This is a genomic window from Poseidonocella sedimentorum, assembly GCF_900116005.1.
Classification (GTDB): domain Bacteria; phylum Pseudomonadota; class Alphaproteobacteria; order Rhodobacterales; family Rhodobacteraceae; genus Poseidonocella; species Poseidonocella sedimentorum.
The window spans coordinates 223,088-447,844 of record NZ_FOYI01000001.1 but is presented as its reverse complement, the minus strand read 5'-3'; the positions used below and the strand labels follow the sequence as shown (position 1 = coordinate 447,844).

Annotated in this window: 219 protein-coding genes and 4 tRNA genes (2 of these 223 only partly in view); 95 read left to right on the top strand and 128 right to left on the bottom strand. The window is 67.0% G+C overall.

Annotation, left to right across the window (positions count from 1 at the left end):
* Positions 1-534: the 5' portion of a choline-binding transcriptional repressor BetI gene (gene betI / locus BM353_RS02185; protein ID WP_092076130.1), read on the bottom strand. It extends 51 nt beyond the left edge of the window; 534 of the gene's 585 nt are visible here — the first part of the coding sequence; it begins with the start codon at positions 532-534; the stop codon falls past the left edge of the window.
* Positions 535-616: 82 nt separating this feature from the next.
* On the opposite strand from betI, the gene choX reads away from it, so the two are divergent.
* The gene (choX, locus tag BM353_RS02180) at positions 617-1,552 is read left to right on the top strand and encodes a choline ABC transporter substrate-binding protein (protein ID WP_092076128.1); all 936 of its coding nucleotides are present in this window, start codon (positions 617-619) and stop codon (positions 1,550-1,552) included.
* A gap of 32 nt (positions 1,553-1,584) precedes the next feature.
* On the opposite strand, the gene BM353_RS02175 is transcribed toward choX, so the two are convergent.
* A complete protein-coding gene (locus BM353_RS02175; RefSeq protein ID WP_092076483.1) occupies positions 1,585-2,232 on the bottom strand; it encodes a glutathione S-transferase family protein in 648 nt (215 codons plus the stop codon).
* An 88-nt stretch (positions 2,233-2,320) separates the two neighbouring features.
* Here BM353_RS02175 and choW point away from each other — a divergent pair, with 88 nt between their 5' ends.
* From choW to BM353_RS02155, 4 genes are all read left to right on the top strand, one after another.
* Complete coding sequence (choW, locus tag BM353_RS02170) at positions 2,321-3,154, top strand: choline ABC transporter permease subunit (RefSeq protein WP_092076126.1); 834 nt, start codon at positions 2,321-2,323, stop codon at positions 3,152-3,154.
* A complete protein-coding gene (gene choV / locus BM353_RS02165; protein WP_092076124.1) occupies positions 3,151-4,176 on the top strand; it encodes a choline ABC transporter ATP-binding protein in 1,026 nt (341 codons plus the stop codon). The genes choW and choV overlap by 4 nt, the downstream gene beginning before the upstream one ends.
* Before the next feature lie 114 nt (positions 4,177-4,290).
* Positions 4,291-5,940, top strand: coding sequence for an SIR2 family NAD-dependent protein deacylase (locus BM353_RS02160; RefSeq protein ID WP_143104076.1), 1,650 nt, complete (start codon positions 4,291-4,293; stop codon positions 5,938-5,940).
* On the top strand, positions 5,937-6,800 hold the full coding sequence (locus tag BM353_RS02155) for a macro domain-containing protein (RefSeq protein WP_092076120.1): 864 nt from the start codon (positions 5,937-5,939) through the stop codon (positions 6,798-6,800). The genes BM353_RS02160 and BM353_RS02155 overlap by 4 nt, the downstream gene beginning before the upstream one ends.
* A 2-nt stretch (positions 6,801-6,802) precedes the next feature.
* Here the strand turns inward: BM353_RS02155 and BM353_RS02150 are convergent, their stop codons facing one another.
* Positions 6,803-7,516, bottom strand: coding sequence for an MBL fold metallo-hydrolase (locus tag BM353_RS02150; RefSeq protein WP_177220432.1), 714 nt, complete (start codon positions 7,514-7,516; stop codon positions 6,803-6,805).
* A gap of 515 nt (positions 7,517-8,031) precedes the next feature.
* Between BM353_RS02150 and BM353_RS02145 the strand changes: the two genes are divergently transcribed.
* Positions 8,032-8,886 (top strand): SDR family oxidoreductase, encoded by an 855-nt coding sequence (locus tag BM353_RS02145; RefSeq protein WP_092076116.1) that lies wholly within the window; start codon positions 8,032-8,034, stop codon positions 8,884-8,886.
* 53 nt (positions 8,887-8,939) lie between these two features.
* On the opposite strand, the gene BM353_RS02140 is transcribed toward BM353_RS02145, so the two are convergent.
* The 9 genes from BM353_RS02140 to BM353_RS02100 all read right to left on the bottom strand — a co-directional run bounded on the left by BM353_RS02140 (position 8,940) and on the right by BM353_RS02100 (position 17,583).
* On the bottom strand, positions 8,940-9,677 hold the full coding sequence (locus BM353_RS02140) for a cytochrome c oxidase assembly protein (protein WP_092076114.1): 738 nt from the start codon (positions 9,675-9,677) through the stop codon (positions 8,940-8,942).
* Position 9,678: 1 nt separating this feature from the next.
* On the bottom strand, positions 9,679-9,993 hold the full coding sequence (locus BM353_RS02135) for a hypothetical protein (RefSeq protein ID WP_092076112.1): 315 nt from the start codon (positions 9,991-9,993) through the stop codon (positions 9,679-9,681).
* Positions 9,990-12,509, bottom strand: coding sequence for a cytochrome c oxidase subunit I (gene ctaD / locus BM353_RS02130; protein WP_092076110.1), 2,520 nt, complete (start codon positions 12,507-12,509; stop codon positions 9,990-9,992). The genes BM353_RS02135 and ctaD overlap by 4 nt, the downstream gene beginning before the upstream one ends.
* Complete coding sequence (gene coxB / locus BM353_RS02125; RefSeq protein WP_245759528.1) at positions 12,506-13,432, bottom strand: cytochrome c oxidase subunit II; 927 nt, start codon at positions 13,430-13,432, stop codon at positions 12,506-12,508. The genes ctaD and coxB overlap by 4 nt, the downstream gene beginning before the upstream one ends.
* Position 13,433: 1 nt before the next feature.
* On the bottom strand, positions 13,434-13,958 hold the full coding sequence (locus BM353_RS16520; RefSeq protein WP_143104075.1) for a c-type cytochrome: 525 nt from the start codon (positions 13,956-13,958) through the stop codon (positions 13,434-13,436).
* Positions 13,959-13,966: 8 nt separating this feature from the next.
* Positions 13,967-14,785 (bottom strand): c-type cytochrome, encoded by an 819-nt coding sequence (locus BM353_RS02115; RefSeq protein ID WP_245759527.1) that lies wholly within the window; start codon positions 14,783-14,785, stop codon positions 13,967-13,969.
* Between the two features lie 8 nt (positions 14,786-14,793).
* Positions 14,794-16,572, bottom strand: a complete 1,779-nt coding sequence (locus tag BM353_RS02110) for a GMC family oxidoreductase (RefSeq protein ID WP_092076106.1) — start codon at positions 16,570-16,572, stop codon at positions 14,794-14,796.
* A gap of 3 nt (positions 16,573-16,575) precedes the next feature.
* Positions 16,576-17,310 (bottom strand): gluconate 2-dehydrogenase subunit 3 family protein, encoded by a 735-nt coding sequence (locus BM353_RS02105; RefSeq protein WP_092076105.1) that lies wholly within the window; start codon positions 17,308-17,310, stop codon positions 16,576-16,578.
* Positions 17,311-17,382: 72 nt separating this feature from the next.
* Positions 17,383-17,583, bottom strand: coding sequence for a hypothetical protein (locus tag BM353_RS02100; protein ID WP_092076104.1), 201 nt, complete (start codon positions 17,581-17,583; stop codon positions 17,383-17,385).
* A gap of 235 nt (positions 17,584-17,818) precedes the next feature.
* Between BM353_RS02100 and BM353_RS02095 the strand changes: the two genes are divergently transcribed.
* From BM353_RS02095 to BM353_RS02055, 9 genes are all read left to right on the top strand, one after another.
* Entirely contained in the window at positions 17,819-18,046 is a 228-nt protein-coding gene (locus tag BM353_RS02095; protein ID WP_092076102.1) for a hypothetical protein, read from the top strand.
* A 199-nt stretch (positions 18,047-18,245) separates the two neighbouring features.
* Complete coding sequence (locus BM353_RS02090) at positions 18,246-19,847, top strand: sodium:solute symporter (protein ID WP_092076100.1); 1,602 nt, start codon at positions 18,246-18,248, stop codon at positions 19,845-19,847.
* Between the two features lie 4 nt (positions 19,848-19,851).
* Positions 19,852-20,949, top strand: a complete 1,098-nt coding sequence (locus BM353_RS02085; RefSeq protein ID WP_092076098.1) for a mechanosensitive ion channel family protein — start codon at positions 19,852-19,854, stop codon at positions 20,947-20,949.
* Positions 20,950-21,004: 55 nt separating this feature from the next.
* A complete protein-coding gene (locus BM353_RS02080) occupies positions 21,005-21,802 on the top strand; it encodes an SDR family NAD(P)-dependent oxidoreductase (protein ID WP_092076096.1) in 798 nt (265 codons plus the stop codon).
* 1 nt (position 21,803) lies between these two features.
* Positions 21,804-23,519 carry a mechanosensitive ion channel family protein gene (locus BM353_RS02075; RefSeq protein WP_177220431.1) on the top strand — a complete coding sequence of 572 codons (1,716 nt, stop codon included), beginning with the start codon at positions 21,804-21,806 and terminating at the stop codon, positions 23,517-23,519.
* A gap of 88 nt (positions 23,520-23,607) precedes the next feature.
* A complete protein-coding gene (locus BM353_RS02070) occupies positions 23,608-25,227 on the top strand; it encodes a GMC family oxidoreductase (RefSeq protein ID WP_092076477.1) in 1,620 nt (539 codons plus the stop codon).
* Positions 25,224-25,862, top strand: a complete 639-nt coding sequence (locus tag BM353_RS02065; RefSeq protein WP_092076092.1) for a c-type cytochrome — start codon at positions 25,224-25,226, stop codon at positions 25,860-25,862. Before BM353_RS02070 ends, BM353_RS02065 begins: the two co-directional genes overlap by 4 nt.
* Complete coding sequence (locus BM353_RS02060) at positions 25,855-26,268, top strand: sugar dehydrogenase complex small subunit (protein WP_092076090.1); 414 nt, start codon at positions 25,855-25,857, stop codon at positions 26,266-26,268. Before BM353_RS02065 ends, BM353_RS02060 begins: the two co-directional genes overlap by 8 nt.
* On the top strand, positions 26,241-26,522 hold the full coding sequence (locus BM353_RS02055; protein WP_177220430.1) for a formate/nitrite transporter family protein: 282 nt from the start codon (positions 26,241-26,243) through the stop codon (positions 26,520-26,522). The genes BM353_RS02060 and BM353_RS02055 overlap by 28 nt, the downstream gene beginning before the upstream one ends.
* 65 nt (positions 26,523-26,587) lie before the next feature.
* Here BM353_RS02055 and BM353_RS02050 read toward each other — a convergent pair whose 3' ends face one another.
* Positions 26,588-26,974: a response regulator gene (locus BM353_RS02050; RefSeq protein WP_092076089.1), complete on the bottom strand. Its 387-nt coding sequence runs from the start codon at positions 26,972-26,974 to the stop codon at positions 26,588-26,590.
* Entirely contained in the window at positions 26,971-28,425 is a 1,455-nt protein-coding gene (locus tag BM353_RS02045) for a sensor histidine kinase (protein ID WP_177220429.1), read from the bottom strand. Before BM353_RS02045 ends, BM353_RS02050 begins: the two co-directional genes overlap by 4 nt.
* A 191-nt stretch (positions 28,426-28,616) precedes the next feature.
* Here BM353_RS02045 and BM353_RS02040 point away from each other — a divergent pair, with 191 nt between their 5' ends.
* On the top strand, positions 28,617-29,852 hold the full coding sequence (locus tag BM353_RS02040) for a GAF domain-containing sensor histidine kinase (protein ID WP_092076086.1): 1,236 nt from the start codon (positions 28,617-28,619) through the stop codon (positions 29,850-29,852).
* A 70-nt stretch (positions 29,853-29,922) separates the two neighbouring features.
* On the opposite strand, the gene BM353_RS02035 is transcribed toward BM353_RS02040, so the two are convergent.
* The 6 genes from BM353_RS02035 to BM353_RS02010 all read right to left on the bottom strand — a co-directional run bounded on the left by BM353_RS02035 (position 29,923) and on the right by BM353_RS02010 (position 33,813).
* The gene (locus BM353_RS02035; protein ID WP_092076084.1) at positions 29,923-30,609 is read right to left on the bottom strand and encodes a VPLPA-CTERM sorting domain-containing protein; all 687 of its coding nucleotides are present in this window, start codon (positions 30,607-30,609) and stop codon (positions 29,923-29,925) included.
* Positions 30,610-30,988: 379 nt separating this feature from the next.
* Positions 30,989-31,432 carry a DUF892 family protein gene (locus BM353_RS02030; protein WP_092076082.1) on the bottom strand — a complete coding sequence of 148 codons (444 nt, stop codon included), beginning with the start codon at positions 31,430-31,432 and terminating at the stop codon, positions 30,989-30,991.
* Position 31,433: 1 nt separating this feature from the next.
* On the bottom strand, positions 31,434-31,688 hold the full coding sequence (locus BM353_RS02025; RefSeq protein WP_092076080.1) for a hypothetical protein: 255 nt from the start codon (positions 31,686-31,688) through the stop codon (positions 31,434-31,436).
* A 76-nt stretch (positions 31,689-31,764) separates the two neighbouring features.
* Positions 31,765-32,859: an NAD(P)/FAD-dependent oxidoreductase gene (locus BM353_RS02020; RefSeq protein WP_092076078.1), complete on the bottom strand. Its 1,095-nt coding sequence runs from the start codon at positions 32,857-32,859 to the stop codon at positions 31,765-31,767.
* Positions 32,856-33,425 carry an NADPH-dependent FMN reductase gene (locus BM353_RS02015; protein ID WP_092076475.1) on the bottom strand — a complete coding sequence of 190 codons (570 nt, stop codon included), beginning with the start codon at positions 33,423-33,425 and terminating at the stop codon, positions 32,856-32,858. Before BM353_RS02015 ends, BM353_RS02020 begins: the two co-directional genes overlap by 4 nt.
* Before the next feature lie 31 nt (positions 33,426-33,456).
* On the bottom strand, positions 33,457-33,813 hold the full coding sequence (locus BM353_RS02010) for a DoxX family protein (RefSeq protein ID WP_092076076.1): 357 nt from the start codon (positions 33,811-33,813) through the stop codon (positions 33,457-33,459).
* 132 nt (positions 33,814-33,945) lie between these two features.
* On the opposite strand from BM353_RS02010, the gene BM353_RS02005 reads away from it, so the two are divergent.
* Complete coding sequence (locus tag BM353_RS02005; RefSeq protein WP_092076074.1) at positions 33,946-34,794, top strand: LysR family transcriptional regulator; 849 nt, start codon at positions 33,946-33,948, stop codon at positions 34,792-34,794.
* A 215-nt stretch (positions 34,795-35,009) separates the two neighbouring features.
* On the opposite strand, the gene BM353_RS02000 is transcribed toward BM353_RS02005, so the two are convergent.
* Positions 35,010-35,086, bottom strand: a tRNA-Arg gene (locus BM353_RS02000).
* Between the two features lie 173 nt (positions 35,087-35,259).
* Here BM353_RS02000 and BM353_RS01995 point away from each other — a divergent pair.
* Both BM353_RS01995 and BM353_RS01990 read left to right on the top strand, forming a co-directional pair.
* Positions 35,260-35,583, top strand: a complete 324-nt coding sequence (locus BM353_RS01995) for a 2Fe-2S iron-sulfur cluster-binding protein (protein WP_092076072.1) — start codon at positions 35,260-35,262, stop codon at positions 35,581-35,583.
* Positions 35,583-36,380, top strand: coding sequence for an FG-GAP repeat domain-containing protein (locus BM353_RS01990; RefSeq protein ID WP_092076070.1), 798 nt, complete (start codon positions 35,583-35,585; stop codon positions 36,378-36,380). The genes BM353_RS01995 and BM353_RS01990 overlap by 1 nt, the downstream gene beginning before the upstream one ends.
* 6 nt (positions 36,381-36,386) lie before the next feature.
* Here BM353_RS01990 and BM353_RS01985 read toward each other — a convergent pair whose 3' ends face one another.
* Positions 36,387-37,265 carry a hypothetical protein gene (locus tag BM353_RS01985; protein ID WP_092076068.1) on the bottom strand — a complete coding sequence of 293 codons (879 nt, stop codon included), beginning with the start codon at positions 37,263-37,265 and terminating at the stop codon, positions 36,387-36,389.
* 129 nt (positions 37,266-37,394) lie between these two features.
* Here BM353_RS01985 and BM353_RS01975 point away from each other — a divergent pair, with 129 nt between their 5' ends.
* Complete coding sequence (locus tag BM353_RS01975) at positions 37,395-39,053, top strand: ABC transporter permease (protein WP_425439381.1); 1,659 nt, start codon at positions 37,395-37,397, stop codon at positions 39,051-39,053.
* A gap of 70 nt (positions 39,054-39,123) precedes the next feature.
* Positions 39,124-39,199: transfer RNA gene (locus BM353_RS01970), tRNA-Thr, on the top strand.
* A 234-nt stretch (positions 39,200-39,433) separates the two neighbouring features.
* On the opposite strand, the gene BM353_RS16840 is transcribed toward BM353_RS01970, so the two are convergent.
* Entirely contained in the window at positions 39,434-39,616 is a 183-nt protein-coding gene (locus BM353_RS16840; RefSeq protein WP_177220428.1) for a hypothetical protein, read from the bottom strand.
* Here BM353_RS16840 and BM353_RS01965 point away from each other — a divergent pair.
* On the top strand, positions 39,603-40,298 hold the full coding sequence (locus BM353_RS01965; protein WP_177220427.1) for a VPLPA-CTERM sorting domain-containing protein: 696 nt from the start codon (positions 39,603-39,605) through the stop codon (positions 40,296-40,298). The genes BM353_RS16840 and BM353_RS01965 overlap by 14 nt on opposite strands.
* 76 nt (positions 40,299-40,374) lie before the next feature.
* Positions 40,375-40,974: a phage tail protein gene (locus tag BM353_RS01960; RefSeq protein ID WP_092076060.1), complete on the top strand. Its 600-nt coding sequence runs from the start codon at positions 40,375-40,377 to the stop codon at positions 40,972-40,974.
* Between the two features lie 229 nt (positions 40,975-41,203).
* Here the strand turns inward: BM353_RS01960 and BM353_RS01955 are convergent.
* Positions 41,204-41,280, bottom strand: a tRNA-Arg gene (locus BM353_RS01955).
* Between the two features lie 213 nt (positions 41,281-41,493).
* On the opposite strand from BM353_RS01955, the gene BM353_RS01950 reads away from it, so the two are divergent.
* On the top strand, positions 41,494-42,285 hold the full coding sequence (locus BM353_RS01950) for an endonuclease/exonuclease/phosphatase family protein (RefSeq protein ID WP_245759539.1): 792 nt from the start codon (positions 41,494-41,496) through the stop codon (positions 42,283-42,285).
* Positions 42,286-42,383: 98 nt separating this feature from the next.
* On the opposite strand, the gene BM353_RS01945 is transcribed toward BM353_RS01950, so the two are convergent.
* From BM353_RS01945 to BM353_RS01935, 3 genes are all read right to left on the bottom strand, one after another.
* Positions 42,384-44,267: an acyl-CoA synthetase gene (locus BM353_RS01945; protein WP_092076056.1), complete on the bottom strand. Its 1,884-nt coding sequence runs from the start codon at positions 44,265-44,267 to the stop codon at positions 42,384-42,386.
* Between the two features lie 143 nt (positions 44,268-44,410).
* Positions 44,411-45,232: an FAD binding domain-containing protein gene (locus tag BM353_RS01940; RefSeq protein ID WP_092076054.1), complete on the bottom strand. Its 822-nt coding sequence runs from the start codon at positions 45,230-45,232 to the stop codon at positions 44,411-44,413.
* Positions 45,233-45,253: 21 nt separating this feature from the next.
* Positions 45,254-45,742, bottom strand: a complete 489-nt coding sequence (locus BM353_RS01935; RefSeq protein ID WP_092076052.1) for a (2Fe-2S)-binding protein — start codon at positions 45,740-45,742, stop codon at positions 45,254-45,256.
* Between the two features lie 138 nt (positions 45,743-45,880).
* On the opposite strand from BM353_RS01935, the gene BM353_RS01930 reads away from it, so the two are divergent.
* From BM353_RS01930 to BM353_RS01875, 12 genes are all read left to right on the top strand, one after another.
* Positions 45,881-47,101, top strand: coding sequence for an acyl-CoA dehydrogenase (locus BM353_RS01930; RefSeq protein ID WP_177220426.1), 1,221 nt, complete (start codon positions 45,881-45,883; stop codon positions 47,099-47,101).
* A gap of 3 nt (positions 47,102-47,104) precedes the next feature.
* A complete protein-coding gene (locus BM353_RS01925) occupies positions 47,105-48,121 on the top strand; it encodes a glycosyltransferase family 2 protein (RefSeq protein ID WP_092076050.1) in 1,017 nt (338 codons plus the stop codon).
* A 25-nt stretch (positions 48,122-48,146) separates the two neighbouring features.
* The gene (locus tag BM353_RS01920; protein WP_092076048.1) at positions 48,147-50,414 is read left to right on the top strand and encodes a glycosyltransferase family 2 protein; all 2,268 of its coding nucleotides are present in this window, start codon (positions 48,147-48,149) and stop codon (positions 50,412-50,414) included.
* Positions 50,415-50,466: 52 nt separating this feature from the next.
* Positions 50,467-51,507, top strand: a complete 1,041-nt coding sequence (gene pyrC, locus BM353_RS01915) for a dihydroorotase (RefSeq protein WP_092076046.1) — start codon at positions 50,467-50,469, stop codon at positions 51,505-51,507.
* Positions 51,508-51,544: 37 nt separating this feature from the next.
* Positions 51,545-52,222, top strand: coding sequence for an orotate phosphoribosyltransferase (locus BM353_RS01910; protein ID WP_092076044.1), 678 nt, complete (start codon positions 51,545-51,547; stop codon positions 52,220-52,222).
* Positions 52,223-52,518: 296 nt separating this feature from the next.
* Positions 52,519-54,015 (top strand): replicative DNA helicase, encoded by a 1,497-nt coding sequence (locus BM353_RS01905; RefSeq protein ID WP_092076042.1) that lies wholly within the window; start codon positions 52,519-52,521, stop codon positions 54,013-54,015.
* Positions 54,016-54,079: 64 nt separating this feature from the next.
* Positions 54,080-55,120, top strand: a complete 1,041-nt coding sequence (gene alr / locus BM353_RS01900; protein WP_092076041.1) for an alanine racemase — start codon at positions 54,080-54,082, stop codon at positions 55,118-55,120.
* 23 nt (positions 55,121-55,143) lie between these two features.
* The gene (locus BM353_RS01895; RefSeq protein WP_092076471.1) at positions 55,144-55,920 is read left to right on the top strand and encodes an MlaE family ABC transporter permease; all 777 of its coding nucleotides are present in this window, start codon (positions 55,144-55,146) and stop codon (positions 55,918-55,920) included.
* Positions 55,917-56,651, top strand: coding sequence for an ABC transporter ATP-binding protein (locus tag BM353_RS01890; protein ID WP_092076039.1), 735 nt, complete (start codon positions 55,917-55,919; stop codon positions 56,649-56,651). The genes BM353_RS01895 and BM353_RS01890 overlap by 4 nt, the downstream gene beginning before the upstream one ends.
* An 8-nt stretch (positions 56,652-56,659) precedes the next feature.
* The gene (locus tag BM353_RS01885) at positions 56,660-57,103 is read left to right on the top strand and encodes a paraquat-inducible protein A (protein ID WP_245759526.1); all 444 of its coding nucleotides are present in this window, start codon (positions 56,660-56,662) and stop codon (positions 57,101-57,103) included.
* Between the two features lie 218 nt (positions 57,104-57,321).
* Positions 57,322-58,689 carry a DNA repair protein RadA gene (gene radA, locus BM353_RS01880; protein WP_092076035.1) on the top strand — a complete coding sequence of 456 codons (1,368 nt, stop codon included), beginning with the start codon at positions 57,322-57,324 and terminating at the stop codon, positions 58,687-58,689.
* A gap of 23 nt (positions 58,690-58,712) precedes the next feature.
* Positions 58,713-59,270 carry a CvpA family protein gene (locus tag BM353_RS01875; protein ID WP_092076033.1) on the top strand — a complete coding sequence of 186 codons (558 nt, stop codon included), beginning with the start codon at positions 58,713-58,715 and terminating at the stop codon, positions 59,268-59,270.
* Positions 59,271-59,339: 69 nt separating this feature from the next.
* Here the strand turns inward: BM353_RS01875 and BM353_RS01870 are convergent, their stop codons facing one another.
* Entirely contained in the window at positions 59,340-59,927 is a 588-nt protein-coding gene (locus BM353_RS01870) for a riboflavin synthase (RefSeq protein ID WP_092076031.1), read from the bottom strand.
* A 138-nt stretch (positions 59,928-60,065) separates the two neighbouring features.
* Here BM353_RS01870 and BM353_RS01865 point away from each other — a divergent pair, with 138 nt between their 5' ends.
* The 3 genes from BM353_RS01865 (at position 60,066) to BM353_RS01855 (ending at position 64,622) form a co-directional block, all read left to right on the top strand.
* Positions 60,066-61,409: a capsule biosynthesis protein gene (locus BM353_RS01865; protein ID WP_092076029.1), complete on the top strand. Its 1,344-nt coding sequence runs from the start codon at positions 60,066-60,068 to the stop codon at positions 61,407-61,409.
* Between the two features lie 87 nt (positions 61,410-61,496).
* On the top strand, positions 61,497-62,597 hold the full coding sequence (locus BM353_RS01860) for a polysaccharide biosynthesis/export family protein (RefSeq protein ID WP_092076469.1): 1,101 nt from the start codon (positions 61,497-61,499) through the stop codon (positions 62,595-62,597).
* A gap of 6 nt (positions 62,598-62,603) precedes the next feature.
* Positions 62,604-64,622, top strand: coding sequence for a capsular polysaccharide biosynthesis protein (locus BM353_RS01855; protein ID WP_092076027.1), 2,019 nt, complete (start codon positions 62,604-62,606; stop codon positions 64,620-64,622).
* Here the strand turns inward: BM353_RS01855 and ribD are convergent.
* From ribD to BM353_RS01805, 10 genes are all read right to left on the bottom strand, one after another.
* On the bottom strand, positions 64,619-65,716 hold the full coding sequence (ribD, locus tag BM353_RS01850; RefSeq protein WP_281248098.1) for a bifunctional diaminohydroxyphosphoribosylaminopyrimidine deaminase/5-amino-6-(5-phosphoribosylamino)uracil reductase RibD: 1,098 nt from the start codon (positions 65,714-65,716) through the stop codon (positions 64,619-64,621). The genes BM353_RS01855 and ribD overlap by 4 nt on opposite strands.
* Positions 65,713-66,186 carry a transcriptional regulator NrdR gene (gene nrdR / locus BM353_RS01845; RefSeq protein ID WP_092076025.1) on the bottom strand — a complete coding sequence of 158 codons (474 nt, stop codon included), beginning with the start codon at positions 66,184-66,186 and terminating at the stop codon, positions 65,713-65,715. The genes ribD and nrdR overlap by 4 nt, the downstream gene beginning before the upstream one ends.
* 166 nt (positions 66,187-66,352) lie before the next feature.
* Positions 66,353-68,986 (bottom strand): nitrate reductase, encoded by a 2,634-nt coding sequence (locus BM353_RS01840; RefSeq protein ID WP_092076023.1) that lies wholly within the window; start codon positions 68,984-68,986, stop codon positions 66,353-66,355.
* The gene (locus tag BM353_RS01835) at positions 68,986-70,212 is read right to left on the bottom strand and encodes an NAD(P)/FAD-dependent oxidoreductase (protein WP_425439377.1); all 1,227 of its coding nucleotides are present in this window, start codon (positions 70,210-70,212) and stop codon (positions 68,986-68,988) included. The genes BM353_RS01840 and BM353_RS01835 overlap by 1 nt, the downstream gene beginning before the upstream one ends.
* A gap of 8 nt (positions 70,213-70,220) precedes the next feature.
* Positions 70,221-70,703, bottom strand: a complete 483-nt coding sequence (locus BM353_RS01830; RefSeq protein WP_092076019.1) for a globin family protein — start codon at positions 70,701-70,703, stop codon at positions 70,221-70,223.
* Positions 70,704-70,709: 6 nt separating this feature from the next.
* Positions 70,710-72,395, bottom strand: coding sequence for an ABC transporter ATP-binding protein (locus BM353_RS01825; RefSeq protein WP_092076017.1), 1,686 nt, complete (start codon positions 72,393-72,395; stop codon positions 70,710-70,712).
* A 5-nt stretch (positions 72,396-72,400) separates the two neighbouring features.
* Positions 72,401-73,483 (bottom strand): ABC transporter permease, encoded by a 1,083-nt coding sequence (locus BM353_RS01820; RefSeq protein WP_092076015.1) that lies wholly within the window; start codon positions 73,481-73,483, stop codon positions 72,401-72,403.
* 92 nt (positions 73,484-73,575) lie between these two features.
* Positions 73,576-74,943 carry a CmpA/NrtA family ABC transporter substrate-binding protein gene (locus tag BM353_RS01815; RefSeq protein WP_092076013.1) on the bottom strand — a complete coding sequence of 456 codons (1,368 nt, stop codon included), beginning with the start codon at positions 74,941-74,943 and terminating at the stop codon, positions 73,576-73,578.
* Between the two features lie 274 nt (positions 74,944-75,217).
* Positions 75,218-76,393 carry a CmpA/NrtA family ABC transporter substrate-binding protein gene (locus tag BM353_RS01810; RefSeq protein WP_092076011.1) on the bottom strand — a complete coding sequence of 392 codons (1,176 nt, stop codon included), beginning with the start codon at positions 76,391-76,393 and terminating at the stop codon, positions 75,218-75,220.
* Positions 76,390-76,974 carry an ANTAR domain-containing response regulator gene (locus tag BM353_RS01805; protein ID WP_092076009.1) on the bottom strand — a complete coding sequence of 195 codons (585 nt, stop codon included), beginning with the start codon at positions 76,972-76,974 and terminating at the stop codon, positions 76,390-76,392. Before BM353_RS01805 ends, BM353_RS01810 begins: the two co-directional genes overlap by 4 nt.
* A 174-nt stretch (positions 76,975-77,148) precedes the next feature.
* On the opposite strand from BM353_RS01805, the gene BM353_RS01800 reads away from it, so the two are divergent.
* From BM353_RS01800 to hisH, 5 genes are all read left to right on the top strand, one after another.
* On the top strand, positions 77,149-77,985 hold the full coding sequence (locus tag BM353_RS01800; RefSeq protein WP_092076007.1) for an arsenate reductase/protein-tyrosine-phosphatase family protein: 837 nt from the start codon (positions 77,149-77,151) through the stop codon (positions 77,983-77,985).
* Positions 77,982-78,980, top strand: coding sequence for an ArsJ-associated glyceraldehyde-3-phosphate dehydrogenase (locus BM353_RS01795; RefSeq protein WP_092076005.1), 999 nt, complete (start codon positions 77,982-77,984; stop codon positions 78,978-78,980). Before BM353_RS01800 ends, BM353_RS01795 begins: the two co-directional genes overlap by 4 nt.
* On the top strand, positions 78,923-80,236 hold the full coding sequence (gene arsJ / locus BM353_RS01790) for an organoarsenical effux MFS transporter ArsJ (RefSeq protein ID WP_143104074.1): 1,314 nt from the start codon (positions 78,923-78,925) through the stop codon (positions 80,234-80,236). Before BM353_RS01795 ends, arsJ begins: the two co-directional genes overlap by 58 nt.
* 109 nt (positions 80,237-80,345) lie before the next feature.
* Positions 80,346-80,933 (top strand): imidazoleglycerol-phosphate dehydratase HisB, encoded by a 588-nt coding sequence (gene hisB / locus BM353_RS01785; RefSeq protein ID WP_092076000.1) that lies wholly within the window; start codon positions 80,346-80,348, stop codon positions 80,931-80,933.
* A 1-nt stretch (position 80,934) separates the two neighbouring features.
* Positions 80,935-81,573 (top strand): imidazole glycerol phosphate synthase subunit HisH, encoded by a 639-nt coding sequence (hisH, locus tag BM353_RS01780; RefSeq protein WP_092075998.1) that lies wholly within the window; start codon positions 80,935-80,937, stop codon positions 81,571-81,573.
* Positions 81,574-81,576: 3 nt separating this feature from the next.
* Here hisH and BM353_RS01775 read toward each other — a convergent pair whose 3' ends face one another.
* Positions 81,577-81,957: a DUF2147 domain-containing protein gene (locus BM353_RS01775; RefSeq protein WP_092075996.1), complete on the bottom strand. Its 381-nt coding sequence runs from the start codon at positions 81,955-81,957 to the stop codon at positions 81,577-81,579.
* A 127-nt stretch (positions 81,958-82,084) separates the two neighbouring features.
* On the opposite strand from BM353_RS01775, the gene hisA reads away from it, so the two are divergent.
* From hisA to BM353_RS01760, 3 genes are all read left to right on the top strand, one after another.
* Positions 82,085-82,816, top strand: a complete 732-nt coding sequence (gene hisA, locus BM353_RS01770) for a 1-(5-phosphoribosyl)-5-[(5-phosphoribosylamino)methylideneamino]imidazole-4-carboxamide isomerase (RefSeq protein ID WP_092075994.1) — start codon at positions 82,085-82,087, stop codon at positions 82,814-82,816.
* A 96-nt stretch (positions 82,817-82,912) separates the two neighbouring features.
* Positions 82,913-83,671: an imidazole glycerol phosphate synthase subunit HisF gene (gene hisF / locus BM353_RS01765; protein WP_092075992.1), complete on the top strand. Its 759-nt coding sequence runs from the start codon at positions 82,913-82,915 to the stop codon at positions 83,669-83,671.
* Entirely contained in the window at positions 83,671-83,988 is a 318-nt protein-coding gene (locus BM353_RS01760; protein ID WP_092075990.1) for a phosphoribosyl-ATP diphosphatase, read from the top strand. Before hisF ends, BM353_RS01760 begins: the two co-directional genes overlap by 1 nt.
* Before the next feature lie 6 nt (positions 83,989-83,994).
* Here the strand turns inward: BM353_RS01760 and BM353_RS01755 are convergent, their stop codons facing one another.
* The 3 genes from BM353_RS01755 to rlmB all read right to left on the bottom strand — a co-directional run bounded on the left by BM353_RS01755 (position 83,995) and on the right by rlmB (position 85,723).
* Positions 83,995-84,441, bottom strand: a complete 447-nt coding sequence (locus BM353_RS01755; RefSeq protein ID WP_092075988.1) for a CoA-binding protein — start codon at positions 84,439-84,441, stop codon at positions 83,995-83,997.
* 187 nt (positions 84,442-84,628) lie between these two features.
* Positions 84,629-84,874 carry a hypothetical protein gene (locus tag BM353_RS01750; protein WP_245759525.1) on the bottom strand — a complete coding sequence of 82 codons (246 nt, stop codon included), beginning with the start codon at positions 84,872-84,874 and terminating at the stop codon, positions 84,629-84,631.
* A gap of 69 nt (positions 84,875-84,943) precedes the next feature.
* Positions 84,944-85,723, bottom strand: a complete 780-nt coding sequence (gene rlmB / locus BM353_RS01745; RefSeq protein ID WP_092075984.1) for a 23S rRNA (guanosine(2251)-2'-O)-methyltransferase RlmB — start codon at positions 85,721-85,723, stop codon at positions 84,944-84,946.
* 159 nt (positions 85,724-85,882) lie between these two features.
* On the opposite strand from rlmB, the gene BM353_RS16835 reads away from it, so the two are divergent.
* Positions 85,883-85,966 (top strand) — tRNA-Tyr (locus BM353_RS16835).
* Between the two features lie 92 nt (positions 85,967-86,058).
* Here BM353_RS16835 and BM353_RS01740 read toward each other — a convergent pair.
* The 8 genes from BM353_RS01740 to BM353_RS01705 form a co-directional block, all read right to left on the bottom strand.
* Complete coding sequence (locus tag BM353_RS01740) at positions 86,059-86,460, bottom strand: Na+/H+ antiporter subunit G (protein ID WP_092075982.1); 402 nt, start codon at positions 86,458-86,460, stop codon at positions 86,059-86,061.
* Positions 86,461-86,470: 10 nt separating this feature from the next.
* A complete protein-coding gene (locus BM353_RS01735) occupies positions 86,471-86,740 on the bottom strand; it encodes a K+/H+ antiporter subunit F (protein WP_092075980.1) in 270 nt (89 codons plus the stop codon).
* Positions 86,737-87,228, bottom strand: coding sequence for a Na+/H+ antiporter subunit E (locus BM353_RS01730; protein ID WP_092076465.1), 492 nt, complete (start codon positions 87,226-87,228; stop codon positions 86,737-86,739). Before BM353_RS01730 ends, BM353_RS01735 begins: the two co-directional genes overlap by 4 nt.
* A 5-nt stretch (positions 87,229-87,233) precedes the next feature.
* Positions 87,234-88,781 carry a monovalent cation/H+ antiporter subunit D gene (locus tag BM353_RS01725; protein WP_092075978.1) on the bottom strand — a complete coding sequence of 516 codons (1,548 nt, stop codon included), beginning with the start codon at positions 88,779-88,781 and terminating at the stop codon, positions 87,234-87,236.
* The gene (locus BM353_RS01720) at positions 88,778-89,128 is read right to left on the bottom strand and encodes a Na+/H+ antiporter subunit C (protein ID WP_092075976.1); all 351 of its coding nucleotides are present in this window, start codon (positions 89,126-89,128) and stop codon (positions 88,778-88,780) included. The genes BM353_RS01725 and BM353_RS01720 overlap by 4 nt, the downstream gene beginning before the upstream one ends.
* A gap of 1 nt (position 89,129) precedes the next feature.
* Complete coding sequence (locus BM353_RS01715) at positions 89,130-91,997, bottom strand: monovalent cation/H+ antiporter subunit A (RefSeq protein ID WP_092075974.1); 2,868 nt, start codon at positions 91,995-91,997, stop codon at positions 89,130-89,132.
* A 209-nt stretch (positions 91,998-92,206) separates the two neighbouring features.
* A complete protein-coding gene (locus tag BM353_RS01710) occupies positions 92,207-92,512 on the bottom strand; it encodes a DnaJ family domain-containing protein (RefSeq protein ID WP_092075972.1) in 306 nt (101 codons plus the stop codon).
* Positions 92,513-92,599: 87 nt separating this feature from the next.
* Complete coding sequence (locus BM353_RS01705) at positions 92,600-94,159, bottom strand: bifunctional metallophosphatase/5'-nucleotidase (protein ID WP_092075970.1); 1,560 nt, start codon at positions 94,157-94,159, stop codon at positions 92,600-92,602.
* Positions 94,160-94,309: 150 nt separating this feature from the next.
* On the opposite strand from BM353_RS01705, the gene BM353_RS01700 reads away from it, so the two are divergent.
* The 3 genes from BM353_RS01700 to arsC are packed head-to-tail and all read left to right on the top strand — an operon-like array spanning position 94,310 to position 96,035.
* Positions 94,310-94,648, top strand: a complete 339-nt coding sequence (locus BM353_RS01700; protein ID WP_092075968.1) for a DUF952 domain-containing protein — start codon at positions 94,310-94,312, stop codon at positions 94,646-94,648.
* Positions 94,645-95,694, top strand: coding sequence for a quinone-dependent dihydroorotate dehydrogenase (locus BM353_RS01695; protein ID WP_092075966.1), 1,050 nt, complete (start codon positions 94,645-94,647; stop codon positions 95,692-95,694). The genes BM353_RS01700 and BM353_RS01695 overlap by 4 nt, the downstream gene beginning before the upstream one ends.
* Entirely contained in the window at positions 95,688-96,035 is a 348-nt protein-coding gene (arsC, locus tag BM353_RS01690; RefSeq protein WP_092075964.1) for an arsenate reductase (glutaredoxin), read from the top strand. Before BM353_RS01695 ends, arsC begins: the two co-directional genes overlap by 7 nt.
* 70 nt (positions 96,036-96,105) lie before the next feature.
* Here arsC and BM353_RS01685 read toward each other — a convergent pair whose 3' ends face one another.
* The 3 genes from BM353_RS01685 to BM353_RS01675 are packed head-to-tail and all read right to left on the bottom strand — an operon-like array spanning position 96,106 to position 98,441.
* Positions 96,106-97,440, bottom strand: coding sequence for an MATE family efflux transporter (locus BM353_RS01685; RefSeq protein ID WP_092075962.1), 1,335 nt, complete (start codon positions 97,438-97,440; stop codon positions 96,106-96,108).
* 3 nt (positions 97,441-97,443) lie between these two features.
* Complete coding sequence (locus BM353_RS01680) at positions 97,444-97,950, bottom strand: PaaI family thioesterase (RefSeq protein ID WP_092075960.1); 507 nt, start codon at positions 97,948-97,950, stop codon at positions 97,444-97,446.
* On the bottom strand, positions 97,947-98,441 hold the full coding sequence (locus BM353_RS01675) for a PaaI family thioesterase (RefSeq protein ID WP_092075958.1): 495 nt from the start codon (positions 98,439-98,441) through the stop codon (positions 97,947-97,949). Before BM353_RS01675 ends, BM353_RS01680 begins: the two co-directional genes overlap by 4 nt.
* Positions 98,442-98,621: 180 nt before the next feature.
* On the opposite strand from BM353_RS01675, the gene BM353_RS01670 reads away from it, so the two are divergent.
* The 6 genes from BM353_RS01670 (at position 98,622) to BM353_RS01645 (ending at position 106,107) form a co-directional block, all read left to right on the top strand.
* A complete protein-coding gene (locus BM353_RS01670; protein WP_092075956.1) occupies positions 98,622-99,023 on the top strand; it encodes a MerR family transcriptional regulator in 402 nt (133 codons plus the stop codon).
* A gap of 244 nt (positions 99,024-99,267) precedes the next feature.
* Positions 99,268-99,657 (top strand): MerR family transcriptional regulator, encoded by a 390-nt coding sequence (locus tag BM353_RS01665; RefSeq protein WP_092075954.1) that lies wholly within the window; start codon positions 99,268-99,270, stop codon positions 99,655-99,657.
* Positions 99,658-99,794: 137 nt separating this feature from the next.
* Complete coding sequence (locus tag BM353_RS01660; protein WP_092075952.1) at positions 99,795-101,576, top strand: acyl-CoA dehydrogenase C-terminal domain-containing protein; 1,782 nt, start codon at positions 99,795-99,797, stop codon at positions 101,574-101,576.
* A gap of 430 nt (positions 101,577-102,006) precedes the next feature.
* Positions 102,007-102,645 carry a glutathione S-transferase family protein gene (locus tag BM353_RS01655; protein WP_092075950.1) on the top strand — a complete coding sequence of 213 codons (639 nt, stop codon included), beginning with the start codon at positions 102,007-102,009 and terminating at the stop codon, positions 102,643-102,645.
* 13 nt (positions 102,646-102,658) lie between these two features.
* Complete coding sequence (locus tag BM353_RS01650) at positions 102,659-103,870, top strand: acetyl-CoA C-acetyltransferase (protein ID WP_092075948.1); 1,212 nt, start codon at positions 102,659-102,661, stop codon at positions 103,868-103,870.
* A gap of 38 nt (positions 103,871-103,908) precedes the next feature.
* The gene (locus BM353_RS01645; protein WP_092075946.1) at positions 103,909-106,107 is read left to right on the top strand and encodes a 3-hydroxyacyl-CoA dehydrogenase NAD-binding domain-containing protein; all 2,199 of its coding nucleotides are present in this window, start codon (positions 103,909-103,911) and stop codon (positions 106,105-106,107) included.
* 126 nt (positions 106,108-106,233) lie between these two features.
* On the opposite strand, the gene BM353_RS01640 is transcribed toward BM353_RS01645, so the two are convergent.
* Together BM353_RS01640 and BM353_RS01635 are read right to left on the bottom strand one after the other, a co-directional pair.
* The gene (locus BM353_RS01640) at positions 106,234-106,842 is read right to left on the bottom strand and encodes a LysE family translocator (protein WP_092075944.1); all 609 of its coding nucleotides are present in this window, start codon (positions 106,840-106,842) and stop codon (positions 106,234-106,236) included.
* Positions 106,832-107,224, bottom strand: coding sequence for a hypothetical protein (locus BM353_RS01635; RefSeq protein ID WP_245759524.1), 393 nt, complete (start codon positions 107,222-107,224; stop codon positions 106,832-106,834). The genes BM353_RS01640 and BM353_RS01635 overlap by 11 nt, the downstream gene beginning before the upstream one ends.
* An 84-nt stretch (positions 107,225-107,308) precedes the next feature.
* Here BM353_RS01635 and BM353_RS01630 point away from each other — a divergent pair, with 84 nt between their 5' ends.
* Positions 107,309-107,923 carry a TetR/AcrR family transcriptional regulator gene (locus BM353_RS01630; protein WP_092075940.1) on the top strand — a complete coding sequence of 205 codons (615 nt, stop codon included), beginning with the start codon at positions 107,309-107,311 and terminating at the stop codon, positions 107,921-107,923.
* Between the two features lie 98 nt (positions 107,924-108,021).
* On the opposite strand, the gene BM353_RS01625 is transcribed toward BM353_RS01630, so the two are convergent.
* On the bottom strand, positions 108,022-108,672 hold the full coding sequence (locus tag BM353_RS01625) for a sulfotransferase family 2 domain-containing protein (RefSeq protein ID WP_092075939.1): 651 nt from the start codon (positions 108,670-108,672) through the stop codon (positions 108,022-108,024).
* Positions 108,673-108,762: 90 nt separating this feature from the next.
* Between BM353_RS01625 and BM353_RS01620 the strand changes: the two genes are divergently transcribed.
* Positions 108,763-109,791 (top strand): hypothetical protein, encoded by a 1,029-nt coding sequence (locus BM353_RS01620; protein ID WP_092075937.1) that lies wholly within the window; start codon positions 108,763-108,765, stop codon positions 109,789-109,791.
* Between the two features lie 7 nt (positions 109,792-109,798).
* Here BM353_RS01620 and BM353_RS01615 read toward each other — a convergent pair whose 3' ends face one another.
* Both BM353_RS01615 and BM353_RS01610 read right to left on the bottom strand, forming a co-directional pair.
* Positions 109,799-110,947, bottom strand: a complete 1,149-nt coding sequence (locus tag BM353_RS01615; protein ID WP_092075935.1) for an alpha-D-ribose 1-methylphosphonate 5-triphosphate diphosphatase — start codon at positions 110,945-110,947, stop codon at positions 109,799-109,801.
* Positions 110,948-110,990: 43 nt separating this feature from the next.
* Positions 110,991-111,731: an alpha/beta hydrolase gene (locus BM353_RS01610; RefSeq protein ID WP_092075933.1), complete on the bottom strand. Its 741-nt coding sequence runs from the start codon at positions 111,729-111,731 to the stop codon at positions 110,991-110,993.
* A gap of 78 nt (positions 111,732-111,809) precedes the next feature.
* Here BM353_RS01610 and BM353_RS01605 point away from each other — a divergent pair, with 78 nt between their 5' ends.
* Positions 111,810-112,265 carry an NUDIX domain-containing protein gene (locus BM353_RS01605; protein WP_092075931.1) on the top strand — a complete coding sequence of 152 codons (456 nt, stop codon included), beginning with the start codon at positions 111,810-111,812 and terminating at the stop codon, positions 112,263-112,265.
* A 162-nt stretch (positions 112,266-112,427) separates the two neighbouring features.
* Here the strand turns inward: BM353_RS01605 and BM353_RS01600 are convergent, their stop codons facing one another.
* The 6 genes from BM353_RS01600 to scpA all read right to left on the bottom strand — a co-directional run bounded on the left by BM353_RS01600 (position 112,428) and on the right by scpA (position 118,635).
* Positions 112,428-113,312, bottom strand: a complete 885-nt coding sequence (locus BM353_RS01600) for a DMT family transporter (protein WP_245759523.1) — start codon at positions 113,310-113,312, stop codon at positions 112,428-112,430.
* Positions 113,293-113,694, bottom strand: a complete 402-nt coding sequence (locus BM353_RS01595; protein WP_092075929.1) for a hypothetical protein — start codon at positions 113,692-113,694, stop codon at positions 113,293-113,295. The genes BM353_RS01600 and BM353_RS01595 overlap by 20 nt, the downstream gene beginning before the upstream one ends.
* Positions 113,695-113,731: 37 nt before the next feature.
* Positions 113,732-114,736, bottom strand: a complete 1,005-nt coding sequence (locus BM353_RS01590) for an endonuclease/exonuclease/phosphatase family protein (RefSeq protein ID WP_092075927.1) — start codon at positions 114,734-114,736, stop codon at positions 113,732-113,734.
* A complete protein-coding gene (locus BM353_RS01585) occupies positions 114,736-115,416 on the bottom strand; it encodes a TerB family tellurite resistance protein (RefSeq protein WP_092075925.1) in 681 nt (226 codons plus the stop codon). Before BM353_RS01585 ends, BM353_RS01590 begins: the two co-directional genes overlap by 1 nt.
* Positions 115,417-115,491: 75 nt before the next feature.
* Positions 115,492-116,010: a GNAT family N-acetyltransferase gene (locus BM353_RS01580; protein WP_092075923.1), complete on the bottom strand. Its 519-nt coding sequence runs from the start codon at positions 116,008-116,010 to the stop codon at positions 115,492-115,494.
* Between the two features lie 492 nt (positions 116,011-116,502).
* On the bottom strand, positions 116,503-118,635 hold the full coding sequence (gene scpA / locus BM353_RS01575; protein WP_092075921.1) for a methylmalonyl-CoA mutase: 2,133 nt from the start codon (positions 118,633-118,635) through the stop codon (positions 116,503-116,505).
* A gap of 173 nt (positions 118,636-118,808) precedes the next feature.
* On the opposite strand from scpA, the gene BM353_RS01570 reads away from it, so the two are divergent.
* Entirely contained in the window at positions 118,809-119,249 is a 441-nt protein-coding gene (locus BM353_RS01570; protein WP_245759537.1) for a DUF4174 domain-containing protein, read from the top strand.
* Between the two features lie 4 nt (positions 119,250-119,253).
* Here the strand turns inward: BM353_RS01570 and BM353_RS01565 are convergent, their stop codons facing one another.
* The 5 genes from BM353_RS01565 to BM353_RS01545 form a co-directional block, all read right to left on the bottom strand.
* Positions 119,254-121,254, bottom strand: coding sequence for an acetyl-CoA carboxylase biotin carboxylase subunit (locus BM353_RS01565; RefSeq protein ID WP_092075917.1), 2,001 nt, complete (start codon positions 121,252-121,254; stop codon positions 119,254-119,256).
* Positions 121,255-121,392: 138 nt separating this feature from the next.
* Complete coding sequence (locus tag BM353_RS01560; protein ID WP_092075915.1) at positions 121,393-121,611, bottom strand: hypothetical protein; 219 nt, start codon at positions 121,609-121,611, stop codon at positions 121,393-121,395.
* Between the two features lie 139 nt (positions 121,612-121,750).
* Entirely contained in the window at positions 121,751-122,113 is a 363-nt protein-coding gene (locus tag BM353_RS01555; protein ID WP_092075913.1) for a hypothetical protein, read from the bottom strand.
* A gap of 24 nt (positions 122,114-122,137) precedes the next feature.
* Positions 122,138-122,560: a DUF6497 family protein gene (locus BM353_RS01550; RefSeq protein ID WP_092075911.1), complete on the bottom strand. Its 423-nt coding sequence runs from the start codon at positions 122,558-122,560 to the stop codon at positions 122,138-122,140.
* Between the two features lie 135 nt (positions 122,561-122,695).
* Entirely contained in the window at positions 122,696-124,228 is a 1,533-nt protein-coding gene (locus BM353_RS01545) for an acyl-CoA carboxylase subunit beta (protein WP_092075909.1), read from the bottom strand.
* A 208-nt stretch (positions 124,229-124,436) separates the two neighbouring features.
* Between BM353_RS01545 and BM353_RS01540 the strand changes: the two genes are divergently transcribed.
* On the top strand, positions 124,437-125,663 hold the full coding sequence (locus BM353_RS01540) for a multidrug effflux MFS transporter (protein ID WP_092075907.1): 1,227 nt from the start codon (positions 124,437-124,439) through the stop codon (positions 125,661-125,663).
* A 68-nt stretch (positions 125,664-125,731) separates the two neighbouring features.
* Positions 125,732-127,147 carry a helix-turn-helix domain-containing protein gene (locus BM353_RS01535; protein ID WP_092075905.1) on the top strand — a complete coding sequence of 472 codons (1,416 nt, stop codon included), beginning with the start codon at positions 125,732-125,734 and terminating at the stop codon, positions 127,145-127,147.
* Between the two features lie 46 nt (positions 127,148-127,193).
* On the opposite strand, the gene BM353_RS01530 is transcribed toward BM353_RS01535, so the two are convergent.
* The 4 genes from BM353_RS01530 to BM353_RS01515 form a co-directional block, all read right to left on the bottom strand.
* Positions 127,194-127,760, bottom strand: coding sequence for a hemerythrin domain-containing protein (locus tag BM353_RS01530; RefSeq protein WP_092075903.1), 567 nt, complete (start codon positions 127,758-127,760; stop codon positions 127,194-127,196).
* A gap of 52 nt (positions 127,761-127,812) precedes the next feature.
* Positions 127,813-128,487, bottom strand: coding sequence for a thermonuclease family protein (locus BM353_RS01525; RefSeq protein WP_092075901.1), 675 nt, complete (start codon positions 128,485-128,487; stop codon positions 127,813-127,815).
* A 45-nt stretch (positions 128,488-128,532) separates the two neighbouring features.
* Positions 128,533-129,456 carry a DMT family transporter gene (locus BM353_RS01520; protein WP_245759522.1) on the bottom strand — a complete coding sequence of 308 codons (924 nt, stop codon included), beginning with the start codon at positions 129,454-129,456 and terminating at the stop codon, positions 128,533-128,535.
* 64 nt (positions 129,457-129,520) lie between these two features.
* Positions 129,521-130,123 (bottom strand): LysE/ArgO family amino acid transporter, encoded by a 603-nt coding sequence (locus BM353_RS01515; protein WP_177220424.1) that lies wholly within the window; start codon positions 130,121-130,123, stop codon positions 129,521-129,523.
* A gap of 145 nt (positions 130,124-130,268) precedes the next feature.
* Between BM353_RS01515 and BM353_RS01510 the strand changes: the two genes are divergently transcribed.
* Positions 130,269-131,009: a YebC/PmpR family DNA-binding transcriptional regulator gene (locus tag BM353_RS01510; protein ID WP_092075899.1), complete on the top strand. Its 741-nt coding sequence runs from the start codon at positions 130,269-130,271 to the stop codon at positions 131,007-131,009.
* A 276-nt stretch (positions 131,010-131,285) separates the two neighbouring features.
* Here the strand turns inward: BM353_RS01510 and BM353_RS01505 are convergent, their stop codons facing one another.
* The 5 genes from BM353_RS01505 to BM353_RS01485 form a co-directional block, all read right to left on the bottom strand.
* Positions 131,286-132,038 (bottom strand): ABC transporter permease, encoded by a 753-nt coding sequence (locus BM353_RS01505; RefSeq protein WP_092075897.1) that lies wholly within the window; start codon positions 132,036-132,038, stop codon positions 131,286-131,288.
* A gap of 3 nt (positions 132,039-132,041) precedes the next feature.
* Positions 132,042-132,839 (bottom strand): ABC transporter ATP-binding protein, encoded by a 798-nt coding sequence (locus BM353_RS01500; protein ID WP_092075895.1) that lies wholly within the window; start codon positions 132,837-132,839, stop codon positions 132,042-132,044.
* Positions 132,826-133,587 (bottom strand): ABC transporter permease, encoded by a 762-nt coding sequence (locus tag BM353_RS01495; protein ID WP_092075892.1) that lies wholly within the window; start codon positions 133,585-133,587, stop codon positions 132,826-132,828. The genes BM353_RS01500 and BM353_RS01495 overlap by 14 nt, the downstream gene beginning before the upstream one ends.
* Before the next feature lie 60 nt (positions 133,588-133,647).
* Positions 133,648-134,622 carry an ABC transporter substrate-binding protein gene (locus tag BM353_RS01490; protein WP_218155446.1) on the bottom strand — a complete coding sequence of 325 codons (975 nt, stop codon included), beginning with the start codon at positions 134,620-134,622 and terminating at the stop codon, positions 133,648-133,650.
* Between the two features lie 85 nt (positions 134,623-134,707).
* Positions 134,708-135,394, bottom strand: a complete 687-nt coding sequence (locus tag BM353_RS01485) for a FadR/GntR family transcriptional regulator (RefSeq protein ID WP_092075890.1) — start codon at positions 135,392-135,394, stop codon at positions 134,708-134,710.
* A gap of 154 nt (positions 135,395-135,548) precedes the next feature.
* On the opposite strand from BM353_RS01485, the gene BM353_RS01480 reads away from it, so the two are divergent.
* Positions 135,549-136,235 (top strand): fumarylacetoacetate hydrolase family protein, encoded by a 687-nt coding sequence (locus BM353_RS01480; RefSeq protein WP_092075888.1) that lies wholly within the window; start codon positions 135,549-135,551, stop codon positions 136,233-136,235.
* Between the two features lie 95 nt (positions 136,236-136,330).
* On the opposite strand, the gene BM353_RS01475 is transcribed toward BM353_RS01480, so the two are convergent.
* The 6 genes from BM353_RS01475 to BM353_RS01455 form a co-directional block, all read right to left on the bottom strand.
* A complete protein-coding gene (locus BM353_RS01475; RefSeq protein ID WP_092075886.1) occupies positions 136,331-136,930 on the bottom strand; it encodes a superoxide dismutase in 600 nt (199 codons plus the stop codon).
* Positions 136,931-137,056: 126 nt separating this feature from the next.
* The gene (locus BM353_RS01470; RefSeq protein ID WP_092075884.1) at positions 137,057-137,632 is read right to left on the bottom strand and encodes a sarcosine oxidase subunit gamma; all 576 of its coding nucleotides are present in this window, start codon (positions 137,630-137,632) and stop codon (positions 137,057-137,059) included.
* Positions 137,625-140,642 carry a sarcosine oxidase subunit alpha family protein gene (locus BM353_RS01465; protein WP_092075882.1) on the bottom strand — a complete coding sequence of 1,006 codons (3,018 nt, stop codon included), beginning with the start codon at positions 140,640-140,642 and terminating at the stop codon, positions 137,625-137,627. The genes BM353_RS01470 and BM353_RS01465 overlap by 8 nt, the downstream gene beginning before the upstream one ends.
* Positions 140,639-140,968 (bottom strand): sarcosine oxidase subunit delta, encoded by a 330-nt coding sequence (locus tag BM353_RS01460; RefSeq protein WP_092075880.1) that lies wholly within the window; start codon positions 140,966-140,968, stop codon positions 140,639-140,641. The genes BM353_RS01465 and BM353_RS01460 overlap by 4 nt, the downstream gene beginning before the upstream one ends.
* A gap of 108 nt (positions 140,969-141,076) precedes the next feature.
* A complete protein-coding gene (locus BM353_RS16830; RefSeq protein WP_177220423.1) occupies positions 141,077-141,244 on the bottom strand; it encodes a hypothetical protein in 168 nt (55 codons plus the stop codon).
* 115 nt (positions 141,245-141,359) lie between these two features.
* Positions 141,360-142,604, bottom strand: a complete 1,245-nt coding sequence (locus BM353_RS01455; protein WP_092075878.1) for a sarcosine oxidase subunit beta family protein — start codon at positions 142,602-142,604, stop codon at positions 141,360-141,362.
* Positions 142,605-142,827: 223 nt separating this feature from the next.
* On the opposite strand from BM353_RS01455, the gene ccmI reads away from it, so the two are divergent.
* The 3 genes from ccmI to BM353_RS01440 are packed head-to-tail and all read left to right on the top strand — an operon-like array spanning position 142,828 to position 144,763.
* On the top strand, positions 142,828-144,057 hold the full coding sequence (ccmI, locus tag BM353_RS01450) for a c-type cytochrome biogenesis protein CcmI (protein WP_092075876.1): 1,230 nt from the start codon (positions 142,828-142,830) through the stop codon (positions 144,055-144,057).
* Positions 144,054-144,533, top strand: a complete 480-nt coding sequence (gene ruvX, locus BM353_RS01445; protein ID WP_092075874.1) for a Holliday junction resolvase RuvX — start codon at positions 144,054-144,056, stop codon at positions 144,531-144,533. Before ccmI ends, ruvX begins: the two co-directional genes overlap by 4 nt.
* The gene (locus BM353_RS01440) at positions 144,530-144,763 is read left to right on the top strand and encodes a DUF1289 domain-containing protein (protein ID WP_092075872.1); all 234 of its coding nucleotides are present in this window, start codon (positions 144,530-144,532) and stop codon (positions 144,761-144,763) included. Before ruvX ends, BM353_RS01440 begins: the two co-directional genes overlap by 4 nt.
* 99 nt (positions 144,764-144,862) lie before the next feature.
* Here the strand turns inward: BM353_RS01440 and fdhF are convergent, their stop codons facing one another.
* From fdhF to BM353_RS01425, 3 genes are all read right to left on the bottom strand, one after another.
* Positions 144,863-147,646, bottom strand: a complete 2,784-nt coding sequence (fdhF, locus tag BM353_RS01435) for a formate dehydrogenase subunit alpha (protein ID WP_092075870.1) — start codon at positions 147,644-147,646, stop codon at positions 144,863-144,865.
* Between the two features lies 1 nt (position 147,647).
* The gene (locus tag BM353_RS01430) at positions 147,648-149,399 is read right to left on the bottom strand and encodes an NAD(P)H-dependent oxidoreductase subunit E (protein WP_092075868.1); all 1,752 of its coding nucleotides are present in this window, start codon (positions 149,397-149,399) and stop codon (positions 147,648-147,650) included.
* Between the two features lie 81 nt (positions 149,400-149,480).
* Positions 149,481-150,362: a LysR family transcriptional regulator gene (locus BM353_RS01425; protein ID WP_092075867.1), complete on the bottom strand. Its 882-nt coding sequence runs from the start codon at positions 150,360-150,362 to the stop codon at positions 149,481-149,483.
* Positions 150,363-150,498: 136 nt separating this feature from the next.
* Here BM353_RS01425 and BM353_RS01420 point away from each other — a divergent pair, with 136 nt between their 5' ends.
* The 4 genes from BM353_RS01420 (at position 150,499) to BM353_RS01405 (ending at position 153,984) form a co-directional block, all read left to right on the top strand.
* Positions 150,499-151,650 carry an ATP-grasp domain-containing protein gene (locus BM353_RS01420; RefSeq protein ID WP_092075866.1) on the top strand — a complete coding sequence of 384 codons (1,152 nt, stop codon included), beginning with the start codon at positions 150,499-150,501 and terminating at the stop codon, positions 151,648-151,650.
* Entirely contained in the window at positions 151,650-152,522 is an 873-nt protein-coding gene (gene sucD / locus BM353_RS01415) for a succinate--CoA ligase subunit alpha (RefSeq protein ID WP_092075864.1), read from the top strand. The genes BM353_RS01420 and sucD overlap by 1 nt, the downstream gene beginning before the upstream one ends.
* Positions 152,523-152,589: 67 nt before the next feature.
* Positions 152,590-153,558, top strand: a complete 969-nt coding sequence (locus BM353_RS01410; protein WP_092076456.1) for an NAD(P)H-quinone oxidoreductase — start codon at positions 152,590-152,592, stop codon at positions 153,556-153,558.
* A gap of 228 nt (positions 153,559-153,786) precedes the next feature.
* On the top strand, positions 153,787-153,984 hold the full coding sequence (locus BM353_RS01405; RefSeq protein ID WP_092075862.1) for a DUF6324 family protein: 198 nt from the start codon (positions 153,787-153,789) through the stop codon (positions 153,982-153,984).
* A gap of 3 nt (positions 153,985-153,987) precedes the next feature.
* On the opposite strand, the gene BM353_RS01400 is transcribed toward BM353_RS01405, so the two are convergent.
* The 20 genes from BM353_RS01400 to BM353_RS01310 all read right to left on the bottom strand — a co-directional run bounded on the left by BM353_RS01400 (position 153,988) and on the right by BM353_RS01310 (position 173,121).
* Entirely contained in the window at positions 153,988-154,440 is a 453-nt protein-coding gene (locus BM353_RS01400; protein ID WP_092075860.1) for an MmcB family DNA repair protein, read from the bottom strand.
* Positions 154,441-154,564: 124 nt separating this feature from the next.
* The gene (locus tag BM353_RS16825; protein WP_177220422.1) at positions 154,565-154,717 is read right to left on the bottom strand and encodes a hypothetical protein; all 153 of its coding nucleotides are present in this window, start codon (positions 154,715-154,717) and stop codon (positions 154,565-154,567) included.
* Positions 154,714-156,048, bottom strand: coding sequence for an amidase (locus BM353_RS01395; RefSeq protein WP_092075858.1), 1,335 nt, complete (start codon positions 156,046-156,048; stop codon positions 154,714-154,716). Before BM353_RS01395 ends, BM353_RS16825 begins: the two co-directional genes overlap by 4 nt.
* A 4-nt stretch (positions 156,049-156,052) precedes the next feature.
* Positions 156,053-157,468, bottom strand: a complete 1,416-nt coding sequence (locus BM353_RS01390; protein WP_092075856.1) for a TRAP transporter large permease — start codon at positions 157,466-157,468, stop codon at positions 156,053-156,055.
* Positions 157,465-158,052, bottom strand: a complete 588-nt coding sequence (locus tag BM353_RS01385) for a TRAP transporter small permease subunit (protein ID WP_092075854.1) — start codon at positions 158,050-158,052, stop codon at positions 157,465-157,467. Before BM353_RS01385 ends, BM353_RS01390 begins: the two co-directional genes overlap by 4 nt.
* 71 nt (positions 158,053-158,123) lie before the next feature.
* Positions 158,124-159,251, bottom strand: coding sequence for a TRAP transporter substrate-binding protein (locus tag BM353_RS01380; protein WP_092075852.1), 1,128 nt, complete (start codon positions 159,249-159,251; stop codon positions 158,124-158,126).
* A gap of 158 nt (positions 159,252-159,409) precedes the next feature.
* Positions 159,410-160,321, bottom strand: coding sequence for a 2-oxo acid dehydrogenase subunit E2 (locus BM353_RS01375; protein ID WP_092075850.1), 912 nt, complete (start codon positions 160,319-160,321; stop codon positions 159,410-159,412).
* Positions 160,322-160,325: 4 nt separating this feature from the next.
* Complete coding sequence (locus BM353_RS01370) at positions 160,326-161,753, bottom strand: NAD-dependent succinate-semialdehyde dehydrogenase (protein ID WP_092075848.1); 1,428 nt, start codon at positions 161,751-161,753, stop codon at positions 160,326-160,328.
* A gap of 19 nt (positions 161,754-161,772) precedes the next feature.
* Positions 161,773-162,687, bottom strand: a complete 915-nt coding sequence (locus BM353_RS01365) for a biotin/lipoyl-containing protein (protein WP_177220421.1) — start codon at positions 162,685-162,687, stop codon at positions 161,773-161,775.
* Entirely contained in the window at positions 162,677-163,672 is a 996-nt protein-coding gene (locus tag BM353_RS01360; RefSeq protein WP_092076454.1) for an alpha-ketoacid dehydrogenase subunit beta, read from the bottom strand. The genes BM353_RS01365 and BM353_RS01360 overlap by 11 nt, the downstream gene beginning before the upstream one ends.
* Entirely contained in the window at positions 163,672-164,679 is a 1,008-nt protein-coding gene (locus BM353_RS01355; protein WP_092075845.1) for a thiamine pyrophosphate-dependent dehydrogenase E1 component subunit alpha, read from the bottom strand. Before BM353_RS01355 ends, BM353_RS01360 begins: the two co-directional genes overlap by 1 nt.
* An 18-nt stretch (positions 164,680-164,697) precedes the next feature.
* Complete coding sequence (locus BM353_RS01350; RefSeq protein ID WP_092075842.1) at positions 164,698-165,996, bottom strand: M24 family metallopeptidase; 1,299 nt, start codon at positions 165,994-165,996, stop codon at positions 164,698-164,700.
* A gap of 30 nt (positions 165,997-166,026) precedes the next feature.
* Entirely contained in the window at positions 166,027-166,473 is a 447-nt protein-coding gene (locus tag BM353_RS01345; protein ID WP_092075840.1) for a DMT family transporter, read from the bottom strand.
* On the bottom strand, positions 166,473-167,249 hold the full coding sequence (locus BM353_RS01340) for a glutathione S-transferase family protein (RefSeq protein WP_092075838.1): 777 nt from the start codon (positions 167,247-167,249) through the stop codon (positions 166,473-166,475). Before BM353_RS01340 ends, BM353_RS01345 begins: the two co-directional genes overlap by 1 nt.
* A gap of 5 nt (positions 167,250-167,254) precedes the next feature.
* Positions 167,255-168,295 carry a branched-chain amino acid ABC transporter permease gene (locus BM353_RS01335; RefSeq protein ID WP_092075836.1) on the bottom strand — a complete coding sequence of 347 codons (1,041 nt, stop codon included), beginning with the start codon at positions 168,293-168,295 and terminating at the stop codon, positions 167,255-167,257.
* Positions 168,295-169,173: a branched-chain amino acid ABC transporter permease gene (locus tag BM353_RS01330; protein ID WP_092075834.1), complete on the bottom strand. Its 879-nt coding sequence runs from the start codon at positions 169,171-169,173 to the stop codon at positions 168,295-168,297. The genes BM353_RS01335 and BM353_RS01330 overlap by 1 nt, the downstream gene beginning before the upstream one ends.
* Positions 169,174-169,185: 12 nt before the next feature.
* Positions 169,186-169,914 (bottom strand): ABC transporter ATP-binding protein, encoded by a 729-nt coding sequence (locus tag BM353_RS01325; RefSeq protein WP_092075832.1) that lies wholly within the window; start codon positions 169,912-169,914, stop codon positions 169,186-169,188.
* Complete coding sequence (locus tag BM353_RS01320; RefSeq protein ID WP_092076452.1) at positions 169,911-170,660, bottom strand: ABC transporter ATP-binding protein; 750 nt, start codon at positions 170,658-170,660, stop codon at positions 169,911-169,913. The genes BM353_RS01325 and BM353_RS01320 overlap by 4 nt, the downstream gene beginning before the upstream one ends.
* Positions 170,661-170,728: 68 nt before the next feature.
* A complete protein-coding gene (locus BM353_RS01315; RefSeq protein WP_092075830.1) occupies positions 170,729-172,003 on the bottom strand; it encodes an amino acid ABC transporter substrate-binding protein in 1,275 nt (424 codons plus the stop codon).
* Positions 172,004-172,155: 152 nt separating this feature from the next.
* Positions 172,156-173,121 (bottom strand): NAD(P)-dependent oxidoreductase, encoded by a 966-nt coding sequence (locus tag BM353_RS01310; RefSeq protein ID WP_092075828.1) that lies wholly within the window; start codon positions 173,119-173,121, stop codon positions 172,156-172,158.
* A 258-nt stretch (positions 173,122-173,379) separates the two neighbouring features.
* Between BM353_RS01310 and BM353_RS01305 the strand changes: the two genes are divergently transcribed.
* On the top strand, positions 173,380-174,426 hold the full coding sequence (locus tag BM353_RS01305) for a LacI family DNA-binding transcriptional regulator (protein WP_092075826.1): 1,047 nt from the start codon (positions 173,380-173,382) through the stop codon (positions 174,424-174,426).
* On the opposite strand, the gene BM353_RS01300 is transcribed toward BM353_RS01305, so the two are convergent.
* Entirely contained in the window at positions 174,403-176,847 is a 2,445-nt protein-coding gene (locus BM353_RS01300) for a S8 family peptidase (protein ID WP_177220419.1), read from the bottom strand. The two genes, BM353_RS01305 and BM353_RS01300, sit on opposite strands and share 24 nt — an antisense overlap.
* A 168-nt stretch (positions 176,848-177,015) precedes the next feature.
* On the opposite strand from BM353_RS01300, the gene lexA reads away from it, so the two are divergent.
* A complete protein-coding gene (gene lexA / locus BM353_RS01295) occupies positions 177,016-177,708 on the top strand; it encodes a transcriptional repressor LexA (protein ID WP_092075821.1) in 693 nt (230 codons plus the stop codon).
* A gap of 3 nt (positions 177,709-177,711) precedes the next feature.
* On the opposite strand, the gene BM353_RS01290 is transcribed toward lexA, so the two are convergent.
* Positions 177,712-179,751, bottom strand: coding sequence for a ComEC/Rec2 family competence protein (locus BM353_RS01290; RefSeq protein WP_092075819.1), 2,040 nt, complete (start codon positions 179,749-179,751; stop codon positions 177,712-177,714).
* An 80-nt stretch (positions 179,752-179,831) separates the two neighbouring features.
* Here BM353_RS01290 and gltX point away from each other — a divergent pair, with 80 nt between their 5' ends.
* Together gltX and gltA are read left to right on the top strand one after the other, a co-directional pair.
* Positions 179,832-181,235: a glutamate--tRNA ligase gene (gene gltX / locus BM353_RS01285; RefSeq protein ID WP_092075817.1), complete on the top strand. Its 1,404-nt coding sequence runs from the start codon at positions 179,832-179,834 to the stop codon at positions 181,233-181,235.
* 55 nt (positions 181,236-181,290) lie between these two features.
* Entirely contained in the window at positions 181,291-182,586 is a 1,296-nt protein-coding gene (gene gltA, locus BM353_RS01280; protein ID WP_092075815.1) for a citrate synthase, read from the top strand.
* A 267-nt stretch (positions 182,587-182,853) separates the two neighbouring features.
* Here gltA and BM353_RS01275 read toward each other — a convergent pair whose 3' ends face one another.
* From BM353_RS01275 to BM353_RS01235, 9 genes are all read right to left on the bottom strand, one after another.
* A complete protein-coding gene (locus BM353_RS01275) occupies positions 182,854-183,630 on the bottom strand; it encodes an enoyl-CoA hydratase-related protein (RefSeq protein ID WP_092075813.1) in 777 nt (258 codons plus the stop codon).
* A 73-nt stretch (positions 183,631-183,703) separates the two neighbouring features.
* The gene (locus BM353_RS01270; protein WP_092075811.1) at positions 183,704-184,183 is read right to left on the bottom strand and encodes a cytochrome c-type biogenesis protein; all 480 of its coding nucleotides are present in this window, start codon (positions 184,181-184,183) and stop codon (positions 183,704-183,706) included.
* Positions 184,180-186,144 (bottom strand): heme lyase CcmF/NrfE family subunit, encoded by a 1,965-nt coding sequence (locus tag BM353_RS01265; RefSeq protein ID WP_092075809.1) that lies wholly within the window; start codon positions 186,142-186,144, stop codon positions 184,180-184,182. Before BM353_RS01265 ends, BM353_RS01270 begins: the two co-directional genes overlap by 4 nt.
* Before the next feature lie 188 nt (positions 186,145-186,332).
* Complete coding sequence (locus BM353_RS01260; protein WP_092075807.1) at positions 186,333-186,908, bottom strand: holin family protein; 576 nt, start codon at positions 186,906-186,908, stop codon at positions 186,333-186,335.
* Positions 186,899-187,510: a holin-associated N-acetylmuramidase gene (locus BM353_RS01255; protein ID WP_092075805.1), complete on the bottom strand. Its 612-nt coding sequence runs from the start codon at positions 187,508-187,510 to the stop codon at positions 186,899-186,901. The genes BM353_RS01260 and BM353_RS01255 overlap by 10 nt, the downstream gene beginning before the upstream one ends.
* 69 nt (positions 187,511-187,579) lie before the next feature.
* On the bottom strand, positions 187,580-188,047 hold the full coding sequence (gene ccmE, locus BM353_RS01250; protein ID WP_092075803.1) for a cytochrome c maturation protein CcmE: 468 nt from the start codon (positions 188,045-188,047) through the stop codon (positions 187,580-187,582).
* A 13-nt stretch (positions 188,048-188,060) separates the two neighbouring features.
* Entirely contained in the window at positions 188,061-189,089 is a 1,029-nt protein-coding gene (gene argC, locus BM353_RS01245; RefSeq protein WP_092076450.1) for an N-acetyl-gamma-glutamyl-phosphate reductase, read from the bottom strand.
* A gap of 44 nt (positions 189,090-189,133) precedes the next feature.
* Positions 189,134-189,946 carry a glutamate racemase gene (gene murI, locus BM353_RS01240; RefSeq protein WP_092075801.1) on the bottom strand — a complete coding sequence of 271 codons (813 nt, stop codon included), beginning with the start codon at positions 189,944-189,946 and terminating at the stop codon, positions 189,134-189,136.
* Positions 189,927-190,841, bottom strand: a complete 915-nt coding sequence (locus BM353_RS01235; RefSeq protein WP_092075799.1) for a lysophospholipid acyltransferase family protein — start codon at positions 190,839-190,841, stop codon at positions 189,927-189,929. Before BM353_RS01235 ends, murI begins: the two co-directional genes overlap by 20 nt.
* 330 nt (positions 190,842-191,171) lie before the next feature.
* Between BM353_RS01235 and BM353_RS01230 the strand changes: the two genes are divergently transcribed.
* The 7 genes from BM353_RS01230 (at position 191,172) to BM353_RS01200 (ending at position 197,700) form a co-directional block, all read left to right on the top strand.
* Positions 191,172-192,086, top strand: a complete 915-nt coding sequence (locus tag BM353_RS01230; RefSeq protein ID WP_092076448.1) for a LysR family transcriptional regulator — start codon at positions 191,172-191,174, stop codon at positions 192,084-192,086.
* Positions 192,087-192,557: 471 nt separating this feature from the next.
* Positions 192,558-193,142, top strand: coding sequence for a hypothetical protein (locus tag BM353_RS16820; protein WP_177220418.1), 585 nt, complete (start codon positions 192,558-192,560; stop codon positions 193,140-193,142).
* Positions 193,143-193,372: 230 nt separating this feature from the next.
* On the top strand, positions 193,373-195,532 hold the full coding sequence (gene purL, locus BM353_RS01220) for a phosphoribosylformylglycinamidine synthase subunit PurL (RefSeq protein ID WP_092075795.1): 2,160 nt from the start codon (positions 193,373-193,375) through the stop codon (positions 195,530-195,532).
* The gene (locus BM353_RS16510) at positions 195,529-196,188 is read left to right on the top strand and encodes a hypothetical protein (RefSeq protein WP_143104072.1); all 660 of its coding nucleotides are present in this window, start codon (positions 195,529-195,531) and stop codon (positions 196,186-196,188) included. Before purL ends, BM353_RS16510 begins: the two co-directional genes overlap by 4 nt.
* Entirely contained in the window at positions 196,109-196,345 is a 237-nt protein-coding gene (locus BM353_RS01210) for a BolA/IbaG family iron-sulfur metabolism protein (protein ID WP_092075791.1), read from the top strand. Before BM353_RS16510 ends, BM353_RS01210 begins: the two co-directional genes overlap by 80 nt.
* Positions 196,346-196,392: 47 nt before the next feature.
* The gene (gene grxD / locus BM353_RS01205; RefSeq protein WP_092075789.1) at positions 196,393-196,761 is read left to right on the top strand and encodes a Grx4 family monothiol glutaredoxin; all 369 of its coding nucleotides are present in this window, start codon (positions 196,393-196,395) and stop codon (positions 196,759-196,761) included.
* Positions 196,762-196,797: 36 nt separating this feature from the next.
* Complete coding sequence (locus tag BM353_RS01200; RefSeq protein WP_092075787.1) at positions 196,798-197,700, top strand: dihydrodipicolinate synthase family protein; 903 nt, start codon at positions 196,798-196,800, stop codon at positions 197,698-197,700.
* A 19-nt stretch (positions 197,701-197,719) separates the two neighbouring features.
* On the opposite strand, the gene BM353_RS01195 is transcribed toward BM353_RS01200, so the two are convergent.
* The gene (locus BM353_RS01195; RefSeq protein WP_092075785.1) at positions 197,720-198,106 is read right to left on the bottom strand and encodes a cell division protein ZapA; all 387 of its coding nucleotides are present in this window, start codon (positions 198,104-198,106) and stop codon (positions 197,720-197,722) included.
* Positions 198,107-198,616 (bottom strand): hypothetical protein, encoded by a 510-nt coding sequence (locus BM353_RS01190; RefSeq protein ID WP_092075783.1) that lies wholly within the window; start codon positions 198,614-198,616, stop codon positions 198,107-198,109.
* Positions 198,617-198,794: 178 nt separating this feature from the next.
* On the opposite strand from BM353_RS01190, the gene tkt reads away from it, so the two are divergent.
* Positions 198,795-200,816, top strand: coding sequence for a transketolase (gene tkt / locus BM353_RS01185; RefSeq protein ID WP_092075781.1), 2,022 nt, complete (start codon positions 198,795-198,797; stop codon positions 200,814-200,816).
* A 169-nt stretch (positions 200,817-200,985) separates the two neighbouring features.
* On the opposite strand, the gene BM353_RS01180 is transcribed toward tkt, so the two are convergent.
* Both BM353_RS01180 and BM353_RS01175 read right to left on the bottom strand, forming a co-directional pair.
* The gene (locus BM353_RS01180) at positions 200,986-202,092 is read right to left on the bottom strand and encodes a Ppx/GppA phosphatase family protein (RefSeq protein WP_092076446.1); all 1,107 of its coding nucleotides are present in this window, start codon (positions 202,090-202,092) and stop codon (positions 200,986-200,988) included.
* Between the two features lie 195 nt (positions 202,093-202,287).
* Entirely contained in the window at positions 202,288-202,557 is a 270-nt protein-coding gene (locus BM353_RS01175; RefSeq protein WP_092075779.1) for an usg protein, read from the bottom strand.
* A 204-nt stretch (positions 202,558-202,761) separates the two neighbouring features.
* Between BM353_RS01175 and gyrA the strand changes: the two genes are divergently transcribed.
* Entirely contained in the window at positions 202,762-205,518 is a 2,757-nt protein-coding gene (gene gyrA, locus BM353_RS01170) for a DNA gyrase subunit A (RefSeq protein WP_092075777.1), read from the top strand.
* 142 nt (positions 205,519-205,660) lie between these two features.
* Here the strand turns inward: gyrA and BM353_RS01165 are convergent, their stop codons facing one another.
* Genes BM353_RS01165 through BM353_RS01155 form a run of 3 tightly spaced genes read right to left on the bottom strand, consistent with a single transcriptional unit; the run spans position 205,661 to position 209,056 of the window.
* A complete protein-coding gene (locus BM353_RS01165; protein ID WP_092075775.1) occupies positions 205,661-207,133 on the bottom strand; it encodes a carboxypeptidase M32 in 1,473 nt (490 codons plus the stop codon).
* Between the two features lie 3 nt (positions 207,134-207,136).
* Complete coding sequence (gene ctaA, locus BM353_RS01160) at positions 207,137-208,276, bottom strand: heme A synthase (protein WP_092075773.1); 1,140 nt, start codon at positions 208,274-208,276, stop codon at positions 207,137-207,139.
* A gap of 33 nt (positions 208,277-208,309) precedes the next feature.
* Positions 208,310-209,056: an RNA methyltransferase gene (locus tag BM353_RS01155; RefSeq protein ID WP_092075771.1), complete on the bottom strand. Its 747-nt coding sequence runs from the start codon at positions 209,054-209,056 to the stop codon at positions 208,310-208,312.
* Positions 209,057-209,190: 134 nt separating this feature from the next.
* Here BM353_RS01155 and BM353_RS01150 point away from each other — a divergent pair, with 134 nt between their 5' ends.
* The gene (locus tag BM353_RS01150) at positions 209,191-210,117 is read left to right on the top strand and encodes a lysophospholipid acyltransferase family protein (protein ID WP_092075769.1); all 927 of its coding nucleotides are present in this window, start codon (positions 209,191-209,193) and stop codon (positions 210,115-210,117) included.
* 211 nt (positions 210,118-210,328) lie between these two features.
* Here BM353_RS01150 and BM353_RS01145 read toward each other — a convergent pair whose 3' ends face one another.
* Entirely contained in the window at positions 210,329-211,054 is a 726-nt protein-coding gene (locus tag BM353_RS01145) for a DUF1223 domain-containing protein (RefSeq protein WP_177220417.1), read from the bottom strand.
* 275 nt (positions 211,055-211,329) lie between these two features.
* On the opposite strand from BM353_RS01145, the gene acnA reads away from it, so the two are divergent.
* The 4 genes from acnA (at position 211,330) to BM353_RS01125 (ending at position 216,412) form a co-directional block, all read left to right on the top strand.
* Entirely contained in the window at positions 211,330-214,110 is a 2,781-nt protein-coding gene (acnA, locus tag BM353_RS01140; RefSeq protein WP_092076442.1) for an aconitate hydratase AcnA, read from the top strand.
* Between the two features lie 278 nt (positions 214,111-214,388).
* A complete protein-coding gene (locus BM353_RS01135) occupies positions 214,389-214,991 on the top strand; it encodes a VPLPA-CTERM sorting domain-containing protein (RefSeq protein ID WP_092075767.1) in 603 nt (200 codons plus the stop codon).
* A 222-nt stretch (positions 214,992-215,213) separates the two neighbouring features.
* Entirely contained in the window at positions 215,214-215,768 is a 555-nt protein-coding gene (locus tag BM353_RS01130) for a VPLPA-CTERM sorting domain-containing protein (RefSeq protein WP_177220416.1), read from the top strand.
* A 452-nt stretch (positions 215,769-216,220) separates the two neighbouring features.
* On the top strand, positions 216,221-216,412 hold the full coding sequence (locus BM353_RS01125; RefSeq protein WP_092075763.1) for a hypothetical protein: 192 nt from the start codon (positions 216,221-216,223) through the stop codon (positions 216,410-216,412).
* Between the two features lie 95 nt (positions 216,413-216,507).
* On the opposite strand, the gene BM353_RS01120 is transcribed toward BM353_RS01125, so the two are convergent.
* Positions 216,508-217,311 carry a glycosyl transferase gene (locus BM353_RS01120; protein WP_092075762.1) on the bottom strand — a complete coding sequence of 268 codons (804 nt, stop codon included), beginning with the start codon at positions 217,309-217,311 and terminating at the stop codon, positions 216,508-216,510.
* Positions 217,312-217,316: 5 nt separating this feature from the next.
* The gene (locus BM353_RS01115) at positions 217,317-218,483 is read right to left on the bottom strand and encodes a M20 aminoacylase family protein (protein ID WP_092075760.1); all 1,167 of its coding nucleotides are present in this window, start codon (positions 218,481-218,483) and stop codon (positions 217,317-217,319) included.
* Between the two features lie 367 nt (positions 218,484-218,850).
* Between BM353_RS01115 and BM353_RS01110 the strand changes: the two genes are divergently transcribed.
* The 5 genes from BM353_RS01110 to BM353_RS01090 all read left to right on the top strand — a co-directional run.
* Complete coding sequence (locus BM353_RS01110) at positions 218,851-220,569, top strand: peptide ABC transporter substrate-binding protein (RefSeq protein ID WP_092075759.1); 1,719 nt, start codon at positions 218,851-218,853, stop codon at positions 220,567-220,569.
* A gap of 31 nt (positions 220,570-220,600) precedes the next feature.
* Positions 220,601-221,632, top strand: coding sequence for an ABC transporter permease (locus BM353_RS01105; RefSeq protein ID WP_092075757.1), 1,032 nt, complete (start codon positions 220,601-220,603; stop codon positions 221,630-221,632).
* Complete coding sequence (locus tag BM353_RS01100) at positions 221,619-222,530, top strand: ABC transporter permease (protein WP_092075755.1); 912 nt, start codon at positions 221,619-221,621, stop codon at positions 222,528-222,530. Before BM353_RS01105 ends, BM353_RS01100 begins: the two co-directional genes overlap by 14 nt.
* A gap of 76 nt (positions 222,531-222,606) precedes the next feature.
* A complete protein-coding gene (locus tag BM353_RS01095) occupies positions 222,607-224,286 on the top strand; it encodes an amidohydrolase family protein (RefSeq protein ID WP_092075753.1) in 1,680 nt (559 codons plus the stop codon).
* Between the two features lie 242 nt (positions 224,287-224,528).
* Positions 224,529-224,757, top strand: the beginning of a protein-coding gene (locus BM353_RS01090) for a YeeE/YedE family protein (protein WP_092075751.1). Its footprint extends 854 nt past the window's final position; 229 of the gene's 1,083 nt are visible here — the first part of the coding sequence; its start codon is at positions 224,529-224,531; its stop codon lies beyond the right edge, outside the window.

The window sequence follows — 224,757 nt, the reverse complement described above, 5'->3', positions numbered from 1 at the left end:
GGCCGAGGTCTCGGGGTCGGGCGCGCCGGCGCCCAGCGATTGGCGCAGGTAGATCCCGTCGATCAGCGCCGCCAGACGGCTCGCCACCGCGCCCGCCCGCGCCCCCACCAGCGCGCGCAGATCGTGGCTCAGGTTGGCGTGCAGCCGCCGCTGGTAGATGTGCAGAAGCCGCGAGGCCCGCGGCGCGCGCTGCGCCAGCACGTAAAACCCAAGCCAGGTGGAGATGACCTCGGGCCGGAAGTTCTGGCCGGCGAAACTCGCCACGATGACCGCCTCCAGCCGCGCCCTCGGCCCCTCCGCCCCGCGCAGGGCCGCGCGCACGTCCCGCGCGTAAACCGTCAGGATATGGCGCATCGCGGCCAGAAGGATGTCATCCTTGCCGCCGAAATAGTGATGCGCCAGCGCCGAGGAGACGCCCGCCCGCCGCGCGATCCGCGCGACCGTCACATCAAGGCTGCCCGCCGCGCCGATTTCTTCAATCGTCGCTTTTACAAGCGCCTCGCGGCGAATAGGCTCCATTCCAACCTTGGGCATCTACCGAACCGTTGCAGGGGGGTGTTGCCTTTCAGTAGAGTTTTTGTAATTGACTCGTCAATCAATAAACAGGGAGCACGACATGAACCTCAAGACCACCACCGCGCTGGCGACCGCCGCGCTGGCGCTTTTCTCCGCCACCCAGGCCGCCGCCAACTGCGAGAGCGTCAGCTTTTCCGACGTGGGCTGGACCGACATCACCGCGACAACCGCCGCGACGACCGTGCTGCTCGAAGCGCTCGGCTACGAGACGGACATCAAGGTCCTGTCGGTTCCGGTGACCTACACCTCGATGGCGGCGGGCGACATTGACGTCTTCTTGGGCAACTGGATGCCGACGATGGAGGCCGACATCGCCCCCTACCGCGAGGCGGGCACGGTCGAGACGGTGCGTGAGAACCTCGAGGGCGCGAAATACACGCTGGCCACCAATGCCGCCGGCGCCGCGCTCGGGATCACCACCTTCGACAGCATCGCCGCTCAGGCCGATGCGCTGGACGAGACGATCTACGGCATCGAGCCGGGCAACGACGGCAACCGGCTGATCATGGACATGATCGAGGCCAATGCGTTCGGGCTCGAAGGGTTTGACGTCAAGGAAAGCTCCGAGCAAGGGATGCTGGCGCAGGTCGAACGGCTGAGCCGCCGCGATGAGCCGATCGTCTTCCTCGGCTGGGAGCCCCACCCGATGAACGCCAATTTCGAGTTGACCTATCTTGAGGGCGGCGATGACTGGTTCGGCCCCGATCTGGGCGGCGCAACGGTCTACACCAACACCCGCGCGGGCTATGTCGCGGAATGCCCCAACGTGGGCGCGCTTCTGGGCAACCTGAAGTTCACGCTGGCGATGGAAAACGAGATCATGGGCGCGATCCTCAATGACGGGGAAGATCCCGCCGATGCGGCGAAAACCTGGATGAGCGCAAATCCCGAGATGGTCCTTGGCTGGCTCGACGGCGTCACCACCCAAGACGGCGGCGATGCCACCGCAGCCGTGAAGGGCGCGCTCGGCCTGTGAGGCCGCGCCCCCTCGCCCCCGGTGCGCGCGGATCAGCCGCGCGCGCCCTCCTGCATTTTGGCCATGGCGGCATCGTCCCGCTCATTGGCCCGGATCGCGGCCGGGCGGCTCATGATCCGCGCCGCGTAGTCCTTGAACCCGGGCCGCGCGTCGATCGTGCCGAATTGCAGGCCCCAGCCGATCTGCGAGCCGAGGTAGACATCGGCCGCGGAAAAGCGCGCGCCGAGAACGAACTCGCGCCCGTCGGCAAGGAGCCCCTCCAGCGTGTCGACCACCAGCGAGAAATCGCCCCAGCCCGCCCGACCCCGCGCCTGCGGATCGTCGGGCAGCTCGAAGCCGAAGGACTTGTTGATGACCGCCGCCTCCAGCGGCCCCGCCGCGAAGAAGAGCCAGCGATAATAGGCCCCGCGCTCGGGAGCATCCCGCTCCGGCGCGAGCCCCGCCTCGGGGAAGGCGTCCGCCAGATAGGCGCAGATCGCCGCGACCTCGGTCACGAGCGCCGCGCCATGCACGATGCAAGGCACCTTGCCCATGGGGTTGATCGCGCGATACTCGGCCGATTTCATCTCCGCCCCGTAGCCCAGCAGATGCTCGGCATAGGGCGCGCCCGTCTCCTCCAGCATCCAGCGGGCAATGCGGCCCCGCGACATGGGGTTGGTGTAAAATTGAACCTCTGTCATTCTGGCCTCCCGATCCCGCGCGCCGCCTCTGGCGCGCATGGAACCATAGGGCCCGCGGGCGCAAAAAAACAAGAACAGGGTGAGCCCCATGGTTGACTGGATCACAGAGCGCAAAATCCCCGTGGGGGACGCGGCCGAAACGATGTTCGACTGGCTGCAGGTCAACACGGCCGGGTTCTTCGATCTGCTCGCCGCAATCATGGAGGGGCTGATCGACGGCATCCTCTGGGTGCTCCAGTCGCCGCACCCGCTGCTCATGATCGCGATTTTCGCGGGCCTCGCCTATGCCCTGCAACGCACCTGGAAGATCGCCGCGCTCACCGCCGCAGGCTTCCTCTTCATCCTCAACCAGGGCTACTGGGAGGAGACCACCGAGAGCCTCACGCTCGTGCTCTCGGCCTGCGTGCTCTGCATGGGGCTCGGGGTGCCGATCGGCATCGCCGCCGCGCACCGCCCGCGCCTCTATGCCTGGATGGCGCCGGTGCTGGACCTGATGCAGACGCTCCCGACCTTCGTCTACCTCATCCCCGCGATCGTGTTCTTCGGCATCGGCATGGTGCCCGGCCTGATCGCCACGGTGATCTTCGTGCTGCCCGCGCCGATCCGCCTGACCCACCTTGGCGTGACATCCACGCCCAAGGCGCTGCTCGAAGCCGCCGAGGCCTTCGGCGCGACCCCGAGCCAGACGCTGTGGAAGGTCGAGCTGCCCTACGCCCTGCCCCAGATCATGACCGGCCTCAACCAGACGATCATGCTCTCGCTGTCGATGGTCGTGATCGCCGCGCTGGTCGGGGCCGACGGGCTCGGCGTGCCGGTGGTGCGCGCGCTCAACCAGGTCAACACCGCGCTCGGCTTCGAGAGCGGCTTCGTGATCGTCGTCCTCGCCATTCTCCTTGACCGTATCCTGAGGGTCCGCCGATGAGCACCGCCGTCGCTTTCCGCAATGTCTCCATCGTTTTCGGCGATGCCCCTGAGACCGCCCTGCCCTTGATGGATGCGGGCCAATCGCGCGCTGAAATTCAGGAGGCCACGGGCCAGGTGCTCGGGGTCCACGACTGCTCTTTGGAGGTGGCCGAGGGGGAGATCCTCGTGCTCATGGGCCTGTCGGGCTCGGGCAAATCCACGCTGCTGCGCGCCGTCAATGGGCTCAACCCGGTGGTGCGCGGCCATGTGGAGGTCAGCGACGGCGACCGGATGATCGACGCCACCCGGTGCGACGCCAAGACGCTGCGCGACCTGCGCCAGAAGAACATCGCGATGGTGTTCCAGGCGTTCGGCCTGCTGCCTTGGCGCAACGTTCTGGACAATATCGCGCTCGGGCTGGAGCTCGCCGGCGTGCCGAAGGCGGAACGGGCGCAACGGGCCGAGGCGCAACTGGAGCTGGTCGGGCTCGACGGCTGGGGCCACTGCCGCTACGACGAGCTCTCGGGCGGGATGCAGCAACGCGTCGGCCTCGCCCGCGCCTTCGCCACCGAAGCGCCGATCCTGCTGATGGACGAGCCCTTCAGCGCGCTTGACCCGCTGATCCGCGCCCGGCTGCAGGACGAGCTTCTCGACCTGCAATCCAAGCTCAAACGCACGATCATCTTCGTCTCCCACGATCTCGACGAGGCGTTCAAGATCGGCAACCGCATCGCCATCATGGAAGGCGGGCGGATCGTCCAGTGCGGCACCCCGCGCGACATCTACTCCGCCCCGGCCTCCGCTTACGTGGCCGATTTCGTGGCCAACATGAACCCGCTCATGGTCCTCACCGCGCGCGACGCGATGGTCTCCGATGGCCCGGCGCCCGCCCGCACAGTCCCGGCCGAAACCCCGATCCGCGAGGTGATGGACATGCTGACCGACGACGCGGCGGCGCTCGGTGTCGAAGAGGCCGGGCAAATCCTCGGGGCGGTCACCCGCCACAGCCTGCTTGAACGCCTCGCCGCCCGCGCCGACTGAGATCCGGCCCCGCGCCCCGCTCACTTTTACGGAAATTGGTCTTGCCCCGACGCCGCGCTTGGCGGCACACTCCTGCGTCAGGTGAGCGCAGTTTAAGATCGTGGAGCGACCAATTTGCCCGGGACCCAAGCCCTGCCCAGACCATCCACGGAGCTGCGCGAGGCGTACCGAGACGGGGCGCTGATGCCGTGGGTCGGCGCCGGGCTGTCGAGCGCGATCCTCGCGGCCGGCGGCGAGCGGCTCCCCGGCTACAGCGAGATCATCCAGCATCTTTGCGATCAGGCGCTCGCGGGGGGCTGGATCGCGCGGGACAAAGCCGAACAGGTCGGGGCCGCGCTTGCGGCGCGCGATTTCGGCAGTGCCGCCCGCACCCTGCGGCCCGAAATCCCGCATGACGCCTTCGGGCGGATGATGTGGGACAAGCTCGCAACCGCGCGCCCGAACCAGTCGCAGCATCATCTGATGCTCAACCTCATGCAATTCCCCGTCTTTCTGACGACCAACTACGACTGGGTGCTCGATGACATCCTGCGCCCGCGCCCCCGGATCCTGACCTATCGCGATCATGAGACGCTGCTCGGCCTGATGGGCGAGACGTTCCAGGCCCCGGGCGAGTCCCCCTTCGTGTTCAAGCTCAACGGCGATCTGTCCGCGCCGCGCTCGATCGTTCTGGGGCAAGCGGACAGGCTGGGGCTTCACGATCCCGCCGCCGCGCTCGGACAGGGGCTCCGCAAGGCGATCACTGCCGTGATGCAGAGCCGGTCCCTGCTCTTTCTGGGCTACTCTTTCGATGCGCCGGGCTACCGCGATCTGCTTGTCGAGATCGGCCGGCAGCTCGGGCCGCGCAACCGGCCCCATTTCGCGATCATCCCGCGTCACGAACTGGACCGGATCCCGACGCGGGCCGCGCTTGAGCAGGAGGCGAACGTCACCTTCTTTCCCTTCGACGTCGAGGACGCGCCAAAAGATGGCGACACCTATCGCGGCCTCTGGCAATTCCTCAGCCAGATCCCCGACCACGCCCCGGGCGATGTCACCGCGCCCGCGCCGGGCCGCGTTGTCCGGACCTTCTACCCGGTGCGCCAGCGATCCGATTATCTCGCGATGCAGCGGGCATTCGAGGCCGATGCGACGAGCTTTCGATTCCTGACGTCGAAGCTCACCAATGCCCTCGCGTCGCGGGAGTTTCTCGACACCAAGGTCCCGCAGACGTTGAAGGTCTTCGATGGCATCGCCGGGCTGGACGATTGGGAGACGTGGAAGACCGCGGTGGTGGACCGGATGCAGGCCCGCGCCGATACGCTGCGCACCCGTCTGGAGGCGGGCGCCGAAATCCGGGTTCTGTCCTTTGAAGAGGATACGCTGGACGACATCGCCACGGCCGACCGCATCACGCTTGAGCGGTACCGGATGATCCTCGATCAATGCGATGTGCATCACCATGATCTGGAAATCCGCTTCATTCGACGCAGCCAGACCTTTCGCAGCCTGATGAGTTTTGCCTCGCTCGTCCGGCCCGCGTCCGGCGCGCTTGACGGCACCGACCTCGCCGTGGCCTATGCCGCGCAGGCCACGCCGCCGGAATTCCTGTGCCATGTGTTCGAGATGAACACCGAATTCGCCCGCGACATGCTGATCATGTTCGAACGCGAATGGGCCCGGGCGGCGCCACTTGAGACAAGCCTCGCCACGCTCCGGGGCGCCCTGCTCCGCGCCGAGCGAGCGCTGCGCAACGACACGCCCCCGAAGGGAGAGCCCTCATGATCCGCAACTTCCTCTCGCACCAGCGGTTTTTCTGGTCGCGCTTCATGCTGGTGCTCGGAGCAATCTCGGTGTTCCTGTCGATCCTCGGCGCGACGCCGCTGTTGCAACAATCGCAGGCCCGGCATGATCCGGCCTATTACGCGCTCATTCTGCTGATCACTTTCGTCGTGGCGGGTTTCCAGCTCCATCGCGCGATCAGCGGGGTGCAATTTCGGGTGCGCGAAGCCGATCTGGATCTCGCGATCATGTTCGGCGATGTGCTCGACCGGCCCGGCTCCGTCCTCGTCCCGGTCAGCACCCGGTTTCGCCACACGCTCAGCGACAACGGCGGAAAGGTCTCGAAGTCGAGTGTGCATGGCCAGCTGATCTCGCGCTGCGGCGGCGAGGTGGCCTTCGCCAAGGCCGTCTCGCAGGCCCTCGACGGCACCGCGCCTGCGGGGGACGGGACCCTCAAGGACGAGACACTCGATTTCCCGGTCGGCACCGTCGCGGTCCTGCCGCGTGCGACATTCCAGCCCGGCGCGAGCGGCTCCTATTTCCTCTTCGCCGTGACCGAAGAGCGCGGCGACACGAGCGGCGTTTCCTCCGACCTGCCGACCCTCGTTGTCGCGATGTCGGCGGCGCTGGAGCAGATCAAGGACCACAAGGACGCCACACAGCTCGCCCTGCCCTTCGTCGGCACCGGCTATGGGCGCATCAAGCTGGAGCCTGACAACCTGCTCGATGTGCAGGTCGCCACGGTGACGGAGTTCTTTCGCCGCGCAAGAGGGCACCACAATGTGAGCTTCGTCCTCCACCCACGGCAGCGCGGCACTCTGCGGCTCTACAACATCGAGCGCGAATGGAGCGCGGGGCTCTGAGCCTAGAGGGAAATCTCGTCTCCTTCCGACAAAAGCACGGCATTCTGCGCCCCGAACCGATAGGCGCTCTGCCCGTAATGCGCGATGTGAAACGCCCGGTCGGGATGCGCGCGGGCATAGGCGTCGATGTCCTCCAGGGTAGCGTGATCGCCGCCGGGCGCGTCGCGGCCATGAAGGATAACCTGCGGCGCGGCGGCGAGCCGATCGTAGAGCGCGCCGTCAAACCGGCTGTCGGCGGACCAGCCCAGGATCGGCCGCCCCTCATGGGACAGCAGGGCCCCGTAGCAGGCATAGGCATGGCGCGTGCGCAGCAGGGTGAACTGCAATCCCTCCCAAGTGATCGTGTCGCTTGCATCGCTGAGCTGCCAGTCGATGTCCCGCGCCGGGTCGATGCCGACGCTGGGCAATTCATGAAGCCGATGCACGCGGAGGATCTCCGCGATTGCGGGATGGCACAGGAGGGTCGCCCGGCGCGGCGCTCTGGTCGCGAGGAACAGCGGCAAATCCCCGGTGTGGTCGCTGTGGTTGTGCGAGATATAGGCCGCATCGGGCAGAGCGCCTCCCAGATGTCGCCGCGCCGAGAGGCCGATACCCGCCCCGCAATCGAGAAGCAGGAGCGGCGCCCCGCCGCGTTTGAGCACATAGCCGGTACTCGGCGCGCCGGTGAGGAAATTGCTCGCTCCCCGGCCAACGCCGAGGCATTGGATCGAAAACAAAATTCTGCCCTCGCATCAGCTTCGCGCCCTTTATGACACTGAGATGACCGGCTGCGCAATGCGGTCCGGGCGGGTTTGACTGAACCTCTCAAGATATTGATACATATGCATTTTTATTTTTTCTTAAGACATAGGCTTTGACGGTTGCCCGCCGGGCGGGGCAGATTGCAAGGGCGAGTAGCGAACTGTCCTCCTGCTGCTGAGCTGTGACCGTCACCTTACAGCGAAGCGCAGCGAGGACATGGGAGCAAACCTGCCATGCGCGGCACCGCCGCGGCATGGCTTTTCGGAAAGGGGCGGCCCGGACGCTGAAAACGGCGCCGCCTCTTTTCTGAACCTGATACGCGCGGGAGGCCATGGCGGCGTTCCGCGCGTATTTTTTTGCGCCTTGGCTCGATCGGCGCCCCGGCGGGCTGGTCATTGCTCGCGCCTGCTGCGCTCAGGAACATCCCGTCGGCCGAGACGTTTCCTTCACAGGCAATCCGAAACCCTGGCAACCACGAAGGAGCGACACGATGAATTATCCCAAGCCCCCCTTTCCCGAACAGCCGCAGGACCTGCCCGGCGATACCGCGAAGATGGATCCGCGGCCCGATCATGGTGAAGAGAGCTACGAGGGCTCCGGCCGCCTCGATGGCATGGCCGCGCTGATCACCGGGGCCGACAGCGGCATCGGACGCGCCGTGGCCCTGGCCTATGCCCGCGAGGGCGCCGATGTGGCCATTTCCTATCTCAGCGAAGACCGAGAGGCCGAGGTCACGCGCGTGCTGGTCGAAGACGCCGGCCGCCGCGCGCTGGTCCTGCCCGGCGATATTCAGGACGCCGCGCATTGCCGCGATCTGGTGAAGCAGACGCATGAGCGTTTCGGCCGGCTCGACATCCTCGTCAACAACGCCGCGCACCAGATGCAGTTCGACGATCTCGAAGAGATCAGCGATGAGGAGTGGGAGACCACCTTCCGCACCAACATCCACGCGATGTTTTACCTCTCCAAGGCCGCAGCCCCGCTGATGGAGCGCCCGGGCGCGATCATCAACACCGCCTCGATCAACTCGGACAGCCCCAGCCCGGGCCTTCTGGCCTATGCGGCGACGAAAGGGGCGATCCAGAACTTCACGGCGGGGCTCGCGCAGCTGCTGGCGCCGCGGGATATCCGGGTGAATTGCGTGGCGCCCGGGCCGGTCTGGACCCCGCTCATCCCGGCCACCTTGACGCCCGAAAAGGTTGCGCACTTCGGCGAGAGCCGTCCCATCGGGCGCCCGGCGCAGCCAGCGGAGCTGGCGACGGCCTATGTCATGCTGGCCGATCCGCGCTCGAGCTACACGTCTGGCGCGACGGTGGCGGTCACGGGCGGGCAGCCGATGATCTAGACGTTGTGGTGCACGGGCGGAAAACGGCGGGCATTTGGCCGGCCGTTTTTCGTTCAGCGCGGCGTCATGGGCGGCCGCGAGAGGGCGTGCGGCCCGAGCATGCGCAGCACCAGCCCGGCCACGAGCACCGCGAAAATGAGCCCGCCGGCGACCCACATGAAGGCCCCGGCGAGCGCCTGATCGGCCATGGCGGTGATGCCGAAAGGGGCCGTCGTCAGCGCGTGCCACGGGTGCCAGAGCCCGTCCGAGACGATCAGCAGGACCGAGAGCAGTGTCATTTGCGACGCCGTTGCGGCAAGCGCGAGGACGGATCCGAACGGCGCGGTCTGCACCCGCGTCCGGAGCCCGGCCCAGAGGAGCGTGGCGGCGCCAAGCAGGCTGAGGTGCATCGCCCAATAGGCGAGGTCCGATTGCAGGGTCAGCGCGTAGGGGCCGGGCACGTGCCAGAGCCAGAAGAGCGCGGCGAAGAGGGTCGCCGCGGCGATCGGCGCCGGGGCCCTGCTCCGCAGAAGCGGCGCGAGGAGCGGCGCGGCGACGAGGGTCAGCAGCAGGTGTTGCGCCACCCGCGCCGAGAACAGCGCCATCGAGGCGGCGCAGATCGGCGAGACGAAGAGCAGCGCCACCAGCGCCCAACCCAGCACAGGGTGCCGCCGCGCCGCGCCGCGCGTGCTCAGCAGCACCCCTGCGAGGGCAACGGCGAGACCGGCGAGCAGCACCGGGTCAAACGTCCAGCGGCCGAGCAGCTCGGCCGGGCCCGGCGGCACGCCGCAGAAGGGAACGTAAGGGTTCATCTCAGCCTCCACAGCTTTGGAAAAAGACGAGCGCGCCCGCATTGGCCAGCACGGCGAGCGAAAAGATCAGCCCGCTCCAGAAGGCCGCGCGGATCAACTCTGGCGGCCCCGCGCGGGGCGGACAGAGGACGGGCAAGAGGCACAGGCCGAGCGCGAACACAGTCGCAAGGCCGCCCGAGAGCAGCAAGCCGGGGTAGTCGATCAGATCGCGCGGCGCGCAGGCCGCCGAGATCAGCGCGTAGACCGTGGTGAAATGCACCGCCCATACGATGCCGGGGCCGATGACACAGAGAAGGCTACGGCGGATCGGGCTCATTGCGCGGCGCCCCCCAGCGTTCCGGCGAGGCAGAACGCCGCGCTGATGATGACCATGAGCCCGGTGCCCTTGGCGAAGGTTGCGAGGTTGAAATCCGGGAGCGACTGGCCCGGCCCGACCCGACCCGCGAGCTTGCGCGCGGCGTTGAACAGCGCCCAGAAGACGACCACGCAAAGGTTGATCGCGACGAACCCGGCGATGGCCCAGAGCGTCGCGCCGAAGGCGGTGGCCCGGGGGTCAACCGGCAGGAGGGCCCAACCGAGGCTTGCGCCGGAGAGAAGCGCGGCGATGGCCGTGAGCTGCGCGAGCAGCGCGGCGCGGCCGGTCCGGCCTTGCAGGGCGAAGTGCCGGGTGAACTGGCCGAAGAGCGCCACGGCCAGACCGGCGATGCCCGCCAGCCCCGAGGGCACGGCCAGCGGGGCCGCCATGGTTGCGGCGATTTGGGGCTGGGTGTTCCACAGGTAGAGCAGCCCGAAGATGAGCGAGGCGAAAAGCGCCATCAGGACCAGCATCGTGCCGACGATGCCGACGTGGGTGTGGCTGCGCCGGTCGACGAGGTTGACCGGCAGGGTTGTGCCCATGCCGACGTCGCGCTCCACCCCGCTGTCCGAGGGCTCCCAGGCCCAGACCGCGAAGGCGGCCAGCGCGATGACGCCCCCCAGCGCGCAGAGCCAGTAGACCGATGCCAGCGTCGCGCCGAACATCAGGGCAAGGCCAGCGGCGGCGATCATCGGGACCCATGTGGGATGCGGCAGGCGCAGGATGTAAAGCGGCGCGCCGGTGACCGGATCGCAGCCCAGCGTCTCGCGCCGGCCATCGCGCAGCCCGTGCATCAGCCCGTCGACCTCATGGGCCTCGCGCTCCAGAAGCTCGGGCTGATCCCAGAGCGGCTCGCGGCTGTGGACGGGCGGAATGCCGTGGAAGTTGAAGCCCGGCGTGACCGGGGGATAGAGCCATTCGAGCGTCGCCGCGCCCCAGGGGTTGCGCGGGGCGAGCGGGCCGCGGCGCAGGCTGCGGAAGACGTCGTAGACGAAAAGCGCGACGCCCGCCGCGAGGATGTAGCTGCCGATCGAGGAGAGCATGTTGAGCCGGTCCCAGCCGATCCCCTCGGGGTAGGTCGCGATGCGGCGCGGCATTCCGCGAAGGCCGGTGAGATGCATCAGCAGGAAGGTCGTGTTGAAGCCGATGAACATCAGCCAGAACACCCAACGCCCCAGCCGCTCGGACAACATCCGCCCCGAGAAATGCGGCGCCCAGTAGTAGAAGGCCCCGAAGAGCGGGAAGACCATCCCGCCGATCAGCACGTAATGCAGGTGGGCCACGACGAAATAGCTGTCATGGGCCTGCCAGTTGAAGGGCACGGAGGCCAGCATCACACCGGTGAGCCCGCCCAGAACGAAGATCGCGAGGAAGCCGAGGATGAAGAGCATCGGCGTCGTCAGCCGCGGGCGGCCCGAGGCGAGCGTGGCGATGAAGCAGAAGATCTGGACCCCGGTCGGGACCGCCACCATGGTCGAGGCCGCCGAGAAGAGCGAGAGCGACAGGATCGGAAGGCCGGTGGCGAACATGTGGTGCGCCCAGAGGCCGAAGCTGATGAAGCCCATCGACACCACCGCCGCGACCGCGAACCCGTAGCCGAAGAGCGGCGCGCCGACGAAGGTGGGCAGCATCGTCGCCACCATTCCCGCGGCGGGCAGGAAGATGATGTAGACCTCCGGGTGGCCGAAGAGCCAGAACAGGTGTTGCCAGAGCAGCGGATCGCCCCCCGCGAGCGGATCGAAGAACGGCAGGCCCAGCAGGCGTTCGGCCTCCAGCAGGATCGAGCCGATGATCAGCGGCGGAAAGCCTATGGCGATCATGAAGGCGGTGATCAGGATGTACCACGCGAAGATCGGCATTTTCGCAAGGCTCATCCCCGGCGCGCGGGCGCAGAGGATCGCGGTGATGAGTTCGACCGCCGCGGTGACCGAGGCGATCTCGGCGAAGGTGATGCCGATGAGCCAGAAATCGGCCGAGATGTCGGGGGTGAAATCGGTGGTCGAGAGCGGCACATACATGAACCAGCCGCCATCAGGCGCGGCGTCGAAGAGGAAGGAGGACAGCACGATGATCCCGCCGAAGAGGTAGCAGTAGTAACCGAATTGCCCCAGACGCGGAAAGATCAGGTCGCGCGCGCCGAGCATCAGCGGGATGAGATAGACCGCGAACCCTTCGAGGATGGGGATCGCGAAGAGGAACATCATCAGCGTGCCGTGCATGGTGAACACCTGATTGTACGTCTCCAGATCGAGAAAATCGTTTCCCGGGACGATGAGCTGCGTGCGCACCAGCAGCGCAAGGACGCCCGCGATGAGGAAGAAGACGAAACCGGTATAGATGAATCGCCGCCCGACGACGCGGTGACTCACCGAGGACAGCACGCGCCAGCCCTTGGGCGTGTCCCACACGGCCTCGAATGTGGTGTCCTCGCCCATCCGGGCACCGGAACAGGGGGCGGGCTCTTCGGCGACGCTCATGTCAGGCTCTCCAGCCAGGCGACCAGCGCCCGAAGATCGGGGCCGGACAGGTGATTATAGGACGGCATCTGTGCGCCGGGTTTCATGTCTCCGACATCGGCGATCCAGCCGGCGAGGTTGCCGGTGTTCATCTCCCACATGCCGGCGCCGAGGGCCGCGCGGGCGCCGAGGCGCGACAGGTCCGGCCCGATCCGCGCCTCCGACAGACCGCGCACCCGGTGACAGGCGATGCAGCCCGCGCTCTGGAATATCTCGGCGCCGCGGCGCTCTGTGGGGGTGACGGCATCGCGGGCCTCGCCGTCGAGGCTGGCAAGGAAGGCGGCATAGTCCCCGGGCGGCAGCACGACCACCTCGAAGGCCATCAGCGGGTGCGAGAGCCCGCAAAACTCGGCGCATTGCCCGCGAAAGCGGCCGGCCTTGGTCGCCGTCACGGTCAGGCGGTTCACGCGTCCGGGGATCATGTCCATCTTGCCCGCGATCGACGGCACCCAGAAGGAATGGATCACGTCGGCGCTCTTGAGGCGGATCTCGACCGGCTCGCCCAATGGCAGGACGATCTCGTTGGAATCGCGCAGCGCGCGCCCCTCGGGATCATAGACCACGTCCCACCAGAACTGCTTGCCGGTCACTTCGATGACATGGGGGGCATCCATGTGTCCGGCGATGCCGCGCAGCACTACGGTCGAGGCGGCGAAGAGCGCGGCCAGCGCGACGACCGGAAAGACCACGCCGCCGCCCACGATCCACCAGGTCCGCCCGCCGCCGCGCGCGCGCCAGGCGAGCGCGATAAACCCCATGACCAGCACGAAGATCGCGATGCCCGCCGCCGTCATGATCCAGGTGAGCCAGAGCGTCTGCGCCGCGCCCTGCCCGGCGTCGGTCAGCGCGTTTTGCGAATTGAAAATGCCAAGTGTCGAGTCCATCTCAGCGCCGATCCAATGTGTAGAGATAGGCCGCCATATGCTCGGCCTCGGCCTCGGTGATGCCCATGTCGGGCATGGCGGTCTGGGGCGCATAGCGCGGCGGGGATTGCAGCCAGTTCACCAGATCTCCGGGCCGGTTGGGCAGAACGCCCGCGATATAGGCCTGCCGCCGGAACCCGTGCAGCGCGGGGCCGACACTGCCCCGCGCGCGGGCGATGCCGGGGATCGTGTGACAGGCGCCGCAGCCGTATTGCGCGATGAGCCGCGCGCCGGTTTCGGGATCGCCATCGGCCACCTGCAGGGCGGCCTCGGCCCAGTCGGCCGCGCCATTCCCGGCGCTGGCGCGGACCTTGGCAAGCAGCGCCCCGGACCACGCGCCCAGCCGCGCGAGCTCATCGCCCACGGGATCCGCGCCGGGCCGCGCCAGTGACCAGAGGGTGACCACCGCGGCGAGCGCCGCCGAGGCGAGGAGAAGGGCCGGGATGAGGATGAGCCGCCCCCTGCGGCCCCTGCGGCTGGCGTTCATCGGGCCGGTCACTGCGCGCCGGGCGCGTCAAGCTCCCGCGCGGGGATGGCTTCCATCTCGGCCGGGTTGGCGACGCGGGCGTAGTATTCGGAGACGGCGCGGATGTCCTCTTCGCTCATCTTGCGGGCAATGGCCTCCATCACGTTCATCGCGTCATTGTCGCGCACGCCGTCCTGCCAGAGCGTCAGCTGAAGCTCCATGTACCCGGCGTATTGCCCCGCGAGATAGGGCACCGAGGGCGGCAGGCCGGTGCCTTGGGGCCCGTGGCAATTGACGCAGGCCGGGATGCCCTTTTCGGCCGAGCCGACCGCGGCGAGCTGGCCGCCCCATTGCAGGAGCGTGCCGTCGATCCGGCCCCGGGCGGTGTCGAACGTGCCGGCCGGGAGCGCCGCGTAGTAGGCCGAGACCGCCTCGCGCTCGGGTTCGGTCAGCCGCTCGGCAATGCCGCTCATGACCCGGTTGGGCCGGGCGCCGGAGGCGTAGTCGTTGAGCTGCTTGTAGAGATACCAGCCCGCCTGCCCGTCGAGCCGGGGAAAGGCGCCGGAGCCGTCGCCATGGCCCTCGACGCCGTGGCAGGTGATGCAGGCCATGCCGGAGCCGCCGTTCTCGGCGCCGCCCATGGCCACGAGCCGGCCAAGCTCGATCATGTCATCGTCGGGCGCGTCCTTGATCGTCGCGTTGAACAGAACGCTCTCAACCCCCAGACGCCGCTCAAGCTCCGCATTGCCGAGCCCGCCCGCGAAGTCCTGCGCCTGCAGCGCCACGCCGAAGCCCATGCCGAGCGAGAGGAGGACCACGGCCGTCTTGCGGAAATTTCTCATCGTCATGCCTCCTTTCAGGCGTCCATCAGAGGTCGCGGATTTGCGAGGTAGTCGGTTTTCATGTGCTCCAGCGTCCAGTAGGCGAGCCCCATCAGCGGACCGGTCGGGTTGTAGCCGAGGTTCTGCGGAAAGAGGCAGGCGCCGAAGACGAAGACGTTGTGGTGATCCCACATCTGGCCATAGCGGTTGACGACGCTGGTGGCCGGATCGGTGCCGATGACCGCGCCGCCGGTGTTGTGCGTCGTCTGGTAGGGCACGACCGAATAGCCCTGCCCCTCGGCCGCGTTGTTCGAGGTTCCGACCGCGCGGACATTGTCCATGTTGCGGGCGATCTCCTCGGCCTTGGAGAGCACATAGGCGCTCATCTTGCGGTCGTTTTCGGGGAAATCGAAGGTCATGCGCAAAAGCGGCTGGCCGAAATCATCCACATAGGTCGGATCGAGATCGAGGTGGTTCTGCGGAACCGCAACGGAGCTTCCGTGACAGGCCAGCGAGACGTGGTGCAGGTAATTCTCGCGCACCGCGCGTTTCCACTCCGCGCCCCAGGATGGCGTGCCCGGCGGCGTGGGCTGGTAGTTGATCGGACGGCCGTTGGTCTGGTTGGCGCTGATGTAGCCGCCGCCGACGAAGCCGAGACCGGTGTGGTCGAAATTGTCGCCGTTGAAATCGTCGATCGTCATGCCGAGCGCGCCGGCGCCCATGAACGGGTTGGACCAGACCTCCTCGTCAAAGAAGACGCTGACCGCGGCCATGGTCTGGTAGGCGTAGTTGCGGCCGACCGTCCCCTGCCCGGTCTTGGGATCGTAGGGCGTCCCGAGCCCGCTCACGAGCATCAGGTGCACGTTCCACAGCGCATAGGCATTGAGGCAGACGGTGTCGGCGGGTTGGAACACCTCGCGGCCGCGCGCGTCGATGTAGCGCACGCCCGTCGCGGTCTTGCCATCGGCGGATGTCTCGACCCGCAGCACGTGGCTGTTCATCCGCAGCTCGAAATTCTCGTGATCCTTGACCACGTCGTAGATGCAGATGATCGGGTCCGCCTTGGCGAAATAGCCGCAGCCGAACCGCTCGCAGAAACCACAATAGGTGCAGGGATGAAGCTGGGCGCCGTAGGGGTTTTCATAGGCCCGCGTGACATTGGCCGAGGGCATCTGGAACGGGTGGTACCCCATCGCCCGCGCGGTGTCGCGGAAGCGCTGAAGCGGCGGCGAGGGTGTCATCGGCGGGTTGGGATAGTCGGCCGAGCGCGGTCCTTCGAACGGGTTGCCGCCCTCGCGGATCTCGCCGTTGAGGTTCCCGGCGACGCCGGCCGTGCCGCAGACCCGGTCGAAGAAATCCAGGTGCGGCTCGAGCTCGTCGTAGCTCACGCCCCAATCCTGCACGTTGGTCCCCTCAAGCACCGCCGCGCCGTAGCGCTCGGTGTAGTGGCTGCGCATCGACAGGTCCGACTCCAGCGGCCGCCAGAGCTGCCCGTTCCAGTGGATGCCCGCGCCGCCAAGCCCCTTGCCCGGAAGGAAGGAGCCCAGCCGCCGGATCGGCCGCGCGGTCTGGTCCGAGGTGTTGCGAAACGAAAGCGTCTTGATCGGCGTGTCGATCATGTGGCCCTTGCGGCGGGCGTATTTCAGCTCGTCATGCTCTTCGGGCGCGCCGAAGCTGGTGGCGTCGTGGCGCCAGTCGCCGCGCTCGATCACCACGCAGCGCTGGCCCGCATCGGCCAGCTCCTTGGCGGCGGCGAGCCCGGTCCAGCCCGCGCCCACGATGACGACATCGGTTTTGGGAAGCTCGGTGACCATGGCTCAGCCCTCCTCTGTGGCGGGGTGGATGGGCGCGGCGGGCCGGCCGCGCGCGGGGCTGGCGGACCGGCTGCGGCCCGGCACATGCGCGATGCCGCGCGGCGGGGCCCGGTATGGCGCGTTCCTGCCGATGAAATCGGTGTAATAGGCATGGGCGCCGGGGAAGCCGACCATGCGCCAGCCCGCGTAATCCTTGTTGCCGCCATAGATCGGATCCGCGAAATAGCCTTCCTTGACCAGTGACCAGATCTCGTCAAAGAGGGTCTGGGCCGGCACGTCGCCAAGGTCGACCCCCTCGCCCTCCGACAGGCGCCTGGCGACGTCCTCGCGTCCCGACGCGTCGAGATCGGCCAGCCGGGTGCCGCTGGCCTCAAACCGCGCGATGCCCTCGCGGATCAGCGTCGCGGGCGGGTACGGCGCCTGATAGCCCTGCTCGGGTGTGGCCTCCCCGAAGGGGCCTTGCAGGTAGAGATCGGCGCCCTTGCCATAGGGGCCCGCGAGTTGCAGATCGATGAAATCCACGACGCCGGCCTGGCTGGCACTGGGGAAGGCGTCTTGCGGGATGAGCACATCGGAGAGCGCGGCGAGGAAGCGCGCCTCATCTGGGGTCAGGAAAGCCCACGGTTTGGCGTCAAAAGAGGCAAACGGGTTTTGCGAGATCGCGGCCCCGGGTGTCATGGCGGCCAGCCCCGCGGCCCCCAGTTGCATCAACGCGGCCCTGCGCGAAAACTCCGGCATGTTGCACCCCCCCGCTCATCTGGACTGATTGTTTCCCCAACAAATCCGCCCCGGGGGTTGTTCCGAGTTTTTTTAGGAAGACCGCCGCTCGGGCGTGTCGACGGGGCCTTTGGCGTCAACTTTGGCGTCGCGCTCGTCGAGGATCGCGTCCTCGGCCACGACGATCAGGCGCGTCACGGTCAATCCAGTGGAGGTTTTGGCCGAGATCGCCAGAGCCCTGTGCCGCTCCAGAAGCGCCGCCGCGGCCGGGGGCGCGGTGACGGCGCCAAGCACGTACCCACGGGCGGCCAGCGCGCGCAGCCCGGGCGGGCCCGTCAGGCGACGTTGCTTTGATCCCCAACCTGGTCAGTGGCGCTAAAGGGGTCGCGACCGGATCAACCTCTGCCAATGCGCCGCCAGGGCCGGCGTTCCCGACAAACTTCCCATGGAACCACCGCGCCGGGCCGGGGCTTTTCCTTGCAACCGCCGCGCCACTCCCCGCGCGCGCCCTCGCTGAAAGGACACCGCCATGGCCCATCCGAAGGACACCGCCCAGCCCGAAAACGCCGCCCCGACCGGGCGCGCGGAGACGCCCAGAGACCGCGCCGATCCGGCCGATGCCAGCGCCTCCGACCGCTTGCGCCTGCTGCCCGAAAACCCGCAGACAACCGAGCCGCGCCCCCGTTCGCGCCAGTTGATCATCGGCCTTGTCATTGTCGCGCTCTGCCTCGTCGGGATCGCGCTCCTGCTGGGCTGACCCGGCGCCGCGCGGTCGCGATCCGCGCGCGCGAACACCTCCGCCCGGCGCGGTTTCCTCGTTTTTTTCAACAAAAGTCGGAAACCGAACGCCCGGCGCGGTGTTGACCATACGTCGGCTCGCGCCTTTCGCACGGCCCCGATCGGGCCGCTCGGCGCGCCCGGAGCCGCAAGACCACCGACTGGGAAAGGGACATACCTTGGACAACGCAACCTTTGACCTGAGCTGGATCGACTACGCTATCGTGGTGGTCTATTTCATCGGGGTGATCGGCCACGGGCTCTATGTTTCGCGCAAGCTCAAGGGCGGATCCGAAGACTACTTCCTCGCCGGGCGAAGCCTGCCGTGGTATCTCATCGGCTTCTCGCTTTTTGCCTCCAACATGTCCGGGTCGAGCTTCGTCGGCCTGATGGGCGGGGCCTATGACAACGGCGTCGTGATCTTCAACTACGAATGGACCGCGGCGCTTGTCCTGATCCTCTTCGCGGTGTTCATCCTGCCGTCCTTCCTGCGCGCGCGGATCTCCACCGTGCCGATGTTCCTTGAGGAACGCTACGACGTCCGCTCCCGCCGGGCGTTTTCGCTCTTCACCATCCTCGCCATCATGTTCATCGACACCGCGGGCGCGCTCTACGCCGGCGGCCTTGTGATCTCCAACGTGACCGAGGTGCTCAACCTCTGGACGGCCGTGGCGGTGCTCGCGCTCGTCGCCGGGCTCTACACGATCCTCGGCGGGCTTTCGGCCGTGGTGGTGACGGACACGGTGCAGGCGATCCTGCTGATCGTGGCGGCGGCGGCGCTCTTCTGGCTCGGGCTCGATGAGATCGGCGGCTGGCAGGAGCTTTTCGTCGGCGTGCCCGAGGAAAAGACCAGGCTGATCCTGCCGGCGGATGACGATTTCCTGCCCTGGACCGGGCTCTGGGGAGTTGTGCTGCTGGGCTTTTACTACTGGTCGATCAACCAGTTCGTGGTCCAGCGCACCCTTGGCGCCAAGGACCTCAAGGAAGGTCAGGTCGGCGCGCTGTTCGCAGGCTTCCTCAAGTTGCCGAACCTCTTTTTGATGATCCTGCCGGGGCTGATCGCGCTCAAGCTCTACCCCGATCTGGAAACGCCGGACCTTGCCTTCCCGACACTGGCTTTCGAGCTCATGCCCATCGGTCTGCGCGGTCTGATCCTCGCGGCGCTGATCGCGGCGATCATGTCCTCGCTGGACTCGGCGCTCAACTCGGCCTCGACCCTTGTGGTCAAGGATTTCGTCGAGCCGATCTGGAACATCGGCGAGGAGCGTCAGGTCTGGCTCGGCCGCGTGGTGACCGGCGTCGTGATGGTCTTCGGCGCGGTCTACGCCCCCTCCATCGCGAGTTTCGAGAGCCTGTTCGAATACTTCCAGTCCTCGCTCTCCTACGTGATCCCGACCATCGTGGTGGTCTTCATCCTCGGGCTCTTCGTGCCGTGGCTGAACGGCAACGGCGCCTTCTGGACAATCATCATCGGCCTTGCGGTCGGCATCCCGCTCTTCATCGTCAAGGAAGTGACCGGCCTGTGGGACAGCTGGGGCCTGCCCGCGATCCACTATACCGTCATGTCCTCGCTGATGATGTGCCTCGGGATCGTCACGCACCTGACCATCTCCGCACTGACCCGGCGAAACAGCCGCGACGACATCGACGACATCGTCTGGTCGAGCCGCGAGGCGGCCGAGATCTTCACCCGCTGGGAAACGCCGCTGTGGAAGGATCAGGCGGTTTGGGCCGGTCTTCTGATCGTGGCCACCGCCGGTTTCGTGATCTGGTTTGCCTGATCCGATGGAGCGGGCGATCGGCATCCTCGACGCCACACGGACGGCGGTGTCGGGCTGGCCCGACTGGATCGGGGCGGCGGCGGTTCTGGCCGGCGCTCTGGCCGTGTCGCTGGTGCTGCATGCGCTGAGCTTCCGCCTCCTGCGGCGGTGGGTCGATACCGATGCGGGGATGGCGGGCGCGTCGCTGCGCCACGCGCGCCGGCCGATGCGGCTGGCCTTTGTGCTCGCGGCGATGGCCTTCACGGTCCCGCGGCTCGATCTGCCCTGGCGGCTGCAGGGCGCGCTCGGACACATGTTTCTCATCCTGCTGATCGTGCTGACCGGCTGGACCGCGATCCTGCTCACGCACCACCTGAGCGACCGGGTGATCCGGCGCCAGCGCATGGACATCGACGACAACCTCGCCGCGCGCAAACTGGTCACGCAGTTCCGCGTCCTGCGCCGGACCGCGACGATCGTGCTGAGCATCCTCACGGTCTGCGCCGTGCTGCTGACCTTCGAGACGGTGCAGGACTACGGGCTGAGCCTTTTCGCCTCCGCCGGGGCCGCCGGCCTGATCCTCGGGCTTGCCGCGCGCCCCGTGCTCACCAACCTCATCGCCGGCATCCAGATCGCGATCACCCAGCCGATCCGGCTCGACGACGTGGTGATCGTCGATGGCGAGTGGGGATGGATCGAGGAAATCTTCGCCACCTATGTCGTTGTCCGGATCTGGGACTGGCGGCGCATGGTCGTGCCGCTGAGCTATTTCATCGAACGCCCGTTCCAGAACTGGACGCGTGAGAGCGCCTCGATCATCGGCGCGGTGCATTGGCATCTGGACTACACCGTGCCGGTGGAGGAGGTGCGCGGAAAGCTTGAGGAGATCGTGCGCGCCTCGCCCCATTGGGATGGCAACGTGATCAACCTTCAGGTCACCGAGGCGGGCAAGGACAGCATCGCCCTGCGCGGGCTGATGAGCGCGCGGACCTCGCCGCAGGCCTGGGATCTGCGCTGCGAGGTGCGCGAGAAGCTGATCTCCTGGCTTCAGGCCACCCACCCCGAGGCCCTGCCCCGCGTGCGCGGCGAGCTTCTGCCCAGCGCTTTGGAGGGGGCCGCGTGAGTGCGGCGCGGAACCGGCTCCGAGGCTGAGCTGACCACAGGAAAGGACGTGAGCTATGGACTATGGACTTGAGGGAAAGACGGCGCTGATCACCGGCGGCGCCTCCGGCATCGGCAAGGCAACCGCGCAGGCGCTGCTGGACGAAGGCGCGCAGGTCATCCTCGTGGATGTGCAAGGCGATGCGGTGGCCCGTGCGGCCAGGGACCTTGGCCGCGGCGCCCGCGCGCTGCAGGCCGATCTGCGCGATCCGGCGCAGATCAAGGGGCTCGCGGCCACCACGGAGGAGCGGTTCACCCTGCCCGACATTCTCGTCTGCGCGGCGGGCGTCACCGGCGCCAAGGGCCATCCGCTGGAGCTGAGCGACGCGGACTGGCACGAGGCCTGGGAGACCGATTTCATGTCGGTCGTGCGCACCGTGCGCGCCTTCGAGCCGCAGATGGAGAAACGCGGCTGGGGCCGGGTCGTGATCCTGTGTTCGGAAAACGCGGTGCAACCCTACGCGGATGAGGCGGTCTATAACGTCGCCAAGGCGGGGCTCTTGACCTTCGCCAAGGGGCTCAGCGGGCTTGCGGCGCGGCGCGGCGTGCTGGTCAACTGCGTCTCGCCCGCTTTCATCGAAACCCCGATGACCGACGGCATGATGGACAAGAAGGCCAAGGCCGAGGGCACCGACCGCGGCGGCGCAATCGCGGAGTTCCTGAAGACAGAACGCCCCTGGCTCGCCCTCGACCGACGCGGCACAGCGCAGGAGGCCGCCGCCGCGATCGCCTTTCTCTGCTCGGAGCAGGCAAGCTTCGTGGTCGGGGCGAATTACCGCGTGGATGGCGGCTCGGTGGCCGCCATTGCCCTGTGACATGACACGCCGGAGCCTCCACGCCATGTGCGAGACGCGCGCCGCCGCGCGGGTGGTCGTCGCCTGCCTCGCGGCGCTGCTGGCCGTGCTGTGCCTCGCGCTGCCCAGCGCCGCGCAGGACGGCTCGGACTACTGGTACGAGACCGAACCCGAGGGGATCGGCACCCGCATCGGCGACGCGCTCGACCGCTCCACACCGCGCCAGACCATGCGCGGCTTCACCAACGCCAGCGACGCCAGGGACTACGAGCGCGCCGCGCGCTATCTCAACCTCTCGCGTCTCTCCCCCGCCGATCGGGCCACGCGCGGGCCCGAAATCGCCCGGCAACTGGCCTCGATCATGGAGCGACAGGTCTGGATCGACTGGACCGGACTGCCCGCCCGCCCCGACGCCCGGATCGAGCGCAGTGGCGACTCGAACGGGCGCGCGGGCCAGCCGCGCCGCGATCTGCACGTCAAGACACTGGACGCGGGCGGCAGCGCCTATGACATCCGACTTGCGCGCTACAAGCCGCCCGAGGCCCCGGCGCTGTGGCTCTTCACGCCCCAGACGGTCGAGAACGTGGGCCCGCTCTATGCCACCTACGGGCCCCGCAAATACGAAAGCATGATCCCCGAGCGCCTCAAGCGCGAGGTATGGGGACTCTGGCTCTGGGAATGGATCGTCGTGCCGCTCTCGGGCCTCGGCGCGCTGCTTCTCGGCTGGGGCACCTATGCGCTGGTGTCGGCCCTGTCCCGTCGGTCGGAGCGCGGCTGGCTGAAAGCCGGGCTGGAGCGCAGCGCCCTTCCCCTGGCGATCCTGGTGATGGCCAGCGCGGGCCAGATGCTCCTGAGCTGGGTCGTGTCCTTCTCCGGGCCGGTGCACGCCTTCCTCCGCCCAACGCTCACGATCCTCATGGTCTGGGGCGTGGGGATGACCTTCCTGCGAATGCTCGATGCGATCCTCCACCGCATCACCCTGCGCTACGTCGGCGAGATCGACGACAGGCGCGGCCGCGACGAGCGCGAATTCTACACCTCGATCTACGCGCTCCGGCGGCTGATCGTGCTGGTCATGGTCGCGGTCGCGGCGATGGTCGTGCTGGCGCAGCTCAACCTCTTCGAGAGCCTCGGGCTGACGCTGCTGGCCTCGGCGGGGGTGCTGACGGTGGTCTTCGGCATCGCCGGACAAGCGGTTCTCGGCAACATCATCGCCTCGCTCCAGATCGCCTTTGCCAAGCCGGTGCGGATCGGCGACGCGATCCTCTTCGAGGGCGACTGGGCCTATGTCGAGGCGATCTTCTACACCTTCCTGCGCCTGCGGACCTGGGACAAGCGGCGCATCGTGGTGCCGGTCACCTATTTCGTCAGCAAACCGTTCGAGAACTGGTCCGTGACCGAGGCGCGGATGATGCGGGTGATCGAGCTCTGGCTCGACCCGCGCTGCGAGGTCGATGTGCTGCGGCGCAAGTTCGAAGCGCTGCTGAAGGAGGATCCCGACATCGAGGACCCCGAGAATACCTACACCTACGCGACCGAGCACAGGCCCGAGGGGCTGAAGGTTGGATTCTACGCGATGATGCCCGATCCCTCCACCGGCTGGGCCGTGCAGGGGCGGCTGCGCGAGCGCCTTCTGGCCCATGTGCGCGACGAACATCCCGACTGGCTGCCGCGCGAGCGGATCATGGACGTGGGGGCCGCGGCGGGTGGCGCGGCCCGGGCTGGCGCGGCGGACTGAGCCGCGCCGCCACCGCCCGCGCTGGCCCCCGGTCGGGAACAATCATGCCCGGATCTCGTTGGGCAATCGGAACAAGGAAAGGCAATTCATGGTCCAGACGCTGCCCCATCGCCCGCAGCTCGTCGTCATCGGCGCCGGCGTGGCCGGCGGCATGGTGGCCACCCGCGCCGCCGAGGCCGGGATGCGCGTCACGATGCTCTGCGATGGCCCGGTGCTGCGGCGCGAGGATCTCGTCGACCGTTTCCGCGCCTCCGATCATCAGACGATGATGTCGCCCTACCCGCTGGTGCCGCACGCGCCGCAACCGAACGTCGCGCGGACCGATGACTACCTCATCCAGAAAGGCCCCGTCGCCTATCAGCAGCAATACATCCGCGCGGTGGGCGGCACGACCTGGCACTGGGCCGCCGCCACCTGGCGCTACCTGCCCAGCGACATGAAGCTCAAATCGCTCTACGGCGTGGGCCGCGACTGGCCGCTGGACTACTGGGAGATCGAGCCATGGTACGCCCGTGCAGAGGCCGAGATGGGCGTCGCCGGCCCCGAAAACGCGCCTTTCGATGCGCCCCGCTCCGGCCCCTATCCGATGCCCGCAGCGCCCATGTCCTACATGGACCGGGTGTTCAACAAGACGCTCACCGCGCTCGGCTATGACCACATCAGCGCCCCGCAGGCGCGCAACAACCAACAGGTCTACGACGCGCGCCCGCCGTGCTGCGGCAACGCCAACTGCATGCCGATCTGCCCCATCGGGGCGCAATACTCCGGCAATATCGCTGTGGAAAAGGCCCAGGCCGCGGGCGCCGAGCTGATCACCGATGCGGTGGTCCACCGGCTGGAGGTCGATGCCGAGGGGCGCATCACCGCCGCGCGCTACCTCACGCCGGACCGCACGGAATTCCGGCTGGAGGCAGACCGCTTCGTGCTTGCCGCGGGCGGGATCGAGGGGCCCAAGATCCTGCTGATGTCCACACAGGACACCGCGCCCGCAGGTGTGGCCAACCGCTCGGACATGGTGGGGCGCAACCTGATGGACCACCCCGGCACCAACGCGTCCTTCGACGTGCCCGAGCCGATCTGGCCCGGGCGCGGGCCCAACGTGATCTCCGCCGTCACCAGTCTGCGCGACCGGCCCGACCGCGACCGCATCGCCGCGCGCAAGCTGATGATCCTCAACATGAACCCCGTCTCCGGCATCGCCGAGGAGGCGATCGAAGAGGGCCTGACCGGCGCCGCGCTGCGCGAGGCGATCCGCCACCGCACCGCCCGCCGCGCCGTCATCACCGCCTTTCACGAACAGCTCCCCGATCCCGAAAACCGGATCGTCCCCTCCACAGACGGGCTCACCGACGCACTCGGCCTGCCCCGCCCCGAGATCCACTACAACGTGGATGATTACGTCGCCCGCTCGGTGGAGGACACCCGCGCGCGGGTTGACCGCATCGCCGAGGCGATGGGCGCCGAGCCCGGGAGCGTGACCCACAGCGAGGGGTATCTGCCCAACAACCACATCACAGGGGCGACGATCATGGGCACCGATCCGCGCGACAGCGTCGTCGATGCCGATTGCCGCGCCCACGATCACCCCAACCTCTGGATCAGCTCGTCCTCGACCTTCCCCTCGGTCTCGAGTGTCAACGTGACGCTGACCATCGCCGCGCTGGCCCTGCGGCTGGGGGACCACATCGCACAGGAGGCCCGGCCATGAGTCCCCTGCCCGCCCTCGCCAGAACCGCCGCCCTCGCCCTCGCGCTCCCCGCGATGGCGCAGGCGCAATCGAGCGACGTGCTGCTCAACTGCTCGGCCTGCCACAGCGTCGGCCCCGAGCCGGGCGGCGCGGGCGCGCGGGCGCGGCTCTATCCCGATCTCAATGGCCAGCCCGCTCGGTATCTCGAACGCCAGTTGCACGCCTTTCGCGACGGACGGCGCCAGCACCGCCAGATGCACCTGACCGCCGTGGAGCTTGGCGAGGGCGCGGGCGCCATGGCGCGGCTCTATGCCGATGCGCCGCGCCCGGAGCTTGCGCCGGAGCCCGGGGCCGAGCCGGTGCCGCTGGTGAATGAGGGCGACTGGTCGCGCGGGGTACCTTCCTGCGCGAGCTGCCACGCGCTCGAACAAGGCACAGACCGCGCGCGCGCGACGCCGCGTCTGCACGGGCTGCCGCGCGGCTATCTCGAGGCGCAGCTGCGCGCCTATGCCGAGGGGACGCGCAGGTCCGATCCCATGGGGAGGATGCGCGCCTTTGCCCAACGGCTCGATCCGGGCGAGATCGCGGCGCTTTCCGCCTATTATGCGTCCTGGGCGCCCGCCGGGGGCGACATGATAGAGGGATCCGATGAGTAAAGCCCGCCTCTCCCGCCGCCTCTTCCTCACCGGCGCCTCCACCGCCGCGCTCCTGCCCGGCTTGCCGGCCGCGCAGATCGCCGCGCCGCCGCTGACCGAATTTGCCGCTGCCTGCCGTGCGCTTTCGGGCTTCGACGGCCTGCCGCGCGTGCTCCTCGAAGGCGCGGCCACCGCGCTCGATGATGGCGCCAAAGCCGCATTTGCGGGCGGTACTGCCCCGGAGGACCTCCAGCAGACGCTGCTCAAGACGCTCTACACCGGGATGCACAGCCCCGAGGACGGCGCGCCCACGCGCTTCGTGTATTCCGAGGCGCTGATGTACGCCGCCGTGGAGGACAGCCTGAATGTCCCCAGCTACTGCGGCGGCGTGCCCGGCTATTGGGCCGCGAAACCCGCCGGGGCCTGAGGCCCGCCCGCCGAGCCCCATGCCTCTCGGCTCGGCTCATCTATGAAGTCATCCGCCGCGACGGCGACGAGGAGCTCTCGCGCCCGGCGATCTCGTTGGTGTGGTCCGGCCTCGCCGCCGGGGGGCTCATCAGCCTGTCGGTCATCGCACAGGCGGTCCTGAGCCTGCACCTGCCCGAGGAGGCGGACTGGACCCACCTCGTCGCCAGCCTCGGCTATTCGGTCGGCTTCCTCGTGGTGTCTTCACCCGGCTGACTTGGAGGCAGGTGAAGGCGGAGGTCACCACCGGGGACGCAGTCTGACCGGCGCCGCGGGCGCCCTCAGCCCCCCGCCGCCTTGCGCAGCTCTTCCGCGCCCTTGTCGAGCTCCCGCGCCAATTGGTGCGGCAGGATCGGCTTGCCGAGAAAGGCGATGGGCTCGACCGGTTCAAGCGTCTCGCGCGTGTCCGGATCGAGGTTCCCGCTGATGAAGATGCAGCGCACGTTGAGCGTCTCGAACAACCAGCGGGACGCGTCGATCCCCGAAGAGCCGCCGGCCAGCCGGATATCCATCAAGGCGATGTCCGGGGCCTGATGGCGCGCGGCGGTCTTGCACTCGTCCTCATCGCGCGCCACGGCCGTCACTTGATGGCCCAGCTCCTGCACCTGATCCTCCAGATCCAGCGCAATCAGGAAATCGTCTTCTACGATCAGAACATTCAAGGTCATGTCGGCTCGATCGGCACTCGTACGGTCACGGTATGTCCTTTGGGATCGGGGGGTGCGGCCATGGTGGCGCCAAGCTGCGCGACGAGCCCGTCGATGATGCGGGTGCCGAGCCCCGGCGTCGCGGTTTCGGCTTTGCCCTTGCCAGTGTCCGACACGCTCAGGATCAGCGCCTCGCCCTCAAGGCTGGTGCTGACCGCGATGCGCCCGCCCGTGCTGCCGTTGAGCCCGTGCTTGATGGCGTTGGCGACAAGCTCGTTGACCATCAGCGCCAGCGGGATCGCCTTGTCCGCCGAGAGCCGCACCTCGACCGGATCGCAGGTCAGCTCGGCCTGAACCGCCTGCGCATCCCCCGCCGCGAGCGTGTCGCACAGATCGCGAAGGTACGGGCCGAAGGCCACGCTCGAAACCTCGTTCGACTGGTAGAGCATCTCATGCACCGAGGTGACCGCATTGACGCGCGAGGCCGCATCCATCAGCCGCGATCGGATCTCGCGGTCCTCCGCCCGGCGGGCATCGGTGTTGAGGATGCTCGACACAAGCTGGAGCGAGTTCTTGATCCGGTGGTTGACCTCGCCGAGCAGGGCCTCCTTCTGGACAATCAGCGCGTCGCGCTCCTCCACGGCCCGCGCCAGATCCACTTCGCGGCGCTTGGTTTCGGTGATGTCGTTGCTCACCAGCAGGAACCGGGGCAAGGCGCTCCGGTGGTCCCGCACCAGCTCGCCATGGGACGACAGCCAGCGCTGGTCGCCGCCCGGCAGCACGACGCGATGAACGAAGGCAATGGCGCTGTGGTCGGGTTGCTGCGCCGCCTCGGCGAAGGCCGCCTCGACCGCGGCGCGATCCTCGGCGAGGATGGGCTCGAAACAGACCTCCGCGCTCATCGTGCCCTCGCAGTCGGCCAGCCCCTGCATCGCCGCGAAGGGGCGCGAGACGAAGGCGGTTCTGGTGCGGTGATCGTATTCCCACAAGGCAAGGTCGTGAAGCTTCTGGGCCGAGCGCCACCGGATCGCCTGATCGCGCTGCAAGACGATTTGCTCGGTCACATCCTCGACGTGATGGATCAGGCCGACAACCGCGCCGCCCTCGATCACCGGGGTGTTCAGCGGCTTCCAGTAGCGCTGCTCGAAATCGCCCGGCTCGCCATCCCGGACCGGGATATCGTAGCGCTGAATCGCCATCGCGTGGGGCTGCTGCGTCTCGCGCGCGGTCTCCAGAGAGAGGCGCAGATTGCGCACGCCATCGGCCGTCGGGTCCTCGGGATTGTCGGGAAAGGCCTCGAAGATGTTCATGCCCACAAGGTCCGCGCGGTGCGATCCCGTCAGGTCGAGATAGCAGCGGTTGACGTTCACGATGGTGAAGTCCGGATCAAGCAGAAGGTAGCCATGCGGCGCGGCTTCGAAGGCGATTTCAGTAAGATCGAGCTTTTGACTGAGAAGACCGTCCACACTCATCTTGCGCTCCTGTCCCGGGGGGATCATATCTGTCCATATCGGCTTTATAGCCCCTGCTAGCGGGATCGCCAGCCAAACAACGCGCAAGCGTCGCCGCAAGTTCCCGCCGTCTCTTCTCTTTCCCTGAACGCGCCTGTAACTTGCGCAGGTCTCTGCGATGTGCAGCCCGTCAACACTCCAAGGTAAGACGCATGACCGGACAAAAAGCGAAGACCGTTTTGCAAGACCGCCAGACCTATCTGGACGGATCGCATGACTTTCAGGCCGATATCGAGCTTCTCGCCGCCAGCACGCTGGTCGGGACCATCCTCGAGACGGTCATGCTGGCGACGAACATGCGCTTTGCCGGCGTGGCGCGCGTCACGGCGGATCGCTGGGTGGCTTGCCGGACCATCGACGAGGTGAATTTCGGGATCGCCGCGGGCGACGAAATCGCCATCGAATCAACATTTTGCCAGACGGTGCGCGACACGGCGGAGATGGTCATCTTCAGCGATGCGACCACCGATCCGACCTATCGCGGCCATCCCATCGCCTCGGCCTTCGGGATCGTGAGCTATGTCTCCGTGCCGATCTACCGCGGCGATGGCAGCTTTTTCGGTACGCTCTGCGCGATCGACACCGAGCCCAAGGACGTGAAAAACCCCCGCGCGGTTGCGATGTTCGAGATGTTCGCCGATCTCATCGGGCACAGTCTGGAGACCGAAGAGCGGCTCGAAGCCCAAGAGCTTCTGGTCAAGCATCAGAGCCATCTGGTGCAGCTGCAGGAGGAGTTCGTCGCCATCCTCGGGCACGATCTGCGCAACCCGGTCGCCGCGCTCGGGGCGGGTCTGCGCCAGCTCGGCAAGGAGCCGCTGACCGATCGCGGCCGCTCTTTTGCCAGCCTCATGCGCGCCTCGCTGCACCGCATGAACGAGCTGATCGACAACATGATGCTGCACGCCAAATCGCGCCTCGGCGGCGGCATCACTGTTTCGCCCCAGCCCGACGCGCCGCTCGCCGACGCGCTGAGCCAGGTCGTCGATGAGATCCGCGTCGTCGCGCCCGAACGGGACATCACCCTCGATCTCAAGCTCGCGGGGCCGGTGAGCTGCGATGCGGCGCGCGTCGCGCAGGCGGTCTCGAACCTGATTTCCAACGCGGTCAAACACGGCGACTCCGACGCGCCGATCCGGGTTTTCGGGACATGCAGCGCGCGCGCCGTGACGATCGACGTGGAGAACGACGGCAAGCCGATCCCGCCGGAACTCCAGCGCACCCTCTTCGAGCCCTTCCGCCGCGGCAGCGACGTGAGCGAGGCGGGGCTCGGCCTCGGGCTGCACATCGCCTCAACCATCGCAGCCGCGCACAAGGGGCAGCTTTCGGTCGACTGCGAAGGTCGCACCACACGGTTCCGGCTGGAACTGCCGATGCACCACGGGAGCTGAGGGCGACGGCGTGAACGAAAAAAGGGGAGCCGCGGCGGGCTCCCCTGTCACTGTCTTGCAGATGGCAGCGCTAGGCGCCCTTGCCTCGCCGCAGAGCCGCGAGACCGCCAAGCCCCACAAGCAAAAGCGGCAGCCCCGCAGGCAGCGGGACAGCGGACGGGCCGGTATAGTCGATGGTCAGCGCGGCGGCATCAATCGTCGTGTTTTCCAGTGCGCCAAAAAAGATAGTCGCGAAATTGTCAGTCTCCAGCCGCAACGTCAGCAGATTGCCCGACAGCGCGCTGGTGATCGGGGCGACGGTTGAAAAACTGAACGACCTGGTGTCCCCTGCCACGCCACCCGTCGGGGTCGTTGTGTCAGCGACCTGGGTACCGGCTGCATCGTAATCATCGATATCAACGGCACCGTTGCCATTATAGGCGAAGAGATCAATCGCGGCGGTAGACCCGAGATCGGAGACGAACTGGGTCAGCGTGATGGTCAACGTAGCGCTGTTGATCGTTGCCGTGTCCACAATGGAGCTCAGATCGAACTCCATGATCGCATTGCGTATCAAAGCACCGGATTGGACGAACGAGAGAACACCGTCCGTCGTATTGAAGACATCGCCGCCGTGGACCTGAACATCGCCATCCGCCGTCGGCGAGAGGGTGACAGTCGCAGCGTTCACCGCGCCCGCGAAAAGTGCCGCCGATACGGAAAGGATAATACTTGAGAATTTCATTGGGACCTCAAAACTAAAGTAAATCGTCATCATTGGTTACACCACGTTAACGAATTTACCAAGCATTTCAGTTCGAGCCGCCCGATCTCGAGGCCTCCGCCCCTGTCTGGCGGTCGGCGCCCGGACGCGCCGAGGTCAGGGCAACCGGGGCGAGACCTGACCGCGATGTCTGGTCTCGGTGGGGGCATACGCGCGACGCTCGGCCAGAACGGCATAGCTTCCGAGTGCCCGATCGAGCAGCATCAGCTCAGGGTTTGAGACAAGCGGCCCATTGCGGCGAGCGGCGGCGCGGGCGTTTGGTGAAGTGCCGCCAACCTGCGGTCGGCCAAAGCTGGCAAGGGGTCTGAGGAAAGCGACCCTGGCTTGAGCTGCTACGGGCCGGCACGCGGTGCCGGCCCGAAGTTCTGGCGCCTCAGGCTTGCGCGGTTTCCATCCAGGCCCGGTGCCGACGCTCGTCGGCGAGGCCCTTTTCGATCACCGGGCGCAGCCGGGGATCGGTCACGGAGTTGCTGAGCGCCTGTTCATAGGCGCTGACCGTCTCGTCCTCGTTGGTCTTCATCGCCTTGAGCACGGCGTCATCGCCCGCGATGTTGGCCAGCGCGACCTTGCCGGTGGTGAGCCACTGCTTCATGTCGCCCTCGGTCGGCTTCTCGACGCCGATGCTGTCCGCGATCTGGCCAAGCTCCTGCACATGGGTCTCGTGGTCGCGGCGAAAGCTTTCCACCTGCTTGCGGTACTCGGCGCTGTCGAGGCGCTCGATCGTCGCGTCATAGGCGGCGATGGCGTCGTACTCCAGAACCAAAAGGTTCTTCACCAGATCGGCGGCATTGTTTTCGGTTCCAACTGTCGTCGGCATATCAAGTCTCCTTTTCGGATTTACGGCTGCTCGGTTGCGTGCCCGACTGGGATCGGGCCTTGCCCATGCCGGGTGTCTGGCCCGGCGGCTGGGCAGGCTGGAGCTTGGAGAACACGCCTCGCCCGTTGAGCGAGCGGCCCGTGGCCCCAAGGCCATGGGCACTGTGCTCGTTCAGCGAGTTGTCGAGGGCGCCAATCGCCTGCTGGCGAGATGCCGCGCGCGGCGGGTCCGGCAGTGTGCTCGATTGGTGTAACATCGGCTCTCCCTTTGCTCTGCTGTCACACAAACCAACCGAGGAGAGGTTTCGTTCCAAACCGTATCCGGCGGCGCGGTCAGGCGCGCCCCAGAAGCTTGTTGTACTTGGTCAAGAAGAGGTCGCGGCCCTTCATCATCCGCGTGACCCAATCGCCGAGGGTCGCGACCATCAGGTAGGAACTGCCGCGCCGCGGCCCCAGCGGGACGAGGATCGGGGCCTTCTCGCCCCATGGCGCGTAGGGTTTGAGACCTTCGATCCGTTTGCCTCCGGCGAGGGATTTCAGGGTCTTCTCCAGCCACGGTTTCTGGCGCGATATGGCGACGATGGTCATCGCGTCGCCTGCGGCGGCGATGTCTCCGGCAGCGAAGACATTCGGCAGGGAGGACGGGCGCAGGTAGCCATCGACCGCGACGCGGCCATCGGCGGCGCGGCCCACGTCCGGAAGCGTATCCGCCACGGAGGTCAGCGGGCGCGAGCCCACGGCCGGGACGATCAGGTCAGCCTCGATCGCCGCCCCGTTCGACAGGGTGACGGTGCCGCCCTCCGGCTGGTCGCGCCCCGGCAAGGAGGCGGCTCGGGCGCCGGTGATGACCTTGACGCCCATCGCCTGAAGCTTGGCGGCCAGCGAGGCGCCGAGCTTGGCGGGAAACCCGGGGAAGAGCGCCGGGTCGCTGGCGACCAGTGTGACGGTTTTGTCGGGGTGGGCATGGGCGATCTCGCCGGCCAGTTCCGTCCCGACCGCCCCGGCGCCGATGATCAGCACCCGGGACGCGCCGCGCAAGGCGGCGTTCCAGCGCGCGGCGTCCGCGCGCAGGCCCTCGATGTCACCGGTCGCGGATTTGAACGGGGCCGCGTTGGCCGAGCCGGTCGCCAGCACGATGTAGTCGCCCGCGATCCGCGTGCCGTCCGTCAGGGTCACGCCGCCGCCATCGACCGACGCGGCCTCGCCCCGGATCACCCGCCCGCGCGAGAGCAGCCCATCATAGGGGATCAGCGCCCGGTCCAGCAGCGCCGGGTCAACCATGGCGCGGATCATCGCGGGGGCGTGGGTGAAGTGGCTGGCGCGCTCGATGAGGGTGACGTCCATCACCGCGTCCAGCGATTTCGCCAGATCACTGCCCAGATAGCCACCCCCGACGATGACGAGCTTCGGCGCGCCTGCGGCGGTCATGCCGCCGCTCCCTTTTGCGCCGGTGCCGCGACCAGCCCCGAAAGGGTGGCGTCCAGCGCGGCGATGTCCTCGGGCCGGCTGAGCGATCCGGTCTCGGCGTCCCAGGCCTCGCCCCAAGTGCCGATCCCCTGCACACCGCGCAGGTCGGCCCCGAAGTACGGCGCCAACTGCGCCTGCTGGCCGAGCACGCCCGCACCGGCGCGTGGCCCCGGGGTGGCGGCGAGGAAGATGACCGGCTTGCCTTGCCAGACCTGCGCGTCAATCCGGCTCATCCAGTCGAAGAGGTTCTTCCAGGCCGAGGTGACCGAGCCGTTGTGCTCGGCGAAGGAGACCAGAACCGCGTCCGCGTCGCCAATCGCGTCGTGGAAGTCCCGGGCGGCCTGCGGGATGCCCGAGGCGGCCTCGCGGTCGACGGAGTAGATCGGCATTTCGAAGGTGTTAAGGTCGAGAAGCGTGACTTCGGCGTCCGGCAGGACCGTGGCCCCAAGGCGCCCTGCGGCGTATTCGACGAGGGTGCGATTGATGGAGATGCGGCTGTTGGTGGCCGCGAAAGCGAGGAGTTTCATGAGCATGTTCCTTGTGCTGATCGCGCGCTGTTCAGGCGCGGCTGAGGTAGGCGGGGATCTGGGCGCGGTGGATGTAGAGGACACCGGCGCTGAGCAGGCCGAGGACGATGGCGGGGACGGCGGACGGGCCGAGAACGACCAGGTGCGCCAGCGCCGCGCCGACCATCGTGGCGCCGAGCAGGCCCGCGCCCACAACCTGGCGGCGGGGCAGCCAGAGCAGAACCGCGCCGGCGATCTCGACGATGCCGGTGAGGTAGCGGAACCACTGGCCGAGGCCGATGGCGTCGTAGGTTGCGACCATCATGTCCACACCGGCGAGTTTGGCGCCGCCTGCTGCGACGAAGGCGAGGGTCAAGAGGGCGCGAAGGGCGATCGAGAGATATGTCATTGCGGGTGTTGTCCGTTATCTTGTGTTGGCGTTTGAGACAATAGTGACACCGGCATGATATGCGCACCAGATATCGAATTGCGCATCATATGCGCGTTGATGCGACATGTCCGACCTGCTAGACATGGCCCCATGCAGCATTGGACCGAACTCAGAACCGCGCTCATGCTCGCCCGCCATGGCACCGTCAGCGCGGCGGCGGAGGCGCTCGGGGTGCACAGGGCGACGGTGAACCGGCACGTCGATACGCTGGAAGGCGCGTTTCAGACCAAGCTGTTCCAGCGGCACGCGCGCGGCTACACATTGACCGAAAGCGGGCAGGAGATGCTGGAGGTCGCCGCCCGCGCCGACGAGATGTTCGCCGATCTTGCCGGCCGCAACCGGGGCCGCTCGGGCCGGCTGTCGGGCAAGCTCGTGGTGACGGCGCTGACGGGAACTGCGCCGTTGATCATGCCGGCGCTGCGCGCGTTTCATGACGAGCACCCGGAGATCGAGCTGGAGTTCGCGGCCACAGCCGATCTGGCCCGCCTCGAACACGGCGAGGCCCATGTCGCCTTTCGCGCCGGGCCGAAACCGGAGACGCAGGACTACGTCGTCAAGCTCTTCCGCACCCTGCGCTTCGGCCTCTATGCCAGCCGCGACTATGTCCGCCGGCGCGGGCGGCCGGATCTCGGCAATCTGGAGGGTCACAGCTTCGTCGGGACCAAAGACGATGCCAGCCGGATGCCCTTCGCCCGCTGGATGCGCGACACCCTCGGCGCGGGCACGATGCTGATCAAGGTGACGGACCCTCTGGTCCTGAGCACAGCCGTGAAGGATGGCATCGGCATCGGCTTTCTCAGCGAGCACCACGCCGCCCCCGACCCCGAGCTGATCGAGATCCTGCCCCCGTCCGACGACTGGTCCGCCCCCATCTGGGTCGTCACCCATGTCGACCTCCACCGCACCGAAAAGGTGCAGCGCTTCCTCGAAAAACTCTGAGCTGAAGTGGTCCCAGAAAACTGGACAATTGGCTAGCAACTGTATCTGTCAGGTCGTAGGAGGCACCCCAAGACGTAGTCCGCTGAAGAAAACCATTTTCCGCCCGTAGCTTGCGAGCGATCTTTTCGCAGCGTGAAACTTTTTCTGGAAAAGGGTGCGCACGAAGGGCCCGCATTTTGCGCACATTTTTCGTTCGTTGGCACATGCTGAATATCTGGCGACCCCGGAAGGACTCGAACCCTCAGCCTGCTGATTAGAAGTCAGCTGCTCTATCCAGTTGAGCTACGGGGCCGCGCGAGGGGGATTTTTCATACTTCTGCCGCTCTGTCGAGACATGCCGGAAGCGGCGCGGCGGAAAAGACGCAAAGCGGCGCGCGCGGCGGTGGCGAGGGTGCGTATGGGGTTGGAGAGCGTGGCGCGGCGGGATATGACCACGCGCGAGTGCGAAGAAAGGACGAGGGCCCGATGGCGAAAATTACCTATATCGAACACGACGGGACCAGCCACGAGGTCGATGTGGCCAACGGGTTGACCGTGATGGAAGGCGCGCGGGACAACGGGATCCCGGGGATCGAGGCCGATTGCGGCGGGGCCTGTGCTTGTTCGACCTGTCATGTCTATGTCGATGCGGCCTGGGTCGAGAAGCTGCCGGCGATGGACGACATGGAAGAGGACATGCTCGATTTTGCCTACGAGCCCGATCCGGCGCGCTCGCGGCTGACCTGTCAGATCAAGGTGAGCGACGCGCTGGACGGGCTTGTGGTGCACATGCCGGAAAAGCAGATCTGATGCCAGAACGCGCGCGCGGGCCCCGGCTTCGGGAAGCGCGGCGACCGGCGTTGCGCCTCTGGCCCCGTCTTGCCCGCCGCGCGGCCCGGCATTTGCGCCTGTGGCTGGTGGCGGCGGCTCTGGGTGGGGCGTTTGCCGCCCATGCCGGGAGCCCGGCGCGGATCGAGCGCGCGGACTATGCCGAGCCCACGTCGCGATATGCTCATGGCGTTCTTGGGGACGATATCGAATGGGGCGCGCTGCGGTTGGCGCTTTCGGACGGGCGCAGCATCCTCATTCGATTGCCGCAGACCCGAGTGTTTGAGGACATCGCGCCGCGGCTTGTGGATGTGGATGGCGATGGGGCGCCCGAGGTGGTGGTGGTCGAGTCCGATCACCGGCTGGGCGCGCGGCTGGCGATCTTTGGCACGGCGGGCGAGATCGCCGCGACCCCCTTCATCGGGCAGCGCAACCGGTGGCTCGCGCCGGTCGGCATCGCCGATCTGGACGGGGATGGCCGGGCCGAGATCGCTTATATCGACCGGCCGCATTTGGCGCGTGTGCTGCGGATCTGGCGGGTTGAGGGTGGGACGCTGGTCGAGCTGGCGACGGCGCAGGGTCTGACCAATCACCGGATAGGCTGGCCGTTCATCGCCGGCGGCATCCGGGCCTGTGGCGGGATCACAGAGATGATCACCGCCGATGCCGATTGGCGCACCGTCATGGCGACGCGGTTTGACGGCGCGCGTATCACCTCGCGCATCCTCGGCCCCTACAGCGGGCCCGAGAGCCTCGACGCGGTGCTTGGCTGCGAGTGACGCGGCTCAGGCGCTGATGAAGCGCACCCCCGGCATGACGGCGATGGTGTCCAAATCGCGGGCATAGGCGCCGTGGAGCACGTCGATGAGCCGATCGTCCCAGCCCGGCAGCTCCACCTCCAGCTCCAGCTTCTCGTCCAGCGCCGCGCGCGACAGATAGGCCTCGATGATGCGATGCCGCCGCGCCGGGTCTTTGGGCGGATGGGCCGCAAGGAACCGGACGAGACGCGCGAGCACCTCTTCGGGCAGGAGCTCCTGGAGCATCTCCAGCTCCCCCTCCATCGGCACGTCGGGCCCCAGCCCGGTGATCGCGTGCATCAGATCGCTCCAGATCAGCGGCGTTTCTTCATCGCACCAGACGGTCAGCCCGGCCTCGGGCAGCGCGGCGCGCAGATCCCGCAAAAGCGGCACCCAGCTCAGGCGCGCGGGATCGGCGCCGTTGAGGAACTCGCCGTAGCCGAAATGCGGATAGGTGGTCACCAGCGCCGGGATGAAGTGGGCCATGCTGGAGACGCCGAGATGGATCTCGAACGCGCAGTCGGGAAAAACCCGCGCGAAATTCCGCATCCGGGCCGCTGCCGCGCCATAGAGCCGCCCGCCGCGGAAGATGTCCTTGGGGCGGCAGGCGAAGCTGCTGTTGGCCAGGATCAGCCGGGCGCACCCGCCTTCGGGCAGGAAGAGATCCTGCATCTCGCGCCGCAGATGGGCATCGGCCTCGGGCGCTTCGGTCATCGCCGAAAGGACGCCCAGCAGGTAGCGCCGGTAGACCGAGGGCCGCGGCACCTCGACCCCGCGCTCGCGCAGCATCCCGGCATTGCGCAGCAGGCAATTGAGCAACCGGCCCCGGTCGGTCTCATGCGCGCCGATATGCGTGACGATCTTCATCAGGGGAGCCGGGCCTGCGGGCGTGTCATGGCCCAGAGGTAGCCAATGCGCCCCGCGAAGGCAATCGCACCGCTGCGCGCCTCGCCGCCGATGCTGGACAGCCCCGCGCGGATGCGGCACGAGTGCGGGATGGTCGATCCGTCGTGGAACTCCCGCATGTCGCTGTCCGGTTTGCTCCGGCCCAACCCCTGGTCGCTCGGCGCCGCGCTCATCGCGGGCGTCGTGCTGATGCCGATCCTCGCGGTCATCTGGCTCGCGCTGACCCCGACGGAAAACATCTGGGGACACCTGGTCTCGACCACCCTGCCCCGCTACCTGCGCAACTCGCTCGTGCTCATGAGCGGCACGGGGCTGCTCTCCGCGCTCTTCGGGACGGCGGCGGCCTGGTGCATCGTGCGCTACCGCTTTCCCGGCGCGCGCGCGTTCGAATGGCTGCTGCTGCTGCCGCTCGGCATCCCGGCCTATGTGGGGGCCTACGCGCTGGTGGATTTCCTCGAATACGCAGGCCCGGTCCAGACCCGGCTGCGCCTCCTCTTCGGCTGGTCCTCGGCGCGCGACTACTGGTTCCCCGAAATCCGCAGCATGGGCGGCGCGATCATCGTGCTCGCCTCGGCACTCTTCCCCTATGTCTACCTGCTGGCCCGCGCGGCCTTCCGCGACCAGTCGGCCCAGGCCGATGAGGTCGCCCGCTCGCTCGGCGCGCGCTCCTGGCGGCGGTTCCTCAGCGTCGGGCTGCCGCTCGCCCGGCCCGCCGTCGTGGCCGGCACCGCGATCGTCATGATGGAGACGATCAACGATTTCGGCACGGTGGATTACTTCGCGGTCCAGACCCTGACCACCGGCATCTTCACCACCTGGCTCGAAGCCAACAACGCCGCCGGTGCGGCCCAGATCGCGAGCGTGATCCTCGGGCTCGTCGTGTTCCTCATCCTCGCCGAGAAAGCCTCGCGCCGCCGGATCCGGACCTATGCGGTCACCGGCAAGCTGAGCCCGATCGCACCGGTCCGCCTGCGCGGCGCGCGCGCCGGCGCCGCGACGCTGCTCTGCGCGCTGCCCTTCACCACCGGCTTCGTGCTGCCCTTCGGCGTCGTCGCCTCGCACGCGGCCTCCAACATGGACTACTGGCGCGACGCCTCGCTCCTGCGGGCGACCATGAACACCCTCTTCGTCGCGGGCACCGCCGCGTGCCTGACCGTCGCCGCCGCGCTCTTCATGGTCTACGGCGTGCGCCTCTCCGGCCGCCGCCTGCCCCAGGCCCTGCTCCCCATTACCACGATCGGCTACGCCGCCCCCGGCGCGGTGCTCGCGGTCGGCATCCTGCTGCCCCTCGCCGCGCTCGACCAACGCGTGGCCGACGGCATCCTCGCCCTGACCGGCTGGGATCCCGGCCTCATCCTGACCGGCACCTCCGCCGCCCTGATCCTCGCCTATTCCCTGCGCTTCTTCGCCATCGCCCAGGGCGCGGCGGACGCGGCCATGAGCCAGATCCCCAAATCCCTGCCCCTCGCGGCCCGCTCGCTGGGGCGCACCCGCGGCCGGACACTGGTAGAGATCTACCTGCCCCTCATCCGCGGCTCGACCCTCTCGGCGCTTCTGCTGGTTTTCGTCGATTGCGTGAAGGAACTCCCGGCAACGCTGCTCCTGCGCCCGTTCAACTTCAGCACGCTCTCCACCCGTGTCTACGAACAGGCCAGCCTCGAAAACCTCGGCGACGCCTCCCCCGCGGCGATCCTCGTCGTGCTCGTGGGCCTCGCCGCTGTCCTCCTGCTCGCCCGCTCCAGCCGATGAGATTTTCCCGCCCGCTCGCGCCCAAATCCCCCTTGCGAGCCCGCCTCGCCCTTAGTAAGAACGCGCCACTGCCCCTATAGCTCAGCTGGTAGAGCAACTGATTTGTAATCAGTAGGTCCGCGGTTCGAGTCCGTGTGGGGGCACCATCATCTTCTCTCGAAAGCTGCCTGCCCTTGGGCTGGTGATCGCTTGCGTTGCTGTGTTGGATCGCCGTGGTCAGGCGCATGGCCGCGATGATCTGGCCGAAATCACTGGCCATCCGAGAGGGGGCGGAAGTCGCATGGCTGAAACAGGACACGTCGGGCACATCGCGCGTTTGCCCTGCGGGCTCTGAGTTGCAAGCGACGCGCCCCGGCGAGGGGGTAAATAAAATTGCCAAATCACCGTTTCTTGTGTAGTTTAATGCTGAGCATTTCGCCTTGTAGCCAGTTAAACCTTTTTAAAAAATACATATTTTCAAAGCGATAGGATGCTCCAAGGGACACGCGGTCGCCGCGGAATTTTATTTTTATGAAGGAACCATCACTCATGTTTTTGCGAACTGCCGCCATGGCATTCATCATCTCACTTGCAACCTGCCCCGCCCAGGCCGCCTCCGTAACTCTGTCGAGTCTGCTCGGAGGAGGGTCCGTGACCGAAGGTGACGTCACCTTCGGCACCTTTGCGTTTCTAGACTTATCCGATGTCGCCAGCTATCCTGAAGACAGGGAAGTCGCTCCCTCAGAAGTGCTCATCTCAACGTCCGCAACCGCATCATCCGTAACACTCACAGCGACGTTCGACCCGAGCATTACGTTGGTCGCCGACGGCGCCTTTTTCAAATTCTTTTTGGATTTCGTCGCCTCGGTGGATGCACCATCGACTCGTCAGATTTCCGGCGTGAGCCTCACCGGCGATATCATTCATGCCGGCTCTGATAGCGGGGTAGAGGCCGTCTACGCATTGGGCGGTTTCGGCAGCATTGGCGGCCCGGAGATTGAAATTTTCAGCGCGCCAGGCTTTGGCACTCAAATCAGCGATGGCGCCGCACTGGGAACGCCGGTGTCTGCGCTGTTGATGGAGGGCAAAAGCGAGGGGGGGATCGGTTTCGACTCGTCGGCCCATTTGTCGACCTATTCGCTGACTTTCGATTTGCTCGGCGATCCGCCTGTCACGACTGTAGTTCCGCTTCCCGCCGGATTGCCGCTGTTGCTCGCGGGGCTCGGTGGATTGGCTCTTGTCAGGCGCCGGCACGCCCGGCCCTGAGTTTTCCTGACGCATTTTGAAAATTTAATTGGCCTGCGGGATCCCCGTTGGCAAAGGACACCAAGGAGAACCTGGTATGCCACGAATTTCTCAATTTCTTTCCGCCTCCATCCTGTCGATCGGCCTCTCAACCGGTCTTGCAACGCCCGGTCACGCAGGATCTACGCCCTACATCGGTGAAATCATGATGGTCGGCTATCCGTTTTGCCCCCGTGGGTGGGTAGAAGCGAGTGGGCAATTGCTCGAAATCGTACGAAATGAGGCGCTCTTTGCGCTTTACGGCACAACCTTTGGCGGTGACGGAAGAGTTTCGTTCGGGCTCCCGGATCTGCGCGGCCGTGTGCCGATGCACACAGGACGAGGGCCCGGGTTGACCCAACGTCCGATGGGGCAACGTGCCGGTGCTGAACAACACACCTTGAGCGTCGGGCAAATGCCGCCTCACAGCCATGCGCTGAATGCCTCTTCCGCGACAGCCAATGCAGCATCCCCCTCCGGCAATGTCCTGGCCGACACCAACCGCGCCTCGACTTACGTTGCCAGCACGCCAAATCAGCAAATGTCCAGCAGCTCGATCTCCAGCAGCGGCCAGGGGCAACCCGTGAGCAACATGCAGCCCTATGAGGTCTTGCGGTTCTGCCTGGCCACCGTCGGGCAATTTCCGTCTCGCGATTAGGGTCACCCGGCGTCGCGGTTTCTGCGGCTGCGGCGCTTGCGAGCCCGCGTTTCGCATCGCCGACATTTTTAGGTTGGAACGAAAGAACCCGGTCCGCGTCACAGCGGGCCGGGATTGCCTTTGCCCCCACGGGGCGGCGGAAGACCGCACAGCCTCTTGCCATCGCCGGACCGCCATCGGATCGCAGGCTCGACGGCCAATGCTCTGCAAACTCTGGGCGGGGGGTGAATGGCGCACCTGAGAGGATTCGAACCTCTGGCCTCTGCCTTCGGAGGGCAGCGCTCTATCCAGCTGAGCTACAGGTGCGTGCTGGGCAGGCTATAGGACAAACGGGAAAGCGCTGCAATTGCAAATCGGTGGGGAATGGGGCGGCGTGAGGTCAAGACATCGCGGCGGGGTGCCGGCCCTACGCTGTCGGGTCCCCGGCAGGAGGCGGCTGGGCCACTACCCCGGTTGCGACGGTCTTTATTTGCGTGGACTATGGATCTTGCGTGAGGAAGGAGACCGGTCGTGAAGATAATGTGCCTGAACGGATGGGGCGGTCGGTTGCATCATGTGCTCCTGCCCTATCTCGCGACCACCGCGCCCGAGGTGCTTTGCCTTCAGGAGGTTGTTCACAGCCCGGCTTCCGAAAAGGACTGGCTGACCTATCGTGACGGCGATCATGTCTTGCCGCAGCGCGCGAATTTCTTCCGCGATGTTTGTGCGGTCCTGCCGGATCATGTCGCGATCTTCTGCCCCGCCGCGCAGGGCGTTCTGTGGGACGAGGACGCCGCGATCCCGTCGCAGTGGGGGCTCGCGAGTTTCGTGCATCGGTCCTTGCCGATCATCGGACAGGTTCAGGGTTTCGTGCACAAGGATTTCTCGGCGGATGGCTACGGGGACCACCCTCGATCCCGCAGCGCGCATGGGGTCAGGGTATATGACGGGGCGGCAAACCGGGCGGTCAGCGTCACCCATATGCACGGGTTGCGCGATCTTGGCGGCAAGATGGATACCCCTCCGCGCGCGGCGCAAGCCAGGCGGCTTCGCGATATGTCGCGTCAGCTCTCCCAGCCGGAGGATGCGATCGTGGTCTGCGGGGATTTCAATGTGGAGCCAGGCAGCGAAACCCTGTCGATCCTCGCGGATGCCGGGTTGACGGAGCTGGTCACCGGACGCGGCTTCGAGAGCACGCGCACGTCGCAGTACAGGAAACCCGGACGGTTCGCGGATTACATGCTGGTGAATGACGCGCGGCTCGTGCGCGCGTTCGAGGTGATCTACGAGCCCGAAGTCTCGGACCACTGTCCGCTGTGTCTGGAGCTTTAGCGCGGCAATGTCGCGCGGGCCGTCAAACGAGAATGCTCCCGAAGAGACCTCCAGGAGCATTTGATCGGCACTGCGGGGCGCTGAGGCGTTGCGCGCGCTCAGTCCGCCCATTCCCAGGGGCGGGTGAAGTTGCCCAAAACGGTCATGACCGCCGCGTCGTCGGCGCCGCTGCCCCGGCCGAGCCGGGCCACGAGGCCGCGCTTCTTGTCATCGACCACCTCGATCACCCGCGTCTCCAGCCCCGCCTTTTCGAGCGCGGCGTTGTAGATCCGCGTGATCGCGCTTTTGCGCAGGTCGGGTTTGAAAACCTTGCCGACGGCGGTCTTGGGCAGCTCATCGAGGATTTCGAGATGTTTGGGGAAGGCCGCGCGTTCGTGGATATGATCGCAGGCGAACTTGATCAGCTCCTCTTCGCTGACTTTCGCGCCGGCGACCAACTCGACATAGGCGCAAGGCATCTCGCCCGCATAGCTGTCCGGCTGGCCGATGGCCCCGGCAAAGGCGACGGCCTCGTGGCCGAGCAGCGCTTCCTCGATTTCGGCGGGGTCGATGTTGTGGCCACCGCGGATGATCAGGTCCTTCTGGCGGCCGGTGATCCAGAGGTAATCGTCCTCGTCGATGCGGCCGAGATCGCCGGTTCGCAGGTATTTCTCATAATAGTAGAGATCGACGTTCTTTTCCGCCTCGGTGTAGGTGTGGCCCGCATAAACGCCGGGGTTGGAGACGCAGATCTCGCCGATCTCATCGGGCCCGCATTCGACCGGGCCGTTGTTGGTCTGCTTGATGATCTTGACGTCGGTATAGGGGAACGGGATGCCGCAGGAGCCGACCTTCTTGAGCCCGAAGGGCGGGTTGATCGCGACGAGACAGGTCGCCTCGGTGAGCCCGTAGCCCTCGACGATGGCCACGCCCGTCGCCGCCTCGAAGCGCTTGAAGAGTTCAAGCGGCAGCGGCGCGGAGCCTGAGAACGAGGTCTTGACCGAGGAGACATCGGCGTCGATCGGGCGCTGCATGAGGGCCGAGATCGCGGTCGGCACGGTGATGATGAAGGTCACCTGCCAGCGTTCGATCAGCTTCCAGAAATTGTCGAACACCCCCTCGCCCCGGTAGCCCTGCGGCGTCGGGAAGACCACATGCGAGCCCGAGGCGATCATCGCCATCAGGATCACATGGCAGGCAAAGACGTGGAACAGCGGCAGCGGGCAGATGGTGACGTCATCGGGCGTGAAGAGCATCTCGTCGCCGAGCCAGCCGTTGTAGATCATGCCCGAATACTTGTGCTGCGCGACCTTGGGCATGCCGGTGGTGCCGCCGGTGTGGAAATAGGCGGCGACGCGGTCACCCGCGCTATCGGCGAATTGAAGCGTCCTGGGCTGTTTGGCGAGTTCGGCGTTGAAGGACAGGACCTTGGCCTGATGGCTCATGCCGCCCTTGGGCCGGATGAGCGGGACGATGAATTTCTTGATCCCCGAGAGGTAACGCAGCAGGTCCACCTCCAGCACGGTCTCGACATTGGGCGCAAGCGCCACCGCCTCGGCGACCTGTTGGGAGACATCCGTCTTGGGAAAGCTGCGCAGGGTAACGACGACCTTGGCCTTGGTCTCGCGCAGGATCGCGCCAATCTGTTCGGCATCGAGCAACGGGTTGATCGGCGCGGCGATGCCCGCGATCGTCCCGCCCAAGAGGGTGAAGGCCGTCTCCGAACAGTTGGGCAGCACATAGGCGACCGTGTCACTCTCGCCCACGCCGAGGGCGCGGAAGAGGTTCGCGGCCTGGATGCTTTTCTCGTGCATCTCGGCCCAGGTGAAGGTCTCGCCCTTGTCCTTGGGGCTGGAGGTGAGCTGATAGGACATCGCGTTGCGCGGCCCGTAAAGATCCTTCGCCCGGCTGAGGAACTCGTACATCGTCTTGGGCAGATCTCGCTCTTCCCACGACATCTCCTGTTCCAGCGCGTGTTTGTCCGCGATGCTTGTGAAACCCATCGTTCCCCTCCCTGAGCGGCTCTGACCACTTATTTTTGTCTCCGCCCCCAAAATGTTGGGATTTTGCGCGTTGCGCAAGTCCGGCGGGCCGGGCGCACCCTTACGTCATTCGAGGCAAGGCGCGCGCGTCACGCAACGTCATTTCAGCCCCGGAGCGCGCCCGGCGCGGCGTTCCGGAGCAGTTCGTCCACGGCGCGGCGGGTGAGCAGCTTGACCAGATGGGCGCGATAGGCGGGCCCGGCGTGGATGTCGCCCATGATCGCGTCTTCATCGAGCGCAAGCGGCGCGAGCGCCTCGGGATCGAAGCGACGATCAAGCGCGGCCTCGGCCTCCTCCCAGCGAAACACGCCGTCGTCTCCCGCGCCGGTCACCGCAACGCGCACGCCCGCATCGAAGACCGCGACAAAGACGCCCGCGAGGGCGAAGCGCGAGGCCGGTTGGGCGAATTTGAGATAGGCCGCGGCGCGGGGGACGGGCACGCGGACCGCGGTGATGATCTCGCCCTCGTCCAGCGCGGTGGTGAAGAGCCCGTCGAAGAACTCTTCCGCGGCGATTTCGCGCGCGCTGGTCACGATGGTCGCCCCGGAGGCGAGCACCGCGGCGGGGTAGCAAGCGGCCGGGTCGTTGTTGGCCAGCGAGCCGCCGATCGTGCCGCGATTGCGCACCGCCGGATCGCCGATCCCGCCCGCGAGCGCGGCCAGCGCCGGATAGGCCTCCGCCGCATCGCGCGCCACGGTGGCGTGGGTCGTCGCCGCGCCGATCACGAGCATGCCGGGCTGGTGCGAGACGCCGCGCAGGTCCTCGATCCGGCCAAGGCTGACCAGTAGCTCGGGCGCCGCCAGCCGCTGTTTGAGCGTCGGAATGAGCGTCTGGCCACCTGCCAGCACCTGCCCGTCGGGCGCCTCCTCCAGCAGCCGCAGTGCAGCCTCCAGCGTCAGCGGCCGGGTGATCTCGACATCATACATGGGCTCGCCCCCTCGCCTGTCTCATGCCTGCGCCTCGCCCTGGGGTCCGCGCGTCTCGGCCGCGGCGAGGATCGCCCGGACGATGTTGTGATACCCGGTGCAGCGGCAGAGATTGCCCTCCAGATAATCGCGCACCTGCGCCTCGCTTGGCCGCGGCACCTCGCGCAAAAGCGCCGCCGCCGACATCACCATGCCCGGCGTGCAGAAGCCGCATTGCAGCCCGTGGTGATCCTGAAACGCCTGCTGGATGGGCCCGAGCGGGGCGCCCGGCTCGGCCATCCCCTCGATCGTCGTGACCTCCGCGCCCTCGGCCTCGGCGGCGAACATCGTGCAGGCCTTGACCGCGAGCCCGTCCACATGGACGACGCAGGCGCCGCATTGGCTGGTGTCGCAGCCCACATGCGTCCCCGTGAGCCCGAGGTGATCGCGCAGGAACCCGACCAGAAGCGTGCGCCCCTCGACATTGCCCGAAACCGCCTTGCCGTTCACCTGCATTGAAATCGTCGTCATCTCGCCCCCGTCCGCTGGATGCGCCTTGTGCTCAGGCCCCAAGCTTAGCCGGTTTCGCGCCGCTTTCCCATGGGCCGATTGAAGCGCCCCGCCGCTTCGGGTTAGCCTGTGCCGGAAACTGCCGGAGGGCTGACTGCCGTGAGTGCAACGACCGATATCCGCGCCAAGGATGCGCCCGCGCTCGGCCCCTTCGACTGGGCCGATCCGCTGCGGCTCGAAGACCAGCTGACCGAGGATGAGCGCCTGCTGCGCGAGGCCGCCCGGCGCTTTGCCGAGGCCGAGCTTGCCCCGCGCGTGACCGCCGCCTACCGCGAGGAGGCCGCGGCGCCGGAGCTCTTTCCGCTGATGGGCGAGGCCGGGCTTCTGGGCGTGACGCTGCCCGAAAGCGCGGGCGGGCTGGGCCTTGGCTACGTCGCCTACGGGCTCATCGCGCGCGAGATCGAGCGCATCGATTCGGGCTACCGGTCGATGATGAGCGTGCAATCCTCGCTGGTGCTCTACCCGATCCACGCCTACGGCAGCCCCGAGCAACACGCGCGCTACCTCCCCGGCCTCATCTCCGGCGCGCTCATCGGCTGTTTCGGCCTCACCGAGCCGGACGCAGGCTCGGACCCGGCGGGCATGCGCACCACCGCGCGCAAAGCCGATGCGGGCTACGTGCTGAACGGCGCAAAGACGTGGATCTCCAACAGCCCCTTCGCCGATGTCTTCGTCATCTGGGCGAAATCCGAGGCCCACGGCGGCGCGATCCGCGGCTTCGTGCTGGAGAAGGGCATGCCCGGGCTCTCGGCCCCCAAGATCGAAGGCAAACTGTCGCTGCGCGCCTCGACCACAGGCGAGATCGTGCTGCGGGATGTGGAGGTCGGCGAGGACGCGCTCCTGCCCGGGGTCGAGGGGCTCAAGGGCCCCTTCGGCTGTCTCAACCGCGCGCGCTACGGCATCGCCTGGGGCGCGATGGGCGCGGCGGAGGCCTGCTGGCACGCCGCGCGGCAATACGGGCTCGACCGCAAGCAGTTCGGCCGCCCCCTCGCCCAGACCCAGCTCTTCCAGAAAAAGCTCGCCGACATGCAGACCGAGATCGCCCTCGGGCTGTCGGCCGCGCTCGCCACGGGCCGGATGATGGAGGCGGGAACCGCCGCGCCCGAGACCATCTCGCTGATCAAGCGCAACAACTGCGGCAAGGCGCTCGAGATCGCCCGCACGGCGCGCGACATGCACGGCGGCAACGGCATCTCCGACGCCTTTCCGGTCATGCGCCACATGATCAACCTCGAGACCGTCAACACCTATGAGGGCACGCATGATATCCACGCGCTGATCCTCGGCCGGGCCCAGACCGGGCTTCAGGCGTTTTTCTAGGCCATGCGCATCACCGCCGTCACCTGCGTCAAGAACGAAGGGCCCTTCCTGGTGGAATGGGTGGCGTTCAACCGAATGCTCGGCGTGACCGACTTCGTGTTCTACTCCAACGATTGCACGGACGGGACGGCGGAGCTCCTCGACGCGATGGCGGAGGACGGGCTGGTGCAGCATCTGCCCAACCCCGCACAGGGGCGCAACTACCAGATGGAAGCGCTGCGCGATGCGCAAAAGCAGCCTGTGGTGCGGGAGGCGGACTGGATCTGGGTGTCGGACGTGGACGAATTCGCGCATATCTCGGTGGGCGACGGGACCTTCCCGGCGCTGATCGCCGCCTGCGGCGCGCCCGAGGCCATCTCGCTCACTTTCCGCTTCTTTGCCAATGGCGGGATCGACCGGTTCGACGATGCGCCCGTCACCGGCCAGTTCACCCGGACCCACGATCCCGACGTCTGGACCGATGAGCTCGCCCAAGAGGTCAAGACGCTGTTTCGCAGCGATCTCGCGGTCCAGTATTTCGGCGCGCACCGGCCCTTCTTGCGCAACGGCGACGGCCCGTCCCCGCGCTGGACCGACGGGGCGGGGCGGCCGGTGCCCCGGCCGTTCCTGCTGGCCGAGACCAAGACGCGCATGCGCAAGTTTCCCGCCCATGGCGCGCGCGCCTTCGCCAGCCTCAACCACTACGCGCTGCGCTCGCTCGACAGCTATATCGTCAAGACCGACCGGGGCGATGTGAACCGCGCGGGGCGCGCCTTCGAGACCGAGTACTGGCAGGATCGCAATGACGGCGCGCGCGAGGATCGGGCGATGCTGTCGCTCCAACCCCGGCTTCTGGCGGCGATGGCGGCGCTCAAGGCCCGCGGGCGGATCGGGGCCTGTCACGACGCGGCGGTGGCGGCGCATCGCGCGCTGTGCGATCGGTTGATGGCGGACCCGGAGGTTGCCGCGCTGGCGCGGGCCCTGCGCGCGGCGCCGGAGCTGACGCGGCCTGAGCTGGCCTTGCTGGAGCGGCTGGCGTGACGCGCCGCGCGCCGGGCGCTGCCCGGTGAAAATCACGCTCCATATCGGGCTCGACGGCGCCGTGACGCAGGCGATGGAGCGCAGCCTTGCGGCCAGCCGGTCGCGCCTCGCGCGCAAGGGCGTGCTCTATCCCACATGGCCGGGCGAGGCGAGCCACACGCGGCTGTTCCTCGCGGTGAGCGGCGAGCGTGGCAGCTTGCGGGCCCGGCGCGGGCATGGCGATCCGGCGGCGCAGGCCGCGCTCCATGGCGAGCTGGCCGCCAAGCTCCGCGCCGAGATCGCCGCCGCCCAACCCCAGCACGTCATCCTCAGCACGCCCCATCTCGCCACGCTGCACGACCCGGCGGACCTCGCTCGCCTTGCCGCGCTGTTCGACGGCGCGGCGCAGATCGAGGTGCTGATCCACAGCCGCGCGCCCGCCGCGCTGTTGCTCGACGTGCTGCGCGGGCAGATTGTGGCGGGCCGCACCGCGCCCCTGTCGCGGGACATCGCCCTGCTGGAGGCGCCGTCATGGTGGGAGGCTGCGCTGGCGCTGCGCGCGGAGATCGCCCGCGACGAGACCCGCTTTCCCGATATCGAGGCCCCGCCGCATTGGCTCGATACCGAGGCGCTTGCGCGGTTCTGGGCCGGGCAGTTCGGCGCGGGCGCGGTGCATCTGCGCCCGACGCCGGGGCCCGAGGATCCGGCCGCGCTGCGCGCCGAGCTGGCCGAGGCCTTCGCCCTGCCCGTCCGGCCCGAGCCGGTGCTGCCACCGGCGCGCCCCGCCCCGCTCACGCGGCTTGCACTGGCCCGCGGGCTGGAGGTCAACGCGCTGCTCCACCGGCTCATCGCCCGGGGCCAGACCATTCCCGCGCCGCTGCTCCAGCGGCTGCACCGGTTGCTCGCCAGCCCGCCCGATGAGACCGCGCGTGAACTCTCCTGCGAAGACCTGTGGCAGGTCACCGCCCGCTTTGCCGATCCGCCCCACGCGCCTCTGGCCCCATGGCGCGACCCGCGCCCCGAGCCCGGGTTCCGCGCGACGCAATACGTGGCCGCGATTCTGCCGCGGATCGACGCCGCCACCCGGCAGGCGCGCCGCGCCCAGCGCGAAGCCGCGCGCGAGATCGCCGCCGCGCTCTCCGACGACGCCGCCGAAAAGCTGCCCGAGGCGGTCTACCTTCAGGCGCGCCACCTCTCGCGCTCACCCTTTCGCCCCCATGACGCGCTCGGCCCGGAGGAGGCCGCCAGCCCCGCCTTCCCCGAAGTCCCCCGCGCCCCGCCTGGCGAAGGCAGCAGCGGGACGGTCATCGTCGCCTGCATGAAGAACGAAGCGCCCTATATACTCGAATGGATCGCCCACCACCGCGCGCTCGGCGTCGACGGGTTTCTCATCTACACCAATGATTGCAGCGACGGGACGGCGGAGCTTTTGAACGCGCTCCAAGCCGCCGGGATCGTGGAGCACCGGGACAATTCGAACTGGCGCGGCAAGTCCCCGCAGCAACACGCGCTCAATATCGCGCGGCGCGAGCCGATCCTGCGGCGGGCGGAGTGGATCCTGCACATCGACGTGGACGAGTTCGTCAACGTGCACTGCGGCGACGGCACGCTTGCGGCATTTCGCGCCCATGTCCCGGACGCGACCAGCGTCGCCATGACCTGGCGGCTCTTTGGCGCGGGCGGGATCGAGGCATTCGACGGCGGGCTCGTGACCGAGACATTCGAGTTGGCCGCGCCGCGCTTCTGCCCCAAGCCGCATACCGCCTGGGGCTTCAAGACGCTGCTCCGCAACGATGGCGCCTATGGCAAGCTGAGCTGTCATCGGCCCAACAAGCTGCAACCGGGGTTCGAGGCGCGGAGCCTCTGGGTCAACGGCTCGGGCAAGGATGTCACGCGCGCCTATCTGCGCAACGGCTGGCGCTCGTCCAAGGCGACGATCGGGTATGACCTTTTGCAGCTCAACCACTACGCGCTACGCTCCGCCGAGGCCTTCCTCGTCAAGCGCGCGCGCGGCCGGGCACTCCACGTGGATCGCAGCATCGGGCGCAACTACTGGATCCGGATGGACTGGTCCTATCACCGCGACCGCTCGATCCAGCGCAACCTGCCGCGCCTGCGGGCCGAGATGGGGCGGCTCACGGCGCTGCCGGACGTGGCGCGCTGGCATGAGCACGGGGTGGCGTGGCACGCGGCCAAGGCCGCCGAGCTGCGGCGCGATCCGGCCACGGCGCGGCTCTACGACGAGATCCTCGCGCTGGAGCTGACGCCCACGGAACGGGCGGCCTATGCGCTTACGCTCGATATGGAGAGCTGAGGCGCCACAAGCCCACTGGCCCCGCGCGGCACAATCGAGTAGAGCCGGGCCCATGACGCAAGCGCTCATCATCCCCCGCCCCGACGACTGGCACCTGCACCTGCGCGACGGCGCGATGATGGCGGCCGTCCTGCCCGAAACCGCGCGGCATTTCGCCCGGGCGATCATCATGCCGAACCTCGTACCGCCGGTTGTGACCTCCGGCGATGCGCGCGCCTATCGCGACCGGATCCTGGCGGCGCTCCCCGAGGGGATGCGTTTCGAGCCGCTCATGACGCTCTACCTCACCGAAGATACCGATCCCGAAGATCTGGCGTTCGCCCATGAGAGCGGGCTCATCCGCGCGGTCAAGCTCTACCCGGCGGGCGCGACCACCAATTCCGCCAGCGGGGTGCGCGATTTCGACAAGGTGCGCGGCGTGCTGGAGCGGATGGCCGAGATCGGCTGCGTGCTCTGCGTGCATGGCGAGGTGACGCAGGGCGAGGTCGACATCTTCGACCGCGAGGCCGTTTTCATCGACACCGTGCTCGATCCGCTGCGCCGGGCGGTTCCGGGGCTCAAGGTGGTCATGGAGCATATCACCACGCGCGAGGGCGCCGACTATGCCAGGAGCGGCGGGCCGGATCTCGGCGCGACGATCACCACGCATCACCTCGTGATCAACCGCAACCACCTGCTCGTGGGCGGGATCAAGCCGCATTACTATTGCCTTCCCGTCGCCAAGCGCGAGGAGCACCGTCTGGCCCTGCGCGCCGCCGCGACCTCGGGCGATCCGAGCTTCTTTCTGGGGACCGACAGCGCCCCCCACCCCGACCGGCTCAAGGAACACGCCTGCGGTTGCGCCGGCTGTTTCACCGCGACCAACACGCTCTCGATCCTCGCCCATGTCTTCGAGGAAGAGGGCGCGCTCGACCGGCTCGCGGGCTTCACCTCCCAGAACGGGCCCGCCTTCTACGGCCTGCCGCAAAACACCGAGACGATCACCCTGCGCAAAGGCGGCCCTGTGCGCTATCCCGAGAAGATCATGGCGGGCGAGGACCCGGTGACCGTGTTCGATCCCGGGTTCCCGCTCCACTGGTCCGTCGACGCCTGAGCCCCCAAACCGAATACATCCAAGAGGACACGAGCCCATGATCCCGAGCAGCTACCCCAGCCCTGAAGACATCGCGCGGCTGAGCGCAGGCATGCTTCTGGAGATCGGCGCGGTGCATTTCAACGCGGCGGAGCCCTTCACCCTCGCCTCCGGCCTGCCCTCGCCCACCTATATCGATTGCCGCAAGCTCATCTCCTACCCGCGCATCCGCTCGACGCTGATGGATTTCCTCTGCGTCACGGTTATGCGCAACGCGGGCTTCGAGGCCTTCGACAACATCGCCGGTGGCGAGACCGCGGGCATCCCCTTTGCCGCGCTGGTGGCCGAACGCATGGCCCTGCCGATGAGCTATGTGCGCAAGAAGCCCAAGGGCTACGGGCGCAACGCGCGGATCGAGGGCGAGATGACGGAGGGCCAGCGGGTGCTGCTGGTGGAGGATCTGACCACCGACGGCGGCTCCAAGCTCTCCTTCGTCGATGCGATCCGCGAGACCGGGGCGACCTGCGGGCACACGGCGGTCATCTTCTATTACGGCATCTTCCCGGAGACGGAAAAGACGCTGGGCGATCACGGCGTCGCGCTGCATCATCTGTGCACCTGGTGGGATGTGCTGGCGGTCGCGCGCGAGCGCGAGGCCTTCGACGCCCAAACCCTGACGGAGGTCGAGAGCTTCCTGAAGGACCCTCGTGCCTGGCAGGAGGCGCGCAAGGGCTGAAGGCGCCCGCCGTGGGCAAATAGGCCCGTCCAATGTGAGCAGTCTTTCGCTCACGGCGCCCGCGCCTGACGCAACCTGCCTGTGGGCAACTGCCCCCCGGGTCATTGCGTCGAATCGAGGGCCGGGCTAGATTTCGCATAAAACGAGCAGAACACCACAAGATGCGCGGCGCGCGCGCGGGGCGGCGGGTGATCCACGGACCTCTCCACAGGCTATCCACAGGGTCATGCACCGAGATACCCAGATTGCCACCGCGCCACGGGCTGCGTATCAGAGCAGGCCTCAAGGGGAATGACATGAACGAAGTTGCCGCCATCAATCCGGCCGGGCTGCCCGGCCAGGACACCGACTCCCTTCCGCATTCCATCGAGGCCGAACAGCAGCTTCTGGGTGCGATCCTCAACAACAACGAGATCTTCGACCGGATCGCCGCGATCGTGCAGCCGGAGCATTTCCACGACCCGGTGCACCAGCGCATCTACGAGGTCGCCTCGGCGCGGATCGCCAAGAACAACCTCGCCTCGCCGGTGACGCTCGCGGCCTTCCTCGAAGATGATGAGGGGCTCAAGGAGCTGGGCGGGCCGGCCTATCTGGCGCGGCTCTCGGGCGCGGCCGTCTCGGGCTTTGCCGCGCGCGAATATGCCCAGATGATCTATGATCTCGCCATCCGCCGCGAGCTGATCGGGCTGGGGCAGGACATCTCTTCCAAGGCCGCGCGGGTCGATGTGGCTTCCGAGCCGACCGAACAGATCGTCGAGGCCGAACAGGCGCTCTACAAGCTCTCCGAGAAGGGCAACACCGAGGGCGGCTTCCAGTCCTTCCTGCGCGCGGTGACCGATGCGGTCAACGTGGCCAACGCCGCCTATCAACGCGACGGTGGCCTTGCGGGGATCTCCACCGGGCTCATCGACATGGACAAGAAGCTCGGCGGGCTGCACAAGTCGGATCTTCTGATCCTCGCCGGGCGGCCCTCGATGGGCAAGACCTCGCTCGCGACCAACATCGCCTTCAACATCGCCAAGGCCTTCCGCAAGGGCCCCCTGCCGGATGGCTCGAAAGGCGCGGTCGAGGGCGGCGTCGTGGGGTTTTACTCGCTGGAGATGAGCGCCGAACAGCTCGCCGCGCGGATCCTCTCCGAAGCCGCCGAAGTGCCCTCCGAACAGATCCGCCGGGGCGACATGACCGAAGCCGAATTCCGCCGCTTCGTCGAGGCCGCCAAGACGCTCGAATCCTGCCCGATCTTCATCGACGACACCCCCGCCCTGCCGATCTCCCAACTCGCCGCCCGGGCGCGCCGGCTCAAGCGGACGCAAGGGCTCGATGTGCTGATCGTCGACTATCTCCAACTCGTCCGCCCCGCCACCGCCAAGGACAGCCGCGTGAACGAGGTCTCCGAGATCACGCAAGGTTTGAAGGCCATCGCCAAGGAGCTCGACGTGCCGGTGATCGCGCTCTCGCAGCTCTCGCGGCAGGTGGAAAACCGCGAGGACAAGCGCCCCCAGCTCTCGGACCTGCGGGAATCGGGGTCGATCGAACAGGACGCCGACGTGGTCATGTTCGTGTTCCGCGAGGAATACTACAAGGAGCGCGAGAAGCCGGGCGATCACGATCTGGAAGCCATGGCCAAGTGGCAGGAGGACATGGAGCGTCTGCACGGCCGCGCCGAGGTGGTCATCGGCAAGCAGCGTCACGGGCCGATCGGCACGGTAGAGCTCAGCTTCGAGGGCCAGTTCACCCGCTTCGGCAACCTGGTGAAACCCTGGCAGCAAAACGACGGCGACGGCGGGTTCTGATGCCCCCGGCCGGGGCGCGGGGTTTGGGCTTGCACCGGATCGCGCGCGCCGTCAAAACTCCCTCATGAGTACTGGACAGCTTCATATCGATCTCGACGCGCTCGCCGCCAACTGGCGCGCGCTGGATGCCAAATCGGGCGCGGGCGTGGAGACCGCCGCGGTGGTCAAGGCCGATGGCTACGGCCTCGGCGCGGGGCGCGTGGCACGGGCGCTGGCGCGGGAAGGCGCGCGGCGATTCTTCGTGGCGGTGGCCGAAGAGGGCGCGGCCCTGCGCGAGGCGGTCGGCCCGGGGCCGGAGATCGCCGTCTTCTCGGGCCACATGGCGGGCGATACCGACATGATCCACGATCTCGCCCTGACGCCGATGCTCAACAGCATCGACCAGGCGACGCGCCATCTCGAAGCCCTGCCCGGCCATCCCTTCGGCGTCCAGCTCGACAGCGGCATGAACCGGCTCGGGATCGAGCCCGCCGAATGGGCCGCGGTGCGCGATATCCTGCTGCCCGCGGGGCCGCGGCTCGTCATGTCGCACCTCGCCTGCGCCGATGAGCCCGATCACCCGATGAACGCCGCGCAACTCAAGAGCTTCCGCGAGATGACCGACGGGATCGCCGCGCCGCGCTCTCTGGCGGCGACGGGCGGGATCCTGCTCGGGCCGGAGTATCACTTCGACCTCACCCGCCCCGGCATCGGCCTCTATGGCGGCGCGCCCTTCGAGGAGGCCGCCCCGGTGGTCGGGATCGAGCTGCCGGTGATCCAGACGCGCGAGGTCGCGCCGGGCGAGCCTGTGGGCTATGGCAACACCTGGACGGCCGAGGCGCCGTCGCGCATCGCCACGGTGTCGGGCGGCTATGCCGACGGGCTGATCCGCGCCATGGGCCCGCGCGCCCGGCTCTGGGATGGCGAGACGCCCTGCCCCGTGGTGGGCCGCGTGTCGATGGACCTCATCACCGTCGACGTGACCCACCTCGCCGCCGTGCCCGCGAGCCTGTCGATCCTCGGGCCCCATCAGGGGGTCGATGCGCTGGCGGAAGCCGCCGGGACGATCGGTTATGAAATCCTGACCTCGCTCGGCGCGCGCTACGCCCGTCGCTACAAGGGCTGAGCCCCTTGCGCGCCATCGCCGCCGTGGCAGCGCCCGTCGCGGCGCTCGGCCGGGGGGTGCTGGGCGGGCTCGCGGCGACCGGGCGCTTCGCGATCTTCTCCGCCGAGGCGCTGAGCCACATCCTGCGCCCGCCGCTCTACCCGCGCGAAGCACTCGCGGCGCTCTTCACCATCGGCTGGCTCTCGCTGCCCGTCGTCGGCCTCACGGCGGTCTTCACCGGCGGCGCCCTCGCGCTCCAGATCTACGCCGGCGGCGCGCGGTTCAACGCCGAAGCGGTGGTGCCGCAGATCGTGGCCATCGGCATGGTGCGCGAGCTTGGGCCCGTCCTCGTCGGCCTCATGATCGCCGCGCGCGTGACCTCCTCCATCGCCGCCGAAATCGCCACCATGCGCGTCACCGAACAGATCGACGCGCTGGTGACGCTCGCGACCAACCCGATGAAATACCTCGTCGCCCCCCGGGTGCTCGCCGGGCTCGTGACCGTGCCGCTGCTGACCGGGCTTGGCGATGTGATCGGGGTAATGGGCGGCTGGCTTGTGGCCACCCAGACACTGGGGTTCAACTCCGCCACCTACCTTGCCAACACCGTGGATTTCATCGAGGCGCATGACGTCTGGAGCTCGCTCGCCAAGGGCGCGGTCTTCGGCGGGATCGCCGCGCTCTCGGGCTGTTATTTCGGCATGACCTCGGGCCGGGGCGCCCAAGGCGTTGGCCGGGCGACCAAGGCGGCGGTCGAGGCGGCGGCGGTGATGATCCTCGCGGCCAACTTCCTGCTCACGGGGGTCTTCTTCTCGGTATGATCGCGATTGAGGGGCTCTGCAAAACCTTCGGCGAGACGCCGGTTCTGCGCGGCGTGGATCTTCGCGTGGCCCGGGGGCAATCGCTGGTGGTCATCGGCGGGTCGGGGACGGGCAAATCGGTGCTGCTCAAATGCATCCTTGGGCTGGTGGAGCCGGACGCGGGCCGGATTTCCATCGCCGGCGAGCCCCTCGGGCCGCGGCACCGCGAGGCGCTTTTCTCGCGCTTCGGGATGCTGTTTCAGGGCGCCGCGCTGTTCGATTCCCTGCCCGTCTGGCAGAACGTGGCCTTCCGGCTCCTGCGCGGGCCCGGCCGGCTCACGCGCCGCGCGGCGCGGCAGGTCGCGGTCGAGAAGCTGGGCCGCGTCGGGCTCGGGCCGGAGGTCGCTGACCGTTTTCCCGCCGAGCTTTCGGGGGGCATGCAAAAGCGCGCCGGGCTTGCCCGCGCCATCGCCGCCGACCCCGAGATCATCTTCTTCGATGAGCCCACCACCGGGCTCGATCCGATCATGGCCGGCGTGATCAACACCCTGATCCGCGAGATCGTCTCGGACATGGGCGCGACCGCGATCACCATCACCCATGACATGAGCTCGGTGCGCAGCATCGCCGACCGTGTGGCGATGCTGCACGACGGGGTGATCCGCTGGGAGGGGCCGGCCGCGGGGATCGACCGGAGCGGCGATCCTTACGTCGACCAGTTCATCCACGGCCGCGCCGAGCTGCTGCCATGAGCCGCGCGGTGACACGGCGCCTCTTGATCTGGGGCAACCTCGCGCTGCTCGTGCTTTTTCCCATCTCATGGGGCGCGCCGCTGCTGCGGGCGGGGCTGTTGCCGCTCTTTGGCCTGCGCGAGATTTCGGTCCTCTCGGGCCTTGCGTCGCTACGCGAGACCGACCTTTTCCTCGCCGCCGTCGTCGCCGTCTTCGCCATGGCGGCACCGATGCTCAAGACCCTCGCCCTCGCCGCCCTCCACGGCGGCATCGCCACCCGCCGGGTCCTGCCCGCTGTGCATGTCTTCGGGCGGCTCGCCATGGCCGACATCTTCCTCATCGCGATCTACGTCACGCTGGTGAAGGGCACCGGGATTGGGCGGCTGGAGACCGGCTGGGGGCTCTATCTCTTCACCGCCTGCGTGCTGGCCTCCCTCGCGATCAGCCACCTGACGCCGAAGGTGTTCAAGTGAGCGCGAGGACCGATCAGATGGTTCGGGGCGACCAGCCCCGGACCGCGCCTGTCCCGCCCTCAGGGCGGGCGCATTGCAACCTCTCCAGAGATTTCATCGTCGGAATGTCATGGCACGATAAACCAAGAGGCTCCTATCGCTGCGCCACGCCCACCCTCGGGACGGACGCAATCCTCCGAGCCGTTCCCCCCCGCCGCGAAATGAACTAGAGCGATCCCATGGCCAAATCCGCCCCCTCCTTTGCCTGCGCCGACTGCGGCGCGACCACGTCCAAATGGGCGGGGCGCTGCGAAAGCTGCGGCGCGTGGAACACGATCCACGAGGAAACCCCGCTCAGCGCGGGGCCATCAGGCCACGCATTGAGCGCCGTGAAGGGCCGGACGATCACGCTCAGCGGGCTCGACACCCGCGAGGACCCGCCCAAGCGGACCCAAGCGGGGGTCGAGGAGCTCGACCGAGTGCTCGGCGGCGGGCTCGTGCCCGCGAGCGCGATCCTTCTGGGCGGCGATCCCGGGATCGGGAAATCGACGCTGCTGCTACAGGCCGCCGCGCGGTTCGCCCGCGGCGGGCTCAAGACGCTCTACATCTCGGGCGAGGAGGCGGCCGAACAGGTTCGGATGCGCGCCCAGCGGCTGGGGCTCACAGAATCGCCCGTCCAGCTCGCCGCCGAGACCAACCTGCGCGATATCCTCACCACACTGGAGGCCGAGCGCCCGCAGCTTGCGATCATCGATTCGATCCAGACCATGTGGTCCGATCAGGTCGGCGCCGCGCCCGGCTCGGTCAGCCAGGTCCGCGCCGCCGCCCATGAGCTCACGCGCTTCGCCAAGACCCGGGGCGTCGCGATCATCCTCGTCGGCCACGTGACCAAGGAGGGCCAGATCGCCGGGCCGCGCGTGGTCGAGCACATGGTCGACACGGTGCTCTACTTCGAGGGCGAGCGCGGCCACCCGTTCCGCATCCTGCGCGCGGTCAAGAACCGGTTCGGCCCCGCCGACGAGATCGGCGTCTTCGAGATGACCGGGCGCGGGCTGGCCGAGGTGCGCAACCCCTCCGCCCTCTTCCTGTCGGAACGCGGCACGCCCGCGCCGGGCTCGGCCGTCTTCGCCGGGGTCGAGGGGACGCGCCCGCTCCTCGTGGAGTTTCAGGCGCTCGTCTCGCCCTCGCCTCACGCACAGGCCCGTCGCGCGGTGGTCGGCTGGGACAGCGGCCGGCTGTCGATGATCCTCGCCGTGCTGGAGGCGCGTTGCGGCATCCCCTACGCCGGGCTGGATGTCTATCTCAACGTGGCGGGCGGCATGAAAGTGACCGAACCGGCCGCCGATCTGGCCGTGGCCGCCGCCCTTCTGAGCGCTCGCGAAGACAGCGCATTGCCCGACGGCGCGGTGATCTTCGGCGAAATCAGCCTCTCGGGGGCGCTTCGCCCGGTGACACAGGCGGAAAACCGGTTGAAAGAAGCCAAGAAACTTGGTTTCACATCCGCGATCCTCCCGGCGGGGGGAAAAGCCGGCGACGGCTCGGGGCTCGCGCTCAATCGCGTGACCGACCTGGCCGGCTTCGTGGGTGAGATGTTCGGCGCGGGTTAAGCGCTTTTTGGAAGGACGACGGCATGGACGGCTTTACTCTCATTGACGGCGCGGTGGCCGTGATCATCGTACTCTCGGCGCTGCTGGCCTATTCGCGCGGGCTCGTGCGTGAGGTCATGGCGATCGCGGGCTGGGTGGTCGCAGCGGTGATGGCCTTTGTCTTTGCCGACAGGCTCCAGCCGCTGGTCAAGGAGATCCCGGTGCTGGGCGAGTATCTCGCCGACAGCTGTGAGCTGGGGATCATCGCGGCCTTTGCCATCGTCTTCACCATCGCGCTCGTCGTGGTTTCGATCTTCACGCCGCTGCTCTCCTCGGCGGTGCAGCGCACGGCGCTCGACGGGGTGGACCAGGGGCTCGGCTTCCTCTTCGGCGTCTTTCGCGGGGTGCTGCTCGTGGCGGTGGCGTTTTTCGTCTACAATACGCTGGTCGCGGCCAATGCCATGCCGATGGTCGACAATAGCCGCTCGGCGGCGATCTTCGACAGCCTGATCGAGACGATCGAGGCGCGCAATCCCGAACAGGCGCTCGGCTGGGTCACCACGCAATACGAGCAGCTCATGGGCGCCTGCGGCGAGGTCTGAGGCCGGGACTGGCGCCGGGCACGTAGGCGCCATCCGTCGGCGGGTCCGTCGGCGGGTCCGTCGGCGGGGTCAGCTCGCCTCGGCGAGCCGCGCCACGTAGCGGGCGAGCGTGTCGATCTCAAGGTTGATCCGGTCGCCCACCGCCACATCGCCCCAGGTCGTGACCTCCTGCGTGTGCGGGATGACATTGATCCCGAAGGTCTCGCCCTCGACCTCGTTCACGGTCAGCGAAGTGCCGTTGAGCGCGACGGAGCCCTTGGGCGCGATGAACCGCGCAAGCTCGGGCGGCGCGCGAAAGCTCAGCCGGGTGCTGTCGCCCTCATCCGTCATGCCGATGAGCTCGGCCACCCCGTCCACATGGCCCGAGACGATGTGCCCGCCGAGCTCGTCCCCGAGCCGCAGCGCGCGTTCGAGATTGACCCGGCGCCCTTCGGTCCAGCCGCCGAGCGTCGTCTTCGACAGCGTCTCGGCGCTGATGTCCACATCGAACCAGTCGGCCCCCTTGGCCACCACCGTGAGGCACACCCCCTCGCAGGCGATCGAGGCGCCCATGTCGACGCCGCTCATGTCATAGCCGCAGCCGATCCGCGCCCGGAGATCGCCCCGGGGCTCCAGCTGCCGGATTTCGCCGATATCGGTGATGATGCCTGTGAACATGTGCGCGCCTTTCTGATCGTGTCTTCGGCCTAGCTTTTCGCCCCCGCGGTGGCAAGCCCCGCTTGTGCGCAGGGCCCGCGCCGGGCTAGTCTCGGCGCGCCCGGGGCCCGGTCGGCCCCGCGTTTGGGCAGGATGGCAATGATGCGTGTTGATGAGCCCCCCCCGGAGCGGGTCTATCTCTTTCTGCAAGGGCCGCACGGGCCGTTTTTCCATCAGCTTGGCCGGCTGCTGCGGGCCTCTGGCGCGGCTGTCTGGCGGGTCGGCTTCAACGCGGGCGACCGGGTCTTCTGGCCGGACCGCCAAAGCTACATCGCCTATCGCGGCGCCCCCGAGGACTGGCCCGCCCGGCTGGATGCGCTCATCACCGAACTCGGCGTGACCGACATCGTGCTCTACGGCGAGGCGCGCGCGCTGCATGCCCGCGCGATCCAGCGCGCCCGGGCGCGCGGCTTGCGCACCCACCTGCTCGAAGAGGGCTACCTGCGCCCCTTCTGGATCACCTATGAGCGCGGCGGCACCAACGGCAACTCCGCCTCGCGGGGCATCGCCTTCGACCCTCCGCCCGAGGGCCGCCTGTCCGACGATCCGCACGCCGCGCCTCCGGGCATTCCGCATGCCTCGCATCTGGGCGTTCCGCCCCCTGCTCACTGGGGCGATCTGCGCCAGCACATCTTCTACGGCGCGCTCTACAACGGCATCGTGATGTGCCTCGGGGCCGCCTACCCGCGCTACCGCCCGCACCGCGATCTGCCGATCCGCGCCGAATTCGCGCTCTACCTGCGCCGCCTGCTGACCCTCCCGCTCACCGCCGCGCGCCGGCGCCGGGCCACGCGCCGCATCCGGCGCGCCCCCAACCCCTATCACGTCGCGCTGCTCCAGCTCGAACACGACAGCGCCTTCCGCGCCCACTCATCATTGCGCAGCATGACCGAATTCATCGAGATCGTGATCCGCGGCTTCGCCGAAGGCGCCCCCCCGCATCACCACCTCGTCTTCAAGGCCCATCCGCTCGAAGACGGGCGCGCGCCGCTGGCCGAGACGATCCGGGCGGCGGCCCGCGCGGCGGGACTCTCGGCGCGCGTCCACTACCTCCCCGGCGGCAAGCTCGCGGCCTTGCTCGACGAGGCCTCCAGCGCAGTCACGGTCAATTCCACCGCCGGGCAGCAGGTGCTCTGGCGCGGCAAGCCGCTCAAGCTGTTCGGCGCCGCGATCTACGATTCCCCCGCCTTCACCAGCCGCCAGCCGCTCGCCGATTTCTTCGCCAACCCGATGCCGCCGGACCGCGACGCCTACCTCGCCTTCCGCGAACATCTTCTGGCCACGAGCCAGATCCCCGGCGGGTTCTACAGCCGCGCCGGGCGGCGGCGGCTGCTGCGCCGGCTGGTGGACCTCATCGCCGCCGAAACCGGCTCCGGCGCGCTGGCCCGCCCGGCCGATATGCGCGCGCAAACAACTGTTCCCAGCGACCGGCAACTTGGTTAAACTGCGCGAAAAGCAAGAAGAGACATGCCCGGGGGAGCGGTACAGGTGACATTGGTGAAATTGCGGCTGAAGACGGCCCTGTCGATCATGGCCGTGGTCTCGCTCGTCGCGGCCTGCGGCCTGCCCCGCTCCGGGCCCACGCGCAACGAAATCTTCTCCGGATCGGTCCAGCAGGAAGGCGATGCTTTCGTCGTCCAGGTGACCGATACGGTCGCGCGCGCAACGCGCACCTCCTCCGCGCTCGGCTTCTCGCAAAGCTTCGTCAACGCCCCCATCGGCGGCAGCGACACGATCCAGCCCGGCGACGTTCTGGGCCTGACGATCTGGGAAAACGTCGAGGACGGGCTGCTGGTCAATCAGGGCGCCAATGCCGCCGCGCTGGAAGAGCTTCAGGTCGATGGCGCGGGTTACATCTTCGTTCCCTACGCGGGGCGCATCCTTGCCGCCGGCAACACTCCCGAAGCCATCCGCCGCATCATCACCAACAAGCTCAGCGAAGCCACCCCCGATCCGCAGGTCGAGGTGCGCCGCCTCGCGGGCGATGGGGCGACGGTCTCGCTCGTGGGCGCGGTGGGCGCGCAAGGGGTCTACCCGATCGAACGCCCCACCCGCACGCTCGGCGCCATGCTCGCCCAGGCGGGCGGCATCACGCTGGAGCCCGACGTGGCGCAGGTCGTGGTCATTCGCGGCGGCCAGCAGGGGCGCATCTGGTTTCAGGATCTCTATCGCAACCCGAACTACGACATCGCGCTGCGCGGCGGCGACCGGATTCTCGTGGAGGAAGACGCGCGCAGCTATGTCGCCCTCGGGGCCACGGGCGCGCAGCGGCGCGTGCCGTTCGAGAGCAACGATCTGACCGTCATCGAAGCGCTGGCGCAGGTCGGCGGGCTGCAATCCAACACCGCCGATCCGCGCGGGGTCTTCATCCTGCGCAGCGAGCACGAGGTCATCTCGCGCCGCCTCACCGGGCGCCCCGATCTGCAGGGCCACCAGCGCATCATCTACCTGCTCGACCTGACCCAGCCCAACGGCATGTTCGCCGCCAGCGAGTTCATGATCCGCGACGGGGACACGCTCTACGTCACCGAAGCGCCCTATGTGCAGTGGCAGAAGGTCATCGCGGCGCTCACGGGCTCGCTCGGCTCCGTCGGGTCGGTCGGGGACGCGGCGAGCACGCTGGGCAACTAGGCGCCCATGCGCGCCGGTGCCGGGACAGCCGCGTGCGCCCGGCCGCTCCATGTCTTCAACGGCGGAATCCTGACCTCCCGCCGCATCCGCCGCATCCTCGCGCTCGCCGGCCACCCGCCGCGCCTCGGTCTGCCGGGGCCCGGCGATCTGGTCGGGGTCTGGGGGCAATCGCCCACCGCGCGGCGCGGGGTCTGGGTGGCCCGGCGGCGCGGCGCGGGGCTGATGCGCATCGAGGATGCCTTCCTCCGCTCGGTCCATCCGGGCCGCACCGGCGCGCCGCCGCTTGGCCTCCTGCTCGACTTAACGGGCGTGCATTTCGACGCGCGCCACCCGTCGGACCTTGAGGCCCTGCTGGCCAGCCATCCGCTGGATGACCCGGCGCTCCTTGCCCGCGCCGAGGAGGGGATCGCGCGGCTGAGAGAGGGGGGGCTGAGCAAGTATTCCGCGCATGATCCGGGTGCCGCGCTGCCCACGCCGGGCTATGTGCTGATCGTCGATCAGGTCGCGGGCGATGCCGCGCTGCGCGCCAGTGGCGCGGGCGAAGAGACCTTCCGCGAGATGCTGCGCGCCGCGCGGGCCCGCCACCCCGGCACGCGGATCGTCATCAAGTCCCACCCCGAGACGGCGCGGGGCCTCCGCCCCGGACACCTCGGCGCCGTGACCGGGCCGGACATCACCCAAATCACCGCCCCGGTACCGCCCTGGCCGCTTCTGGAAAACGCCCGCGCGGTCTACACCGTCTCGTCGCAACTGGGCTTCGAGGCCATTCTCGCCGGGCAGCGCCCCGAGGTCTTCGGCGCGCCCTTCTACGCCGGGTGGGGCCTGAGCGAGGACCGCGCGCCGCTACCCCGCCGCGGCCGCGCCCTCTCGCCCGTGCAGCTCTTTGCCGCCGCGATGCTGCTTTATCCCACCTGGTACGATCCCTGCCGCGACCGGCTCTGCGCCTTCGAAGACGCGCTCGACGCCTTCGAGGCCGAAACCCGCGCCTGGCGCGAGGATCGGCACGGCTGGGTCGCGGGAAACATGCGGCTCTGGAAACGCCCGGCAATCGCGCGGTTCTTTGGCGCGGAGCGGTTCGTCAAGTATCGCGCGGATCCCGCAGCAGCCTCCACCACCGCGCAGGCGCTCGGCGCAGGGGCGATGGTCTGGGGCGCGGCCCCGGCGCCCCGGGGCGCGACGCGCGTCGAGGACGGGTTCCTGCGCTCGCGCGGGCTCGGCGCGGCGCTCGTCCCCCCGCTCTCGCTGGTGACGGACGACCTTGGCCTTTACTACGACCCGAGCCGCCACTCGCGGCTGGAGGCGCTCATCGCCGCCCGCGCCACCCTGCGCCCGGGTCAACGCCGCCGGATCGAGGCCCTGATCGCCACGCTGCGCAGCGCCCGCCTGAGCAAGTATAACCTCAAGGGGACCGCCCGCGCCCTGCCCGCCGCACCGGACGGCGCGCGGCGGATCCTCGTGGTGGGACAGGTCGGGGACGATGCCTCCATCCGGCTCGGTTGTGGCGACATCGCAGAGAACCGCGCCCTTCTGGCCGCAACCCGCGCGGCCAACCCCGACGCGTGGATCCTCTACAAACCGCATCCGGACGTGGAGGCCGGGCTTCGGCCGGGCGCCATCGAGAGCGATGATCTTGCCGATCTGACCGCGCGCCATGCGGACCCGATTCCCCTGCTCGATCACCTCGATGAGGTCTGGACGATGACCTCGCTGCTTGGCTTCGAGGCCCTGCTGCGCGGCCTGCCCGTCACCACGCTCGGCGCGCCGTTCTACGCAGGATGGGGCCTGACCACCGATCTCGGAGAGACACCAGAGCGCCGGCGCGCGCGCCCCGATCTTGCCGGGCTCGCCCATGCCGCGCTGATCGACTATCCGCGCTACCGCGATCCGGTCAGTGGGCGGCCCTGCTCCGCCGAAGTGATCGCCGAGCGGTTGTCCAGCGGCGCGGGCCTGCGCGCCTCGGCGCCGAACCGGGCGTTGGCGAAGCTTCAGGGGGTGCTGGTGCGCCAAAGCTGGCTCTGGCGCTAGCCGTCCTCGGCGCGCCAGCGGTGCATCACGTCGCCGCCGAGCGCGCGGCTTTCCATGAGGCGAAACCGCGTGGCCTCGGTGAGGTCCGCAAGCCCGAGCGCGCCGATCGCGGGGCGCCCCTCGGCGCCGATCGCCAGCCCGCCGGTGAAGCCGATGAACTCGTCCACCACTCGCGCTTGCAGGAGCGAGGCCGCGAGCGTACCCCCGCCTTCGCAGAAAATCGAGGTGAGCCCCGCCTGCCCAAGCGCGCGCAACAGTGCCGCCGGATCGACGCGCCCTTGCGTCACCGGCACGGGCACCAGCCGTGCCCCGGCCTCCTCCCATGCGCTGCGCTGCGCCGCGCCGGCCTCGGGGCCATGGCAGATCCAGACAGGCACCGCGCGCGCGGTTTGCCCAAGCTGCCCCTGCGGCGGGATGTCGGCGCGGCGCGAGACCACGATCCGCACCGGATCATGGGCGATCCCGAGGCCGCGCACGGTCAGCGACGGATCATCGAGCCGCGCCGTGCCCGCGCCGACCATGATCGCATCGTGGCGCGCGCGCAGGCCATGCACCGCCCGCCGTGCCTCCGGCCCGGTGATCCACTGGCTGTGCCCCGAAGCGGTGGCAATGCGCCCGTCGAGCGAGGTGGCGAGCTTGAGCGTGAGCCAGGGCCGCCCCGCCGCGTTGCGCCGGAAAAACCCGCGATGTGCTTCGGCCCCGGCCTCGGGCGCCGCCGCGCGCTCCACCGCGATGCCCGCGGCCTCCAGCCGGGCAAACCCCTGCCCCGCCACGCGCGGATCGCTGTCCCCGGTCGCGGCCACGACGCGCGCGAGCCCCGCCGCGATGAGCGCATCGCAACAGGGCGGCGTCTTGCCATGATGGGCACAGGGCTCCAGCGTCACATAGGCGGTCGCGCCGCGCGCCGCCGCCCCGGCCTCGGCAAGGGCGACAACTTCCGCGTGGGGCCGCCCGCCCGGCTGTGTCCAGCCGCGCCCGACGATCCGCCCTTCGCGCACGATCACACAGCCCACCGCCGGGTTCGGCCAGCAGCGTCCCTCTGAGCGCCGGCCCAGCGTCAGGGCCAGCGCCATGAACCGCGCGTCGGCGTTCAACTCTCTGGTTCGGGTTTGTCCGCCGGGCGCAACTCACTGACAAACTTGTCAAAATCGTCTGCGGCCTGGAAGTTCTTGTAGACTGAGGCAAAGCGCACATAGGCGACCGTGTCGATCCGCGCGAGGCTCTCCATGACGATCTCGCCGATCATCTTGGAGTTGAGATCGGTCTCGCCCATGCTCTCCAGTCGGCGCACGATGCCCGAGATCATCTGGTCGATCCGCTCCGGCTCGACCGGGCGTTTCTGCATCGAGATCCGGATCGAGCGCTCCAGCTTGTCGCGGTCGAAATCCTCGCGGCGGCCGTTGGATTTGATCACCACGAGGTCGCGCAACTGCACGCGCTCATAGGTGGTGAAGCGCCCGCCACAGGCCGGGCAGAACCGGCGGCGGCGAATGGCGGCGTGATCCTCGGCGGGGCGCGAATCCTTCACCTGTGTGTCGATGTTTCCGCAAAACGGGCAGCGCATCGGTCAATATCCCTCGCTCTGATCATCGCCCGCACCCGGCCCGAAAATGGGGCCCGCCGGGACATATCCACAGGCACTATAGGATGCCCGCTAGAGTTTGGGTAGTGCGTATTCGCAAGGGCTAGATATGCGCGCGCCACAGCGCCGGCCCGGGGTCTCGGGCCGCCTATTCCGCCGCCTCGCGCCGCGCCGAGGCCGCGATCAGCGCCGCGATCTCAGGCCGGCAGGAGCCGCAATTGGTCCCCGCCTGCAAGACCTCGCCGACCTGCTCGACCGTCAGGGCCGCGCCCTCCTCGATCGCGCGCAGGATGGTGTTCACCCCGACGCCGAAACAGGAGCAGAGGATCGGCCCGGGATCGGGCCGGTCGGCGGGGGTGCGCCCGGTGAGCACGTCAATCGCCTCGGCCCCCGGCAGCGTCGCGAGGTAGTCACGCATGAGCGCGGACGGCTCTCTGGAGACGAAGATCGCGGCGCGCAGCCGGCCGCCCTCGTGAAAGGCCAGCCGGGTGAGCCCCGCCGCGCGATCCTCCACCGATTGCACCACACCGCCCGAAAGTCCGAAGATCCGCCGCGCCTCGGCCTCCCAATCCGCGGGGGCGTCGCGCCCGGCCATCTCGGCGCGCGCGCCGGCCTCGGTCCGGGCAACGGCCCAGTATTCGCAGGAGAGATCAAGCGCGCCCGAGGTCATCGCGAAGGCATGCCAGCCCGCGTCGAATTTCTCCACCGCGACCACCGCCGCCTTGCTCTCGGGCTGGCCCGAAACCGGGTCCGTGATGCCGGGGACGAGCGCGTCGATCCGCCCCGAGGGCGCGGTCTGGGCCGTCCAATGGATGGGCGCGAAGACATCGCCGGGCTTGACCGCATCGGTGATCCGCGCGCGCAGGATCGCGCCGCCCTGCGGGCTGCGGACCGAGACCAGATCGCGCGCGCCGATCCCGAGCCGCCGGGCATCTTCGGGGTGGATCTCGAGGAACGGCTCGGGCAGATGCGCCGAAAGGCGCGGCGCGAGGGCCGTGCGCGTCATCGTGTGCCACTGGTCGCGGATGCGCCCGGTATTGAAGCGGAAGGGATAGCGCGGCGCGGTCCGGGCCGCGGGGGGGCGATAGGCGAGCGGGAGCATCCGCGCCTTGCCCCCGGGATGAAAGAACCGCCCGTCGCCGAAGAAACGCCCGCCCTGCCGCGCGGCGCTCACCGGCCAGCGCACCGGGGCGAGGTTGCGGTAGCCCGTGTCCGACAGATCGCTCAAGGCCGAAATGTCAAAGTCCTTGCCGAAGCTCGCGGCGATCCCCGAAAGCGCGGCGAATTCGCGGAAAATCTCGCTGGGCCCGGAGTAGTCGAAGGCCTCGGCCCAGCCCATACGGCGCGCGACCTCGGCGAGGATCTGCCAGTCCGGCAGGGCCTCCCCCGGCGGGGGCAGGACGGCGCGCTGGCGGCTGATGGTGCGGTCCGAGTTGGTCACCGTCCCGTCCTTCTCGCCCCAGGCGGCCGCCGGCAAGAGCACATCGGCGAGCTGCGCGGTGTCGTTCCGGGCAGTCACATCGCTGACGACGGTGAAGTCGCATCCCGCGATCGCATCGCGCACCGCATCGGCGTCCGGCATCGAGACCGCCGGGTTGGTGTGGATGATCCAGAGCGCCTTGATCTCGCCCGTCGCCACGCGGCGAAACATCTCGACCGCCTTGGCGCCCTGCGCCTCGGGCATGCGCGGCGCGGACCAGAAATCGCGCACGGCCCCGCGATGATCGGGGTTCTCGATATCGAGGTGGCAAGCGAGCATGTTGGCCAGCCCGCCCACCTCGCGCCCGCCCATGGCGTTGGGCTGGCCGGTGACGGAAAACGGGCCGCAGCCCGGCGTGCCGATCCGGCCCGTCGCCAGATGGCAATTGAGGATCGCGTTGACCTTGTCGCTGCCCGAGGACGACTGGTTGACCCCCTGGCTGAAGATCGTGACGACCTTTTTGGTGCCGATCCAGAGATCGTAGAAGGCGGCGAGGTCTTCGGGCGCGAGCCCGGTCACCGAAAGATCCGCCTCAGCCGCGGCGCCGAAGGCCTCGGCCGCGCCGGTCACGTGGCGCAGATAGGCCTCATCGGCCGCGCCGCGCCGGTCAATCTCGTTCAAGAGCCCGTTGAACAGCGCCACGTCCGAGCCAGACTCGAGCATCAGGTGCAGGTCCGCTCCGTCGCAGCTCACCGTCCGGCGCGGATCGACGACGACCAGCTTCATCTCCGGCCTGAGCGCCTGCGCGGCGAGGATGCGTTGGTGCAGCACCGGGTGGCACCAGGCGAGGTTGGAGCCGACGAGCACGATCAGGTCGGCTTCTTCTAGATCCTCGTAGGTCCCGGGGACCGTGTCGGTGCCGAAGGCGCGCCGCTGGCCCGCAACGGTCGAGGCCATGCAGAGCCGCGAGTTGGTGTCGATATTGGCCGAGCCGATGAAGCCCTTCATCAGCTTGTTGGCCACGTAGTAATCTTCGGTCAGGAGCTGGCCCGAAACGTAGAAGGCGACGCTGTCGGGCCCGTGTTCGGCGATGGTGTCGGCGAAGCGTGTGGCGACGAGATCGAGCGCCGTGTCCCAGTCGGTGTCATCGGCGCCGATCCGGGGGCGCAGCAGGCGGCCCTCAAGCCCGAGGGTTTCGCCGAGCGCCGAGCCCTTGGAGCACAGGCGCCCGAAATTCGCCGGGTGGTCAGGATCGCCCGTCACCAGCGCGCCGCCCTGCCCGTCCGGCCGCAGCAGCACACCGCAGCCGACCCCGCAATAGGCGCAGGTCGAGCGGATCGCGGGAAGCTCCATGCCGTCCATCACGCCGCCACCCCCTGCAAGGCCGGGCGCGCGGGCACCGTCTGGGCGACAGGGCCGAAGATCAGCGTCTCGCGGATGGCCGAGATATCGGCGCCGCTGCGGATCAGATCGAGGAACCAGGCGCTGTCGCGCGTATCGCCGTAAAACACCGCGCCGATGAGCCGGTCGCCCTCCAGCACGAGGCGGCGGTAGCTCTCGCGCAAGGGGTCGTGCAGCACGATCTCGTCGCGCTCTTCTCCTGCCGCGAAATCGCCCGCGCTGAAAAGAGCGCACCCCGTCACCTTGAGCTGCGTTGCGACGTCGCGCGGTGTGAAGACGGCCTCGGCCCCGAGAAGCGTCTGCGCCGCGACCTCCGCCTGATCGAAACAGGGCGCGACGAGGCCGAACAGCGCGCCGCGATGCTCAACGCATTCGCCGATCGCGAGGATGTCCGGGGCGCTGCTGCGCATGTGGTCATCGACGATGATGCCCCGTCCCGTCTCGATCCCGGCCGCCGCGGCAAGCGCGGTATTGGGACGGATGCCCACCGCCATCACCAGCAGATCGCAGGGCAGCTCTGTCCCATCGTCGAGCAGGAGCGCGCGGACCTTGCCCGCCTCGCCCGCAATTTCGCGCGAATTCGCGCCGCAAAGCACGGTGATCCCCCGGCCGCGCAGCGACTCCGCGAGCATCCCGCCCGCCGTCGCGTCAAGCTGCCGTTCCATCAGATGCCCCATGAGATGCACCACCGTGACCTCAGCCCCCCGCGCCGCCATCCCGGCCGCAGCCTCCAGCCCCAGCAGCCCGCCGCCGATCACCACGACCCGCCGCCCCGGCCCCATGGCCATCATCCGCTCGGTGTCTTCCAGATCGCGATAGGCGATGACCCCGTCGACCTCATGCCCCGGCAGCGGGATGATGACGGGCGCGGATCCGGTGGCGAGCAGGAGTTTGTCGTAGGGCAAAACCTCGCCGTCTTGCGCGGTCACGATCTTCGCGGCCGGATCGATGGAGGCCAAACGCTCGCCGAACCGGCAGGTGATGCCGTGGCGCGCGTACCAGGCCGCATCGTGGGTCACGATCTCCGCGAACCGCTTCTCCCCGGCCAGAACCGGCGAGAGCATGATGCGGTTGTAGCTCCCACGGGGCTCGGCGTTGAACACGGTGATGTCATAGGCATGCGGGTCGGCCTCGATCAGGCGCTCCAATGCCCGGCCCGCCGCCATCCCGGCACCGACAACGATCAACCGGGGCCTCATCCCCAGAACTTCCACCAGGGTTTTTCGGCCCCTGGCAGGGCACGAGAGGCGACCACGTCATCCACCAGCGGCCGCGGGTAAGCCGCCTCGATCATCACGCCGGACAGGAGGGAATAAGCGCCCGCCCAAGCCGAGCGCACGTCAGGCGTGAAGTCGTCCCCGAGCCCTTTTTCGAGCGTGAAGAGCAGCGCCTCTCCCACCGGCTCATAGTGCGCCGCCTCGACGCCATAGCCCACATGCCGCACCGCCAGCCCCTTGGCCACCGGCACGATCTTGTCCAGATCGCGCAGCCCGTTCACCACAACGGCAAGCGTGGCCATGAGCTTCTTGCCCTGACCGGCCATGTCGCCCTTGAACATCGGGCGGACCTCGGGCGCGATTTCGAAGAGCCGGGCATAGAATATCTCGGCCGCCGTATCGGCGATCGGAACCACCTGAGCGAAACTGTCCTGAACAAGCTGGATCTCGCGGTCTTGCATATCGGGTTACTCCGCGGCGATGGGCGTGGCGGGTTTCGGGGCCGGTTTTGGCTTGGCGCCGTGCTCGTATTCCTCCAGAAAATCAAGGACCTCCTGGCGGTAGTTATAGTAATCCGGATGCTCCAGAAGCGCCTTGCGCGTGCGCGGCCGGGGCAGATCGACCTCGGTGATCTTGCCGATCGTGGCTTGCGGGCCGTTGGTCATCATGACCACCCGATCAGCCAGAAGGATCGCCTCGTCCACATCATGGGTGACGCAGATCGCGGTGACCTTGGTCCGCGACCAGACCTCCATCAGCACCTCCTGCAATTCCCAGCGGGTGAGGCTGTCGAGCATGCCGAACGGCTCATCGAGCAGCAGCAGCTTGGGGCTGAGCGCAAAGGCCCGCGCAATGCCCACGCGCTGTTTCATCCCGTTCGACAGATCCGTGGCGGACTTGTCCATCGCATCCGCGAGGCCCACCCGTTCGAGGTAGTATTCCACCACATCCTGCCGCTCGGCGCGGCTCGCCTTGGGATAGACCTTGTCCACCCCGATCGAGACGTTCTCCTTGGCGGTGAGCCAGGGAAAGAGCGAGGGCGACTGAAAGACCACGGCGCGCTCGGGATCGGCCCCCTCGACATGCCGGCCATCGAGCTTGATCGCGCCCTTGGAGATATCGTTGAGCCCCGCCGCCATGGTCAGGACCGTCGACTTGCCGCAACCGGAATGGCCGATCAGCGAAATGAACTCGCCGCGATTGATCTTGAGGTCGAAATCCTCGACCACGGTGAGCGGCCCCTTGGGCGTGGGGTAGATCTTGTGAAGCTGCGAGAAATCGAGGAAGCGCTCGTCGAGGAGCCCCGCCTGCGCCTCGGCCACCGCAGCAGGCACCCCGTGGATCGGGACCACGTCGGGCAGCGTCTTCTTGCCCTCCACCTTGGCTTCGATGCCCACATCCATGAGGTAGGTCGTGACCTCGCCGCGCAGGGTCTTGAACCCCTCGTGGTGGTTCATCTCGGTGCGGTCCCTCGGGCGCGGAATATCGACCGTGAACTCCCGGCCGAGCGTGCCGTCGGGGTTCAGCGCGATGATGCGGTCGGCCAGGACGATCGCCTCGTCCACATCGTTGGTGATGAGCACGCAGGTCTTGCGCTCCGCCTCCCAGATCGCCTCGATCTCATCGGCGAGATTGGCACGCGTCAGCGCATCCAGCGCCGACAGCGGCTCGTCCAGCAGCAGCACCTCGGGGTTCATCGCCAGCGCCCGCGCCACGTTGACCCGCTGGCGCATCCCGCCAGAAAGCTCGGCGGGGCGCCGGGTAGCGGCGTGGCCCAGCCCCACCATATCGACGTAATGCGCGACCTTGTCGGCCTTCTGCGCCTTGGAGAGCTTGGGAAACACCGTGTCGACCGCCAGCGCCACGTTCCCCGTGACCGTGAGCCATGGCATGAGCGAGTAGCTCTGGAAGATCACGCCGCGCTCCGGGCCCGGCCCGGTGATCGGCTTGCCCTTGAACGTGACCGAACCGCTCGTCGGCCTCTCCAGACCGGACATCAGATTGATCAGCGTGGTCTTGCCCGTGCCGGAAAAGCCGAGGATGACGAGGAACTCGCCCTCCTCGATCTGCAGGTCGATGCCGCGCAGGACATCCGCTCTGGCCGTCCCCTCCCCGAAGGATTTGGACACGTTGTCGAAGGCGATAAAACTCATGGCGCTCACCGGTTGTTGGAAAAGGTGAAGAGCGATTGCAGTGCGAACATCACCCGATCGAGCAGAAAGCCGATAATCCCGATGGTCAGCACCGCGACCATGATCTTGGCGAGCGACTGGCTGGAGCCGTTCTGAAACTCATCCCAGACGAACTTGCCGAGCCCGGGGTTCTGCGCAAGCATCTCAGCCGCGATGAGCACCATCCAGCCAACCCCGAGCGACAGCCGCAGCCCGGTGAAGATGAGCGGGAGCGCCGAGGGCAGCACCAGCTTGGTGATCTTGGTGTAGGTGTTCATCTTGAGCACCTTGGAGACGTTGATCAGATCCTTGTCGATCGAGGCCACCCCGAGCGCCGTGTTGATCAGCGTGGGCCAGAGCGAGCAGAGCGTCACGGTGATGGCCGAAATCAGGAAGGACTTGGCAAAGAGCCCGTCATTGGTGGCATAAACCGCCGAGACGATCATGGTCACGATCGGCAACCAGGCCAGCGGCGAGACCGGCTTGAAGATCTGGATCAGCGGGTTCAGCGCGGCATTGGCGGTGGGCGAAAGCCCGGCGGCAATCCCGAGCGGGACGGCAACCGCAGTGGCGACAATGAAGCCGAAGAAGACCGTCTTGATCGAGGTCCAGATCTGATCGTAGTAAGACGGCGCGCCGGTGTAGGCCACGGATTTGACCTCATCCGCGCGGCCCGCCGCGATCAGCCTCTCGTTGCGCGTCTCGACCATCGTCTCGAACTTGGCGCGCTTCTCGGCCTTGTTCTGCGCATCCTCATGCAGATTGACCACCTCGGTCCAGACCTGCCCCGGCCCGGGAACCGCCCCGAGCGAGGTCTGCACCTTGGGCGCCAGCGTACCCCACATCAGCAAAAACGCGCAGATCGCCATAAGCGGCACCCCGAGCAGGCGCCAGATTTCCTTGGTCTGGGCCTTGGGATTGTCCCCCGCCGCTGCCTTGAGCACCGGCGTGATCCAGCTCAGGCCAAGGACCTGAAACCACTTGTCCGCCGCATTGATGCGGGTGAAGAGACGCGCCTTGCGGGCTTCGCGCGCCGCGCTCTGCGAGAAATTCGGGTCTACGGTCGTCATCGTGGTGTTTCCCTCTTGGCAGGGGATGGCGGGCGGGGCGATGCTCCGTCAGGAGCGAGCGCCGGCTCCGCCATCCCGGCTTGGTGACGGGCTCAGCCCTGAACGTCCGTACCAACGACGATCTGCTCGCCCTTCAGCCCGATCGGCAGGCTGTCGAGATAGGCGTTGGGTGTGCGGCCGTCGTAAGGGATGCCATCGATGATATCCTCCGCCGGGGTCGCCGCCTTGTAGCCGTCGCTGTCCCAGGGGAAATCCGCCTCATCGGCCAGCCCTTCGTCCACCAGCATGCGCGCGGCGCCAAGATAGATGTCCGGCCGGTAGACCGACTTGGCCACCTCATCGTACCAGCTGTCGGGCTTGGGCTCGGTGATCTGGCCCCAGCGGCGCATCTGCGTGAGGTACCAGACCGCGTCGGAGTAGAACGGGTAGGTCGCGTTGTAGCGGAAGAACACGTTGAAGTCCGGCACCTCGCGGGTATCGCCCTTCTCGTATTCGAACGTGCCGGTCATCGAGTTGGCAATCACGTCGTAGTCCGCGCCCACGTATTCCGAGCGGCTGAGGATCTCCACCGCTTCGGGGCGGTTGGCGTTGTCGTTCTCGTCCAGCCAGATCGCCGCGCGGATGAGCGCCTTGGTCACGGCTTTGGTGGTGTTGGGATACTGCTCGGCGAATTCGGCGGTGATGCCGAAGACCTTCTCGGGGTTGTTCTTCCACAGCTCATAGTCGGTGATGACCGGCACGCCGATGCCCTTGAACACCGCCTGCTGGTTCCACGGCTCGCCCACGCAGTAGCCATATATCGTGCCCGCTTCGAGCGTGGCCGGCATCTGCGGCGGCGGCGTCACCGAGAGCAGCACATCCGCGCCGATCTGGCCGGTGATGTTCTCGGTGGAGTAATAGCCCGGATGCAGCCCGCCCGCCGCGAGCCAGTAGCGCAGCTCGTAGTTGTGGGTGGAGACCGGGAAAACCATGCCCATGTTGAAGGGCTTGCCTTCGGACTTGTACTTTTCGACCACCGGCGCCAGCGCCTCGGCAGAGATCGGGTGCTGCGGGCGGCCGTCCTCCATGGTCGGGATATTCGGCTTCATCTGCTCCCAGATCTCGTTGGAGACGGTGATGCCGTTGCCGTTGAGGTCCATCGAGAAGGGCGTGATGATATGCGCCTCGGTGCCGAAGCCGATCGTCGCGGCGAGCGGCTGGCCGGCGAGCATATGCGCCCCGTCGAGTTGCCCGTCGATCACACCGTCGAGCAGCACCTTCCAGTTCGCCTGCGCCTCCAGCGTCACGAAGAGCCCCTCATCGAGGAAATAGCCCTGCTCATAGGCCACCGCGAGCGGCGCCATGTCGGTCAGTTTGATGAATCCAAAGGTCAGCTCGTCTTTCTCAAGCTCGAGCATCTCGGCAAATCCGGGGCTCGCGAGGGCCGTGGTGGCTGCAAGACCGAGGAGAAGGTGTTTCATGGGTCTGTCACTTCCTGTCATCGCACCCGGAGCGCAGAACGCCGGGCAATAAAAAAACGCCGCTGACCGAAACCGCCGGAGGAGGGCAGTTGGTCGAGCGACGTTGCTCAGCGTTCCCTGTCACAGGGAAGGTATGTGTCGGGCGGGCCACGCTGCCCGCTACACCTCCCTTATCCGTGGCGGGCGGCGCGCCGGGCAACAGGTTTTGTAGCATTGAGGTCAATTTTCCCACGCCGCGCCCCGATGCGCCCAAAATTTCTGCGCCAAAGCGGCGTCACTCGGGCATTGGCTCAAAAATGCGGCCATCGAAGAACATGTCCGGCTCCAGAATCAGCCGCCCCGCTTCCGCGCCGACCTCCATCGGCTGGCGCACCGCGCCCTCGGCCTTGGAGGACGCAGAGGGCAGATCCGCGCCGTATTGGCGCAGTGCGGCGCGGTGCAGGTCCGACCGAAAGGCGCTTCGGGCGGCACGGGCCGAGGCTTCGCGGTCAAGCCCAAGGCGCGCGGCGAGCTGCATCCCGATCCACTCCGCCTGGCTGCGCCAGGGGAACGTCGCCCCGCCGCGATAGAATTCGATGAAGCCGGGCACGTGGCGCTCTTCGCCCGAGGGCGAGATCACCATCCGCCCGTCGAGCGCGCGGCCCAGGAGGTCGGGCGAAAGGTCGAGGTATTCGGGGCGCGCCAGAAGCTCGGCGGCGAGAGAGTGGCTGTCGGGATCGGCGATCCAGCGCGCCGCCCGGCGCAACGCGCGAATGAGCCGGCCCAGCATCGCGCTTTCCCGCTCGGCCCAATCGGACCGCACCGCGACGACCTTTTCCGGCGCAAAGGCCCAGATCGCCCGCCCGGGGATAAGCAGCGCGCCGACGCCGTTCTCCACGGCCTGAGACCCCCAGGGCTCGCCCACACAGAAGGCGTCGATCTCGCCATGCTCCATCGCGTTGGCCATGAGCGGCGGCGGAACGGTGCGGATCTCGACGCTCTGCGGCGCCGGGCGGCCAAGCGCCGTCAGCCAATAATAGACAAGCTCAGCATGCATCGAGAAGGGAAACGGCACCCCGATCCGCAGCGTCTCGCCCGCCGCGGCGATGAGCGCGAGCCCCGCCGCGCGGGCATCGTTGAAGGCAAAATCATGCCCGTTGTCCCGCAACCGGCGTTCCAGCTCACGGCTCACGCCGATCACATCGCCATTGACCGACAAGACCGAGACCGCCGAGAGCGGCGCCCCCGCGCCCCCCAGCCCGAGCGCCGTCGCGATCGGCACGGGCGAGAGCATCTGCGCCGCGTCCACCTGCCCGAAACTCAACATGTCGCGCACCGAGGACCAGGACGGCGCGCGGCGCAGATCGAGCGCGATCCCTTCTTCGGCCGCGAAGCCCATCTCCTGCGCGATCACCAACGGCGCGCAATCCACCAGTGGCAGATAGCCGACCTTGAGCCCCGACGCCTTCATGACAAGAGCCCCGCCGCCGTCACCAGCGCCTGGGCCACATCCGCCACGCGCCGGCCCTGATCCATCGCCGTCTTGCGCAAAAGCGCATAGGCTTCATCCTCGCCGATCCCGCGGGCGCGCATGAGCATCCCCTTGGCCCGGTCGATGACCTTGCGCTCCTCCAGCGCCCGTTTGGTTTCGGCCAGCTCGGTGCGCATCCGCTGGAACATGTGAAACCGCGTGATCGCCGCGTCGAGCACCGGTTTGAGCCGGTTGGGCTTCATCCCGTCGACCACATAGGCCGAAACGCCCGCCTCGATCGCCGCCGAGGACAGCCCCTCGTCCGAGCGGTCCACGAACATCGCGACCGGCCGGTCCATCGGGCCGGAGGCAACCGCCAGCTCCTCCAGCGTGTCGCGCGAGGGATTCTCGATATCAATAAGCACCACGTCAGGCGCGCGTGCCTGAATTTGTCGTGCCAAACCAGTGGGTTCGGCAATGACGTGTATGTCGTAAGCGCCCGCGCTGCGCAGGCTGTCCACGATCGAGAGCGCGCGGTCTCGGTCTGCTTCAACAACGATGATGGACAGCGTATCAGGCATAGATCTCAAGCAGCAGCGGCAGCGCAAAATGTAAAGCCTGTCGCCACGGCCATGGCCTCCAAAACAATCGAATGCTCAAATTCTAGGCGACACCTCCACGGCTCGCCCCGAAACGAGCGGCAAATGCCAGTAAAAAATGATTGCAGACTCATCTATTTCCTATATTCATGAATTATGGAATTAGAGATCGCCCCCCTCCTCGAAACTCTCGGCAACCCGAACCGCCTCGCGGTGTTTCGCCTGCTGATGCGCCGCTATCCCCAGGCCGTCCCCGCGGGCGAGATCGCACGGGCGCTGGAGCTGAAGCCCTCGACCCTCTCGGTCTACCTCGGCGCCCTGCGCCAGGCGGGGCTGATCGAGCAGCGCCGCGAGGGCACATCGCTGCTCTATCGCCCCGACATGACCCGTAGCGCGGCGATGATTCAGGCCCTCTGGGGCGACTGTTGCCGCGGACGACCCGACCTCTGCCCCCCTCCCTTACTGCAGCATGGAGACAAAACCATGACACCGGCCCGCCCCTACAACGTCCTGTTCATCTGCACCGGCAACTCCGCCCGTTCGATCTTTGCCGAAGCGCTGCTGCGCGATCTCGGCGGCGAGAAATTCGTGGCCCATTCGGCCGGAACCCAGCCCTATTCGGAGCTCAATCCCGTGGCGGTTCAGATGCTTGCGGAAAAGGGGCATGACACGGCGCTCCTGCGCTCCAAGAACGTAACGGAGTTTCAGGGCGAGTCTGCCCCGCCGCTGGATTTCGTCTTCACCGTTTGCGACCGCGCCGCGAACGAGACCTGCCCGCCCTGGCCCGGCCAGCCGATTTCCGGCCACTGGGGCCTGCCCGATCCGGTCAAGGTAGAGGGAACGCAAGCCGAGAAGCGACTCGCCTTCCAACAAGCCTACGGCCTTCTGAAAAACCGCATTCAGGCGTTCACCGCCCTGCCCTTCGAGGGGCTCGACCGGATCAGCCTGCAAGCCCGCATCGACGATATAGCTCTGGACGGAACCCCGGCATGACCACCTACGCTTTGAATGGCCTCGGCCGCATGGGCAAGCTTGCCCTCAAACCGCTGCTCGCGCGGGGGATCGTGCCCGTGTGGATCAACGACGCGGTGGGCGATCCGGCGATGCAGGCGCATCTGCTGGAATTCGATACGGTTCATGGCCGGTGGAACGCGGATTTTTCTCATGATGCGGAGAGCATCACCATCGACGGCCAGCGCATGCCTGTCTTCAGCCAACGCGATCCCGCGAAGCTCCCGCTTGAGGGGGTCGATGTGGTCATCGACTGCACCGGGGTGTTCAAGACCGAAGCCAGTCTCGCGCCCTATTTCAACGCCGGGGTGCGGAAGGTCGTGGTCTCCGCGCCGGTCAAGGACGGTCCGACGGCCAACATCGTCTACGGAGTGAACAACGGCGCCTATGACCCTGATAAACATAGCATTGTCACGGCTGCGAGCTGCACGACCAACTGTCTCGCCCCGGTTGTGAAGGTGGTGCATGAAGCCATCGGGATAAAGCACGGCTCCATAACGACAATTCACGACGTGACCAACACGCAGACCATCGTCGATCGCCCGGCCAAGGACCTGCGCCGCGCGCGCTCCGCGCTCAACTCCCTGATCCCGACCTCGACCGGATCGGCAACCGCGATCACCCTGATCTACCCCGAGCTCAAGGGCCGGCTGAACGGGCACGCCGTCCGCGTCCCCCTGCTCAACGCCTCGCTGACCGATTGCGTCTTCGAGCTGGAGCGCGCGACCACACCGGAAGAGCTCAACGCGCTCTTCAAATCCGCCGCGGAGGGCGAGCTCAATGGCATCCTCGGCTATGAGGAGCGCCCCCTCGTCTCGGCCGATTACACCAATGATCCGCGCTCAGCGATCATCGACGCCCCTTCGACCATGGTGATCAACGGCACCCAGGCCAAGATCTACGCCTGGTACGACAATGAATGGGGCTATGCGCACCGCCTCGTCGATGTCGCGGCCTTGGTGGGGGACTCGCTGTGAGCAGACCGGTCGGGCTTGCCGCCTATGTCGCCGTGACCGCGGCCTACTGGGCCTTCATGCTGACCGACGGCGCGCTGCGCATGCTCGTCCTGCTGCATTTCCACACGCTCGGCTTCTCGCCGGTGCAGCTCGCCTACCTCTTCGTGCTCTACGAAATCGCGGGCGTCGTCACCAATCTCTCGGCGGGCTGGATCGCCGCGCGCTTCGGCCTCACGAGCACGCTCTACGCCGGGCTCGGGCTTCAGATCCTCGCGCTCCTCGCCCTCGCCCAGCTCGACCCAAGCTGGACCGTCGCCGTTTCGGTGGCTTTCGTCATGTGCGTGCAGGGCGCCTCGGGCGTGGCCAAGGATCTGGCCAAGATGTCTTCCAAATCGGCCGTCAAACTGCTTGCGCCCAAGGAAAAGGGCGGGCTTTTCCGCTGGGTCGCGCTGCTGACCGGGTCCAAGAACGCGGTCAAGGGGTTCGGCTTCCTGCTCGGCGCCGTGCTGCTGGGCACCGTGGGGTTTGTTCCGTCCGTCCTTGCGATGGCAGCGGTGCTCGCCGTGATCCTCGCCGTGATCGTCTGGCGCATGCCCTCGGGCCTGCCCGCCGGGCGCAAGGAGGCCAAATTCCGCGAGGTCTTCTCCAAATCGCGCAATGTGAACATGCTCTCGGCGGCGCGCGTGTTCCTCTTCGGTGCGCGCGATGTGTGGTTCGTCGTGGGCATCCCGATCTACTTCTACGCGGTCCTGTCGGATGGCTCCGAGGCGGGCAATCGCGCGGCGTTCTTTACCATCGGCAGCTTCATGGCCCTGTGGATCATCCTATACGGCGCCGTGCAGGCCGCGGCCCCGAAGCTGCTCAACGCCGCCGCCCGCCCCGAGGCCGAGATCGTCGCCGCCGCCCGCGGATGGGCCGCAGCGCTCACCCTCGTGCCCGGCGCGCTCGCCCTGCTGATCTGGCTCGCGGGCGCCCCCGCGCCCTGGCTCACGCTGACCATCGTCGCCGGGCTCCTGCTCTTCGGCGCGCTCTTCGCGGTCAACTCAGCGCTGCATTCCTACCTCATCCTCGCCTTCACCCGGGACGAGCGCGTGACCATGGACGTGGGGTTCTACTACATGGCCAATGCCACCGGCCGCCTCGTCGGCACGGTGCTTTCCGGCGCGACCTACCAGATCGGGGGCCTGCCCCTCTGCCTTGCCACGGCCGCGCTCATGCTCGCCCTCGCCGCGCTCTTCGCCGGCCGGCTTGCGCCCGACCCCGTCGCCGCGCAATAACCGCCGGGCCGGGCAATCGCGCCACGGAGGCCGCGGTTTCGGCCCCGGCCCCTCTTGGCGCGCCTCGGGTCACGGCCTATAAGGCCCCGAAACTCTTGAGGATCGCCCGATGCGCCACGCCAGGATCGCCCGTCAAACCGCCGAGACGAACATCACGGTCGAGATCAACCTCGACGGCTCCGGCACCTATGACAACCAGACCGGCGTCGGGTTTTTCGACCACATGCTCGACCAGCTCTCGCGCCACGCGCTGATCGACATGACCATCCGCGCCGAGGGCGATCTGCACATCGATGACCACCACACCGTCGAGGACACCGGCATCGCGCTCGGCCAGGCCCTGACCGAGGCGCTCGGCGACAAGCGCGGCATCCGCCGCTACGGCGCCTGCCTACTGCCAATGGATGACGCGCTGGTACGCGCCGCGCTGGATCTTTCCGGCCGGCCCTACCTCGTGTGGAACGTCGCCCTGCCGACCCAGAAGATCGGCACGTTCGACTGCGAACTCGTGCGCGAGTTCTTTCAGGCGCTCAGCACCCACGGCGGCATAACCCTGCACGTCGATCAGCTGCACGGGCTCAACAGTCACCACATCGCCGAAGCCGCCTTCAAAGCCGTCGCCCGCGCCCTGCGCGACGCGGTGGAGACCGATCCGCGCAAAGCCGATGCGATCCCCTCGACCAAGGGCGCGCTCTGAGATGAGCACCGTCATCGTCGACTATGAAAGCGGCAACCTGCACTCCGCAGCCAAGGCCTTTCAGCGCGTTGCGCGCGAGACCGGCGCAGGCGAGGTCGAGATCACCTCGGACCCGGACACGATCCGCCGCGCCTCTCGCGTCGTGCTGCCCGGCGACGGCGCCTTCCCGGCCTGCCGCGACGCGCTCTTCGATCATCGCGGCGTCTTCGAGGCGATCGAGGAGGCCGTCGTCACCGGCGGGCGCCCCTTCTTCGGGATCTGCATCGGCATGCAGATGATGGCCACCCGCGGCCTCGAATACCGCGAAACGCCCGGCTTCGACTGGATTGGCGGAGAGGTGGTGAAAATCGCGCCCTCCGATGCGGCGCTCAAGGTCCCGCACATGGGCTGGAACGATCTGGTGATCGACCAGCCGCACGCCGTTCTCGCGGGCATCAAAACCGGCGACCACGCCTATTTCGTCCACTCCTACCACATGCAGGTGGCCGCCCCGGCCCACCTTCTGGCCCATGCCGATTACGGCGGCGCGATCACCGCGATCGTCGGCCGCGACACAATGATCGGCACCCAGTTCCACCCCGAAAAGAGCCAGGCCACCGGCCTGAAACTCATCGCGAATTTTCTGAACTGGGCGCCCTGAGGCCTACTTGATCCGCGCCCAGGTCTGGCTCGAACAGAGCAGCCCGCCAGCCACGCAGCCCTTCATCTTGAGCCGGTCGCCCGCAAGCTCCATCTTGCCCATGTAAACCTTGTCATTCGACGGCCGCCAGACCTTGCCCTCATACTTGCCGCCCCCCGTCGCGGTCATGTCCCGCACCAGAAGCTTGCCAAGGTTGGGCGATTTGTACTCGCCATCGGTGTTGAACGTGCGGCTCAGCGTCCCGCAAAAGGCCGCGCCACAGGGCGCCATCGTGACATAGGCATAGGCCCCGTCGTCGACCTGGGTCTGCCAGATGCCTTCGATCGGGTCCGCGGACGCCGCCCCCGCCAACCCCAACGCCAGCGCGTAAATCATGGATTTCATCGGTCTCCTCCCTGGATTACCACCGAAACTCTGCGCGAGGCTCCGAGCCCGGATCAAGCCTGACGTCGGGTCGCGTTGCATTCGCCGCGCCCCCATGCCAAAGGAGCCCGAGCCTCAGGAGACAGCCATGATCCTCTACCCCGCCATCGACCTCAAGGACGGTCAGGCCGTGCGCCTCTACAAGGGCGAGATGTCGCAAGCCACCGTCTTCAACGACGACCCCGCCGCCCAGGCCAAAGCCTTCGTCGAGGCCGGCTGCGAATGGCTCCACCTCGTGGACCTCAACGGCGCCTTCGCCGGCACGCCCGTCAACGCGGCCCCCGTCGAGACGATCCTGAAGGAAACACGCGTCCCCGCCCAACTCGGCGGCGGCATCCGCGACATGGCCACCATCGAGACCTGGCTCGACAAGGGCCTCGCCCGCGTCATCCTCGGCACGGTCGCCGTCGAAAACCCCGCCCTCGTCCGCGAAGCCGCCCGCGCCTTCCCCGGCAAGGTCGCGGTGGGGATCGACGCCCGCAACGGCCGTGTCGCGACCAAGGGCTGGGCCCACGAGACCGACGTGATGGTCACCGACCTCGCCAAATCCTTCGAAGACGCCGGCGTCGCTGCCATCATCTACACCGACATCAACCGCGACGGCGCCATGCAGGGCCCCAATATCGAGGCCACCGCCGCGCTCGCCCGCGCCGTCTCCATCCCGGTGATCGCCTCCGGCGGCGTCTCCTCGCTCGCCGACCTCATCGCCCTGCGTGACTGCGGCGCGGCGCTCAACGGCGCCATCTCCGGCCGCGCCCTCTACGACGGCGCCATAGATCTCGCTGAAGCCCTCAAAACCCTGCGCGCTTCTTCTCTTTGAAAATACTCCGGGGGAGGCCGCCAAAGGCGGACGGGGGCAGCGCCCCCCAAAGCCCCCCGGCTTGCCGCCGCGCCAAACCCGGTGTACCTCTGCCCCATGCTGAAAACCCGCATCATCCCCTGTCTCGACGTCGCCGAAGGCCGCACGGTCAAGGGCGTCAATTTCGTTGACCTGATCGACGCGGGCGACCCGGTCGAACAGGCCCGCGCCTATGACGCCGCCGGCGCCGACGAGCTCTGCTTTCTCGACATCAAGGCGACCCACGAAAACCGCGGCACGATGTATGATCTCGCCACCCGCACCGCCGAGCAGTGCTTCATGCCGCTGACCATCGGCGGCGGCGTCCGGACGACCGAGGACGTGCGCAACCTGCTGCTCGCGGGCGCCGACAAGGTGAGCTTCAACTCCGCCGCCGTGGCCGATCCGGACGTGATCGCCCGCGCCGCCGACAAGTTCGGCAGCCAATGCATCGTCTGCGCCATCGACGCCAAGACCGTTGCGCCCGGTCGCTGGGAGATCTTCACCCACGGGGGCCGCAAATCCACCGGGATCGACGCGGTCGACTTTGCCAAGCTGATCTCATCCAAGGGCGCGGGGGAAATCCTGCTCACCTCGATGGACCGCGACGGCACGCGCGCGGGCTTCAACCTCGACATGACCCGCACCATTGCCGATGCGGTATCGATCCCGGTCATCGCCTCGGGCGGCGTCGGCACGCTCGACCACCTCGTCGAAGGCGTGACCGAGGGCCATGCGTCGGCCGTCCTTGCTGCGTCGATCTTTCACTTCGGCGATCACACCATCCGCGAGGCCAAGGAACACATGGCCGCCGCGGGCATCCCCGTGAGGCTCTGATGACCACGCTGCACACCCTCTCGCAAACCGTCGCGGCCCGCGCCGGGGGCGATCCCGACGAGAGCTGGACCGCGAAGCTTCTGGCCAAGGGCCCGGAGAAATGCGCCGAGAAATTCGGGGAAGAAGCCATAGAGGCGATCATCGAAGCGGTACGTGGCGATCGCGGCGCGCTGATCGGCGAGGCCGCCGATGTGCTCTACCACCTGCTCGTCATGCTGCGCGCGCGGGGCATTTCGCTTGAGGATGTCGAGGCCGAACTCGCCCGGCGCGAGGCGCAATCGGGGCTCGCGGAGAAGGCGGCGCGCCCGAAAGGCTGACCCTCCTCAGCTCCGGCCCGGCATCCGCTCGGGCAACAGCCGTGGCAACTCGATCTTCGGGCAGCGGTCCATGACCACGTCCACGCTCTTGTCGATGGCGCGCTGCGCGGCGTCTTCGTTGATCACACCGAGCTGCATCCAGACTGTCCTGAGCATGGGGAGCTGCGCCAGCGCCTCTTCGACCACCGGCAAGACCGCCTCGGACCGGCGGAAGATATCAACCATGTCGACCGGCACGTCGATCTCCGCAAGGCTTGCGCGCACCGTCTCGCCAAAGAGCGTCTCGCCCGCGTGGCCGGGGTTCACCGGGATCACGCGATAGCCGCAGCGGGTGAGGAATTGGCCCACCCCGTGGCTCGCACGCGCGGGGTTCATCGACGCGCCGACCATCGCGATGATCTGCGTACGCGCAAGCACCTCGCGCAGCCCGTCGTCGGTGTTGATCAAACTCATGTCAGCACTCCCTTCTGGCAGACGAAAAAAAGCGCCCAGACGAGAGCCTGGGCGCAAGTGTGGAACGAGGGACAGTGAAATGAAACGCGGGAAGTTCCAAATTCCGCGTTCGATACTGACTTAAGCGCGTCAGCAACGCTTTAAAGAGCGTGTAAGATAAACGTGAACGCATCATGAAGGTTCCCCCTCAGTCGAAAATATCTTCGAGCACATCGAACGCCTCGCGCAGCGCCGACTGAAACAGCGAGCGTTTCCGCGCCTTGGCCTTCTTTTTCTTCTTGCCCCCGCGGCCGCTGCGCTTGACGGGCTCTGGCCGTGGTGCGGGCGCGCCCGCGTTTCGCCCCGCATCCGCGCTCGGCAGGCGTTTGAGGTCATGCAGCGGCGCGCCGCAAGCCGAGCAGGCAAGCTCGTGGCGCAGCGTGCCGTCCAGCACCAGCGCCGCGCGCGTGCCGCAATAGCAGCAGGTTGCAACCTTGGGATAGCCTGGAATCGTCTCTCTCCTTCAGCCGGTACGACAGGCATATAGGGCGACAGCCGCCGCATTGGAGACGTTGAGCGAGCCAAAATCGCTGGCAAAGGGAATGCGCACCAACATGTCGCAGGTCTCGCGCGTTTTCTGGCGCAGCCCGGGCCCCTCGGCGCCGAGCACGAGGCCGATCGGCCGATCCGCGAATTGCGCCGCGGCCTCGTCGAGACTGGCTTCCGCCTCGCCGTCGAGCCCCAGAAGGATGTAGCCCGCGGACTGGAGCTCCTTCATCGCGTCCGCCAGATTGCGCACCTGCAGGTAGGGCTGGCGCTCCAGCGCGCCGCTCGCGGTCTTGGCCAGCGCGCCGGTCTCAGGCGCCGAATGGTGGCGCGGGGCGATCACCGCGCGCGCGCCGAAGACCTCCGCCGAGCGCAGGATCGCGCCCACGTTATGCGGATCGCTCACCCGGTCCAGCAGGACCACGCGCGGCGGGCGCTCGCCGTCCCCGAGGCTGACCTCACCCAAGGCCCCCCAGGACAGGGGTTTGACCTCGAGCGCCGCGCCCTGGTGCACCGATTGCGGATCGAGCGGCGCGGGAAACCGGCGCGGATCGGCGATCTCGGGCTCGACCCCGCTCGCCCCCACCACATCGCCCAGCCGGTCCGCCGCGTTGGGCGTCAGGATCAGCCGCAGCTTCTCGCGCCGCGGATTGCCGAGCGCATCGCGCACCGCGTGCAGCCCGAAGAGCCAGACCGTCTCGCGCTCCGCCTCGCGTTTGCCGCGCTCCTTTTCGACCACCCACTTGGGTTTTTTCATCTCACTCGTCCCTGCCCGATTGCGCGCGCGACAATGCGGCGCGAGCGGCCGCACCGCAAGCTGTTTTCCTCCCATCCACCCGAAGGGATTTTCCTGTTGACGCCTCCTTGGCACGGCGATAATCACGCTCCACACGAACGGGCTGCGGCCCGTCGGAGTGGGCGACAGGCCGCAAGGTGTGGCAGGGGACTGTAACTCCCTCGCGGAGACGCACGCCTGGTTCGATTCCAGGGTCGCCCACCACTCTCTCCCCGTCTTTCAGGATTGTTCCGGGTTTGCGCGCGCAAGGCGCGTGCGGCGTCGGCGCCGCGATCCGCCGCGTGAGGCGCGCCGGATCAATCGGATGGGCCGCTGTCCCCCAGCCGGGAATGCGCGGTTTCCGTGTCAGCGGGCGGCAGATCGTACCCGGCCCAGCCGTAGTCGCTCCCGGTGTCCGGCAGCCCGTCCTCATCGACCCGCAAGAGCATGTAGGCCTTGGACATGAAATTGGCCGAGACCGGCGCTGTGATGAACAGGAAGAAGAGGATCAGCAGCTCGTGGCTCGAGAGCATGGACTTGTCGTAATAGGCCTTGACCATCGACGCCAGAAGCAGCCCGCCGACGCCGAGCGTCGTGGCCTTGGTGGGGGCGTGCAGCCGTTGCATCGTGGTCTTGAGTTTCAAGAGCCCGAAGGAGCCGACGAGGCCGAAGATCCCGCCGATGACGATGAGTGCGGAGATGATGATTTCAATGATCATGCCAAGCCCCTCATTCGATGATGTCGCCGCGCAGGATGAAGCGGCAATAGGCGACGGTGGCGACGAAGCCCACCATCGCGATGAGCATGGAGGCCTCGAAATAGAGGCTGGTGCCGGTGTAGAGCCCGAAGAGGATGATCAGCGCAATGACGTTGATGACCATGGTGTCGAGCGCGAGGATACGGTCGACCGTGCCGGGGCCGCGCGCCACGCGCCAGAGCGTGAAGAGCAGCCCGATCCCGAAACAGGCGAAGGCGAACAAGAGGGCGGCGTTTATCATCCGAAAATCTCCTTCAACCGGCGCTCGTAGCGCGATTTGATATCGGCGCAGACCGCTTCGGGATCGTCCGAATGCAGGCAATGCACCAAAAGCGCCGAGCCATCGGCCGAGAGCATGGCCGAAACCGTGCCCGGCGTCAGCGTGATGGTCGCGGCGAGCACGGTGATGGCTTCAGGCTCCTTGAGCTCCAGCGGCACGGAAATCCACTTGGAGCGGATCTCGCGGTTGGGCTTGAAGAGCACGATGAGCGCCACCTGAATATTGGCGACGAGGATATCCCAAAGCACGATCCCGGTATAGGCAAAGGCCTTGAGCGGGCGTTTGAGCAGCGGCCGGTCGGGCCAGTAGGTCGAGGTCATGATCGGGATGACGATGGCGAGAAAGCTGCCCAGCAGGATATTGCCCGGCGTGATCTTGTTGACCAGCTGGAGCCAGAAGATCGCGAGGAAGACGCTCAGCAGCGGGTGGGGGAGCAATCGGCGCAGCAGCATTCTCAGCCCTCCGGTCCGGTTTCCAGCACGGCCGAGATATAGGCCGAGGGGTCGAAGAGATCGCCGGTCGTGGCCTCCAGGAAGCGCGAGGCGGGCCCGGCGAAGCCCGACAGGAGCGCCATCATCGCAAGGCAGATCACCACCGAGGCGATGGACCAGGCCGGCAGGCTTGGCGGCGGGGCGTCGTCCTCTGTGGGTGCGGTGTCTTCACCCTCGGCCTCGGCGTCAGGGCGCGACCAGAAGAGCAGGCTCCCGGCGCGGGCGAAGCCGACGATCAGCAGCAGCGAGCTTGCGAGGATGGTGAACCACAGGCCCGCCTGCCACGGGTGGCCCGCGACGCCGTCGAGGATGAGCAGCTTGCCGAGAAACCCGCTCAGCGGCGGCATCCCCGCCATGCCGATGGCCCCGGCGAAAAAGAGCGCGGCGAGCAGGCCCGATTGCGGAAAGGCCGGCGCGGGCGCAAGCGCATCGCGCGCCGGGCCCCGCCGCAGGACAATCAGATCGGCCAGCAGGAAGAGCGCGGCGGCGGCGAAGGTCGAATGCACGAGATAGTAGAGCGCGGCAGAGGCGGCGGCGGGGCTGAAGGCGGCGATGCCGATCATCAGCGTGCCCATGGAGGCGACGACCGAATAGGCGATGAGCGGGGTCAGCCGCCGGGTGCCGAGCACGCCGAGCGCACCGATGAAGGCGGTCACGATGGCGGCGGGCAGGAGCCAATCGCTGATGAGGCTGCCCACGGCGGCGACATCGGGGGCGAAGATCACGGTGTAGAACCGCAGGATCGCATAGGCCCCGACCTTGGTCATGATGGCAAAGAGCGCCGCGACCGGCGCGGGCGCGTGGGTGTATGTCCCCGGCAGCCAGAACTGGACCGGGAAGATCGCCGCCTTGACCGCGAAGACCATCAGCAGAAGGATCGCCGCGACGCGCAGCAGCGCGGCCTCCTCCAGCGGGATCTCGCGCACCTTGACCGCGAGGTCGGCGATGTTGAGCGTCCCGGTCGTGGCGTAGATCGTGCCGAGGGCAAAGAGAAAGAGCGTCGAGCCGGCGAGGTTCATGATCACGTATTGCAGCCCGGCGCCGAGGCGTTTGCGCCCGCCGCTGTGGATCATCAGCCCGTAGGAGGCGATGAGCAGCACCTCGAAGAAGACGAAGAGGTTGAAGGCGTCGCCGGTGAGAAACGCGCCGCAGATGCCCATCAATTGGAACTGAAAGAGCGCGTGGAAGTGGCGCCCGTGCTGGTCCCAGCCGCTGGCGACGGCATAGGTCAGGGTGATGAGCGCGAGGACCGAGGTCAGCAGGATCATCACCGCCGAGAGCCGGTCGAGCACGAGCACGATGCCGAAGGGCGCGGGCCAGTCGCCCAGCTTGTAGACATGGACCGCCCCGTCCCCCGCGATCACCATCAGCCCGGTGCAGATCGCCACAAGCGAGACCGTGGCGGCAAAGGAGGCGCTCCGCGCGAGAAGCGCGTCGTGGCGCATGACGAAGGCGATGAGCGGCGCCATGAGCGCCGGCAGGACGACAGGGGCGATGATCCAGTGGTTCATGGGGTGGCGTCATCCAGGTCTTCGGGGTCGGTCGCGACGTGGTCGCTGCCCGCTTCGAAATAGGCGCCGAGCGCGATCATCACCAGCACGGCCGTCATGCCGAAGGAGATCACTATCGCAGTCAGCACGAGCGCCTGCGGCAGCGGGTCGGTATAGCTTACGTCCTTGGCATAGGAGAGCACCGGCGGGGCGCCCACGGCGAGGCGCCCTGTGGCGAAGAGAAAGACGTTCACCGCGTAGGACAGCATCGCCATCCCGAGGATGACCGCGAAGCTGCGCAGGCGCAGGATGAGGTAGATCCCGGCGGAGGTCAGAAGGCCCACGGAGAGGGCGACGAGCAATTCCATCTCAACGGCTCTCCTTGTCGTCGGCGGATTTGGAGGGGTCGTAGTCCATTGCCTCGACGTTGACCGTCTCGCCGGCGTAGCGCGCGATGCGGCTGAGGCTGTAGAGCATGAGCATCACCGCGCCGAGCACGGTCAGGAAAACGCCGAGGTCAAAGAGCGCGGCGGTGGCGAGCTCGAATTCCTCGATGGGCGGCATGTGCACATAGCCGAACCAACTCGTCAGGAACGGCTTGCCGAAGAACCACGCGCCCACCCCGGTGAGCCCCGCGATCACGACGCCGAAGCCGATCAGCGCGTGGTATTCCACCTTCTGGCGCGCCTGGGCCCAGGCGAAGCCGGAGGCCATGTATTGCATCAGGAGCGCGATCGCGATCACCAGCCCCGCAACGAACCCGCCCCCGGGCAGATTGTGGCCGCGCAGGAAGATGTAGACCCCGACCATCACCGCCATCGGCAGGAGCATGCGCGTGGCGACGACCATCATCAACGGGTGGCGATCCTCCGAGCGCCGGTGGGCGAAGATCCAGTTGCGGAGCCGCCGCGCGGCGCGCCCGCCGAGGAGCGATTCCATCAGCGCGAAGATGGTGAGCCCCGCGATGCCGAGCACGATGATCTCGCCGAAGGTGTCATAGCCCCGGAAATCCACGAGGATGACGTTGACCACGTTGGTCCCGCCCCCGCCGGACTTGGCGTTGGCGAGGTGGAAATCGGAGATGGTCGAGAAATCCCGGCGCAGGAAGGCGAAGGTCAGCGCGCTGACCGCGAGGCCGATGGCCACCGCGATGCCGCCGTGGAAGAGCCGGGTGATCCGGCTGCTCTCGACGGAGGTATCCTTGGGCAGGAAGTGCAGCGCGAGGAGCAGCAGCATGACCGTGACTGTCTCCACCGAGATCTGGGTCAGCGCGAGGTCCGGCGCGGAGAGGTAGACGAACCCGGCCGAAACCATGAGCCCCACGACGCTGATGATGATGAGCGCGCGGAAACGGTGGCGGTGGGCGAAGAGCATCCCGACCGTGCCCACCACGAGCAGCACGAAGCCCACGACCGCCACCGGCGAGACCGGCAGCATCGGCCGCGTGGCCGGCGCGAGCCCCCCGGTCGCCGCGGCGGTGAGCCCCAGGACGAGCACCGTGGCGCAGAAGATCGTGAGGTAGCGCGAGAGCGAGCCGTCGTGGCTGCCGCGGATGAGGCGGCCCGAGGTCGCGACCGCGCCGCCGAGGCCGGCATCGAAGATGCGCTTGGCCTCAGGGCGCCGCGCGGCCAGCCAAAGCCGGTCAAGCGGGCCATGGCGCGTCAGAAGCAGCAGCCCGCCGATCACCGCGATGATCGACATGATGAGCGCGGGCGTCACCCCGTGCCAGAGCTTGAGATCGTGCCAATGGTGCAGCTCATGCCCGACAACCGCCGTCGCCGCGAGCTCGACCAGCGGGCCGACCGTCGCCTGCGGAAAGATCCCGATCAGTACGACCAAAAGCGCCAGAAACCCGGGCGCGGCCCACATGCCGGGGTTCGGATCATGGGGCTTGTGCGGGTAGTCATCGCGCACCGGGCCGAGGAAGGTGTGGACGATGAAGCGGAAGGAATAGGCGACCGACAAAAGCGCGCCGAGCGTGGCAAGCACGGGCACGACATAGGGGCTCCCGAGCCACGAGGTATGGGCCGCCTCCTCCAGCATCAGCTCCTTGGAGAGAAACCCGTTGAAAAGCGGAATCCCGGCCATCGAGAGCCCGGCGACCACCGCGATCAGGAAGGTGATCGGCATCAGGTAACGCAGCCCGCCGAGCCGCTTGATGTCGCGCGTGTGGGTCTCGTGATCGACGATCCCGGCGGTCATGAACAGCGCGGCCTTGAAGGTCAGGTGGTTGATGATGTGAAACACCGCGGCGATCGCGGCGGCCTCCGTGCCGAAGCCCAGAAGCATGGTCAGAAGGCCAAGATGGCTCACCGTCGAGAAGGCCAGCAGCGCCTTTAGATCATCCTTGAAGAGCGCGATGAGCGCGCCGAGGATCATGGTGATGAGCCCGACCGAGCCGACGATGTAGAACCACGCGTCGGTCCCCGCGAGCGCGGGCCACATGCGCGCCATGAGGAAGACGCCGGCTTTCACCATCGTCGCCGAGTGCAGATAGGCCGAAACCGGCGTCGGCGCGGCCATCGCGTGGGGCAGCCAGAAGTGGAACGGGAACTGCGCCGATTTGGTGAAGGCGCCGATGAGGATCAGGATCAGCGCGGGCAAGTAGTGCTCCGAGGCCTTGATCGCCTCCCCCGCCGCGAGAATGTCCGTCAGCTTGTAGCTGCCCGCGATGTCGCCGAGGATGAGCATTCCGCCGATCATCGCCAGCCCGCCCGCGCCGGTCACGGTGAGGGCCATGCGCGCGCCCTGCCGCCCTTCGGGCAGGTGGTTCCAATAGCCGATCAGCAGGAAAGACGAGAGCGAGGTCAGCTCCCAGAAGATGAGCAAAAGCAGGATGTTGTCCGACAACACGATGCCCACCATCGCGCCCTGAAAGAGCAGCAAATAGGTATAGAACCGCCCCATCGGGTCTTCGCCGCTGAGGTAGTGGCGGGCGTAGAGCGTGATGAGCAGCCCGACGAAGAGGATCATTCCGGCAAAGAGCAGCCCGAGCCCGTCGAGGAAGAAGGAGACCGAAAGCCCGAGCGCGGGAAGCCATTCGACGCTGTAGGTCAGCACCTCGCCGCTGAAGACCGCCGGGGCGCAGAAGCCCAGCATGATGAGCGCGAGCGCGGTCGGGATGGCGGTGAAACTGGCGCAGGCGTTGCGACCCGCGCGAATGACAAGGCCGGGGGCGAGGGCGCCGAGGAACGGCAGCAAGGCGATGATCGGCAAAAAACCGGCGCTGGCGTGCATGGTGTCCCCCTCCCTGATTCTGTCGGGTCAGTCTCGGGGATTTACCCTCTTGTGAAAAGACTGGGACAGAGCGTCGTGGGATTCGTTATACCACAGCGTGGGATTGTGTATACCACTACTCGACCCTGCGGCACTTTGCGTCACGATTGCAGGCGGTTGCATCGGGGGCGGTGGTGCCCCCTGCCACGCGTGCCGGAGCGCCGCGCGCCCTAGGTCCCACTGCGCCGCACCATCGCGATCCGCGTCTCCAGCATCGACAGCTCGGCCATGATCTCCCGCCGCCGCGTCCGGTCGCTCTCATCCTGCAGCGTCTCGCGCAAGGCGGCGATCTCGCGCGAAAGGGCCACGAAGGGGTGCTCGGCCCCGGCCTCCCGCGTCAGCCGGTTGAGGATCTCGGCGTCCGGATCGTGCAGCCGGTCGAGCGGTTTGCCCGCGCCGGGCAGATCGTCGAACGCGCCCTTGGCCTCCGCCTCGCGGATGCGCGCCGTGATCAGATCGATAAGCGGATGATCCATGCCGCAAAGCTTATCGCGCCTCTCACCGCACGCAACGAAAAACCCCCGCCTGCTGGGCGGGGGCTCTCGGGGGTCAGCGCGATCCGATCACTTGTTGATCGTGATTCGGCCGTCCGTGTAGGGCTGGTACGGCGCGTGTTCGACCAGGTATTCCGCCGTGACATCCGCCAGATCGGGGCCGAAGTCGTAGGCGTTTTGAGCGGTGGTGAACATCTTGTAGCCGTCACCGCCGTTGCGCACGTAGTCGTTGGAGACAACGCCATAGAGCTTGTCGGCGTCGATGGCTTCGCCGCCCACCATCACATCGGAAATCCGGCTGCCCGGCTCGGCAGTCAGGTCGGCGGTGAAGGTCAGGCCGGAGACCTGCGGGAAGCGGCCCGCGCCCTCTTCAACCTGGCTCACACCGTTTTCGAGCGCTTCGACGAGCGTGGCGCCCGTGATCTGGAAGGTCGAGAGCGTGTTCTGGAACGGCAGCACCGTGAGCACTTCGCCCATGGTGACTTCGCCCGCGTCGATCGAGGCGCGCAGCCCGCCGCTGTTGGCGATCGCGACGTCGATGCCCTGATCCTTCACGCGGTCGAGCATGGCGTCGGCCACCAGGTTGCCCATCGGGCATTCCATCGCGCGGCAAACCGACCGGTCACCCTCGATGTTGTCCGCGGCTTCCGCCACGACCTTGTTGCGCACCTCATCAAGCGGCACGGCGGCTTCGGCGATGCGCGCCTTGGTGCCCTCGTCCTCGGTCACGGCCGCGTCCATGATCAGCGGTGCGCCGGCAGCTTCGGTGATCTTGCCCTCGTCATCGAAGGTCACGTTCAGCTCGCCCAGGAACTTGCCGTAGGCATAGGCCGAGACGATCGCGGTCTCGCCGACCATCGTCGGATAGGGGCCTTCCGCGCCGTCCATCTCGCCCAGAAGCGTGTTGGTGTGGCCGCCAACAATGATATCGACGCCGGTGGTCTCTTCGGCCACGCGCTGGTCGATGCCATAGCCCGAGTGGGACAGGACGATGATCTTGTTGACGCCCTCGGCGGTCAGCTTGTCGACCTCGCCCTGCACCGCGTCGACCGGATCGGTGAAGATCACGTTGGGGCCGGGGCTGGCGAGCTCGTCGGTGTTCTGCGGGGTGAGGCCGATGAGGCCGAGCTTCTCGCCGCCGCGTTCGATCACAGTGGATTTCATCAGCACGTCGGCCAGCTGCGCCTCGCCCGAGACATCGGCGTTGGACATCAGCACCGGGAAATCGACCGAATCCATGAAGCCGCGCAGGACTTCGGGCCCGTCGTCAAACTCGTGGTTGCCCACGGTCATCGCGTCATAGCCCATCTTGTTCATCATCTCGGCGGTCAGCGCACCCTTGTAGTAGGTGTAGAACAGCGTGCCCTGGAACTGGTCGCCCCCATCCACGAGGATGGCGTTGTTGCTGCGCGCCTTGGCGTCGGCGATGGCGGTCGCGAGACGGGCGGAGCCGCCGAAGCATTCGCCGGCGTCGTTGTCTTCGGCCGAACAGCCCGAATTGTACTTGCTGATGGGCTCGAAACGGGCGTGGAAATCGTTGGTGTGCAGAATGGTCAGCGAATAATCCGCCGCGGCCATGGTGCCGAGCAGACTGATCGCGGCTGCGCTGGTAAGCATCCGGGATGTCATTGGTTGGTGTCCTCTCCTGTCAGATGATGGCGAATCCAGAGCCTATTTTGGCCACAATGTCAAAATTGCCGCCGGGGAAGCTTTTGCATAGGGTTCGCAACAATCGTGCGACAGCTTGACCACTGCACAAGGAGCGGGCAAGAGCGGGGCATGCTGATTTACAAGATTTTTCGCGGCGACGAAGAGGCCGCTTTTGCCCGCGCCGGCGAGACCCGCGGGGCGCCGGTGGATCTGGCCGATGGCTATATCCATATCTCGACCGCCGAGCAGGTGCAGGGCACGCTCGACAAGCATTTCGCGGGCGAGGACGGGCTTTGGCTGCTGGCGCTCGACAGCGATGCGCTTGGGCCGGAGTTGCGCTGGGAGCCGTCCCGTGGGGGCGCGCTTTTCCCGCATCTTTACAGGGTCTTGCGCGCGGATGACGTGGCTTGGAGACGGCCGCTTGCGCGCCGCACGGATGGCGCCGTGATTCTGGATCCGCCCGCATGAAGCTGCTCGAAGAGCTCGGGCTCGCCCTGCTCCACCGGGTCGATCCGGAACGGGCGCACGGGCTCGCGCTGCAGGCGCTCCGTCTTGGGATCGCGCCATCGCCCGGGCTGATCACGTCGCCGCGGCTGCGGACCACCGTCGCGGGGCTTTCGCTGCCCAATCCGGTCGGTTTGGCGGCGGGATTCGACAAGAACGCCGAGGCCCTGCGCGGGCTCGCCCATGCCGGTTTCGGTTTCATCGAAGTGGGAGCCGCGACCCCGCGGCCCCAGCCCGGCAACCCGCAACCACGCCTGTTCCGACTCAGCGAAGATCGCGCGGCCATCAACAGATTTGGTTTTAATAACCAAGGCATAGACGGAATAGCTAATCGTCTGCGCGAAGGCCCGAGCGATTTGGTCACCGGGCTCAACCTCGGGGCCAACAAGGACAGCGCGGACCGGGCGGCGGATTTTGCTTCTGTGCTCGCGCGCGGAGGAGCGCATGTCGATTTCGCGACCGTGAACGTCTCCTCCCCCAACACTGAAAAGCTCCGGGACCTGCAAGGGCCAGAGGCGCTTCTGGCGCTGCTGCGCGGTGTGCTCGAGGTGCGCGACGGGCTCGCAAAGCCGATCCCGGTCTTCCTCAAGATCGCGCCGGATCTGAGTGACGCCGAGATCGACGCCATCGCCGAGACGGCCCAGACAGCGGGCATCGACGGGCTCATCGCGACCAACACCACGCTGGATCGCACCGGGCTCAGATCCCCGCAAGCCTATGAAAAAGGCGGGCTTTCCGGCGCGCCCTTGTTTGAGAAAAGCACGCGGGTTCTCGCCCGGCTGGCGCGCGCGACGGACCTGCCGCTCATCGGCGTCGGCGGAATCGGCTCGGCGGAGGATGCCTACGCCAAGATCCGCGCGGGCGCGTCGGCGGTGCAGCTCTACACCGCGCTGGTCTATGGCGGGCTGCGGCTGGTGGGCGAGATCGCGACCGGGCTCGACCGGCTGCTGGAGCGCGATGGATTCGCCACGGTGGCCGAGGCCGTGGGCACGGGGAAACAGGACTGGTGAGTGTCACGATCTGGCATAACCCGAGATGCAGCAAGTCCCGTACCGCGTTAAAATTACTCGAAGACGCGGGCCTCGAGATCACCACGCGGCGCTATCTTGAGGCGGCGCCGAGCCTTGCAGAGATCCGCGCTGCCAAAGCCGCGCTCGGGCTCACGGCAATCGAGATGATGCGGCCGGGCGAGGCGCTCTTTTCGGAGCTTGGCCTGTCGAAATCCGACGACGAGGCCACGCTTCTGGCGGCCATGGCCGCGCACCCGCGCCTCATCGAACGGCCCATCGTGTTTCGCGGCACACGGGCGGTCATCGGGCGCCCCCCCGAGGCGGTCCTGACCCTGCTCTGATCTGCACGTGGGCTGAGGAGCTCACCCCTCGTTCTGCCTGAAAAACGAGCAATCGCGGACGCCGAACCCCTCAGACCGCGCGCTCCAGCGCCGGGTAGCGCGCGCCGAGCGTCACGCCGCGGGCGATGAAGCTGATGAGGAAGGCGAGCCAGAGCCCGTGGTTCCCGAAAGCCGGGATGAGCAGCCACAGCGCAGCGCCATAGATCAGCAGCGAGAGCGCCATCATGTTGCGCATGTCGCGGGTTCGGGTCGCGCCGATGAAGATACCGTCGAGCATCCAGGCGGGCAGCCCGGCGAGCGGGGCCAGCAGCATGTAGGGCAGGAAGTCGCGGGCGGCGGCGCGGACCGGCTCGGCGGTGGTCATCCAGTCGATGATCTGCCCCCCGCCGAGGAGGAAGGTGAGGGTCAGCAGACCGATGATGATCAGCCCCCAGACGCTGGCGAGCTGCGCCGCGCGGCGCAGACCGGCGCGGTCCCGCCGCCCGAGCGCCTGGCCGACCAGCGCCTCGGCGGCAAAGGCGAATCCGTCGAGGGCGTGGGCGGTAATGGTCAGGAATTGCAGGAGGATCTGGTTGACGGCGAGCTCCACGTCGCCGAACTCGGAGCCGAGCAGAAGGAAGGAGACGAACATCGCCTGAAGCATGGCTGAGCGCAGCAGGATGTCGGTGTTGACCAGAGCCATGTTTTTCAGGCGCGCGCGGTCGAAAACGCGGGCCCAATCGCGCCAGGCAGGCACACGAAACGCGCCGCGGCAGAGCCAGAGGCCGAGCGCCGCGCCGCTTGTTTCGGCGATGAGCGTGGCCACGGCGACGCCGGGCACGCCCCAGCCGAGGTCGAGCACGAACCACAGGTCGAGCAGGATGTTGATCCCGTTCATCCACAGCTGAAGCCCGAGCACGGCGGCTGTGCGCTCCTGGGCGATGAGCCAGCCGGTGATACCGAAGACGGCGATGGCGCAGGGCGCCGACCAGATCCGGATCGCCATGTATTGATGCGCGAGCGTCTCGACCTCGTCGCTGGCGGGCGAGAGGCGGAAGGCCCCGGCGAAGAGCGGCCACTGGAGCGCGATGAGGGCGAGCCCGCCGGCGAGCGCGATCATCAGCACCCGGGTCAGCAGCGCGGCCACCTCGGCCCGGTCGCCCGCGCCGAGCGCCTGGCTGGCGAGGCCGGTGGTGCCCATGCGCAGAAATCCGAACATCCAGTAGATGCTCGTCAGGATAATCGCGCCAACCCCGACCGCCCCGATGGGCGCGGCCTGCCCCATCTGGCCCACCACGCCGGTATCGACCGCGCCGAGGATCGGCACCGTGGCGTTTGACAGCACGATGGGCAGCGCGATGGCGAGAACGCGGCGGTGGGTCAGCCGGGAAGAGACCCCGGGGGCGATTTCGGCGCTGTCGCTCATGGCCTAGCCGTCGCGGTGCGGCATGAGGAAATGGCCGGTGGCCTGGGCCGTGAGGCGAGCGCGGTTGTCCTGCCAGGCCTCGACATGGACGGAGGCATAGCGCCGGCCCATGCGCGTCACCCGGGCGCGCGTATAAAGATCGCGCGGCAGGCCGGAGCGGAGGTAGTCGATGGTGAAATCGATGGTCTTGGGCAGGCGCAGCGGCGCGTCCGGCTCCGGCAGCGCATCGCCCTCGATATCCTGCCAGAAATAGGCCCACGAAAGGCCGGTGATCGCGCTCACCTCAAGGAAGGCGGCGGTCACCCCGCCGTGGATCGCGGGGAGCGCCGGGTTGCCGATATGGGCCTCGGCATAGGGTAGAATGCCGGTCAGCTCATCGCCGCGCCGGTCGAAGCGGATCCCGAGGAAGCCCGCGAAGGGGACGCCATCGACAAGCCGCTGGAGGCCCGCGTCGCGGCGCTGGCGGACGACCTCGACCGGCTCGGGCGCGCGATGGCGCGGGGCGCTCATGTGCCTGTCTCCGACCGGAGCTGTTCGAGGGTGAAGGCGCCTGTGGCGGCGGCGACCGGGGTCCCGTCCTCGCCATCGGTCGCGGTGGCGCGGACGAAGGCGACGGACCGGGTCACGTGGTAGCATTCCGCGCGGGCGGTGATGGCGGCGCCGGGGCGCGCGGGGCGCATGTAGTCGATGCGCAGATCGAGCGTCGCGGTGGCCATGGTGGCGCGCGGGTGGCTCATGACGGCGGCGCCGCCGCAGGTGTCCATCAGCGCCGAGACCACCCCGCCGTGCATCACCCCGCTTTCGGGATCGCCCACCAGCCGCGCGTCATAAGGCATGTCGATCACCGCCTCGCCATGGCCGATCGAGAGGAGCCGCATTCCAAGCGCGCGGGCATAGGGGATCGCCTCGATAAACTGGGTCGCGATCGCCGTGCGTTCCGCTTCGGAGAGCCCGGCCGCGCGGGCGCCGGGCCCGGGGGTGTCTGTGCTGTCGTCGCTCATGGCCCGATCGCTCCGGTGTCTGGTGTGATGCCGCGCCGCCCGGGCAGAGCGCGCCGGGCAGGGCCTGTCTTTTATGGCCAAGGCGGCGGGTCGCTGCAAGCGGCGCGCGTTCCCGACTGGAAGGCTTGGAATCCCCTGCCCCGGCCCCTAAGATGCTCCCGATGGCTATGAGGATGGGGCATGAGCGATCAACGATTGAGCTTCAAGGAAATGTGCGCGCGCTTCGACGTAACGCCGCGCACCCTGCGCTACTACGAGTATATCGAGTTGCTCCACCCTGAGCGCGAAGGCCGCTCGCGGTTCTATGGCCCGACGGAAATCGCGCGGATGACTTTGATCCTGAGGGGCCGGAAATTCGGCTTCCAGCTCGAAGACATCCGGCAGTGGCTGCTCATCTATGAGCACGAGGGCACCGAAGTGCAGATGCGCAACTGGATCGATCTGGCCGACCGGCAGCTCGTCGAGCTCGACAAGCAGAAGGCCCAGATCGAGGACGCGATGGGCGAGCTCAAGGCCCTGCGGGACCGGACCATGGCCGATCTCGAAGCCGTCACCGCCGCATCCGACACCTCGGGCGACTGAGGCCTGGCGCGCGCCTGCCTTGCGCCTTGCGCTGCCTGAACCGGGCCCGAGGGCGCTGGTTTATTCCCCGTTAAGCACATTCCCCTAGGTAAGGAAATTGCGTGTTTGCCGGCGTGCGCAAAATATCCTTGAAGCTGGGCTGGTTCTGACGCGACGTCTCGCTTACGTCAACGTCATCTCCCTTGTATCAGCCCTCTCAACACGACAGATGCAGCCGGTACATCCAAGACCGGAGTAGTGAGTTATGACCGACGATTTGATGACCATCCGCCAGATGTGTGACGCCTTTGACGTCACGGCGCGCACCTTGCGGTTCTATGAAGCCAAGGAGCTTCTCGCGCCCGTCCGGGTTGGCACCAAGCGCCTTTTCACCCGGCGCGATCGCGCGCGGCTCAAGCTGATCCTGCGCGGCAAGCGCTTCGGGTTCAGCCTCGAGGAAATCCGCCAGCTCCTCGACATGTATGATATGGAAGGCCAGCAGCATTTGCAGCTGCGCAAATCCTACGAGCTGGCCCGCGAACGGCTCTCCGCGATGGAGGCTCAGCGCGATGAGTTGAACGAGGCGATCGGCGAGCTGAAGGATCAGCTGAGCTGGGCCGAGAGCGCCCTCGCCCCGCGCGACGCGGCGGAATAACGGCGCCCCGGCGCCACGCAACACCGGCCGAGGGGCCCCAAGGCCCCCACGCGCCAGCCACGCCGATCCGCAGCCCTGCCCAAGGGGGCGGAGGGGCGACAAAAACGAGCGACGTTACGTCTAAGGGAGAGACTTTGATGCCGAGCTACACCCCGCCCACCAAGGATATGCAATTCGTCCTGCACGAGGTGCTGAACATCTCGCAGCAGCCCATCCCGGGCTATGACGAGCTTGACGCGGAGTTCACCGGCGCGGTGCTCGACGAGGCCGGCAAGATCGCCTCGGGCGTGCTCGCCCCCCTCAACCCGGTGGGCGACGCCCAGGGCTGTACGCTCGACAACGGCGTGGTCCGCACGCCCGAGGGCTTCAAGGCGGCGTTCGATCAGGTCCGCGACGGCGGCTGGACGGCGCTCGACTGCGATCCCGAATACGGCGGCCAGGGCCTGCCCTATGTCATGTCGACCGCGGTGGGCGAGATGTTTTCGGGGGCCAACATGGCCTTCAACATGTACGCCGGCCTCACCCACGGCGCCTATAACGCGATCCACGCCCACGGCTCGGACGAGCAGAAGGCGATGTACCTGCCCAAGATGGTCTCCTGCGAATGGGGCGGGACGATGAACCTCACCGAGCCGCATTGCGGCACCGATCTGGGGCTCATCCGCACCAAGGCCGTGCCGAACGGCGACGGGACCTATGCCGTCTCCGGCCAGAAGATCTGGATCTCGGCCGGCGAGCACGACATGGTCGACAACATCATCCACCTCGTGCTGGCCAAGCTGCCGGACGCGCCCGAGGGCGTCAAAGGCATCTCGCTCTTCATCGTGCCGAAGTTCATGGTGAACGAGGACGGCTCGCTTGGGGACCGCAACAGCCTCTCCTGCGGCGGGCTCGAAGAGAAGATGGGCATCCACGGCAACGCGACTTGCGTGATGAACTACGACGGCGCGACGGGCTTCCTCGTGGGCGAGCCCCACAAGGGCATGCGCGCCATGTTCACCATGATGAACGAAGCCCGCCTCGGCGTGGGCCTCCAGGGCTATGCTCAAGGGGTGGTGGCCTATGAGAACGCGCTCGGCTTTGCGCTGGACCGTCTCCAGGGCCGCGACGTGACGGGGACCAAGGCGCCGGAAAAACCCGCTGACCCGATCATCGTCCACCCCGACGTGCGCCGCAACCTGATGGACCAGAAGAGCTTCATCGAAGGCGCCCGCGCCTTCTGCTTCTGGGGCGCCAGCATGATCGACGCCTCCCACCGCGCGGGCGACGAGGACGCCGAGGCGATGATCTCGCTCCTGACCCCGGTGCTGAAAGGCTTCCTGACCGACAAGGGCTTCGAAACCACCGTGCTCGCGCAACAGACCCTCGGCGGCTCGGGCTTCACCCGCGAATGGGGGCTCGAACAGTTCGTCCGCGACGCGCGGATCACCATGATCTACGAAGGTACCAACGGCGTGCAATCGCTCGATCTCGTGGGGCGCAAACTGCCCTCGGGCGGCGGTAAGGCAATCATGGCCTTCTTCGATATGGTAAAGGCCTACATCAAGGAAAACGCCGGCCAGGACGCCGAGTTTGACGCGCAGTTCCTCGACCCGCTCAAAGCCGCGTCGAAGGACCTGCAAGCCGCCGGGATGTACTTCATGTCCGAAGGGATGAAAAACCCCAACGACGCGCTCGCCGGCTCCTACGACTTCATGCACCTCTTTGGCCACGTATGCCTCGGGCTCATGTGGGCGAAGATGGCCAAGGCCGCCAAAGGCGCGCTCGCGTCCGGCGCCTCGGACACGGAGTTCTACGAGACCAAGATCACCACCGGCCGCTACTACATGGCGCGACAATTGCCGCTGACGGCGACCCACCTCACCCGGATCCAATCCGGCGGTGAAACGGTCATGGCGCTCGACGCGGCAAACTTCTGAGCCGACGACCACTGCGTCGCGCCCTCATTTGGGCGCGACGTCTCGACAGACAGGACAACAAGGCTTGGGAGGGCCGGATGTCAGGACGCTGCCGCACCGGCATACCGTGCATCACCGGACTGTGTGAAACAGGCGCCGCCTCCGCCCGGCCTGCCGCATTTGCCGGGTTCGCGAGCCTCCGGCGGGAGTATTTTTCAAGAGAAGAAGCGGTCAAAGGTCCACCCCGCCAGACGGCCCATGGCGAGGCGGACCGGCGGGGCTTCTCCTCTTACGGTCATCGGCACTCCTGCCTGTACCGCCCTCAAATCATGAGCGCGGGCATCTTAACAAAAACCTTCCCGCCTGCTTCTTCTCTTCAAAAATACTCACTCCCACAGATCCGCGCGCGCCGCCGCCGGGCAGCGGGCGCACCATCGCAAAGGAGACTGGCATGACGATCAGACTGCATTGTTTCGGGGAATCGGGGCATTCCTACAAGGTGGCGCTCGCGCTTGAGCTTGGCGGGCTCGATTGGGAGCCGGTCAAGATCGATTTCTTTTCTGGCGAGACCCGTGGGGATGCCTATCGCGGCACGCTCAACGAAATGGGAGAGGCGCCGGTGTTGATCGATGGCGATCTGACGCTCACACAGTCGGGGGTGATCCTTGACTACCTTTCTGAGAAGACCAGCAAGTTCGGGGGGCGCGATGCGGCGGAGCGGCGCGAGATTTTGCGTTGGGTCTTGTGGGACAACCACAAGCTTTCCAGCCAGGCCGGGGTCACGCGGTTCCTCATGAACTTCCTGCCCGCCGAAAAACGTTCTGGAGATGTCATCGGGTTCATGCAGAGCCGGCTTGCCGGGGTCTATCCGGTGCTGGAAGGGCATCTGGAGGGGCGCGACTGGATCGTCGGCGATGGGCTCACCAATGCCGATCTGTCCTGTTGCAGCTACCTGTATTACCCCGAGCCGTTCGGGTTCGAGCGGGCCGATTGGCCCAATATCGACCGCTGGCTTGGCCGCATTTCCGAAACGCCGGGGTGGAAGCCCCCTTACGAGTTGATGCCCGGCAGTCCTGCCGACCGGGCCTGAGAAGGAGCAAGATATGACCGACGCCTATATCTATGACGCGCTGCGCACGCCGCGGGGCAAGGGCCGCAAGGATGGGAGCCTGCATGAGGTCACCTCACTGCGGCTGTCGTCCGAGACGCTGAACGCGGTGAAGGATCGCAACGGGCTCGATGGCCACGCGGTTGAGGATGTGATCTGGGGCAACGTGACCCAGGTCGGCGAACAGGGCGGCTGCCTGGCGCGCTCCGCCGTGCTGGCCTCCGATCTCGACGAGCGTATCCCCGGCCTTGCGATCAACCGATTCTGTGCCTCGGGCATGGAGGCGGTCAACCTCGCGGCCAACCAGATCAGGGGCGGCGCGGGCTCGGCCTATATCGCCGGCGGCGTGGAGATGATGGGCCGGGTGGCCATGGGCTCTGACGGGGCAGCGATCGCGGTAGATCCGAGCCTTGCGATGAAGAGCTACTTCGTCCCTCAGGGCATCTCGGCCGATATCATCGCCACCGAATACGGCTTTTCGCGCGACGATGCGGACGCCCTGGCGATGGAATCCCAGCGTCGGGCCGCGGCGGCCTGGGAGGATGGGCGGTTTGACCGTTCCGTCATTACCGTGAAGGATATCAACGGCTTGCCGATTCTAGAGCGGGACGAATACATGCGCCCCGGGACGGACATGCAGTCGCTCGGGGGGCTCAAACCCGCCTTCAAGGACATGGGCGAGGTCATGCCCGGGTTCGACAAGGTCGCGCTGATGAAATACCCGCATCTGGAGAAGATCGAGCATATTCACCATGCCGGGAACTCTTCGGGGATCGTCGATGGCGCGGCCGCCGTTCTCATTGGCAACAAGGAGTTTGGCGAGAAATACGGGCTGAAGCCGCGCGCGCGCATCCGTGCCACCGCCAAGATCGGCACCGATCCGACGATCATGCTCACCGGCCCCGTGCCGGTCACCGAGAAGATCCTCGCCGACAGCGGCATGAGCATCTCCGACATTGATCTCTTCGAGGTCAACGAGGCCTTCGCCTCGGTCGTCTTGCGCTTCATGCAGGCCTTCGACGTGGACAGCGACAAGGTCAACGTCAACGGCGGCTCCATCGCCATGGGCCACCCGCTGGGCGCCACCGGCGCGATCATCATCGGCACGTTGCTGGACGAGCTGGAACGCACGGGCAAGGGCACCGGGCTCGCCACGCTCTGCATCGCGTCCGGCATGGGCGCGGCCACCATCATCGAGCGCGTTTGAGCCGCGTACCTGACACCCCTCCGAGACGGGAGAGAGACATGACTGATTTTACCTATGAGGTCGATGCCGAGGGCGTCGCCGTCATCACATGGGACGTGCCGGGCAAGAGCATGAACGTGCTCACGCGCGAGGCCTTCGAGCTGGTCGAGGGCTATCTCGATCGGGCGCTGGCCGACGAGGCCGTCAAGGGCATCGTGATCACCTCGGCCAAGAAGGATTTCGCGGGCGGGATGGATCTCAACGTGCTGGCGTCGATCCGCGCGGAGGCCGGTGATGAGCCCGCCAAGGCGCTGTTTGACTTCACGATGAACGGCCACCGTATCCTGCGCAAGATCGAGCGCGCGGGCATGGACGACAAGAACAAGGGTGGCAAGCCGGTGGCTTGCGCGATCAACGGGACCTGCGCCGGCATCGGCACCGAGATCGCGCTCGCCTGTCACCGCCGCTTCATGACCGACAATCCCAAAGCCAAGATCGGGTTGCCGGAAATCCTCGTGGGGCTCTTCCCCGGCGCGGGCGGCACCACGCGCTATTCGCGGATGGTCGGCGCGATGGCGGCCTCGCCGGTCCTGCTGGAGGGGCGCATGATGGCGCCCAAGGCGGCGAAATCGGCGCAGCTTGTCGATGAGGTCGTGGCTCATGATGAGCTGCTCGCGGCGGCGAAGGCCTGGGTCCTTGGGGCCAAGGATGCCGATATCGTCAAGCCGTGGGACGTGAAGGGCTGGAAGATGCCCAGCGGCGCGCCCTATCACCCGGCGGGGTTCATGACCTTTGTCGGCGCTTCGGCCATGGTGCACGGCAAGACGCAAGGGGTTTATCCTGCGGCGAAGGCGCTGCTGTCGGCGGTCTACGAGGGGGCGATGGTGCCCTTCGAGACGGCGCTGAAGATCGAGGCGCGCTATTTCGTCTCCATCCTGATGGACCCGTCCTCCTCGGCCATGATCCGCTCGCTCTTCCTCAACAAGCAGGCGCTTGAGAAAGGCGCGAACCGCCCCGATGTCGCGGATGAAACCGTGAAGAAGGTCGGCGTTCTGGGCGCGGGCATGATGGGCGCGGGGATCGCGCTGGTCTCGGCGCAGGCGGGGATCGACGTGGTCCTGCTCGATCAGGATCAGGCGGCCGCGGACCGGGGCAAGGCCTATACCGAGAGTTTTGCCGACAAGGGCATCAAGCGCGGCAAGACCACGGCCGAGAAGAAAGAGGCGCTTTTGTCGAAGATCACGGCGACGACCGATTACGCCGCTCTGGCCGATTGCGATCTCATCATCGAAGCCGTCTTCGAGGATGTGGGCGTCAAGGCCGAGGTGACCAAGAAGGTCGAGGCGGTGATCGGGCCCGATTGCATCTTTGCCACCAACACCTCCACCCTGCCGATCAGCGAGCTTGCCAAGGCCAGCGCGCGGCCCGAGCAGTTCATCGGCATTCACTTCTTCTCGCCGGTCGAGAAGATGATGCTGGTGGAGATCATCAAGGGCCGCGAGACGGGCAACCGCGCGGTGGCCAAGTCGCTCGATTACGTGCGGCAAATCCGCAAGACGCCGATCGTCGTCAACGACGCGCGCTTCTTCTACGCCAACCGCTGCATCATCCCCTATATCAACGAGGGCATCCGCATGGTGGCCGAGGGGGTCGAGCCGGCGCTGATCGAGAACGCGGCGAAGCTTGTGGGCATGCCCCTTGGGCCGCTGCAGCTGGTGGACGAGACCTCGATCGACCTCGGGGTGAAGATCGCCAAGGCGACCCGCGCGGCGATGGGCGATGCCTATCCCGATGGCGCGGTGGACGAGGTGCTGTTCTGGATGGCCGATGAGGGGCGCCTTGGGCGCAAGAGCTCCGCGGGCTTCTATGCCTATGACGAGGCCGGCAAGCGGGGGCTTCTCTGGGAGGGGCTCGCCGCGAAGTATCCGGTTTCGGACGCGCAGCCGTCGCTCACCGAGGTGCAGCATCGCCTGCTCTTTGCGCAGGTGCTGGAAGCGGTACGGGCGCTCGAAGAGGGTGTTCTTGAGGATATCCGCGAAGGTGACGTGGGCGCGATTCTCGGCTGGGGCTTTGCGCCCTGGTCCGGGGGGCCGTTCGCCTGGCTCGACATCATCGGTACGCCTTATGCCGCCGAGCGCTGCGCCGAGCTGACCGAGGCCCACGGGGCGCGCTTCACGCCCCCGGCCCTGCTGGTGGAAATGGCCGGCAAGGGCCAGAGCTTCTACGCCCGGTTCGGCGCCGAAGACGCCGCAGCCTGATAGCACGCTGGGATGGGGGCGGTGGCGTACGCTGCCCCCTCCCGACACTGGCGGAGCAGGTCATTCGATCCGCCGCCTTTGAAGAACGAGACGCCGCGAGGACCCGCATCCAGCGCAGCGCCCGTCTCACCGAGACCCCGCCAGAACCCGTATTCCCAGCCCGGCGAAGAGCACCGCGATGCTTTCGTTGCAGAGTTGAAAGATACGGGGGTTGTCGCTGAGGCGGTGGTGCAGCCCCGCCGCGAGCAGCCCGTAGATCAGAAAGACCGCGAAGGTCTCGGCCACCAGAACGCCACCCATCGCGATGATCAGGCCGTGGGAGCCCGCCGCCTCGGCCGGGATGAACTGGGGCAGCAAAGCGACGAAGAACAGCGTGAGCTTGGGGTTCAACAGGTTGATGAGCGCGCCCTGTAGCACGATCCGCAGGCCCGAGGCCGTCACCGCTTGCGCCTCAGGCATGGCGCGGCTCGCGGCCCAGGATCGCCCGGCGAGGTAGAGCAGGTAGAGCCCGCCGGCGATCCGGAGCCCGCCGTAGACCTGTGGGTGGGCCACGAGCAGGGCCGACAGGCCGAGGCCCGCCGCGATGAGATGCGGAATGACGCCCACCGCCCCTGCGACGGCGCCCCAGACCGCACCGCTCCGCCCCTGAGATAGGCCGCAGGAGATGGCGAAGAGCACCCCCGTCCCGGGCATGAGCGCCAGGACGACGGAGACGATCAGGAACTCAAGCGACATGGGCGCGCGTCGCGTGCGGATCGGCGGCCCGGGGGCGCAGGATCGCGGCGAAGATCGCAAGCGCCGCGATCTGGCCGGAGAGGACCGCAGGCCAGATGAGGGCGATCTGGGGGTCGAGGTATTTCTGCGGGCCGAAGGAGACCAGCGCCATGACCGCAGCGAGCCCGGCGAGGATGCGCCCTGCCCGGCTGCGCGCGGGACCGAGGCAGAGCGCGGCGGCCGCCGCGGAGATGGCCGCGCCGATGAACGGCGCGATGCCGAACGCTGGTGTGGCCTCCGGCGGGTGCGGCGGCACCCCGGCAAAGAGCGCGGCGAGCATCGTCCCCTGCAGGAGGATCAGAGTGACGAGGCCGGCGAAGGGAATGTCGTTTCTATCGGTCATGGGCATCCTCATAAGCGTAATTATCTGTACGATTGCTTTAATCCGTAATTGTGGTTACGGTTTCTGTCAAGCACGGAGATCAGGATGCGAGAAGATACCAAACGGCGCCGTCAGGCGCAGATCGAGGACGCGGCCTATGCCGTTCTTGAGGAAAAGGGCTATGCCGGCGCTTCGATGCTGGCCATCGCGCGGCGGGCTAAGGCGTCGAATGAGACGCTCTACAACTGGTACGGCGACAAGCTTGGGCTGTTCATGGCTCTGGTGGATCGCAACGTGGGCGAGGCACGGGCGTCGCTGGAGGAGAGTCTTTCGGCTGAGGACGATGCGCTCGCAACGCTGCGGACGTTCGGGCCGATCCTGCTTGGCATGCTCACGGGGCCGCGGGCTGTGGCGCTGAACCGGGCCGCGGCGGCCGATCCATCCGGAGACCTTGGGCACGCGATTGCCAAGGGAGGGCGAGAGACGATCGCACCGATCCTTGAGGACGTATTTCGCGCCGCGCGCGCACAGGGCCACCTTGGTTTTGCGGAGGTGGACGAGGCGGCGGAACTCTACCTTGGGCTGCTCATCGGGGATCTGCAGATTCGCCGGGTTGTCGGGCGCCTGCCCGCGCCGACGGCGGCGGATATTGAGCGGCGTTCGGCGCGCGCGCTGGAGGCTGTGATTTGCCTGATGCCGTTTGAGGCTGGGCCTGGGTGACCGTAGTTTGGGGGCGCTGCCCCCGTCCGCCGGTGGCGGACTCCCCCGGAGTATTTTTCAAGAGAAGAAGCGGGCGGGGCTGGCCGGGTTTGAGGCGGTCAGGGGTCGAAGCGGTAGGTGAAGCGGGCGATGTCTTCGGCGCAGAGCCGCGCGACGTGGTTTGCGGTCTCGTCGGTGTAGCAGGCGCGGTAGTCATTGGGGCGATCGGAGCGGTTGGTGAGGGGAATTTCGGGGCGGAAGCCGAGGTGTTCGGACAGGGGCGCGATGTCTTCGGTGAGGTGTTCGAGGCGGAGGCAGAGGGCGGGTGCGGCGCGGCCGGCGGCGTCTGTGAGGTAGGCGCTTGTGGGGGCTTCGGCGATGCTGCGCGCGATGCTGGGGTGCGCGAGAAAGGCGGCGAAGTCGTGGGTCTGGGCGATGCGTCGGGCCGGGTGGTCGAAGCGTTGCTGGCGCAGCCAGTGGTAGTAGCTCACCAGCCGGTCCCACGGGTTGCGCACGAGGGTGAAGATCAGCATGTCCGCGATCTCGCCTTGCGGCAGCAGGCCGGTGAGGTCGGCGAGGCGCGCGTGTTTGCTCAGGCGGTTCTCCGGATCGAAGGCGCGGAGCTTGCGGCGGCGGCGGATGGCCTTGGGCGTGTCGCCGATGAGGATGTCGTCCTTCATCGCCCGGGCCTCCAGCGCGAGGGCCATCGAGGTGCCGCCGGTTTTGGGGATGTGGATGAAGATGTAGCGGCGGCCCGGTGAGATGATCATGGGCCGAGCATAGCGCCGCGGGCCGTTGCCGGGAAGCGGGCGGCCATGCTAGAGAGACGCCAAAGAGGCAGGGCAGGCCCGCGACGCGACATGACCGCATTGAAAGGTTTCGAACGGCTGGAGGCTTCCGGCATCTGGCGCGCGGGGCCCGAGGCGCAGCGGCGCGATGTGATCGTCTCGTTCGGCACGGCGACGCTGGTCATGAGCGACATGAAGGAGACCGCGCTGGCGCATTGGTCTCTGGCGGCTGTGACGCGGGCCAACCCCGGCGCGTTTCCGGCGATCTACCACCCCGAAGGCGATGACAGCGAGACGCTTGAGCTTGGCGAGGACGAGGCGGTCATGATCGATGCGATCGAGACCGTGCGGCGCGTGGTCCGGCGGCGGCGGCCCCATCCCGGGCGGCTTCGCTGGGCGAGTTTCCTCGGGACGGCGGCGGTCATCGCGGCGCTCGGGCTGCTGTGGCTCCCTGGGGCGCTGAGCTGGCATGCTGTGAGCGTTGTGCCGGATGTGAAGCGGGCGCAGATCGGGCGGGCGCTCTCGGAGCGGATCACCCGCGTGGCGGGCCCGGCCTGTCAGAGCCCGCGGGCCAATGCGGCGCTGGCGCGGCTTCTGGGGCGGCTCGGCGAGGGGGCGGCCCCCGTGCGGCGGCTGCGGGTCGTGCCCGGCGGGGTGGCGGAGGCCACGCATCTGCCGGGGGGGACGGTCCTGCTCAACCGCGCGCTGGTGGAGGATTACGAGGAGCCCGACGTGGTGGCGGGGTATGTTCTGGCCGAGGCCGCGCGGGCGGGCGCGCGCGACCCCCTGGCCGAGCTTCTGGAATTCGCCGGGCCGCTGGCCACGTTGCGGTTGCTGACCACGGGCGATTTGCGCGGGGCCGTCCTCGATGCCTATGCCGAGGATCTGCTCACCCGGGCGCCGGCGCCGATTTCGGAGGAGGCGCTGCTGGCGCGGTTCGCGGCGGCGGAGGTCCCGGTGCGCGGCTATGCCTATGCCCGGGACGTCTCGGGCGAGACGGTGCTTGAGTTGATCGAGGCCGATGCGGTCCGGCCGGCGGGGACGGAGCCGCTCCTGAGCGATGGGGATTGGCTCAGCCTGCAGGCGATTTGCGGCGGGTGAACCGGCCTCAGGCGACGAAGCGCGCCGCCACCTCACCCGCCATGTAGGCCAGCCGCCCGCCGGAGATGGTGGCGGCGACCTGATGCGTTGCGGCGTCGAGCACCACGAGATCGGCGCGCAGGCCGGCGGCAAGGCGGCCACGGTCCGCAAAGCCGAGGATCGCGGCGGGACCGGAGGAGATCAGCGGCCAGGCCGCCTCCAGCGGCAGGATGCCCCGCGCGGCCAGTTGCAGTACGGCGCGGCGCGGGGCCGGGTAGTGATAGTCGGAGGCCAGCGCGTCGCAGAGCCCCTGCCCGACCAGCTCGGTCGCCGAGGCATTGCCCTTGTGCGAGCCGCCGCGATTGACGTTGGGCGCGCCAAGCACGATCGCGCCGCCCTGCGCGCGCGCGGCCTCCGCGGCGGCTTGGGTTTCGGGGAATTCGGCGAGGCTGACGCCGGCGCGCGCCCAGAACGCCACGTCCTCCGCGCGCTGCGCATCGTGGTGGCCGACGATCGCCCCTGCCCCGGCGAGATCGCGGGCGAGCGCGCTCACCGCCTCCGGCACCTCGTCGCGGCGCGCGTGCAGCGCCTGCATCAGCGCCAGATGCGCCTCGGGGCTGCGGCGGCTCTTGAGTGCGGTGCCGGTAAGGCGCGGGATCGTGCGGCCCGCGGCGAGGCGGTCATGAGGGAGGTGATCGTTGAAGACGACCTGGCGGATCGCATGGTCGCGCACCAGCCGCAGGATCTCGGGGTAGTCGTCCAGCATGTGGGTCTCGACCCGGAGCTGCAGGTGCAGATCGGGGATCGCGATGGCGCGGGCCCGGGCGTGGGCGTCGATGACGGCGCGGGCGAAATCGGGGCTGCGAAGGCCCCCTTCCCAGCTGTAGAACTGGGCGAGCATCGCCGTGGTGATGCCGTTGACCGCAAGCTCCGCCGCCGCCGATAGCAGCCCTTCCTCCATGTCCATCATCGCGCCGCGGCGCCGGGCCACGTGGCGCTCGAACCCGTCGCCGTGGATGTCGACAATACCGGGAAGGACGAGGTAGCCGGAGAGATCTATCGCGCGGCCCACGGCGGCGGCGGTCAGGACCCCGCCGGCAAGGCCGAGGGGCGCGTCGGTCCAGCCCTCGGGGCGCAGCACGCGCGCGCGGGTGATATGAAGGGGCGGCAGGCTCATGATGCCCGCGCCTTTAGCGGCTCGGGGCGGTAGGGCGCAAGGCTCAACCGGGATCGTCCGACCCGAATCCGAGAAGATCGGTAAAGCCCATTTCGTGATCGAAGGTCCCATGGCGCAGGAAATGTTCGGTCTGGGCGATCACCAGCGGGTTCATCATCATGAAGGTGTGGGTCACCGGGAGCGTGATGTGATCGGTCATGCCCGCAACGCGGGTGCTCGCGACGCTGACCTTGCCGTCATCCGCGCCTTCGATCAGCGCCGAGTAGAGCGGGTTGAGCGAGCGCGACCCGGCGATGACGCCGAGCTCGGCCTCGACCGGCGGCAACGCCAGCGGGACGCTGTCCGCGCCGGTGCCGAGCTCATGGCCCGCGGGGCCGTTGATCATCTCGAACAGCTCCAGTTCGCCGAGCGCATCGACCAGCTCCGAGCCCTGGTTTGGCGGGCCGAGCATCACCACCCGGCCGAGCCGCTCGGGCGCGTTGTCCTGCAGCCAGACGCGCAAGAGGATGCCGCCCATGGAATGGGTGACCACATGGACCGTCTCTTGGCCGCAGGCGGCAAAGGCCGGCGGGAGCGTCTCGCGCGCGAGTGTGGCGATGGGCTTTTCGGTCGAGGGGTAGTCGGGGGTCACGGTCTGGTAGCCCTCGGCCTCCAGCGCGAGCGACATCGGCAAGAACGACGCATCGGTCCGCGCCAGCCCGTGGAGCATCACGACGCAGTCGGCCACGGCCGCGGCGGGCGCAAGGAGGGCCGCGAGGGCGAGAAGGAGGGACGCAGGTGTCATGGCCCCAATCTAGGCATCCCCGCGCCCGAGCGGTAGAGCGGATTGCGCTCCTCCTCGCGCCCCTGCACAGTGGCGCCCATGTTGCGCGCCCATGCCTCCCCCCGCCTCGCCGTTCGCGGTCTCGTGATGCAGGATGACCAGTTGCTGATCGTCAACGCGTGGTCGGCGGGGCAAGGCAGCGATCTTTGGTGCGCGCCGGGCGGCGGGGCCGAGCCGGGCCAGTCTCTGCCCGAGAACCTCGCGCGGGAGATCCATGAGGAGACGGGTCTGCGCGTGTCGGTGGGCGCGCCCTGTCTGGTGAACGAGTATCATGAGCCCGACAGCGGGTTTCATCAGGTCGAGGTGTTTTTCCGCTGCGAGATCGAGGCGGGCGAGATCGACCACGCCTGGCGCGACCCGGAGGGGGTGGTGACCGAGCGGCGGTTTGTGACTCGCGACGAGCTTGGCGCGCTGCGGCACAAGCCGGACAGTCTCGGAGAGGTCGCCTGGGGTGAGGGTCTGTTTTACGATCCGTTGGAGCTTTTGGCGCGCTGATCGATCCGGAGAGCCGCGCCCTTCCTCGGGATGGCGCTTTGGAACGGCTGTGGTCAGCGGTTTATCTCAAAAGCATCGGATGACGGCTGTGCGGTTTCTGTCATCGCCATGCGCCCTCCCGGGGGGAGGGAGGGCGCGGCTCGGGGCTGGTCGCCCCTTCGCCTATTCGCGTCGCTTTGGGGACCAGACGCCGAAGCCGACGCCTCCGAGCACCAGCAGGCACGCCGCGATCAGGCGCGGGGTCACAGGCTCGGAGAGCAGCAGCGCGCCGAGGACAATGGCGATGACCGGCACGGTGAGTTGGGCGAGCGCGGCCACGGCGGCGGGGAGTTGCGGCAGCACGGCATACCACAGCGCGTAGCCGAGCGCGGAGGTGATCATGCCGGAGGCAAGCGCGAGGGCGGCGCCGGGGATGGTCAGCCCGTCGGGCCAGAGCAGCGCGGGCAAGAGCGCGACACCTGCGGCGAGCAGGAAATTGGCGGCCGTGGCCCCAAGCGGATCGGCCGAGCGCCGTCCGATCAGCGAATAGATCCCCCAGCCCACCGCCGCCGCGAGCATCAGCCCGACCCCGGCCAGAGGCGGCGTCGCGCCCCCGCCCGGCCAGAAAAGCGCGCAAAGCCCGGCGAAGGCCAGCGCCGTCCCGGCCCAGCGGCGGGCGGGCACGGGCTCCCCGGCGGCGAGCGCTCCGGCGAACATCGTGATCTGGACCCCGCCGAAGAGCAGCAGCGCGCCGAGCCCGGCATCGAGCCACAGATAGGCAAAGGAGAATCCGAGCATGTAGAGCGCCAGCGCCGCGGCGGGGCCAATCGCGCGGCGCAAGGGCGGCAGCGGCGCGCCCCGGCGCAGCCGCACCAAAAGCCACAGCATCGCCGCGCCCGAGCCGAGCCGGAGAGCGGCAAAGGCCCCCGGCCCCGCCGCGCCCTCGGCCAGCGCAACGCGGTTAAGCAGCGAATTGCCCGCAAAGGCCAGCATCGCCACCGCGACCAGCGCGATGAGCCTCAGCGGCAGGCCTTTCGGCGCGCGCGGCTCAGAGCTCGATACTGTCACCGGGGCCCAGCGGTTGATCCTCGGGATCGGTTTCTGGTGCCCGCTCCGGCGCGGAGTCGGGCGCGGGGGCTTCCGGCATCGGGTCGCGCCGGCGCAGGATGATATCGCCGTTGGGCAGCATTTCGGGCGGCGCGTAATGGCTCAGATCGTCGATCTGGCCCAGAATGTCGCGCAGCGCGGGGCCCATCTCGTCCAGCAGGCGCCGCATCTCGGGGCCCATCTCCTCGCCGAACCCCTGCAGGCCCTCGAGCGCCGGGCCCATCTCCTCCATCAACCCTTCGAAGAAGAGCCGCGCGCCCTCCTCCATCCGCGAGGGCGGATCGGCCTCTTGCGCCGTGGCGGGCAGGGCAAGACAACACAGGAGGGCAAGCAAACGGCTCATGGCACCCTTGATACGCGCCAATGCGCCCGGCGGCAAATCACGCGATGGCGAGATCGACCGAGACCGGGAAATGATCCGAGGCCAGCAGCAGCGCCGCGCGCAGATCGGGCGTGGTCCAGCAGGTCTCGTCTTCATAGGGATGCCAGATCCGCCAGCGGGCATCGCGCGCGGCCAGATCGGGCGAGAGCATCACGTAATCGAGCAGCGCCTGAAGGTAGGCCTGTTTGCGGGCAATGTAGAATCGCGCGGTGGAGGCGCGCGCGCCCTGCGGCTGGCTCAGCGCGGCCTGGGCGTTGGGCTCGATCAGCGGGTGCTCGGTGCCCGCGCCAAGCACGATCTCGACAGAGGATTTGCCGAACAGCGTTTCGAACTCGTCGAGCCCCGGCCCGTCGTTGAGATCGCCCGCGACGATGAGCGCCTCGCCCGCCGCAAGATGCGCCGCGATCCGCGCGCGCAGCCATGTCGCCTGAGTCAGTTGCTTGAGCCGGTTGGAGACGGCCAGTTCCAGGATCTCGCGATCGCTGCGCGCGCCGTGGGGGGCCTTGGATTTCAGGTGCACGCCGATGAGCCGCAGCAGCTGCCCGCCCGCCGTTTCCAGCGCAAGCTCCAGAGGCGGTTTGGAAAAGCGCACCGCGCGCTCGTCAAAGCCGGGCAGGATGTCGGCCTCGAAACTCGCGTCGAACCCGGGCGCGCCGAGGGTCACCGGATCATGCACCGCGCTCAGCCGGTCCGGATCATAGAGCAGCGCGAGCTCCTGTTTGGTGTGGTTGGCGTAGCCGATGATCGCGCGGCGGGCGCGCAGGCCGGCGTAGCCCGCGAAGGTCTCCAGCGCGCGCACGGTGCTGCGGCGGCGGTCCTCGTCAGGGGCCTCCACCACCAGGATCGCATCGGCGTCGAGCGCGCGGAACACGGTGACGAGGGCGGCAATCTGGTCGGCGCGCGTCACGCCGCGCCGCCCCCCGAGCTCCCGGTCGTTCAGCAGCGCGCCCGTGGTGTCGAACAGATCGGTGAACCATTCCACGTTATAGGTGGCGATGCGCATCACGCGGCGCTGTCCCGAATTTCCTCCCAGGCGCGGTTGATCGCGACCATGCGTTTTTCGGCGATCCGCACGGCCTCTTCGGGCACTCCGCGCGCAAGCATCCGGTCGGGATGGCTGTCGCGGACAAGCTGGCGCCAGGCGGCGCGGATCTCGTCATGGCCCATGTCCGGCGTCACGCCGAGCACCGAATAGGGATCCGGCTCGGCATCGGGCACGAAGCGCGCGCGCAAGCCTCTGAACTCAGGGTCCGAGAGGCCGAAAATCCCCGCGACCTCTTCGAGAAAGCGGTTCTCGTTGGGGTGATAGGTCCCGTCGGCCATGGCGATGTGAAAGAGCCCTTCCATCAGGTCGATCAGCGTCTCGCGATCATCGCCGAACATGGCGGCGATGCGCCGGGCATAGACATCGAAGCCCGCCACGTCCTGCCGCGCGAGGTTGAAGACACGGGCGGCATTGGCCTCCTCGGCCTCGGGGATGTGGAAGATCTCGCGGAAGACCGCGACCTCGTCGCGCGTCACCAGCCCGTCGGCCTTGGCGATCTTGGCCCCGAGCGCGATCACCGCGATGGCAAAGGCGACGGAGCGTTCGGGCGGGGTGCGCAGGCTGTCGAAGACAGCCGAGAGCCCCTCGCCCCGGGTCAGGGCGGAGAGCGCGTCGGCGATGCGGGTCCAGATCGACATGGGATCATCTCCTAGCCGCTCGGGGCGGGCCTGTCAGCCCCCGGTTTGAGCCTTGGGCGGATGGGCGCGGGGCGATCAGAGCGGCGTGCTGGGCGGAGGTCCGTCGTCGAGCCGTTTCTGCAGCAGCACAAGATCGAGCCAGCGCCCGAATTTCCAGCCGGTTTCCGGCATCCTCCCGGTCTCGACGAAGCCGATGGCGCGGTGAAAGGCAAGGCCCGGCGCGTTTTGGGCGCAGACGCCCGCGACCATGATATGGATGCCCGCCGCCGCCGCGTGATCGCACAGCCGGTCCATCAGCGCCCGCCCTGCCCCACGGCCGCGCGCCGCGGGGCCAAGGAGGATCGTGTGTTCCATCGTCCGGGCATAGCCGGGCCCGGAGCGAAACGGGAAATAGGTGGCATAGCCCAGCACCTGCCCCGCATCCTCGGCCACGAGGAAGGCCCGGCCCGCCTCCTGCCGCTCGGCGATCTCAAGCGCGAAATCTTCCGCGCTCTTGACCACGGTGCTGAAGCTGATGGTGGTCTCGCGTACGATGGGCTCGGCGATTGCCGCGAGCTCTGCCGCGTCTGCCGCTACTGCATCCCGGATGATCATCCGAGTCTCCTTAAACCGTTCGGCGTGCCATCCGTGGCGACCAGATCAGCTCGCTGATCGGGGACCACGGCCACACGCGCATCCGCAATCGAGGCGACAGGCAACGGGAGAGGTCCTCGCCCCGGTTGGTGCCGCACGTCGCGCCTGATGAGTGACATCCCCGTCGCCGTCAAGCGCTCCGCGGGATGCGGGGCCACGTGGCGTTGCCGGACGGCGGGGAGTGCGTCTTCGATCGGCAGATGACCCTGCCCAGTTCCGGCGCGGGATTTCGCCACCCTGCTCAGACCGGCCGCAGCCGCGCTGAACGGCCGGAGAAAAAACGAGTGGGATATGCGGCGCGCGGCGATCAATCCAGCCCCGGCCCATAGCCCCGAACCCGCCTGCGAAGGGGTGAGCGGGGCTGCCGTCCGTCCGGCGCGGTCTGTCCGACCCGGTTGCCACGCCATTCCAAGTATCGGCGACGGTCCAGTCCCTCGGCGGGAGCCGAAGGCCCTAGGCCCGCGCCTCCCGGATCAGACGCAGGATGTCTTGCGCCGCGGCGGGAATGTTCGTGCCGGGCCCGAAGATCGCCTTGACCCCGGCGTCCTGGAGGAAGGCGTAATCCTGCTGCGGGATGACGCCGCCGCAGATGACGAGGATGTCTTCGGCCCCGGCGGCCTTGAGCGCCGCGACGAGCTGGGGCGCGAGGGTCTTGTGGCCGGCGGCCTGGGACGAGATGCCAACCACGTGCACGTCATTGTCGACCGCGTCCTGCGCGGCCTCCTCCGGGGTCTGGAAGAGCGGGCCCACGTCCACGTCAAAGCCGATATCGGCGAAGGCCGTCGCGATCACCTTGGCGCCGCGATCATGGCCGTCCTGGCCCATCTTGACCACGAGCATCCGCGGCCGGCGCCCCTCGGCCTCGGCGAAATCCTCGACCGATTTCTGGATCTCGGCAAAGCCCTCATCGCCCTCATAAGCCTTGCCATAGACGCCCGCGAGGGTCTTGACCTCGGCCCGATGGCGGCCGAACACCTTCTCCATCGCCATGCTGATCTCTCCTACGCTCGCCCGCGCGCGGGCCGCCTCGACCGCCGCGTCGAGCAGGTTTCCCTCTGAGGTGGAAGCGACCCGCTCAAGCGCTGCAAGGGCGCCCTCGCAGGCCGCTGCATCGCGGCTTTGCCGGATGCGGGCCAGCCGCGCGACCTGAGCTTCGCGGACCTTGGCGTTGTCGATATCGAGGATGTCGATCGGGTCTTCGCGCTCCTTGCGGTACTTGTTGACCCCGACGACGACTTCGGAGCCCCGGTCGATCCCGGCCTGGCGGCGCGCGGCGGTTTCCTCGATCCGGAGCTTGGGCATGCCGGAGGCCACGGCCTTGGTCATGCCGCCCATCTCCTCGACCTCCTCGATCAGTTTCCACGCCTCGCTGGCCAATTGTGCGGTCAGGCTCTCGACATAGTAGGAGCCCGCCAGCGGATCGACCACGTTGGTCACGCCCGTCTCCTCCTGCAGGATGAGCTGGGTGTTGCGGGCGATGCGGGCGGAGAACTCGGTCGGCAGCGCGATGGCCTCGTCGAGCGCGTTGGTGTGGAGCGATTGCGTCCCGCCCAAGACCGCGCTCATCGCCTCGTAGGCGGTGCGGATCACGTTGTTGTAGGGGTCCTGCTCCTGCAAGCTCACGCCGGATGTCTGGCAATGGGTCCGCAGCATCGAGGACTTGGGGTTCTTCGGCTCGAATTCCTCCATGATCCGCGCCCAGAGCAGCCGCGCGGCGCGCAGCTTGGCGGCCTCCATGAAAAAGTTCATGCCGATGGCAAAGAAGAACGACAGCCGCGGCGCGAAGCGGTCCACATCCATCCCCCGGGCAATCGCGGCGCGCACGTATTCGCGCCCGTCGGCGAGGGTATAGGCGAGCTCCTGCACGAGGTTCGCGCCCGCTTCCTGCATGTGGTAGCCCGAGATCGAGATCGAGTTGAACTTCGGCATCTCGCGGCTGGTATAGGCAATGATATCGGCCACGATCCGCATCGAGGGCTCGGGCGGATAGACATAGGTGTTGCGGACCATGAACTCCTTTAGAATGTCGTTCTGAATGGTGCCCGAGAGGAGCGCGCGGCTGTGCCCCTGCTCCTCGCCCGCGACGATGAAACTCGCCAGGATCGGGATCACCGCGCCGTTCATCGTCATCGAGACCGAGACCTTGTCGAGCGGAATGCCGTCGAAGAGGATCTTCATGTCCTCCACGGAATCGATCGCCACGCCCGCCTTGCCGACATCGCCCACCACGCGGGGATGATCGCTGTCATAGCCGCGGTGGGTGGCCAGATCGAAGGCCACCGAGACCCCCTGCTGGCCCGCGTCCAGCGCCTTGCGGTAAAACGCGTTGCTTTCCTCGGCGGTGGAAAACCCGGCGTATTGGCGGATCGTCCAGGGCCGGCCAGCATACATCGTTGCCTTGACGCCCCGGGTGAAGGGCGCCTCGCCCGGAATGCCGCCCAGATGGTCGAGCCCCTCCAGATCGGCTTCGGTGTAGAGCGGGTTGACGGCGATGCCCTCCAGCGTCTCCCAGGTCAGCCCCTCGACCGGCTTGCCGCGCAGCTCCGCCTCGGCCAGCGCGCGCCAGCGTTTCACATGCTCATCCATCTGCTCGCCTCTCCCTCTTCGCAGCCGCCACCGCCCCGCCGACAGCCAGAGGCTTCGCTTTCCGCGCGCGCCCCCCTATATCGGTAGGAACAGGAGCCTCCATGACGTCACTCAATCGCCTCACACACCCCATCGCCGCCATGCTCGCGATCGGCGGCCTGATCGCCGCGCTCATGACCGCCGGGCCATCGGGCGCGGTTTCGGGCGCGGTCGACAGCGCCGAGACAGAGCCGCCGGTCATCCGCCCGGCATATGATCTGGAGCTGGACGCGTTCCACTGGGTCAACCGGCTTGTGGTGGTCTTCGCCGACGCACCCGCCGATCCGCGATACCTCGAACAGATGGACCTCATCGCCCAACGGCTCGACGATCTGGAGCTGCGCGACGTGGTGGTGCTGACCGACACCGATCCCGCCGCCCGTTCCGATGCGCGCCAGTCGCTGCGCCCGCGCGGGTTCATGATGGTGCTGATCGACAAGGACGGCAGCATCCTGCTGCGCAAACCGCTGCCGTGGAGCGTGCGGGAAATCTCGCGCAGCATCGACAAGACGCCGCTGCGGCAACGCGAGATGCGCGAGACATCCGCCTCCGACCAGGCGACTCCGGGCGGCTGAGCCATCACTCGAATTCCATGATCACGTCATCGACCGCGAGGCTGTCGCCGGGGCCCGCGTTGACCTTGGCGACCACGCCCTTGCGCTCGGCGCGCAGGATGTTTTCCATCTTCATCGCCTCGATGGTGCAGAGCGGCTGACCCTCCTGGATCTCCTGCCCGACCTCCACATCGAGCTTCACCACAAGGCCCGGCATCGGGCAGAGCAGCAGGCGCGAGGTATCGGGCGCCTGCTTTTCGGGCATGAGGCGGGCCAGCTCGGCCTGGCGCGGGGTGCGCACATGGACCTTGAGCGCGGCGCCTCGGGCGCGGATGCCGAAGCCGCCCGAAACCTTGCCCACTTTCATCACCAGCGGCGCGCCGTCGACGATCATGTCCGCGAGCTGATCGCCCGGCGCCCAGGCGCCGCTCACGCGCAGCTCGGTGCCATCGTCGAAGGCGACGGTCGAGCCTTCGTGATCGGCGGCAATCTCCACATCGAAGGACTGGCCCTGCAGCGCGACGTTCCACTCGGTGCCGACGCGACGCTCGTGATTGTCGAGCCGGCCGGAGATGCGCGTGCGCCGGATCTCGGCCACGCGGTTCATCGCCGCCGCCGCCGCCGCGATGCGCCTGAGCTCGGGCTCGGGCAGCGCCACCCCCTCGAACCCCTCGGGATATTCCTCGGCGATGAAGGCCGTGGTGATGTCGCCGCTGACGAATTTGGGGTGGTCCATCACGGCCGCGAGGAACGGCAGGTTATGCCCGATCCCCTCGACCTCGAACCGGTCGAGCGCCACGCGCATCGCCTCGATCGCCGCGCCGCGCGTCGGCGCCCAGGTGCAGAGTTTGGCGATCATCGGATCATAGTACATCGAGATTTCGCCGCCCTCGAAGACGCCCGTGTCGTTGCGCACCACCACCGTCTCGCTCGCGTGTTCCGCCGGTGGGCGATACCGCGTGAGCCGCCCGATGGAGGGCAGGAAGCCGCGATAGGGATCCTCGGCATAGAGCCGGTTTTCGATCGCCCAGCCGGTGAGCTTGACGTCATCCTGGCTCATGGTGAGCGGCTCGCCATTGGCCACGCGGATCATCTGCTCCACAAGGTCAACGCCGGTGATGAGCTCGGTCACCGGGTGCTCGACCTGCAGGCGGGTGTTCATCTCGAGGAAGTAGAAATTCCGGTGGCCATCGACGATGAACTCCACCGTCCCCGCGCTCGCATAGCCCACCGCCTTGGCCAGCGCGACGGCCTGCTCGCCCATGGCCTTGCGCGTTTCCTCATCGAGGAAGGGGCTCGGCGCCTCCTCCACGACCTTCTGGTTGCGCCGCTGGATCGAGCATTCGCGCTCTCCGAGGTAGATCCCGTTGCCATGCGCGTCGCAGAGCACCTGAATCTCGATGTGGCGCGGTTGGGTCACGAATTTCTCGATGAAGATCCGGTCGTCGCCGAAGCTCGCCGCCGCCTCGTTCTTGGAGCTCTGGAACCCCTCGCGCGCCTCCGTGTCGTTCCACGCGATGCGCATCCCCTTGCCGCCGCCGCCCGCGCTGGCCTTGATCATGACCGGATAGCCGATCTGGCCCGCGATCTTGACCGCCTCATCCGCGTCGCCAATCAGCCCCATGTAGCCCGGCACGGTGGAGACGCCCGCCTCCTGCGCGATCTTCTTGGAGGTGATCTTGTCGCCCATCGCCTCGATGGCGCCCTTGGGCGGGCCGATGAACGCCACGCCCGCGGCCTCCAGCGCCGCGGCGAATTTCGCGTTTTCCGACAGGAACCCATAGCCCGGATGGACCGCTTCGGCCCCGCTTGTCGCAATCGCATCCATGATCTTGTCGATCACGATATAGGATTGGTTGGCCGGCGCCGGCCCGATGTGGACCGCCTCGTCCGCCATCTCCACATGCAGCGCGTTGCGATCGGCATCGGAATAGACCGCGACGGTCTGGATCCCCATCCTGCGGGCCGTCTTGATGACGCGGCAGGCGATCTCGCCCCTGTTGGCGATCAGGATTTTCTTGAACATGGGCGTCCCCCTACGGCTGGCATCGTCTGGCTCGGGCCCCGCCAGCGGCGGGCCGGGCGGAAAAAAACCACCGGGGCGGCGGGCCCCGATGGTCTCGAAATCGTCTCGCTCGGGCGGCCCGGGGCCGCCGAGCCTGCATCAGTTGCAGGCGCCGGGATTGGTCTGGCAATAGGCCGCGTTGGCGCCCGCCCCGACAACCGCGCCGGTCGCGATGTCGCCATCCGTGGCCACGGCTGCGCCGGCGCCAGCGGCCGCGCCGTAGATGAGCTGCTCGCCCATCGTGTCGCCGCACCCGGCGAGCCCGACAAGCGCGCCCAAAAGCGCAATCCGCGCGATGATCTGTTTCGAATGTGCCATGATCCTGCTCCTGTGTTGGGTCCTGCCGCCGCGCGCGGCGAAAGCAGAGTGCCAGAGCCCGCGCCCCGCGCAACCGGCCCGCCGCCGGAGGGCCGGGCGTGAGCGCAAACCCGCTCAGGCAAGGGCGCGGGCCGGGGCATCATCCCCAATCCTCCGGCGCGTCCATCGCGTCGGGAAAGCTCGCGCGCGCCCGCGCCACGTCGATCCGCAAAAGCGCCTCGTAGCTCTCGGGATCAAACGGATCCTCCGCCGCGATCACCTCGCGCCCGAAGAGCCATGAGAGCCGCCCCGCATCGAGATTGCCCCGCTCGAAGGGCTCCTCTCCGAACTGCTCCCAGAGCGCCGCCATGAAGGCCGCGTCGGCCCGGCGATCGGCGGGTTTGCGATCGCGAAACCGCTCCCGCGCGACGAGCCTGGTCGCGCCCTTGGGATTTGCGCGGCGCAGGGTGAACTGGAAATCGGAGCCGGGCAGACGGCCCGGAAATCCACGGTGCTTGATCATCGGTTCATGTCCTTCCCCGGCGCTTCAGTAAAACGACCACTGGCACCGCCCGCCCTCGACGCGGAAGGCCTCGAAGAATTGGACGGCCTCGGGATCGGATACCCCGAAGACCACATCGCGGTCGGCAATGGAAATGACAATTTCGGTGGGGCGCAGCCCGCGCGCGCGCAAGGCGGGCAGGGCCAGATGCTCGCACAGATGCGCGAAATCGGGTTCCAGTCGGGCAAAGGTGGTCGAGGTCATCCCGGGCGCGACAAAACGCCATCTTGAGCGCAGGCCGCCGGACGGCAGCGGCTCGTCAATCACCTCGGACACTTGAAGAAATTGGCCGGAGGGCACAGCGAGGGCCTCCTCCTCCCCGTCAGCTGTGGCCGCCATCCCCCAAAGGATCCCTCCGATTGCGGCAAATCCGTAGCGCCAATGGCTGAATTCATGCGCAAGCATCATGATAAGTCAACAGTCTGCACAAGAATGTAGCGAAATTTAAACATTGCCCTTACCTTTCCCTGATCGCCCGACGCGGCCCGGCCCGCCCACCGCAGCGCATTGGCCGCGCGCCCGGACGGCGCTGGCCGTAATCTGTCAGAGCGGGATATTGTCGTGTTTTTTCCATGGGTTGGACAGAGACTTTCCGCGCAGCGAGGCAAAGGCGCGGGCCACCCGGCGCCGCGTCGAATGGGGGAGAATCACCTCATCGATGAAGCCCCGCTCGGCCGCCACGAAGGGGTTGGCGAAACGATCTTCGTAATCCGCCGTCCGCTGCGCAATTTTCTCAGCCTCGCCCAATTCGGACCGATAGAGAATCTCTACCGCCCCTTTCGCGCCCATCACAGCGATCTCCGCCGTGGGCCAGGCATAGTTGAAATCGCCGCGCAAATGCTTGGACGACATCACGTCATAGGCCCCGCCATAGGCCTTGCGCGTGATGACCGTGACCTTGGGCACCGTCGCCTCGCCATAGGCAAAGAGCAGTTTCGCGCCGTGCTTGATCACCCCGCCAAATTCCTGACTCGTCCCCGGCAGGAACCCGGGCACATCGACAAGCGTCAGGATCGGGATCTCGAACGCATCGCAAAACCGCACGAACCGCGCGGCCTTGCGGCTTGAATCGATATCGAGACAGCCAGCAAGCACCATCGGCTGATTGGCCACAACGCCCACCGTCCGCCCTTCGAGCCGGATGAAGCCGGTAATGATGTTCTTGGCGTACTCCTCCTGGATCTCATAGAAATCGCCCTCGTCGGCGATCTTCAGGATCAGTTCCTTCATATCATAGGGCGTGTTGGGGTTTTCTGGGATCAGCGTATCGAGGCTCATCTCCACCCGGTCGGGGGCGTCGAAGAAGGGCCGCACGGGCGGCTTCTCGCGGTTGTTGAGGGGCAGGAAATCGACCAGCCGGCGCACCTCGGCGAGCGCTTCGACATCGTTCTCGAACGCCCCGTCGGCGACGGAGGATTTGCGGGTGTGGGTCGAGGCGCCGCCAAGCTCTTCCGCGCTGACCTGCTCGTTCGTCACCGTCTTGACCACGTCGGGGCCGGTCACGAACATGTAGGAGCTGTCCTTCACCATGAAGATGAAGTCGGTCATCGCGGGCGAATAGACCGCCCCGCCGGCGCAGGGGCCCATGATGAGCGAGATCTGCGGCACCACGCCGGAGGCCATCACGTTGCGCTGGAACACCTCGGCATAGCCCGCGAGCGAGGCGACCCCCTCCTGAATCCGCGCGCCGCCGCTGTCATTGATGCCGATGACCGGCGCGCCGTTCTGGACGGCCATGTCCATGATCTTGCATATCTTTTCGGCGTTGGTCTCGGAGAGCGAGCCGCCGAAGACGGTGAAATCCTGCGAAAAGACATAGACCATGCGGCCGTTGATCGTCCCCCAGCCGGTCACCACGCCGTCGCCATGGGGGCGGTTGTCCTGCATTCCGAATTCGGTGCAGCGATGGGCCTTGAACATGTCGAACTCTTCGAAGCTGCCCTCGTCGAGCAGAAGCTCGATCCGCTCGCGCGCGGTGAGCTTGCCCTTGCCGTGCTGGGCATCGATCCGCCGCTGCCCGCCGCCGAGCCGCGCCGCATCGCGCAGGGTTTCAAGCTCGTCTACGATCCGGTTCATGGCCGTCCTTTCGTCTAACGCGCCTCAGCGGTACTGGATCGGGGCCGCAAAACAAAGCGATTTTCGGAAAATCTGCGAAGTTTGCAAAGCGGGCGTCTGGCTAATTGCTAATCCGCTAACCACCCCTCCCTCCCCGCCGGGCGATCAAATCCGCGTCACCGCCACGGCGCAGGTAGACAATCTCCGGCGCGGGGCGTAGCACTTGCGCATGACAGACAGACCGTCCGTGCGGCTATTGGATCGCACCACCCCGCCGCATATCATAACGCTCGTTCTCCTGGCCGGATTCTCGGCCATGTCGATGAACATCTTCCTGCCGTCCCTGCCCCGGATGACCGAGCATTTCGACACCGATTACGGGATCATGCAGCTCTCGGTCGCGCTCTATCTCGCTTGCATCGCGGTGCTCCAACTCATCATCGGCCCGATCTCCGACAAATACGGGCGCCGCCCGATCATGCTGGGGGGGATCTTCCTCTTCGTGCTCGCCACGTTCGGCTGCATCCACGCGCCCTCGGTCGAGGTGTTCCTCGCGTTCCGCATGTGCCAGGCGGTGAGCGCGGTGGGCATGGTGCTCTCGCGCGCAATCGTGCGCGACATGGTGCCGGGCGAACGGGCGGCCTCGATGATCGGCTACGTGACCATGGGCATGTCCATCGTGCCGATGCTCGCGCCGGTGCTCGGCGGGTTCCTTGACGAGCTGTCGGGGTGGCAGGCGAATTTCTGGGCCCTGATGGCGATGGGGCTCTTCCTTTTCGCCCTCACCTTCTTCGATCAGGGCGAGACCGCAACACCCTCAACCCTCTCGCTCGGCCGCCAGTTCAGCGAATACCCCGAGCTCTTCCGCTCGCAACGGTTCTGGGCCTTCTCGCTGACCAACGCCTTCGCCTCGGGCGCCTTCTTCGCCTATCTCGGCGGCGCGCCTTTCGTCGGCACGGAGGTCTTCGGCCTCGATCCGCGCACGCTCGGCCTCTATTTCGGCGCCCCCGCGGTGGGCTACCTCGTCGGCAACGGCATCTCGGGGCGGTTCAGCACCTCGCTCGGCATCAACCGGATGATCGCCTGGGGCTCGTCGCTCGCGGCGCTCGGGGTGGTGATCGCGATTGTGCTCTTCGCCCTCGGCTACGGCAGCGCTCTGGCCTTCTTCGCCCCGATGACCTTCATCGGCCTCGGCAACGGCATGACCATCCCCAACGCGACCGCGGCGATGCTCTCGGTGCGCCCGCGCCTCGCGGGCAGCGCAAGCGGGCTGGGCGGATCGATCATGATCGGCGGCGGCGCGGCGCTCTCGGCGCTCGCGGGGGCGATGCTCGGCGAGGGCACGGGCGCCTGGCCGCTGCTGTGGATCATGCTCGCCAGCGCCTCGGCGGGGATCGCCTCGGCCGGCTACGCCCGCGCGCGCGAACGTCAGGTCGCGGCGGAGGACTGGGCCTAGGCGCCCATCTTGCCCGGAGTGTTTGCAAAGGCTAGAAACACCTTTGCAAACTGATGCGAGGGGCGCCGATGGCCGTCACGAAACTCTACGCCGGGGCCAAGCTGCGCGAGACGCGCACCCGGATCGGCCTGACGCAGAAGGCCTTTGCCAAACAGCTTGGCATCTCCCTGCCCTATCTCAACCAGATGGAAAACAACCACCGGCCGGTGAGCTCGTCGGTGCTTGTCGCGCTGGCGCAGGAGTTCGGCTTCGACGTCACCCAGATCGGCGCGGGCGAGGCGGACCGGGTGGTCTCGGACCTCAGCGAAGCGCTTGGCGATCCGCTCTTTGCCGAGCTGACGGAGACCGGCGCGCCGCAGCCGCAGGACCTGCGCCTCATCGCCTCCAACGCCCCCGCCCTCGCCCGCGCCTTCCTCGAACTGCACCGCGCCTATCGCGACACCCATGAGCGGCTCGCCTCGCTCGACGAGGCGCTCGGGCGCGACGAGACGCGCGCGGGGCTCTCGCCCTGGGAGGAGGTGCGCGATTTCTTCCACTATTGCGACAATTACATTGACGCGGTCGACCGCGCGGCGGAGCGCTTTGCCGCCGAGGTGCCGCCGGGGCAGTCGCTGGAGGATCACGCCCGCGCGGTGCTGGCGGGCCGGGGCGTCCGGGTCAAGCTGGAGCCGATGCCGGCCCTGCGCCGCTTCGAGCCGAGCACCGCGACGCTCAGCGTCTCCGCCCACGCGCCGCCCGAGACCCGCACGTTCCAGATCCTGCTGCACCTCGCGCTGACTTCGCAGGCCAAGTTGATCGGCGCGACGCTCGACCTCGCCCGGTTCCAGAGCCCCGCCGCGCGCGCCATCGCCGAGATCGGGCTCGCCAATTATTTCGCCGGGGCCGCGCTGTTGCCCTACGGTCGCTTTCTTAATGAGGCCAAACATTTCCGGCACGATCTTGAACTGCTCGCCGCGCGCTTCGGCGCCTCGATCGAACAGGTGGCGCACCGGCTCTCGACGCTCCAGCGCCCGGGGGCCAAGGGCCTGCCGTTCTTCTTCGTGCGGGTCGATCAGGCCGGGACGATCACCAAACGCCACTCGGCAACGCGGCTGCAGTTCGCGCGCTACGGCGGAGCCTGTCCCTTGTGGAATGTGCACAGCGCCTTCGAGACGCCGGGCCGGTTCCTGCGCCAACTGGCCGAGACGCCTGACGGGGTGCGCTACCTGAGCATCGCGCGGGATGTCTCGCGCAGCGGCGGCCACTTCGGCGCCCCGGTGCGTCGCTTCGCCATCGCGCTTGGCTGCGAAATCGCACACGCGCCGCAGCTCGTCTACGCCGACGGGCTCGACCTCGCCCGGCAATCGGCCTTTGAGCCAATCGGAATCTCCTGCCGGATCTGCGAGCGCGTGGCCTGCCACCAGCGCTCGGTGCCGCCGCTCGAACGCCGGATCAGGGTCGATCCGCTCAACCGCGGCGTCTTGCCCTACGAGGTCGAACGCTGAAGTCCCAAGGCCTGATATGCCCAATGCTCAGCAGAGCCCAAGAGGCTCACTGCATGTCCGGCCCATATTCGAGGATCAGCGGCACGATGATTTCCTCCTCGTCCGTCAAATGACGGTGGAGGAATTTGCGGAAATCCTCCTGCACCTCGTGCAGCCGTCCGAGTGCCGTGCGCTTGTCGCCAGGCGCCTGAAGGGCCGCGAGCACCGCATTGGTGTGCTGGCCGAAATCGCGGATATGGGCATCGAGCGCGTGGTGGTCGGCGTCGAGGATCTCGAACCCCCGTTCCAGCCGGGCGTCGAGCGCGGTGAACTGGGGGAAATAGTGGTCGTCTTCGATCATGTGGTGATGATGGAGCTGGTTGAGGAAAAACCCGCCATAGCGCGACAGCTCCGCCCCGAAGCGCGGGCCCGGCGCGCCGTCGAGCGCGACCTCGGCATCGGCGATCATCTTGTCGAGCAACTGCCGGAACATCAGGTGCCGCTCCAGCCAGAAGCTCGTCAGATCGTTGAAATTGGGATGCGCGGCCCATGTGGGCGCGGGGTATTTCTCCGCCAGCACGCGCAGGTGCTCGGGCAAGCCCTTGCGGGTCTCCAGCTTGAGATCGGCTGTCATGGCGTCTCACCTAGCGCGCGCGCCACGCCCTGCCAATCTGCGCAAATGCAGATCACCTGCGCGCGCGGCGCCAACCGGCGGCCATCGCTTCGGCCTCGGAGCAGAACCAGCGCTCGCCGCGGCTCGTGTTGATCGAGGTGCGGTGGTAATCGGCCTGGCCCGGCATGTGATAGATCTGGCCTGATTTGGAGATGTTGCCCTTGATCGGGCACCCCTCTGGCGCCGGGGCGGAGGCGCTCAGCGCCGGGCGCGCGCGCCAGTCCCACGGGTTCTCGAACGAGGTTGACCAGAGGCCGGCCTCGTCCAGTGCGGCCTGTTTTTCCAGCCCGACGTAATCGTGGGAATATTGCAGGTAGGCGCGCGCGGCCCCGAGGCGGACCATCTGCGCGCCGATGTCGTTCTCGCCCGCGTAGCAGACGGCGACCATGCGGCCATAGCGATCCCTGTCGGTCTCGACGCAGCGTACCGGCCCCTGCCGGACCAGCGCGCGGAGCATGTCGCGCGCCCAGGTGCCGCAGGCCCAGGCGCGGCCGTCGCGGTCGCAGGTCTGCTTCATTTCCGGCGCGTCGATGCCGTGCAGGCGGACCTTCTCGCCGGCGACGGTCAGGGTATCGCCATCGGTCACCTGCGCGCGCCCCTCGGCCGCCGGGGCCTGCGGATCGCAGGCGGCAAGGACAATGAGCGCGAGAATCGCGAGGGGGCGGCACGGACAAAATTTTATGAACATATGCTGAACATACGCCCGGCGCGACCGGTCCGCAACCGCGGGTGGTCAAAGTTTGGTCGCGGGCACCGGCGGCGTGGTGGCGCGGCGTTTGGCTTTCGCCTCGCGCCAGGTGATGAAACTCACCGCCGCGATGATGATCCCGCCGCCGAGCAGCACGAAGCCGTCGACCGCCTCGTGGAAGAGGAAGACGCCGAAGAGCGTGGCCCAGACGAGCTGGAGGAAGGTGACCGGTTGGGTGATGGTCACGGGCGCGAGCTTGAAGGCGCGGGTCATGGTGTAGTGGCCGAGCGTGGCGCAGCTTGCGACCGCAAAGAGCAGCAGCCCGTCGTGCAGGGTCACCGGCTGCCAGACCATGATCGCGAGCGGCGCCATGCCGATCGTCACCGCGAGCGACAGAGCGGCCACGACGACCGCGGGCGACAGGTCATCCGCCAGCAGCTTGCCACTCAGGAAGGACGCACCGAAGAACACCGAGCTGCCGAGCATCGCCATGTGGCCCGGTCCGATTTCGCGGAACCCGGGCCGCAGGATGATAAGCGCGCCGACAAGCGCCACGCCAATGGCGATGATGCGGCGCGTCGCGAGTGTTTCGCCGAGGAAGAGCGCCGCACCGATCGTGACGTATATCGGCGTCATGTAGTTCATCGCATTGACATCGGCGAGCGGGATCCGGGTCATGGCGAAGAACCACAGCGTCACCGCCCCGGTATGGACCACCCCGCGCCCGGCGATGAGCCGCCATTGCCGCGCGGTGGGCCGCAGATCTCGCAGCACCGGCCACATCGGCAGCAAGAAAACGAGCCCGAACAGGAAGCGCAGGAAGGCCGCCTGCGGCGCGGGGACGCGAGGGCCGAGGAATTTCACCAGCACGTTGACCGCCACGAAACACAGGCCCGTCAGCAGCATCCAGCCGATCCCGGCGAGCGGGCGATAGGTTGGCGATGCGGCGGGTGCGGGGGCGGTTGTCATGGGTGCAGTTGGCCCGAAGGCGCGGCGGGGTTCAAGCGCTGAATCCCGCGCGTCGCGAGTGACATCAATGGCGCAGCAGGTTGACCGCGATGATCCACATGGTGAGGCCCACCACCACGTCGAGCACCATCCATGCGCGGGGGCGGGCAAAGACCGGCGCGAGGGCGCGCGCGCCGTAGCCGAGCGAGAAGAAGAAGGTGAAGCTCGCGATCATCGCGCCGATGGCGAAGGCCAGACGGTCGGCCGCTTGCGCCGAGATCGAGCCGAGGAGGACCACGGTGTCGAGATAGACATGGGGGTTGAGCCATGTGAGCGCGAGGCAGGTGAGGAGTGCGGCGCGCAGCGAGCCGCCGCCGGTTGATGCCGGATCGAGCCCTTCGGTCACGGTCAACGCGGAGTAGAACGACCGCGCGCCGTAGAAGACGAGGAAGGCCGCGCCGCCATAGCGCATGGCGGTATCGAGCCAGGGCGTTGCCCCAATGAGCGCGCCGACGCCGCCCACGCCCGCCGCGATGAGCGCCGCATCCGAGACCGCGCAGGTGAGGCAGACGGCGAAGACATGGGCACGGCGCAGGCCCTGGCGCAGGACAAAGGCGTTTTGCGCGCCAATCGCGAGGATCAGCGAGAGGCCGAGCGCGAAGCCCTCCAGTGCCGATCCGATGTCCATGCGCGCCCCCCGAAATTGCCGCCCGCCAGATGGTCACGGGCGCGCGCCGGGGTCAAGCCATGCGCGCGCACAGTACCGCCGTCTTGAACACAGGGCCCGCCCCAGTCTATATGAGCGCACTTCAACCAGCGCAGACGGGGATCTCATGGCCGGCCATTCCAAATGGGCAAACATTCAGCACCGCAAGGGGCGTCAGGACGCGGTGCGCGCAAAGCTCTTTTCCAAGTTCTCCAAGGAAATCACCATCGCCGCCAAGATGGGCGATCCGGACCCGGAAAAGAACCCGCGCCTGCGGCTCGCGGTCAAGGAAGCCAAATCCCAGTCGATGCCCAAGGACAACATCGAGCGCGCGATCAAGAAGGCGACGGGCGGCGACGCGGAGAACTACGAAGAGATCCGCTATGAGGGCTACGGGCCCAACGGCGTGGCGGTGATCGTCGAGGCGATGACCGACAACCGCAACCGGACGGCCTCCAGCGTGCGCTCGACGTTTTCGAAGAACGGCGGCAACCTCGGCGAGACGGGCTCTGTCGGGTTCATGTTCGAACGCAAGGGCGAAGTGTCCTACCCGGCGGATGCAGGCGATGCGGATGAGATCATGATGGCGGCGATCGAGGCGGGCGCGGAGGATGTGGAGAGCTCCGAGGACGGGCATTACATCTATTGCGCCGATACCGATCTCAACGAGGTGGCCGGCGCGCTCGAGGCGCAACTGGGCGAGTCGGAGTCGACCAAGCTGATCTGGAAGCCGACCACGACGACCGAGCTGGAGCTTGAGGACATGCAAAAGCTCATGCGGCTGATCGAGGCGCTGGAAGACGACGACGATGTGCAGCGCGTCACCACCAATTTCGAGGCCAGCGACGAGGTCATGGCGCAGCTCTGACTTTTCGCTGTCAAACGGACGCGCCTTCGGCGCGACACCAAATCTTTTGCAAACCGCCGTTCCCTTCGGGAGCGGCGTTTTGATTTGGCGCTAGCGGTGAGGGAGGGCCAGCGCCCGTCCGCGGGTGGGCGCTATGAGGTCGAAGCGGGTGTGCTTTATGGTGACACATCCCTCCGATGGTCGTGGTCTCGGCTGGTGGTGGAAAAGCGCCCGCCCTCCGGGGCGGACGGGCGCTGGCCCGGCGGCGCGATGCGCCTCGATTCCGGGCCGTGTTCGTTACCTTTTCGCCGCGTAGTAGGACACGCGCCGTTCGAGATAGGCGAGGAACTCCGAGATCGTGAAGGCCAGCGCGAAGAGGACGATGAGCACCGCCCAGAAATGCGCCATGAGGAAGTTGGCCGAGTAGAGCTCGAACAGCGCGCCGAAGCCGACGATGGAGATCAGCAGCTGGCCGATGATCACGCCCTTCACCGCGCGGATGATGCCGATGCGCACGCCGCCGAGGATCTCCGGCAGGGCCGCCCAGAAATAGATCTGGGTGAAGGCGCGCCAGGGTGAGGCGCCGAAGCTGTGGGCCATCTCGACAAGCGAGCGGTTGATCTGCCTCACCCCCGCACGCGCGTTCAGGATGATGATCCAGATGGCAAAGAGCGTCGTGGTGATGATGATCGCTTTCATGCCGAAGCCGAAGAGCACCATGAGCACCGGCACGAGCGCGGTCAGCGGCGCGCTGAGAAAGACGTTGACCCATGGCAGCAGCAGCTCGTCGAGCAACCGGCTCTTGCCCATCAGGATGCCCACCGGGATGCCGATGGTGATGGCGAAGAAGACGCCGGCAAAGAAGGCATAGGCCGTCTCGTAGAGCGCCTTGCGGAAGGCCGCGGTCTGGATCACCTCCCAGAGCGTTGCCATCACCTCCGACAGCGGCGGGACGAAGAAGGTCAGGCCCATCTGGCCGATGATCTCCCACAAGAGCCCCCAGATGAGGAGCGACGACATGCCCGGCAGGCGGTATCCCAAAAGCGTCATGACCTACTCCACATAGCTGCGCAGCGAGGCCCAGATCTCGTCGACGATGTCGAGATATTCCGGGTCGCGCCGGATGTTGTCCACGCCCTTGCCGCGAAAGCCGGTGGGGCGGATGATCTCGGACACGCGGCTGGGGCGCGGCAGCAGGATCGCGATCTGGTCCGAGACATAGACCGCCTCCTCGATCGAGTGGGTAACGAAGATGAAGGTCTTGTTCTCGTTGCGGACGAGGTTCAGCAGATCCTCCTGAAACTTGCGGCGGGTCTGTTCGTCCACCGCCGAGAAGGGCTCATCCATGAGCAGCACCTGCGCATCGACCGCAAGCGCGCGCGCGAGGCCCACCCGCTGGCGCATCCCGCCCGAGAGCTCGTGCGGATAGGCGTTCTCGAAGCCCGAAAGGCCGACCTCCTTGATGTAATGGGCTGCGCGGTCCTCGCGCTCGGCGCGGGCCACGCCGCGCATCTCGAGCCCAAAGGCCGCGTTGCGCAGAACCGTCGCCCAAGGCAGGAGGGCGAAATCCTGAAACACGAAGGCGCGGTCAGGCCCCGGCCCGGTCACCGTCTTGCCGTTGACCTCCACCGTGCCCGATGTCGGCTCCAGCAGGCCCGCGATGATCTTCAGCAGCGTGGTCTTGCCGCAGCCCGAGGGGCCGAGCAGAGAGGTCAGCTGCCCGCGGGGGAACTCCAGCGACAGGTCGCGCAGCGCCTCGACGGCCCCATAGGTCTTGGAGATGTTGCGCGTGGACACGGCGCTGTCGGGCGCGGCGTCCACCGGCTGCACGGGGGTTTTAGTCTGAGACATATCCACGTTGGTTTCCTTTGAAGAGGGCGGTTTCGATGGCCTCGAGCAGGTTGAGGAACAAGACGGCCAGCAGGATGATGGAGAAAATCGCGGCGTACATGGCCGGGTAATCGGCGATGGAGCGGCTGAAGGTGATGATGTCGCCGACGCCGGTCGGCGTGATCTTGAGCTCGGCCAGAATTGCGCCGATGAACCCCGCCGAGACCCCGAGCCGCAGGCCCGCAAAGATCACCGGCGACGCGGCCGGCACGACCACCTTGAGGATCACCTCCCACTCCGATGCGAGGTAGGACCGCGCCATTTCCTTCATGGATTCCGGTGTGTTGCGGACCGCGCTTGATGTGTTCAGGACGATCACCGGCATGGCCATGATGCACACAACCAGCACCTTGGAGGTGAGCCCGATGCCGTAGGCGAGCACCAGAAGCGGGATGAGCGCGGCCAGGGGCGCGGCCTGCATCACGATGAAAATCGGTGAGAAAAGCCAGTCGAAGGTGCGGCTCAGCCCCACCCAGAGGCCGATCCCGATCCCGAGCACCGCCGAGATCACCACCCCCACCACGAGCGGCTGGAGCGTCTCGAGATAGGCGATGAGGAGCGAGCCGTCACCGATCATGCGAAAGAGCGCGGACATCGATTCCAGGAAGGTCGGGAAAGCGAAGCTGACCGGGATGCGGCCGGCGATTTCCCAGGCGCCGAACAGCAGCGCGGCAGAGAGTATCTTGAGTAGCAAGGCGCGGTTAGGCATGTGACTGCGTCCCTCAGGAATGGTCCGCCGCACCCGTGATGGGCGCGGCGGCGTGTGTCTTCAGTTCTTTGCCTTGTCGAGCGGCGCGAGGTACCAGAAATCCTCGATGTCGAGCTCGGCCGGATCGCCCACAAGCTGGCCCGCCGCGGCGTACCATTCCATATCGGCCTGAGCCGCCTTGCGCCCGCCGCCATCGGGATCATAGAGCCCTGCTTCGACCGCGTCGGAATAGAACCCGTCAAGCTCGGCGAGGATTTCGCCGGGAAGCTGGCCGATCGGCCCGTCCGGGTTGGTTTCGCGGCGGATGATGGTCGGGTCTTCGTGCATGTCGCGGTAGGTGCTCACCAGCGCTTCGACGAAAATATTGACCGCCTCCTCATTCTCCTGGATCCAGTTGAAATTGGCGAAGAGCGCCTCGTCGCTGGCCTCCACATCGAACATCTCGAGCACGTTGAAGTTCTCGCCCGCATCGCTGCGCATCAACTTGTTCTTGTTCGACAAATCGATGATCGTCGCGTCGGCGCGCCCGCCCAGGAGCGCGGCCACACGGTTGGACGAGCCGGGCACATAGGAGCGCTCGCCGAACTCCATCCCCATGCGGGCCTCGATCACGTTGGCGATGGAATCGGTGCCACCCCCGCGCGAATGCAGCAGGATCGGCTCGCCGTTGAGATCTTCGAGCTTGTCATAGGCCTTGCTGGTGACCGGAAAGAATTTCAGCTTCGAGAGCTGGAACACGATCCGCAGCGGCGCCTTGGAGCGTTGCATCGCGGCGTAGGGCGTGCCGAATCCGATGTCCATCTGGCCGCTCAGGACGGCCTGGATCGCAAGCTCCTCATCGGAAAAGGCGGTCCATTCGTAGTCGAGCCCATTGGCCTTGGCCCGATCGAGCGCGACGAAAAACGCGGCAAGCTCGTCCGACGGGGTTTCGGCCAGCGCGATGCGGATCTTCTCGGCCTGGGCCGCGGTCCCCATCAACAGCATGACCGGGATCACAAGCGCCGCCCTCGCGGCGCGCAGTAGAGACAGTTTCATTTGGTTCCTCCCATGGTGAAGATTGCTCTTCGGTGTTCTCGGCTGCGGGCTTTGCGCCTCTTGGTGCCGAGGTCGTGTCGTGTGCTCAGTGCTCCTCGAACAGTCGTTTGGAAACCGAGCCCAGATGCGCGCGCATGGCGGCCTGGGCGGCATTGGGATCGCGCGCCTCTATGGCGTCGACGAGGGCGTTGTGTTCGGCGAAACTGCTGTGGTCGCGCGGCGGGCGCTCAGATTTGCGCACCACCGTGTTCCACGCCACGGCGCGGCGGACCTGGTTCATCTGATCGAAGAGCGACAGCAGAAGGACATTGCCCGTGGCGGCCGCGACGGCGCGGTGGAAATGGTCGTCCTGCGCCTCGTAGCTGTCCCAGTCGGGCGCGGATTCGGCCGCCTCCTTGATCGCCTTGAGCCGCGCGACCTCGTCGGCCGAGGCATTGATCGCCGCTTCGCGCGCGATGGCCGGCTCAAGAGCGAGGCGCGCCCGCATGAGCTGGACCGGGGTGACCTGACGGCTGAGCTCGGACAGCGAGCTCGAGCCCCCCGCCCCGCCTTGCGCCGCGATGAACGTCCCCTTGCCGACGTGGCGCCAGATCAGGCCGTCGTGCTCCAGCGCCTCAAGCCCGCGCCGCAAGCTGCTCCGGCTCATCCCGAGACTGACGATCAACTCGCGCTCAGGCGGGAGCCGATCGCCCGGCCGGTAGCCGCCCGCCCGGATGAATCCGGTCAGGGCTGCAATCGCCTCCTCGCGTCCGAACCTTTCGAATTTGGTCACCGAAGGCCCCTCATTGGTTGATCAATATTCATTTATTGACCCGTTTTAACGCGATATTGGTTGATCAATCAATGAAAATATCGTGTAACATCACATTGATCGGGATTGATCCGGCTGCTAGAGCCGCCAACCTTGGCTACCGAAGAGGGACCATATGACCAGCTATGCCATCGAAACGCCGCCCGTTGTCGCGCTGCCTATCAGGGGATCGGACGCGCTCTTTCCCGTGCGCCGCGTCTACTGCATTGGCCGCAATTATGCCGCCCACACCATCGAGATGGGCCATGATCCGGACCGCGAGGCGCCCTTCTTCTTCCAGAAGAACCCCAATAATCTCGATCCTTCGGGCGAGTTCCCCTACCCCGACCATTCCAGCGACGTGCACCATGAGGCCGAGCTTGCCGTCCTGCTGAAATCGGGCGGCACCAACATCCCGCTCGACGAGGCCGAGAGCCATATCTACGGCTATGCGCTTTCGCTCGACATGACGCGCCGGGACCTGCAGGGCGAGCAGAAGAAGCTCGGACGGCCGTGGGAGATCGGCAAGGCGTTCGAGCGCTCCGCGCCGATCGGCCCGGTCTATCCGGTCAGCGAAACCGGGCTGCGCAACGATGGCGCGATCTCGCTGTCGGTGAATGGCGATCTACGCCAGAAGGGCGATCTGAACCAGATGATCTGGAAGGTGCCGGAGATGATTTCCTACCTCTCCGACTATTTCGAACTCGCCGCGGGCGACGTGATCCTGTCGGGCACGCCCTCGGGTGTGGGTCCCGTCGAGCGGGGCGACACCATGGTCCTGTCGATCGACGGATTTGAGGATTTCACCGTCACCGTGACCTGACCCGGGCCCTCCCCCACAACGAAAAAACCCCGCGCCAATGGTGCGGGGTTTTGCGTATCACTGCTGCGAGGCCGCTCGGGCCGCAGGCCGCGCGCCTACATGCGCGAGGCGACGTTTTCCCAGTTCACCAGGTTGTCGAGGAAGTTGGTGAGGTAGGCCGGGCGCTTGTTGCGGAAGTCGATGTAGTAGGAATGCTCCCACACATCGCAGCCCAGAAGCGCGGTCTGGCCGAAGCAGAGCGGGTTGACGCCGTTTTCGGTCTTGGTGACCTTGAGGCCGCCGTCGGTGTCTTTCACAAGCCAGGCCCAGCCGGAGCCGAACTGGCCCGCGCCCGCGGCGGAGAACTCTTCCTTGAACTTGTCGACCGAGCCGAAGCTGTCGACGAGCGCGGCTTCGAGCTCGGACGGCATGGCGGTCTTGCCCGGGCCCATCATTTCCCAGAACTGGGTGTGGTTCCAGTGCTGCGAGGCGTTGTTGAAGATGCCGGACTGGGCCACGGCGCCCTTGTCGTAGGTGCCGGTGATGATGTCTTCGAGCGATTTGTCGGCCCACTCGGTCCCGGCGATGAGCTTGTTGCCGTTGTCGACATAGGCCTTGTGGTGGATGTCGTGGTGGAACTCGAGCGTTTCCTTGGACATGCCGGCATCGGCGAGGGCATCATGGGCGTAGGGAAGATCGGGAAGTTCGAAAGCCATGGCTGGATCTCCTTGTCATCTTTGGTGTTGCGGTTGCCTCACATAGAAGAGCGGACCGGCGCCGCGTCAACCCCTGGGGCCCGGCCAAGACCCACATTCGGCGAAAGAATTCCGCCCGCGCGCGGCTCAGCCCGCCTCTGGCCGGAAATAGGCCGGATCGCCGCTTTCGCCCGCGCTGGTCTTCAGAAGCTCGCCCATGTAGCCCGCGACCGACCGGAAGCACAGAAGCGTGATGCGTTCCTCGCGCTCCATCCAGATGGCGGCGGCGACCTGGCCCGCGCGAGAGCGCAGGATCTGGCCCGGCCCGAAGGCGCGCGGGTCGAGATCGACGGGCATGATCTTGGCCAGCACATCGCGGCAGGCCGGGCCCTCCACGGTGAAGACCGCGCGGGCGTCCGAGACATCCGCGAGCAGGTGGTGGCGCCCCTCCAGCGGCGGGCGCATCGCCTCTTGCCGCGCCGCACGGTCCGCCCCCGGCACCAGCAGCAAAAGCTCATCGGGCGACATCCAGGCGACGGCGCCTTGTGGCCCGAACCCGATCCTTCGCGTTTGCGGCACGGCGAGGCCCACCGCCGCCGACACCGCGCCGCCGATGGCCTCCGTCGCCAGATCGCCGCGCAGCGTCAGCATGCCCATCCCGGCCATCCGGCTCACTCGTGCCAGAGCCCCGTCAAAGCGCCACATCTCGCCCGCCTTATCCATCTGTCGCCTCCGCCTCGGGATCGTAGAACACCGGCGAGACGATCCGCGCCATGGCGCTCGCGCCCCCAATGCGCGGAAACTCCAGCACTTCGCCCATCCGCTCCGGCCCGCGCCGCACCAGCCCGAGGGCGATGCCCCGGCCCAGCGTGGGCGAGAAGTAGCTCGACGTCACCCGCCCCTGCACATTGCGTTGACCGTTCTCGTTCTCGCCCGCGTCCACCGCATAGGCCCCGTCGGGCAGGACCGTGCCGTCGATGGTCTGAAGCCCCACGAGCGTCCAACGCTCCGGATCGACCATATGCGCCCGCGCCTGCGCCCGTTTGCCGATGTAGTCGTCCTTCTTCCTGGCGATGGCCCAGTCGAGCCCGAGGTCCTGCGGGATCACCGTCCCGTCGGTCTCGTCACCGATCATGATGAAGCCCCGCTCGGCGCGCAGCACGTGCAGCGCCTCGGTGCCGTAGGGGGTGATCGCGTGATCCGCGCCGGCCTTGAGGATCGCATCCCAAAGCGCCTGTCCCTGCCCCGCGGGCACGGCGATCTCGAAGGACAGCTCCCCCGAAAACGAGATGCGGAAGACGCGCGCATCAAATCCGCCAAGCGCCCCCTCGGCCCAGGTCATGAAGGGCAGCCGCGCCTCCGAGACGTCCATCCCGCCGAGCGCCTCCAGCACATCGCGCGCCTTGGGGCCCGCGACGACGATCTGCGCGTATTGCTCGGTCAGATTGGCGGTATAGACCTGCCAGTCCCACCATTCCGTCTGGAGCCAGTCCTCCATGTGGGCGTGGATGTGATCCGCGCCGCCGGTGGTGGTGTGAACGAGAAAGCTTTCGGGCCCGAGCCGCGCCACCACGCCGTCATCCATCAGGAACCCGTTCTCGCTGCACATGAGCCCATAGCGGCATTTGCCGATCGCCAGCGTGCTGATGCGGCCGGTGTAGAGCATGTCGAGGAAGCGCCCCGCATCCGGCCCCTGCACCAGGATCTTGCCCAGTGTCGAGGCATCGAGCATCCCCACGCCCTCACGCACCGCGCGCACCTCGCGCCGGACCGCGTCCTCGTGGCTCTCCTCGCCCACCGGATAGCAATAGGGCCGCCGCCACTGACCCACCGGCTCGCAATAGGCGCCCCGCGCTTCGTGCCACGCCTGCATCGGGGTCTCGCGCACGGGCTGGAAGAGGCTCCCATGCGCCTCGCCGGCGATCACGCCAAGGGTGAGCGGCGCATAGGGCGGGCGGAAGGTGGTGGTGCCGGTCTGGGGGATCGGCTGGCCAAGCGCGTCCGACAGGATCGCGAGCCCGTTGATGTTCGAGAGCTTCCCCTGATCGGTGGCCATGCCGAGCGTGGTGTAGCGCTTGGCGTGTTCGACCGAGGCGAAGCCCTCCTGCGCGGCGAGCTGCACGTCGGAGACCTTCACATCGTTCTGGAAATCGAGGAAGGCCTTGGCCCGGAGTTTCGGCCCCGCGCCCTGTGGCATGAGCCAGACGGGCTCCATCGGGGCCTCCTCCGGCGCGTCGATTTCAACCGAACGCGGCGCTGCGCCCTCGCGCCTCAGCCGCGCGGCGACCTCCGCCCCGACCCGCGCTGAATCGGCCAGAACGGCCCCGAGGCCCCACACGCCATTCGCCGTCCCGGCGGCGCTCACGAAGGGCGCGCCATCGGCCCCGAGCGGCGCTTTGTCCACATCCGGACCAAAAGCCGCCGCGGCGTCATCCCAACGGAGTTTGCCGCCGCAATGGGACCACAGATGCACCACCGGCGACCAGCCGCCGGACATGGCCACCGCATCGCAGGCGATCTCCTCCTGCACCACGCCCTCGCCCGCCTGCGCGCAGATCGCAACGCCGCGCACAGCCCTGCCGCCGAGCACCCGGGCGATGCCCCGGCCCGCCTCCACGCGGATCCCCAGAGCGCGCGCTTCCTGCGCCAGCGCACCGCCGCCACCGGCCCGCGCATCGAGGATCGCAGGCACGTCGAGACCGTGTGTTTTAAGGGCGATCGCGGTGCGATAGGCGCTGTCGTTGTTGGTCACGACCACGGTCCGATCGCCCGGGCTGACCCCGAAATCGATGAGGTAATCGCGGATCGCAGAGGCCAGCATGACCCCCGGAACATCGTTGCCCGCAAAGCTCAAGGGGCGCTCCAGAGCGCCGGTCGCGACGATGACCTGACCCGCCCGGATCTTCCACAGTCGCTGCCGCGCGGCATCGTTTATGCTTGCATTTTCGGCAAGGTTTTCAACCGCGAGGACCAGCCCGTGATCATAGACCCCGACCCCCATCGTGCGGCTGCGGCACTGGACATTGCCCATCGCGGAGAGTTCGGCGCGGATTTCTTCCACCAAGTTATCCACAGGGCTCCCGTTAACGATTTGTTCATCTTTTGCCGCGCGGCCGCCCCAATGCGCGGTCTGTTCGATGAGCAGCACGCGCGCGCCGCTCGCGCCGGCAACCCGCGCCGCCTCAAGCCCCGCAAGCCCGCCGCCGATGACGAGAACATCGACGAAGGCATGGAAATGCTCGTAGCTGTCGGGATCGCGCGCCTCCGCATCCGGGGCGGGCCCAAGCCCGGCGGAGCGGCGGATGATCGGCTCGTAGACGTGTTTCCAGAAGCTGCGCGGCCAGGTGAATGTCTTGTAGTAGAACCCCGCCGGGAAGAGCCGGGGCGCGAGGCTGTTGAGCGCGCCGATGTCGAACCCGAGGCTCGGCCAGTGGTTCTGCGATCGCAGCTCCATCCCCTCGCGCAGCTCGGTCGTGGTGGTGCGCTGGTTGGGCTCAAGCTGATCGCCCGTCCCGAGCGCCACGAGCCCGTTGGGCTCCTCGACCCCAGAGCCGACGAGGCCGCGCGGGCGGTGATATTTGAAGGACCGGCCGAGCAATGTCTGGCCGCTCGCGAGCAGCGCCGAGGCGAGCGTGTCGCCCTTGTAGCCGCGCAGGACGCGCCCGTTGAACCGAAAGCTGCGCGGCTGGCTGCGGTCGATGAGCCGCCCGCCGGTCTTGAGACGCACGCTCATGCCTCGCCCCTCCCGCGCCAATCCGGGCGGCGCTCGGCGATCCGGTCCAGAAGCTCCCGCGGTGGGGCGCTGGTCTGGGCCGGATAGGTGCCGAAGACTTCCATCGTGTCGGTTGCGCGCGCCGCAATGAACCACTTGCCGCAGCCATAGGCATGGCGCCAGCGTTCGAAATGCACGCCCTTGGGATTGTCGCGCTGGAAGAGGTAGGCCTCGAAGGCCTCATCCGAAGCGCCGGGCCCTTCGCGCCGCAAATGCGCCTGCCCGCCGGGCGTCAGATCGGTCTCGGCGGCCTCGGCGCCGCAATGAGGGCAGTGCAGGATCAGCATGGCCGGCCCTCCGTCAGAACCCCGGATCCCGGCAGCGCAGAACGAAAAACGCCCGCGACACGGCTCAGGGCCGAGCGCGGGCGCGTGTCGTTCTGAAACTTGCGTCGATCAGCCGCCGTCCTGGGGGAGATCCGGCAGTTCGATCTGAATATCGGGCTCTTCGGCCGCGGGGACGTCGCCGCCGAGGAAAAGATAGGCCAAAATGCCCACGACGACGACGAGACCGCCGACGACGAAAGCCAGGGCGTTGCTTGAGCCGGATGTTTTCTCGGCCATGAAATGTCTCCTATCAACCTCTGAGTTGCAGGAGAAACGCACGCCGCGCGGAGATGGTTCCTGCGCGATTTCAGGCTCGTTTCACAAGCCCTCGTCCCTTGGTCAATCGTCATGGTCAATGTGCCACCCCCGCCGCCACGGATTCGTCGATGAAGCGCCCCTCGCGGAACCGATCCAGCGAGAAGGCGTCGGTCAGGGGCGAGCGGCCCTTGGCCATGAGCTCGGCAAAGCCCCAGCCGGAGCCGGGGATCGCCTTGAACCCGCCCGTGCCCCAGCCGCAGTTGATGAAACAGCCCTCCAGCGGCGTCTTGGACAGGATTGGAGAGCGGTCGCCCGTGATGTCCACGATCCCGCCCCATTGGCGCAGCATCTTGAGCCGCGAGATCATCGGGAAGGTCTCGATGAGCGCGCGGACGGTCTCCTCGATGTGCTGGAACGAGCCGCGTTGGGTGTAGCTGTTGAACCCGTCGGTGCCGCCGCCGATGACCATCTCGCCCTTGTCGGACTGGCTCATGTAGCCGTGCACCGTATTGGCCATCACGACGATGTCCATGCAGGGCTTGACCGGCTCGGAGACGAGGGCCTGTAGCCCGACGCTCTCGATGGGGAGGCGGAAGCCCGCCATGCCCGCAAGCTCGCCCGAATGCCCCGCGACGACGATGCCGAGCTTGTCGCAGCCGATCGCGCCCCGCGAGGTCTCGACCCCGGTCACGCGCCCGCCTTCGGAGCGCACGCCGGTCACCGCGCAGCCCTGGATGATATGCATTCCCATGTCCGAACAGGCCCGCGCATAGCCCCAGGCCACCGCATCATGACGCGCAGTGCCGCCCCGCGCCTGCCAGAGCCCGCCAAGAACCGGGTAGCGCGGCCCGTCGAGCCGGATGATCGGCACAATCTCCTTGACCCGCTCGGGCGAGATGAACTCCGTCGCCACGCCCTGCAGCGCGTTGGCATGGGCCGTGCGCTGGTAGCCGCGCATCTCGTGATGGGTCTGGGCCAGCATGAGCACGCCGCGGGGCGAGAACATGACGTTGTAATTGAGATCCTGGCTCAGCGTCTCGTAGAGGCTGCGCGCCTTTTCGTAGATCGCGGCCGAGGGATCCTGCAGGTAGTTCGAGCGGATGATCGTCGTGTTGCGGCCGGTGTTGCCGCCGCCAAGCCAGCCTTTCTCGATCACCGCCACGTTGGTGATCCCGAAGGTCTTCCCGAGGTAATACGCCGTGGCGAGCCCGTGCCCCCCGGCCCCGACGATGATCACATCATAGCGCGCGCGCGGCTCCGGTGAGGCCCATGCGCGCTCCCAACCGGTGTGATACCGGGCGGCTTCGCGGGCGATGGCAAAGGCTGAATATCGTTTCATGGGCTCCGCTCGAAAGGCCGGCGCGGCGGGATTCGCGTCGCGCCCGCCGTCAGTATGGTTCTCACTGGAGCGGCGAGACAAGACGAGACATCCCGCGCCGCTTTTTGGATTTTTTGCGACATCGGCGCGCGCGCTTGCGCGGCCCTCGGGGCCCCTGCGCTGATTTACCCCTTTTGTCGGGGCGCATGGCGGCTTACATCCCTTGGACCACGAAGGAGAGACGATGTCGTTCTGGCTCATCACCGGCGGCCTGACGCTGCTTGTCGCCCTGATCCTGCTGCGCGCGCTTCAGGGGCGGCCGGGCGCTGCTGCGCCGGATGCGGGGGAGTTCGATCTGTCCGTCTATCGCGATCAGCTTGCCGAGGTGGAGCGCGATGCGGCGCGCGGCGTGATGAGCGCGGCGGATGCCGAACGCGCGCGCACCGAAATTTCCCGCCGGATCCTCGCCGCCGACAAGCGCGCGCAGGAGAGCGGGTCCCGCCGCACCGCGCCGCGCGGAACCGCGCTTGCCGCCGGGCTCATCGCGCTGGTGCTGTTCTCCGGGCTCGGGCTCTACCTCTGGCTCGGCGCGCCGGGCTATGGCGATCTGGGCCGGGCCACGCGGCTCGCGCAGGCTGAGACGATCTATGAGACGCGCCCCTCCCAGGCCGAGGCCGAAGCGCGCATGGAGGCACGGGGCCGGCTCGAGCCCACGGTTTCGGCGGAATTCGAGACGCTGATGACCCGGCTGCGCGCGGCGGTCCAGTCCAACCCGGGCGATCTCCAGGGCCAAAGGCTTCTGGCGCGCAATGAGACCGCGCTTGGCAATTTCGCCGCCGCCAGCGCGGCACAGCGGCGCGTGCTGGAGATCCTCGGCCCCGGGGCCATGGCCCAAGATCACGCCGAGCTTGGCGAGATCCTGACCATCGCAGCGGGCGGCTATGTCTCGCCGGAGGCCGAGGCCGCCTTTCGCGCCGCGCTGGAGCGCGCGCCGGAGGATGGCCGCGCGAGTTATTACATCGGCCTGATGCTGCTCCAGACCGGGCGGCCTGACATTGCCTTCCGCCTCTGGCAACCGCTGTTCGAAAAGAGCCCACCCGATGCGCCCTGGATGCCCGCCCTGCGCGCTCAGATCCTTGATGCGGCCCAGCTCGCCGGGGTCGATTACGCGCCCGATCTCTCCAACCCGCTCAGTCCCGGTCCCACGGCGGAGGACGTCGAGGCGGCGAGCCAGATGAGCGCCGAGGACCGGCAGGCGATGATCGAAGGCATGGTGTCGCGCCTCTCCGACCGGCTCGCGCAGCAAGGCGGCACGGCGGAGGATTGGGCCCGGCTGATCCGCGCGCTCGGCGTGTTGGGCCGCGACGATCAGGCACAGGTGATCCTCGACGAAGCCCGGCTGGTCTTCGGCAATGACGCGCAGGCGCTCGGGAGCATCGAGGCCGCCGCCGCAGACGCCGGACTGCGCCCATGATCACCGACGAGATCGGCGCGTTCGCCGCCGCCCTGCCCCCGCATCGCGCGCTCATCGGGCTCGATTTCGGCGAGAAGACCATCGGCGTTGCGGTGAGCGACCGGATGCGCTCTGTCGCCACCCCGCTGGAGACGATCCGGCGCAAGAAATTCACCCTCGACTCCGGCCGCCTGCTGGAGCTTTGCGCCGAGCGCGAGATCGCCGGCGTCGTGCTCGGCCTGCCGCGCAACATGGACGGCAGCGAGGGCCCCCGCTGCCAGTCGACCCGGGCTTTTGCTCGCAACCTCGCGCGGGTGAGCGATCTGCCGATGAGCTTCTGGGATGAGCGCCTCTCGACCGTCGCCGCCGAGCGCGCGCTTCTGGAGGCCGATACCAGCCGCCGCCGCCGCGCCCAGCTCATCGACCACGTGGCGGCCTCCTACATCCTGCAAGGCGCGCTCGACCGGCTGGGCAATCTGGGGAGCAGCGGCGCATGAGTTCCGATGAGGTCTGGCGGCGCGCGGAGATCGAGAGCCCCTGCGTCAAGCTCTGCGTGATCCACCCCGAGACCGGGCTCTGCGCCGGCTGTGCCCGCACGCTTGACGAAATCGCCGGATGGACCGGCTTCGCCCCCGAAAAGCGGGCGCAAATCCTGCTGGAATTGCCGGGCCGCACCCCGCCGCCGCGCCGGACGGGGCGGCGGCGAAACCGGGATGCTCAAGACTAGAGAGCCGCGACACGCGGTCAAGGGGAAAGGCCCTGCGGAAAAAGGCCCCGGGCGCGCCTCATGCGCGGCCCGAGGCCCGTTCTTGTCCGCGCGCGCGACCTATTCCGCGGCGATCGCGTCCTGATCCTTTTCGACCTTGACCGCCGCGAACTTGAACTCGGGGATCTTGCCGTAGGGATCGAGCGCCGCGTTGGTCAGGATATTCGCCGCCGCTTCCACGTAAGCGAAGGGCAGGAACACGTTGCCTTTGGCGACCGCCCGGTCGGCCCGGACGAGCAGACGGATGCTGCCGCGCCGGGTGGTCAGGCGGACGATATCGCCGGCGGCGAGGCCGAGATCACGCAAGGAATGCGGGTGCATCGAACAGTTGGCCTCGGGCTCCACCGCGTCGAGCACAGTGGCGCGGCGGGTCATTGAGCCGGTGTGCCAATGCTCCAGCTGACGGCCGGTGATCAGCACGAAAGGATATTCCGGATCGGGCAGCTCGTCCGGCGGGATGACGGCGGCGGGGGTAAAGCGCGCGCGGCCCTCGGGGCGCGGGAAGCCATCGCCGAAGACAATCGCCTGGCCCGGGTCTTCGGGGCTGAGCGAGGGATATGTCACGGCGGCATTTTCCAGCCGTTCCCAGGTGATGTTGTCGAGCGAGGCCATGTTCTTCTTCATCTCGTCGAAGATCTCGCGCGGGTGGGTGTAGGACCAGTTGAGGCCCAGCCGTTTGGCCAGCTCCACCTCGATCCACCAGTCTTCCTTGGCCTCCCCCGGAGGCGCGACCACCGGCCGGCCCATCTGCACCTGGCGGTTGGTGTTGGTCACGGTGCCGGTCTTCTCGGCGAAGGCGCTGGAGGGCAGGATCACGTCGGCATAGTTCGCCGTTTCGGTGAGGAAGATGTCCTGCACCACGAGATGCTCGAGCATGGCCAGCGCGTCGCGGGCGTGGTCCACATCCGGGTCGGACATGGCCGGGTTCTCGCCGAGGATATACATGCCGCGGATGTCGCCCGCATGGATCGCGTCCATGATCTCGACGACCGTCAGGCCCTTTTCGCTGGAGAAGTCGCCCGATTCCCAGACCTCGGTGAAGGCCGAGCGCACGCCGTCATCCATGACCGACTGGTAGTCGGGCAGGAACATCGGGATCATACCCGCGTCCGACGCGCCCTGGACGTTGTTCTGGCCGCGCAGCGGGTGCAGGCCCGTTCCGGGGCGCCCCACCTGACCGGTCATCAGCGCGAGCGAGATGAGGCAGCGGGAGTTGTCGGTCCCGTGGATGTGCTGGCTCACGCCCATGCCCCAGAAGATCATCCCGGCCTTGGCGGTGGCGAAGGTCCGCGCCGCATCGCGCAGAAGCTCCGCGTCGACGCCGCAGATTTCTTCCATCTTCTCCGGCGGATAGTCCTTGAGGTGCTCCTTCATCGCCGGCCAGTTCTCGGTGTAGGCCTCGATATATTGCTGGTCGTAGAGCCCCTCCTCGACGATCACATTCATGATCGCGTTGAGCATGGAGACGTCCCCGCCCGGCTTGAACTGGAGCATGTGCGAGGCAAACCGCTTGAGCCCGTGGCTGCGCGGATCCATCACGATGAGCTTGCCGCCGCGTTTGACGAACTGCTTGAAATAGGTCGCGGCGACGGGGTGGTTTTCCAGCGGGTTACAGCCGATCACGATCGCCACATCGGCGTTCTCGATCTCGTTGAACGTCGCCGTCACGGCGCCAGAGCCCACGTTTTCCATCAGCGCGGCCACCGAGGACGCGTGGCAGAGCCGCGTGCAGTGGTCGACGTTGTTGTGGCCGAAGCCCTGGCGGATCAGCTTCTGGAAGAGATAGGCCTCTTCGTTGGAGCATTTCGCCGAGCCGAAACCCGCCACGCGCTTGCCGGTGTCGCGGCGGAGCCGGTCGAGCCCGTTTGCCGCCGCATCGAGCGCCTCGTCCCATGTCGCTTCGCGGAAATGGGTCATGAGGTTGCCCGGATCGACGTTGAGCCCCTTGGCGGGCGCGTCCTCGCGGCGGATGAGCGGCTTGGTGAGCCGGTGCGGGTGGGCGATGTAATCGAAGCCGAACCGGCCCTTGACGCAGAGCCGGTTCTGGTTGGCCGGCCCGTCGATGCCCTCGACGTATTTGATCTTGTCGTCCTTGACCTTGAAGGAAATCTGGCAGCCGACCCCGCAATAGGGACAGACGCTTTTCACTTCGCGATCGAAATCCTTGGTATCGCCTTCCTGGTTTTCGTCCACCACCGTGGCGGGCAGCAGCGCGCCGGTCGGGCAGGCCTGCACGCATTCGCCGCAGGCCACGCAGGTGCTGTCGCCCATCAGGTCATTCTGGTCGAAGACGATCTGTTCGGTGTGGCCGCGCCCGGCCATGCCGATAACGTCATTGACCTGAACTTCGCGGCAGGCGCGGACGCAGAGGTTGCAGTGGATGCAGGCATCGAGATTGACGCGCATCGCCACGTGGCTCGCATCCAGAAGCGGCACGGTCTCGGCCTCGACCTTGGGAAAGCGGCTCTCCTCGACCCCGTTGAGCTCGGCCATGTCCCAGAAATGGGAGGATCTGTCGTGGGCCTTCTCGGGCTGGTCCGCGACCAGCAACTCCATCACAAGGTTGCGTGATTTCTCGGCCCGCTCGGTCTCGGTCTTGACCACCATGCCGTCGGAAACGGGCCGGATGCAGGAGGCGACCAGCGTGCGCTCGCCCTCCACCTCGACCATGCAGGCCCGGCAGTTGCCGTCGGGGCGATAGCCCGGCGCGGGTTTGTGGCACAGGTGCGGGATCTTGAGCCCCCGCCCGTTGGCCGCTTCCCAGATCGTGATCCCTTCGGGGACGGTCACATCCTCGCCATTGAGCGAGAAGGTCACCATGTTGACGCTTGCACCATCGGCCATGTCAGCTATCCCCTCCTTCGAGGCTTTGCTCGGTTCCGTAACCGCTGCTCGGCGGCACGGCGCCAAGCTCGTCGGAAAAATGTTTGATCGTCAGGCGGATCGGGTTCGGCGCCGCCTGCCCCAACCCGCAGATCGACGCGTCGGACATGACCGTGCAGAGATCTTCGAGAAGATCCGTGTCCCAGGTCTCGGCCTCCATCAGCTTGACCGCCTTCTCGCACCCCTTGCGGCAGGGCGTACATTGCCCGCAGCTCTCTTCCTCGAAGAAGCGCAGCATGTTGAGCGCCGCATCGCGCGCGCTGTCGCGGTCGGAGAGGATCACCACCGCAGCCGACCCGATGAACGTGCCATGGGGCTGCAATGTGTCAAAGTCTAGCGGGACGTCATCCAGGCTGGCAGGGAGAAGGCCGGATGACGGCCCGCCGGGCTGGTAGGCCTTGAAGACATGGCCTTCCAGCATCCCGCCCGCGGCATCGATGATATCCAGGATCGTCGATCCCGCCGGCAGAAGGTGGACACCGGGATTCTTGACCCGGCCGGAAACGGAATAGCTGCGCAGGCCCTTGCGGCCGTTCTTTTCCGTCGCGCTGAGGCATTCGGGCCCCTCGCGGCAGATTTTCGCAACCCAATAGAGCGTCTCGACATTGTGCACGAGCGTGGGGCGGTTGAAGATGCCCACCTGCGCGACAAAGGGCGGACGGTGGCGCGGCAGCCCGCGCTTGCCCTCGATGCTCTCGATCATCGCGCTCTCTTCGCCGCAGATATAGGCGCCCGCGCCGCGGCGCAGGTCGATATACCCCGGCGCGACGATGCCCGCCTCTTCCAGCGCGGCGATCTCGCGGCGCAGGATCTTGAGGACGACGGGATATTCATCGCGCATGTAGATGAAGGCCTTTTCGGCCTCCACGGCCCAGGCGGCGATCAGCATGCCTTCGAGGAAGAGATGCGGCGTGCGCTCAAGGTAGTAGCGGTCCTTGAACGTGCCCGGCTCGCCCTCATCGCCGTTGACGGCGAGATAGCGCGGGCCTTCGTTGGCGCGGACAAAGCCCCATTTCTTGCCCGAGGGGAAACCCGCGCCCCCAAGACCGCGCAGGCCGCTGGAGAGGATGCGCTCCTGCACCTCCTCCCAGTCCCCGCGCTCGCGCAGGGAGGCGAGCGCCTCATACCCGCCGGCGTCGCGGTAGGCCGCGAAGTCCTCGTAGCTCGGGAGCACCGGGTGGGTGTCATCAGCCGCAATCGCCGCCTCGACCTTCTCGGGCGTGGCGTGATCGATATGGTTGTGGCCAAGCTCCAGCACCGGCGCGGTATCGCAGCGGCCCATGCAGGGTGCCTTGAGCACGCGCACCGCGGCCGGGTCCATGCCGTCTTTCAGCGCCTTGTGCAGCGCCTCGGCGCCCGCCAGCTCGCAAGACAGCGAATCGCAAACCCGGATGGTCAGCGCCGGCGGCGGCGTCTCGCCCTCATGCACCACGTCGAAATGGGCATAGAAGGTCGCAACCTCGTAGATCTCGGCCTGCGCGAGGCGCATTTCTTCGGCCAGCGCCCGGATGTGGGCGGCCGACAGATGGCCGTGATGATCTTGAATCAGATGAAGAAATTCGATGAGCAAGTCCCGGTTCCGGGGGGTATCGCCCAACAGTTCGCGTACCTGGTCAAGCGCCTCGTCCTCAACCTGCCGCCCCTTGGGGGTGATGCGGGTTTTGCGGCGGCCTTGCTTTTTCCAAATACCTTTTTGGTCGTCTAATGGTGCCATGATCTACTCCCTGCACCCAGACCATGGGGTCAACCATCAGGCATCGCAAATCGCCATTCCTGAAGGTGAGATAATTTCTGCTTATGACAAATCGGCGGCCCGGCGCAGCGCCTGAAGCACCGGAATATTGGGATTCCGGCCCGGGGTGATGAGGCCCACGGACTTCTCCACGATCGGCTGTTCCAGCGGCAGCGCCACCACCCCGCCGTCAAGGACCACCGCTTCGAGATAGACCTCAGGCACGATCGTCGCCGCCATGCCGTGCACAGCCATGACCATCGCAGCGGTAAAGCCGTTGGTCTCGGAAATGACGCTCGGCTGGAGCCCGCAATCGGCAAAGACTTGGTCAAGGATGCGCCGGTTCTGCATATGCGGCTCCAGCAGGCACAGCGGCACCTTGGCGGCCTCGGCCCAGGTGGCCACGCCGCTGTCCCGAGGCGCAAGCGTGCGCGGCGCGAGCAGAACGTAGCGCTCCTGGTAGAGCGCTTCGAGCTTGAGCAGATCGGTCGAGACCCCTTCGGAATAGGTCAGCCCTGCGTCATATGTCGAATCGTCCACGCCCTGCTGGATGCCGAGCGATGTGTCCGACACGATCCGCAGCGTGAGCCCCGGATTGGAATCGCGCAGCCGGATCGCCAGCTGCGCGGCATAGGCGATGGTTGTGGGGATCGCGCCGAGCGTCAGGCAGCCCGTGACCTCGCCCTTGACCGCCCGCACATCCTGTTCGAGCGCGCGCACGTCGTCGAGGATCTTGCGCGCGTGCTGCAAGATCGCCTCGCCTTCGGCCGTAAGCCCCTGAAACCTGTTGCCGCGCTTGACCAGCGCCGTGCCGAGCCGCTCCTCGAGATTGCGGATCCGCATCGAGAAAGCGGGCTGCGACATGCCGCATTCCTCGGCGGCGCGGGCAAAATGCTTGTGCCGCGCCAGCGCCGTCAGACAGCGCAGATCGCGCAGATCAACCACAGTGATACCCCATCGTCTTCCCCCTCGCTCGCTCGTGCCTCGGACCGATACCTACTGCGACTATCGGCTGATTGACAGGTGTCCGTTTCTTGGTATACCAGATACCAACAAGGGAGAAAACCCAGGGAGGAAAATCGTGCTTCTGTCCGAGTACAAATCGAAGGAACTCCTTGCCCAATACGGCGTGGCGGTCCCCGAGGGGCGCATCGCCTCCAGCGCCGAAGAGGCCGAGGCCGCCTGCGCGCGCATCGACACCCGGAAATTCGTGGTCAAGGCCCAGATCGCCGCTGGCGGGCGCGGGCTCGCGGGCGGCGTGAAATTCGCGGCCACCCCGTCAAGCGTGCGCGAAGAGGCCGCGCGAATGCTCGGCACGACCCTCGTGACCGAACAGACCGGCCCCGCCGGCGAGGTCGTCAACGCCGTCTATGTTGAGGCCGCGCTCGATCTCAAGGGCCAGTACTTCATCGCCTTCGCGCTCGATCCCGACAGCGGTTTTCCGATGCTTCTGGCCTCCAGCGAGGGCGGCGTCGCCTTCGAGCAGCGCGCGCGCATGGATGCCGATACGGTCTCGACCCTCGTGCTCACGCCCGACGCCGATCTGACCGCCTTCCTCGGCCCGCTCGGCATCGCCAGCGAGGTAGCCGAGCAGATGATCCGCGCCGCCTGCGACGCCTTCACCGAAAACGAGATGACCCTGCTGGAGATCAACCCGTTCGCCGAGACCCGCGACGGCGCCTGGATCGCCATCGACGCCAAGATCGCGCTCGATGCCAACGCCGGGTTCCGCCACCCCGAATTCGCCTCGATTGCCGCCGAGCAAAAGCTCTCGCAACCTGAGGAAGAGGCGCAGAAGAGCAACATCAACTTCGTCCCCCTCGCGGGCGATGTGGGCGTCGTGGTCAATGGCGCGGGGCTGGGGCTCGCGACCAATGACATGCTCGTGGATGCCGGCGGCACCCCGGCCAACTTCATGGACATCCGCACCACCGCCACGAGCTTCGACATCGCCCGAGGCGTCGAGATCCTCCTCGGCCAGCCGGGCGTCAAGGCGATCCTCGTCAACGTCCACGGCGGCGGCATGACCGCCTGCGACACCGTCGCCGAAGGGATCGCCTTTGCCTATTCGCGCGCCAAGGGCGCCAAGCTGCCCGTCATCGCCCGGCTCGCCGGACAAAACGCCGCCTGGGGCCTCAACATCCTGCGCGATCGAAAGGTCCCGGTGGAGGTGTTCGACGAGATGCGCGGCGCGGTGGCGCGGGTGGTGGATCTGGCCGGGGAGGCACGCTGATGGGGATCATCGTCACCAAGGACACGCGCGTGATCGTGCAGGGCATGACCGGCCGGGCGGGCACCTTCTACACCGATCAGGCGATGCGCTACGCGCCGAGCTACGTGGGCGGCGTGCGCCCCGGGCGCGGCGGGACCAAACACCTCGGCCTCCCGGTCTTCCACAGCGTCGCCGAGGCGCGCGAGGCCACCGGCGCGGATGCGAGCTTCGTGACCGTCCCCGCCCCCAATGCGGCCGATGCGATGATCGAGGCGATCGAGGCGGGCATCGAGACCATCGTCTGCGTGACCGAACGCGTCCCGCAGCATGACATGGCCCGCGTCAAACGCGCGCTCGCAGGCCGCGATACCGTTCTCATCGGCCCCAATTCCCAAGGCATCCTGACACCCGAGCAATGCAAGATCGGCGTCATGCCCACGGTGGATGCGCGGCCAGGCGGCATCGGCATCGCCTCACGCTCCGCCTCGCTGACCTCCGAAATCCTCGCCAACTGCTCGGCGGCCAACCTCGGCCAGTCGACCACCGTCGGCGTCGGTGGCGACACGATCCACGGCATCGGCTTCGTCGACTGCCTCACCCGCTTCCGCGACGACCCCGATACCGAGGCGGTTATCCTGATCGGCGAAATCGGCGGGCGCGAGGAGGAAAAGGCCGCGGACTACCTCTCCGGCCTCGACTACGGCAAACCCGTCATCGGCCTCGTCGCCGGGCGCCACGCCCCCGCCGGCCGTCGCATGGGCCACGCCGGGACGCTCTCGGTCTTTGGGCTCGAGACGGCCGAGCAAAAGCAATCCCGACTGCGCGCCGCTGGCGTCCTGATCGCGCGCGATGCGGCCGATGTGGTCCGGACCGCCCTCAAGGCGTTGCAGTGACCGGCGGGCTGGGGCTTAGTGCGCGCATGTGCGGAACCGACGAAGGAATGATGCTGTGACCGAGACGATGCGCGTGGTGGAAATGCGGGAACCGGGTGGGCCGGATGTGCTGGAGACCGGCACGCGGCCGCGCCCCGAGCCGGGCCCGGGAGAGGTCGTGATCGCGGTCACCGCGACCGGCGTCAACGGCCCCGACCTCGTCCAGCGCCGCGGCCACTACCCCCCGCCCAAAGGCGCCTCGGACCTGCTCGGCCTTGAGGTCTCCGGAGAGATCGCCGCGCTCGGCGAGGGCGTGTCGGACTGGGCCATTGGCGATGCGGTCTGCGCCCTGACCAACGGCGGCGGCTACGCGGACTTCGTCGCGGTCGACGCCGGCCACGTGCTGCCGATCCCCGAGGGCGTCAGCGCCGTTGACGCCGCGGGCCTCTGCGAGACCTATTTCACCGTCTGGAGCAACGTCTTCCACGGCCACACCATCCCCGAGGGGGCGCAGTTCCTTGTCCACGGCGGCTCCGGCGGCATCGGCACAACGGCTGTCCAACTCGGCGCGGCCCTCGGGCTCGACATCACAACCACCGTCGCCGACGCAGAGGCCGCTGCCTTCGTCACCAGCCTCGGCGCCACCCGCGCGATCAACTTCCTCGAAGAGGATTTCGTCGGCATTTGCCGCGAGGCGGGCGGGATGGACATCATCCTCGACATCATCGGCGGCGACTACGTGGCGCGCAACATCAAGGCCGCCCGCCACGACGCCCGCATCATCCAACTGGCGTTCAACGCCGGATCGAGGGTCGAGATCGACCTTATGCCGATCATGCTCAAACGCATCAGCTACACCGGCTCGACCCTGCGCTCGCGCCCCGCCGCCTTCAAATCCGCCGTCGCCGCGGAGCTCCGCGCCAAGGTCTGGCCGCTCTTCGCCGACGGCACGCTCAAACCGGTGACCCACGCAGTCCTGCCCCTCGACGAGGCGCGCGAGGCCCACGCGATGATGGAAGCCGCCAGCCACCACGGAAAGATCCTCATGACGACCTGATCCGCATCCAACCGTTTCGTTACCGGTCCCGTTCGCCAAAGCCCCGGCCAGCGCCTCGCGCAGCCCCGGCTTGTCCCGCGAACACCTCCTCCCTGCCGGTGACACCACTCAGGGGCGCTCTCGAAGCGCCCCTTTTTTTCGCGCAAGCCGGGCGCGCCGGGCCAGCCGCCCCTTGCCAGAGCTGAGCAGAGGCGCTAGCACGCGGACCTGCCAAGAAGGATCCCGGCCATGAGCATAAACACCGAACGCGATATCGAAGCCAACCTCCAGATCGGCCCCACCGATCAAGGCATGGTGCGGATCTTCGTCGAAGCCCCCGGCACCGAAATCCCGATGGACTTCGACCCCGATGAGGCGCGCGAAATCGCCGAGGAAATCCTCGCCGCCGCAAAAGGCGCCGAAGCGGTCAAATCCCGCAAACGCTGAAATTTATCCGAACCGCCCCGCATCCGGATCGCGCAGGATCTGCAACCGCCGCGCGGCATGGGTTGCGATCTTCTGCGTGAGCTTCTTGCGCCGGGCGGGCGCCAGCTGCGTCTCTTCGCCAAAGCGCAGAATCTCGGCATCATAAGCATCGGCAATCATCAGCCCCGTGCCCTCCGGCAACAGATCGGTCGGAAACGCCGCATCCACGGCCCAGAAATACCGATCACACCAGGGCAGATACCCCTCCCACTTCCCGTCGCTCATGAAATCCGCCCGGCTCGATTTGCACTCAACGATCCAGATCTCGCCCTTCGGACCAAGCGCCATGAGATCCACCCGCAGCCCCCGCTCGGGCACCAGCTCTTCGACGCTGACAAACCCATGGCTCAGCAAATGCCGCGCCGCCCCGCGCGCCAGCAACTGCCCCGGCTGCAATATCTGAGTGATCGGCTCCATACCCGCCAAACTACGAACATACCGCGAACAAACGCAAGCCCCTGCTTCTTCTCTTGATCAATACTCCGGGGGAGTCCGCCCCCGGCGGACGGGGGCAGCGCCCCCTCCCAGCTCACCGCGCGCGCTAGCGGCCGCCGGAAAAGAAGAAGTCCTTCGCCGCGAGCCCGACCGTGAGCAGCACCACGAGCACCAGATCGGGGCTCGGCACCTCAAGGCAGAGGATCGCGAGGAAGGCGAAGAAAATTAGGAATGCGAAAATCGCCAAAGCCTTGTTCATGCGGAGTCTCCTTCGCCGCCGATCCAGTCATAAAGCCAGCGCGCCGTGCGCAAGAGGCGCCCGTCGTTGCCGCGCCGGCCCACAAGTTGCAACCCCATCGGCAGCCCGCCGGATGAGGTCAGCACCGGCAGGGAGACCGCCGGCGTGCCCGCCATGGTCCAGAGCCCGTTGAAGACCGGATCGCCCGTTTGGCCGAGGCCCTCCGGTGCCGCGCCGGGGGAGGACGGGCAGATAATGGCGTCGCAGCGGAGGAAGATCTCGTCGAGCGCGCCGGTGATCCGGCTCTTCCAGTCCAGCGCCGCGAGGTAGCGCGAGGCCATGACCGCCTGCCCCGTCTCCAGCGCCGCGCGGGTCTCGTCCGAGAGGTGCGCCGGGTCATAACCCGCGTAGTGGTGGGCCATCTCGGCGAAGTTGATCTGCTCGCGCACCTCCGCCGCGGCCTCGAAGGGCGCGGGCAGTTCTGCCGAGAAAGCCTGATCACCGAGCGCCTCGGAAAGCTCGCCAAGGGCGGCGGACATGTCCTCCGACACGCGTTCCCAGCCCGGCATGCGCAGCATGGCAAAGACCGGCTTGAGCGGCGGAGCCTCCGACGCGGTGGCCGCGAGGCGCGGCGCGGGGGCGTCGACGCTGCCCGGATCGGCCGGATCGCCCCCCGCGAGCACGTCGGTCAGCATCGCGGCGCTCAACGGATCGGCGGCAAAGACCCCGATCGTGTCGAGCGAGGGCGACTGGGTCAGCACGCCGCTGCGCGGCACGACCCCGAAGCTTGGCTTGAACCCGGTCACGCCGCAAAAGCTCGCCGGCCGGATCACCGAGCCGCCGGTCTGCGTGCCCACCGCGAGCGGGACCATGCCGTCCGCCACAGCCGCCGCCGAACCTTGCGACGAGCCGCCGGGCGTGTGGGTCGGGGCGTGCGGATTGCGCGTCTTGCCCGGGTGCATGAAGGCCAGCTCGGTGGTCACCGTCTTGCCCGCGATGATCGCCCCCGCCGCGCGCAGCCGCCGCACGATCTCGGCGTCCCGCTCGGGCACGCGGCCCCTGTCCTGCGCCGCGCCGTTCTCGGTCGGGATGCGCGCGGTGTCGATGATGTCCTTGAGGCCGACCGGCAGCCCGTGCAGCGGGCCGATGGGCCGCCCGGAAATCCGGTGGGCATCGAGCCGCTTGGCTTGCTCGCGCAGGTACGCCGCGTCGAACCAGGCCCAGGCGCCCACCTCCGCCTCGCGCGCCTCGACCCGCGCGATGACCGCTTCGGCCAGCTCGGCGGCGGAGAGCGCGCCGGAGGCCATCCGGTCGCGCAGCTCCAGCGCGGTGAGCTGCAGCAGGTTGCTCATGTCTTTAGCCATAGAACAGCTCCGGAAGATAGAAGACGATCTGCGGGAAGATATACATCAGGATCATCGACAGGATGACGCAGAAGAGGAAGGGCATCACCCCCGCGAAAATCTGCGTCAGCCGCACCTCGGGTGGCGCGATTCCCTTTAGGTAGTAGGCCGACATCGCCATCGGTGGCGTCAGGAAACTCGTCTGCAGGTTCAGCGCGACGAGGATGCCGAAGAACAGCGGATCGACCTCGAAGAACTGCAACAGCGGCAGGAAGATCGGCACGAAGATGATGATGATCTCTGACCATTCCAGCGGCCAGCCCAACAGGAAGATGATAAGCTGGGCAAGGATCAGGAACTGCACGGGCGTAAGATTCATCGACTGGACGAACTCGGAGATCACATGCTCGCCGCCGAGGTAGGAGAAGACCGCCGAGAAGGTGTAGGAGCCGACGAAGAGCCAGCAGACCATCGCGGTGGTGCGCGCCGTGAGATAGACGCTCTCGCGCAGCCGCTGCCATGTCATCGCGCGGTAGATGAAGGCGAGGAAGATGCCCCCGAGCGCGCCGATGGAGGCGGCCTCGGTTGGCGTTGCGAGCCCGAAGAGGATCGAGCCCAGCACCGCGAGGATGAGGAAGGCCAGCGGGATGAAGGAGGTCATGATCATGACCACGAGCCGGCTCATCGGCACGTCCGGCACCTCCTCCGCCGTGGGGCGCGGCGCGGCCGAGGGTTGCAGGATCGACCGACCGACCACGTAGATGAGGTAGAGCCCCACCAGCGTGAACCCCGGCAAAAGCGCGCCCGCGTAAAGCCGCACGATGGAGACGTTGGTCGCCGCGGCATAGACGATAAGCATGATCGACGGCGGGATCAGGATGCCGAGCGTTCCGCCCGCGCAGATGATGCCCGAGGCAAAGGACGGGTTGTAGCGCGCCTTGAGCATGGCCGGCAGCGCGAGCAGCCCCATCAGCGTCACCACCGCGCCGACGATGCCGGTGGCGGTCGCAAACAGCGCGCAGGTGATGAGCGCCGCGACCCCCATCGAGCCGGGCACGTTCTTGGCGGCGACGTTGAGCGTCGAGAAGAGCCGATCCACGATGTTCGCGCGCTCCACGATGTAGCCCATGAAGAGGAAGAGCGGCACCGCGGTCAGCACCTCGTTGGACATGACCGTGAAGGTCTGGTTCACGAACAAATCGAAGACGCGGTTATTGTAGAACCCCTCGAACCATAAGGACCACTGGTCCCATGTGCCGGCGTCCTCCTCGAGCCGGTTGTAGCCGCGCCACATGCGCCGCGCGTCGAAATAGGCGTAGTAACCAAAGCCGATACCCATGGCCATGAGCGTGAAGGCGATGGGAAAGCCGAGGAAAACAAAGAGGATGAAAAGCCCCAGCATCATCAGGGCGACTTGAGGGTCCGTCATGCCGTCTGGTCCTTTTGCGGCGCGTCGGCCTGTTTTTTCATGAGCAGGTCTTCGGTCTCCATCACGTCCTCGTCCGCCTCGATCCATTCATTGGTACGGATCGCGATGAGGCATCGGCAGACCTGCGCGAGGCCCTGGATGAAGAGCAGCAGGCCCGCGGCGACGATCACCGTCTTGAACTGGTAGATCGGCACGCCCGCCGGGCTGTTGACCGACACCTCGCCATACCCCCAGGAGCGCGAGGCGTATTTCCAGCCCGCCAGCACAAGCGCCAGCACGCCGGGGAAGAAGAAGAGGATGTAGAGCACAAGGTCCACCTTGCCTTGGGTCCTCGGCTGCCAGAGCCGGTAGAGGAAATCGCCCCGGACGTGCCCCCCGCGCGAGAGCGTGTAGGCGCCACCCATCATGAAGAGCGTGCCGTACATGATGAACGAGACATCGAGCGCCCAGGCCGTCGGGCTGTTGAAGATGTAGCGGACGACGACCTCGTAGCCTGTGCCCACGGCCATCAGGATGATGAGCCAGGCAAAGGCTTTGCCGAACCATGCCGACAGGGCGTCGGCGAACCGGATGAACCCGATCATGTTTCCTCCATGCAAGGATAACCCCGGCGCACGGGGCGCCGGGGCGGGTGGGCGTTATTGACTTGTGCCGCTCAGAGCTTGAGCTTGCCCGGGAAGTAATGCTCGTAGGCGAGCGCATAGTCGGGCGCGTTCATCAGCTCATAGAAGGCCACGCGTTCGACCCACTCGCGCTGGCTGTCGAGGGTCTTCTTCATGAACGGATCGGCCTCAAGCTCGGGGATGAGCTCGTCCCATGCGTTGATCTGGGCGTCGAGGATATCCTTCGATGTCCGGTGCACGGTCACGCCCGCCTCTTCCTGAAGCCACTGAAGATCCGCCGAATAGCGGTTCATCGCCTTGGCGGTGTTGGCCGTGGAGGCCGCTTCCACGCCGTATTTCAGGATCGCCTGAAGATCGGGATCGAGGTCTTCGACGAAGCTCTTGGAGAAGAGGAACTCGAAGCTCTCCGACGCCTGATGGTAGGACGAGAGATAGTAGTTCTTGGCAACGTCATGCGCGCCGAAGTCCTTGTCCGACGAGGGGTTGTTGAACTCGAACGCGTCGATCACGCCGCGCTCCATCGCGGGGACGATCTCGCCGCCCGGAAGCTGCGCCACGGACATGCCCATCTTGGCCAGAAGATCCGCCGCGAGGCCCACGGTGCGATACTTGAAGCCGGCCAGATCGGCGGCGGTGTTCACCTCACCCTTGAACCAGCCGAAGGGCTGGGCGAACATCGGGAAGCCGAGGTAGCCGATGACGTCGAGGCCCATGATGTCCTGCGTCAGCTCGCGGTAAAGCTCCGCGCCGCCGCCTTCGTAGAACCAGCTCAGCATGGTCGTGGCCGAGCCGCCGAAGACCGGGCCGGTGCCGAAGAGCGACGCCGCCTTGTTCTTGCCGTACCAGTAGACCGGCACGGAATGCGCCGCGTCGATCACGCCGTCGTTGACCGCGTCCAGCACCTGGAACGCCGCCACGACCGCGCCCGCGGGCAGCACGTCCACCTTGAGCCGGCCGCCGGACATCTCGTCCACCCGGTTGGCGTAATCCTTGGCGAACTCGTCCCAGATGTTGGACGCGCCCCAGGATGTCTGCAGCTTGATGACGATCGGCGCCTGCGCCAACACCGCCGGCGCTGCCAGCGCGCCGCCTGCGGCCGTCCCCCCAGCGAGCGCCGTCTTCTTCAGGAACGAACGCCGATTGATCGTTTTATTGGTCATATACCCCTCCCAGAGTCTATCGCGGCGCTTTTTTTAAGGCAAAGCGCCGAACTGTTTATCAGCTTAGCGTAATTTCCGATTCACACAAACCTTGTTGTTATGTTTCGAAAATTTCCCTGCCCGGGCTCTCCTGTGCGGGAGGCAAAGCGCTTTGAGCGCTACAAAAGCAGCCGGTCCGGGTCTCGCAGGAGCGCCGCATAGCGCGCGAGGAACCGCGCCGCATCCGCCCCGTTGATCACCCGGTGATCATAGCTGAGGTCAAGCGGCACCATCTTGCGCGGCACAAACGCCGCGCCGTCCCAGTGGGGCCGGACCTCCGCCCGGCTGATCCCGAGAATCGCAAGCTCGGGCGGGTTGACGATCGGGGTAAAGCTCTCGCCGCCGATGCCGCCGAGGTTGGAAATCGTCATCGAAGCGCCGCCCATCTCGGCGGGCCGGATCCGCCGCCCGCGCGCGCGCGCCGCCAGATCGGCGATCTCTGCCGAGAGGGCCCTGACCGGTTTGCGATCCGCGTCCCGGATCACCGGGACAACGAGCCCGCGCCCCGTGTCCACCGCAATGCCTACGTGGACGAACTCCTTGAGGATGAGACGCGCCCCATCGGGGCTGAGCGAGGCATTGAAGCGCGGAAACTCCCGAAGGCAGCGCACCAGAACCGCCACGTGCACGGCCAGCGCCGTGACCTTCCCCCCGCGGGCCTTGGCATCGGTCCGCGCCGCCTCCAGCCGCGTGACATCCGCGCTCTCGTGATGGGTAACCGACGGGATGAGCCGCTGCGCTGCGCCAAGCCGCGCGGCCCCCACCTGCGCCATCCGGTCCAAGGGCTCCTCCCGCACCGGGCCAAAGCCCGCGTGCTCCTCGGCCCACCATGCCGCGCCCTCGTCCCTCGGGCTCTGCCGCTCCGCCGGAGCATCGCCCTGCCCAGCGTTTTGGCCTGCGTTTTGGCCTGCGCCCGCCAGGACATCCTCCCGGGCGATGCTCTCCCGCCCCAGCCGCCGCGCCAGCGCGTCGAGATCGACGCCCCGTTCCGCCGCGAGCTTGCGCACCGAAGGGCTCGCGATGGGTTTCATCGCGTCACCATTCGGTCGCGATATACTGGGTTTCCTGAAACTCCAGCATCCCCTCCTTGCCGCCCTCGCGCCCGAGCCCCGATTGCTTGACCCCGCCAAAGGGCGCCGCCGGGTCCGAGACGAGCCCGCGGTTGAGCCCGATCATCCCGAACTCCAGCCGCTCCGAGAGCGCCAGCCCGCGCCGCAGGTCCTCGGTATAGAGATAGGCCACGAGCCCGTATTCCGTCTGGTTGGCCCGGTCGATGACCTCGTCTTCGTCCGAAAACGTCTGGATCGCGGCGACGGGGCCGAAGATCTCATCGGCAAGGCAGTCCGCATCGTCCGGCACCGCGGCAAGCACGGTCGGCGGATAGAAGAACCCCGGCCCCTCGGGCCGGTCCCCCCCGAGCCGCAGATCGGCCCCCTTCGCCAGCGCATCGCGCACGAAGTAATCGACCTTGTCGCGCGTCTCGGCATTGACCAGCGGGCCCACGTCGACGCCCGCCTCCAGCCCGTTGCCAAGCTTGAGCGCCGCCATCTTCTCGGTGAAGCGCAGGGTGAAAGGCTCGGCGATCTCCTCGTGGACGTAAATCCGGTTGGCTGCCGTGCAGGCCTCGCCGAGGTTGCGCATCTTGGCGATCATGAGCCCATCGGCGGCGGCGTCGATATCGGCGTCACGGCAGACGATGAAGGGCGCGTTCCCGCCCAGCTCCATCGCCGGTTTGACCACCCCGTCGGCGGCCGCATGCAGCAGCTTGCGCCCCACCTCCGTCGAGCCGGTAAAGCTCACCACCCGCACCCGCGGATCGGCGAGCATCGCGCCCACCACCGCGCCCGACGCGCGCGAGGGCAACACGTTGACGAGCCCGGGCGGCACGCCCGCCTCTTCCAGAATCGGCATGAGCGCGAGCATGGTCAGCGGCGTCTCTGAGGCCGGTTTGATCACCACCGGGCAGCCCGCCGCCAGCGCCGGGGCGATCTTGCGCGTGCCCATCGCGGCCGGGTAGTTCCACGGTGTCACGAGCACCGCGATCCCTGCCGGTTTCTGGTGCACCAACATCCGCGCGCCGCTTGCCGGCGCAGGGCCCAGATGCCCCTCGGCGCGGACCGCCTCCTCCGCGTACCAGCGGAAAAACTCGGCGGCGTAGCCCGCCTCGCCCATCGCGTCGGCCCGCGCCTTGCCGTTCTCCAGCGTGATCAGCCGGGCGATCTCCTCGATCCGCTCGTGAAAGAGCTCGAAGGCCCGGCGCAGGATTTCCGACCGCGCGCGCGGCGTGGTCGCGCGCCATTTGGCAAAAGCCCCCTCGGCGGCATCGAGCGCGTCCATCGCATCCTGGACCGTGGCGGAGGCCACGCTGGCGAGCGCGGTTTCATCGGCGGGGTTGAGCACATCGAACCGCGCGCCGTCCGAGGCCGCGCGCCAAGTGCCGTTGATATAGAGGTCGGTGTGCATCCGGGGTCTTTCCTTTGGGTCAGAGCAATTGCCGGATCGGGTCCTCGATCCGGGCGGCGATCTCATCGAGCAGGGCGGCGCCGGCGGGCAGCGGCAGGGCAGCCTCGCGGAAGGCCAGGCCAAGCCGGTAGCCGCCTGGCCCCCGCGCAACGCTGAGCGCAAGCCCCGCGCCCGCCGGCGTGAAGCCGGTGAGCCGCGTGTCGCACAGATCGGTGAGGGTGAGGCGCGCCGCGCCCTCGGCCGCGTCGCCGATCTCCTCCAGCGCGCCGTCGAGCCCGCGCAGGGCAAGCGCAACCGGCTGGTCCGGCAGGACCGCGCCCCAGGCCCCGGCGGCGAAGGCCGCGAGCAACCGGGGCCGCGCGCCCACGCCGTCCTCCCGCGCGAGCAAGGCGTCGAACGCCGTGCCCTCAGCCTCTGCCGTCAGGATCGACGCCCCGCCGCCTTGCGCGCGGGACAGGTCTGCCACATGGATCGGCTCCACCACGCCATTCGCCCGCAGCCCCGCAAGATCGATCCCGCGCTCCGACGCGAGCCGTCTGGCCTTGGGCGACGCCAGCACCCGGGCGGATGACATGGCCGGCGGTTTGGGAGCCGCTTTCGGCTGGGGCTCGGGCTCTGCTTCAGGCTCCGGCGCTGCTGCGGGTTCCGGCGCGGTCGCCTCCTGCGGCGGCGCATCTTCGGTCACGACCTCGCCTTCGCTCTCCACGATCTGCGCGATGACCTCGCCCACCGGCACGTCCTCCCCCGCCTTGGCCGTCAGCCCGGACAAGAACCCGTCCGCCGCCGCCTCGACCTCCATCGTCGCCTTGTCGGTCTCGACCTCGAAGAGCACATCGCCCTTGGCGACCGCCTCGCCCGCCGCCTTGGCCCAGGACACGATCACGCCGCTGTCCTGCGTCATCCCGAGTTGGGGCATCCGAACCTCATGCGGCATGGATAAGCTCCCCAGCCACAAGTTTGCGCGCCGCATCGGCCACCGCGTCAACGGTCGGCACGGTCAGGTCTTCGAGCACCGGCGAGAAGGGCACGGGCACATCCATCGCGCCAAAGCGCAGCACCGGCGCGTCGAGGTGGTAAAACGCCTTTTCGTTGATCCGGGCGGCGATCTCGGCGGTCACGCCGAAGCTCTGGTGTCCCTCGTCCACCACGATCACGCGGGAGGTCTTGAGCGCCGAGGCCAGCAGCGCCCCCTCGTCCAGCGGCACGATGCTGCGCGGGTCGATGACCTCGGCCTCGATCCCCTCGCCCGCCAGCCGCTCCGCCGCGCCCTCGCAGACCTGCCGCATCGAGGACGTCCCGATAAGCGTCACATCGCGCCCCTCGCGCAGGATCTTGGCCTGCCCCAGCGGGATGAGATACTCCTCCTCCGGCACCGGCGCCTTGTCCTGATACATCAGCTTGTCTTCGAAAATCACCACCGGGTTGTCATCCCGGATCGCCGCTTTCATCAGTCCCTTGGCCTCGTAGGCCGAAGACGGCATCGCCACCTTGAGCCCCGGGATATGCGCCACAAGCGCCTGCAGGGATTGCGAATGCTGGGCCGCCGAGCGCCGGGTCGCGCCGAGGTTGGTGCGCAGCACCAGCGGCACCTTGAGCTTGCCGCCGGACATGTAATGGGTCTTGGCGGCCTGATTGCAAAGCTGGTCCATGACCAGATAGAGGAAATCGCCGAACATCAGATCGACGATGGGGCGCGCGCCGGTCATCGCGGCGCCCACGGCCATTCCCATGAACCCCGGCTCGGCAATCGGCGTGTCGATCACCCGGTCCGTGCCGAACTCCTCGACAAGGCCCGAAAGCACCTTGAACGGCGTTCCCGCCTCGGCCACGTCCTCGCCGATGAGAAAGACCGTCTCATCGCGCCGCATCTCCTCGGCGATGGCTTCGTTGACGGCCTGAGACAGTGTAATTTCCCGCATCATCCTTCCCCCGCATAGACGTGCATGGTGACCTCGCTCACATCCGGGTAGGCCGCGTCGAGCGCGTAAGACACCGCCTCGGCCGCCTCGGCGCGCACCGCGCTTTCGATGCCCTGAAGATCCTCCTCCGAGGCCACCCCCTCCCGCGTGAGCCAGGCGCCAAAGAGCGTGATCGGATCGCGCGTCTCCTTCCACGTCGCCTCTTCCTCCTTGGAGCGATAGTAGAGGCGGTTGATGTCGCCCACGTGGTGGCCATGGTAGCGATAGGTCATGAGCTCGATGAAGAACGGCCCCTCGCCCTTGCGGGCCCGCGCCACGAGATCGCGCGCGAGCGTATTGACCGCCAGAACGTCCTGCCCATCCACCTGATGCGCCTCGATCCCGAAGGCCTCGGCCCGCGCTAGAATCGAGCCCGCGGCGATTTCCTCGGTCTTGGTGTATTCGGAGTAGCCGTTGTTTTCGCAGGCATAAATCACCGGGAGCGACCAGAGCGCGGCCATGTTCATGACCTCGTAGAGCAGTCCCTGCGCGGTGGCGCCGTCGCCGAAGAAACAGACCGTCACGTCATCTGCGCCCTGCAATTTCGCGCGCAGCGCCGAGCCCGTGGCGATGCCCATCGAGCCGCCGACGATGGCATTGGCCCCGAGGTTGCCGTTGGACTGATCGGCGATGTGCATCGAGCCGCCCTTGCCGCGGCAGTAGCCCTCCACCTTGCCCAGAAGCTCGCAGAACATCGGCTTGAACTCGGCGCCCTTGGCGACGCAATGGCCGTGGCCGCGGTGGGTCGAGGTGATCTTGTCGGTGCGCTCCAGCGCCTCGCAGATCCCCACCGCAACGGCCTCCTCGCCGGAGTACATATGCGTGAGCCCCGGCATCCTGGCGTCGAGGTAGAGCTGGTTGGCGCTGTCCTCGAAGGCGCGGATCCGGACCATCTGGCGGTACATCCGCAAGTAGTCCTGGGCATTCGCGCCTTCAGGCAGATCGGGTGTCGGGGCGAGCTCGTTCATGGGGTCGCTACCTTGTCCTCAGTACCGATTGGCGATGGGCAACTCTTCGGCGGGGAAGAGGCTGATGACCTCGCAGCCGGTGTCTGTCACGACGACCTCCTCCTCGATCCGAGCGGCGGAATAGCCGTCTGCGGCGGGGCAATAGGTCTCGAGCGCAAACACCATGCCGGTCTGGATCTCCATCGGGTTCTCAAGGCTGATCGCGCGGCTGATGATCGGCCGCTCGTGTAGCGCAAGGCCAAGCCCGTGGCCGAACTGGAGCCCGAAGGCCGAAAGCTCGTCGGGGAAGCCGAGCGACTGGGCGGTGGGCCAGACTTCGGCGACCTTGTCGGTCGTGACCCCCGGTTTGATCATCGCGATCGCCGCATCGAGCCAGTCGCGCGCCTTGACGTAGGCATCGACCTGCGCGGGCGTCGAGCGGCCGATGTTGAAGGTCCGGTAGTAGCAGGTGCGATAGCCCTGATAGCTCTGGAGGATGTCGAAGAAGGCCTGATCGCCGGGGCGGAAATAGCGGTCGGTGAAGTTGTGCGGGTGCGGATTGCAGCGCTCGCCGGAGATCGCGTTGATCGCCTCGACGTCATCCGAGCCCATCTCGTAGAGCATCTTGTTGGACATCGCCACGATGTCGTTTTCGCGGATCCCGGGTTTCAGTTCCTCATAGATCATGTGGTAGACGCCATCGACCATGGAGGCGGCTTGCGTCAGGAGCTGGATCTCGTCCCAGTTCTTGATCTCACGCGCGCCGAGCATGATCTGCTGGCCGTCCACCACGTTGAGCCCGGCCTCTTTGAGCGCGTGGAACATGGCCGTCTCGGCATAGTCGACGCCCACCGGCATCCCCTTGAGCCCGGCGTCCTCGATCAGCCCCGCGATCTCTTCGGCGTAGAGCTTCATCAGCCCGAATTCGGGCGGGATCGTGCCGCGCATGCCGACCACGCCGGCGCGGCAATGGTCCGGCTCCAGCCAGTCGGCGAACTTGCGGTGGTGCACCGCCGCCGAGCCGAAATCCCACACATAGGGGCTGTCGTCGCCGGTCAGCAGGCAAAAGCGGCACATCTTGTCGCGCTCCCACTCGCCGATCTTGGTGCCCGAGACATAGCGGATGTTGTTGACATCAAAGAGCAAAAGCGAGCCCGCGTCGGATTTCCGGAGCGCCTCGCGCGTGCGGCTGAGGCGATAGCGGCGCAGCCGGTCATGATCGACGCGGCGTTCGAAATCGACCGAGGTATGGCCCCAGGCGGGCAAGCGTCCTTCCCATTGCCATTGGGGTTCGAGGTCGATCGGCTGGAGGACATTGGGGCGGAGGGCTCTGTTCATGGGACCGCGTCTTTCCTGTTGCGGCTGGGTCTACCAGCGAGTGACGATGATCGCGCCGAGGCACACAAGCGTGATGCCGAAAACGCGCATTGAGTTGATTTCACGGACAGCAAGCCCGAAGGCACCGACATGATCGGCGATCAGCGATCCCAGCATCTGGCCGGTGACGATGCAGACGAAAAACACCAGCGCCCCGGTCACCGGCGCGATCACCACGCCGCTGGCGACGAAGATCGTCCCCACCACGCCGGCGAGGTAGATCCACCACGGAACGGCCGTCAGCGTGCCCACGGTGACGCGGCCCGCGCCGATGACCGCGACAACGAGCAGGATCGAGGCAAAGGCCACCCCGATGGAAATCGCCGAGGCGCCGTAGGCCGAGCCGACCGCGCGCGCGAGCATCGCGTTCATCGACGGCTGGAGCGACAGAAGCGCGCCGACGAGCACCGCCGCCAGCATATGCAGGGCGGCGTGCATCAGCCCGCCTCCGCCGCTTTGATCCGCGCGGCGAGGCCGGGGTATTTCTCGGTGAGGAGCGCGCCGTGGTAGAAGGTGGCGCCGTAGGCCGGGGTGGCGGCGATGGCATCGAGCCAGTCGCCGACCTTCGGGTGATCCTCCCAGAGCCGGTGCAGCCCGATGTCTTCGAGCCGCACGATCACCGGCATGATCGCGATATCCGCCAGCGTCAGCCGCGAGCCCATGAGCCAGGGCCCGCCAGAGGCCTCAAGCCAGCCCGCCATCCGCTCGACCCCGCGCCGGAGCCGACCCATTGCCTCGTCCATCTCGGCCTTGGGAAAGCCGGTGCGCCCCATCTTCATCAAGAATTCGCGCCGGAGCGGCTTGGAGTCGCAAAGCGCCTGAAACTCGGCCTCGGTCATGGATTGGAAATGCGGCAGGAAGGCGAGGTTGTAGGATGGCACGCGCACCGCAGGCGTCGGCACCTCGTCGATGAAGCGCATCATCGAGCGCATCCGCGCCCGCGCCACCGGGTTTTCCGGCGTGAGCCCCGCGCCGGGATAGGCCTCGTCGAGGTATTCCATGATCACCGCGCTGTCGATGATCGCGGTCTCGCCGTCCTTCAGCGTCGGCACGACACCGTTGGGATTGAGCGCGAGGTAGTCGGGCTTGAGCTGGTCGCCCGCGAAGAGATCGAGCCGGATCTCCTCGAAGGGCAGGCCCTTGGCGTGGAGCACGTAGCGCACGCGCTGCGAACAGGTGCTCTGGGGCGCATTGAAGAGGGTGAATTCCGCCATTGCCGTCAATCCCAGTTCAGAATGCGGGGCAGCCGCCCCGATTTCGCCAGCGTCCCCACGATCCCGAGCGGGAAGAAGATCAGGACCGAAGCCATCACGAGGCCGGTGGCGAGGATGTTGATCTCCGAGGCGCCCAGCGTGGCGACGAAGAACTCGTTGAAGGTCACGATCAGGATCGCCCCCACAACCGGGCCCGCGACCGTGCCCTTGCCGCCGAGGATGCAGATCAGCACCATGTTCACGCTGACGAGGATGATGAGGAAGATGTTGGGGCGGATGTAGGTGAGGTACTCGCCCCAGACCGCGCCCGCCATGCCGACGAAGAAGGCCGAGATGGCGAAGGCCAGCGTCTTGTAGCGGCGGGTGTCGATGCCGGCGCTCTCGGCCTTGATCTCGTCCTTCGACAGCGCCCGCAGCCCAAGGCCGAATTTCGAATGCTTGATCTTGTAGCTCGCCCAGACGGCGAAGGCGGCCATCACCACGAAGGCATAGTAATAGGGCAGCTTGGCCCAACGGACCGGCAGGTCATTGGCGGGCAGCGCAAGGCCGCCCGAGCCGCCGACGAACTCCCAGTGATCGAAGAGGATGCGCACGATCATCACCAGCGCGAGCGAGGAGATGATGAAGGACGGCCCCCGGACCTTGAGCGTGATCTGTCCGATGCCGTAGCCGACCACGGCGCAGAGCAGCCCGGCAAAGGGCGCGAGGATGATGGTCGAGATGCCAAGGCGGGCGAAGATCATCCCGGCGAAATAGCCGCCGATGGCGAAAAAGACGTTGTGGCCCAAAGAGATGTAGCCCGCGAACCCGCCGAGGATATTCCAGCCCGACGCCATCACCACGTAGGACGCGGTGAAGAGGATGAGGTGAATCGCGTAGTTGTAGTTGCCCAGGAACTGCATCGCCGGGAAGGCCAGCAGCAGCGCCAGCAGCAGCAGCGGAAACCATGTGGCGCGCGTCCGGTCGGCGCGTTTGGCCAGCGCCGCGTTATAGGTCTTGCGCGCATCGAGCACATCCGAGGTGCCGTCGAGGGTGGTCAAACTCATCAGCTCAGCTCCGGTTTTTCGCCAAAGAACCCCTGCGGGCGGACCAGCAGGACGATGAAGAGCGCGAGGAAGAAGGTCATGGTCGACCATGTCGATCCGATCCACGCCCCCACGAAGGCGGCGATCACGCTCAGGAAGAAGGCCGCGACGACGGTCCCGAGGATCGAGCCCATGCCGCCCAGCACCACAAGGCTCATCAGCACCGCGATCCATTCCCAGTGCTTGGCCGGGAAGAAGCTGAAGACGAAGCTCACCAGCGCCCCCGCGGCCCCCGCCAGCGCGATGCCGATGGCGAAGCTCACCATGCCCACGAGGTTGACATTGACGCCCAGAAGCTCGGCCGCGTCGCGGTTCTGGGTGGTGGCGCGGATGGCATAGCCGAAGCGGGAATATTTCAGGAAAAGCGCCAGCGCGCCGATGATCGCAAGCGAGACGATCCCGGCATAAAGCTGGCCCGTGGGGATGAAGATATCGCCGATGAAGATCGCGTCAGTGGCATAATCCGGCGAGGTGACCCGCTGGGTATTGGTGAAGGCCGTGCCGATCGCGCCCTCGACGATCATCGCCGTCGCGAAGGTCAGGAGCACCGTCATCTCGGAATATTTCGCCGAGCGCGCCTCCCGCTCGAAGACGAGCTTGTAGAGCACGATCCCGGTGATCGCGAGGATCAGCGCCGCGACGGGCAGCATCACCAGCGGGTCGATCCCCCAGAGCTTGAAGCCCCAGTAGGCCACATAGGCCCCGCCGATGATCAGCGCCGGGTGCGCGAGATTGACGATCCGCATCACCCCGAAGACGAGGCTGAGACCTGAGCCCATGAGCGCGAAGACACCGCCAAGCGCGAGGCCGAGGATCAGGATTTGCAGCGCATCTGCCATGGTTTCAGCCCTTCATGCCGCGCGTTTGCCGCCGAGGTAGAGCTCCTGGATCCGTGGATCCGACAGAAGCTCCCCCGCGGGGCCTTGAAACAGTGTCCGCCCCAGATCGAGCACCACGCCCCAGTCCGACCGGCGCAGGGCCATCTGGGCGTTTTGCTCAACCAGGAGGATCGTGATGCCCTCGTCGGCCATCATCCGCATGATGCCGAACATCTCCTGCACGATCTTGGGCGCGAGGCCCAAGGACGGCTCGTCGAGCATGACGATCTTGGGCTTGTTGATCAGCGTGCGCGCCATCGCCAGCGTCTGTTGCTGGCCGCCAGACATGGTCCCGGCGTGCTGGTCGCGCCGCTCGCCGAGGATCTCGAAGCGCTCCTCGATGGCGTTGATCCGCCGTTCCAACTCGGCCTTGTCGCGCATCGTGAACCCGCCCATGCGCAGGTTTTCCCGAACGGTCATCTTGGGGAAGAGCGCGCGCTCCTGCGGCACGAAGGCGATCCCCTTGCGCAGGATCTGGTCCGGGCGCAGCCCGTTGAGCCGCTCGCCCATCAGCCGCACATCGCCCTTGCGGATCTTCAGCATCCCGCAGATCGCCTTCAGGAGCGTCGATTTTCCGGCCCCGTTCGGCCCGATGATGCAATGCACCCGGCCCGGCTCGACCTCCATCCCCGCACCATCGAGGATCGAAGGTCCATCGCCGTATCCGGCTGTGATGTCGGAGACTTCGAGAAGCTTGCTCATGCCGCTTCCTCCTCGTCCAGTGTCGAGCCGAGATAGGCATCGAGGACGGCCGGATCGGCGCGGACCTCCTCGGGCGTGCCCTCGGCGATGATCGCGCCCTGCGCCATGACCACGACCTTGTGCGACAGCCGCATGATCAGGTCCATATTGTGCTCCACAATCAGCACCGTGAGCCCCGCCTCGTTGAGTTTGCGGATGTGGCCGATGATCTCTTCGAGCAACGACAGGTTGACCCCGCCGGCGGGCTCATCCAGCAGGATGATCTTGGGATCGCTCATTAAAAGCGCCGCAAGATCCATCAGCTTTTTCTGACCGTAGGAGAGGTTCGATCCGTCCTCATGAGCGATGCGCGTGATGCCGAGAAAATCGAGAATGCCCATCGCCTTGTCGATCTCGGCGGCTGACATCGCCGGGCGAAACAGATCGCGCCAGCCGCGAACCTGTGCCTGGGCGATGACGTTCTCCAGAACGGTCATGTCGGCGAGGTTGCGGCTGATCTGGAAGGTCCGCGAGAGGCCCATGCCGGTGATCTTGTGCGGGCGCAGCCGGTCTATGCGCCGCCCGTCGAGCCAGACCTCGCCGCGCGTCGGCATCATCGTGCGGCTCACGCAGTTGAACGCGGTGGTCTTGCCGGCGCCATTGGGCCCGATGAGCGCCGTGATCTGGCCCTCCTCGGCGGTGAACGTGCAATCATCGACCGCGCGTATCCCCCCGAAATACTTGCACAATCCCTTGACTTCCAGCATCTCGATCCTCCCCGGCGTGCCGCAGCCGGCGCCGGGGGTCGCCCCCGGCACCAGCCGTTTTGATGCGATCAGAAACCGCCCTTGGGATAGGACATTTCCTGAACGCCCTCGAACTCGTCGGTCGGGTAGACGAATTGCAATTCGCCGCCGTTCCACTGGGTCATGAGGAAGGGTTTGTCGACCGGCAGGCCCACGTCATCCCAGGCAAACCGGCCCAGGATCGTGCGCACCGGCGCGTCCTTGCTGCGGTCCGAGAGCCACGCGCCCATCGCCGCGTTGTCTGTCGAGCCCGCGCCGACGATCGCCTGTTCGATGCCCTGGCAGACGGCGAAGGGAATCGCACTGTCCTCGTCGGGCGCGGCGCCATAGGCCGCCTCAAACGCCGCGCCGAAGTCCTGATTGGAGAACTCTTCGCCGCCGAGTGTCGACTGGAACGGCGCATCCGCATGCCACGAGGTGTGAACCAGAACGCCGTCCGAACTCTCGCCAGTGCCTTCAAGGAATTCGGCCTGGGTGCCCTGGCTGAAATAGACCATCTTGGGCTCGGCCCGCACGGTCTTGAGCGCGCGCGTGAGCTGCACCGCCTCCTCGGCGCTGGCCGTGAGCCCGATGATCAGCTCCGCGCCCGAACGCTTGATCGAATTGGCGAGGTTGAGCCAGTCGCTGAATCCCTCCTCTGGCCATTTCTCGGTAAAGGTCACCTCGATGCCGCTGCCCTCAAGATAGCCCGGCGCCAGATCCGCGACCACGCTGCCATCGGCAGGATTGGTGACCTCATGGCCGAGGAACCCGGCCTCCACCGCGTTGGCGAAGAAGTCATCGGCCGAAACGACCGCCGCCGTCATCGGCCCCTCGCCCTCGGGCACCAGATCCTCGATGATCCCCTTGAGCGAAGCCCCCACGTATTCTGCCGCGTTGGGTTGGAAATAGAACAGGTTGTCGTGGCCTTGGGTGTAGATGCGCAGCGCGCCACCCGCCGGGATCGGATGCACAAAACCGTTCTTGGCCAGGATGCTCGCCACCGGAAAGGTCAGCCGCGACGAGAACGTCCCGTAGACCGCCTCGACCCCGTCGACATTGATGAACCGCTCGTACTGGTTGATCGCGGTGGCCGGATCGGAGCGGTTGTCCGATACGATCAGCTCGACCTCACGGCCCAGAATCCCGCCCCGCTCGTTGATCATGTCGACGCAAAGCTCATAGCCCTGCTTGTGTTTTTGCCCGGCGATCGAAAAGCCGCCGGTGATGGGCAACGACGCCCCGATCTTGAGCACATCCGCCGCCGCAGCCGTCGACATGAGCGCGCCGATCGCGGTGGTCACTATCACTTTGTGGTAACGCATCTGGAATCCTCCCATTGGAATCGCTTGGCCGATTTTCGGCTCTTTGTGCGGCGGGGCATGTCCCGGCCCCGCGTCGGGTCGTGGTCCTTGGTTTCGTCGTCTCTCTTTCGTGCTCCCCTCGCGCCGCCTCCCCTCCAGACGGCGTCAGATCCTCACTGCGCCGCGACGGACAACTCAAGCCCGGTCGGCACCGGCGTGTTCTCGCTCTCCAGATCGAGCCCCGCGCCGAGCGCCACGGTCTCGAGGATCGCGGCGAAATCCTCCTGCAGGTAGGCATCGGGATCATCCTGAAGCCGCGCCGCGCCGAAATGCGCTTGCAGCGCCTCGCGCGTCGCCGCCGTCACCGGCATGGGCACGCCCATCTCGCGCGCCGAGGCGAGCCCGAGGTCCATGTCCTTGCGCAGAAGCGCGGGCGTGAAGGTCGTCGTCCAGTCGAGGTTGACGAAGGCGTTGGTCTTGTAGCGCGTGAAGATCGAGCCCATGACCGAGTTGTTCATCCACTCAAGGAAGGCCGAGCGCGGCACGCCCGCCTTCTCGGCCAGCACGGTGATTTCGGCGAGGTTCTGGGTCACGACCCCGAGGAAAACGTTGTGGGCGATCTTGCAAAACCGCGCCAGCTCCCCCTCGCCCACGTAGGACGCGCCGCGCCCCGCGATGGTGTTCAGCATCGGCTCGACCGTGTCGTAAACCTCGCGCGGCCCGCTCGCCACCTGGCTCAGCTTGCCCGCCTTGACGCATTTGCCGTTGCCCGACACGGGCGCCGCGAGGAAGCCCGCGCCGCGCTCGGCCAGACGGCCCCGGATCTCCGCGGACTGGTCCACCCCGATCGACGAGCAATCGACAAAGATCTTGGGGCTCGCCGCACCAGAAAGCACGCCGTTTTCCCCGAAATAGACCTGCTCCACATCCGCGCCGGTCGAGACCATCGTGAAAAGGATATCGACGCCGCCCAGATCGGCGGGGCTGTCGACCAGCGTTGCGCCCTGCGCGGCCAGCGGCTCCGCCTTGGACCGCGTCCGGTTCCAGATGCTGACGTCATAACCCGCCTGCACCAGTCGCTCGGCCATCGGCGTGCCCATGCGGCCCATCCCGATCCAGCCAATCCGTTGCTTGCTCATCTCGCTCCCTCCTGCTCCACCGGCCAGCTTCGGGCCTTCGGTGTTTTTGCGCGCGCCGTCCCTGGGGGGCGGCGAATTTCTGGCACTGCTGCGGGGCACTGAGGGGTAAAACGCCGGTCAGACCGGCTACGCAAACGTTTGCAGCAATCGATTGCGTAAAAGCATTGCGCCTTTCGCGATTCTGTCAACAGGTTTCTGCAAACGATTGCGAAATCAGATTTTCCGCCTTATTTTCAGGTTTGGACATGAGGGCAGGACATGAAGCATCGGGTCACACTCAAGGATATCGCGCGCCATACCGGCGTTCATGTATCGACCGTGTCGCGCGCGCTTGACCCGGCGAAATCGACCACGATCTCGGACGGGATGCGCAAACAGATCACCGACGCCGCCAGTGCTCTGGGCTATCGGCCCAATCGGCTCGCAGCGGGTTTGCGCACCAACCGCTCCATGACCGTCGGCGTCATGATCCCCGACATCACCAACGCGCTTTTTCCGCCCATCGTGCGCGGGATCGAGAGCGTATTGGAGCCGCTCGGCTATGCCTCGATCTTGGTAAACACCGACAGCGAGCCCGAGCGCGAGGCCCGACTGGTCGAGGTGTTGCGTGACCGCGGGGTCGACGGGATCATCCACGCCGCGGCCCTGCGGCAGGATCCGACAATCGCCCGCGCCGCCGAGGCGGGCATGCCCGTGGTCACGCTCAACCGGCGCATTGAGGGCGCGGAAATTCCCTTTGTAATCAATGATGAAGACGCTGGAATTCGCTTGGCCGTCGCGCATCTCCACGGGCTTGGCCACCGCCGCATCGCCCATGTCGCCGGCCCGCAAAACCTCTCCACCGGGCAGCTGCGCGCCGAAGCCTTTCGCCGCGCCATCCGCGCGCTGGACCTGCCCGCCGACCCCCGACTCATCAGCGAAGCGCAGCGTTTCGACGAGGACGAGGGCGCGCGTGCCGCCGAGCATCTGCTCGACACCGCCCCGCCCTTCACCGCGATGGTCTGCGCCAATGACCGGCTCGCGCTCGGCGCGCTCTCGGTGCTTCGCGCGCGCGGGGTTCCTTGTCCCGCCGAGGTCTCTGTCACCGGGTTCAACAACATGCCGTTTCTTGACCGGATCGAACCGGCGCTGACCACTATCTCGATCCGGCAGGCCGAGGCCGGCGCGATTGCCGCAAGACGGCTCATCGCGCTGATCGGCGGCGAGGCGCCCGGCGGGATGCTGGAGACGGTCCTGCCGGTCGAGTTGGTCGTGCGTGGCAGTACAGGGCCCTGCCCGACCCTAGAATCTCCCCGAGATCTGTAGCCCAAGGAATGGCGTTCGGCCCGATGGCTCGAAGCGCAGCCCGCCCATGAGCGCCACCCGCCCTTGCGGCAGGCCGAGCCCGCCCTGATAGCTGAGCGTGAGGTCGATGGGCCGCGCGGCCTCCTCGACCTCGACGCTCATCTCGCGCCGGATCACGCCGGTGCTGCGCATCGCGCCCACCGCCGCGGGCCGCGCCTGGGGCAGCGAGAGATCAAGCCGGCCGGACGTGATCTGCAATGGGCTGGAAAGCGCGGCGACCACCGTCCCGGGTAGGCCAAGGGCCCCACGCGCGCCAAGCGCCACCCGGCCCGCGCGGCCACGCAGCCCCTCCCCGCCGGTCACGAGCCCGTCTTGCGAAAACTCGGTCACGCTCTGGATGGCCGTCACATCAAGGAACCCGCGTGCGGGCAGGCCGATTCGTCCGCCGAGCTCGATGAACCGCGTGCGCGCTGCGCCGCCCTGCCCCGCCGCGCCGAAAAACGCGCTGCCCAGCACCTCGCCCCGCTCGTCAATCCGACCAAGGCCGAGACGCAGTCGGCTCTCCCCCTTGCCCTGCCACTGCAGACCCAGCCGCGCCGCGCCGTTGCGTGCCGCGGTCGACGCGGTGGTCATCTCCGTGCTCAGCCGCAGCCCGTGCCCGAGCGCCACGTGCGAGAACGCCCGCAGATCGGCCTCCACCCAATCGAGCGGCGAGAGGTAATCGCGCGCGCCGCGCGCGCGGGTCACGCCAAACTGGACTGCCTCGCCCCCCTGATCCGGCGCCCCGAGGTCAGGCAGCGGCGCAGCGGCGGCGGTCACGATCGCGCCCGCGTCGATCGCATAGCCCCGGTCATAGGCGTCGCCCACCATGAGCGCCTGACCGTCCAGGGCCTGGCCAATCGCGGCGGCCAGCGGCGCGCTGGCAATGATCCCGGTCTCCGCCAGCGCCGTGGCCGGCCCCGCGACATCCTCGCCCTCATAGACCATGAGCTGCCCCTGCGGCAGGAGTGCGGCGCCCACGTCCAGCATCCCCTGTCCGTAGATCGCATCCACCCCCGGCGCCCCGAGATCCTGCGCCGTGTCGAAGAGGATCTGTGAGATTTCCGGGGTGGTGAGCTCGGGGCTCTGGCTCTTGAGGAGCGCAACCGCGCCGGAAACCAACGGCGCGGCGAAAGAGGTGCCGCTTGCGGTCAGGGTCGTGCCATTCAGCGCGGTGGTGCGGATGCTGATGCCGGGCGCGGCGAGGCAGAAGTCCATCGCCTGACCGCAACGGTTGGAAAAGCCCGCGATCTGGCCCGCGGTATCGGTGGCCACGGCGGCGATGATGTAGCCGTCATAGCGCGGAAAGAAGAGCGGGAGCCCCGCGGTGATGCTCACCTCGGCTTCGCTGTCGTTGCTGGCGGCGAAAACGATGGCGAGATCGTTGGCGACGGCGATGTCGAGCGCGTCGATCGCGCTGCTGCCGAGGAAATCGCGGACCTCGCGCGCGGAAGAGAAATCGGCCACGGTGCGGGCGCGCCCGCCGCTGTCGACGTAGGACCAGCTGTTGTTCATAACCGCCGCCCCCGCGCCCACGGAGCGGAGCAAGGCATCGGCGAAGACGGTGGGCGAAGTCGGATCGCGGGTCTCTTCCTCGCCCGGGACGCCCCTGAAGACGACGATTTGCGAGCCGAAGGCGATGCCTTGAGTGCCCGATCCGTTGCGTGCCGCAGCGGCGACGCCGGCGACGGCTGTCCCGTGCCCGTCTTCATCGGCGATGGCGTCGCTCTGGCCGTAGTAGCTGTAGCTGTTCGAAAGGTCGATCTTGCCGTCAAATTCGCTGTGAGCGAGGTCGATTCCGGTGTCGAGGATCGCGATGGTGACCCCCTGACCCTGCCCTCCAGCGGCGTAGCGCTCAGCCGCGCCGACCGCGTCGAGGCCGGTGCTGCGGGCGTATTCGCTGGTGCGGAAACTCGTGGCGTCCCCGGTCAGGACGGTGAAATCGAAGACCGTGACCGGCGAGCCCGGGATGGTCACGCGCGCCGCGTCGTCCTGCTCGTCCCCCTCCTCGCCGCCGCCCGCCAGAGCAAGCGCGGCCCCGGCCACGACAAGGCCGAGCCCGAGCCCTGCGCCCGCGCCAAGCCCCGGTGCGGCTGCCCCGCCGACCACGGCATTCGCCGGTGCCGTCCCGCCCGAGGCCGGGACGAGCACACCAATTTCCCGAAGATAGGCCCTCAGCAGCTCGGGCGACTGGCGCGCGAGCAATGCGCGAGCGGCGCCGTAACTGCCCGGATCGGCGCGAAAAGCCGCGACCAGCGCCCGAAGTATCTCAGCCTCGGACGCACCGGTGCTCAGCCCGAACGCGGCCAGGGACGCCGGATTGCCCTGTGCCACCGCGGCGCCGGAGCCCGCCGCGCAGAGCGCCAACGCCAAACCCAAAGCCCTGAACACCGACCAGATCACGCACACTACCTTCGCACCCCGCACCCCACCCGCAAGATGCATGGGTGAAGTGAGCCCAGCAGATCGGCAAAAGGCAAGAACAAAGCTCATGCAAGTTGACACAAAACAGGAACATCTATAGAACAAACCCCAGGAACCTTTGGAAAAAAGGGGCAAAGGAGCAGACTGATGCTGACAGCCAAGCAACGCGATTTGCTGAATTTCATCCACGCACGATTGCAGCGGGACGGGGTACCGCCGAGTTTTGACGAGATGAAGGAGGCGCTCGATCTGCGCTCCAAGTCGGGGATTCACCGGCTCATCACCGCGCTGGAAGAACGGGGCTTCATCCGGCGACTGGCGCACCGGGCGCGCGCGATCGAGATCGTCCGCCTGCCGGAGGCGATGCAGGATGGCGCTAGGCCGCGCGGAACCGGAGGCGCGAGCCGCCGCCTGACCGCTGCGGAAGGCCGAGGCGCGCCGCGCCCGAGCGCGGGGGCGACGGAGCTTCCCGTCATGGGGCGGATCGCGGCCGGTGTGCCGATTGCGGCGATCTCCGAAGTGGCGCGGCATATGCCCGTCCCCGATGCGATGCTCTCCAGCGGCGGTGATCACTATGCGCTTGAAGTCAAAGGCGATTCCATGGTTGGCGCCGGGATTCACGAAGGCGATATCGTTGTGCTGCGCCAGACCGATACCGCGCAGGACGGGGATATCGTCGTGGCGCTGGTCGAGGATGCGGAGGCCACGCTGAAGACCTTCCGCCGCCGGGAGGGCCGGATCGCACTTGAGGCGGCAAACCCGGCTTATGAAACGCGGATGCTGCGCGATGATCAGGTCGCCGTGCAGGGCCGGCTCGTGGGATTGATCCGCAGCTACTGAAGGTCAGGAACCCCGGCGTTTCGAGGCCGGGGTATTCCAGAGCCGCGCGCCGGATCGCTCGGCCGCGGTGATGATCCGCACCCCCGCCTCATCTGGATAGAGCGCCACCGCGCCGAGCCGGGAGAGCCGGGGCGGATCGAGGATGAGGCAGTCTTGTGGATTGAGCGCCTCGGGCGCGGGATGGGTGAGCACCAACACATCCACATCGCAACGGGTGAGCGCCGCCACCTCGCGCTTGGCGTGGACGTGGCGTATGGTGAAACCCTGCGCCAGTTCCGGTATCGCGCGCGCCGCCGCCGTGGCCTGTTCGCTGCCGTCGCCGTCGTTTTCCAGCCAGATTCCTGCGATGAACCCACTTCCCTTCTCGCGGCTGAGCACACGCCCCTCGGGGCCGAGCACCCCGACCAGAGCGCCCGTCTCCGCCACCAGCACCGGCGGGCGGCCCGGATGCCCCCAGAGCGCGAGCACCGCGAGCACCGGCGCGACGCCGATCCAGCGCGCCCGCCCTTGCCAGAGGATCACGAAGAGCACACCGACGCTCAGCACCGGCAAGGCATAGCCCGCCGGCGCCACGATCTGGCCCACCGCGCCGGGCAGGCCGGAGACCGTCTCTGCGACGCGCAGGATCCAGTCGAGTCCGAGTTTCATCGCGGCGAAGGCGAGCGGATCGAGTCCGAGAGGCCAGAGAAAGAGCGCAAGCACCGCCATCGGCATGATCAGGATCCCCATCACCGGCACGCTGACGAGATTGGCGATGAGGCCGTAATGTGAGGTCTGGTTGAAATGGGCGGCACCGAAGGGCGCGGTGGCGAGCCCCGCCACGGCAGACGACATCATGAGCGTGCCGATTGCGCGCAGCCATTTGGGCCCCAGACGCGGCGCGCTGCGCAGCTCGGCGAAGACGGCGATGAGCGCAGTGGTGGCGGCGAAGGACATCTGGAACCCGGGGCTCAGGAGGGATTCGGGGCGCAGGACCAGGACGATGATCGCGGCGATGGCCACGGCACGCAGGCTGAGCGCGCGCCGCCCGACGAGCATGGCGACCAGCGCCACGGCGACCATGACATAGGCGCGCTGCGTCGCGAGGCTTCCGCCCGAAAGCGCGAGATAGATCGTGGCGGCGAGGAGCGCGCCCACGGCGGCACACTTCTTGACCGGCCAGTTCAGCGCGATGCGCGGGATCGTGGCGAGGATGAGCCGCAACGCGCCGAAGACGAAGCCCGCGAGCAGGCCCATGTGCAGCCCCGAGATCGCGAGGAGGTGCGCGAGGTTGCTCTGGCGGAGGTGTTCCAGCGTCTGCTGGCCGATTTCGGAGCGGTCCCCGGTGGTGATCGCGGCGGCGACGGCGCCGGTCTCCCCCGGCAGTGCGGCGCGAACGTAGCGGGCAAGCGCCATGCGCAGACGAAAGACCCAGAGGTCTGCCGCGCCGCGCGCGGGCGGCTCCAGCGTCAGGACCGGCACGCGGGTGTAGCCCACGGCGCCGAGCTCCTGAAACCAGGCGTGGCGGCGGAAATCGAAACCGCCGGGTTCGGCCGGCCCGTTCGGCCCGGACAGATGGCCCGTCGCGATGATGCGCAGCCCCGGAACCGGGTCGACGAACCCCTGTTCCCCGTGCAGCGAAATGCGAACGCGCGCCGGGATGCGGGCGGGATCCATCCGGCGCAAGACGACCTGATCAAGCGTGAGGCGGAGCGCGTCGCTGGCGGAGCGGTCGATGCCGACGATGCGCCCCTCGATCGGTCCGTAGTAGCGAAAGCCCAGCACCGGTTCGGCCACCGAATGCGCGCGCAGCCCCCCGAGCGCGAGCCCCGCCAGCACCAGCCCCGCACCGATCGCGAGCGGCGCATAGAGGCCCAGAAGGCGCGGCGCGGCGAGGATCAGCGCCGCCGCCAGGACGCCCGCGGCCCAGAGCAGAGCCACGTCCGGTTCGGATTTCAAAGAGAAATAGAGGCCGATCCCAAGCGCGAGGCACACCGGCACCCAGGGAAAGAGGTGCCCGCGTTGCCGCAGGAGCAGGGGTCTGATGCCACCGGCGATGGGCAAGCCTTGTCACCTCCGGGTGAGCCCGCTAGACAAGCGCCGATGCTACGCCAAGCAGGGTTTCAAAAAGGTAAATCACCGCAATGTCAGGCCAGGTTGTCACGCGTTTCGCCCCGTCGCCCACGGGCTATCTGCACATCGGCGGCGCGCGCACGGCGCTGTTCAACTGGCTCTACGCGCGCGGGCGCGGCGGGCGCTTCCTGCTGCGCATCGAGGACACCGACCGGGCCCGCTCCACGCCGGAGGCCACGGCCGCGATCCTCAAGGGGCTGACGTGGCTCGGGCTCGACTGGGATGGCGAGCCGGTGAGCCAGGCGGCGGGCGCCGCGCGGCATGCGGAGGTCGCGCGCCAGCTTCTCGCGGAAGGAAAGGCCTACAAGTGCTTCGCAACGCAGGAAGAAATCGCCGCCTACCGTGAGGCGGCCCGCGCCGAAGGGCGCTCGACCCTCTTCCGCTCGCCCTGGCGAGACGCCGCGCCCGAGACCCACCCCGACCAGCCCTACGCGATCCGGATCAAGGCGCCGCTCGATGGCGAGACGGTGATCCGCGACGAGGTTCAGGGCGATGTGACGATCCGCAACGATCAACTCGACGACATGATCCTGCTGCGCTCGGACGGCACGCCCGTCTACATGCTCGCCGTGGTGGTCGATGACCATGACATGGGCGTGACCCATGTGATCCGGGGCGATGACCATCTCAACAACGCCGCGCGGCAAATGATGATCTATGAGGCCATGGGCTGGGACGTGCCGGTCTGGGCGCATATTCCGCTCATACACGGGGCTGACGGCAAGAAGCTCTCCAAGCGCCACGGCGCGCTCGGGGCGGAGGAATATCAAGCCATGGGCTTTCCCGCGGCGGGGATGCGCAACTACCTCGCGCGGCTCGGCTGGAGCCACGGGGATGACGAGGTCTTCACCGATGATCAGGCGCGCGCATGGTTCGATCTGGGCGGGATCGGCAAGGCGCCGGCGCGGTTCGATCTGAAGAAGCTGGAGAATATCTGCGGTCAACACATGGGCATGATGGAAGATGCTGCGGTGCTGCATGAGCTGGCGGGCTATCTGGAGGCCGCGGGCCTCCCCGCGCTCACCGACGCGCAAAGCGCGCAGCTGCGTCCGGCGATTTCCTTCTTGAAGCAAAGCGCGAAGACATTCCCCCAACTCGTTGATAAAGCGCACTTTGCCCTTGCGTCACGGCCCATCGAACCCGATGCCAAATCCGCAAAAGCCCTCTCGGACGAGGCGCGCGCACTGCTTAGAGATTTGACGCCGCAGCTGCAAAATGCTAGCTGGAGCCGTGATGATCTGGAGACCGCTTTGGGCGGTTTTGCCGAGAGCCACGGGATGGGTTTCGGAAAGCTGGCCGGCCCGCTGCGCGCGGCACTGGCCGGCCGCAGTGTAACGCCGAGTGTGTTTGACATGATGCTCGTTCTGGGTCGCGATGAAAGCCTCGCCCGGATCAATGACGCCGCTTCCGGCTAAAATCGGCAGCAGCATAGACAGGCCCCCGCCCCGGCGGCGCCATTTGACAAGAGGAATGCCTATGACGGATCGCAGCGCCAAGCTCACCATAGATGACACGGAAATCGAGCTTCCGATTTTGTCGCCCACCGCGGGTCCCGATGTTCTCGACATCCGCAAACTCTATGCCCAGGCCGGCGTTTTCACCTACGATCCAGGCTATACGTCGACCGCAAGCTGCGACAGCACCATCACCTTCATCGACGGCGACAAGGGCGAGCTGCTGCACCGCGGCTACCCGATCGACCAGCTCGCGGGAAAATCGCATTACCTCGAAGTGTGCTACCTTCTGCTCTACGGCGAGCTGCCCACGGCGGCGCAACTTGAGGACTTCGAGAACCGTGTGACCAATCACACGATGCTGCACGAGCAAATGCAGTATTTCTTCCGTGGCTTCCGCCGCGATGCGCACCCGATGGCGATCATGACCGGCGTGGTCGGCGCGATGTCGGCCTTCTATCACGACAGCACAGACATCGCGGATCCGTGGCAGCGCGAGGTCGCGTCGCTCCGGATGATCGCCAAGATGCCGACGATCGCGGCCTGGGCCTACAAGTATTCCATCGGCCAGCCCTTCGTCTATCCGCGCAACGATCTGGACTATGCGTCTAACTTCCTGCGCATGTGCTTTGCCGTCCCGGCCGAAGAGTACGAGGTGAACCCGATCCTGAGCCGCGCGATGGACCGGATCTTCACCCTGCACGCCGATCACGAGCAGAACGCCTCCACCTCCACCGTGCGTCTGGCCTCCTCGTCGGGGGCGAACCCGTTCGCCTGTATCGCCGCGGGCATCGCCTGTCTCTGGGGGCCCGCGCATGGCGGCGCCAACCAGGCCTGTCTCGAGATGCTGCGCGAGATCGGCACGCCGAACCGCATTCCCGAGTATATCGAGCGCGCCAAGGACAAGAACGATCCGTTCCGTCTGATGGGCTTTGGCCACCGGGTCTACAAGAACCACGATCCGCGCGCGACGGTGATGAAACAATCCGCCGACGAAGTGCTGGATCTTCTCGGCGTGGAAGACAATCCGCTGTTGCAGGTCGCCAAGGAGCTGGAGCGCAAGGCGCTGGAGGATCCCTACTTCACCGAGAAGAAGCTTTTCCCGAACGTCGATTTCTACTCCGGGATCATCCTCGAAGCAATGGGCTTCCCGACCTCGATGTTCACCCCGATCTTCGCGGTGTCGCGCACGGTCGGATGGATTTCCCAGTGGAAAGAGATGATCGAGGATCCGGCGATGAAAATCGGCCGCCCGCGTCAGCTCTACCTCGGCGCCACCACGCGCGACTACCAGGATATCGAAGACCGCTGAGCGCGGGCTTCACGGCGAAAACAGAACAAGCGGTCCGGACTCCGGGCCGCTTTTTTCGTGTCCTGTCTCGCTCGAAAAGCCGGGCCAGCGCCTGCCCGTAGGGTGGCGCTCCGACATATGTTCGGTGCAGTTTATCGCACCAATCACTTCCCATGTCGGAGGTCGACGCATCGGTCGAAAAGCGCCAGCCCGCCGGGACGGGCAGGCGCTGGCCCGGCGGCCCTGCGGGCCTTGTTCCGGGCCTGATGACATCTTTTGTGCGGGCGCTTACCGCCCTTCGTAGCTTGGGGGGCGCTTTTGCAAAAAGGCCATGACCCCCTCGCTGAAATCCCGCGTCTTGCCGCATTCGCCCTGCAACTGGGCCTCCAGCGCGAGTTGCTCGTCGAGGCTGTTCTCAAAGGAGCCGCGCAGCGCCGTCTTGAGGTGCTGGTAGGCCACGGTTGGCCCGGCGGCGAGCTTGGCGGCGCGGGATTGCCAATGGGCCTCGAATTCGGCGTCCGCCACGGCCTCATAGATCATGCCCCAGTCGGCGGCCTGCCGGGCGCTGATCTGGTCGGCGAAGAGCGCGGCGCCCATGGCCCGGGCGGAGCCGATCTGGCGCGGCAGGAAATAGGTGCCGCCCGCGTCCGGGATGAGGCCGATGCGGGTGAAGGCCTGTACGAAATAGGAGCTCTCGGTCGCGATCACCACGTCGGCGGCGAGCGCGAGGTTGGCCCCTGCCCCCGCGGCCGGGCCGTTCACGGCGGAGATGGTGGGGATGCGGCTGTTCACGATGGCATTCAGCATGGGCACGTATTCGTCGCGCAGGGTGCGCTCCACGTCGAGGCTTGCGGCCGAGCCGCCATCGCCCAGATCCTGACCCGAGCAGAAGGCCCGGCCGCGCCCCGTGAGCACGATCGCCCGCGCCGCGGTTTGCGCCGCCGTCACCGCGTGGGTGATCTCGGCGCGCATCTGGGAATTGAGCGCGTTCATCACGTCGGGGCGGTTCAGCGCCACCACGGCCACGCCCTCGCGGACCTCGTATTCGATCGCATCGTAAATCATGGCGCCCCTCGCGTGCTGTGATCCTGCTGTCGGAATAGGAGATGGTGGCGCATCGGCAAAGGAGAACCCTGCGTCACCGGGGCCCGGGCTCAGACCCGAGCAGGGCCTTGAGCCGTGCGGTCTCCTCCGGGCTGAGCGGAGTGTCCGCCGCTTCCGGCGCGCGCGCCCGGCGGCGCAGATAGCCCCCCGCGATCACCAGCGCGAGGAGAAGCATCAGCGGCCCCGCGCCCCAGAGCAGCCAGTTGCCCCCGCCAACGCGCGGGCGCAGCAAGACAAACTCGCCGTAGCGCGCGACGATGAAATCCACCACCTCCGCGTCGCTGTCCCCCGCCACGAGCCGGTCGCGCACCAAAAGGCGCAGATCGCGCGCAAGCGGCGCGTTGCTCTCATCGATGCTCTCGTTCTGGCAAACGAGGCAGCGCAGGCCGGCTGAAATACCGCGCGCGCGCGTTTCGAGGCCCGGATCATCAAGGACCTCATCAGGTTGGACCGCGACAAGCGGCGCCGCGAGAAGGCAAAGGATCAGCGCCGGTATGAGAGCGAGGCGCCTCATTCCGCCGGCACCGCATCCCGCGCAGCGCGGCCTGCGCCCGCCGCCACGCGGAAGCGCCGGTCGGTCAGGCTCAGCGTTCCGCCGAGGGCCATGATGACCGCCCCCGCCCATATCCAGTTGGCGAAGGGTTTGACATAGGTGCGCACCGCCCAGCCGCCACCGACTTGCGGATCGCCGAGCACGACGTAGAGATCACGCAGCACGCCGTTGTCGATCGCGGCCTCGGTGGTGGGCATTTTCGCGACGGGATAGACGCGTTTTTCAGGATAGAGCCTGGCCACGAGATCGCCCCCGCGCGCGAGGGTGATCTCGCCCTTGGTGCTTAGATAGTTGGGCCCGCGGACCTCCTCCACGCCGCGCAAGGTCACCTCGTAGCCCGCCACTTCGAAGGGCACGCCGATCTCGGCGACGCGGATATCCTCGACCTCCCAGGCGGTCATGCCGGCGATGCCGAAGATGGTGATCCCGAGCCCCGCATGGGCCACCGCCTTGCCCCATTCAGAGCGCGGCAAGCGCCTCAGGCGCGCAAGGCTTGGACGCTGGCCCGCGCGCAGGAGCAGATCGCGCGCCGCGCCGCCCAAAACCCACGCGCCAAGCCCCGCGCCCACCGGGCCCATGAGGCTGCGGCCCGATTGCACGGCCCAGACGAGCCCCGCCAGAGCCAGCGCCAACACCGCGACAAATCGCAATTGCCAGAGCACCCGGCCGAGCCGCGCGCGTTTCCACGGCAGCATCGCACCCACCGGCAGGATCAGCGCGAGCAGGATCATGAAGGGGGTGAAGGCGAGGTTGAAGAACGGCGCGCCGACGCTGAGCTTGCGGTCCATCAGGAGCTCGGCCACGAGCGGCCAGATCGTCCCGGTGAAGACCACGAAGCAACTCACGGCGAGCAGGATGTTGTTGGAAACAAGCGCCGATTCCCGGCTCACGAGGCCGAAGACGCCCTTGGCCTCGAGGCTCGCCGCACGGGCGGCGAACAGCGTGAGCGCCCCGCCGAGGAACACCCCGAGGATCGCGAGGATCACCACACCGCGTTCGGGATCATTGGCGAAGGCATGGACCGACGTCAGCACGCCGGAGCGGACGATGAATGTCCCGATCAGCGAAAAGCCGAAAGCGAGGATGGCGAGCAGGATCGTCCATGCCTTCAGGCTCTCGCGCTTCTCCACCACAATTGCGGAATGCAGGAGCGCCGCGGCCAGAAGCCAGGGCATGAAGGAGGCGTTTTCGACAGGGTCCCAGAACCAGTAGCCGCCCCAGCCAAGCTCGTAATAGGCCCACCAGCTGCCCAAGGCGATGCCGAGCGTGAGGAAGAGCCAGGCGGCCAGCGTCCAGGGCCGGACCCAGCGGCCCCAGGCGGCATCAACCCGGCCTTCGATCAGGGCCGCGACCGCGAAGGAGAAAGCCATCGAGAGGCCAACATAGCCGAGATAGAGGAAAGGCGGGTGAAACGCGAGGCCGGGATCCTGCAAGAGCGGGTTGAGGTCCTGCCCGTCGAAGGGTGGAACGGCCACGCGCAGGAAGGGGTTGGAGGTGAAGAGCGTAAAGCCGATGAAGGCCACACCGATCGCCGCCTGCACCGAGAGGACGCGCGCGCGCAGGGTCGGCGGCAATGCCCCGCCGAACCACGCGCCGCAGGCCCCGAAGAGCGTCAGGATCAGGACCCAGAGCAGGAGCGAGCCCTCGTGGTTCCCCCAGACCCCGGTGATCTTGTAGAGCATCGGTTTGAGCGAGTGGGAGTTCAGCACCACGAGGCGCAGGCTGAAGTCGGAGGTGACGAAGGCGTGGGTGAGCGCGCCGAAGGAGAGCGCCACGAGCGCGAACTGGATCGTGGCTGCGGGCTCGGCGACGGCCATCCAGCCGGGCCAACGTTTATGCGCGCCGATCATCGGCACGACGGCCTGCACGATCGCGACGAGGAATGCGAGGATCAGGGCGAAATGGCCTAGCTCTGTGATCATGCGGCAAGATATACCCGCGTGGGCGCGGCCCGCCAATGCCAAAGCGTCGCAGGCAAGCCGGGCGCCGCCTATCCCGCGCTGAGCCTGTCAGGTTGACACCTGCACTCCGGTACCCCGCACAAGAACAAAGGCGACCCGAGGGGGCCGCCTTTCCTGCCGTATGATCTTTGCCTCAATCCTTGAACGCGTCAGGTCAACGACTGTTTCCACGCCTCCAGCGCCGGATTTTCTCCCGATTTGGTGGCGGTTTTCTCCAGCACCGCATCGGGCCCCGTCTCGGCCACGCCGACGACATCCGAGCGCAACCGGTCCAGCGCGCCGATGTTCTCGACAACCGCCGGCGTGCGCGCCACGGTGTCGGCGATGGAGCGCTGGAACTCCTGGCCCTTGGCCTGATGCCGCGCGCCGAAGTAGAACGACACGATCGCGCCCAGGAGCCACCAGAGCGGCTCGGGCACCAGCGCGATGCCCTGCATCCGGCTGGCGAACCAGACCGGATCGACCATCGCCGCGCCGAAAAGGCCAAGCGTGCCGAGCGCCATGGCGGGCCGCGGAATGCGGTTGAGCCCGTCCATGAACCCGTCGAACCAGCCCTTGCCACCGCGGGTAAACTCGGCCGAATGGGACGCCATCGCCGCCGCGTGCATCTGGAACGCCCGCTTCGACTCGGCCTCGCGGTTGACGCGAAACACCTCGGCCGTGTCGACCAAAACATTGCGCCCGCCGCCGAACACCGCGCCCAAGATCCCGTCAATCAACCCCATTTCGCGACCCTTTCCTGAAAGCCGCGCGTATCGAGATGATATTGCGGGGCGATGAACTCTTCTGCACGGCGGATCCACCCGCCCTTGTCGCCGGCGCGGCTGCGCGCGTATTTCCGGCTCGCCGGGCGGCGGTCGGCAATGGCGAAGTAGTAGTTGCGACGGGCAATCCCGTAGGCATCGGCCAGATGATCGGGCGCCACGCGATAGGCATCATGCGCCGCCTTGATCGTGTTGGGGCCGATCACCCCGTCGGCCACGCAAGGAAAATGCATCTGCGTCAGCAGCCGCTGCAAGATCTTGATCGCGTTGCCGCCAGCATTGACATACATGTCGAAAACCGACGGCTGGAGCACCTTGGGCAACTCCGCGACCCGGGGTTTTTCGAAGTAGTGCCGGATGAAAATGTCAACCGCCTGCTCCTTTGTCAGCCGCCGTACATCCGCCACGTCCACATCCCCATCGCCATCGAGGTCGAGCCTCAACCGACGCATGGTGTGGATCGTGACACCATAGTTTGTCGCCCCACCCGGATCGTCCGGGTCATTGACGAAGCCGCCTTCGCGGGCGACGATTTCTTCTGCTATTTCACGCACCGTGGGCATTTGAGCGTACTCCTGCTCGCATGTCCCTCCGTCCACACTGCCACCGCTGAGCAGAATGCCCCGCCTGCGTTAACGATTTCCCTCCGCTGCGTCCGGCTCGCGGTAGACGCCCTGATCCTTGAGCGCGTCCACCACTTCCTTCGGCATGTAGGTCTCATCATGTTTGGCAAGAATCTCAGAGGCTTCGAACGTGCCATCTATGTATTTTCCGGTACCGACCATGCCTTGATTCTCGGCAAAGAGATCCGGCAGGACACCGCGAAACACAACCGGAACGGACGCGCCGCCGTCGGTCACGCGGAAGCGGACGACGCCGCCCTGCCCGCGCTGGAGGCTGCCGTCCTCGACCAGCCCGCCGATGCGGAACGTCTCCCCCGGGCCGGGCGGCTCGGAGACAACCTCGCTCGGGGCGCGAAAGTAGTTGATCCCGTCGCGTAGCGCGTAGCCGACCAGCGCGGTGGCGAGTGTCAGGGCCACCACCGCGATGGCGATGATCTGGATCCGCCGTTTCTTCTTCAGTCCGCCGAGCGCTGCCATCGCCTGCCTCCGATCACGGGTAACACGGCGCGAGCATGAGGCCGCGGGTTTCCGGCTCGCCGAGCATCAGGTTGGCGTTCTGAAGCGCCTGCCCGCTGCTGCCTTTGGTGAGGTTGTCGAGCGCCGCCGTGATCACCGTGCGGCCCGGGATCCGATCCGCCGCGACGCCGATATCGCAAAAATTGGAGCCGCGCACGTGATGGGTCGATGGGGTCTGCCCCAGCGGCAGAAGCCGCAGGAAGGGCTCACCCGCATACGCCTCGGCAAAGGCCGCATGGATCGCCTCGGCCTCACCCCGGACATAGCCGGTGGCGAGGATGCCGCGGTTGAAGGGGCCGAGGTGAGGCGTGAACTGGATGCGCACGTCGCGGCCCGCGAGCGCGCTGAATTCCTGATCGAATTCGCCCAGATGCCGGTGCGTCCCGCCGACCGCATAGGCCTGCACCCCTTCGGAAAGCTCTGCATGAAGCAGGTTTTCCTTCAGGCTCCGCCCTGCCCCGCTCACGCCGCAGATGAGATCGAGGATGATGTCATCGAGCCCGATCACGCCCGCCGAAATCAAGGGCCGAAGGAGGTATTGCCCCGTGGCCGCGTTGCAGCCCGTGCCCGCCACCAGCCGCGCGGCGCGGATCTCGGCGCGGTAGAACTCGGTGAGCCCGTAGACAGCCTCGCCCTGCATCTCCACCGCCGTGTGCGGGTTGCCGTACCACGTCTCATAGGCGGCCGGATCGCGCAGCCGGAAGTCGGCCGAGAGATCGACAACGCGCAGATCGCGCGGCAGGGCGGCGATGACCCCCTGGCTGGTCTTGTGCGGCAGGGCGCAGAAGCAGAGATCGATGCCGGAGAAATCGATCTCATCGATCTTGCTCATGACCGGCAGGTCGAGATGGCGCAGATGGGGGAAGACCTCGGCCATGGTCTGGCCGGCCTTGGAATGCGCGCCGAGCGCGGTGATCTCCATGCCGCCATGGGTCGCGATGAGGCGAACGAGCTCGGCGCCGGTGTAGCCCGAGGCCCCGAGGATTGCGATTGAGTGGCTCATGGATGCCTCCATGTCGTTGGCGTCGTTGGGATGGGTGGCGCCCGTCAGGCGGGCGTGAAGCTGATCGGGCGGCGCAGGAACTGGGTCGCGCGCGACGAGACACGGCGCGGATCGCCGGTGGTGAGGAACATGCTTTCCTCGCCCGCCCCGCGCATCGCCGGATGGCGCTCAAGGTAGTCGGCAAGGCTCTCGGCCACCAGATCGGCTTGCGAGTAGACAGCCACATCGGGGCCAAGGGCGTCCTGAAACACCTCTTGCACCAGCGGGTAATGGGTGCAGCCCAGGATCGCCGCCTCGGGGCTGGGCATCTTGCGCGTGAGCGCGTCCACATGGCTGCGCACCAGCGCCTCGGCGAGGATCATGTCGCCATCCTCGATCGCATCGACCACCCCGCCGCAGGCCTGCGCCTCGACGTCCACACCGATGGCGCGGAACGCCAGCTCCCGCTGAAACGCGCGGCTGGCCACGGTCGCGGGCGTCGCAAAGAGCGCCACGTGTTTGACCGAGACCTCGCGCGGCGGCGAATTGTCGCCCCAGCTCCGTTCGGTCAAGGCCTCGATGAGGGGGACGAAAACACCAAGCACGCGCTTTTCCGGTGGGATCCAGCTCTCCTGCATCCGGCGCAGCGCCGCCGCCGAGGCGGTATTGCACGCAAGCACCACAAGATCGCAGCCCGCCGCCCACATCCGCTCCACCGCCGAGGTGGTCAGCGCATAGATGTCATCGGCATCGCGCACCCCGTACGGCGCATGGGCGTTGTCACCGAAATAGACGAAAGGCACATCGGGCAGCCGCTTGCTCACCGCGTCCAGGACCGTAAGCCCGCCCAGACCGCTGTCAAATATTCCCACCGCCATGGGTCCGCCCTGCATCCAGCTTGTGTTTGGCTTCGAATTCGAAGCCGTAGCCATAGGGCAGATCGGGCTCAGGCGCCAGTGCGTAAGTGGCGCGGCGCAGGAATTCCATGATCGCCCGGGTGTCGCCCTTGAGCGGCGCGATTTGCGCATGCGGGATCGGCTTGCCCACGGCAAGCCGCACGGGCCGATCCGTCCGCTGGCCGAATTCCTTGATCAAGAGCCCCATGCGCAGGGTGCAATGCAGATGGCTCGCGAGCTGGAACAGGCGGCTGTTGTGGCCGTCGAAATAGATCGGGACGATCTGCGCATCGCTGCGGGCGATCATCCGGGCGGTGAAGCCGCGCCAATAGGGATCGAAGGGCCGCGCCATGGGCGTGGCGCTTGTGCTAACCGTCCCGCCGGGGAAGATGCCGATGGCCCCGCCCGAGGACAGATAGCTCAGCGCCTCGCGCCGGGTTTGGAGGTTGAGGGCCAGCGCCTCCTTGGTCTCGTCGAAGGAGATCGGCAGGATGATCTTGTCCAGCTCGCGCGCCTTGCGGAAAACCCGGTGGGCCAGGATGCGGAAATCGCCCTCGCGCCGGACCGACAGGATATGGCCCATGATGAGCCCGTCGAGAATGCCGTAGGGGTGGTTGGCGATGAGGATCAGCGGCCCCTCGCGCGGGATGTCCTCCAGCGAGCCGCGGATCACGTCGAGCGAGAGCCCGTAGCGTTCCACCATCACCTCCCAGAAATCGCGCCCCGCCGCGACCTCGTCCTCATAGCCGCGCGCCCGGCGGATCAGCCGGATCCGGCCGGTGGCATTTTCCATCACCCGGATGAGCGCGCGCCCGGCGCGGGTCTCGGCGGAATGGCTGTAGCTGATGTCTCTGGCGATCTGGGGAGGCTTGAGCATGGCTGTCTCTGCGCTTGGCACGGCGTGGGGCTTGAGGTGGGCGGGACTCGAAAAACTTGCGCGTCCTTACTCCACAAACCGCCCGTTTCGGAAGCAAAATGATCCCTGCCAGTGCGTTTTCCGGGCATCTTGCGCCCCGCGCCCCGCCCCGGCGACACGCGCCCTTTCCCCGCCCCGACCGATCCGACAGTTGCGCCCCTTCGGGCACATTCGGGATTTTTTGCCGGATTTCGGCTCATTCCGCTTAGAGCGGGGGGCGATTTCGGCGATGGTGCGGTGCGATTCGTGAACGAGTTAACCTTGTAGTTGTGGTAAATGAGGCAGGCGATGATGGACTGGGATAAATTGCGGATATTTCATGCGGTGGCCGATGCGGGCAGCCTCACCCATGCGGGCGATGTGCTCCATCTCAGCCAATCCGCCGTCAGCCGCCAGATCCGTGCGCTGGAGGACAGCCTCGGCGCGACGCTCTTTCACCGCCACGCGCGCGGGCTCATCCTGACCGAACAGGGCGAGCTTCTGTTCGATGCGACGGCGGCGATGGCCAAGCGGCTCGAAACCGCCTCGGCGCGCATTCGCGACAGCGAGGAAGAGGTCTTCGGCGAGTTGCGCGTGACCACCACCATCGGCTTCGGCACGCTCTGGCTCGCGCCGCGGCTGGCCAAGCTCTACGAGAAATACCCCGAACTCAACATCGACCTGATGCTCGAAGAGCGCGTGTTGGACCTGCCGATGCGCGAGGCCGATGTGGCGATCCGGATGAAAGAGCCGAGCCAGGCGGACCTCGTGCGCAAGCGGCTCATGAGCGTGAACATGCGCCTTTATGCCTCGCCCGAATATATCGCCACCCATGGCCAGCCCCAGACCATGGCCGATATCACCAACTATCGCCTGATCTCGCAAAACGTCTCCTCCGCCCAGGTCGGCGCCGGCGCCCAGCTGGTGCAGGAGCTGTGGAGCAACGACGTCCCCTCGCGGCTGCTGGTCAACAACTACTTCGGCGTGCTTCAGGCGGTGCGCAACCACCTCGGCATCGGGGTGCTGCCGCATTACCTCAGCTTCGAGTTCCCCGATCTGGTTCGGGTCCTGCCCGAGATCGAATCCTCAGACATCCCCGTCTTCTTCGCCTTCCCCGAGGAATTGCGCCAATCGCGCCGCGTCGCGGTCTTCCGCGATTTCGTGCAGGAGGAAATCACCGCCCAGCGGCGCATGCTGCGCGAGACCGGGCGCGACACCGCGGCCTGAGCGCCCTCCCCCTGACCAGAACGTCCCCGAAAGTTCGGCGGCTTCCGCGCCGCTCGGAGTGCGACCGCATGGACCAGCCATGCGTTCGGCGCATATCGGCTATGCCGCTCAACCCGGCCCTCAACGCTTGATCGCTTTCAGACTGCACACTATCTGAGCCCGGAAGGCGATGATTGCTTAATCGCACATCATCTTCATACCTCCCTGTTGGACTTCGGCCGAGCTTAGTGCTCGGCCTTTTTTTTGGCCATGCGCGCGGCTCCGCCCCACGCACACAGCGCTCCGAACCCTTGCACGCAAGCGCAAAGCGCGCCCCGTGCCCCGTCCCTGCGTCGGGTCTACCCGCCTGGGCTGAATCCGCGCGCGGCCTTTCTTCTTGTCAGACCTTTACAGAATGTTAACGTCCGACCGGTCGCGGGTCCGGTGAGATCCGGTCTCACACGTCACGAATACCGTCAGGAGTAACGAACCTTGAATTTTTCCTTTTTCACCCGCGCCGCAGGCGCCGCATTGGTCATCCTCGGCCTCCAGGCCGCGCCGACCCTGGCCAGCACCGTCACATTCGACGTCTCGTCGACCTCCGCCTTCGAAGACCTATTCACCGGCAGTCCCCTGACCGGAGGGTCCCTCTCCGGCTGGTTCGACTTCACCGATGACAACGCGAATAACATCATTGAGGGCTCTGAAGTCACCGCCTTCGAGCTGACCTCAGTCGGGTTCAGCATTTCCGCTATGAATTTCACCCTCTCCAGCGCCGCTGGTGACCAATCTTCCGCCGGATCCTTGCTTCCAGTCGCGATCGGCGCCGGAGTGCTGGCTGACGATATTACCTTCGTGAGCTCTTTGGGTCTCGAGTCCATTGCACTCTCTTTCGCACTCGGATCAGCTCCGGAGATCGACTTGTCGGCAACTGGACCGCTCTCCTTCCTCTTTGCCACGGCCACAGCCAGCGTGACCGCGCGCATCGATCCCATCCCGCTTCCGGCGGGCCTTCCGCTGCTCGCTGGCGGGCTCGGCCTTTTCGGCCTGATCGGGCGCAGTCGCGCACGCGGCTGAACCTGCGCAACACGCATCACGGGCGGGCGCCTCTCGTGCCCGCCTTTCGCGACCCGCCCCCTTCATCGCATGGCGCTTTCGCGCGGCGGCGCCTTGCGCAGACGCCGCCCGGCCGTTTTGCCCGGCGCCGGCCCTGGCGATGCGCAATCGGGGCCTTCCCCCCTGCCCGCCCTTGCCGTAAAGAGCGGCCAAGGGGCGCGCGGCGCCCGGCAACGACCCGAGGATGACCCATGCAGGAGCCCACCATCACGCCCGAACTGATCGACGCGCACGGGCTCAGCCCCGACGAATACGCGCGCATCCTTGAGATCATCGGGCGCGAGCCGAGCTTTACCGAGCTGGGCATTTTTTCCGCCATGTGGAACGAGCACTGTTCTTATAAGTCCTCCAAGAAATGGCTCCGCCAGTTGCCCACCACCGGCCCCCAGGTCATCTGCGGCCCCGGCGAGAACGCGGGCGTGGTGGATATCGGCGACGGGCAGGCGGTCGTCTTCAAGATGGAGAGCCACAACCACCCCTCCTACATCGAGCCCTATCAGGGCGCGGCGACGGGCGTGGGCGGCATCCTGCGCGATGTGTTCACCATGGGCGCGCGGCCCATCGCCTCGATGAACTCGCTGAGTTTCGGCGAGGTGGCCCACCCAAAGACGCGGCGCCTCGTGCACGGGGTTGTCGAGGGGGTTGGCGGCTACGGCAACTGTTTCGGCGTGCCCTGCGCGGGCGGCGAAGTCCGGTTCCACCCGGCCTATAACGGCAACTGCCTCGTCAATGCCTTTGCCGCGGGGCTCGCCGATGCGGACAAGATTTTCTACTCGGCGGCCTCCGGCGTCGGCATGCCGGTGGTCTATCTCGGCGCCAAGACGGGCCGCGACGGGGTTGGCGGCGCAACCATGGCCTCTGCCGAGTTTGACGACACCATCGAAGAGAAGCGCCCCACGGTGCAGGTGGGCGACCCCTTCACCGAAAAGCGGCTGATGGAAGCCTGCCTTGAGCTGATGCAGACCGGGGCGGTGATTTCGATTCAGGACATGGGCGCGGCGGGCCTGACCTGCTCTGCCGTCGAGATGGGCGACAAGGGCGGGCTCGGCATCCGGCTCGATCTGGAGAAAGTCCCCTGCCGCGAAGAGGCGATGAGCGCCTATGAGATGATGCTCTCGGAAAGCCAGGAGCGGATGCTCATGGTCCTCAAGCCCGAAAAGGAAGCCGACGCCCGCGCAGTCTTCGACAAGTGGGATCTCGATTTCGCCATCGTCGGCGAGACCATCGCCGAGGACCGGTTCCTCATCCTGCACCACGGCGAGACCAAGGCCGATCTGCCGCTTTCCAAGCTCTCGTCCGAGGCCCCGGAATATGACCGGCCCTTTGTCGAGACGCCCCCCGCGGAGCCGCTGTCGGACGTGCCCGGGATCGACCCGATCGACGGGCTGCGGGCGCTGCTCGCCTCGCCGAACTACGCGGCGAAACAGTGGGTCTATGAGCAATACGACACCCAGGTTATGGCCGACACGCTGCGCACACCGGGGCTGGGATCGGGGCTCATCCGCGTCCACGGGACCGAAAAGATCCTCGCCTTCACCTCCGATGTAACGCCCCGCTACGTGCGCGCCAACCCGGTAGAGGGCGGCAAGCAGGCGGTGGCGGAAGCGTATCGCAATCTCTCAGCTTCGGGCGCCAAACCTCTGGCCACGACCGACAATCTCAATTTCGGCAACCCCGAGAAACCCGAGATCATGGGCCAGTTCGTCGGCGCTCTGCGCGGCATCGGCGAGGCGGTCTCCGCGCTCGACATGCCCATCGTGTCGGGCAATGTGTCTCTCTACAACGAGACCGACGGCCAGGCGATCCTGCCCACGCCGACGATCGGCGCGGTCGGGCTGATCGAAGACGAGACCGCCCTCATCGGCACCGAGATCCGCGAGGGCCATGTGCTCCTGCTCCTTGGCGAAACCAGTGGCCATCTGGGCCAGTCGGCGCTTCTGGCCGAAGTCTTCAATCGCGAGGATGGTGACGCGCCCCACGTCGATCTGGCAGCGGAAAAGGCCCACGGTGATTTCATCCGCGCCAACCACGCCCAGATCAAGGCCTGCACCGATCTCTCCGATGGCGGGCTCGCGCTCGCGGCCTTCGAGCTTGCCGAAGGCTCCGGCATCGGCCTCACCCTCGACACCGACGACACCGCCACGCTCTTTGGCGAGGATCAGGGCCGCTACCTCATCGCCTGCAATTTCGATCAGGCCGAATGGCTCATGATCGCCGCGGGTCAAGCCGGGGTTCCGCTCACGAGCATCGGCAAGGTGGGCGGCGATGCCATCAGTTTCGGCAGCGTCTCGGCTCCGCTTCACGAACTCGCCGCAACCTATCGCGGCGCGTTCGCCGAGCAGCTGAGTTGATCGACCTGACCGCAGATTGCGGCCGCTGCGCCGCGCTCTGCTGTCTCGCGCTCCACCTCGACGCGGGCTCGCGTTTTGCCATCGACAAACCGGCCGGGGCGCCCTGCCCCAACCTCGACCGGACCGGCCAAACCCACGGCTGCACGATCCATGGCGATCTGACCGCGCGTGGCTTTCCCGGCTGCGTCGCCTATGATTGCGCAGGTGCGGGCCAACGGATCACGCAGGAGCTCTACGCCGGAAAATCCTGGCGCACGGAGCCCGCGCTCGCCGCGCCGATGATGGAGAGCTTCCGCCACATGCGCGCGATCCACGAAATGCTCCAGATGCTGGACGCGGCCGAGGCCCTGCCGCTTGGCGCCGCCGACCGCGCCGCGCTCCGCGAGCACCGCGACCACCTCGCGCGCCCGATGACGCCGGAGACCGCCGCCGCTGCCGCCGGGGATCTGCCGGAGCTGCGCGCCCTGCTGCGCGGGCTCGCCGGAGCCCTGGGCAGCGCCGCACGGGCGGCTGCGCACTTGCAGCCAGCGCCCCGCATCTCTACATCTTGGGAAAAGACCGCCAGGAGCCCCGAGCATGGCCATTACAGCGCAAGACATCGAACACCTCCTGCGGGAGAGCTTCCCGGACGCCCGGATCGCCGTTCAGGGCGATGACGGGGCGCATTTCGCCGCCGAAGTGATCGACGAGAGCTTTCGCGGCATGAACCGGGTGCAGCAGCAACGCGCTGTCTACGCCGCGCTCAAGGGCAAGATGGACGGCTCGAACGGAGAACTGCACGCGCTGGCCCTGACCACGCGCGCGCCGGACTGAGATAAACGGGGCCCCAAGCCCCCCCGAGCAGACGGAGCTCTATGACCATGACGACGACCGACGCCAAGACCGCCATCGACGACACCGTGAAAGCCCATGACGTGGTGCTGTTCATGAAGGGCACCAAGATGATGCCGCAGTGTGGCTTCTCCAGCCGCGTTGCCGGCGTTCTCAATTTCATCGGGGTGGAGTATCACGACGTGAACGTGCTCTCCGATGAGGAGATCCGCCAGGGGATCAAGGACTATTCCGACTGGCCCACGATCCCGCAGCTTTACGTCAAGGGCGAGTTTGTCGGGGGCTGCGACATCATCACCGAGATGACGCTTTCGGGCGAGCTTGACCAGCTCCTGGCCGATCAGGGTGTGACCTATGACGCGGGCGCCTTCGAGAAGATCCGCGAAGCCAACGCCTGACCCCACCTCACGCGCCACAGAAAGAAGGCTCCGTAAATGTCTGTATTCTCGGGGCTTTCCGCATTCACCATTACGCCTGCGGATGAGGCCGGAGTGGTGGATACCGATGCGCTTGGCCGGCATCTGGACATGCTCGTCAGGCCCGGCATCGCATCGATTGGCCTGCTCGGCAGCACCGGCACCTATGCCTATCTTTCGGCGTCCGAACGGCGGCGCAGCGTGGAGGCTGCCGCGGCGGCGCTTGACGGGCGCGCGCCGCTCGTTGTGGGCATCGGGGCGATGCGCACCGACGCGGTGATCGGCCACGCGCGCCATGCCGAAGCGGCCGGGGCCGATGGGCTCCTGCTCGCGCCCGTGTCCTACACGCCGCTTACGCAGAATGAGGTCTTCGCTCACTTCAAAGCGGTGTCCGAGGCGACCGCCCTGCCGCTCTGCATCTACAACAATCCCGGCACGACGCATTTCACTTTTTCGGACGCCTTGCTCGGCTCCCTCGCCGCAGTGCCGGGGATCGAGGGCGTGAAAATGCCATTGCCCGTCTCGGGATCGGTTTCCGAGGAAATCGCGCGTCTGCGCCCGCAGCTGCCGGACAGCTTCGTGCTGGGCTACAGCAACGATTGCGGAATGCGCGCGGCGCTCAGCGGCGGCGCGGATGCGTTTTTCAGCGCGATTGCGGGGTTTTTGCCGGAGCCCTTCCTCCAGATGGCCGCAGCGATCGCGGCCGATGACCACAGTGAAACAGACCGTATCGACGCCGCGCTCGCGCCCCTGCTGGAGCTCTGCGCCCGCTATGGGAGCCTGCGCCTGATCTATGCGATCGGGCAAAAGCTCGGGCTGATCACCGCCGAGCTGCCGCGCCCGCTCCTGCCTCTACCGGCCGAAGCGCACGCGCCGCTCGACACCGCTCTCGCGTCCCTGTCGGATCAGGGCCTGATCTGAACCGCTCGCGGCAGCGCGATCAGCTTTCCTCGGATTCCTCGATCCGGTCAGCCAGGGCCTCGGCTTGCGCCGCCATTTCCGCCAGCGACTCGCGGAGCGCGTCAGGCACGACCGGGATCTCGACCCGTTCGGCCGGGGCGGCTTTGAGTGTCTCGATTTGCTGGACCAGCTTGGAGGCTTCAGCCCGCTCCGCACGAGCCCGCTCCTCGGAGCCCACCAGCTTGTCGGCGAGCATCAGCCCCGCCATCAGCAGCATCCGTTCCTCCGGCATCCGCCCGACCTGTTCGAGCAGCGTCTGGGCCTCGCGATCGAGCAGGCTCGCCGCCGAATAGAGGAACTGTTCCTCGCCTTCCTGACAGGCGACCGCAAAGCTCCGTCCGCCGATTTCAATTTTTACTTCAGGCATTTACGCCTCCTCCGTCTCGGCGTGATCCAACACGGGTGCGAGGGTGGCAAGGATCGCGCCAACCTCTGCGCTCTCCGCCGCGCGCGCGGCGCGCAGCCCGTCCAGCTCGGCGCTCATCGCCGCGTCGATCACCGCCTCGACGGCGGAAGCCTCAAGCCCGCTCACCGCCGCGTCGCGCATCTGCGCCGTAACGGCAAGCAGCGCGGCATTGGCCGATTTGAGCTGTTGCACGGTGGCGTCCAGCGCGCGCAGCGCCTCGCCCTTTTCGGCCAGTTCAGATTCCAGATCCCGCACTTGGCCGCGCAGCCGCGCCCGCGTCGCCGACAACTCAGCCTTCAATTCCTCAACTTCGGTCTCGGCGGCCTCTTGCGCCGCGCGAGCCTCCGCCAAGGCCTCGGGATCGGCGCCGGGCGCCTCGGGCTCACCCCCGACCGCACGCGCTTCGATCCCCTGCCTGATCCGCGCCAGAGCCGCGCTCAAACGGGTTTCAAGCTCTTCGATTTCACTCATGCCTGCCCCTTACATTCGGGCCCTTCTGGCCGCATACGAAAGATAGTGTCGCACCGCGCAAACACGGAATCAATGCCTTGTCCCACGAAGTTCACCCATCGGGCAAGTCGGCGCTTGAACTTCGCCGCCTGACTGCTAAGAGGCCAAGACCCTAATCGCCTTTGAGGAAACCGCCGCCATGGATCTCGCCGCTCTCCGCGCCGCCAATCCCGACCACTGGATGCAGGCCGCCGCCATCCGCACGCTGACGCTCGATGCCGTCGCCGCTGCCAATTCCGGCCACTCCGGCGCGCCCATGGGCATGGCTGACATCGCCACCGTTCTGTTTTCCAAACACCTCAAATTCGACGCCGCCGCCCCCGATTGGGCCGACCGGGATCGGTTCATCCTGTCGAATGGCCACGGCTCGATGCTGCTCTACGCGCTGCTCTACCTGACCGGGTATGAGGACATGACGCTGGAGCAGATCAAGAACTTCCGCCAGTGGGGCGCCATCACCGCCGGCCATCCCGAATACGGCCACGCCAAGGGCATCGAGACGACGACCGGCCCGCTGGGCCAGGGCCTCGCCAACGCGGTCGGGTTCGCCATGGCCGAAGAGATGCTGCGCGCGCGCTACGGCAAGAAGCTCGTGGATCACCACACCTATGTCTTCGCCGGCGACGGCTGCCTGATGGAAGGCATCAGCCACGAGGCGATCGGCCTCGCCGGTGCCCAGCAACTCAGCAAGCTGATCCTGTTCTTCGACGACAACAACATCACCATCGACGGCACCGTCGATATGTCAGACCGCACCGATCAGGTCTCGCGGTTCAAGGCGGCGGGCTGGCATGTCCAGTCGATCGACGGCCATGATCCGGTCGCCATCGACGAGGCGATCACCAAGGCAAAAGCCGCGGGCAAGCCCTCGATGATCGCCTGCAAGACCCACATCGCTATCGGCAGCTCGGCGCAGGACACCTCCAAGGGCCACGGCGCGCTCACCGATCCGCAGCTCATCGCCGATGCCAAGGCCGCCTATGGCTGGACGGGCGGGCCGTTCGAGGTCCCGGCGGAGGTCAAATCCGCGTGGGAGGCCCACGGCGCCCGCGGTCGGGCCGAGCGCGAGGCATGGGAGGCGCGGCTGGCCGAGACCGGCGCGGGCCGCAAGGCCGAGTTCGAGCGCACCCTGACGCGCGACGTGCCCAAGCGCCTCGCCTCCGCGATCCGCGCGCACAAAAAGCTGATCTCCGAGAGCGCGCCCAAGGTGGCCACGCGCAAATCCTCCGAGATGGCGCTCGACGTGATCAACCCGATCCTGAAGGAAACCGTGGGCGGCTCGGCCGATCTCACCGGCTCCAACAACACCCGCAGCGCCGACATGGAGGTCTTCTCGCCCGAGAACCGCAAGGGCCGCTATGTGCATTTCGGGGTCCGCGAACATGGCATGGCCGCAGTGATGAACGGCATGGCCCTGCATGGCCAAATCCGCCCCTACGGCGGGACGTTCATGGTCTTCACCGACTACGCCCGCCCCGCCATGCGCCTCGCCGCGCTCATGGGCATCCCCACGACCTTCGTGATGACCCACGATTCCATCGGTGTCGGCGAAGACGGGCCGACACACCAGCCGGTCGAACATCTCGCAATCTCGCGCGCGACGCCCAACACCTACGTGTTCCGGCCCGCGGATTCCGTCGAGACGGCCGAGGCCTGGGAAATTGCGGCATCGAGCAAGACGACGCCCTCGGTGCTCTCGCTCACGCGGCAGGGCCTGCCCACCGTGCGCACCGAGCACAAGACCGCGAACCTCACGGCCAAGGGCGCCTATGTGCTCGCCGATAGCGATGGCAAGCGCCAGGCGATCCTGATGGCCAGCGGCTCGGAAGTCTCCTTGGCGCTCGCCGCGCGCGATATCCTGCAGAAGGAAGGCATCGGGACGCGCGTCGTCTCCATGCCCTGCATGGAGCTCTTCGCCGCGCAGGATGAGGCCTATCGCAAACGGATCCTCCCGGGCGGTGCGGTGCGTGTGGCGATCGAGGCCGGCGTGCGCATGGGCTGGGATCAATGGCTTCTCGGTGAACGCGGCCGCGAAGCCAAGGCGGCCTTCGTCGGCATGTCGGGCTTCGGCGCCTCTGCGCCCGCGGCCACTCTGTTCGAAGAGTTCGGCATCACTGCCGAGGCCGTGGCCGAGAAGGTCCGCACGCTCATCGCAGGCTGATTGAGCCGATACGGCCGGTCAAATTCCCCGCGCGGCGCCCCGGCACCGCGTGGGGTTTTCTTTTTGTGAAAACTGTTTCAGCGAATCGATCGGATCGATCCCGACAGTTCGACGAACGCCGACAGTTTGACAGATGCCGAACAGTTCGACACAGGCCGACAGGTCACGCTCAGCGTGCGCCGCCCCAGACACCGTCTCTGGCCATCTGGGCATAGAGCAGCCCCTCGCGCAGCCCACGGTCTGCAACCGAAAGCCGGTCGGTGGGCCAGCAACGCATCATCGCCTGCAAAATGGCCGCGCCGGACATGATCAGCGCCTGACGGTCCTGCCCGATCCGCGGATCGCGGCGGCGCCCCTCTGGCCCGAGCGCGAGGTAATCGCGGATCACCTTGTCGATCTGATCGGAGGTCATGCGCAGTCCATCCACCCGCGTCCGGTCATAGCGGCGCAGGCCCAGGTGGCTTGCCGCGACGGTGGTCACGGTGCCGGATGTGCCGATGATCTGGAACCCTTCACGCGCCTGCTCCCGGTCGTAGGGGGCGAATTCGGAGAGGTTCTCCTCGAAATACCAGCTCATGAGCGCGAAACGCGCCGCGTCGTCATCCACATCGCTGAATTGATCGCGCAGCGTCGCCACCCCGAGCGGCACGCTGATCCAGTCGACAACCCGGGCGCCGCTGGCGGCGGTCTTGCGATTGAGCCCCGCCTCCATGGCCATGATGGCGCCGGGCCGTTCCTCGGGCGCGACGCCGGTGAGGTCGATCCAGACTAGCTCGGTCGAGCCGCCGCCGATATCGACCACCAGAAGCTGTTCCGTCCGCCGCCCGACGAGCGGAGCACAGGAGATCACCGCGAGCCGCGCTTCCTCGGCCGGTGGGATGATCTCCAGCCGCAGCCCGGTCTCTCGATGCACCTCGCGCAAGAATCGCGCCCCGTTGCGCGCCCGACGGCAGGCCTCCGTCGCCACCAGCCGCATCGAGCCCACATCGTGCCGCCGCAGCTTCTGCTTGCAGACGCGGAGCGCCTGGATCGTGCGATTCATAGATTGACGAGAGAGCCGGCCGCTGCTTTCGAGGCCGGCCCCAAGCTGGACCGATTTCGAAAAGCTGTCCACGACTTTGAACTGCTCCCCCTGCGGCTGGGCGATCAGCATGCGGCAACTGTTCGTGCCAAGATCGAGCGCCGCATAGAGCGGCGCCGGATCGGATGAGACCAGTGCGGGGCTCTCAACCTGTCTGGGGAGCGCGCCCGCACTTTGGGAACGCCTGGGCGCCATGGTTGCGCCCTCCATTTTCGAGTTAGCATAAAACTAACCATCCAACGGCAGACCTGCAAGGCCCAAGACGTATCAGCGCGCGGCGCGCTGCCGTGCGGGCGCCCCTTCGGAGCATGCAAGGTTCGAACGCGAAGCCTTCCCCACGGCGCGCAACCCTCTGTTCGCGCGCGCAAAAACGGGATGCCCCGCCCGGCCTCAATGGTAGTGGAATTCACCCACGACGTTGCGCCATTCGCCCGAGGAGAGCATCTTGCGATGGGCAAAGCGCACCGAATGCAGCGGTCCCTCGATCTCGTCCTGCCAAAATTCGATGAACTTGAAGAGTTTGGGATGGTCGGGCGCAAGATCGTAGTCCTGCCACAAAAACACATTCAAAACATGGGTATAGTCGGGCATTCGGTAGAAAAATTCCGCCGTGGTCAGCCCGTAGCCTTTGAGCATGAGTTCGGTCTCTCTTGGCTCCATCGTCTTTCCTCACTTTGCCGCCGGTCTTCGCCCGGCCCCATAACGATGCCCATCGAAACTTACTTTTCAATGAAAACAATGTGTTGGCAGGCATCGCCGATGGCTGCCAACACACCGCCGAGAGGAGCATTGCACCCAGCATATGCCCTCTGATATACCAGTGGACAACAATATATAGATCGCAGCAGAACAAAGGCGGCCAAGGTGAACGACACTCCGGAAACCCCTGAAAACGAAGACGAAAATCCGGAAATCGCGCGGCCTGCCTATGACGGTCCGACGATCTCGATAACCGAGGAGATGCGCAGCTCCTACCTCGACTACGCCATGAGCGTGATCGTCAGCCGCGCAATACCCGATCTGCGCGACGGCCTAAAACCTGTGCACCGGCGCATCCTCTACGCGATGCACGAGACGAATAACGCCCACGACAAGCCCTACCGCAAATCGGCCCGGCCGGTTGGCGACGTGATGGGGAAATACCACCCGCATGGCGACAGCGCGATTTATGACGCGCTGGTGCGGATGGCGCAGGATTTCTCAATGTCGCTGCCGCTGCTCGACGGGCAAGGCAACTTCGGCTCAATGGATGGTGATAACGCCGCCGCCATGCGCTACACCGAGGTGCGGATGGACAAGCCCGCGGCTTATCTGCTGTCGGACATCGACAAGGACACTGTTGATTTTCAGGACAATTACGACGGCAAGGATCGAGAGCCCACGGTCCTTCCCGCGCGGTTTCCCAACATGCTCGTCAACGGCGCGGGCGGGATCGCGGTCGGCATGGCGACCAACATTCCGCCGCATAACCTCGGCGAAGTTGTTGACGCAACACTGGCACTGATCGAGAACCCGGACCTAACGTCCGAGCAGCTCATCGAGTATGTGCCCGGCCCCGACTTCCCCACCGGCGCGCTCATGCTCGGCCGGTCGGGCGCGCGGAAGGCCTATCTCGAAGGGCGCGGCTCGGTGATCATCCGCGCCAAGACCCGGGTCGAGGAGATCCGCAAGGATCGCTATGCCATTGTTCTCGATGAGATTCCCTATCAGGTCAACAAGGCCGCGATGATCGAGAAGATCGCCGAGCAGGTACGCGAAAAGAAGATCGAAGGCATCGCTCATGTGCAGGACGAATCCGACCGGCATGGCGTCCGGGTCGTGGTGGAGCTGAAGCGCGATGCGACGGCGGAGGTGGTTCTGAACCAGCTCTTCCGCTTCACGCCGATGCAGACCTCTTTCGGCTGCAACATGCTGGCCCTGAACGGCGGACGGCCGGAGCAGCTCACCCTGCGCAAGTTCCTGACATCCTTCATAGATTTCCGCGAAGACGTGGTCGCGCGGCGCACGGCCTACCTGCTGCGCAAGGCACGCGAGCGGAGCCATATCCTCTGCGGTCTGGCCGTCGCGGTCTCCAACGTCGATGAGGTGGTGGCGACGATCCGGGCATCCGCCGATGCGGCGGAGGCGCGCGCGAAACTCATGGAGCGGCGTTGGCCCGCAACCGAGATCGCCGGCTACATCCGTCTGATCGACGATCCGACCCACAAGATGAACGAGGACGGGACCTACAACCTGTCGGAAACGCAGGCCCGCGCCATCCTTGAGCTGCGACTGCAGCGCCTGACCCAGATCGGGGTCAAGGAGGTCACCGACGAGCTTGAAGAGTTGGCGGCCAAGATCAAGGAATACCTTGAAATTCTCGCCTCGCGCGAGCGGATCATGGGGATCATTGCCGATGAGCTGCGCGAGGTGCGCGAGCAATTTGCCGTGCCGCGCCGGACCGAGATCATCGACTGGTCTGGCGACATGGAGGACGAGGACCTCATCGAGCGCGAAGACATGGTCGTCACGGTCACGGCGGGCGGCTATATCAAGCGCACCGCGCTGGCCGATTTCCGCGCCCAGAAGCGCGGCGGCAAGGGGCTGTCGGGCGGGAGCCTGAAAGAAGACGACGCGGTCACGACGCTGTTCGTCGCCAATACCCACACGCAGCTTCTGTTCTTCACCACAGATGGGATGGTTTACAAGCTCAAGACCTGGCGCCTTCCGCTCGGGAGCCGCCAGTCGAAGGGCAAGGCGATCGTCAACATCCTGCCGATTCCGCAAGGGGTTTCGATCGCGGCGATCATGCCGGTGGACCGGCCCGAGACAGAGTGGGACGATCTGCAGATCGTTTTTGCCACCTCCGCCGGGACGGTTCGGCGCAATCGGCTGTCCGATTTCACCAATGTGAAGTCGAACGGCAAGATCGCGATGAAGTTCGAGGATGAAAACGCCGGGATGCGGCTCATCAACGCGCGGATCTGTTCAGACGACGATGACGTGATGTTGGTCACCAATTCCGGCCGGGCGATCCGGTTCCCGAGCACCGAGGTACGGGTCTTCAACTCGCGGGCCTCGGTTGGGGTGCGCGGGATCCGGCTTGGGGGCACGGACGAGGTCGTCTCGATGTCGGTCATCCGGCACTATGAGGCGAGCCCCGATGAGCGCGCCGCCTATCTCAAGATGCGCCGGGCCGTGGCCGGGCAGATCGAGGAGGACGGCGAGGCCTCTGACGAGGAAGGCAACGCCGATGCCCGGATCAGCCCGGAGAAATACGCCGAGATGTCGGCGGCCGAAAACCTGATCCTCACGATAACGTCGGAGGGGACTGGCAAACTGTCGTCGAGCCACGATTATCCGGTGCGCGGACGCGGCGGTCAAGGCGTGATGGCGATGGACAAGGCCATGCGCGGCGGGCCTCTGGTGGCCTCTTTCCCGGTGGACTTGGGCGATCAGATCATGCTGGCGACCTCGACCGGACAATCGATCCGCGTGCCGGTGGATGGGATCTCCTTCCGCTCGCGCAGTGCAGGCGGCGTGCGGGTGTTCAACACGGCAAAGGGCGAGACGGTTGTTTCGGTCGCATGGATCGCCGAACAGGACGAAGATGACGCGAGCGCCGGGGAGGCCGAGGCATAAGGGGGCTCCGCCCCCGTCCGCCAAAGGCGGACTCCCCCGGAGTATTTTTCGAAGAGAAGAAGATGAGGGCGCCAATCGAAGTCGGGGACACTTCCCCGACTTCTCATTGTCGTGCAGGGGCGCACGCCCCTGCTCCGTATGATCAGAGATCGTAGAGCGCTTTGAACTTGCCTTCCAGATAGCTCAGTAGCGGCTCTTCGCTTGGGGCCGTGCCACAGGCCTCGGTGATGGTTTCGCTTGGGGGGCGCAGACCGCCGTGTTGTTGCAGGTTCTCGCGGAGCCATGTTGTTGCAGGGCTGGCGTCGCCTTTGGCGAGGGCGCTGTCGAGGGTCGGGATCGCGTTGCGCAGAGCGGTGTGGAGGCAGCCTGCGTAGACGTTGCCGAGCGTGTAGGTGGGGAAGTAGCCGAAGAGGCCGAGGGACCAGTGCACGTCCTGAAGCACGCCCTGAGACGCTGTAGTGACGGCAAATCCAAAGTCCGTTTCGAACCGGTCGTTCCAAGCGGCTTCCAGGTCGGCCACGTCGAGGTCTCCCGAAATCAGCGCGCGTTCGAGGTCGAAGCGCAGCAGGACGTGCAGGTTGTATTGCAGCTCGTCCGCTTCAGTTCGGATGTGGCCGTTTTGCACCCGGTTGACTGCAGCGTAGAAGGCGTCGGGATCGGCAACGCCGATGTCGCCGTGCGCGGACTTGAGTTCCTCGAAGAGCCAGCCTGTGAAGGCGCGGGAACGGCCGATCTGGTTTTCGTAGATCCGGCTTTGGCTTTCGTGGACGCCCATCGAAACGCCCTGCCCGAGCGGTGTCAACGCATAGCCCGGGTTGATGCCCTGCTCGTAGGCGGCGTGGCCGACCTCGTGGATCGTCGAGTAGAGGCAATTGAAGGGATCGTTCGGGTCGGTGCGGGTTGTGATGCGGACGTCCGCGCCGGAGCCTGAGGAGAACGGGTGGACAGCCTTGTCGATGCGCCCGCGCGTGAAATCGTAGCCGAAGACCTCCGCGATTTTACGCGCCATCGTGAGTTGCGTTGTCTCGTCGAAAGTACCCGAGACGCCGGCCGGTTGCGGCTTTTCAAGGATCGCGGCGCGGAGCGCCACGAGACGCGGGCGCAGCGCGCCGAACATCGCATCGAGCTCGGCCCCGGTCGCGCCGGGCTCGTAGTCTTCCAGCAGCGCGTCGTAGGGATCGCCGCCACCCGCGAGCGCCGCGCCCTCTTCGCGTTTGAGCCGGACGACCTCGGCCAGCGTTGGCGCGAAGGCGGCGAAATCATCCGCGGCGCGCGCCTCGGCCCAGATGCCTTGGGCCCGGCTCGTGAGGCGGGCGAGCGCGGTTGCGAGGTCTTCGGGGCGCCTCTGCGCGCGGGCGTAGTCCCGGCGCAGGTGGCGCAGTATCGCCTGGCCCGTCGCGTCGAGCGCCGCGTCGTCGATGTCCGCGAGCCAGTCACCCAGCCTTGGGTCGGTCCGCCGTTTGTGCAGCACGCGCGAGAGCGCCGCGACCTCCTCGGCCCGTTGATCCGCCGCCCCGCGGGGCATCATGGTTTCCTGATCCCAGCCGAGCCGCCCCGACACCTGTGCGAGGGCCTCGGTTTCGCGGACGAATGTCAAAAGGTCGTCGTAACTCATGGATCAGCCCCGGATGGATTGCGCGGGCGGATAGCCGGCGAGGAAGCGGGCGCGCAGGATTGCGACCCAGAGCGCGACGGCGCCCAGCTGGTGCAGGATCGCGATGGACCAGGGCGAGCCGTGCATCACTGTCACGATGCCGAGGAGCACTTGCAGCGAGAGCAGCGCGAGCACCAGGTTGAAGCCGAAGCGGACCGCGCGGTTGCCCGATTTGCGGGAGGCAAACCACGCGCCGACGCCAAAGAGGAAGAGCGCGTAGGCGACCATCCGGTGGATGAACTGCACGGTGGCGTCATTCTCGAAGAAGTTGCGCCACAGAGGCTCGAGCTCGAAGGGGAACGGCGGCAGGAATGTCCCGCCCATGAGTGGCCAGTCGATGTAATTGCGGCCCGCGTCGATGCCCGCCACCAGCGCGCCGATGAGGATCTGGAGGAAGGCGAAATGCAGCAGCCCGGTGCCCATGCCCCAGAGTTTTCGTTCGCGGCCGCGGCGGCGCTGCATCAGGTCCCGTTCGGGGTGGCCCAGTTGGAAGATGTACCAGGCGATGTAGCCGAGGATAACAAACGCGAGGCCGAGGTGCGTGGCAAGGCGGTAGGATGCGACGTCGAGCCGCTCGCCTTCGAGCCCCGAGGAGACCATCCACCAGCCGATCGCCCCTTGCAGCCCGCCAAGCGCGCCGATGAGCAAGAGCCGGTTGGTCCAGCCCGCCGGGACCTTTTTCGCGATGAGGAAGCCCGCGAAGCCCACCGCCCAGATAAGGCCCACGAGGCGGCCGAGCTGGCGGTGGCCCCATTCCCACCAGTAGATCGCCTTGAACTCGGCGAGGCTCATCCCGGCGTTCTGAAGCTGGTACTCGGGGATTTCGCGGTACTTGGCGAACTCGGTCTCCCAGGCCTCGGCGCTCATGGGCGGAAGCGCGCCCGTAACCGGTTTCCACTCGGTGATCGAGAGCCCGCTGTCGGTCAATCGCGTGAGCCCGCCGACGAGGATCATCGCCACGACAAGCGCGAAAAGCGCCATGAGCCAGAGCCGGATGCCTCGCCGCGCGCCGCCGCGCCCGGCGTCGATCATACCGCCCTGCGGGGTGGGTTTGGCCGCGCGCCCGGCGCTGACCTCTTCAAAAATCGATTTGTTCTGGCTCATCTCGCTACTCCATCGATCCCGCTACAGAGCTAGTCACTCGCCGCGCTCTTTCCAGCGGACCATCTGCCGCATGACGCCGTGCAGCATCTGGACATCCGCCCGGGTGAGCGGCATCCGGCTCCAGAGGTTGCGCAGATTGGTTTTCATGCCATGGGCCTTGGTCTCGGGGAAGAAGAACCCCGCCGTCTCCAGCCGCTCTTCGTATTGGTCGCCCAGCTTCTCGATCTCGATCGCCTCGGCCCAACCGGCGCCGGCCAGTTCGGTGACCTCGTGATTGATCTCTTCGCGCGCGCGGCGCCACTCATAGCCGAGGAGCAGCACGCATTGCGCGAGGTTGAGCGAGGCGAACTCGGGGTTGACGGGCACGCTGATGATCCCGTTGGCCCGCGCGATGTCGTCGTTCTCAAGCCCTGCGCGTTCGGGCCCGAAGAGGATGGCCACACGCTCGCCCACCGAAATCCGCTCGGCGGCAAGCTGCATCGCGCGCTCGGGCGAATAGACCGGCTTGGTCAGGCCCCGGGGCCGCGCGGTCGTGGCCAGTACGAGGGTCGCATCGCCAATCGCCTCCGCGGTCGTCTCACAGAGCTGCGCTTCGTCAAGAAGCCTGCCCGCGCCGCTTGCCATCGCCACCGCCCTGGGGTTGGGCCAGCCATCGCGCGGCGCCACGAGGCGCATCCGGTCGAGCCCGAAATTCCACATCGCCCGCGCCGCAGCCCCGATATTCTCGCCCATCTGCGGACGGACAAGAACGAAGGAGGGCTGGGGGGTGTCGCTGGGCATCTGGCTTCCTGGCATGAAATTGCGCGCCCCGCTTACGCCGCCGGGCGATGCAGCGCAAGATGCGGCGGGGCGCGGGTGGGCCGTTGCCCTCCCCCGGCTCGACGGACTAAAGAGGCCGGCGAAGGGGCCCGCCAATGCCTGAAAAGACCAAGACACCCAAACCCGCGCCCGGCGGGATCACAGACTGGATCGTCGACCGACTGCTGCGCGGGCTGATCGCGCTGGCGCTGGCCCTGCCCTGGGAGCGCCGCGTGCCCCTGATGGGATGGATCACGCGCCGTCTGATCGCGCCCCTCGCGGGTTATCGCCGACGCGCCATGGCCAACCTTGCCTACGTCTACCCCGACATGCCCAAACCGCGCCGCCGCGAGATCGCCGACGCAGTGGCCGACAACGCCGGGCGCACGATGATCGAGAACTACGACACGGCCGGCCTGCTCGCCCGCACCGCCGCGCAAAAGATCACCGGCCCGGGCCTCGCCGCACTCGAAGAGGCCAAAGCCGCTGGCCGGCCGGTCATGCTCGTCACCGGCCACTTCGCGAATTTCGAAGTCCCCCGCGCCGCTCTGGTAAATCGCGGCTTCAAGATCGGCGGCCTCTACCGCCCGATGTCGAACCCGTTTTTCAACGAGCACTACAAGCGCAACATGGAACGGCTGTCGGGCCCGGTTTTCCCCCAAGGGCGCCGCGGAACGCTCGGACTCGTCAAACACCTCAAACAGGGCGGCATGGGCATCCTGCTGTTCGACATCTACGACAGCGCGGGCGTGCCAATGGACTTCCTCGGGAAACCCGCGCCGACCCTGACCTCCGCCGCCGAAATCGCGCTCCGAACCGACGCGCTCCTGATCCCGTTCTTCGCCCACAGAAAGACGGACGGCCTGAACTTCGACGTGGAAATCGACGCCCAGGTACCACATGGCGATCCGACCACAATGACCCGAACACTCACCCAAGCGCTGGAGCAACGTATCGAACGCAGCCCCGAACAATGGTTCTGGATCCACCGCCGCTGGAAACCAAAACGCCAAGCCCGCAAAGCCCGGCGCCAATCGACCTGATGCACTGCTCTTGTCAAGCGGAAGCGCGCGGGCAAGCCCACGCGCTACACCATTGAGTTGCGCCGCCTCCGGCGTCGCGCTGGCGCCCCGTGGCTAAGCGTGCCGCCTTCCGCCAATGCATCGCACGCAAAAACCGTCCCCTGCTTCTTCTCTTTAAAAATACTCCCGCCGGAGGCAAGCTGGCAACGCCGGCATCAAACCGCCGCACCGCCTAGCGCAGCTCCGCGGCCCCCAGGATCGGCCCGTGATGTCCCGCCTGGATCACAACCACAAATGGCAACTCCCCCGGCACTGGCACGCGCAAAGACAACGCGTTGCGCCCGTCCCATTTTCCGATCTCGTGAATATCGCGGACGATATTGACATACCGGACAGTCCGGCCCGCATTCTCACCGCGCCCGATCTGAACGCTCGCCTCCGTCAAATACGGCATCACGATGACCTGCGCCAGGCGCTTGAAGGGGCGCCGCGCCGTAGCCTGCAACTCCAGCATCCCGCCCGAACGGTGGGCCTTGAGCGTGACCCCGTGCGAGATCGCCTTTTGGCGGGCGATGGCATTGGCGACCTTCATGCCGTGGTTTCCGACCACATGCTCGGCCCCGCCGATGACCATTTGCGGGGTATAGACCATCCGCTCGCCCATCGCCTTGGCATAGCGTTTCTGACGCGCGGTGAACTGCGGCCCGGCGAACTGGTCCGGCCAACCTAGGTAATCCCAATAATCCACATGAAGCGACAGCGCGATCAAGTCCTCGCGCGCGGCAAGCTCCGGCATGAGCGCATCGGCCGAGGGGCAGGACGAACAGCCCTGCGATGTGAACAGTTCCACGACCACTGGAGAGTCCTCGGCTCTGAGGCGCCCGGCCTGCAGCGTGATCAGCAGCGCGGCCAGCAGCGTCGCCAGCCCCGATATGCGCCCGTATTTGCGCGGCCCCATGGTCGTCCCCTTCTTCGTCACCGCATTTGCCTACCCCACCGGCCCGGCAAACGCCAATCAACCGTTCGCGATGATCGGACATATCGCGCTTCACGGTATGGAGAGCAGAACGGCAGAGCGCCCAATCGCTGGCCACACGCGGGCCAAACCCCGTGTTGAGCCGCGATTGTGTGCAATGGTATACAAAAAATGCGCGCGCCCTCTTGATCGCGCCCCCCGCTTGATGCATCTAGCGCATGACCACCCAGGTTGTTGTCAACACCAAGGAGCTTCGCATGCCCATTGTCGTCGGACAGGATACGTCCAAAACCCGCCGCACGCTCGATGTCAACGGATCGACAATCGCGTATTACTCCATCCCCGCCGCCGAAGCCGCCGGGCTTGGCGATTTCTCCCGCCTGCCCGCCGCGTTGAAGGTGGTGCTGGAAAACATGCTGCGCTTCGAGGATGGCAAGACGGTGACCACCGATGACATCCGCGCCTTCTCCGACTGGGCTGCCAACGGCGGCAAAGGCGACCGTGAACTCGCCTATCGCCCGGCCCGCGTGCTGATGCAGGACTTCACCGGCGTTCCGGCCGTGGTGGACCTCGCGGCGATGCGCGACGGGATCAAGGCCCTCGGCGGCGACCCCCAGAAGATCAACCCGCTCAATCCGGTGGACCTCGTCATCGACCACTCGGTCATGATCGACGAATTCGGCAACCCGCGCGCGTTCCAGATGAACGTGGATCGCGAATACGAGCGCAACATGGAGCGCTACACCTTCCTCAAATGGGGCCAGTCCGCGTTCAACAACTTCCGCGTTGTGCCCCCGGGCACCGGCATCTGCCACCAGGTGAACCTCGAATACCTCGCCCAGACCGTCTGGACCGACACCGACCAGAACGGTGAAAACGTGGCCTATCCCGACACGCTCGTGGGCACCGACAGCCACACCACCATGGTCAATGGCGCGGCCGTCCTCGGCTGGGGCGTGGGCGGGATCGAAGCCGAAGCCGCCATGCTCGGCCAGCCGATCTCGATGCTGATCCCCGAAGTCGTGGGCTTTGAGCTCACCGGCGCGATGCTTGAAGGCACCACCGGCACCGACCTCGTGCTCAAGGTCGTTGAAATGCTGCGCGCCAAAGGCGTGGTCGGCAAGTTCGTGGAGTTCTACGGCGAAGGGCTCGACCGTCTGCCCCTCGCGGACCGCGCGACCATCGCCAATATGGCCCCCGAATACGGCGCCACCTGCGGCTTCTTCCCGATCGACGATGAAACCCTGCGCTACCTGCGCAACACCGGCCGCGACGAAGACCGCATCGCGCTGGTCGAAGCCTATGCCAAGGAGAACGGCTTCTGGCGCGGCGCCGATTACGCGCCGGTCTACACCGACACGCTCCATCTCGACATGGGCACCATCGTCCCCGCCATTTCCGGCCCCAAACGCCCGCAGGACTACATCGCGCTCGACCGCGCCGCGAAAACCTTCGGCGACTACGTCAAGGGCATCCGCGATGGCAAAGACATCAACCCGACGGCCGAAGTCCGCTGGGAAGGGGAAGGCGGCGCGCCGGAACCGACCGATATCCCCGGCGACGAAGGCCACCACAAGCGCGGCTTCGTGGCCACCGAAGACAGCCGCTACCAGATGCACGACGGCTCGATCGTGATCGCCTCGATCACCTCCTGCACCAACACGTCGAACCCCTACGTGATGATCGGCGCCGGCCTCGTGGCCCGCAAGGCGCGCGAAAAGGGCCTCACGCGCAAGCCCTGGGTCAAGACCTCTCTCGCCCCGGGCTCCCAGGTGGTCTCGGCCTATCTCGAAGCGGCGGAATTGCAGGAGGATCTCGACGCCATCGGCTTCAACCTCGTCGGCTACGGCTGCACCACCTGCATCGGCAACTCCGGCCCCCTCGCGCCGGAAATCTCCAAATGCATCAACGACAACGACCTGATCGCCACCTCGGTGCTCTCGGGCAACCGCAACTTCGAAGGCCGGATCAGCCCGGACGTGCGTGCCAACTACCTCGCCTCGCCGCCGCTCGTTGTGGCCTATGCGCTGGTGGGCGACATGAACGTCGATATCGTCACTGCCCCGCTCGGGAATGACCAGGACGGCAACCCGGTCTACCTCAAGGACATCTGGCCCACCTCCCAGGAAGTCGCCGATCTGGTCGAGAAGACCGTGACCCGCGCCGCCTTCCAGGAGAAATACGCCGACGTCTTCAAGGGCGACGAGAAATGGCAGGGCGTCGAGGTGCCGCAGCAGGAGACCTACGACTGGCCCGCGACCTCGACCTACGTCCAGAACCCGCCCTACTTCCAGGGCATGGGCCGCGAGCCGGGCACGATCGAGAACATCGAGGGCGCCCGCGTTCTCGCGCTCCTCGGCGACATGATCACAACCGACCACATCTCGCCCGCCGGCTCCTTCAAGGAAACCACGCCGGCCGGGATCTACCTCACCGAGCGTCAGGTGCCGGTGCGCGAGTTCAACTCCTACGGCTCGCGCCGCGGCAACCACGAGGTCATGATGCGCGGCACTTTCGCCAACATCCGCATCAAGAACGAGATGCTCGACGGGGTCGAGGGCGGCTACACCAAGGGCCCCGACGGGGCGCAGAGCTCGATCTATGACGCCGCCATGGCCTATCAGGACGCGGGCACGCCCCTCGTCATCTTCGGCGGCGAGCAATACGGCGCGGGCTCCTCGCGCGACTGGGCGGCCAAGGGCACGGCGCTTCTGGGCGTCAAGGCGGTCATCGCCGAGAGCTTCGAGCGCATCCACCGCTCCAACCTCGTCGGCATGGGCGTCATCCCCTTCGAGTTCACCGGCGGCGACACTCGCAAATCGCTCGGGCTCACCGGCGATGAAACCGTCTCGATCCACGGGCTCGACAGCGTGACCCCGGCGGCGATCCTGCCCTGCACGATCACCTTTGCCGACGGCACCGAGAAGACCATCGAGCTCAAATGCCGGATCGATACGGCGATCGAGAAGGAATACATCGAACACGGCGGCGTGCTGCACTACGTGCTGCGCGACCTCGCGGGCCTCAGCGCCGCCTGATCCGCGACCGACCCTGACCAATTGAAACGGCGCGCCTCCCCCGGGGCGCGCCGTTTTGCGTTTGCCGGTCGCGAAACAATCGCCCCCCGCGCCAGGCCAGTATTTCCGGCCTCGACGAAATTGCCGGTTTTCCAAAGAGTAGAAATGAGGTGACTCTGCGTCACCTCATCGTTAACAAAGTATTACCACTCTATTTTTTAACGCTGGATGCATTCACAGGCGCCCGTTTCACTTGCCTCCGGTTTCGAAGAAAATCTTTGTACAGGGACAAGACTCCAATGACCTTCAAGACACTGATCGGCGCCGCGGCGCTCGCCCTCGGCCTGAGCGCTGGCGCAAGCCATGCCGCCACTCTCATCGTCTCGAGCGGTAAACTCACCGGCGCCACCGGCGTCGATGTCGGCGGCACCCTCTATGACGTCACCTTCGCTGACGGCTCCTGCGCTTCGCTCTACGGCGGTTGCACGGACGCAACCATCCCCTTTTCCACCGCGGCGGATGGCACAGCGGCGTCGGAGGCTTTGCTGGACCAGGTTCTGCTTGACGGACCGCCGGGCAATTTTGACACCGATCCGACCACGCTCGTCGGCATCACCTCTGTCTCCGCGGCACAGATCTACACACCCTATGCCCGGAACAGCGACCCTACCATCCCAACCGTCCATATCGTTCTTGCTTACAACAGCAACACAGTGACGGCCGGAGATAGCACCATCGGTGGAACGGTCTATAATATTATTGGCGACACAACCGGCCAGACTGATAGGCTCTACGCCGTCTGGTCGCTCTCGGCCGTCACCCCGGTGCCGCTCCCCGCAGGCGGGCTTCTCCTCCTGACCGGCCTTGCCGGACTCGGCTGGCACCGCCGCCGCGCGGGCTGATCCCGCCAGCAAATGCGCTCCGACCCGCGCTCGGCATTGCTCGACACTGGAGAACGCGGGCGGGAACTTTCCCGGTTCAAACGATACCTTTGCGCGGAATCCAAACGATTGGCCGCGTTCGGGGTATTTCCTGAGGCGGAAGCACCTACGGTGTTGCCCTTACGTCAATCATTGGCTTTAATCGCACGAAAATACTTTTTTTGGATCGTTCAGGAGCCATCCATGCTGCGCCCCCTTCTGTCTCTTTTCGCCCTGTTGTTCCACGTCTCCAGCGCCCAGGCCGCGACCTACACCATCGACCTCGTGTTCGACAGCAGCCAGATGGGCACCGTCCATCTCAATGTCGATCTGACCGCCGACTTCTCCACAACCATCGGCGAAACGACCACGGGCCTGAAGGTCAACACCCTGACCGCGTCCGCGCTCGCTGGTGATCTGGAAACCCTCATAGGCGGACTGGGCTACTTATATTGGCCGGGCGTGACCAGCTCGACTCTCATGCTCGGTGGTTTGGCACGCGGCGCGACAAGTTTGGAATTCGACCAGCCGGACATATTCATCCAGCTCAGAGATATCGAGACAATCCCTAGCGTCGCCGTGATCTTCGCGCGCAGCGGAGGGCGTGGTGCAGCGGACACTCTCTACGATGCCACGTCGCTCACCTCGACACTTGCCGTCGTCCCCCTGCCCGCAGGCGGGTTGCTCCTCCTGACCGGCCTCGCCGGCCTCGGATGGCGCCGCCGCCGGCAGGATCACGCAACGAAGGCACAGAGCTAAACCGATCAAACGCCTTGGTGGCGCGGCCCGAGACGATCAGTGCCGCAACAGCGCCCACCACGCCAAGGCCGAAGCCACCTCAACGGCATTTCGCGCGTGGGTTTCCATCGGTGGCCATATCCCGCCCTTCCGTGGAACCGGCGCGAGCGGCACAAGCAACCTGCCTTTCGCAACCTGATCGCCGTTATCGAGCCCCTGACCCTAGGGTCCGCGCCCGCCCGTTTCCAGCGCGCATCCTCGCCCGGCACCCGCCCGACCGCTCGGCATCGGTTCATCGGCACGCTGCGCTTAAACCCGGCAAGCGCGACACCTGATCCCGCCGCCCGTCCTATCCAAAGAACACAAGCATCCCGCGCCGCCGCACCTCTTGCCACGCCCACACATTGCGCTATGATCACTCACAGCTATCAGTCGATAAGCCACGACTATCACGCCACCCCGGAGATCGCCCCATGCCCAAGTACAACCTCAAGTTCGACCTGACCCCGAACGACATGGACCTCATCGAAAACGCCCTGCGCTTCGCTGCCGCCAACGCCAGCGATGAGCCGCGGATCGACGCCAAATCCGCCAATGAGCTCCTTGGCCGCCTGCACAACCAAAAATCGTTCTATCGCCCCAAAGGCCCCTACATCTCCGGCTGACCCCGTCTGCCAGAAGACCCTAACCTTCTTCTCTTACAAAATACTCCGGGGGAGTCCGCCCCCGGCGGACGGGGGCAGCGCCCCCTCTCAGCGCATCAGGCCCATTCCGCCCCCAGATCCTCGCGCGCCCGCGTGATCCAGTGCTCCTCCAGCCAGTCGCACTTGCGCGACCACCTGAGCCAGGAGCCGTGATACCCCTCCACCGCTTCGGTCATCTTCGGCCGCCCGTGAAAGCAGACGACCTTGGCCGCTTCGGGAAGTTTCGGCGCGCGGATATAGTTGAGCGGCGGAAGATCGAGGCAATCGTGCTTGAAAGACACGACCCAATCTCCTGGTATGTAAGCGAAATCTCCGTTTTCCATCGCCTTGTGCGAGGTGTATCTCTGCTCTGAGCCCCGTGCGATCTCCACCTCTTCGTAGGGCTTGGCCGCCAGATCGTCATAGAGATAGGGCTGCAACTCAGGATCGAACTTGAAGACCGAGCCGTGTCCGGTGGGCCGCCCCTTGCGCTTTTCGATCCAATCGTGGCGCATCGCCACCTTGCCCGGCGCGAAATCGACCAGCTCATCGAGGCTGCCGGTGATCACCACGTCGAGGTCAAACCCGAGAAACCCGCCCTGAAGCTCCGGGACAAGCCCGCGCCGAAAGAGCGAAACCTTGCGCATCGCGCCTTGCCGGTTGGCAACCGCCAGCGCCGCCGCCATCGGCTCGGCGAAGGGCTCGACCGGCAGCGGCAGGATCTCCACGTCCGGGTGCAGCCCCTCGGTGTGTTCAGTCATGCAACAGAACCGCACATCGCGCCCGATATTGCGCCGCACACCCGAATAGAGCCGGTTGACATATTCCGGCCCGAAGAGCGTCCCCCATTTGATACAGGCGACATTGACCACATCCGCCATGCGCCTCAGCCCCCGATCGGCATGCGTTGCTCGGCGATCTCGGCCCACCACGAACAGCCCACCGGGATCAGCGCGTCGTCGAAGTTGTATTCCGGATGGTGAACCGGCGCGCTGTCGCCATTGCCGACCAGGATATAGGCCCCGGGCCGCTCTTCGAGCATGTAGGCGAAATCCTCGCCGCCCATGAAGGGCTGAAACTCGGCGCAGTCGCCCGAGACCCGCCGCGCCATCTCCGCGGCGAACGCGGTCTGGGCCTCGTGGTTGACCATGACCGGATAGCCCTGGCGGTAGGTGATATCGACCTCGCCGCCAAAGGTCGCGGCGACCCCGCGACATATCTCGCCGATCCGCCGCTCGGCCAGTTCCCGGCTCTCGTCGCTCATGGTCCGCACCGTGCCGCGCAGTTGCACCGACTGCGGGATGACGTTGTGCGCCTTGCTATCGGTCTCGAACGAGGTGACGGAGACCACGATCTTCTCCACCGGATCGGCATTGCGGCTGACGATGGATTGCAGCGTCACGACCGCCTGCGCCGCCATCAGCGTGGTGTCGATGACCTCGTGCGGCTTGGCCGCATGGCCGCCGCGCCCGGTGAAGCGGACGTCGAACTCGTCCGTGGAGGCGAAAAACGCGCCCGCGCGAATGCCGAAGGCCCCGACGGGCGCGCCGGGCCAGTTGTGCATGCCGTAGACTTCCTGGATGCCGAAGCGCTCCATCAACCCGTCTTCGCACATCTCGCGCCCGCCGCCGCCGCCCTCTTCGGCGGGTTGGAAGATCACCACGAGCGTGCCGTCGAAATTGCGCGTCTCGGCGAGGTATTTCGCCGCGCCCAGCAACATCGCCGTATGCCCGTCATGGCCGCAGGCATGCATCGCGCCATCGGTCTTGGAGGCGTAGTCGACCCCGGTCTGCTCGTGGATCGGCAGCGCGTCCATGTCCGCCCGGAGCCCCACGACCTTGCCCGATCCGGTCTCGCGCCCCTTGATCACGCCGACAACCCCGGTCCGCCCGAGCCCGGTGACCACCTCGTCACAGCCAAAGGCGCGCAGCCGCTCGGCGACGAGCGCCGCGGTGCGATGGGTGTCGAACATGATCTCGGGATGGGCGTGCAGGTCCTGCCGCCATGCGGCGATCTCGGTGTGCAGTTCGGCGAAACGGTTTTTCACGGGCATGGTCGATCCTTTCCTTGCGCGCGCTCAGATCCTTCTGCCGAGGCGCGGCGCGCGTTCAGACCAGCTTCTACCCGCTTCCGCGCGCGACCGCGAGATGGCTTGCGCGATCCTCGCGAGAAAGTGGCACCAGAGGGGCCACCGATTGCGCTGCCGCACGCAGCCGAGGCAGGGGCCGGGGCCGAGCTGCGCGTTGTCGCAGCGTCAAAGACCGCTCACTGTCGACGTTGAGATTGGTTGCATTTTAGAAAAACTCTGTTTCCATAAGGGACACTTAGGCCTTCTTATTGTTGCTTTGCGCAGTGGGGGTGCTATCTGAAGTTGAATGGACCGACGGGTATGACGCCTGCGTAACAGGGGGCTTTTACGCATGACGACACGCAATGCGCTGTTCGGCGCAATTCTCGGCGCCATGACGAGTGTCGGCGCCGCGCCCGAAGTCTGGGCCGAGCGAGGCTCTGACGGGCATCTCAACATCATCTACTGGCAGGCGCCCTCGACGCTGAACCCCTACCTTTCCGGGGGCTCGAAAGAGACCGAGGCCGCTTCGCTCGTGCTGGAGCCGCTGGGGCGGTTCGACGAGACCGGCGCGCTGGTGCCCTATCTTGCGCGCGAGATCCCCACCGTTGCCAATGGCGGGGTGGCCGAGGATCTGACCGCGATCACATGGGTGCTGCGCGAGGGGCTGACCTGGTCCGATGGCACGCCGCTGACCGCGCGGGATGTCAAGTTCACTGCCGATTACTGCATGGATCCGCAAACCGGCTGCGCCCAGCGCGCCAAATTCGACGGGGTGCGCGAGGTTGTCGTGGTGGACGATCTGACCGTGACGGTCGCGTTCGACCAGCCGACCCCCTACCCCTACACTGCCTTCATGGGCGCCCTCTCGCCCATCCTGCAGCAAGCCCAATTCGCCGATTGCATCGGCGCCGCGGCGCCGCAATGCACCGAAGCCAACTTCGCACCGATCGGGACCGGCCCCTTCCGCGTGACCGAGTTTCGCACCAATGACGTCATCACCATGGAGGCCAACCCGGCCTATCGCGATCCGGCCAAACCGGCCTTCGCGACGCTGACCTTCAAGGGCGGGGGCGATGCGGCCTCGGCGGCGCGCGCGGTGTTGGAGACGGGCGAGTTCGACTATGGGTGGAACCTGCTGCTCGCGCCTGACGTGCTCGCGCGCATGGCGACGGGCGGCACGGGCCGAACGGTCACCGCCTTTGGCGCCATGGTCGAGCGGCTTGAGCTGAACCTGACCAACCCCGCGCCGGATCTGCCCGGCTCGATCCGCTCCACGGCCGCCGAGCCGCACCCGATCCTGAGCGATCCGGAGGTGCGCGCCGCGCTCTCCATGGCGATTGACCGCGCGTTGCTGGCGGAAATCGGCTTCGGGATCGCTGGCCGGCCGACCTGCAACCTGATCCCAGCCCCGGCGATCTACGCCTCCGACAACACCGCCTGCCTGACCCAGGACATCCCCGGCGCCAAGGCGCGGCTGGAGCGTGCGGGCTGGATCGACAGCGATGGCGACGGGGTGCGCGAGCGCGACGGCATCCGCCTCAAGCTGCTGTTCCAGACCGCGACCAACGCGGTGCGGCAGGATTTCCAGGCGGTGATCAAGCAGTGGTGGGCGGAGATCGGCGTCGAGACCGAGCTGCGCAACATCGCGCCCTCGGTCTTCTTCGGCGGCGATCCGGGCAGCCCGGACACGGTCCAGAAATTCTATGCCGATGTGCAGATGTACGCCAACAGCTTCGACGGGACGGACCCGCAGGCCTATCTCGCCCAGCTCACCTGCGCCAATGCCCCCCGCCCCGAGACCCAGTGGCAGGGGATGAACGTGCCGCGGTTTTGCGATCCGGCCTATGACGCGCTCATCGAGGAGCTCAAGACGACCGGCGATCTGGAGGCGCGCGGCCGCATCGCGCGCGCGCTCAACGACATGGTCACCCGCGACAGCCACGTGACGATCCCGCTGGTTGATCGCGGCCGGGTCTCGGCCCATGCCGCAACGCTCGGCGGCGTGGTGCTCAACAGTTGGGACAGCGAGCTGTGGAACGCGGCCGACTGGTATCGCATCGATCCGTGAGCCGCGGCGCCTCTCGCCCGGGGCCGCGCTGATGCCGGGCCGCGCCCTGCGCCGGATCGCGGTGACCTTGCCGACGGTCCTTTTGATCAGCTTCGTGATCTTCGCCCTGCTCGACGCCGCCCCGGGCGATCCGATGGCGCAGATGCCGCTGACCATTCCTCCCGACGTGCGCGCGGCGATGCGCGAGGCGCTCGGGCTCGACGCGCCGATGCTCACCCAGTTCGGCCACTGGCTTTGGCAATTCTTCGTCATCGAGCCGCTCCACCTGATGGATCGCCTCCTCGGCACCGGCCTCGCCGGCGAGAGCGCGCGCGTGATCTCCTGGCAGACCCGCGCCCCGGTGATGGACACGGTCATCGAGCGGCTGCCCCAGACGCTCTGGGTCGTGGGGCTGGGCTATCTCATCGGCGTGCTCATCGCCCTGCCCGCAGGCATCTATGCCGCCGCCCGGCCCCACTCCCGGTTCGACCGGATCGCGACGCTGCTCGCCACGCTCGGATTCTCGCTGCCCACATTCTTCACCGGGGTGCTCCTGATCGTCGTCTTCTCCGTCGGGCTCGGCTGGTTCCCCTCGATCTACGACACCACCCTGCGCGTCACCTCGCTCGACACCCTCGGGCAGCAACTGCGCCAGATGGTCCTGCCGGTGAGCGTCATCGCGCTCTACAACGCCGCCCAGATCAGCCGCTTCATGCGCGCCGCCATGCGCGACGCGCTGCAGGAGGGTCACATCCGCACCGCCCGCGCCAAGGGGCTTTCGGAGCGCGCGGTGGTCCTCGGCCATGCGCTGCGCGGCGCGATGCTGCCGGTAGTCACGGTGCTCGCCCTCGGCGCGCCGCAGGTCTTCGCGGGCGCGATCATCACCGAACAGGTCTTTCGCGTGAACGGGCTCGGCCAACTGCTCATCACCGCGATTCAGGCCAATGACCTGCCCATGGTCCAGACGCTGACCGTGATCTTCGCGCTGCTGATCGTTGCGGCCAACCTGCTGGCCGATCTCGCCTACGGGCTGCTCGATCCGCGCATCAAGGCCGGGGTTGACCGGCATCATGGCCGTGGCTGAGCCCCGCGCCCTTCCGGCCGCGCCCGGGCGCGCGCGCGCGCTGCGCCGTCTGCTCGCCGCGCGCGGTGTGGCCACCGGCGGTGCGCTCCTCGCGGCCCTGCTGCTCGGCGCGCTCTTCGGCCCGCTCCTTTGGGGGCAGGATCCGGCGCATATCGACCTCACCGCGCGCAACCTCGGCGCCTCGCCCGCCCACCCGCTCGGCACCGACCAGCTCGGGCGCGACCTGCTGGCCCGGCTCATGGCGGGGGCGCGCGTCTCGCTCGCGGTGGGGCTCTCGGCGACCGGGCTCGCGCTGCTGATCGGCACCGGCGTCGGCCTTCTGGCGGGCATGGTGCGCTGGCTCGACGCGCCGCTCATGCGCCTGACCGACCTCTGCCTTGCCCTGCCGCTCCTGCCGCTCCTGCTGCTGATGATGATGCTCTTTCGCGCGCCGCTCGCCGCGCTGACCGGGCCCGAAGGGGGCATGTTCCTGCTCATGGTCGCCGCCATCGGCCTCACCTCCTGGATGCAGATCGCGCGCCTGTTGCGCGGCGAGGTGCTGCGGCTGCAGGCGCTGGAGTTCACCCGCGCCGCCCGTGCACTCGGGGTACCGCCCGCCCGGCTCGTGGCGCGCCACATCCTGCCCAACGCGCTCTCGCCGATCCTCGTCTCCGCCGCGATCTGCCTCGCCCAGGCGATCCTGACCGAAAGCGCGCTGTCCTTCCTCGGGCTCGGCTTTCCGCCCGATTTCCCCACCTGGGGGCGGCTCCTGCTGGAGGCCATCGATCACCTCCAGACCAACCCCGGCCGCGCCCTCTGGCCCGGCGGCGCCATCACCGCGACGGTGCTGGGCGTCACCCTCCTCGCCGACGGGCTCACCGAGGCCCTCGACCCGCGCCGCCGCACGCGCGTCCCCTAGGCCCAAGCGCGCCCCGCGACAAGATCGCCCGATCCGTGCTAGGCTCGCCCCAAAGCGGGCCGAGCGGGAGCGGGATATGACAGTCACAAGGCGCGGCTTCATGGCGGGCGGTCTGGCGCTCTCGGGCTGCGCGCCCTTCACCTATCAGGACGCGCTGATCTGCGAGCCGCCCATCCCCGAGGGCCCGATCCGCATCGACATGCACTGCCACCTGCTGAACATGCGCGACGCCTCCGAAGGCCCCTTCGTCGCCCGGCGCATCTTCAACCTCGAAGAGGACGCAGCCCCCGCCGTCGAAAACATCGCCGTCGCCCTGACCGAAGCCATCGCCTCGATTCTCGGCGTGGGCACATGGGGCATCCAGCGCGAGCGCGAATACCTGCGGGTCGAGCTCAACAAACCGCTCGACCTGACGCCCGAAGGCGGCCGCAAACCCGCGCGCCAGTCCAACCGGGATTTCTGTTTCTTCGCGGGCAACACCCAGCCGGGCATCTTCCGGGCCAGCGCCGAGCGCCAGATCACCGGATTTTTCTCCACCCGCATCCGCAACGCGGCGCGGATGATGACGCTTTTCCCCGATATCGACATCTTCCTGCCCTCGATCGTCGATCTTTACGAAGGGCCCAAGATCGCCGATTACATGCGCCAGATCGCCTTCTACAGTGACCTTGCGCTCGCCACGCGGGGCCGCTTCCTGCCGCTGGCCTCCTTCACCCCGGAACGCGAATACGAGGATCGCGAACTCTTCGGCCGTTCGCCTGATGATCCGACCCGTCCGAGCCAGATGTTCTGGCTCAAACGCGCCATCGACCATTTGGGCTTCGTGGGCGTGAAGCTGCATCCGTCCTCGGGGTTTTCACCGCATGACAACCTCCGCTGGGGCTGTCTCAACACGCCGCGCCAACGCATTCGGGAAAGCGACCGGGACCTCTACGCCCAGTTCGACGCCTATGACGGCTACATGGATGAGCTCTTCGCCTTCTGCAAATCGCGCGACGTGCCGGTGCTGACCCACAACAGCGACGGGCTCTCGGCCAACCGCCGCTGCATGCAAGGCGCCCAGCCCGAGGGCCACGGCGCCCGGCAGCTTGCCCCCACGGGCGAGATGGGCGACCCGGCGCTTGGCGAGTGGACCTATGCCGCGCGCGGGACCGGGGCGTTTGAGACCCGGGCCGAAGAGGACTGGACCAACGCGCCCGGCGCATGGATCGCGGCCAAGGAGGCGGCGGACACCGCCCACCCCGGCGCGCCGCTCAAGGTCATCCTGAGCCATCTCGCCAACGCCTTCGATCATCTCCGCCGCGGGCCGGATCAGGTGGAATTGCGCCCCTCCCGCTGGCTTGAGATCGCCGCCGAGGCAACACGCCGCCACCCCGATCTCTATATCGACCTTTCCGAGATCAACGAATTCTTCGCCCCCGGCATGATCGACGGGCATCGAGAACTCCTCCGCCGCCTCCTGCGCGACACACCGGGCCTTGAGGATCACATCATGTATGGCAGCGACTGGCACATGCCCGCCACCGCTCTGACCGGGGCCGAGTATCCCGCGCTGATCGAGAGTCTCCTGCCCGCCGCCGCGCGTCCCGACGTCATGGGCCGCACCGCCGCGCGGGTCTTCGGTCTGCGCCCCGGCGGTCAGACGCGCGCCCGCCTCGCCCGGTTCTTTGCCGATCCGCCAAGCGTGCTCGGCACCGCGCGCCCGGCGGACAATTCCCTGCCGCTCTCGGAAATCCCGTGGTGGACCCGGGTCTGACCGAGGCATCGCCGAGACGTAGTCAAATAAGACCATCGTTGCCCGCTGCGCCGCTCTCACATGACAGCGTCACGGGCCGCGCGCCGAGCGTCCGGACCCTGTTCGGCGCATCTCTGCCGCAAGCGGAACACCGTTCCCCGACCTTGCCCCAGCGGCAGGCGCTTTTCCCTTGATCCGGGCGCGATCCGGCGGCATGTCACCGCGATCACGCATCATGCTGTCACGACGGGTGGAGTCTTGCCATGTTCGAATCCTTTGGTTTCGAGTCCCTCACCGCGCCACAAGCGGCGGTCTGGTTCGCCGCGATCCTTGGCCTCACCTTCGGGTTTCTCGCCGCGCGCACGCGGTTTTGCTTTCGCCGCGGCCTTGTGGGCGGTGACCGCCGCCAAGCGCTCGGCGTCTGGCTGACCGCGCTGGCCGTGTCCGTGATCGGCACGCAAGGCGCCGTCGCCGCCGGGCTCATCTCGTTCG

Bases quoted from the DNA above. Each gene is read 5' to 3' on its own strand.
- choX (WP_092076128.1), top strand. From the start codon at position 617: ATGAACCTCAAGACCACCACCGCGCTGGCGACCGCCGCGCTGGCGCTT.
- BM353_RS02175 (WP_092076483.1), bottom strand. From the start codon at position 2,232: ATGACAGAGGTTCAATTTTACACCAACCCCATGTCGCGGGGCCGCATT.
- choW (WP_092076126.1), top strand. From the start codon at position 2,321: ATGGTTGACTGGATCACAGAGCGCAAAATCCCCGTGGGGGACGCGGCC.
- choV (WP_092076124.1), top strand. From the start codon at position 3,151: ATGAGCACCGCCGTCGCTTTCCGCAATGTCTCCATCGTTTTCGGCGAT.
- BM353_RS02155 (WP_092076120.1), top strand. From the start codon at position 5,937: ATGATCCGCAACTTCCTCTCGCACCAGCGGTTTTTCTGGTCGCGCTTC.
- BM353_RS02145 (WP_092076116.1), top strand. From the start codon at position 8,032: ATGAATTATCCCAAGCCCCCCTTTCCCGAACAGCCGCAGGACCTGCCC.
- BM353_RS02140 (WP_092076114.1), bottom strand. From the start codon at position 9,677: ATGAACCCTTACGTTCCCTTCTGCGGCGTGCCGCCGGGCCCGGCCGAG.
- BM353_RS02135 (WP_092076112.1), bottom strand. From the start codon at position 9,993: ATGAGCCCGATCCGCCGTAGCCTTCTCTGTGTCATCGGCCCCGGCATC.
- ctaD (WP_092076110.1), bottom strand. From the start codon at position 12,509: ATGAGCGTCGCCGAAGAGCCCGCCCCCTGTTCCGGTGCCCGGATGGGC.
- coxB (WP_245759528.1), bottom strand. From the start codon at position 13,432: ATGGACTCGACACTTGGCATTTTCAATTCGCAAAACGCGCTGACCGAC.
- BM353_RS16520 (WP_143104075.1), bottom strand. From the start codon at position 13,958: ATGAACGCCAGCCGCAGGGGCCGCAGGGGGCGGCTCATCCTCATCCCG.
- BM353_RS02115 (WP_245759527.1), bottom strand. From the start codon at position 14,785: ATGACGATGAGAAATTTCCGCAAGACGGCCGTGGTCCTCCTCTCGCTC.
- BM353_RS02110 (WP_092076106.1), bottom strand. From the start codon at position 16,572: ATGGTCACCGAGCTTCCCAAAACCGATGTCGTCATCGTGGGCGCGGGC.
- BM353_RS02105 (WP_092076105.1), bottom strand. From the start codon at position 17,310: ATGCCGGAGTTTTCGCGCAGGGCCGCGTTGATGCAACTGGGGGCCGCG.
- BM353_RS02095 (WP_092076102.1), top strand. From the start codon at position 17,819: ATGGCCCATCCGAAGGACACCGCCCAGCCCGAAAACGCCGCCCCGACC.
- BM353_RS02085 (WP_092076098.1), top strand. From the start codon at position 19,852: ATGGAGCGGGCGATCGGCATCCTCGACGCCACACGGACGGCGGTGTCG.
- BM353_RS02080 (WP_092076096.1), top strand. From the start codon at position 21,005: ATGGACTATGGACTTGAGGGAAAGACGGCGCTGATCACCGGCGGCGCC.
- BM353_RS02075 (WP_177220431.1), top strand. From the start codon at position 21,804: ATGACACGCCGGAGCCTCCACGCCATGTGCGAGACGCGCGCCGCCGCG.
- BM353_RS02070 (WP_092076477.1), top strand. From the start codon at position 23,608: ATGGTCCAGACGCTGCCCCATCGCCCGCAGCTCGTCGTCATCGGCGCC.
- BM353_RS02065 (WP_092076092.1), top strand. From the start codon at position 25,224: ATGAGTCCCCTGCCCGCCCTCGCCAGAACCGCCGCCCTCGCCCTCGCG.
- BM353_RS02060 (WP_092076090.1), top strand. From the start codon at position 25,855: ATGAGTAAAGCCCGCCTCTCCCGCCGCCTCTTCCTCACCGGCGCCTCC.
- BM353_RS02050 (WP_092076089.1), bottom strand. From the start codon at position 26,974: ATGACCTTGAATGTTCTGATCGTAGAAGACGATTTCCTGATTGCGCTG.
- BM353_RS02045 (WP_177220429.1), bottom strand. From the start codon at position 28,425: ATGAGTGTGGACGGTCTTCTCAGTCAAAAGCTCGATCTTACTGAAATC.
- BM353_RS02040 (WP_092076086.1), top strand. From the start codon at position 28,617: ATGACCGGACAAAAAGCGAAGACCGTTTTGCAAGACCGCCAGACCTAT.
- BM353_RS02035 (WP_092076084.1), bottom strand. From the start codon at position 30,609: ATGATGACGATTTACTTTAGTTTTGAGGTCCCAATGAAATTCTCAAGT.
- BM353_RS02030 (WP_092076082.1), bottom strand. From the start codon at position 31,432: ATGCCGACGACAGTTGGAACCGAAAACAATGCCGCCGATCTGGTGAAG.
- BM353_RS02025 (WP_092076080.1), bottom strand. From the start codon at position 31,688: ATGTTACACCAATCGAGCACACTGCCGGACCCGCCGCGCGCGGCATCT.
- BM353_RS02020 (WP_092076078.1), bottom strand. From the start codon at position 32,859: ATGACCGCCGCAGGCGCGCCGAAGCTCGTCATCGTCGGGGGTGGCTAT.
- BM353_RS02015 (WP_092076475.1), bottom strand. From the start codon at position 33,425: ATGAAACTCCTCGCTTTCGCGGCCACCAACAGCCGCATCTCCATCAAT.
- BM353_RS02010 (WP_092076076.1), bottom strand. From the start codon at position 33,813: ATGACATATCTCTCGATCGCCCTTCGCGCCCTCTTGACCCTCGCCTTC.
- BM353_RS02005 (WP_092076074.1), top strand. From the start codon at position 33,946: ATGCAGCATTGGACCGAACTCAGAACCGCGCTCATGCTCGCCCGCCAT.
- BM353_RS01995 (WP_092076072.1), top strand. From the start codon at position 35,260: ATGGCGAAAATTACCTATATCGAACACGACGGGACCAGCCACGAGGTC.
- BM353_RS01990 (WP_092076070.1), top strand. From the start codon at position 35,583: ATGCCAGAACGCGCGCGCGGGCCCCGGCTTCGGGAAGCGCGGCGACCG.
- BM353_RS01985 (WP_092076068.1), bottom strand. From the start codon at position 37,265: ATGAAGATCGTCACGCATATCGGCGCGCATGAGACCGACCGGGGCCGG.
- BM353_RS01975 (WP_425439381.1), top strand. From the start codon at position 37,395: ATGGTCGATCCGTCGTGGAACTCCCGCATGTCGCTGTCCGGTTTGCTC.
- BM353_RS01965 (WP_177220427.1), top strand. From the start codon at position 39,603: ATGGCATTCATCATCTCACTTGCAACCTGCCCCGCCCAGGCCGCCTCC.
- BM353_RS16840 (WP_177220428.1), bottom strand. From the start codon at position 39,616: ATGATGAATGCCATGGCGGCAGTTCGCAAAAACATGAGTGATGGTTCC.
- BM353_RS01960 (WP_092076060.1), top strand. From the start codon at position 40,375: ATGCCACGAATTTCTCAATTTCTTTCCGCCTCCATCCTGTCGATCGGC.
- BM353_RS01950 (WP_245759539.1), top strand. From the start codon at position 41,494: ATGTGCCTGAACGGATGGGGCGGTCGGTTGCATCATGTGCTCCTGCCC.
- BM353_RS01945 (WP_092076056.1), bottom strand. From the start codon at position 44,267: ATGGGTTTCACAAGCATCGCGGACAAACACGCGCTGGAACAGGAGATG.
- BM353_RS01940 (WP_092076054.1), bottom strand. From the start codon at position 45,232: ATGTATGATGTCGAGATCACCCGGCCGCTGACGCTGGAGGCTGCACTG.
- BM353_RS01935 (WP_092076052.1), bottom strand. From the start codon at position 45,742: ATGACGACGATTTCAATGCAGGTGAACGGCAAGGCGGTTTCGGGCAAT.
- BM353_RS01925 (WP_092076050.1), top strand. From the start codon at position 47,105: ATGCGCATCACCGCCGTCACCTGCGTCAAGAACGAAGGGCCCTTCCTG.
- pyrC (WP_092076046.1), top strand. From the start codon at position 50,467: ATGACGCAAGCGCTCATCATCCCCCGCCCCGACGACTGGCACCTGCAC.
- BM353_RS01910 (WP_092076044.1), top strand. From the start codon at position 51,545: ATGATCCCGAGCAGCTACCCCAGCCCTGAAGACATCGCGCGGCTGAGC.
- BM353_RS01905 (WP_092076042.1), top strand. From the start codon at position 52,519: ATGAACGAAGTTGCCGCCATCAATCCGGCCGGGCTGCCCGGCCAGGAC.
- alr (WP_092076041.1), top strand. From the start codon at position 54,080: ATGAGTACTGGACAGCTTCATATCGATCTCGACGCGCTCGCCGCCAAC.
- BM353_RS01890 (WP_092076039.1), top strand. From the start codon at position 55,917: ATGATCGCGATTGAGGGGCTCTGCAAAACCTTCGGCGAGACGCCGGTT.
- radA (WP_092076035.1), top strand. From the start codon at position 57,322: ATGGCCAAATCCGCCCCCTCCTTTGCCTGCGCCGACTGCGGCGCGACC.
- BM353_RS01875 (WP_092076033.1), top strand. From the start codon at position 58,713: ATGGACGGCTTTACTCTCATTGACGGCGCGGTGGCCGTGATCATCGTA.
- BM353_RS01870 (WP_092076031.1), bottom strand. From the start codon at position 59,927: ATGTTCACAGGCATCATCACCGATATCGGCGAAATCCGGCAGCTGGAG.
- BM353_RS01865 (WP_092076029.1), top strand. From the start codon at position 60,066: ATGATGCGTGTTGATGAGCCCCCCCCGGAGCGGGTCTATCTCTTTCTG.
- BM353_RS01860 (WP_092076469.1), top strand. From the start codon at position 61,497: ATGGCCGTGGTCTCGCTCGTCGCGGCCTGCGGCCTGCCCCGCTCCGGG.
- BM353_RS01855 (WP_092076027.1), top strand. From the start codon at position 62,604: ATGCGCGCCGGTGCCGGGACAGCCGCGTGCGCCCGGCCGCTCCATGTC.
- nrdR (WP_092076025.1), bottom strand. From the start codon at position 66,186: ATGCGCTGCCCGTTTTGCGGAAACATCGACACACAGGTGAAGGATTCG.
- BM353_RS01840 (WP_092076023.1), bottom strand. From the start codon at position 68,986: ATGGACGGCATGGAGCTTCCCGCGATCCGCTCGACCTGCGCCTATTGC.
- BM353_RS01830 (WP_092076019.1), bottom strand. From the start codon at position 70,703: ATGCAAGACCGCGAGATCCAGCTTGTTCAGGACAGTTTCGCTCAGGTG.
- BM353_RS01825 (WP_092076017.1), bottom strand. From the start codon at position 72,395: ATGAGTTTTATCGCCTTCGACAACGTGTCCAAATCCTTCGGGGAGGGG.
- BM353_RS01820 (WP_092076015.1), bottom strand. From the start codon at position 73,483: ATGACGACCGTAGACCCGAATTTCTCGCAGAGCGCGGCGCGCGAAGCC.
- BM353_RS01815 (WP_092076013.1), bottom strand. From the start codon at position 74,943: ATGAAACACCTTCTCCTCGGTCTTGCAGCCACCACGGCCCTCGCGAGC.
- BM353_RS01810 (WP_092076011.1), bottom strand. From the start codon at position 76,393: ATGAAGGCGTCGGGGCTCAAGGTCGGCTATCTGCCACTGGTGGATTGC.
- BM353_RS01805 (WP_092076009.1), bottom strand. From the start codon at position 76,974: ATGCCTGATACGCTGTCCATCATCGTTGTTGAAGCAGACCGAGACCGC.
- BM353_RS01800 (WP_092076007.1), top strand. From the start codon at position 77,149: ATGGAATTAGAGATCGCCCCCCTCCTCGAAACTCTCGGCAACCCGAAC.
- BM353_RS01795 (WP_092076005.1), top strand. From the start codon at position 77,982: ATGACCACCTACGCTTTGAATGGCCTCGGCCGCATGGGCAAGCTTGCC.
- arsJ (WP_143104074.1), top strand. From the start codon at position 78,923: ATGGGGCTATGCGCACCGCCTCGTCGATGTCGCGGCCTTGGTGGGGGA.
- hisB (WP_092076000.1), top strand. From the start codon at position 80,346: ATGCGCCACGCCAGGATCGCCCGTCAAACCGCCGAGACGAACATCACG.
- hisH (WP_092075998.1), top strand. From the start codon at position 80,935: ATGAGCACCGTCATCGTCGACTATGAAAGCGGCAACCTGCACTCCGCA.
- BM353_RS01775 (WP_092075996.1), bottom strand. From the start codon at position 81,957: ATGAAATCCATGATTTACGCGCTGGCGTTGGGGTTGGCGGGGGCGGCG.
- hisA (WP_092075994.1), top strand. From the start codon at position 82,085: ATGATCCTCTACCCCGCCATCGACCTCAAGGACGGTCAGGCCGTGCGC.
- hisF (WP_092075992.1), top strand. From the start codon at position 82,913: ATGCTGAAAACCCGCATCATCCCCTGTCTCGACGTCGCCGAAGGCCGC.
- BM353_RS01760 (WP_092075990.1), top strand. From the start codon at position 83,671: ATGACCACGCTGCACACCCTCTCGCAAACCGTCGCGGCCCGCGCCGGG.
- BM353_RS01755 (WP_092075988.1), bottom strand. From the start codon at position 84,441: ATGAGTTTGATCAACACCGACGACGGGCTGCGCGAGGTGCTTGCGCGT.
- rlmB (WP_092075984.1), bottom strand. From the start codon at position 85,723: ATGAAAAAACCCAAGTGGGTGGTCGAAAAGGAGCGCGGCAAACGCGAG.
- BM353_RS01740 (WP_092075982.1), bottom strand. From the start codon at position 86,460: ATGATCATTGAAATCATCATCTCCGCACTCATCGTCATCGGCGGGATC.
- BM353_RS01735 (WP_092075980.1), bottom strand. From the start codon at position 86,740: ATGATAAACGCCGCCCTCTTGTTCGCCTTCGCCTGTTTCGGGATCGGG.
- BM353_RS01725 (WP_092075978.1), bottom strand. From the start codon at position 88,781: ATGAACCACTGGATCATCGCCCCTGTCGTCCTGCCGGCGCTCATGGCG.
- BM353_RS01720 (WP_092075976.1), bottom strand. From the start codon at position 89,128: ATGGAATTGCTCGTCGCCCTCTCCGTGGGCCTTCTGACCTCCGCCGGG.
- BM353_RS01715 (WP_092075974.1), bottom strand. From the start codon at position 91,997: ATGCACGCCAGCGCCGGTTTTTTGCCGATCATCGCCTTGCTGCCGTTC.
- BM353_RS01710 (WP_092075972.1), bottom strand. From the start codon at position 92,512: ATGGATCATCCGCTTATCGATCTGATCACGGCGCGCATCCGCGAGGCG.
- BM353_RS01705 (WP_092075970.1), bottom strand. From the start codon at position 94,159: ATGACATCCCGGATGCTTACCAGCGCAGCCGCGATCAGTCTGCTCGGC.
- BM353_RS01700 (WP_092075968.1), top strand. From the start codon at position 94,310: ATGCTGATTTACAAGATTTTTCGCGGCGACGAAGAGGCCGCTTTTGCC.
- BM353_RS01695 (WP_092075966.1), top strand. From the start codon at position 94,645: ATGAAGCTGCTCGAAGAGCTCGGGCTCGCCCTGCTCCACCGGGTCGAT.
- BM353_RS01685 (WP_092075962.1), bottom strand. From the start codon at position 97,440: ATGAGCGACAGCGCCGAAATCGCCCCCGGGGTCTCTTCCCGGCTGACC.
- BM353_RS01680 (WP_092075960.1), bottom strand. From the start codon at position 97,950: ATGAGCGCCCCGCGCCATCGCGCGCCCGAGCCGGTCGAGGTCGTCCGC.
- BM353_RS01675 (WP_092075958.1), bottom strand. From the start codon at position 98,441: ATGAGCGACGACAGCACAGACACCCCCGGGCCCGGCGCCCGCGCGGCC.
- BM353_RS01670 (WP_092075956.1), top strand. From the start codon at position 98,622: ATGAGCGATCAACGATTGAGCTTCAAGGAAATGTGCGCGCGCTTCGAC.
- BM353_RS01665 (WP_092075954.1), top strand. From the start codon at position 99,268: ATGACCGACGATTTGATGACCATCCGCCAGATGTGTGACGCCTTTGAC.
- BM353_RS01660 (WP_092075952.1), top strand. From the start codon at position 99,795: ATGCCGAGCTACACCCCGCCCACCAAGGATATGCAATTCGTCCTGCAC.
- BM353_RS01655 (WP_092075950.1), top strand. From the start codon at position 102,007: ATGACGATCAGACTGCATTGTTTCGGGGAATCGGGGCATTCCTACAAG.
- BM353_RS01650 (WP_092075948.1), top strand. From the start codon at position 102,659: ATGACCGACGCCTATATCTATGACGCGCTGCGCACGCCGCGGGGCAAG.
- BM353_RS01645 (WP_092075946.1), top strand. From the start codon at position 103,909: ATGACTGATTTTACCTATGAGGTCGATGCCGAGGGCGTCGCCGTCATC.
- BM353_RS01640 (WP_092075944.1), bottom strand. From the start codon at position 106,842: ATGTCGCTTGAGTTCCTGATCGTCTCCGTCGTCCTGGCGCTCATGCCC.
- BM353_RS01635 (WP_245759524.1), bottom strand. From the start codon at position 107,224: ATGACCGATAGAAACGACATTCCCTTCGCCGGCCTCGTCACTCTGATC.
- BM353_RS01630 (WP_092075940.1), top strand. From the start codon at position 107,309: ATGCGAGAAGATACCAAACGGCGCCGTCAGGCGCAGATCGAGGACGCG.
- BM353_RS01625 (WP_092075939.1), bottom strand. From the start codon at position 108,672: ATGATCATCTCACCGGGCCGCCGCTACATCTTCATCCACATCCCCAAA.
- BM353_RS01620 (WP_092075937.1), top strand. From the start codon at position 108,763: ATGACCGCATTGAAAGGTTTCGAACGGCTGGAGGCTTCCGGCATCTGG.
- BM353_RS01615 (WP_092075935.1), bottom strand. From the start codon at position 110,947: ATGAGCCTGCCGCCCCTTCATATCACCCGCGCGCGCGTGCTGCGCCCC.
- BM353_RS01610 (WP_092075933.1), bottom strand. From the start codon at position 111,731: ATGACACCTGCGTCCCTCCTTCTCGCCCTCGCGGCCCTCCTTGCGCCC.
- BM353_RS01605 (WP_092075931.1), top strand. From the start codon at position 111,810: ATGTTGCGCGCCCATGCCTCCCCCCGCCTCGCCGTTCGCGGTCTCGTG.
- BM353_RS01595 (WP_092075929.1), bottom strand. From the start codon at position 113,694: ATGAGCCGTTTGCTTGCCCTCCTGTGTTGTCTTGCCCTGCCCGCCACG.
- BM353_RS01590 (WP_092075927.1), bottom strand. From the start codon at position 114,736: ATGCGCATCGCCACCTATAACGTGGAATGGTTCACCGATCTGTTCGAC.
- BM353_RS01585 (WP_092075925.1), bottom strand. From the start codon at position 115,416: ATGTCGATCTGGACCCGCATCGCCGACGCGCTCTCCGCCCTGACCCGG.
- BM353_RS01580 (WP_092075923.1), bottom strand. From the start codon at position 116,010: ATGATCATCCGGGATGCAGTAGCGGCAGACGCGGCAGAGCTCGCGGCA.
- scpA (WP_092075921.1), bottom strand. From the start codon at position 118,635: ATGGATGAGCATGTGAAACGCTGGCGCGCGCTGGCCGAGGCGGAGCTG.
- BM353_RS01570 (WP_245759537.1), top strand. From the start codon at position 118,809: ATGACCGCCGGGCCATCGGGCGCGGTTTCGGGCGCGGTCGACAGCGCC.
- BM353_RS01565 (WP_092075917.1), bottom strand. From the start codon at position 121,254: ATGTTCAAGAAAATCCTGATCGCCAACAGGGGCGAGATCGCCTGCCGC.
- BM353_RS01560 (WP_092075915.1), bottom strand. From the start codon at position 121,611: ATGGCACATTCGAAACAGATCATCGCGCGGATTGCGCTTTTGGGCGCG.
- BM353_RS01555 (WP_092075913.1), bottom strand. From the start codon at position 122,113: ATGATCAAGCACCGTGGATTTCCGGGCCGTCTGCCCGGCTCCGATTTC.
- BM353_RS01550 (WP_092075911.1), bottom strand. From the start codon at position 122,560: ATGATGCTTGCGCATGAATTCAGCCATTGGCGCTACGGATTTGCCGCA.
- BM353_RS01545 (WP_092075909.1), bottom strand. From the start codon at position 124,228: ATGAACCGGATCGTAGACGAGCTTGAAACCCTGCGCGATGCGGCGCGG.
- BM353_RS01540 (WP_092075907.1), top strand. From the start codon at position 124,437: ATGACAGACAGACCGTCCGTGCGGCTATTGGATCGCACCACCCCGCCG.
- BM353_RS01535 (WP_092075905.1), top strand. From the start codon at position 125,732: ATGGCCGTCACGAAACTCTACGCCGGGGCCAAGCTGCGCGAGACGCGC.
- BM353_RS01530 (WP_092075903.1), bottom strand. From the start codon at position 127,760: ATGACAGCCGATCTCAAGCTGGAGACCCGCAAGGGCTTGCCCGAGCAC.
- BM353_RS01525 (WP_092075901.1), bottom strand. From the start codon at position 128,487: ATGTTCATAAAATTTTGTCCGTGCCGCCCCCTCGCGATTCTCGCGCTC.
- BM353_RS01520 (WP_245759522.1), bottom strand. From the start codon at position 129,456: ATGACAACCGCCCCCGCACCCGCCGCATCGCCAACCTATCGCCCGCTC.
- BM353_RS01515 (WP_177220424.1), bottom strand. From the start codon at position 130,123: ATGGACATCGGATCGGCACTGGAGGGCTTCGCGCTCGGCCTCTCGCTG.
- BM353_RS01510 (WP_092075899.1), top strand. From the start codon at position 130,269: ATGGCCGGCCATTCCAAATGGGCAAACATTCAGCACCGCAAGGGGCGT.
- BM353_RS01505 (WP_092075897.1), bottom strand. From the start codon at position 132,038: ATGACGCTTTTGGGATACCGCCTGCCGGGCATGTCGTCGCTCCTCATC.
- BM353_RS01500 (WP_092075895.1), bottom strand. From the start codon at position 132,839: ATGTCTCAGACTAAAACCCCCGTGCAGCCGGTGGACGCCGCGCCCGAC.
- BM353_RS01495 (WP_092075892.1), bottom strand. From the start codon at position 133,587: ATGCCTAACCGCGCCTTGCTACTCAAGATACTCTCTGCCGCGCTGCTG.
- BM353_RS01490 (WP_218155446.1), bottom strand. From the start codon at position 134,622: ATGAAACTGTCTCTACTGCGCGCCGCGAGGGCGGCGCTTGTGATCCCG.
- BM353_RS01480 (WP_092075888.1), top strand. From the start codon at position 135,549: ATGACCAGCTATGCCATCGAAACGCCGCCCGTTGTCGCGCTGCCTATC.
- BM353_RS01475 (WP_092075886.1), bottom strand. From the start codon at position 136,930: ATGGCTTTCGAACTTCCCGATCTTCCCTACGCCCATGATGCCCTCGCC.
- BM353_RS01470 (WP_092075884.1), bottom strand. From the start codon at position 137,632: ATGGATAAGGCGGGCGAGATGTGGCGCTTTGACGGGGCTCTGGCACGA.
- BM353_RS01465 (WP_092075882.1), bottom strand. From the start codon at position 140,642: ATGAGCGTGCGTCTCAAGACCGGCGGGCGGCTCATCGACCGCAGCCAG.
- BM353_RS01460 (WP_092075880.1), bottom strand. From the start codon at position 140,968: ATGCTGATCCTGCACTGCCCTCATTGCGGCGCCGAGGCCGCCGAGACC.
- BM353_RS16830 (WP_177220423.1), bottom strand. From the start codon at position 141,244: ATGGCCGAGAAAACATCCGGCTCAAGCAACGCCCTGGCTTTCGTCGTC.
- BM353_RS01455 (WP_092075878.1), bottom strand. From the start codon at position 142,604: ATGAAACGATATTCAGCCTTTGCCATCGCCCGCGAAGCCGCCCGGTAT.
- ccmI (WP_092075876.1), top strand. From the start codon at position 142,828: ATGTCGTTCTGGCTCATCACCGGCGGCCTGACGCTGCTTGTCGCCCTG.
- ruvX (WP_092075874.1), top strand. From the start codon at position 144,054: ATGATCACCGACGAGATCGGCGCGTTCGCCGCCGCCCTGCCCCCGCAT.
- BM353_RS01440 (WP_092075872.1), top strand. From the start codon at position 144,530: ATGAGTTCCGATGAGGTCTGGCGGCGCGCGGAGATCGAGAGCCCCTGC.
- fdhF (WP_092075870.1), bottom strand. From the start codon at position 147,646: ATGGCCGATGGTGCAAGCGTCAACATGGTGACCTTCTCGCTCAATGGC.
- BM353_RS01430 (WP_092075868.1), bottom strand. From the start codon at position 149,399: ATGGCACCATTAGACGACCAAAAAGGTATTTGGAAAAAGCAAGGCCGC.
- sucD (WP_092075864.1), top strand. From the start codon at position 151,650: ATGGGGATCATCGTCACCAAGGACACGCGCGTGATCGTGCAGGGCATG.
- BM353_RS01410 (WP_092076456.1), top strand. From the start codon at position 152,590: ATGCGCGTGGTGGAAATGCGGGAACCGGGTGGGCCGGATGTGCTGGAG.
- BM353_RS01405 (WP_092075862.1), top strand. From the start codon at position 153,787: ATGAGCATAAACACCGAACGCGATATCGAAGCCAACCTCCAGATCGGC.
- BM353_RS01400 (WP_092075860.1), bottom strand. From the start codon at position 154,440: ATGGAGCCGATCACTCAGATATTGCAGCCGGGGCAGTTGCTGGCGCGC.
- BM353_RS16825 (WP_177220422.1), bottom strand. From the start codon at position 154,717: ATGAACAAGGCTTTGGCGATTTTCGCATTCCTAATTTTCTTCGCCTTC.
- BM353_RS01395 (WP_092075858.1), bottom strand. From the start codon at position 156,048: ATGAGCAACCTGCTGCAGCTCACCGCGCTGGAGCTGCGCGACCGGATG.
- BM353_RS01390 (WP_092075856.1), bottom strand. From the start codon at position 157,468: ATGACGGACCCTCAAGTCGCCCTGATGATGCTGGGGCTTTTCATCCTC.
- BM353_RS01385 (WP_092075854.1), bottom strand. From the start codon at position 158,052: ATGATCGGGTTCATCCGGTTCGCCGACGCCCTGTCGGCATGGTTCGGC.
- BM353_RS01380 (WP_092075852.1), bottom strand. From the start codon at position 159,251: ATGACCAATAAAACGATCAATCGGCGTTCGTTCCTGAAGAAGACGGCG.
- BM353_RS01375 (WP_092075850.1), bottom strand. From the start codon at position 160,321: ATGAAACCCATCGCGAGCCCTTCGGTGCGCAAGCTCGCGGCGGAACGG.
- BM353_RS01370 (WP_092075848.1), bottom strand. From the start codon at position 161,753: ATGCACACCGACCTCTATATCAACGGCACTTGGCGCGCGGCCTCGGAC.
- BM353_RS01365 (WP_177220421.1), bottom strand. From the start codon at position 162,687: ATGCCGCATGAGGTTCGGATGCCCCAACTCGGGATGACGCAGGACAGC.
- BM353_RS01360 (WP_092076454.1), bottom strand. From the start codon at position 163,672: ATGCGGGAAATTACACTGTCTCAGGCCGTCAACGAAGCCATCGCCGAG.
- BM353_RS01355 (WP_092075845.1), bottom strand. From the start codon at position 164,679: ATGAACGAGCTCGCCCCGACACCCGATCTGCCTGAAGGCGCGAATGCC.
- BM353_RS01350 (WP_092075842.1), bottom strand. From the start codon at position 165,996: ATGAACAGAGCCCTCCGCCCCAATGTCCTCCAGCCGATCGACCTCGAA.
- BM353_RS01345 (WP_092075840.1), bottom strand. From the start codon at position 166,473: ATGCACGCCGCCCTGCATATGCTGGCGGCGGTGCTCGTCGGCGCGCTT.
- BM353_RS01340 (WP_092075838.1), bottom strand. From the start codon at position 167,249: ATGGCGGAATTCACCCTCTTCAATGCGCCCCAGAGCACCTGTTCGCAG.
- BM353_RS01335 (WP_092075836.1), bottom strand. From the start codon at position 168,295: ATGAGTTTGACCACCCTCGACGGCACCTCGGATGTGCTCGATGCGCGC.
- BM353_RS01330 (WP_092075834.1), bottom strand. From the start codon at position 169,173: ATGGCAGATGCGCTGCAAATCCTGATCCTCGGCCTCGCGCTTGGCGGT.
- BM353_RS01325 (WP_092075832.1), bottom strand. From the start codon at position 169,914: ATGAGCAAGCTTCTCGAAGTCTCCGACATCACAGCCGGATACGGCGAT.
- BM353_RS01320 (WP_092076452.1), bottom strand. From the start codon at position 170,660: ATGCTGGAAGTCAAGGGATTGTGCAAGTATTTCGGGGGGATACGCGCG.
- BM353_RS01315 (WP_092075830.1), bottom strand. From the start codon at position 172,003: ATGCGTTACCACAAAGTGATAGTGACCACCGCGATCGGCGCGCTCATG.
- BM353_RS01310 (WP_092075828.1), bottom strand. From the start codon at position 173,121: ATGAGCAAGCAACGGATTGGCTGGATCGGGATGGGCCGCATGGGCACG.
- BM353_RS01305 (WP_092075826.1), top strand. From the start codon at position 173,380: ATGAAGCATCGGGTCACACTCAAGGATATCGCGCGCCATACCGGCGTT.
- lexA (WP_092075821.1), top strand. From the start codon at position 177,016: ATGCTGACAGCCAAGCAACGCGATTTGCTGAATTTCATCCACGCACGA.
- gltX (WP_092075817.1), top strand. From the start codon at position 179,832: ATGTCAGGCCAGGTTGTCACGCGTTTCGCCCCGTCGCCCACGGGCTAT.
- gltA (WP_092075815.1), top strand. From the start codon at position 181,291: ATGCCTATGACGGATCGCAGCGCCAAGCTCACCATAGATGACACGGAA.
- BM353_RS01275 (WP_092075813.1), bottom strand. From the start codon at position 183,630: ATGATTTACGATGCGATCGAATACGAGGTCCGCGAGGGCGTGGCCGTG.
- BM353_RS01270 (WP_092075811.1), bottom strand. From the start codon at position 184,183: ATGAGGCGCCTCGCTCTCATACCGGCGCTGATCCTTTGCCTTCTCGCG.
- BM353_RS01265 (WP_092075809.1), bottom strand. From the start codon at position 186,144: ATGATCACAGAGCTAGGCCATTTCGCCCTGATCCTCGCATTCCTCGTC.
- BM353_RS01260 (WP_092075807.1), bottom strand. From the start codon at position 186,908: ATGGGGTTGATTGACGGGATCTTGGGCGCGGTGTTCGGCGGCGGGCGC.
- BM353_RS01255 (WP_092075805.1), bottom strand. From the start codon at position 187,510: ATGCCCACGGTGCGTGAAATAGCAGAAGAAATCGTCGCCCGCGAAGGC.
- ccmE (WP_092075803.1), bottom strand. From the start codon at position 188,047: ATGGCAGCGCTCGGCGGACTGAAGAAGAAACGGCGGATCCAGATCATC.
- argC (WP_092076450.1), bottom strand. From the start codon at position 189,089: ATGAGCCACTCAATCGCAATCCTCGGGGCCTCGGGCTACACCGGCGCC.
- murI (WP_092075801.1), bottom strand. From the start codon at position 189,946: ATGGCGGTGGGAATATTTGACAGCGGTCTGGGCGGGCTTACGGTCCTG.
- BM353_RS01235 (WP_092075799.1), bottom strand. From the start codon at position 190,841: ATGCTCAAGCCTCCCCAGATCGCCAGAGACATCAGCTACAGCCATTCC.
- BM353_RS01230 (WP_092076448.1), top strand. From the start codon at position 191,172: ATGGACTGGGATAAATTGCGGATATTTCATGCGGTGGCCGATGCGGGC.
- purL (WP_092075795.1), top strand. From the start codon at position 193,373: ATGCAGGAGCCCACCATCACGCCCGAACTGATCGACGCGCACGGGCTC.
- BM353_RS01210 (WP_092075791.1), top strand. From the start codon at position 196,109: ATGGCCATTACAGCGCAAGACATCGAACACCTCCTGCGGGAGAGCTTC.
- grxD (WP_092075789.1), top strand. From the start codon at position 196,393: ATGACGACGACCGACGCCAAGACCGCCATCGACGACACCGTGAAAGCC.
- BM353_RS01200 (WP_092075787.1), top strand. From the start codon at position 196,798: ATGTCTGTATTCTCGGGGCTTTCCGCATTCACCATTACGCCTGCGGAT.
- BM353_RS01195 (WP_092075785.1), bottom strand. From the start codon at position 198,106: ATGCCTGAAGTAAAAATTGAAATCGGCGGACGGAGCTTTGCGGTCGCC.
- BM353_RS01190 (WP_092075783.1), bottom strand. From the start codon at position 198,616: ATGAGTGAAATCGAAGAGCTTGAAACCCGTTTGAGCGCGGCTCTGGCG.
- tkt (WP_092075781.1), top strand. From the start codon at position 198,795: ATGGATCTCGCCGCTCTCCGCGCCGCCAATCCCGACCACTGGATGCAG.
- BM353_RS01180 (WP_092076446.1), bottom strand. From the start codon at position 202,092: ATGGCGCCCAGGCGTTCCCAAAGTGCGGGCGCGCTCCCCAGACAGGTT.
- BM353_RS01175 (WP_092075779.1), bottom strand. From the start codon at position 202,557: ATGGAGCCAAGAGAGACCGAACTCATGCTCAAAGGCTACGGGCTGACC.
- BM353_RS01165 (WP_092075775.1), bottom strand. From the start codon at position 207,133: ATGAGTTACGACGACCTTTTGACATTCGTCCGCGAAACCGAGGCCCTC.
- ctaA (WP_092075773.1), bottom strand. From the start codon at position 208,276: ATGAGCCAGAACAAATCGATTTTTGAAGAGGTCAGCGCCGGGCGCGCG.
- BM353_RS01155 (WP_092075771.1), bottom strand. From the start codon at position 209,056: ATGCCCAGCGACACCCCCCAGCCCTCCTTCGTTCTTGTCCGTCCGCAG.
- BM353_RS01150 (WP_092075769.1), top strand. From the start codon at position 209,191: ATGCCTGAAAAGACCAAGACACCCAAACCCGCGCCCGGCGGGATCACA.
- BM353_RS01145 (WP_177220417.1), bottom strand. From the start codon at position 211,054: ATGGGGCCGCGCAAATACGGGCGCATATCGGGGCTGGCGACGCTGCTG.
- acnA (WP_092076442.1), top strand. From the start codon at position 211,330: ATGCCCATTGTCGTCGGACAGGATACGTCCAAAACCCGCCGCACGCTC.
- BM353_RS01135 (WP_092075767.1), top strand. From the start codon at position 214,389: ATGACCTTCAAGACACTGATCGGCGCCGCGGCGCTCGCCCTCGGCCTG.
- BM353_RS01130 (WP_177220416.1), top strand. From the start codon at position 215,214: ATGCTGCGCCCCCTTCTGTCTCTTTTCGCCCTGTTGTTCCACGTCTCC.
- BM353_RS01125 (WP_092075763.1), top strand. From the start codon at position 216,221: ATGCCCAAGTACAACCTCAAGTTCGACCTGACCCCGAACGACATGGAC.
- BM353_RS01120 (WP_092075762.1), bottom strand. From the start codon at position 217,311: ATGGCGGATGTGGTCAATGTCGCCTGTATCAAATGGGGGACGCTCTTC.
- BM353_RS01115 (WP_092075760.1), bottom strand. From the start codon at position 218,483: ATGCCCGTGAAAAACCGTTTCGCCGAACTGCACACCGAGATCGCCGCA.
- BM353_RS01110 (WP_092075759.1), top strand. From the start codon at position 218,851: ATGACGACACGCAATGCGCTGTTCGGCGCAATTCTCGGCGCCATGACG.
- BM353_RS01105 (WP_092075757.1), top strand. From the start codon at position 220,601: ATGCCGGGCCGCGCCCTGCGCCGGATCGCGGTGACCTTGCCGACGGTC.
- BM353_RS01100 (WP_092075755.1), top strand. From the start codon at position 221,619: ATGGCCGTGGCTGAGCCCCGCGCCCTTCCGGCCGCGCCCGGGCGCGCG.
- BM353_RS01095 (WP_092075753.1), top strand. From the start codon at position 222,607: ATGACAGTCACAAGGCGCGGCTTCATGGCGGGCGGTCTGGCGCTCTCG.